This window comes from Micromonospora sp. NPDC047756 (assembly GCF_055587245.1).
Map to the genome: position 1 here is coordinate 230,687 of NZ_JBVJGQ010000007.1, position 204,960 is coordinate 435,646.

The 204,960-nt window shown below is 71.6% G+C and carries 192 protein-coding genes, 3 pseudogenes and 2 riboswitches (1 of these 197 running past the window's edge); of the genes and pseudogenes, 86 read left to right on the forward strand and 109 right to left on the reverse strand.

The features are described from left to right. A protein-coding gene (locus ACZ6NZ_RS24230; RefSeq protein ID WP_465860301.1) for a hypothetical protein crosses the window boundary here: on the forward strand, positions 1–474 show its 3' portion. Its footprint begins 291 nt before the window's first position; the window shows 474 of its 765 coding nt (coding positions 292–765); its start codon lies beyond the left edge, outside the window; the stop codon is at positions 472–474. Positions 475–719: 245 nt separating this feature from the next. Then, positions 720–1,184 carry a hypothetical protein gene (locus ACZ6NZ_RS24235; RefSeq protein ID WP_465860302.1) on the forward strand — a complete coding sequence of 155 codons (465 nt, stop codon included), beginning with the start codon at positions 720–722 and terminating at the stop codon, positions 1,182–1,184. 90 nt (positions 1,185–1,274) lie between these two features. On the opposite strand, the gene ACZ6NZ_RS24240 is transcribed toward ACZ6NZ_RS24235, so the two are convergent. The 3 genes and pseudogenes from ACZ6NZ_RS24240 to ACZ6NZ_RS24250 all read right to left on the reverse strand — a co-directional run. Continuing rightward, positions 1,275–1,799: a DUF6082 family protein gene (locus tag ACZ6NZ_RS24240; protein WP_465860303.1), complete on the reverse strand. Its 525-nt coding sequence runs from the start codon at positions 1,797–1,799 to the stop codon at positions 1,275–1,277. Positions 1,800–2,209: 410 nt separating this feature from the next. Then, positions 2,210–2,788 (reverse strand): HD domain-containing protein, encoded by a 579-nt coding sequence (locus ACZ6NZ_RS24245; protein WP_465860305.1) that lies wholly within the window; start codon positions 2,786–2,788, stop codon positions 2,210–2,212. Continuing rightward, a pseudogene (locus ACZ6NZ_RS24250) lies at positions 2,785–2,964 on the reverse strand (transcriptional regulator); the annotation flags it as partial. The gene ACZ6NZ_RS24245 and the pseudogene ACZ6NZ_RS24250, both read right to left, overlap by 4 nt. A 246-nt stretch (positions 2,965–3,210) precedes the next feature. Between ACZ6NZ_RS24250 and ACZ6NZ_RS24255 the strand changes: the two are divergent. The 3 genes from ACZ6NZ_RS24255 (at position 3,211) to ACZ6NZ_RS24265 (ending at position 5,323) form a co-directional block, all read left to right on the forward strand. Next, positions 3,211–4,422, forward strand: coding sequence for a helix-turn-helix domain-containing protein (locus ACZ6NZ_RS24255; protein ID WP_465860306.1), 1,212 nt, complete (start codon positions 3,211–3,213; stop codon positions 4,420–4,422). A 512-nt stretch (positions 4,423–4,934) separates the two neighbouring features. After that, complete coding sequence (locus ACZ6NZ_RS24260) at positions 4,935–5,153, forward strand: hypothetical protein (RefSeq protein WP_465860307.1); 219 nt, start codon at positions 4,935–4,937, stop codon at positions 5,151–5,153. Next, positions 5,150–5,323: a hypothetical protein gene (locus tag ACZ6NZ_RS24265; RefSeq protein ID WP_465860308.1), complete on the forward strand. Its 174-nt coding sequence runs from the start codon at positions 5,150–5,152 to the stop codon at positions 5,321–5,323. The genes ACZ6NZ_RS24260 and ACZ6NZ_RS24265 overlap by 4 nt, the downstream gene beginning before the upstream one ends. A 137-nt stretch (positions 5,324–5,460) precedes the next feature. On the opposite strand, the gene ACZ6NZ_RS24270 is transcribed toward ACZ6NZ_RS24265, so the two are convergent. Both ACZ6NZ_RS24270 and ACZ6NZ_RS24275 read right to left on the reverse strand, forming a co-directional pair. Further along, complete coding sequence (locus ACZ6NZ_RS24270) at positions 5,461–6,558, reverse strand: DUF1996 domain-containing protein (protein WP_465860309.1); 1,098 nt, start codon at positions 6,556–6,558, stop codon at positions 5,461–5,463. Positions 6,559–6,821: 263 nt separating this feature from the next. Further along, positions 6,822–7,343, reverse strand: a complete 522-nt coding sequence (locus tag ACZ6NZ_RS24275; RefSeq protein ID WP_465860310.1) for a hypothetical protein — start codon at positions 7,341–7,343, stop codon at positions 6,822–6,824. A gap of 194 nt (positions 7,344–7,537) precedes the next feature. On the opposite strand from ACZ6NZ_RS24275, the gene ACZ6NZ_RS24280 reads away from it, so the two are divergent. The 3 genes from ACZ6NZ_RS24280 to ACZ6NZ_RS24290 all read left to right on the forward strand — a co-directional run bounded on the left by ACZ6NZ_RS24280 (position 7,538) and on the right by ACZ6NZ_RS24290 (position 9,814). After that, positions 7,538–8,806: a L,D-transpeptidase gene (locus tag ACZ6NZ_RS24280; protein WP_465860311.1), complete on the forward strand. Its 1,269-nt coding sequence runs from the start codon at positions 7,538–7,540 to the stop codon at positions 8,804–8,806. A gap of 57 nt (positions 8,807–8,863) precedes the next feature. Then, the gene (locus ACZ6NZ_RS24285; RefSeq protein ID WP_465860312.1) at positions 8,864–9,319 is read left to right on the forward strand and encodes an Rv0361 family membrane protein; all 456 of its coding nucleotides are present in this window, start codon (positions 8,864–8,866) and stop codon (positions 9,317–9,319) included. A gap of 111 nt (positions 9,320–9,430) precedes the next feature. Continuing rightward, positions 9,431–9,814 carry a MerR family transcriptional regulator gene (locus ACZ6NZ_RS24290; RefSeq protein ID WP_465860494.1) on the forward strand — a complete coding sequence of 128 codons (384 nt, stop codon included), beginning with the start codon at positions 9,431–9,433 and terminating at the stop codon, positions 9,812–9,814. An 85-nt stretch (positions 9,815–9,899) separates the two neighbouring features. Here ACZ6NZ_RS24290 and ACZ6NZ_RS24295 read toward each other — a convergent pair whose 3' ends face one another. Beyond that, positions 9,900–11,009: an ROK family protein gene (locus ACZ6NZ_RS24295; protein WP_465860313.1), complete on the reverse strand. Its 1,110-nt coding sequence runs from the start codon at positions 11,007–11,009 to the stop codon at positions 9,900–9,902. Positions 11,010–11,050: 41 nt separating this feature from the next. On the opposite strand from ACZ6NZ_RS24295, the gene ACZ6NZ_RS24300 reads away from it, so the two are divergent. Next, a complete protein-coding gene (locus ACZ6NZ_RS24300) occupies positions 11,051–12,271 on the forward strand; it encodes an MFS transporter (protein ID WP_465860314.1) in 1,221 nt (406 codons plus the stop codon). 59 nt (positions 12,272–12,330) lie between these two features. On the opposite strand, the gene ACZ6NZ_RS24305 is transcribed toward ACZ6NZ_RS24300, so the two are convergent. Both ACZ6NZ_RS24305 and ACZ6NZ_RS24310 read right to left on the reverse strand, forming a co-directional pair. Beyond that, positions 12,331–13,659 (reverse strand): alpha/beta hydrolase, encoded by a 1,329-nt coding sequence (locus ACZ6NZ_RS24305; RefSeq protein ID WP_465860315.1) that lies wholly within the window; start codon positions 13,657–13,659, stop codon positions 12,331–12,333. Positions 13,660–13,745: 86 nt separating this feature from the next. Beyond that, entirely contained in the window at positions 13,746–15,122 is a 1,377-nt protein-coding gene (locus ACZ6NZ_RS24310; RefSeq protein ID WP_465860316.1) for a serine hydrolase domain-containing protein, read from the reverse strand. A 309-nt stretch (positions 15,123–15,431) separates the two neighbouring features. On the opposite strand from ACZ6NZ_RS24310, the gene ACZ6NZ_RS24315 reads away from it, so the two are divergent. Beyond that, the gene (locus ACZ6NZ_RS24315; RefSeq protein ID WP_465860317.1) at positions 15,432–16,736 is read left to right on the forward strand and encodes an FAD-dependent oxidoreductase; all 1,305 of its coding nucleotides are present in this window, start codon (positions 15,432–15,434) and stop codon (positions 16,734–16,736) included. A 44-nt stretch (positions 16,737–16,780) separates the two neighbouring features. Here the strand turns inward: ACZ6NZ_RS24315 and ACZ6NZ_RS24320 are convergent, their stop codons facing one another. The 6 genes from ACZ6NZ_RS24320 to ACZ6NZ_RS24345 all read right to left on the reverse strand — a co-directional run bounded on the left by ACZ6NZ_RS24320 (position 16,781) and on the right by ACZ6NZ_RS24345 (position 23,821). Next, positions 16,781–17,257 (reverse strand): heme-degrading domain-containing protein, encoded by a 477-nt coding sequence (locus ACZ6NZ_RS24320; protein ID WP_366609558.1) that lies wholly within the window; start codon positions 17,255–17,257, stop codon positions 16,781–16,783. A 44-nt stretch (positions 17,258–17,301) separates the two neighbouring features. Then, on the reverse strand, positions 17,302–18,762 hold the full coding sequence (locus tag ACZ6NZ_RS24325) for an SDR family NAD(P)-dependent oxidoreductase (RefSeq protein ID WP_465860319.1): 1,461 nt from the start codon (positions 18,760–18,762) through the stop codon (positions 17,302–17,304). Between the two features lie 175 nt (positions 18,763–18,937). Next, positions 18,938–19,843, reverse strand: a complete 906-nt coding sequence (locus tag ACZ6NZ_RS24330) for a siderophore-interacting protein (protein ID WP_465860320.1) — start codon at positions 19,841–19,843, stop codon at positions 18,938–18,940. A gap of 22 nt (positions 19,844–19,865) precedes the next feature. Further along, the gene (locus ACZ6NZ_RS24335; RefSeq protein WP_366609856.1) at positions 19,866–21,965 is read right to left on the reverse strand and encodes an iron ABC transporter permease; all 2,100 of its coding nucleotides are present in this window, start codon (positions 21,963–21,965) and stop codon (positions 19,866–19,868) included. 5 nt (positions 21,966–21,970) lie between these two features. Further along, on the reverse strand, positions 21,971–22,954 hold the full coding sequence (locus ACZ6NZ_RS24340) for an ABC transporter substrate-binding protein (protein WP_465860321.1): 984 nt from the start codon (positions 22,952–22,954) through the stop codon (positions 21,971–21,973). Between the two features lie 33 nt (positions 22,955–22,987). Continuing rightward, on the reverse strand, positions 22,988–23,821 hold the full coding sequence (locus ACZ6NZ_RS24345) for an ABC transporter ATP-binding protein (RefSeq protein WP_465860322.1): 834 nt from the start codon (positions 23,819–23,821) through the stop codon (positions 22,988–22,990). A gap of 112 nt (positions 23,822–23,933) precedes the next feature. On the opposite strand from ACZ6NZ_RS24345, the gene ACZ6NZ_RS24350 reads away from it, so the two are divergent. Beyond that, entirely contained in the window at positions 23,934–27,113 is a 3,180-nt protein-coding gene (locus ACZ6NZ_RS24350) for an AfsR/SARP family transcriptional regulator (protein WP_465860323.1), read from the forward strand. A gap of 37 nt (positions 27,114–27,150) precedes the next feature. On the opposite strand, the gene ACZ6NZ_RS24355 is transcribed toward ACZ6NZ_RS24350, so the two are convergent. The 3 genes from ACZ6NZ_RS24355 to ACZ6NZ_RS24365 form a co-directional block, all read right to left on the reverse strand. Next, entirely contained in the window at positions 27,151–27,951 is an 801-nt protein-coding gene (locus ACZ6NZ_RS24355; protein WP_465860324.1) for a trypsin-like peptidase domain-containing protein, read from the reverse strand. 515 nt (positions 27,952–28,466) lie between these two features. After that, positions 28,467–29,294, reverse strand: coding sequence for an ABC transporter permease (locus ACZ6NZ_RS24360; RefSeq protein ID WP_366609544.1), 828 nt, complete (start codon positions 29,292–29,294; stop codon positions 28,467–28,469). Continuing rightward, positions 29,291–30,271, reverse strand: coding sequence for an ATP-binding cassette domain-containing protein (locus ACZ6NZ_RS24365; protein ID WP_366609543.1), 981 nt, complete (start codon positions 30,269–30,271; stop codon positions 29,291–29,293). The genes ACZ6NZ_RS24360 and ACZ6NZ_RS24365 overlap by 4 nt, the downstream gene beginning before the upstream one ends. 298 nt (positions 30,272–30,569) lie before the next feature. Here ACZ6NZ_RS24365 and ACZ6NZ_RS24370 point away from each other — a divergent pair, with 298 nt between their 5' ends. After that, positions 30,570–31,511: a hypothetical protein gene (locus ACZ6NZ_RS24370; RefSeq protein ID WP_465860325.1), complete on the forward strand. Its 942-nt coding sequence runs from the start codon at positions 30,570–30,572 to the stop codon at positions 31,509–31,511. 86 nt (positions 31,512–31,597) lie between these two features. Here the strand turns inward: ACZ6NZ_RS24370 and ACZ6NZ_RS24375 are convergent, their stop codons facing one another. From ACZ6NZ_RS24375 to ACZ6NZ_RS24430, 12 genes are all read right to left on the reverse strand, one after another. Then, complete coding sequence (locus ACZ6NZ_RS24375; RefSeq protein ID WP_465860326.1) at positions 31,598–32,062, reverse strand: GNAT family N-acetyltransferase; 465 nt, start codon at positions 32,060–32,062, stop codon at positions 31,598–31,600. 424 nt (positions 32,063–32,486) lie between these two features. Further along, entirely contained in the window at positions 32,487–33,290 is an 804-nt protein-coding gene (locus tag ACZ6NZ_RS24380; protein WP_465860327.1) for a methyltransferase domain-containing protein, read from the reverse strand. A 50-nt stretch (positions 33,291–33,340) separates the two neighbouring features. After that, positions 33,341–34,111, reverse strand: a complete 771-nt coding sequence (locus ACZ6NZ_RS24385) for an ABC transporter ATP-binding protein (RefSeq protein WP_366609537.1) — start codon at positions 34,109–34,111, stop codon at positions 33,341–33,343. Further along, complete coding sequence (locus ACZ6NZ_RS24390) at positions 34,111–34,854, reverse strand: ABC transporter ATP-binding protein (protein WP_465860328.1); 744 nt, start codon at positions 34,852–34,854, stop codon at positions 34,111–34,113. The genes ACZ6NZ_RS24385 and ACZ6NZ_RS24390 overlap by 1 nt, the downstream gene beginning before the upstream one ends. After that, positions 34,851–35,870: a branched-chain amino acid ABC transporter permease gene (locus tag ACZ6NZ_RS24395; RefSeq protein ID WP_465860329.1), complete on the reverse strand. Its 1,020-nt coding sequence runs from the start codon at positions 35,868–35,870 to the stop codon at positions 34,851–34,853. The genes ACZ6NZ_RS24390 and ACZ6NZ_RS24395 overlap by 4 nt, the downstream gene beginning before the upstream one ends. Next, on the reverse strand, positions 35,867–36,763 hold the full coding sequence (locus tag ACZ6NZ_RS24400) for a branched-chain amino acid ABC transporter permease (RefSeq protein WP_465860330.1): 897 nt from the start codon (positions 36,761–36,763) through the stop codon (positions 35,867–35,869). Before ACZ6NZ_RS24400 ends, ACZ6NZ_RS24395 begins: the two co-directional genes overlap by 4 nt. Then, on the reverse strand, positions 36,760–37,953 hold the full coding sequence (locus ACZ6NZ_RS24405; RefSeq protein WP_465860331.1) for an ABC transporter substrate-binding protein: 1,194 nt from the start codon (positions 37,951–37,953) through the stop codon (positions 36,760–36,762). Before ACZ6NZ_RS24405 ends, ACZ6NZ_RS24400 begins: the two co-directional genes overlap by 4 nt. Before the next feature lie 52 nt (positions 37,954–38,005). Further along, entirely contained in the window at positions 38,006–38,410 is a 405-nt protein-coding gene (locus ACZ6NZ_RS24410; protein WP_030490280.1) for a roadblock/LC7 domain-containing protein, read from the reverse strand. Between the two features lie 16 nt (positions 38,411–38,426). Further along, positions 38,427–40,826, reverse strand: a complete 2,400-nt coding sequence (locus tag ACZ6NZ_RS24415; RefSeq protein WP_465860332.1) for a sensor histidine kinase — start codon at positions 40,824–40,826, stop codon at positions 38,427–38,429. Positions 40,827–41,078: 252 nt separating this feature from the next. Beyond that, a complete protein-coding gene (locus ACZ6NZ_RS24420) occupies positions 41,079–41,561 on the reverse strand; it encodes a helix-turn-helix transcriptional regulator (protein ID WP_465860333.1) in 483 nt (160 codons plus the stop codon). A gap of 263 nt (positions 41,562–41,824) precedes the next feature. Next, entirely contained in the window at positions 41,825–43,117 is a 1,293-nt protein-coding gene (locus ACZ6NZ_RS24425; protein WP_465860334.1) for a cytochrome P450, read from the reverse strand. A gap of 460 nt (positions 43,118–43,577) precedes the next feature. After that, positions 43,578–45,932 carry an AbfB domain-containing protein gene (locus ACZ6NZ_RS24430; protein ID WP_465860335.1) on the reverse strand — a complete coding sequence of 785 codons (2,355 nt, stop codon included), beginning with the start codon at positions 45,930–45,932 and terminating at the stop codon, positions 43,578–43,580. 255 nt (positions 45,933–46,187) lie between these two features. Between ACZ6NZ_RS24430 and ACZ6NZ_RS24435 the strand changes: the two genes are divergently transcribed. From ACZ6NZ_RS24435 to pdxY, 3 genes are all read left to right on the forward strand, one after another. Continuing rightward, positions 46,188–47,204 (forward strand): LacI family DNA-binding transcriptional regulator, encoded by a 1,017-nt coding sequence (locus ACZ6NZ_RS24435; RefSeq protein ID WP_465860337.1) that lies wholly within the window; start codon positions 46,188–46,190, stop codon positions 47,202–47,204. Between the two features lie 151 nt (positions 47,205–47,355). Beyond that, the gene (locus tag ACZ6NZ_RS24440; protein ID WP_465860338.1) at positions 47,356–48,150 is read left to right on the forward strand and encodes a S1 family peptidase; all 795 of its coding nucleotides are present in this window, start codon (positions 47,356–47,358) and stop codon (positions 48,148–48,150) included. 177 nt (positions 48,151–48,327) lie between these two features. Then, positions 48,328–49,179, forward strand: coding sequence for a pyridoxal kinase PdxY (gene pdxY, locus ACZ6NZ_RS24445; protein ID WP_465860339.1), 852 nt, complete (start codon positions 48,328–48,330; stop codon positions 49,177–49,179). Positions 49,180–49,263: 84 nt separating this feature from the next. Here pdxY and ACZ6NZ_RS24450 read toward each other — a convergent pair whose 3' ends face one another. From ACZ6NZ_RS24450 to ACZ6NZ_RS24480, 7 genes are all read right to left on the reverse strand, one after another. Beyond that, positions 49,264–49,596 carry a putative quinol monooxygenase gene (locus ACZ6NZ_RS24450; protein WP_366609521.1) on the reverse strand — a complete coding sequence of 111 codons (333 nt, stop codon included), beginning with the start codon at positions 49,594–49,596 and terminating at the stop codon, positions 49,264–49,266. A 9-nt stretch (positions 49,597–49,605) separates the two neighbouring features. Next, on the reverse strand, positions 49,606–52,851 hold the full coding sequence (locus tag ACZ6NZ_RS24455; RefSeq protein ID WP_465860341.1) for a helicase HerA domain-containing protein: 3,246 nt from the start codon (positions 52,849–52,851) through the stop codon (positions 49,606–49,608). After that, the gene (locus ACZ6NZ_RS24460) at positions 52,848–53,555 is read right to left on the reverse strand and encodes a hypothetical protein (protein WP_465860342.1); all 708 of its coding nucleotides are present in this window, start codon (positions 53,553–53,555) and stop codon (positions 52,848–52,850) included. Before ACZ6NZ_RS24460 ends, ACZ6NZ_RS24455 begins: the two co-directional genes overlap by 4 nt. Next, positions 53,552–54,655: an endonuclease domain-containing protein gene (locus ACZ6NZ_RS24465; RefSeq protein ID WP_465860343.1), complete on the reverse strand. Its 1,104-nt coding sequence runs from the start codon at positions 54,653–54,655 to the stop codon at positions 53,552–53,554. Before ACZ6NZ_RS24465 ends, ACZ6NZ_RS24460 begins: the two co-directional genes overlap by 4 nt. Before the next feature lie 67 nt (positions 54,656–54,722). Continuing rightward, the gene (locus tag ACZ6NZ_RS24470; RefSeq protein ID WP_465860345.1) at positions 54,723–56,141 is read right to left on the reverse strand and encodes a WGR domain-containing protein; all 1,419 of its coding nucleotides are present in this window, start codon (positions 56,139–56,141) and stop codon (positions 54,723–54,725) included. A 62-nt stretch (positions 56,142–56,203) separates the two neighbouring features. Next, positions 56,204–57,163 (reverse strand): acetamidase/formamidase family protein, encoded by a 960-nt coding sequence (locus tag ACZ6NZ_RS24475; RefSeq protein WP_465860347.1) that lies wholly within the window; start codon positions 57,161–57,163, stop codon positions 56,204–56,206. 96 nt (positions 57,164–57,259) lie between these two features. Beyond that, positions 57,260–58,291, reverse strand: coding sequence for a polysaccharide deacetylase family protein (locus ACZ6NZ_RS24480; RefSeq protein ID WP_465860348.1), 1,032 nt, complete (start codon positions 58,289–58,291; stop codon positions 57,260–57,262). A gap of 426 nt (positions 58,292–58,717) precedes the next feature. Between ACZ6NZ_RS24480 and ACZ6NZ_RS24485 the strand changes: the two genes are divergently transcribed. Both ACZ6NZ_RS24485 and ACZ6NZ_RS24490 read left to right on the forward strand, forming a co-directional pair. Beyond that, positions 58,718–59,797 carry a glycoside hydrolase family 19 protein gene (locus ACZ6NZ_RS24485; protein WP_366609510.1) on the forward strand — a complete coding sequence of 360 codons (1,080 nt, stop codon included), beginning with the start codon at positions 58,718–58,720 and terminating at the stop codon, positions 59,795–59,797. A 274-nt stretch (positions 59,798–60,071) separates the two neighbouring features. Further along, entirely contained in the window at positions 60,072–65,681 is a 5,610-nt protein-coding gene (locus ACZ6NZ_RS24490; RefSeq protein WP_465860349.1) for a GH92 family glycosyl hydrolase, read from the forward strand. 77 nt (positions 65,682–65,758) lie between these two features. On the opposite strand, the gene ACZ6NZ_RS24495 is transcribed toward ACZ6NZ_RS24490, so the two are convergent. After that, entirely contained in the window at positions 65,759–66,391 is a 633-nt protein-coding gene (locus tag ACZ6NZ_RS24495) for a TetR/AcrR family transcriptional regulator (protein WP_465860350.1), read from the reverse strand. A gap of 205 nt (positions 66,392–66,596) precedes the next feature. Here ACZ6NZ_RS24495 and ACZ6NZ_RS24500 point away from each other — a divergent pair, with 205 nt between their 5' ends. Next, positions 66,597–68,099: an MFS transporter gene (locus ACZ6NZ_RS24500; protein ID WP_366609506.1), complete on the forward strand. Its 1,503-nt coding sequence runs from the start codon at positions 66,597–66,599 to the stop codon at positions 68,097–68,099. A gap of 80 nt (positions 68,100–68,179) precedes the next feature. Here the strand turns inward: ACZ6NZ_RS24500 and ACZ6NZ_RS24505 are convergent, their stop codons facing one another. From ACZ6NZ_RS24505 to ACZ6NZ_RS24515, 3 genes are read right to left on the reverse strand one after another with little or no spacing between them, the layout of a single operon-like run. After that, complete coding sequence (locus ACZ6NZ_RS24505; protein WP_465860352.1) at positions 68,180–68,764, reverse strand: histidine phosphatase family protein; 585 nt, start codon at positions 68,762–68,764, stop codon at positions 68,180–68,182. After that, positions 68,761–69,534, reverse strand: coding sequence for a CbtA family protein (locus ACZ6NZ_RS24510; RefSeq protein ID WP_465860354.1), 774 nt, complete (start codon positions 69,532–69,534; stop codon positions 68,761–68,763). Before ACZ6NZ_RS24510 ends, ACZ6NZ_RS24505 begins: the two co-directional genes overlap by 4 nt. Continuing rightward, positions 69,525–69,728 carry a CbtB domain-containing protein gene (locus tag ACZ6NZ_RS24515; RefSeq protein ID WP_355010105.1) on the reverse strand — a complete coding sequence of 68 codons (204 nt, stop codon included), beginning with the start codon at positions 69,726–69,728 and terminating at the stop codon, positions 69,525–69,527. Before ACZ6NZ_RS24515 ends, ACZ6NZ_RS24510 begins: the two co-directional genes overlap by 10 nt. Positions 69,729–69,786: 58 nt before the next feature. Beyond that, positions 69,787–69,866: riboswitch (cobalamin riboswitch) on the reverse strand. Positions 69,867–70,181: 315 nt separating this feature from the next. Between ACZ6NZ_RS24515 and ACZ6NZ_RS24520 the strand changes: the two genes are divergently transcribed. The 5 genes from ACZ6NZ_RS24520 (at position 70,182) to ACZ6NZ_RS24540 (ending at position 75,318) form a co-directional block, all read left to right on the forward strand. Next, complete coding sequence (locus tag ACZ6NZ_RS24520; protein WP_465860355.1) at positions 70,182–71,060, forward strand: amidohydrolase family protein; 879 nt, start codon at positions 70,182–70,184, stop codon at positions 71,058–71,060. Positions 71,061–71,380: 320 nt separating this feature from the next. Continuing rightward, a complete protein-coding gene (locus ACZ6NZ_RS24525) occupies positions 71,381–72,388 on the forward strand; it encodes an ABC transporter permease (protein ID WP_091406814.1) in 1,008 nt (335 codons plus the stop codon). Positions 72,389–72,428: 40 nt separating this feature from the next. Further along, positions 72,429–73,484, forward strand: a complete 1,056-nt coding sequence (locus ACZ6NZ_RS24530) for an ABC transporter substrate-binding protein (protein ID WP_366609500.1) — start codon at positions 72,429–72,431, stop codon at positions 73,482–73,484. Next, entirely contained in the window at positions 73,484–74,302 is an 819-nt protein-coding gene (locus ACZ6NZ_RS24535) for an ATP-binding cassette domain-containing protein (protein WP_366609498.1), read from the forward strand. Before ACZ6NZ_RS24530 ends, ACZ6NZ_RS24535 begins: the two co-directional genes overlap by 1 nt. Beyond that, on the forward strand, positions 74,299–75,318 hold the full coding sequence (locus ACZ6NZ_RS24540; protein WP_465860356.1) for an aldo/keto reductase: 1,020 nt from the start codon (positions 74,299–74,301) through the stop codon (positions 75,316–75,318). Before ACZ6NZ_RS24535 ends, ACZ6NZ_RS24540 begins: the two co-directional genes overlap by 4 nt. A gap of 7 nt (positions 75,319–75,325) precedes the next feature. Here ACZ6NZ_RS24540 and ACZ6NZ_RS24545 read toward each other — a convergent pair whose 3' ends face one another. After that, complete coding sequence (locus tag ACZ6NZ_RS24545; RefSeq protein WP_366609495.1) at positions 75,326–76,048, reverse strand: FadR/GntR family transcriptional regulator; 723 nt, start codon at positions 76,046–76,048, stop codon at positions 75,326–75,328. A gap of 7 nt (positions 76,049–76,055) precedes the next feature. Next, positions 76,056–77,453 (reverse strand): enolase C-terminal domain-like protein, encoded by a 1,398-nt coding sequence (locus ACZ6NZ_RS24550; RefSeq protein WP_465860357.1) that lies wholly within the window; start codon positions 77,451–77,453, stop codon positions 76,056–76,058. Positions 77,454–77,885: 432 nt separating this feature from the next. Further along, positions 77,886–78,103, forward strand: a riboswitch (cobalamin riboswitch). 192 nt (positions 78,104–78,295) lie between these two features. On the opposite strand from ACZ6NZ_RS24550, the gene ACZ6NZ_RS24555 reads away from it, so the two are divergent. The 3 genes from ACZ6NZ_RS24555 to ACZ6NZ_RS24565 all read left to right on the forward strand — a co-directional run bounded on the left by ACZ6NZ_RS24555 (position 78,296) and on the right by ACZ6NZ_RS24565 (position 82,334). After that, the gene (locus ACZ6NZ_RS24555) at positions 78,296–80,638 is read left to right on the forward strand and encodes a ribonucleoside-diphosphate reductase subunit alpha (RefSeq protein ID WP_465860496.1); all 2,343 of its coding nucleotides are present in this window, start codon (positions 78,296–78,298) and stop codon (positions 80,636–80,638) included. A 56-nt stretch (positions 80,639–80,694) separates the two neighbouring features. Further along, a complete protein-coding gene (locus ACZ6NZ_RS24560; protein WP_366609851.1) occupies positions 80,695–81,690 on the forward strand; it encodes a ribonucleotide-diphosphate reductase subunit beta in 996 nt (331 codons plus the stop codon). A 146-nt stretch (positions 81,691–81,836) separates the two neighbouring features. Then, positions 81,837–82,334: a GNAT family N-acetyltransferase gene (locus tag ACZ6NZ_RS24565; protein ID WP_465860358.1), complete on the forward strand. Its 498-nt coding sequence runs from the start codon at positions 81,837–81,839 to the stop codon at positions 82,332–82,334. A 25-nt stretch (positions 82,335–82,359) separates the two neighbouring features. On the opposite strand, the gene ACZ6NZ_RS24570 is transcribed toward ACZ6NZ_RS24565, so the two are convergent. The 3 genes from ACZ6NZ_RS24570 to ACZ6NZ_RS24580 form a co-directional block, all read right to left on the reverse strand. Continuing rightward, entirely contained in the window at positions 82,360–82,713 is a 354-nt protein-coding gene (locus tag ACZ6NZ_RS24570; RefSeq protein WP_465860360.1) for a TraR/DksA family transcriptional regulator, read from the reverse strand. A gap of 140 nt (positions 82,714–82,853) precedes the next feature. Next, positions 82,854–83,801: an ion transporter gene (locus tag ACZ6NZ_RS24575; protein ID WP_465860361.1), complete on the reverse strand. Its 948-nt coding sequence runs from the start codon at positions 83,799–83,801 to the stop codon at positions 82,854–82,856. A gap of 96 nt (positions 83,802–83,897) precedes the next feature. Then, positions 83,898–84,062, reverse strand: a complete 165-nt coding sequence (locus ACZ6NZ_RS24580; RefSeq protein WP_465860362.1) for a hypothetical protein — start codon at positions 84,060–84,062, stop codon at positions 83,898–83,900. A gap of 88 nt (positions 84,063–84,150) precedes the next feature. On the opposite strand from ACZ6NZ_RS24580, the gene ACZ6NZ_RS24585 reads away from it, so the two are divergent. Continuing rightward, the gene (locus tag ACZ6NZ_RS24585) at positions 84,151–84,510 is read left to right on the forward strand and encodes a hypothetical protein (RefSeq protein WP_465860364.1); all 360 of its coding nucleotides are present in this window, start codon (positions 84,151–84,153) and stop codon (positions 84,508–84,510) included. A gap of 27 nt (positions 84,511–84,537) precedes the next feature. Here ACZ6NZ_RS24585 and ACZ6NZ_RS24590 read toward each other — a convergent pair whose 3' ends face one another. Together ACZ6NZ_RS24590 and ACZ6NZ_RS24595 are read right to left on the reverse strand one after the other, a co-directional pair. After that, positions 84,538–84,999 (reverse strand): GNAT family N-acetyltransferase, encoded by a 462-nt coding sequence (locus ACZ6NZ_RS24590; RefSeq protein WP_366609479.1) that lies wholly within the window; start codon positions 84,997–84,999, stop codon positions 84,538–84,540. Between the two features lie 151 nt (positions 85,000–85,150). Next, positions 85,151–86,008 carry an SDR family oxidoreductase gene (locus tag ACZ6NZ_RS24595; protein ID WP_465860366.1) on the reverse strand — a complete coding sequence of 286 codons (858 nt, stop codon included), beginning with the start codon at positions 86,006–86,008 and terminating at the stop codon, positions 85,151–85,153. A gap of 95 nt (positions 86,009–86,103) precedes the next feature. On the opposite strand from ACZ6NZ_RS24595, the gene ACZ6NZ_RS24600 reads away from it, so the two are divergent. Then, positions 86,104–86,499 (forward strand): winged helix-turn-helix transcriptional regulator, encoded by a 396-nt coding sequence (locus tag ACZ6NZ_RS24600; protein WP_366609850.1) that lies wholly within the window; start codon positions 86,104–86,106, stop codon positions 86,497–86,499. Here ACZ6NZ_RS24600 and ACZ6NZ_RS24605 read toward each other — a convergent pair. Beyond that, positions 86,496–87,440, reverse strand: coding sequence for a DMT family transporter (locus ACZ6NZ_RS24605; RefSeq protein WP_465860367.1), 945 nt, complete (start codon positions 87,438–87,440; stop codon positions 86,496–86,498). The genes ACZ6NZ_RS24600 and ACZ6NZ_RS24605 overlap by 4 nt on opposite strands. Here ACZ6NZ_RS24605 and ACZ6NZ_RS24610 point away from each other — a divergent pair. After that, positions 87,439–88,827: an aminotransferase-like domain-containing protein gene (locus tag ACZ6NZ_RS24610; protein WP_465860368.1), complete on the forward strand. Its 1,389-nt coding sequence runs from the start codon at positions 87,439–87,441 to the stop codon at positions 88,825–88,827. The two genes, ACZ6NZ_RS24605 and ACZ6NZ_RS24610, sit on opposite strands and share 2 nt — an antisense overlap. A 39-nt stretch (positions 88,828–88,866) precedes the next feature. On the opposite strand, the gene ACZ6NZ_RS24615 is transcribed toward ACZ6NZ_RS24610, so the two are convergent. After that, complete coding sequence (locus tag ACZ6NZ_RS24615) at positions 88,867–89,829, reverse strand: AraC family transcriptional regulator (RefSeq protein WP_465860369.1); 963 nt, start codon at positions 89,827–89,829, stop codon at positions 88,867–88,869. Between the two features lie 421 nt (positions 89,830–90,250). Here ACZ6NZ_RS24615 and ACZ6NZ_RS24620 point away from each other — a divergent pair, with 421 nt between their 5' ends. Together ACZ6NZ_RS24620 and ACZ6NZ_RS24625 are read left to right on the forward strand one after the other, a co-directional pair. Then, a complete protein-coding gene (locus tag ACZ6NZ_RS24620) occupies positions 90,251–90,913 on the forward strand; it encodes a hypothetical protein (protein ID WP_366609473.1) in 663 nt (220 codons plus the stop codon). A 233-nt stretch (positions 90,914–91,146) separates the two neighbouring features. Further along, positions 91,147–92,658: a CehA/McbA family metallohydrolase domain-containing protein gene (locus ACZ6NZ_RS24625; RefSeq protein ID WP_465860371.1), complete on the forward strand. Its 1,512-nt coding sequence runs from the start codon at positions 91,147–91,149 to the stop codon at positions 92,656–92,658. Between the two features lie 93 nt (positions 92,659–92,751). On the opposite strand, the gene ACZ6NZ_RS24630 is transcribed toward ACZ6NZ_RS24625, so the two are convergent. Next, on the reverse strand, positions 92,752–93,345 hold the full coding sequence (locus tag ACZ6NZ_RS24630; RefSeq protein WP_465860372.1) for a MarR family winged helix-turn-helix transcriptional regulator: 594 nt from the start codon (positions 93,343–93,345) through the stop codon (positions 92,752–92,754). 114 nt (positions 93,346–93,459) lie between these two features. Here ACZ6NZ_RS24630 and ACZ6NZ_RS24635 point away from each other — a divergent pair, with 114 nt between their 5' ends. From ACZ6NZ_RS24635 to ACZ6NZ_RS24645, 3 genes are all read left to right on the forward strand, one after another. Continuing rightward, on the forward strand, positions 93,460–95,031 hold the full coding sequence (locus tag ACZ6NZ_RS24635; protein WP_465860374.1) for an LLM class flavin-dependent oxidoreductase: 1,572 nt from the start codon (positions 93,460–93,462) through the stop codon (positions 95,029–95,031). A gap of 63 nt (positions 95,032–95,094) precedes the next feature. After that, complete coding sequence (locus tag ACZ6NZ_RS24640) at positions 95,095–95,691, forward strand: ArsR/SmtB family transcription factor (protein WP_366609467.1); 597 nt, start codon at positions 95,095–95,097, stop codon at positions 95,689–95,691. Further along, a complete protein-coding gene (locus ACZ6NZ_RS24645; RefSeq protein ID WP_465860375.1) occupies positions 95,688–96,968 on the forward strand; it encodes an MFS transporter in 1,281 nt (426 codons plus the stop codon). The genes ACZ6NZ_RS24640 and ACZ6NZ_RS24645 overlap by 4 nt, the downstream gene beginning before the upstream one ends. A 7-nt stretch (positions 96,969–96,975) precedes the next feature. On the opposite strand, the gene ACZ6NZ_RS24650 is transcribed toward ACZ6NZ_RS24645, so the two are convergent. From ACZ6NZ_RS24650 to ACZ6NZ_RS24660, 3 genes are all read right to left on the reverse strand, one after another. Next, entirely contained in the window at positions 96,976–97,671 is a 696-nt protein-coding gene (locus ACZ6NZ_RS24650) for an alpha/beta fold hydrolase (RefSeq protein ID WP_465860376.1), read from the reverse strand. A gap of 75 nt (positions 97,672–97,746) precedes the next feature. Further along, positions 97,747–98,073 (reverse strand): hypothetical protein, encoded by a 327-nt coding sequence (locus ACZ6NZ_RS24655; RefSeq protein ID WP_465860377.1) that lies wholly within the window; start codon positions 98,071–98,073, stop codon positions 97,747–97,749. A 236-nt stretch (positions 98,074–98,309) separates the two neighbouring features. Then, positions 98,310–98,732 (reverse strand): MmcQ/YjbR family DNA-binding protein, encoded by a 423-nt coding sequence (locus ACZ6NZ_RS24660; protein WP_465860379.1) that lies wholly within the window; start codon positions 98,730–98,732, stop codon positions 98,310–98,312. A 154-nt stretch (positions 98,733–98,886) separates the two neighbouring features. Here ACZ6NZ_RS24660 and ACZ6NZ_RS24665 point away from each other — a divergent pair, with 154 nt between their 5' ends. Then, a complete protein-coding gene (locus ACZ6NZ_RS24665; RefSeq protein ID WP_465860380.1) occupies positions 98,887–100,689 on the forward strand; it encodes an acyl-CoA dehydrogenase in 1,803 nt (600 codons plus the stop codon). 3 nt (positions 100,690–100,692) lie between these two features. Here ACZ6NZ_RS24665 and ACZ6NZ_RS24670 read toward each other — a convergent pair whose 3' ends face one another. Together ACZ6NZ_RS24670 and ACZ6NZ_RS24675 are read right to left on the reverse strand one after the other, a co-directional pair. Next, positions 100,693–100,869: a hypothetical protein gene (locus tag ACZ6NZ_RS24670; RefSeq protein ID WP_355010015.1), complete on the reverse strand. Its 177-nt coding sequence runs from the start codon at positions 100,867–100,869 to the stop codon at positions 100,693–100,695. A gap of 98 nt (positions 100,870–100,967) precedes the next feature. Then, entirely contained in the window at positions 100,968–101,687 is a 720-nt protein-coding gene (locus ACZ6NZ_RS24675) for a polyamine aminopropyltransferase (RefSeq protein WP_266302800.1), read from the reverse strand. 129 nt (positions 101,688–101,816) lie between these two features. Between ACZ6NZ_RS24675 and eccB the strand changes: the two genes are divergently transcribed. Next, positions 101,817–103,193 (forward strand): type VII secretion protein EccB, encoded by a 1,377-nt coding sequence (gene eccB / locus ACZ6NZ_RS24680; protein ID WP_465860381.1) that lies wholly within the window; start codon positions 101,817–101,819, stop codon positions 103,191–103,193. 90 nt (positions 103,194–103,283) lie between these two features. Here eccB and ACZ6NZ_RS24685 read toward each other — a convergent pair whose 3' ends face one another. Genes ACZ6NZ_RS24685 through ACZ6NZ_RS24700 form a run of 4 tightly spaced genes read right to left on the reverse strand, consistent with a single transcriptional unit; the run spans position 103,284 to position 107,157 of the window. Continuing rightward, positions 103,284–103,889 carry a class I SAM-dependent methyltransferase gene (locus tag ACZ6NZ_RS24685; protein ID WP_465860382.1) on the reverse strand — a complete coding sequence of 202 codons (606 nt, stop codon included), beginning with the start codon at positions 103,887–103,889 and terminating at the stop codon, positions 103,284–103,286. 54 nt (positions 103,890–103,943) lie between these two features. Further along, positions 103,944–104,810 carry a carbohydrate ABC transporter permease gene (locus ACZ6NZ_RS24690; protein ID WP_366609453.1) on the reverse strand — a complete coding sequence of 289 codons (867 nt, stop codon included), beginning with the start codon at positions 104,808–104,810 and terminating at the stop codon, positions 103,944–103,946. Then, positions 104,810–105,766, reverse strand: coding sequence for a carbohydrate ABC transporter permease (locus tag ACZ6NZ_RS24695; protein ID WP_425852633.1), 957 nt, complete (start codon positions 105,764–105,766; stop codon positions 104,810–104,812). Before ACZ6NZ_RS24695 ends, ACZ6NZ_RS24690 begins: the two co-directional genes overlap by 1 nt. Next, positions 105,763–107,157, reverse strand: a complete 1,395-nt coding sequence (locus tag ACZ6NZ_RS24700; protein ID WP_465860384.1) for an ABC transporter substrate-binding protein — start codon at positions 107,155–107,157, stop codon at positions 105,763–105,765. The genes ACZ6NZ_RS24695 and ACZ6NZ_RS24700 overlap by 4 nt, the downstream gene beginning before the upstream one ends. Before the next feature lie 115 nt (positions 107,158–107,272). Here ACZ6NZ_RS24700 and ACZ6NZ_RS24705 point away from each other — a divergent pair, with 115 nt between their 5' ends. The 6 genes from ACZ6NZ_RS24705 (at position 107,273) to ACZ6NZ_RS24730 (ending at position 114,620) form a co-directional block, all read left to right on the forward strand. Continuing rightward, complete coding sequence (locus ACZ6NZ_RS24705) at positions 107,273–108,313, forward strand: zinc-dependent alcohol dehydrogenase (protein WP_465860385.1); 1,041 nt, start codon at positions 107,273–107,275, stop codon at positions 108,311–108,313. After that, positions 108,310–109,131: a TIM barrel protein gene (locus tag ACZ6NZ_RS24710; RefSeq protein WP_465860387.1), complete on the forward strand. Its 822-nt coding sequence runs from the start codon at positions 108,310–108,312 to the stop codon at positions 109,129–109,131. Before ACZ6NZ_RS24705 ends, ACZ6NZ_RS24710 begins: the two co-directional genes overlap by 4 nt. A 116-nt stretch (positions 109,132–109,247) precedes the next feature. Further along, entirely contained in the window at positions 109,248–110,534 is a 1,287-nt protein-coding gene (locus ACZ6NZ_RS24715) for an MGH1-like glycoside hydrolase domain-containing protein (protein WP_465860497.1), read from the forward strand. 51 nt (positions 110,535–110,585) lie between these two features. Next, positions 110,586–110,984: an NUDIX hydrolase gene (locus ACZ6NZ_RS24720; RefSeq protein ID WP_465860388.1), complete on the forward strand. Its 399-nt coding sequence runs from the start codon at positions 110,586–110,588 to the stop codon at positions 110,982–110,984. Positions 110,985–111,024: 40 nt separating this feature from the next. Then, positions 111,025–111,540, forward strand: a complete 516-nt coding sequence (locus ACZ6NZ_RS24725) for a DUF2267 domain-containing protein (RefSeq protein ID WP_465860389.1) — start codon at positions 111,025–111,027, stop codon at positions 111,538–111,540. Between the two features lie 305 nt (positions 111,541–111,845). Next, the gene (locus tag ACZ6NZ_RS24730) at positions 111,846–114,620 is read left to right on the forward strand and encodes an ABC transporter permease (protein WP_465860390.1); all 2,775 of its coding nucleotides are present in this window, start codon (positions 111,846–111,848) and stop codon (positions 114,618–114,620) included. A 55-nt stretch (positions 114,621–114,675) separates the two neighbouring features. Here the strand turns inward: ACZ6NZ_RS24730 and ACZ6NZ_RS24735 are convergent, their stop codons facing one another. Both ACZ6NZ_RS24735 and ACZ6NZ_RS24740 read right to left on the reverse strand, forming a co-directional pair. Beyond that, positions 114,676–115,902: a hypothetical protein gene (locus ACZ6NZ_RS24735; RefSeq protein WP_465860391.1), complete on the reverse strand. Its 1,227-nt coding sequence runs from the start codon at positions 115,900–115,902 to the stop codon at positions 114,676–114,678. Between the two features lie 26 nt (positions 115,903–115,928). Next, positions 115,929–116,444, reverse strand: coding sequence for an NUDIX hydrolase (locus tag ACZ6NZ_RS24740; RefSeq protein WP_465860392.1), 516 nt, complete (start codon positions 116,442–116,444; stop codon positions 115,929–115,931). 50 nt (positions 116,445–116,494) lie between these two features. On the opposite strand from ACZ6NZ_RS24740, the gene ACZ6NZ_RS24745 reads away from it, so the two are divergent. Further along, the gene (locus ACZ6NZ_RS24745) at positions 116,495–116,986 is read left to right on the forward strand and encodes a type II toxin-antitoxin system PemK/MazF family toxin (protein WP_124778425.1); all 492 of its coding nucleotides are present in this window, start codon (positions 116,495–116,497) and stop codon (positions 116,984–116,986) included. 90 nt (positions 116,987–117,076) lie between these two features. On the opposite strand, the gene ACZ6NZ_RS24750 is transcribed toward ACZ6NZ_RS24745, so the two are convergent. Continuing rightward, positions 117,077–117,721 (reverse strand): flavodoxin family protein, encoded by a 645-nt coding sequence (locus tag ACZ6NZ_RS24750; RefSeq protein ID WP_465860393.1) that lies wholly within the window; start codon positions 117,719–117,721, stop codon positions 117,077–117,079. Between the two features lie 175 nt (positions 117,722–117,896). Here ACZ6NZ_RS24750 and ACZ6NZ_RS24755 point away from each other — a divergent pair, with 175 nt between their 5' ends. Together ACZ6NZ_RS24755 and rox are read left to right on the forward strand one after the other, a co-directional pair. Further along, a complete protein-coding gene (locus ACZ6NZ_RS24755; protein WP_465860395.1) occupies positions 117,897–118,889 on the forward strand; it encodes a phosphotransferase enzyme family protein in 993 nt (330 codons plus the stop codon). A gap of 164 nt (positions 118,890–119,053) precedes the next feature. Continuing rightward, positions 119,054–120,481 carry a rifampin monooxygenase gene (rox, locus tag ACZ6NZ_RS24760; protein WP_465860396.1) on the forward strand — a complete coding sequence of 476 codons (1,428 nt, stop codon included), beginning with the start codon at positions 119,054–119,056 and terminating at the stop codon, positions 120,479–120,481. A 4-nt stretch (positions 120,482–120,485) separates the two neighbouring features. Here the strand turns inward: rox and ACZ6NZ_RS24765 are convergent, their stop codons facing one another. After that, positions 120,486–121,136 carry a GGDEF domain-containing protein gene (locus ACZ6NZ_RS24765; RefSeq protein ID WP_366609438.1) on the reverse strand — a complete coding sequence of 217 codons (651 nt, stop codon included), beginning with the start codon at positions 121,134–121,136 and terminating at the stop codon, positions 120,486–120,488. A gap of 264 nt (positions 121,137–121,400) precedes the next feature. Between ACZ6NZ_RS24765 and ACZ6NZ_RS24770 the strand changes: the two genes are divergently transcribed. The 6 genes from ACZ6NZ_RS24770 (at position 121,401) to ACZ6NZ_RS24795 (ending at position 126,276) form a co-directional block, all read left to right on the forward strand. Continuing rightward, a complete protein-coding gene (locus tag ACZ6NZ_RS24770) occupies positions 121,401–121,640 on the forward strand; it encodes a DUF397 domain-containing protein (RefSeq protein ID WP_091406718.1) in 240 nt (79 codons plus the stop codon). Between the two features lie 144 nt (positions 121,641–121,784). Then, on the forward strand, positions 121,785–122,672 hold the full coding sequence (locus ACZ6NZ_RS24775) for a helix-turn-helix domain-containing protein (RefSeq protein ID WP_465860398.1): 888 nt from the start codon (positions 121,785–121,787) through the stop codon (positions 122,670–122,672). A gap of 123 nt (positions 122,673–122,795) precedes the next feature. After that, positions 122,796–123,839 (forward strand): LacI family DNA-binding transcriptional regulator, encoded by a 1,044-nt coding sequence (locus ACZ6NZ_RS24780; RefSeq protein WP_465860399.1) that lies wholly within the window; start codon positions 122,796–122,798, stop codon positions 123,837–123,839. A gap of 2 nt (positions 123,840–123,841) precedes the next feature. Beyond that, entirely contained in the window at positions 123,842–124,045 is a 204-nt protein-coding gene (locus ACZ6NZ_RS24785) for a hypothetical protein (RefSeq protein WP_366609433.1), read from the forward strand. Between the two features lie 98 nt (positions 124,046–124,143). Further along, entirely contained in the window at positions 124,144–125,601 is a 1,458-nt protein-coding gene (locus ACZ6NZ_RS24790) for a serine/threonine-protein kinase (protein WP_465860400.1), read from the forward strand. A 33-nt stretch (positions 125,602–125,634) separates the two neighbouring features. Then, positions 125,635–126,276: a histidine phosphatase family protein gene (locus ACZ6NZ_RS24795; RefSeq protein ID WP_465860401.1), complete on the forward strand. Its 642-nt coding sequence runs from the start codon at positions 125,635–125,637 to the stop codon at positions 126,274–126,276. A 42-nt stretch (positions 126,277–126,318) separates the two neighbouring features. Here ACZ6NZ_RS24795 and ACZ6NZ_RS24800 read toward each other — a convergent pair whose 3' ends face one another. Further along, positions 126,319–126,819: a DinB family protein gene (locus tag ACZ6NZ_RS24800; protein ID WP_465860402.1), complete on the reverse strand. Its 501-nt coding sequence runs from the start codon at positions 126,817–126,819 to the stop codon at positions 126,319–126,321. 133 nt (positions 126,820–126,952) lie between these two features. Beyond that, positions 126,953–127,735: a carbon-nitrogen hydrolase family protein gene (locus ACZ6NZ_RS24805; protein WP_465860403.1), complete on the reverse strand. Its 783-nt coding sequence runs from the start codon at positions 127,733–127,735 to the stop codon at positions 126,953–126,955. On the opposite strand from ACZ6NZ_RS24805, the gene ACZ6NZ_RS24810 reads away from it, so the two are divergent. From ACZ6NZ_RS24810 to ACZ6NZ_RS24830, 5 genes are all read left to right on the forward strand, one after another. Further along, positions 127,734–128,516 carry a DedA family protein gene (locus ACZ6NZ_RS24810; protein ID WP_465860405.1) on the forward strand — a complete coding sequence of 261 codons (783 nt, stop codon included), beginning with the start codon at positions 127,734–127,736 and terminating at the stop codon, positions 128,514–128,516. The genes ACZ6NZ_RS24805 and ACZ6NZ_RS24810 overlap by 2 nt on opposite strands. Positions 128,517–128,661: 145 nt before the next feature. Beyond that, entirely contained in the window at positions 128,662–129,840 is a 1,179-nt protein-coding gene (locus tag ACZ6NZ_RS24815; RefSeq protein WP_465860406.1) for a sensor histidine kinase, read from the forward strand. Further along, complete coding sequence (locus ACZ6NZ_RS24820; protein ID WP_465860407.1) at positions 129,831–130,475, forward strand: response regulator; 645 nt, start codon at positions 129,831–129,833, stop codon at positions 130,473–130,475. Before ACZ6NZ_RS24815 ends, ACZ6NZ_RS24820 begins: the two co-directional genes overlap by 10 nt. A 723-nt stretch (positions 130,476–131,198) precedes the next feature. Next, complete coding sequence (locus ACZ6NZ_RS24825; RefSeq protein ID WP_465860409.1) at positions 131,199–131,762, forward strand: hypothetical protein; 564 nt, start codon at positions 131,199–131,201, stop codon at positions 131,760–131,762. Positions 131,763–132,887: 1,125 nt separating this feature from the next. Beyond that, the gene (locus ACZ6NZ_RS24830) at positions 132,888–133,307 is read left to right on the forward strand and encodes a protein-tyrosine phosphatase family protein (protein WP_465860410.1); all 420 of its coding nucleotides are present in this window, start codon (positions 132,888–132,890) and stop codon (positions 133,305–133,307) included. Between the two features lie 491 nt (positions 133,308–133,798). Here the strand turns inward: ACZ6NZ_RS24830 and ACZ6NZ_RS24835 are convergent, their stop codons facing one another. Beyond that, a complete protein-coding gene (locus ACZ6NZ_RS24835; protein WP_465860411.1) occupies positions 133,799–136,093 on the reverse strand; it encodes an ATP-binding cassette domain-containing protein in 2,295 nt (764 codons plus the stop codon). Between the two features lie 166 nt (positions 136,094–136,259). On the opposite strand from ACZ6NZ_RS24835, the gene ACZ6NZ_RS24840 reads away from it, so the two are divergent. The 3 genes from ACZ6NZ_RS24840 to ACZ6NZ_RS24850 all read left to right on the forward strand — a co-directional run bounded on the left by ACZ6NZ_RS24840 (position 136,260) and on the right by ACZ6NZ_RS24850 (position 139,153). Beyond that, the gene (locus tag ACZ6NZ_RS24840) at positions 136,260–136,988 is read left to right on the forward strand and encodes a MerR family transcriptional regulator (RefSeq protein ID WP_465860413.1); all 729 of its coding nucleotides are present in this window, start codon (positions 136,260–136,262) and stop codon (positions 136,986–136,988) included. 46 nt (positions 136,989–137,034) lie between these two features. Continuing rightward, positions 137,035–138,243: a D-alanyl-D-alanine carboxypeptidase family protein gene (locus tag ACZ6NZ_RS24845; RefSeq protein ID WP_465860414.1), complete on the forward strand. Its 1,209-nt coding sequence runs from the start codon at positions 137,035–137,037 to the stop codon at positions 138,241–138,243. A 70-nt stretch (positions 138,244–138,313) separates the two neighbouring features. Next, positions 138,314–139,153 (forward strand): peptidylprolyl isomerase, encoded by an 840-nt coding sequence (locus tag ACZ6NZ_RS24850; protein ID WP_465860415.1) that lies wholly within the window; start codon positions 138,314–138,316, stop codon positions 139,151–139,153. Between the two features lie 179 nt (positions 139,154–139,332). Here ACZ6NZ_RS24850 and ACZ6NZ_RS24855 read toward each other — a convergent pair whose 3' ends face one another. Continuing rightward, positions 139,333–140,370, reverse strand: a complete 1,038-nt coding sequence (locus ACZ6NZ_RS24855) for a LacI family DNA-binding transcriptional regulator (RefSeq protein WP_366613073.1) — start codon at positions 140,368–140,370, stop codon at positions 139,333–139,335. A gap of 239 nt (positions 140,371–140,609) precedes the next feature. Between ACZ6NZ_RS24855 and ACZ6NZ_RS24860 the strand changes: the two genes are divergently transcribed. After that, positions 140,610–141,452, forward strand: a complete 843-nt coding sequence (locus tag ACZ6NZ_RS24860; protein WP_465860417.1) for a M15 family metallopeptidase — start codon at positions 140,610–140,612, stop codon at positions 141,450–141,452. A gap of 2 nt (positions 141,453–141,454) precedes the next feature. On the opposite strand, the gene ACZ6NZ_RS24865 is transcribed toward ACZ6NZ_RS24860, so the two are convergent. Beyond that, the gene (locus ACZ6NZ_RS24865; protein ID WP_465860418.1) at positions 141,455–142,642 is read right to left on the reverse strand and encodes a spore photoproduct lyase family protein; all 1,188 of its coding nucleotides are present in this window, start codon (positions 142,640–142,642) and stop codon (positions 141,455–141,457) included. A 157-nt stretch (positions 142,643–142,799) separates the two neighbouring features. Here ACZ6NZ_RS24865 and ACZ6NZ_RS24870 point away from each other — a divergent pair, with 157 nt between their 5' ends. Both ACZ6NZ_RS24870 and ACZ6NZ_RS24875 read left to right on the forward strand, forming a co-directional pair. Next, positions 142,800–144,107, forward strand: a complete 1,308-nt coding sequence (locus ACZ6NZ_RS24870; protein ID WP_465860419.1) for an RICIN domain-containing protein — start codon at positions 142,800–142,802, stop codon at positions 144,105–144,107. 20 nt (positions 144,108–144,127) lie between these two features. Next, positions 144,128–144,589 (forward strand): hypothetical protein, encoded by a 462-nt coding sequence (locus ACZ6NZ_RS24875; RefSeq protein WP_465860421.1) that lies wholly within the window; start codon positions 144,128–144,130, stop codon positions 144,587–144,589. Here the strand turns inward: ACZ6NZ_RS24875 and ACZ6NZ_RS24880 are convergent. Then, complete coding sequence (locus tag ACZ6NZ_RS24880; RefSeq protein WP_465860422.1) at positions 144,577–144,957, reverse strand: WCX domain-containing protein; 381 nt, start codon at positions 144,955–144,957, stop codon at positions 144,577–144,579. The two genes, ACZ6NZ_RS24875 and ACZ6NZ_RS24880, sit on opposite strands and share 13 nt — an antisense overlap. Beyond that, positions 144,872–145,171 carry a flavin reductase gene (locus ACZ6NZ_RS24885; protein WP_366613061.1) on the reverse strand — a complete coding sequence of 100 codons (300 nt, stop codon included), beginning with the start codon at positions 145,169–145,171 and terminating at the stop codon, positions 144,872–144,874. The genes ACZ6NZ_RS24880 and ACZ6NZ_RS24885 overlap by 86 nt, the downstream gene beginning before the upstream one ends. Before the next feature lie 234 nt (positions 145,172–145,405). Here ACZ6NZ_RS24885 and cutA point away from each other — a divergent pair, with 234 nt between their 5' ends. Further along, complete coding sequence (cutA, locus tag ACZ6NZ_RS24890) at positions 145,406–145,729, forward strand: divalent-cation tolerance protein CutA (RefSeq protein ID WP_465860423.1); 324 nt, start codon at positions 145,406–145,408, stop codon at positions 145,727–145,729. Here cutA and ACZ6NZ_RS24895 read toward each other — a convergent pair. Continuing rightward, complete coding sequence (locus tag ACZ6NZ_RS24895; protein ID WP_465860424.1) at positions 145,704–146,036, reverse strand: helix-turn-helix domain-containing protein; 333 nt, start codon at positions 146,034–146,036, stop codon at positions 145,704–145,706. The genes cutA and ACZ6NZ_RS24895 overlap by 26 nt on opposite strands. A 379-nt stretch (positions 146,037–146,415) precedes the next feature. On the opposite strand from ACZ6NZ_RS24895, the gene ACZ6NZ_RS24900 reads away from it, so the two are divergent. After that, entirely contained in the window at positions 146,416–146,541 is a 126-nt protein-coding gene (locus tag ACZ6NZ_RS24900) for a hypothetical protein (protein ID WP_465860426.1), read from the forward strand. A gap of 128 nt (positions 146,542–146,669) precedes the next feature. Then, positions 146,670–147,869 carry an RtcB family protein gene (locus ACZ6NZ_RS24905; RefSeq protein WP_465860427.1) on the forward strand — a complete coding sequence of 400 codons (1,200 nt, stop codon included), beginning with the start codon at positions 146,670–146,672 and terminating at the stop codon, positions 147,867–147,869. A gap of 42 nt (positions 147,870–147,911) precedes the next feature. On the opposite strand, the gene ACZ6NZ_RS24910 is transcribed toward ACZ6NZ_RS24905, so the two are convergent. From ACZ6NZ_RS24910 to ACZ6NZ_RS24945, 8 genes are all read right to left on the reverse strand, one after another. Next, entirely contained in the window at positions 147,912–148,703 is a 792-nt protein-coding gene (locus ACZ6NZ_RS24910; protein ID WP_465860429.1) for a maleylpyruvate isomerase family mycothiol-dependent enzyme, read from the reverse strand. A gap of 111 nt (positions 148,704–148,814) precedes the next feature. Beyond that, complete coding sequence (locus ACZ6NZ_RS24915) at positions 148,815–150,308, reverse strand: MFS transporter (protein WP_366613051.1); 1,494 nt, start codon at positions 150,306–150,308, stop codon at positions 148,815–148,817. A gap of 33 nt (positions 150,309–150,341) precedes the next feature. Continuing rightward, positions 150,342–150,971: a TetR/AcrR family transcriptional regulator gene (locus tag ACZ6NZ_RS24920; RefSeq protein ID WP_357204021.1), complete on the reverse strand. Its 630-nt coding sequence runs from the start codon at positions 150,969–150,971 to the stop codon at positions 150,342–150,344. A 149-nt stretch (positions 150,972–151,120) separates the two neighbouring features. Then, positions 151,121–152,467, reverse strand: coding sequence for a glycosyltransferase (locus ACZ6NZ_RS24925; protein ID WP_465860431.1), 1,347 nt, complete (start codon positions 152,465–152,467; stop codon positions 151,121–151,123). Then, complete coding sequence (locus ACZ6NZ_RS24930; RefSeq protein WP_366613047.1) at positions 152,464–152,646, reverse strand: hypothetical protein; 183 nt, start codon at positions 152,644–152,646, stop codon at positions 152,464–152,466. Before ACZ6NZ_RS24930 ends, ACZ6NZ_RS24925 begins: the two co-directional genes overlap by 4 nt. Positions 152,647–153,027: 381 nt before the next feature. Continuing rightward, complete coding sequence (locus tag ACZ6NZ_RS24935) at positions 153,028–153,927, reverse strand: Gmad2 immunoglobulin-like domain-containing protein (RefSeq protein ID WP_465860432.1); 900 nt, start codon at positions 153,925–153,927, stop codon at positions 153,028–153,030. Then, a complete protein-coding gene (locus ACZ6NZ_RS24940; RefSeq protein WP_465860434.1) occupies positions 153,924–155,408 on the reverse strand; it encodes a sensor histidine kinase in 1,485 nt (494 codons plus the stop codon). Before ACZ6NZ_RS24940 ends, ACZ6NZ_RS24935 begins: the two co-directional genes overlap by 4 nt. Further along, positions 155,405–156,085 (reverse strand): response regulator, encoded by a 681-nt coding sequence (locus tag ACZ6NZ_RS24945; RefSeq protein WP_465860435.1) that lies wholly within the window; start codon positions 156,083–156,085, stop codon positions 155,405–155,407. The genes ACZ6NZ_RS24940 and ACZ6NZ_RS24945 overlap by 4 nt, the downstream gene beginning before the upstream one ends. A gap of 147 nt (positions 156,086–156,232) precedes the next feature. Between ACZ6NZ_RS24945 and ACZ6NZ_RS24950 the strand changes: the two genes are divergently transcribed. From ACZ6NZ_RS24950 to ACZ6NZ_RS24965, 4 genes are all read left to right on the forward strand, one after another. After that, positions 156,233–156,565: an L-rhamnose mutarotase gene (locus tag ACZ6NZ_RS24950; protein ID WP_366613039.1), complete on the forward strand. Its 333-nt coding sequence runs from the start codon at positions 156,233–156,235 to the stop codon at positions 156,563–156,565. A 115-nt stretch (positions 156,566–156,680) separates the two neighbouring features. Beyond that, positions 156,681–156,833 (forward strand): DUF6596 domain-containing protein, encoded by a 153-nt coding sequence (locus ACZ6NZ_RS24955; protein ID WP_465860436.1) that lies wholly within the window; start codon positions 156,681–156,683, stop codon positions 156,831–156,833. A gap of 96 nt (positions 156,834–156,929) precedes the next feature. Further along, complete coding sequence (locus tag ACZ6NZ_RS24960; protein WP_465860438.1) at positions 156,930–157,268, forward strand: hypothetical protein; 339 nt, start codon at positions 156,930–156,932, stop codon at positions 157,266–157,268. Beyond that, the gene (locus ACZ6NZ_RS24965; protein WP_465860439.1) at positions 157,265–157,843 is read left to right on the forward strand and encodes a dihydrofolate reductase family protein; all 579 of its coding nucleotides are present in this window, start codon (positions 157,265–157,267) and stop codon (positions 157,841–157,843) included. Before ACZ6NZ_RS24960 ends, ACZ6NZ_RS24965 begins: the two co-directional genes overlap by 4 nt. A gap of 64 nt (positions 157,844–157,907) precedes the next feature. Here the strand turns inward: ACZ6NZ_RS24965 and ACZ6NZ_RS24970 are convergent, their stop codons facing one another. After that, complete coding sequence (locus tag ACZ6NZ_RS24970; protein WP_465860440.1) at positions 157,908–158,471, reverse strand: AMIN-like domain-containing (lipo)protein; 564 nt, start codon at positions 158,469–158,471, stop codon at positions 157,908–157,910. Between the two features lie 347 nt (positions 158,472–158,818). On the opposite strand from ACZ6NZ_RS24970, the gene ACZ6NZ_RS24975 reads away from it, so the two are divergent. Beyond that, positions 158,819–159,934, forward strand: a complete 1,116-nt coding sequence (locus ACZ6NZ_RS24975) for a snapalysin family zinc-dependent metalloprotease (protein WP_465860498.1) — start codon at positions 158,819–158,821, stop codon at positions 159,932–159,934. A 61-nt stretch (positions 159,935–159,995) separates the two neighbouring features. Here ACZ6NZ_RS24975 and ACZ6NZ_RS24980 read toward each other — a convergent pair whose 3' ends face one another. From ACZ6NZ_RS24980 to ACZ6NZ_RS24990, 3 genes are read right to left on the reverse strand one after another with little or no spacing between them, the layout of a single operon-like run. Then, a complete protein-coding gene (locus tag ACZ6NZ_RS24980; protein ID WP_465860441.1) occupies positions 159,996–160,622 on the reverse strand; it encodes a hypothetical protein in 627 nt (208 codons plus the stop codon). 23 nt (positions 160,623–160,645) lie between these two features. Continuing rightward, on the reverse strand, positions 160,646–161,050 hold the full coding sequence (locus ACZ6NZ_RS24985) for a YbaB/EbfC family nucleoid-associated protein (RefSeq protein WP_465860442.1): 405 nt from the start codon (positions 161,048–161,050) through the stop codon (positions 160,646–160,648). Positions 161,051–161,070: 20 nt separating this feature from the next. Then, positions 161,071–162,111, reverse strand: a complete 1,041-nt coding sequence (locus tag ACZ6NZ_RS24990) for a hypothetical protein (RefSeq protein WP_465860443.1) — start codon at positions 162,109–162,111, stop codon at positions 161,071–161,073. 167 nt (positions 162,112–162,278) lie between these two features. Here ACZ6NZ_RS24990 and ACZ6NZ_RS24995 point away from each other — a divergent pair, with 167 nt between their 5' ends. Continuing rightward, positions 162,279–162,926: a hypothetical protein gene (locus ACZ6NZ_RS24995; protein WP_465860445.1), complete on the forward strand. Its 648-nt coding sequence runs from the start codon at positions 162,279–162,281 to the stop codon at positions 162,924–162,926. A gap of 13 nt (positions 162,927–162,939) precedes the next feature. On the opposite strand, the gene ACZ6NZ_RS25000 is transcribed toward ACZ6NZ_RS24995, so the two are convergent. Next, complete coding sequence (locus ACZ6NZ_RS25000; protein WP_465860447.1) at positions 162,940–163,770, reverse strand: DUF3152 domain-containing protein; 831 nt, start codon at positions 163,768–163,770, stop codon at positions 162,940–162,942. Positions 163,771–163,908: 138 nt separating this feature from the next. On the opposite strand from ACZ6NZ_RS25000, the gene ACZ6NZ_RS25005 reads away from it, so the two are divergent. Continuing rightward, a complete protein-coding gene (locus ACZ6NZ_RS25005) occupies positions 163,909–164,409 on the forward strand; it encodes a SigE family RNA polymerase sigma factor (RefSeq protein WP_366613017.1) in 501 nt (166 codons plus the stop codon). Further along, positions 164,406–165,167: a hypothetical protein gene (locus tag ACZ6NZ_RS25010; RefSeq protein WP_465860448.1), complete on the forward strand. Its 762-nt coding sequence runs from the start codon at positions 164,406–164,408 to the stop codon at positions 165,165–165,167. Before ACZ6NZ_RS25005 ends, ACZ6NZ_RS25010 begins: the two co-directional genes overlap by 4 nt. Before the next feature lie 13 nt (positions 165,168–165,180). Here the strand turns inward: ACZ6NZ_RS25010 and ACZ6NZ_RS25015 are convergent, their stop codons facing one another. Beyond that, a complete protein-coding gene (locus tag ACZ6NZ_RS25015) occupies positions 165,181–167,955 on the reverse strand; it encodes an ATP-binding protein (RefSeq protein ID WP_465860450.1) in 2,775 nt (924 codons plus the stop codon). 203 nt (positions 167,956–168,158) lie between these two features. Between ACZ6NZ_RS25015 and ACZ6NZ_RS25020 the strand changes: the two genes are divergently transcribed. Continuing rightward, positions 168,159–169,610, forward strand: coding sequence for a M28 family peptidase (locus ACZ6NZ_RS25020; RefSeq protein ID WP_465860451.1), 1,452 nt, complete (start codon positions 168,159–168,161; stop codon positions 169,608–169,610). A gap of 60 nt (positions 169,611–169,670) precedes the next feature. Here the strand turns inward: ACZ6NZ_RS25020 and ACZ6NZ_RS25025 are convergent, their stop codons facing one another. Beyond that, complete coding sequence (locus ACZ6NZ_RS25025) at positions 169,671–170,369, reverse strand: SDR family oxidoreductase (protein WP_465860453.1); 699 nt, start codon at positions 170,367–170,369, stop codon at positions 169,671–169,673. A gap of 149 nt (positions 170,370–170,518) precedes the next feature. On the opposite strand from ACZ6NZ_RS25025, the gene htpG reads away from it, so the two are divergent. Then, positions 170,519–172,447 carry a molecular chaperone HtpG gene (gene htpG / locus ACZ6NZ_RS25030; RefSeq protein WP_465860454.1) on the forward strand — a complete coding sequence of 643 codons (1,929 nt, stop codon included), beginning with the start codon at positions 170,519–170,521 and terminating at the stop codon, positions 172,445–172,447. 158 nt (positions 172,448–172,605) lie between these two features. Here the strand turns inward: htpG and ACZ6NZ_RS25035 are convergent, their stop codons facing one another. The 3 genes from ACZ6NZ_RS25035 to ACZ6NZ_RS25045 form a co-directional block, all read right to left on the reverse strand. Next, positions 172,606–172,971 (reverse strand): hypothetical protein, encoded by a 366-nt coding sequence (locus ACZ6NZ_RS25035; RefSeq protein ID WP_465860455.1) that lies wholly within the window; start codon positions 172,969–172,971, stop codon positions 172,606–172,608. 120 nt (positions 172,972–173,091) lie between these two features. Further along, complete coding sequence (gene dinB / locus ACZ6NZ_RS25040) at positions 173,092–174,285, reverse strand: DNA polymerase IV (protein WP_465860457.1); 1,194 nt, start codon at positions 174,283–174,285, stop codon at positions 173,092–173,094. Positions 174,286–174,336: 51 nt separating this feature from the next. Beyond that, complete coding sequence (locus ACZ6NZ_RS25045; RefSeq protein WP_465860458.1) at positions 174,337–174,807, reverse strand: VOC family protein; 471 nt, start codon at positions 174,805–174,807, stop codon at positions 174,337–174,339. Positions 174,808–174,868: 61 nt separating this feature from the next. On the opposite strand from ACZ6NZ_RS25045, the gene ACZ6NZ_RS25050 reads away from it, so the two are divergent. After that, positions 174,869–175,858, forward strand: a complete 990-nt coding sequence (locus ACZ6NZ_RS25050; RefSeq protein ID WP_465860460.1) for a helix-turn-helix transcriptional regulator — start codon at positions 174,869–174,871, stop codon at positions 175,856–175,858. An 86-nt stretch (positions 175,859–175,944) separates the two neighbouring features. Here ACZ6NZ_RS25050 and ACZ6NZ_RS25055 read toward each other — a convergent pair. Next, positions 175,945–176,427: pseudogene (locus tag ACZ6NZ_RS25055) on the reverse strand (GNAT family N-acetyltransferase); the annotation flags it as partial. Beyond that, positions 176,331–176,855, reverse strand: coding sequence for a GNAT family N-acetyltransferase (locus tag ACZ6NZ_RS25060; protein WP_465860461.1), 525 nt, complete (start codon positions 176,853–176,855; stop codon positions 176,331–176,333). The gene ACZ6NZ_RS25060 and the pseudogene ACZ6NZ_RS25055, both read right to left, overlap by 97 nt. 161 nt (positions 176,856–177,016) lie before the next feature. On the opposite strand from ACZ6NZ_RS25060, the gene ACZ6NZ_RS25065 reads away from it, so the two are divergent. Continuing rightward, entirely contained in the window at positions 177,017–177,274 is a 258-nt protein-coding gene (locus ACZ6NZ_RS25065) for a hypothetical protein (protein ID WP_465860462.1), read from the forward strand. Between the two features lie 182 nt (positions 177,275–177,456). On the opposite strand, the gene ACZ6NZ_RS25070 is transcribed toward ACZ6NZ_RS25065, so the two are convergent. Then, entirely contained in the window at positions 177,457–179,031 is a 1,575-nt protein-coding gene (locus tag ACZ6NZ_RS25070) for an FMN-binding glutamate synthase family protein (RefSeq protein WP_465860464.1), read from the reverse strand. A gap of 88 nt (positions 179,032–179,119) precedes the next feature. Next, on the reverse strand, positions 179,120–180,250 hold the full coding sequence (locus ACZ6NZ_RS25075) for a peptidoglycan recognition protein family protein (protein ID WP_465860465.1): 1,131 nt from the start codon (positions 180,248–180,250) through the stop codon (positions 179,120–179,122). A 187-nt stretch (positions 180,251–180,437) separates the two neighbouring features. Here ACZ6NZ_RS25075 and ACZ6NZ_RS25080 point away from each other — a divergent pair, with 187 nt between their 5' ends. The 3 genes from ACZ6NZ_RS25080 (at position 180,438) to ACZ6NZ_RS25090 (ending at position 183,931) form a co-directional block, all read left to right on the forward strand. Then, complete coding sequence (locus ACZ6NZ_RS25080) at positions 180,438–180,908, forward strand: DIP1984 family protein (RefSeq protein WP_465860466.1); 471 nt, start codon at positions 180,438–180,440, stop codon at positions 180,906–180,908. A 353-nt stretch (positions 180,909–181,261) separates the two neighbouring features. Further along, positions 181,262–182,371: a mechanosensitive ion channel family protein gene (locus tag ACZ6NZ_RS25085; RefSeq protein WP_465860467.1), complete on the forward strand. Its 1,110-nt coding sequence runs from the start codon at positions 181,262–181,264 to the stop codon at positions 182,369–182,371. Between the two features lie 243 nt (positions 182,372–182,614). After that, a complete protein-coding gene (locus ACZ6NZ_RS25090) occupies positions 182,615–183,931 on the forward strand; it encodes an MFS transporter (RefSeq protein ID WP_465860468.1) in 1,317 nt (438 codons plus the stop codon). 45 nt (positions 183,932–183,976) lie between these two features. Here the strand turns inward: ACZ6NZ_RS25090 and ACZ6NZ_RS25095 are convergent, their stop codons facing one another. The 6 genes from ACZ6NZ_RS25095 to ACZ6NZ_RS25120 all read right to left on the reverse strand — a co-directional run bounded on the left by ACZ6NZ_RS25095 (position 183,977) and on the right by ACZ6NZ_RS25120 (position 188,089). Continuing rightward, complete coding sequence (locus ACZ6NZ_RS25095; protein WP_366610996.1) at positions 183,977–184,363, reverse strand: VOC family protein; 387 nt, start codon at positions 184,361–184,363, stop codon at positions 183,977–183,979. A 55-nt stretch (positions 184,364–184,418) separates the two neighbouring features. After that, complete coding sequence (locus ACZ6NZ_RS25100) at positions 184,419–184,835, reverse strand: YchJ family protein (protein ID WP_465860469.1); 417 nt, start codon at positions 184,833–184,835, stop codon at positions 184,419–184,421. A gap of 88 nt (positions 184,836–184,923) precedes the next feature. Then, the gene (locus ACZ6NZ_RS25105) at positions 184,924–185,691 is read right to left on the reverse strand and encodes an SGNH/GDSL hydrolase family protein (RefSeq protein ID WP_465860499.1); all 768 of its coding nucleotides are present in this window, start codon (positions 185,689–185,691) and stop codon (positions 184,924–184,926) included. An 84-nt stretch (positions 185,692–185,775) separates the two neighbouring features. Continuing rightward, positions 185,776–186,387 carry a class F sortase gene (locus ACZ6NZ_RS25110; RefSeq protein ID WP_465860470.1) on the reverse strand — a complete coding sequence of 204 codons (612 nt, stop codon included), beginning with the start codon at positions 186,385–186,387 and terminating at the stop codon, positions 185,776–185,778. Positions 186,388–186,473: 86 nt separating this feature from the next. After that, positions 186,474–186,959: a hypothetical protein gene (locus ACZ6NZ_RS25115; RefSeq protein ID WP_091406610.1), complete on the reverse strand. Its 486-nt coding sequence runs from the start codon at positions 186,957–186,959 to the stop codon at positions 186,474–186,476. A 302-nt stretch (positions 186,960–187,261) separates the two neighbouring features. Further along, the gene (locus ACZ6NZ_RS25120; protein ID WP_465860471.1) at positions 187,262–188,089 is read right to left on the reverse strand and encodes an ArsR/SmtB family transcription factor; all 828 of its coding nucleotides are present in this window, start codon (positions 188,087–188,089) and stop codon (positions 187,262–187,264) included. Between the two features lie 143 nt (positions 188,090–188,232). On the opposite strand from ACZ6NZ_RS25120, the gene ACZ6NZ_RS25125 reads away from it, so the two are divergent. The 3 genes from ACZ6NZ_RS25125 (at position 188,233) to rnhA (ending at position 191,321) form a co-directional block, all read left to right on the forward strand. After that, on the forward strand, positions 188,233–189,501 hold the full coding sequence (locus tag ACZ6NZ_RS25125) for an MFS transporter (protein WP_465860472.1): 1,269 nt from the start codon (positions 188,233–188,235) through the stop codon (positions 189,499–189,501). 55 nt (positions 189,502–189,556) lie between these two features. Then, positions 189,557–190,777: a lycopene cyclase family protein gene (locus tag ACZ6NZ_RS25130; protein WP_465860473.1), complete on the forward strand. Its 1,221-nt coding sequence runs from the start codon at positions 189,557–189,559 to the stop codon at positions 190,775–190,777. Positions 190,778–190,847: 70 nt separating this feature from the next. Then, a complete protein-coding gene (gene rnhA, locus ACZ6NZ_RS25135; protein WP_091406604.1) occupies positions 190,848–191,321 on the forward strand; it encodes a ribonuclease HI in 474 nt (157 codons plus the stop codon). Between the two features lie 7 nt (positions 191,322–191,328). Here rnhA and ACZ6NZ_RS25140 read toward each other — a convergent pair whose 3' ends face one another. The 3 genes from ACZ6NZ_RS25140 to ACZ6NZ_RS25150 form a co-directional block, all read right to left on the reverse strand. Then, on the reverse strand, positions 191,329–191,565 hold the full coding sequence (locus tag ACZ6NZ_RS25140; RefSeq protein WP_393245113.1) for a preprotein translocase YidC: 237 nt from the start codon (positions 191,563–191,565) through the stop codon (positions 191,329–191,331). A gap of 203 nt (positions 191,566–191,768) precedes the next feature. After that, positions 191,769–192,656, reverse strand: a complete 888-nt coding sequence (locus ACZ6NZ_RS25145) for a pentapeptide repeat-containing protein (protein WP_465860474.1) — start codon at positions 192,654–192,656, stop codon at positions 191,769–191,771. 73 nt (positions 192,657–192,729) lie between these two features. Then, the gene (locus ACZ6NZ_RS25150) at positions 192,730–193,857 is read right to left on the reverse strand and encodes a DUF5919 domain-containing protein (protein ID WP_366611009.1); all 1,128 of its coding nucleotides are present in this window, start codon (positions 193,855–193,857) and stop codon (positions 192,730–192,732) included. A 43-nt stretch (positions 193,858–193,900) separates the two neighbouring features. On the opposite strand from ACZ6NZ_RS25150, the gene ACZ6NZ_RS25155 reads away from it, so the two are divergent. Beyond that, positions 193,901–194,509, forward strand: a complete 609-nt coding sequence (locus tag ACZ6NZ_RS25155) for a hypothetical protein (protein WP_465860475.1) — start codon at positions 193,901–193,903, stop codon at positions 194,507–194,509. A 45-nt stretch (positions 194,510–194,554) separates the two neighbouring features. Next, the gene (locus ACZ6NZ_RS25160; RefSeq protein WP_366611013.1) at positions 194,555–195,157 is read left to right on the forward strand and encodes an MBL fold metallo-hydrolase; all 603 of its coding nucleotides are present in this window, start codon (positions 194,555–194,557) and stop codon (positions 195,155–195,157) included. On the opposite strand, the gene ACZ6NZ_RS25165 is transcribed toward ACZ6NZ_RS25160, so the two are convergent. After that, on the reverse strand, positions 195,130–195,870 hold the full coding sequence (locus tag ACZ6NZ_RS25165) for a B3/B4 domain-containing protein (protein WP_465860477.1): 741 nt from the start codon (positions 195,868–195,870) through the stop codon (positions 195,130–195,132). The genes ACZ6NZ_RS25160 and ACZ6NZ_RS25165 overlap by 28 nt on opposite strands. A 7-nt stretch (positions 195,871–195,877) precedes the next feature. Beyond that, positions 195,878–196,489, reverse strand: coding sequence for a LysE family translocator (locus ACZ6NZ_RS25170; protein ID WP_366611017.1), 612 nt, complete (start codon positions 196,487–196,489; stop codon positions 195,878–195,880). Positions 196,490–196,551: 62 nt separating this feature from the next. On the opposite strand from ACZ6NZ_RS25170, the gene pdxR reads away from it, so the two are divergent. Continuing rightward, a complete protein-coding gene (gene pdxR, locus ACZ6NZ_RS25175) occupies positions 196,552–198,024 on the forward strand; it encodes a MocR-like pyridoxine biosynthesis transcription factor PdxR (protein ID WP_465860479.1) in 1,473 nt (490 codons plus the stop codon). A 24-nt stretch (positions 198,025–198,048) separates the two neighbouring features. Here pdxR and ACZ6NZ_RS25180 read toward each other — a convergent pair whose 3' ends face one another. The 5 genes and pseudogenes from ACZ6NZ_RS25180 to ACZ6NZ_RS25200 all read right to left on the reverse strand — a co-directional run. Continuing rightward, the gene (locus tag ACZ6NZ_RS25180) at positions 198,049–199,470 is read right to left on the reverse strand and encodes a DUF6297 family protein (RefSeq protein WP_465860480.1); all 1,422 of its coding nucleotides are present in this window, start codon (positions 199,468–199,470) and stop codon (positions 198,049–198,051) included. After that, positions 199,467–200,084, reverse strand: coding sequence for an ABC transporter ATP-binding protein (locus tag ACZ6NZ_RS25185; protein ID WP_465860481.1), 618 nt, complete (start codon positions 200,082–200,084; stop codon positions 199,467–199,469). Before ACZ6NZ_RS25185 ends, ACZ6NZ_RS25180 begins: the two co-directional genes overlap by 4 nt. A gap of 46 nt (positions 200,085–200,130) precedes the next feature. Beyond that, a complete protein-coding gene (locus ACZ6NZ_RS25190) occupies positions 200,131–202,515 on the reverse strand; it encodes a hypothetical protein (RefSeq protein ID WP_465860483.1) in 2,385 nt (794 codons plus the stop codon). Beyond that, positions 202,512–204,278: an ABC transporter permease gene (locus ACZ6NZ_RS25195; RefSeq protein ID WP_465860485.1), complete on the reverse strand. Its 1,767-nt coding sequence runs from the start codon at positions 204,276–204,278 to the stop codon at positions 202,512–202,514. Before ACZ6NZ_RS25195 ends, ACZ6NZ_RS25190 begins: the two co-directional genes overlap by 4 nt. Further along, positions 204,275–204,960, reverse strand: a pseudogene (locus ACZ6NZ_RS25200) (hypothetical protein); the annotation flags it as partial. The pseudogene ACZ6NZ_RS25200 and the gene ACZ6NZ_RS25195, both read right to left, overlap by 4 nt.

Below are 204,960 nucleotides of genomic sequence, written 5' to 3' on the forward strand. Positions count from 1 at the left end.
GTACGGATCGTGGTCACGGTCGCTGAGGATTACGGGGCCACCTTCGGAGACCTGGGCAACTCCGCCGGCCAGGCCACGCGGTGCTACCGCTACCGGATCGAACTCCAGCGCCACACGCCGTACCAGGAAATGGACTGCCCTTCGGTGGCCACTCCGCCGGTGCCCAGCGCGGGGCCGATCCCGGCGCTGCCCCCGGACGCACGCGACCGGCTCGGTGTGGCGCTGCGCACCGCCACACCTGGCACCCTCGCTGGCGCGGTGCGGGCGGCGTTTCCCGCCAGACACATCACCGTCGACACGGCCACCCACAAGGGCGTACTCGTCGCCGCGGTGGGCGTGCCCGCCGAGCGGGAATGTCTCCTCCTGATCCGGACCCCCTCCGGAGCAGTCGAGTCACCCGGGTACGACCCCACCTGGCTGCAACCCGGCGAGACAGGGTGCAGGACCGGGCTGTACGTCTCGCCACCGCGGTAGAGGCCAGCCGCAGCCACGCTGGCCGAGGTGGTGTCGGGACGCTGTGGAGCTGAATCGTCTGCGACATCGCCTGGTGCCGGTCGCCCTGGCGGCCGCGGCCGTCGCCGGTGCCGCTGCCCGGTTCCTGCCGATCGGAGTGGCGCTGCTGCTGGCGGCCACCGCCGTGCTGCTCACCCTCGTCGGACAGCGGAACACGACGTCGCCCGCAGCGGGGACGCCCGCAGCACGGCCGCGGAGCACGTCTGATGACCACGATGGTCATCGCGATCATCGCCCTCGCCGCGATCAACATCAGCTTCAAAGCGGTCGAGCCGACGCTCCTGGGTGACCGCTTGTTTCCCGCCCCGGTCCAGACCGCCGTCGACGCCCTACCCGCCGCGCTGCTGGCCGGCCTTCTCACGATCGACCTGCTCGGAGTGCACTGGCGGGCCTTCGACTGGACGCTGCTGCCGGGGCTCGGCCTGGCGGTCGCGCTGCGCATCGCCGGCCGACCGCATCTGGTCTGCATCGTCGCGGCGGTCGCTGGCACCGCCGCCCTGCGCGTCATTGCAGACGAAGTCAATGTAGCCCGCGAGGTAGCCAGCCCGTCGCGTCGGCGGTTCGATCAGCTAGTTCAGGGGACGGCCGACGGTTGGGTGACTAACCGAGTGACGATCGTGACGGACGCCAGTGGACGAGCCTGCACGTCGGGGGAGCAAGGTAGCGGCTGAGGCACCGTCAGGTAGCAGGTGGCAGAGCCGTGTTGGTTGCCTGGGGTCAAGGAGTCGTCGGGCGTGGGAAGCGGAAGGATCTGCGCGGGGTTATCGACCCTCGCCGGGGTCACGACGAGCGTTGGTCGGTTCGTTATCGTCGCCCTCTCTATCAGCTCGGACTGCCTGTTCCGAAAGTGCGGTTTCATATGCGTCGTCTACTATTCGTGCAAACAAGCGCTCTCGGGATTGAAAGGAGGGCTCTAGGTACGCCTGTCGTGAGTTTTTCCAGAAGTCGCGGATTTTGCCGCTTTCAAACTTGCGCTTCATTTCCGATCGAAGCTCTGGCTCCGTGATGGTGCCAAGGTCGAAGGCTGTAAGTAGGTACGCGAATACCAGGTTCGTGTACGCGCGTAGGCGAGCCTCGGCCGCAGGGGTTTCTTCCCGATAACCCCACGCGGCCAAGAGTTCTGGGTCGTCGAGCGCCGGCTTAACAAGTTCAAGACGCATTGTGCGTGAGGCTTGCACCTGGCTAATTCGCGTTTGCTTTCGCTGTATCAGGAGAGAGAGAGCTACGCCAGCGAGCGCGATCATTGAGATCGCTGTGGAGCTGACGGCCGCGATGCGCTCAATCATGACGGCATGGTATGGCGCACACGCAACCGACACTCGACAGAGGCTGGGCTAGGGCCCAGCTCTTGCTGCGCGGGGGCAGGACCCGGCTATGAACGACGGCGGGCAGTCGACAGCAGCGTCGACAGCTACGGGGCGACGCATCGCCGGATGCGCAGAGTCGACGACAGATCATCCGCCGAGCTGGCAGACGGGCGGCAACCGATCGCATACGGCGCCCCAGAACTTACAAGCGAAGGGTCGGGAGTCGAGGGTGCCCCAAGATCATGCCGCTTCTAGGCCGTCAGAGGTGGACCAGGAGCAACGATCGTTGACCACCGGCCACCAATGAACGGGCAGCTCAGGCGGCATCCTTTCCATGTTGATCGACTATGCCGTCACCCTCGATCAATACAACGCCAAGTGTTGAACGCTTACTGCTGCGGCGGGGGTGTGAGCCAGGCGAGGGGTTTTCCGGTGAGGGCGGCGTCGGCGAGGCGGTGGGCGCTGGCGGTCTTCAGGGCGACTCGTGAGCTGTCGATCCAGCGCTGCACGTTGTCGATGCCCTGGTGGCGGTATTCGACGGCTTGGACGAGGCATTCCAGTTTGTCGGCGTCGCGGGCGACGACAGCTTCCAGTGTCTCGCCAGCTTCGTATTCGGCCACGGCGGCGGTGATGACGCCGGCGACGACCGGTGGGCAGGCGGCGACCTGGTCGGCGGTGACGGCGGTGTTGGGTACGGCGGTGAGATAGCGCTTGGCGATGTGTGGGATGTCGGTGATCCGGGTTTCCTGGGTGTCGTGCAGGGTGCAGAGCATCGACACTCGGGCTGGGTCGGCGCCCTCCATGGCGGCGAGCATCATTCCGATGAGCGCCGTTCGGAAGGAGTGCTCGGCGATGGATTCGGGGTGCTTGACGCCGGCGAACCACCAGCCGGTCCGGGCGGCGCGTTTGAGGACGCCGGCTTCGAAGATGAAGTTCATCGCTCCGGCGGCGTCGTGGTCGTCGGTCATCTGCCCGTCCCTGTGCCGGTGAGTCCGTCCGCCCGCAGGCGATAGACGATAGAGGTTAGTTCCTGCCGTGACTGCGCGGAGATCCGGTCGCTGTCCAGGAGCGGGACGCTGCGGTCGAGGAGCGCCCGAGTTGCGGCGAGGTTGTCGAGAGCGGGACCGCGTCGTGCGGCCAACAGAGTTCAGACGATGGAGCGTCAAGGAGTCACGAATTGACAGCTGCCGGAGTAACAGGGTGGCAATTCATACATGGACGCCGCAGCGCATGCCCGGAGGGGCTACACGCGAGGGGCCAGGGTCTTGATGTCGGCGTGGGAGGCGGTGCGCGGCGTGTGAGGGTTATGAGGCGGTGGGCAAGCCGGTAGCGTTGGGTGGCACGGCGGCCTGGGCGTCGACGGTACGTCCGCGCTATGAGGAGGTCCGGGATGGATTCCTTGCCGGAGTTGACTTTCGGGCAGCGGTTGAAGGTCTATCGGGAGCGGTCCGGGAAGACCCGTGCGGTGCTCGGGGGATTGGTCGGGCGCAGCGCCGAGTGGGTCAAGGCGGTGGAGACCGATCGCATCCTGCCGCCGCGCATTCACATGTTGGATCGCATCGCGCGTGCTCTCAAGGTCGAGGTGTCTGCCTTGGCCGGGGAGTTGAGCACGCGGTCTGCTGTGGTCAACGGACCGGAGCATCCGGCGCTCGCGTCAGTCCGGGACGCGGTGAACCGCTTCGCAATGTCCGACGAGGCATCCCCGGAGTCGTTGACGAGCCTGCGAGAGCGGCTCGCGATGGCGTGGCGAGCACGCCATCAGGCGTCGGATCACCGCACTGTGCTGGGCGGGTTGTTGCCGGGGCTGCTGCGCGACGCGCAGCGCGCCGCGTTGACGTACGAGGGTGCCGAGCGTCGGCGGGCTCAGGCCCTGTTGGCGGAGACGTTCGGGCTGACGCAGATGTTCCTTGCTTATCAGCCCGCTGCCGAGTTGTTGTGGCGGGTTGCGGACCGCGCGATGGTGGCGGCGCAGGAGTCCGGCGACCCGGAGGCGGTGGCGTGCGCGGGATGGTTCCTGTGTCAGGTGCATCGGGATGCCGGTGACTGGGATACCGCGATGGCGGTGACCCTGGACCTCCTGTCGGCGCTGGAGCCGCGAGCGGGCGATGGGAACACGAACCTGTTGGCGCTGTGGGGCGCATTGAACTTTGAGGCTGCCTACACCGCCGCCCGTGCTGGTGAGGAAGGCCGGGCCTGGCGGTACTGGGACCGCGCGGACCGGGTGGCGCAGCGTCTGCCGCAGGGTTTCTATCAGCCGCAGACATCGTTCTCGCAGGTCATCATGGGTGCCCACGCGGTGACCGTGGCGGTGGAGTTGCAGAAGTCCGGTGAGGCGGTGCGCCAGGCACGCCGTCATGATTCGGCGGCGATTCCGTCGAGGCCGCGCCGGGCACGTCATCTCATCGAGGTTGCGCGGGCGCACTACGGCAAGGACGACAAGGAAGCTGCCGTGTTGACCCTCCGGCAGGCGTACGAGTCGGCCCCGGAGACGATCCGCTTCAACGGGTACGCCCGGCACATCACCTTGGACCTGCTCGACGGCCCGCGTTCCACTCGTGACGACGCCCGTGACCTTGCGATCAAGGTCGGACTGCTCTCGTGATCCAGGGGTAGGAACCTTACCCATTCCGCTCCGCGACCCACCGTAGCTTCTTGCTCACGGGATGCGGTGGGCGGTGCGGGCATCGCCTGGCCGCCGTGTCCCTCTCAGCTTCGAGGGCAGGAAGCCGTCCTCGTGCTCGAACGAGGGAGGGGTCCGTGCGGCGCATCTCGTATGACGAATACCTTTCGGCCGCCGCACTGACTCTCGCCCGCAGGCATCGGCCGGTGTGGTCATGGCTGCTTTGGCGACGCGTCTGCCGCTGCGGAGCCGAGCTTCCCTGCCGTTCCCGGCACCGGATCCCAATCAGTCGTTGCCACTGGCCACAGAAAGGTGAGCGGTGAGCAACGGGCAGCGGAAGGCGATCATCGCGGTGCACATCCGAGGGCTGAAGGTGATGTGCGCCGGCTGCCGGGCGTGGTGTCGCGGCTTACGCCGTACCCATGCTGGCAGGTGGGCTTGGCGACCAATCGCCGGGCGCGGTCGATGACGGTGGCGCTGCTCGGAGGCCGCGCATGACGACGCACGGCCCGGTGTTGCCGATCTGGAGCTGCGGCGGCTGCGGCCTGCCCTGGCCCTGCCGCACGCGGCAGCGTGAGCTACGCGCCGAGTTCGATGACGCTCCGATCTCCCTGGCCCTCTACCTAGGTGCCCAGCTGGTGCGGGCGTCGGAGGACCTGACCTGGGTGCCGGCGGGGGCGCTGCACAGACGCTTTCTCGGCTGGCTTCGGTGAGCATCCTGCGGCGCGGCGACGAGAAGTTCCACTACAGCGACGGCTCGCACAAGTGGATCCCACCGGACCCTGACTACGACCAGGAGGTCTGGAACGAACAAGTTCGCCAACACAAGCAGGGCCACCTGAGAAACGTGCACCCGAAGGTGCGGCTCCAGCGCCTCGTCTGATGCCAGACCTCCGACCAGGCGAGGTCCCCGGTCTTCAATTCCGCCCGGTGGCTGAGCCGTCCATCGAAGACCTCGTTACGTCTCGATCTGAGCTGGCCCGCGACGATCCGTGGGCCAGCTCAGATCGACTGTCTGCTCTAGAAATTACCGGCCGAGTTGCACTTGACGCCCTGGTCGAGGCAGTTGCGCACCCGAGCGGCGAGCGCCTCGTCCTTCCACGCGTTGAAGAAGTCCGCGTGCATGGAGAACGACGTGCCGGACGCGAGGGTGATGCCGTCCGTGTTCGCGCTCAACGGGTACGAGATCACGAAGGACACCGACGGGACGGGCACCGGGTGGCTCTTCGGGCACGCCCCGGTGTGGTCCCCGTTGGCCATGTGCGCCTTGTGGTCGGGGCTGTCCAGGTGCTTGCCGTCCCAGCAGTCCGGGAAGGTGATCTGTCGGACGATGTTCGCGGTCTTGGCGCAGACCGGGAACGTCTTGTCGGCGCTGCGGCCGATCTCGCCGCCGATGCCGGCGCACCAGAAGTGGTTGCCCTGCTTGTCCGGGGTGTCGACCTGCTTCTTGGCGTCACCGGTGATCATTCGCAGGCCGAACGGGAAGGGCTGGGTCTTGCTCGGGTCCTTCAGCCGGGAACCGTAGTAGACGGTCACCTCCTTCGGGTCCACGACCTTGCCGTTCTGGTACATCGTCGGCACCCAGTAGGCGGACTGGTCGTCCGGCGAGTTGCAGGTGGTCGGCTTGGCCGCCCGCAGCGATTCGGCGGTCGAGTTGGCGTCGGTCGACTTGTTGCCCCAGAACGTGTGGTTGTGCGAGCCACCCACCAGCTTCGGCAGCACGATCGGATCGTCGCTGTTGTGGTGGCTGGTCGTACAGCCGACGTTGAATTCGGGCACCTTGACGGGGTTGCCGGTCACCGGCTTGGGCTTGCGCGCGAAGAACGCCTTCGTCGCGGCGGCCTGCGCGGCAGCGTCGATGGTGATCCAGCCACCGGACGCGGTGGGCGGGGCGGCGCTGGTCGCCGGCGTCGCGGGCTTGCCCGGCGCGGAGGGGGTGGCCGAGGTGCCCGGGGCGCTCGGCGTGGCCGACGGGTCGCCCGGGGCGGTGGCCGTCGGCGCGTCCGGGCCGGACGAGCCGATGCCGGTGTCGCTGGACGGGCCGGACGCGCCGGGCGTTCCCGGCGCCTCCTTGCATCCGCCGACCAGCGCCAGGCTCACCAGCAGCAGGCCGGTCACGGCACGACGGTGTCGAGGGGTGGAACGGAGATTTATCAACGGGGGCGCACCTTTCTTCCGAGAGGGAAGAATACGAGCGGCCCCCCCGCCCGCTTCCAGTCGGAACGATTAATTCTCCCTTAAATAGCGCTCAGCGATTGCCTGGTCATCGTTGTGGAGTCGCAGTGATGTCGGCTCGATCTCAATTCTCTGATTTCTCTTCAAAAACCGTAATCGGCGGCAGCGGTGGCACTCTGCTTTCTTGAGTGGTCGGCCGTGTCGGCTCAGCAGCGGTCGCGTGCCTTGCGCAGGAAGGTCTCCCGCGACACGACCTTCGAGTTGCGTCCGTTCGGCGCCAGCACCTGGTCCGGGCCGATCCGTGGCAGGTCCGCGAGGGTGAAGTCCACCGAGAGGGCCTCGCGGCGGCTTGATCCGTCGAGGGTGTAGGTGACCCCGGCCCGAAATTCGGTGAGCAGCTCGACGTCCACCTCGGTTCCAGGCCTGTCGACAGTGTCGGCGACCTCCCAGCCCTCCGGCGGCTGACCCAACAGCGCCACCTCCACGACCTCGCTTGCGGGCGGGCCGCCGATGCTCCACCTGATCAGGGTCCGTTTGCCCGGATCGTCCTGATGGTCGTTCTCGAACACGCGGATATCGGCGTCACGGTCGTCGCAGGTGACCAGTACGGCGCTCGGCCGGCCGTCCTGGGCAGCGAGAGCGACAATCGGCTCCTCCGCAGGCGAGCAGGCGGTCAGGATCAGGAGGGGGAGTGCCAGCAGAATCGATGAACGTCGTCTTCCGCGCATGGTGGCAGCATTCCACGGCGGCATCACGCTTCGATGCCCCGAGGATCACGGAAGGGGAGCGCAATCGAGGGGCCGGAGCGCGTGCCGTGCTGAACGTTCCCCCCTTCGTTGCGTGATTTCCGGAAACGGCGCGGGGTGCCGTCCGCGCGGAGAGAATTGCCGCCACGGAGCACACGGGAGCCGGGGGACGTTCGATGGGTTTACGAAGGCGGATGGCGCTCGTCGCGGTGGCCGTCGTGGCGACGCCGCTGGTCCTCGGTGGGTGCACCACCGAGCGGAAGGCCGCCGTACGTCCCGCCGAACAGGTGGTGCCCTCGCCCGAACTGACCGTCACACCCGCCGATCTCTCCCGCAACGTGCCGCTCAGCGCCGAGGTGGTCCCGCTCGTCTCGGGTGGAAAGATCACCGCCGTGCGCATCGTCGACGAGGCGGGCACGGCGGTGCGGGCGGAGCCACGCGAGGACGGCTCGGCCTGGGTGCCGAGCGCCCCGTTGCGCCCGCAGCACACGTACACCGCGTCGGTGACCGCCACCGGCGACTCCGGGCGGACCACCACCCGCACCACCAGCTTCACCACCGCGGCGTCGTCGACGAAGCCGCAGGTGAGCAGCACCCTGTACGTCGCCGACAAGCAGACGTACGGCACCGCGATGCCGGTGACCATCGGTTTCGATCCGCCCATCGCCAGGGCCGCCCGCGCCGCCGTGCAACGTCGGTTGTTCGTCACCACGAACCCGCCGCAGCCGGGGGCCTGGTCCTGGGTGGACGACGGCAGCCAGGTCTACCACCGGGCTCCCGACTTCTGGCGACCCGGCACGACCATCAGTGTCCGGGCGGGCCTGGCGGGCCTGCCGATCGGCAAGAGTCACGTCGGTGACGTCGACCGCACCGCGACGTTCCGGATCGGACGGCAGGTGTCGCTCGAAGTCGACAACGCCACCAAGCAGATGCGCGTGCTGCGGGACGGCAAGCTGATCCGCAGGATCCCGGTCAGTCTGGGCAAGCGCAGCACCCCCACGTCCAGCGGCAAGATGGTGATCATGGAGAAGCACCAGTACACCACGTTCGACACGCGCGGTGAGCCGAACGGCGGCTACGTGGTGAACGTCGAGGACGCGCAGCGGCTCACCTGGGGCGGCGAGTTCATCCACGGGGCACCGTGGTCGGTGTCGGATCAGGGACACCGCAACGTCTCGCACGGCTGCACGAACATCTCGCCGGCCAACGCCGATTGGCTGATGGGCGTCACCCGGGTCGGTGACCTGGTCACCTTCACCGGCACCGAGGTCCGGCTCCAGTCCGGCAACGGCTGGACGGCCTGGAACACCAGTTGGGGCCAGTTCATCAGGGGCAGCGCGCTGCCCGTACCCGCGGATCTGCGACCGGCCCCGGCGTCGGCGCCGCCTGCCCGTGCGGTCGCCGGTGGCGTGCCGACGCCGGGGCCGTCCGCCTCCGGGGGGTGAACCACCGGCCGCCCGGCGGGCTCTCGCCGCTGGCGCGGCAGCTCTACCCTCCGGGCCATGACGTACGAGCCGATAATGGTTCCCGGCCCGAGGCCCCCCAACCGGACGCTTCGTACGGTCCTGATCGTCGTCGGCGCCCTATTGGCGGTGTGCTGCGTCATCGGCACCTGCGTCGGCCTCTGGCTCTACCGCTCGGTCAAGGACACCGTCGAACCGGCCCGGGTGGCCGCGACGGCTTACCTCGACGACGTGCGGGCCGGCAACTACGCGGGCGCGTACGGGCGGCTGTGCGACCGGGTGCGCGACACCATGCCGCAGGAGGACTTCGTCCGGATCCAGAGCGCGCAGTTGAAGATCAGCAGTTACGAGATCACCGGTGTGAACGTCAGCAACCACAACGGGCGGGTCACCGGGACCGTCCAGGTCGAGACGGTCCAGGCGGCCACCGGCGCGAGGTTCACCCAGGGGGTGGCGCTGGTCAAGGAGAACGGCGACTGGCGCGTCTGCCAGTGAGACACCACACCGCCGCCGCGCGGAGGTCGGCGTGCGAGCTACGGTGGAACCTGACGTTCGCGTGAGGAAGAAGGCTGTGTGGCTGACGTCGCCGGCCTGGGGGAGGGGTCGATGCGGATCGGGGAACTCGCCACGAAGACCGGGGTGTCGGTACGAGCCCTGCGCTACTACGAGGAGCAGGGCCTCCTGTCTGCCGCACGGAGCAGCGGGGGCCAGCGCCACTACCTCGACGACGCGACCGACCGGGTGTATCTGATCCAGATGCTGTACGCCGCCGGCCTGTCCAGCCGAACCATCCTGGACCTGCTGCCCTGCGTCGACGCGAAGGTCAACACACCGCAGTCGCGTGCCCTGCTGCGCGCCGAACGCGACCGCATCGATCGGCAGATCACCCAGCTCCGGCAGGCCCGCAAGCGGCTCGACGAGGTCATCGCGCACAGCGAGAGCCCGGCCAGCGGGTGCACTCGAACGGGCGCCGAGACGGTGGTGGCGTAGCGACCTGGGCAGTCCCGATGGTCGGATCTGACGTCAGGGCGATCGGTGGCAGCGCGGCAGGGCGTCGCTCGGCGGGTCGAGCTGCTCAGCTGCCAGCGATCACGGAATGGCCCAGCTCCGGGATGCCGTAGTGCTGGTCGAGGACCTGCATGGCGGCGCCCGCGGCGATCACGTCCGCGCCGAGGCTGGACAGGGCCACCCTGGTGCGGAGCCAGTCCGCGCGCCGGGCGTCCGCCCCGACGGCCTCGGTGACCGCCGCGAGATAGGTCTGCGGATGCCGCAGGAGGTCCGCGCCGGCCAGCACCACGCGGGCGAGGTCGAGGGTCTGGAGCAGGTTGACGACGCCGACGGCCAGCACGCGGGCGGCGTGGGCGATGTCGCCGGCCTCGGCGGCGCGGTGGTGCACGATCTCCAGGCACCCGTGCCGGCCGCAGACGCAGCGGGGCCCGGTCAGGTCGACGACCGTGTGGCCGAACTCGCCCGCGTTGGTGTGTGCCCCCCGGTGGGCCGCGCCGCCCAGCCAGAAGCCGCCGCCGATACCCGACTCGACCATGATGAGGGCCGCGTCGCCGAACGTCGCGCCGTGCCGCCAGGCCTCCGCCGTGATCCCCGCGGTGACGTCCTTGTCCAGGTGGACGGGGAGACCGAGGTGTTTCTCGGCGATCTCGCGCAGCGGTACGTCGTGCCAGTGCCGTAGGCCGTGGGCGTCGCGGACCAGGCCGTTGGCGTGGTCGAGGGGGCCGATCATGCCGATCCCCAGCCCGGTGAGCCGACCCCGCAGGTCGCCGGTGCCGGCCATCATGTCGATGCCGGCGCTCAGAGCGTCGAGGAGTTGCTCCGGGGTGAAGTCGCGGGGCAGTGGGCTGACCGCCGAGTGGTGCACGGCACCGGTCAGGTCGACCAGGACGAGCCGCAGCGTGCGCCGGGCCACGTGGGCGCCGATCGCGTACCGGCTGTCCGGGACGAGTTCGTAGACGACAGCGGGTTTGCCGATGCCCGGACGCCGGACGCCGGCCGGGCGGATCAGGCCGTCGGCGGTCAGCCGGGCGATGACCTTGGAGACCGCCTGTGGTGTCAGGCCGGTGGCCTCGACCACCGTCGCGCGCTCGAACGTGCGAGCCGTGCGCCCCACCGCCATGACGAGAGCCTGGTTGTAGCCGCGGAGGAACGAGACGTCGGCAGTGACGCGAGTCATCTCACCACCCTATTACGCAACGCTGTTGCTAAATTTTTTCGGTGATCGAGTTGAGTAGAGGGCGACGGTTGGCGGCGCTGGCCGCTCTGGCACTGGGCGGCGTCGCGGTCGGCCTGACCGAGTTCGTGGCGATGGGGCTGCTGCCCGACATCGCCCGCGGTCTGCTTCCGCACGAGTACGCGCGCTCGTCGTCGGACGCCGTCGCTCGGGCGGGCTGGATGATCACCGCGTACGCGCTCGGTGTGGTCGTCGGCGCGCCGCTGATCGCCGCGTTGAGCGCCCGGCTGCCCCGCAAGAAGCTCGTCCTCGGACTGCTCGTGATGTTCGCCGTCGGCACTGTCGCGTCCGCGCTCGCCCCCACCTTCGACCTGGTGCTGGTGGCCCGCTTCGTGGCGGCGCTGCCGCACGGCGCGTACTTCGGTGCCGCCGGTCTGCTCGCGGCGACCCTGATGGGACCCGGTAACGAGGCCCGCGGTTTCGCCACAGTCCTCGGCGGTCTGACGGTGAGCAACCTGGTCGGCGTACCCCTCATCACGCGGCTCGGGCAGACGGTCGACTGGCGGGTCGCGTACCTGGTCATCGCCGGTTTCTTCGTGCTCACCCTGCTGGCGGTGCTGGCGGTGGTTCCCGAGGTCGCCGCGGCGGTCGACGGCTCGCCGGCCGCCGAGTTGCGGGCGCTGCGGACCTCGCAGGTCTGGCTGGTCGCCGCGACCGGCGCTGTCGGCTTCGCCGGCTTCTTCGCGGTGAACACCTACATCGCGCCGGTCACCACCGACGTCGCGGGTCTCTCCGCCGCGACTGTGCCGTGGACGTTGGTCGCGGTGGGTCTGGGGATGACCGTCGGCAACGCCCTGGGCGGATGGTTGGCGGACCGAGACCTTCAGCGCAGCATGGTCATCGGTTTCGTTGCGATGATCGTCAGCATCGCCGTGTTCAGCCTCGTGGCGTCGACGCGCGTCGGCCTGTTCGTGGGCGCGTTCCTGGTCGGTGCGACCAGCCTGTATCTCGGCCCGGTCCTGCAGGCGCTTCTGATCACCGTCGCCCCGGGAGCGCAACTGATGGGCGCGGCGGTCAACCAGTCGGCGATGAACATCGCGAACAGCCTGGGCGCCGCGCTGGGCAGCGTCGCCATCGCCGCCGGATTCGGCTACCTCGCGCCGGCCCGGGTGGGTGTCGTTCTGGCGGTCGTCGGGTTGATCCTGGGGCTGGTCGGCTTCGCTGTCGGGCGGCGAGCGCGCCAGCGGGTCCCGGTGACCGTCTGACATGTGCCGGTCCCGGCCACCGTCTCGACCTGAGGTGGCCGGGCCGCCCGCGAGGTGCGTCAGAAATCGTCCACGCTGACCGTCACCCGGTCGGTGCTCGATCGCCAGTTGGGCACGTTGATCACGTCGTGGCCGCCGCCGCGGTGGCCCACGGTGATGCGTACCAGGCCGAGGTGTGCCGGCGTCGCCGGGATGAAGACGTCCATGCCGGTGATGAAGGTCTGGCCGAAGAACTCCGGCAGCGGGGCCGTCAGGTCGGTGACGCCGTCGCTGCCGTCGTCGAAGGCGAAGATGCCGATCGTCCGCTTGGCGCGTGGTGTGTTCGCCGCGTTCAGCACGTCCCTGCCGTTGATCCAGAGGCGGTCGCCGGCGTCGCCCTGGTCGCCCCACCACTCCTTCTGCCGTTGGATCGTCAGCGCCGTGTGCCGGTCGCTGGTCTCGACCAGGCCGCTGAGGCCCTCTCCCGGCTCGCTGGTCGCCAGGCGCAGGAACGAGTCCGAGCGCAGGAACGGCTGGAAGTAGAAGTGATGCGTCGCGGCGCCCGCCCGCACGATGGCGAACTCGTACCGGGCCGTGGCGAGCACGGGGAGGGGGCCGAACGAGCCGTCGCCGCCGAGCGACAGCCGATGCGCGGGCCGGTGTGACAGTCGGCCGCCGGTCAGTGGGTTGACCGGGTAGACCTCGAGGGTCGCACCGGTGACACTGACGTTGCTCGGGAAGAGCACGGCGCGTCCGGAGACCCGGGCGGCGCCGAAGAGTTGCGGCACGATCCGTGTCGTGTGGGGCGCACGGCCCCGGAGGAAGCCGAAGATCTCGGTGAACGACTCCGCCGAGGACACGGTCTGGGTGTGTGACTGGTCCGGCAGGTGCACGTTGGTGGCGCCCACGACGGCGCGGGCCGGGTCACCCTCGCCCCAGATGGCGAGCGTGGAAACCCCACCCGGCGGGAAGGTCGCGGTGCGCCCGTCCAGGTTGACGTAGTGCGCGACCCGGACGGCACGCTCCGGCGAGCTGTTGAGATAGCCCTGCGAGACGAAGGTGCCCAGCGAGTGCGCGACGAGGTCGACCCGGTCCGCGCCGGTGGCCGCCAGTAGGCGGGAGATCCGTGCGTCGAGTCCCGCGTACACCTGGGGCAGGATCGTCGCGATGTTCGGGGAGTCGTACTCGTGGGCTTCGATGATGTCGATCGGGTACCCGTTGCTGGCCAGTCGTTTGGCCTGGGTCTCGAACTGCGCCGCCGATCCCGCGCTGCCGTGCACGAAGATCACTGGACGGTGTGCCGGTGTGGTGGCGGCTTCGGCGGCGGGTGGCACGGCGACGGCGGACAGGCTGGCCGCGAGGACGACCCCGGCCACCACGGAGAGCAGGCTCCGGCGAGATGTGTGCATCGATCCTCCACCAGGACGGACGAAGTATTTGCACTACTAGCGCAAGTATCGTGTCAGGGCGGGGCGCGATGGTCCACACCTTCCGGTCAGTTGACCTTCGTGGCGAGCAGGTCGCCGACAGCGGCACGGACCGGGTCGGGGTTCGACCAGCTCCAGTTGGGGTGCGCGCGGTTGGTGAGCAGCGCCAGGACGAGTTTGCGGTCGGGCGCGACCAGGAGCGAGGGGCCGGCGAATCCGGTGTGGCCGAAGGTCCGGGCCGAGGCGAGCTTGCCCATGAACCAGCTCTGGTTGAGCACGACGCCGAGGCCGTGCGCCGAGGTCCGGTTGGGGCGCTCGGGGTCGATGGCGGGTTTGCCGGCGTTGTGGTTGGTGAGCATCCGGCGCACCGTTGCCGCGGCGAGGATCCGCTTGCCCCGGTAGGCGCCCTCGTTGAGGAGCAACTGACCGATGGCCGCGAGATCGGCTACGGAGGCGAAGATGCCGGCGTGACCGGCGATGCCACCCAGGTGGTTGGCGACGTCGTCGTGGACGACGCCACGCAGCAGCCCCCGGGACGAACGGGCGTCGGTGGCGACCAGCCGGCTGGCCTTCGCGGCGGCCGACAGCCAGCTGTTCGGGTTGAAGCCGGTGTCGCGCAGACCGAGCGGGCCGGTCAGGTTGGTCTTGAGCGCCTGGTCGAGCCGCTGACCGGTGACCTTCTCGACGATCTTGCCGGCGACCATGACTCCGACGCTGGAATAGCGGAACGTCTTCCCCGGCACGGCGCCGGAGACCAGTGGAGTGCCGAGCACGGCGTTCCAGCGGGCCGCGTTGTCGGGCAGGCCGGTGACCGTGGCGCCGACGGGAAGGCCGCTGGTGTGGGTGAGCAGCATCTCGACGGTGATCTGCTCCTTGCCCGTGCCGGTGAAGGCGGGCAGGTAGTCACGCACCGCGGCGCCGAGGTCGACGCGACCCTTGTCGACCTGCTGCAACAGGAGGATGGCCGTATACACCTTGGTGACCGAGGCGAGGTCGAAGATGGAGTCTCGGCGCATGGCGACGCGCTGGTTCGCCGCCAGCAGCTTCGGGCCCGCCGAGTACCGCAGCGCCTCACCGACCGGGGTGTGCACAGTCACCTTCCCGCCCACCATCACGAGAGCGACAGCGCCGGGAAAACCCTTGTGTTGCACGGTCTGTGGGGTCGCGGGCAGGTGTCGCCGGAGCAGGGCGGTCACGTCCTGGGCGTAGGGGGCCTGACGTACCGGTGGGTTGCCGCCGACCGGTGCGTCCGGTGCCCTCAGTGGCGGTCCGGCGTCACCCGCCGAACCGAATCCGACCCGGCCGCCGGTGGCACCCTTTCCGGTCGCCGCGTCGCTGGGGCCGGCCGACCCGGTGTCGGGCGCACCGGTGGCACCGCAACCGGTCAGGGCGGAGGTCGCGGCGGCAAGGCCGGCCCCGAGCAGGGTGCGACGTGCGACGGACATGCCGGAGATCGTGACAGCCGGGCGGACGGCGCGCCACCTGACCCGTCCGAACGTCGGATCCATCCGACCCATCGGTCAACAGGTGGTCATCTGGCGGACACAGCCGGTTGCCTTTCAGGGGGTTGTGCGACGATCGGCGGGCAAAATGTCGAACGACCGTCCACCGGTCTGTCCGCGCGCGGTCGCTGGCAGTGACCGGGGAGGGCACACACCCCCGTTACCCCCTTGGAGAGCACGATGTCCCTCTCCCCGTCCCGGGTCTTCGCAGCACTGAATGCGGCGCGACCCCCTGACCAGCTGTCCCCCACGATGGGCACGGCCGTTGTGGTCGGCGGCAGTGTCGCCGGTCTACTGGCCGCCCGGGTGCTGTCCGACCACGCCGACACCGTCGTCATCATCGACCGGGACGACCCGCAGATGACCGGCGCGCGGCCCGGCGTACCCCAGGGAACGCAGCTGCACGCGCTGCTGCCCGGCGGCCTCTTCCAACTGGAGCGGCTGTTTCCCGGCTTCCGCGACGAGGCACTGGCGCGCGGAGCGGTCGAGGCGCCGCCCGCGGCCCGGCGCAACTACCTCGACGGGCGCCTGAAGGTCGTCGTCCCCGACGACGCCGACAGCCTGGCGGGAAGTCGACCGCTGCTGGAGGGCCTGATCCGCCAGCAGGTGCTCCGGCTACCCAACGTCAAGACGATCACCGCCCGCGCCACCGGTCTCGTGTTCGACGGCACCGTGGTCACCGGGGTCCGCTGCGACGTCGGTGGGGTGCCCGGTGTCGAACGCGCCGACCTCGTGGTGGACGCCATGGGGCGGTCGAGCCGACTCTCGGACTGGCTGGAGCAGGCCGACTGGGACCGGCCGGTCACCCGGCGGATGACAGTGCACCTCAACTACGCGACAGCCCTGTTCCGCCGCCCAGAGGTCACCCCGGCCGCGACGGTCGTCCTGGCTCTGAACACGCCGAAATCGGCGACGGACGTGGCCGGGGCCGCGTTCTTCGCCATCGAGGACGGTCGGTGGATGGCCATGATGGCCGGTTACGGCAACGACCGTCCGGGGCGTACCGCGGGCGACTTCGTCCGCCGCCTGCGCGAGCAGTTTCCACCGGAGTTCGGTGAGGTCGCCGACCAGGAGATGATCGGCGACGTCCAGACCTACCACCATGCCGACAGTCGACGACGGGACTTCCACGCGCTCAAGCGGTTCCCGGCCGGCCTGATCAGCGTCGGTGACGCCGTCGCGTCGTTCAACCCGGTGTACGGGCAGGGCATGACCGCGGCGGCCCTGCACGCGGCCTGCCTGTCGACGTACCTTCGCTCCGGTCCGGATCTGCGCGCGCCCGCGCGCCACTACCTCGCGCTGCAGAAGGTCGTGGTGGACGCCGCCTGGTCGCTCTCCACCTCGGCGGACCTGGCCTTGCCCCACGTCGACGGGCCCTACCCGCGCGGCTACCGGTTCTCCCGCTGGGCCAGCAGCCAGGTCATCGCCGCGACCGTCACGGACGTGGCGACCGCGCGGCGGTTCAACGACGTCGTCTCCCTGCGCGAACACCCGCACTCGCTGGCCCGCCCCGGCGTGCTCCTGGGCGCCCTACGGGCCAACCGACGCGCACGCTGAGCCTGTGACCCGGCGGCCTCGCCCACGAGGCCGCCGGGAACGCTCTAGCGGGGGAGCTTGCGCAGGATGTCGACCACGAAACGGTGGTCGTCCACCTGCGGCAGCCCGGAGACACCGACCCAGCCCACCACACCGGTGCCGCGCACGCGCAGCGGCACCGCGCCCCCGGCCGCCGCGTACCGCGAGGCCGGCAGGCCGAACCGCTCGGCCAGCGTCACCTGCTTGTCCTGGCACAGCCGGGCCATGTAGAGCGAGGAGTGCTCGAAGCGCATCACCACCCGCCCCTTGCGGCGCAGCCACGCGTCGTTGTCCGCCGTCGACCCCGGCAGGCCACAGTGGAACAGCTGCCGCCCGGCCCGCCACACGCCCACCGAGACCGGCAGCCGCTGCTCGGTCGCGGCGGCGACGGCGAGCATCCCCAGCTCGTACGCGTCGGTCTCGGACAGGCCCGCGAGCTCCAGCTCGTCCTCCTCGCGCAGCAGTTCGTCGAGCGTCGGCCACGATTCACGGTCAGCTGACATGTTCTTCTCCTTCTCGGTGCGGGCGATCATCCTCGTCGCGGCGATCACCAGGCGCAGGGCGCGTAGTCCTTCAGGAAGCAGCCGTACAGGTCCTCACCCTGCTCGCCGCGGACGATCGGGTCGTACACCCGGGCCGCGCCGTCGACCAGGTCCAGTGGGGCGTGGAAGCCCTCGTCGGCCAGCCGCATCTTCGTCGGATGGGGGCGTTCGTCGGTGATCCAGCCGGTGTCGACGCTGGTCATCAGGATGCCGTCGGTCAGCATCTCCTCGGCGCTGGTGCGGGTCAGCATGTTCAACGCCGCCTTGGCCATGTTGGTGTGCGGGTGCCCCGGCCCCTTGTAACCGCGGCCGAACTGACCCTCCATCGCCGACACGTTCACCACGTACTTGCGGCGGGCCGACGCGGCGGCCATCGCCGGGCGCAACCGGCTGACCAGCACGAACGGCGCGGTGACGTTGCACAGCTGCACTTCGAGCAGCTCGACCGGGTCCACCTCCTGGACCCGCTGCACCCAGCTGTTGACCGAGTCCAGGTCGGGCACGAGCCCGCCGGCGTCGATGGCGGTGGACGCCGCGATCCGTTCCGGCGAGGCCGAACCGCTGGTCAGCGCCAGCGCGGTGAGCGCGTGCGGGGTGAGCGCCGCCGACTGTGGGCCGGCGGTGAGGGTGCCCACCGGGCCGCCCTGCCCGTCCGGCTTGGCGAATGTGATCAGCTCCGGCAGCGGACCGTCCGGCAGGGCCGCGGCCTCGGCGGCGATGAGCTGCGCGTACGCCCCGGGGGACCGGCGGACGGTCTGCGCCGCGTTGTTGATCAGGATGTCGAGGGGACCCTGGCTGCTGACGTCGTCAGCGAGGGCGATCACCTGGGCGGGGTCACGCAGGTCGATCCCGACGATCCGCAGCCGGTGCAGCCAGTCGGCGCTGTCGGGCATCGCGGCGAAGCGGCGGACCGCGTCGTGCGGAAACCGGGTGGTCACCGTGGTGTGTGCGCCGTCGCGCAGCAGCCGCAGCGCGATGTACATGCCGATCTTGGCCCGGCCGCCGGTGAGGAGCGCGCGCCGGCCGGTCAGGTCGGTGCGGGCGTCGCGGCGCTCCCGGTTCAACGTGGCGCAGGACGGGCAGAGCTGGTGGTAGAAGGCGTCCACCTGACGGTAGCGCTGCTTGCAGACGTAGCAGCCGCGCGGATTGTGCAGGAAGCCCGCCGTCTCGCCCGCGACGGTGGACGCGAGCGGAATGCCCTGCGTCTCGTCGTCGATCCGCCCCGGAGCGCCGGTGGCGGTGGCCTCCGTCACGGCGCGGTCGGCGGCGAGGATGGCGTCTCGCCGTTCCTCCCGCCGCCGCTGCTTGATCACCTTGTAGAGCCGGGCGGTGGCCCGCTGCACCCGCACCACGTCGGGGTGGTCGGAGGGCAGCGCCTCCAATGCCTCGAAGACGCTGAGGCAGGCCTCCAGCCGGCTTCGGTCAATGCCCTCTTGACCGTTTTCGGTAATTTTGTCCACCGTCATGCGTCGTCGTCTCGTCCCGTATCCCGTGCCGGGTCGCCCCGGCTCGCCCCAAGTCCGACCCGAAACTGTACGCACCGCGCGGCCACCGACGCACCTCACGGCCTGCCCCGGCCCTCGGCCCGACCGTGCGGCTGCCCGGCCAGCGGCGTGGCTGCCGGGGCGGCGGCGTGGCTGATCAGGCGGGGTCGGCGTGCCCGAGACGCCAGTAACCCATGAAGGCCACCGCCCGCCGGTCCAGCCCTCGCTCGGAGACCAGGTGCCGCCGCAGGGTACGGATCACGCCGGCCTCCCCGGCCAACCACGCGTACAGGGGTGCCGCGGCCACCTCCTCGGGGACCTCCCACAGGATCTCGGTGTCCACGTCCAGGTCCGCGACGGGTTGCCCGGTCCCGGAGGGGCCTGGGAGCAGCAGTTCCTCCGCTGCGGCGGCGACCGCGGGCACCAGCCGGCTGCCGTGTGCGTCGAGGCCCCGAGGGAGCCAGCGGACCTCGATGCCCGGGGGTGTGACCAGCGGCAACACGTCGTCGGCGTCGGGCACCTCCAGCAGGACCGTGCCCCGGGTGTCGAGGGGGAGCCGCTCGCAGATGCCGGCGATCGCCGGCACGGCGGTCTCGTCACCGGCCAGCAGCAGGCAGCTCCCGGTCGACGGCCGGAACTCGATGCCGCCGTGGCTGCCGTCGTAGCCCGCGTCCGGACCGACGAGGGCGATCTCGTCGCCGACGCTCGCGCGCCGAGCCCAGCGCGTCGCCGGACCACCATCGCCGTGCAGCACCAGGTCGACGTCGACCTCGGCCAGGTGCGGGCGGACCGCCCGCACCGTGTAGGTGCGGATCGGGTTGCGCAGGTGCTCGGGCAGGGCCCGCCAGGCCGCGTACCAGTCCGCGCCACCGGTGAGGTTCACCCCGTGTTGACCGGGCACCGGCAGCACCAGCTTGATCCGCTGGTCGTACCCGTTGTCCGCGAAGCGGTCGAGGTCGACGCCGGTGAAGGTCACCCGGACGAAGGACGGGCTGAGCCGGCGTAGCGCCGCGACGGTGACGGTGAACACGCGCCAGGGGGCGATGGGCAGGGTCTCGGTCATGGTGTCTCTCTCGGCTCGGCAGCTAGCGGGGGTTGTTCGTCACGGCGCGCGAGCGCCACAGCAGCCAGACGAAGTACGGGGTGCCGATCATGGCGGTGACCAGACCGGCGGGGACCTGGGCCGGAGCGATGATCGTCCGGCCGAGGGTGTCGGCGATGCTGACCAGCGCCGCGCCGAGCAGGGCCGCCACCGGAAGCACCCGGGAGTGCCGCCCGCCCACCAGAGCCCGCGCGGCGTGCGGCGCGACCAGGCCGACGAAGCCGATGACCCCGACGGCCGAGACGGCGGTGGAGGTGAGCAGCGCCGCCGCGCCGAGCGCGATCAACCGGGTGCGTTCCAGACGGACGCCCAGCACCCGGGGGGTGTCGTCGTCCAACGCCATCAGGTCGAGCTCCCGGCGGGCGGCGACAACGGCCGGCGTGAGCACGAGCAGGGCGATGAGCACCGGCAGCACCTGGGTCGGCATCCGGCCGTAGGTGGAGCCGGAGAGCCAGGTCAACGCCTTCCCGGTGTTCCACGGGTCGAAGGCGACGACCAGGAAGGTGATCACTGCCATGCCGCCCTGCCAGGCACCGAAGCCGATCAGCACGAGTCGGTCGGAACTCAGCCCGCCGCGCCAGGCCAGGCCGTAGACCAGGGCGAACGCCGCCATCGCGCCGAGACCGGCGACGCCGGAGACCGCCCACACCCCGGCCAGCGGCACGAAGGTGAGCAGGGAGACCGCGCCGAGCCCGGCGCCGGCGGTGATGCCGAGGATGCCGGGTTCGGCCAGCGGGTTGCGGCAGACCGCCTGCACCGTGGTGCCGGCGACCGCGAGCGCCGCGCCGGCCAGGACCGCCGCGGCGACGCGCGGCCACCGCTGGTCCAGCACGAAGGTGTACGCGGGGCCGGTGCTGCCGTTGATCCAGTTGACGACATCCCCGAGCAGCACCCACGTGTCGCCGACGAGCATGCCGACCGTCACGGCGGCGATGGTCACGACGGCGGTGACCGCGACGACGCCGCGGTGGAAGGCGGCGGAGCGGACGGCCGCGTGCCCGCCGGGCGGGCGGCGGGTGGGGCCCGCGTCGCGGTGCCGGCGGGCCAGCCAGATGAGGATCGCCGCGCCGAGCAGGGTGGTGACCACGCCGGTGGGGATGTCGACGCCGGCCTGCCCGCCCATCACGGCCCGCAGCAGCACGTCGGAGCCGAGCACGATGATGACCCCGGCGATGCCGGACAACGGCAGCAGGACACGGTGCCGGTGCACCCCCGGCACCACCGGGGCGAGCAGCCGGACGATCACCGGTGCGCACAGGCCGACGAAGCCGACCGGGCCGGTGAGGGTGACCGCGGCGGCGGAGAGCAGCACGGCCAGCACCATGACGGTGAGTCGGGTACGCCGCACGTCGAGGCCGAGCACGGTGGCGGTGTCGTCGCCGAGGGCGAGGATGTCGAGGCGGTGCCCGAGCAGCACGAGCACGAGGGCCGCGCCGACGATCACCGGGGCAAGTTGGGTCAGCGCGGTCAGGTCGCTCTGCACCAGCGAGCCGTTGCCCCAGGCGAACAGACCGATGGTGGCCTGCTCGAAGAGGAGCAGCAGCAGGGTGGTCACCGACCCGAGCGCCAGCGCGGTCGCCGAGCCGGCGAGGATCAGCCGGGTGGTGCCGGCCTGCCCACCGGAGGACATCGCCATCACCAGGCCGGCCGCGGCCAGCCCGCCGCCGAAGGCGAGGCCGCCGGAGGGCAGCGCCGGCAACGAGACGCCGAACGCGGCGACGGCGACGATCGCCAGGTGGGCGCCCGCGTTCACCGCGAGGGTGTCGGGGGAGGCGAGCGGGTTGCGGGCGATCGACTGCAACGCCGCGCCGGCGAACCCGAGCGCCACGCCGATGGCCAGACCGGCGAGCAGCCGGGGCAGCCGGGACGCGATCAGGACCCGGGCCGCCTCGTCGTCGCCGCCGGTCGCCAGCCGCAGCAGGTCGAGGGCCCCGACGGTCGAGGTGCCCTGGGTGAGGTGCACCGCGCCGACCACGAGCAGCAGCAGGAGCGCCGCGACGAAGACCCCGGCGACGCGGGGTACGGCCCGGTGCCCGTCCGGAGCCGGCCGGGTGGCCGGCTCCGGACGTGGGGGTGCGTTCAGCACGCTCACACCGCGTACGTCTTGACGAGTTCGTCGATGTACTGCTTGCCGGAGAGCGGCCCGCCGAAGGTCCAGATGCCGTTGGGCATCTTGTGCAGGTTGCCCTTCTGCACGAAGGGCAGCGACTTCCAGATGGCGTTGCTGGCGAGCCCGTCGGCGAACACGTCGTCGCCGTCGGAGGCGTTGTAGAAGAGACGCATGTTCGGGTCCTTGAGCACGGTCATGCCCTCGACGTCGGTCTGGCCCAGGCCCCACACCTCATCGGTCTTGCCGGTCCAGGCGTTGGTGAGGCCGAGCTGGATGCCGATCTGGGAGACGAGCGCGCCCTTGCCGAACATCCGGATGCTGACGGTGCTGCCCTCCTTCCAGCCGTCGGCGATGGCGAACGGCTGGCCGGCGGCGCCCGCGTCGGCGATCTTCTTCTTGCCGTCGGCGATGGCCGTGTCGAAGTCGGCCAGCAGCTTCTCCGCCTGCGCGGTCCTGCCGACGGCCTTCGCGATCATGTTGAGGTCCGCGCGCATCCGGCCGAGGTTGTCGGTGGCGTCACTGGCCTTGGCGACCACGACGGGGACGAACTTCTCCAGCTGACTGACGATGGTGCCGCCCCGGTCGTCCTCCATCACGACGAGGTCGGGCTGGAGGGCGACGATCGAGTCGATGCTGGGCTCGCCGCGGGCGCCGACGTCCTTGACGCTCGGGTCGAGCTTCGCGGAGGTGACCCAGGTGCCGTAGCCCTTCGGGTCGGCCACACCGACCGGCATGACGCCCAGGCTGACCAGCATCTCGACCTCGCCCCACTCGAGCCCGACGACCTTGGTCGCCGGGGCCTTGAGGGTGATTTCCTTGCCGCGGCTGTCGGTGATGGTGACCGGCCCGCCGGAGGCCGAGGCGGAGGTTTCGGGAGTGGCGGTCTTCTCGGTGGTGCCGCAGGCGCCGAGTGTCAGGGCGGCCACGACGGCGACGAGGGCTGTGAAACGGGTACGGGTCATGACGGTCTTTCTCTGCTGGGGATGAAGGGTGTTTCAGACCAGAGCGCGGACCGCGTGTCGCCCGACGGGGCGGGTGGTGACCAGTCCGCTGATCGGATCGGTGGTCACCTCGATGCGGATTCCGTAGGTTTCGCTGAGGGCTTCCTCGGTGAACACGGTGGCCGGGGTGCCGGTGGCGCGGACCCGGCCCTGCTGCAACAGGACCACCTCGTCCGCCACGGCGGCGGCCTGGTTGAGGTCGTGCAGCACGACGCCGACGGCGACGCCGTGGTCGTCGGCGAGGTCACGGACCAGGTCGAGGATCTCCACCTGGTAGCGCAGGTCGAGGAACGTGGTGGGTTCGTCGAGGAGCAGCACCGGGGTGTTCTGGGCCAGGCAGGTGGCCAACCAGACCCGCTGCAACTCGCCGCCGGAGAGTTCGTCGACGGGACGGTCGGCCATCGTGGCGACGCCGGTGACGTCCATGGCGCGGGCGATGGCGGCGGGACCGTCCGGGTCCTCGGTGCGCCAGCGCCCCCGGTAGGGGTGCCGGCCGTAGCCGACGACGTCGTGGACGGTGACCCCGCTGGGCACCGGACGGCTCTGGGCGAGCAGGGTGACCCGCCGGGCGAACTCCCGGGACGGGAGGCTGGCGGCCGCGACGCCGTCGGTGAGGTGCACGATTCCGGCCTCGATCGGGTGCAGCCGGGCCAGGGCCCGTAGCAGTGTGGACTTCCCGCTGCCGTTGGGCCCCACCAGTGCGGTGACGGCACCCGCGCGGAGGCTGATCGCCGCACCGTGCACGACCGGCACACCGTGGTAGCCCAGACGGAGGTCGACGCCGGACAGGCTGCGCTCCCCGTTGACCGACGCCAACTCGTTCTGCATGAGGTTAGGCTAACCTAACCGGGTGACGGCCTGTCAAGCCGGTCGCGGCCGGTGACCTGCCGGACGGGCCGGTGCTCGTCGGCTCCGTGCACGCGTGGGGGATGCTGGGTCCGTGCACATCGCGACCCTCGGCCCACTCGCCGTCGACGGCAAGCCCGTTCGGGGTGAACGGCTCGCGGCGGTGCTCCGCGCGCTCGTGCAGGCGCGCGGGCGGGCGGTCTCGGTGGGTCTGCTCGTGGACGCCGTGTGGGACGGCGTCCCGCCCGACGACGCGACCGGCGCTGTCCAGGCGCTCGTGTCCCGCGTCCGTCGTCTCGGCCTGCCCGTGCTCGCGGTGCCGGGCGGATACCGGCTGCCCGCCGAGGAGATCACCGTCGACGCGGTCGAGGCGCGCGCGCTCGTCGATCGGGCCGGCACGGTGTTGCAGTGCGGTGACGTCGGTGCCGCCCGCGGCCTGGCCGATCAGGCGCGGGCCCTGTTCCCCGAGGTGCCCGAGTTGGTCAGCGCCGAGGACACCCGCCTGTTCGCGGAGGTCGCCGCACTGCGCGCGCAGGCGGCACTCGCCGGCGCCGGCCCGTTCGACGAGGCGGACCTCGGTCGACTCGCCGCGCGGACACCGCCGGACGAGCCGTCCGCCGCCCTGCTCGTCCGGGTGCTCGCCGCCCAGGGCCGGGAGGCGGAGGCGCTGGAGATGGTCGAGCAGCTGCGCGCCGACCTGGCCGACCGCTACGGCACCGACCCGTCACCCGTGATCACAAGCGTCCACCTGGCGTTGTTGCGCGGCGAACTCACCGCGCCACCCGTCGCGGCACCGCCTCGGCAACAGGCGCGGATCACGCTGCCCGCCGCGTGGCGCCGCCCCATGGCCGCCCTCGTCGGGCGGGAGCACGACGTCAAGACCGTCACCGACGCGCTCGCCCAGGCGCCGCTCGTGACGGTCGTGGCAACGGGCGGGGCGGGTAAGACGCGGCTCGCCGCCGAGGTGGCCAGGCGTACGGCGGCGGGTGGGCGGGCGGTCCGCGTGATCGAACTCGCCGGTCTGCGCTCGCCCGACGAGGTGCTGCCCACTGTGCTCGCCGCGTTCGGCGGTGCGGACACCACGGCGACCGGCGGCAACCTGGGTCTGGAGCGGCGGGTTCTCAGCCCCGAGGAGCGGCTGCGCGCCGTGGCCCCGGACCTCGACGGGCTGGTGGTGCTGGACAACTGCGAGCACGTGCTCGACGCGGTGGCCGTCGTCGTCGCGGACCTGGTCGCGGCGGCCTCGCCGGAGGTCGCGGTGCTCGCGACGAGCCGTGCGCCACTGGGCCTGGTCGGCGAGCTGGTGCACCGGCTGACCGCGTTGCCGGACGCCGACGCGCTCGCGCTGGTCGAGTCCCGGGCACGGGCCGGTGGCGCCGTACCGACGTGGGACACCGAGCGGGCGCTCGCCCTGTGCCACCGGCTCGACAACCTGCCGTTGGCCCTCGAACTGGCCGCCGCACGACTGCGACACATGCCGATCGACGACGTGCTCGCCGGGTTGACCGACCGGTTCGCGCTGCTCGACGACGCCCTGCGCGGCCTGCCCGAGCGGCACGCGAGCCTGTGGGCGCTCGTCGACTGGAGCAGGGAACTGCTCGCCGAGGACGACCGCGACCTGCTGCAACGGGTCGCGGTCATCCCCGCGCCCTTCACCGCTGACCTCGCCGCCGCCGTCGCACAGACCCCGGACGTCCGTCGCGGCCTGGCGACACTCGTCGAACAGTCCCTGTTGTCCCTGGTCGAGGGGGACGGCCCGCCGCGTTACCGCATGCTCGAAACGGTCCGTGAGTACGGCGAAGCCCGACTCGACGCGGCCGGTGCCCGACGGGCGGCCATGACCGGGATGGTCGCGTGGGCCCGCGAACGGGCGGTCGCGCTCGCCGGCCGATTCGTCGGCCCCGGCCAGGTCGAGGCGCTGCACCACTGCGCCGCCGAGCAGGACAACCTGCTCGCGGCCCTGCGTTGGGCGCACGCCGAGGACGACGAGCCGGCCACCGTCGACGTCGCGACGGCGCTGCTCCACCTCTGGACGGTGCGCGGCCTGCACCTGGAGGTCCTCGGGTGGGCGCGCGGGATGATGGGGGTCGACGACCCGGTCCGACGACGCCACTCGGCGATCCTGCACGGGCGTGGTGCCGGCCGACCGCTACCCGACGCCGACCGCCTCGCCTGGCTGTGCCTGCTGACCGGGGTGAACTCCGGCATCAGCGGTGAACTGCGGCTCGCGGTGCTCGCCCGGCGGGCACTGCGGACGCTCCTCGCCGAGCGCCCCGACGAGGTGTCGTCCCGGTTGACGATCCTCGCGTCCGCGCTGCCCCAGTTCGACACGTCCGACGCGGATCGCAGCGTGAAGGCGGCCGACGAGATGATCGCGCACCCCGACCCGTACGTGCAGGCACTCGGCTTGTTCGCCCGCGCCGCCGTCCGCGAGAACGGCGGCATGCCCGAGGCGTCGGTCGCCGATGCCGAGCAGGCATACCACCGCTTCGCGGTCGCCGGTGACCACTGGGGAATGGCGATGGCGGCGGGTGCCGTCGGGCAGTTCCTCAATCCCAGCGCCGACACCGGATCGGCCGAGTGGCTGGCGCGCAGCGTCCGCCACATGGAGATGATCGGTGCCACCCAGGACGCCCGGTCGATCCGGGTACGGCTGGACGTGCAGCTCGCCCTGAGCGGCGACGGCACGGCCGAACGACGACTGGTGGAGACGGCCGCCCCCGGCGACGGTGAGGCGGTGGACGCCGCGGTCGCCTGCCTCGGGCTGGCCCACCTGGCGTGGCAGCGTCAGCAGTACGACGAGGCCCGCGCGTGCGGTGCCCGGGTGACCCGGATCCTGCGCGGCTGGACGAGCCCGCAGCCACAGCCGCAGGCCATGCTGCGCGTCGCCGTGGCGGTCCTCGACCTGCGGGTGGCGCAGGCGCGGCCGGTGCCGGGGGACAACCCCGACGCGCACGCGGTCGCCCTGTTGACCCTCGCCCGGGGAGACGCACTCGCCTCGAAGGACCTGCCCATCATCGGCGCGTGGGCCCAGGGCGGCGCCGAGCTCGCGGCGTACCGCGGTGACGAGGCGACCGCGCGGGAACTGTTCACGCTCGCCACCCGGGTCGGCACCCACGTCGGAATGTTCTTCCCACCCGGGCGGGCCGAACGACTCGACGCCGCCCTCGCTGACGAGGAGCGGCGCGAGTCGTTGCTTGTCGCGTGGCGCGGCCGACCGGTCGCCGCCGCGGCCGCCCGGATCCGCGAGCTGATGAACGACCTGCTGGTCTAGAGCTCGGCGATGCCAGCCGGCACGTCCGAGACAGGCCTCAGAGGCGTTCGGCCATGACTGGCGTGAGGTTGACCGGAACCGCCGGGCCGCGGCGCTCGCTCACGACGAGAGGCTGGGCGGCTGAGGTCGAGGTCGTGGCGCTACTCGCGGCGAACACCGGCAGCCAGGCCCCGAACCGGGAGAGGACGTTCTCGATGGGGTTGAAACACATCCTGCCGTTCGTCGAGGCGACCACGATCCCGATCGCCATGACGCCGTTGGCGTCCTGCCGCCAGACCGGCCCACCGCTGTCACCACCAGCCGCCGGCACGGTGGAGCACAGGAGATAGTCGCGCATACCGTCGTCGTAGGTCAGCACCTGCCAGCTCGTCACGGTGCCTTCGGTCCACCCGGTGGTCCGCCCCATCTTGCCGATGACGAAGCCCTGGGAGAGAGCGCTGTTGCGGTAGTAGCCGGTCACCCGCCCGTTCCCTGGCGACCGGCCCGTCAGCGGGTCGACAACGATCTGCTGGGCGTCGTTGCCCGAGTCGAGCTGGACCAACGCTCCGTCGAAACTGTTGTCGCCCCAGTAGTCGCCGACGTTGTCGTTCCTGATCGCGTATCCGAAGCGCGCGTCGGTGCCGTAGACGATGCGTTGCGCCGCCGGCGGTAGACCGGCGATGCCGAAACAGTGCCCAGCGGTGGCGATGAACATGCCGGACGTGCCCCGAACGGCGTAACCGCCGGTGCAGTAGTCATTGAGGTTGTTCTTCTTCCCGAGGAACATCGGGTGTCCCGGCTTGAACATGTACCCGGCCGCGACCGCCGGTGCCGCCGTCGAGGCCAGGAGCAGTGCCATGACCGTAATAGACGAGGCGATGAGTCGACGTAACACGTAGTCCTCCAGAGGCTGAGACGAAGGGGTGACCGATGTCGGGTCGGGGACGACGTCGCTGCCGGCCCACAGCAGGTGGAGGTCCGGGCTGCCGCCGAACAGAGCGGCGCGGGGTTCGCCGCCCGGCGTTCGAGCCGTCCGGACGGACCCGTGCGCTTCGACGGACGGCAGCTCTTCCCGCTGACAACCTGGCAGTCGAGGATGCACGCGCTGCGTGGGCCGGCGGAGGTGTCACGGACCAGGTGCGCGATCCGCGCGGCCAACTGGTCGCTGCGGCGACGCCCGCGCCAGCGGTGAGCAGGCGGCGACGTGCCACTGTCGGTCGGCGGTGATTCCGCGGCGGGTGGTCCTCGACCGACCGCACCCGTAACTCCGCCATGGTGGGGAAATCATGTCGCACATAGCGACGTCGGTCAATGGATGTGGACCGGCATTCGGCCACGGCGCCGGCCCCACCGGGTGCCGACGCCGTGACCAGGTCAGATCTTCTTACGGTACGCCCGCAGCGCCAGCGGCATGAACACCGCGACGAAGCCGGCGCACCAGGCGAGCGTCCACCACACGTGGTTGCCCAGTGGGGCGCCGAGGAACAGACCGCGTACCGACGCCACCAGGTGAGTCATCGGGTTGACGTCCACGAACGTCTGCATCCAGCCCGGCAGGGTGTCCGCGCCGACGAACACGTTGGACGCGAAGCTCAGCGGCATGATCAACGCGAACATCACACCCTGCACGGCACCCGCGGTCCGCACCTTCATCGATACCAGCACCGGCAGCCAGCTCAGGCAGAGCGCGAACAGCACCGCGAGCAGACACCCGGCGATGGCCCGGAACAGGTCGGTCTCGATCCGGAAACCCATCACGTAGCCGATCGCGAGGGTCGACACGGTGACGATCACGTACCGGACGACATCGCCGAGGACCGCGCCGACCAGTGGGGCGGAACGGGGGATCGGCAACGACCGGAACCGGTCGAAAATGCCCTTGGCGATGTCGGTGTTGAGGTTGACACCGATCGCGATGGCGCCGGTCGCGATCGTCTGCGCCAGGATGCCGGGCAGCAGGAACTGCAGGTAGTCGTGGGTCGAGCCGGCGACCGCCCCGCCGAAGACGTACACGAAGATGATGAGGAACAGCACCGGTTGCAGGGTGACGTCGATGAGCGCCTCGGGCGTCCGCCAGGTCTTGATGAGGCTGCGTTTGGCGAGTGCCAACGAGTGCCGGACCAGTCGGAACGGTCGCGGGTTGGCGGTGATCGTCGACAGCGCCCGGTTCCGGGTGGATGGTGCGTCGGTCAGAGTGCTCATGCCGCGACCTCCGTGGGGCGGGTGGTGTCGTCTTCCGATGCCGTACGTCCGGTGAGGGTGAAGAACACCTCGTCGAGGCTCGGCAGGTGCAGGGAGAGTTCGGTGACCGCGATCCCGGCCGTGGCGAAGCGCGCGACGCTCTCGGTCAGGGCCGTGTCGTCGGTGACCGGCACCGCGAGGACCCCCTTGCGGATCTCGTCGGCCTGCGCGCCGGAGCCGACCTGGGTCAGGATCTCCGCGGTACGCGGCAGGTGCGCCGGGTCGGACGGCCGGACCTCCAGGGTCTGCCCACCGACCACCCGCTTGAGCCCGTCGGGAGTGTCGTGTGCGATCACCCGACCGTGGTCGATCACCGTGATCGCGTCGGCGAGCGCGTCGGCCTCCTCCAGATACTGCGTGGTCAGCAGCACCGTCGAGCCGTTGTTGACCAGCGTTCGGACCACGTCCCACATGTCCTCGCGCTTGGCCGGGTCGAGCCCGGTCGTCGGCTCGTCGAGGAAGATCACGTCAGGCGAGCCGACGAGGCTGGCGGCCAGGTCGAGCCGTCGCCGCATGCCGCCGGAGTAGGTCTTGGCCTGACGGTTCGCGGCATCGGTCAGGTCGAACCAGTCGAGCAGCTCGGCGGCCCGCCGACGGGCACCGCCGCGCCCCAGGTCCAGCAGGGTGCCGAACAACTCCAGGTTCTGCCGACCGGTCAGGTCCTCGTCGACCGAGGCGTACTGGCCGGTCAGTCCGATGCTCTGCCGAACGCGTTCGGCGTCCCGTACCACGTCGAAACCACCGATCCGGGCGGTTCCGCCGTCCGGGGTCAGCAGGGTGGAGAGGATGCGAACGGCGGTGGTCTTACCGGCGCCGTTGGGGCCGAGCACCCCGAGCACCGTCCCCCGGGACACGGCGAGGTCCACGCCCTGCAGCGCCCTCGTCTTCCCGAACGTCTTCACGAGACCCTCGGCCTCGATCACCAGGTCACTTGTCATACGTACAGCATGCGCGGGCCCGCTGACACCGCCCCGACACGCCACCGACATCGGCTGACACGGGCTGACACCGCAGTCGTCGAGGCAAAGGGCGACCAGGGTGTGCACGCCCACACCGACGGCCTGCCCCACGATATGCTGGCCACGGCAGAGCGCCTGCCAGCGCCCGATGTGGTGGCCCACGCCCGACCACATGCCCGGGGCCAAGAGTCTCCGACTCCGCGCCGATGTGTCGACTCTCGGCGTGCCGGTCACGTCGCCCGTTCGGTGAAGTGCGTGGGGCTGCACCGGAGGCGTCATGTCTGATCCCACCCCCCGACGGACCCCGGCCCCCGGACGCGCCCGCAAACGCGCCATCCGGGAGCACGCGGCGCGGGCTGGCGTTGCCTACTCGGAGGCGGCCCGGCAACTCGAGTCGGTCGGCCTTCGGCCCGGCGAAACCCTTTCCAGGTACGGGCGGACGATCTATCCGATCGGGTTCGACCCGCATCGTCAGCTGCTCGTCGAATACCGTGAACGGCGGTCGTTCGAGGAACGGGTGACGGACACCAGACGGGCCGCGGCCCTTCCTCATGGCCGGGCGCAGCACCTCGTCGAGCGGTTCCCGCCCAGCCGTGGGCGTACCGGCAGCGGGGTCGGCTCGCTCTATCACGGCGAGGGCCGCGCGGAACTGCTCGCGATGCTGTTCATCGTCATCGTGGCCGAGTCGCCGGGGTTGCTGCCGGAAGTGGGCGACCTCGCCTGGATCGCGGAACTCGGCGAGGACACCGCACTCGACACGGCCTGCGCAGACGTCGACCGAGAGGCCCGCCGCCTGCTCGACCAGGAGCCACTGGCCCTCTGGTCGCGCATCCAGAAGGCGCTGACCGTGGCCGGACGCAGCCCGGACGGGCAGGTCCGCCAGGAGGCGATCCGGCAGACAGCGCTGTTGGGCACGATGATGACCCCGCGACTGGGATACGCGGGCGAGCCGTACGTTGCGGGGTTGCCCGTCGTCGGGGCCCGGCAGATCCTCGACGCGTTGCTGATCGTCGCCGACGACGGGCACGCGCCGGGCACCCGGGTACGCCTGCTCACGCCGCCGCACGACGGGCGGTCCGCCACCATCATCGGTGCCCGCTGGGGTGCGTCCGGTCCACCGGTGGATTATCTCGTGTGGCTCGACGGGGCGACGGCGTCGCTGTCGGCCCGCCCCGACGACCTGATCGTTCTGGCCAATCAGGAGACCATCCCGCGGTGAGCAGGGGCGGTTGCCCCCAATCGGCCCTCCCGGGCTCGGTCGGATCCTCCTGAGCAGCTTCGTTGTCTGGACCACCGTCGTGTGGATCAGGCGACGGTCAGGCGGAACACCTGCCGCGAACCGCCCTCCGGACCGGGATCGACGGCCTCGGCCGCGGTGAAGCCGAGGCGCTCGTAGAAGGCGCGCGCGCCGCTGACGCCAGCGCCAGGGTGATCGGCGCCGAAGGTGACCACGTCGACGGAGCCTGGGCCCGGCCCGAACCTGCGCGCAGCCGCCGTCATCAGTGCACGACCGACGCCCTTTCCGCGCGCCTGCTCAGCAACGACAAGCCAGTGGACGTGGTGGGTCGGAGCTTTCGCCGTGAACAACAACCCACCCAGGAGATCGGATCCGGAGGAGACAGCAACGAGCGCTGTGGACCGACGAATGTGCCGGCGCACCGCGTCATGAAAGCCGCGATCCTCAACCATGGGGCCGAACCAACACTCGACCTGGGCCGCAAGGCGGAGGAAGCCGTCGAAGTCCCGCTCCTCGGCAAGCCTGACGAACACCCAACCAGTCTGACACCCCCCACACCGTGGTCGATCATGGAGTTGTGGTGGGCAACAAAAGCCCTGAACAGCAGCAATCCAGGCACCACAACTCCATGATCCACGAGGCCGACCGTGACCGGGCCCCGCGATCTTGCACTTTCTGTTGTGGCATAAGGGTCATTCCGCACCTATCGACAGCCGAAACTGCAAGATCGACGGGCGTGGGCGTGGGCGTGGGCGCGGCAGGGGCAGGGCTGGGGCGTGGGGCGTGGGCTCGCGAGGGTGTGGGGTGTGGGAGTGGGGTGGCCGGGCTCCCTTGTGGGGGAGCCCGGCCGGTGCGGCCGGCGCCGTCGTAGCGCTGTCCGGAGCGAAGCGGGGGGAGGTGCTGCGCGCGGGAGAGGTACGGCTGGCGTGACCGCGCTCCGCGCGGTGGTCCGCCTGCTCAGCTCGGCAGGCGACCCCGCGTGGAGACGAAGTGGTACGACATGACGGCGAACCCGGGGTCACGGAGCAGCCGTCGGAAGGCGTTCAGTTGCTGGGACGACACCCCGGCAGCCAGCAGATCCGGTTCCAACTGGCGGGAGTTGGTCTCGTAGAGCGACGTTCCGGTCGACCCGCCGGCCCAGCTCTGCGAGTGGGTGATGGTGTCCAGGTCGGTCAGACCGGCGAGGGCCATCTCGGTGTGCACGTCCTGCGCCCATCCCAGGTCGGCGCCGTGGTCTTCCAGGACACCCATCATGGCATCCATGACCTGCGCGAAGAGCTTCGCGGCGTCGTCGCTGGGCGCGGTCAGCACCCGCTGCGGCGCGGTGCAGTCGAACTCCTCGACCACCAGCCACCCGCCGGGCTTCAGCGCACCGGTGAGGGTGCGTAGGACCCGTCGTCGATCGGGAAGGTGCAGCAGCACCAGCCGGGCGTGGATCAGGTCGAACGCGTCCCCGGGCGGGGGTTCGGTGCGCACGTCGTGCTGGCGTACGTGCAGGTTGCCCTCGGCCACCAGGTGTGTGGGGTCGATATCGGTGGCCAGCACGTGCCCGTCGTCGCCGACCGCGCGGGCCATCCGCCGGGCCATCGAGCCGCCGCCGGCCCCGACCTCCCAGCAGGTCGCGCCGGGCTCCAGCACCGGGCGGGCCAGCCGACGTGTCGTGATCGGATCCAGGAAGGACTCCAGCGCGTGCATCTGGGGAACGGCGTCCGGCGCGCCGTTGTCGAAGGTGTACGTGTCATTGCTGGCAACGGTTGTCATCGGTGTCTACCTCTCCGTGCAGGGTCGGGTGACTCGAGAAGGTCGGGTGACTACGGGGTGTCGGCCCAGAGCCGAGGGGTTGCTCTGTTGGCCGGGCGCGGCGCGACGGCGGCGACGCTCACCATCGCCGCCAGCGGGGCCGGATCGCGGCGGGCCTCCGCGGTCGGCCGGTCGTAGACCACCCGGCCGTACTCCAGCACCGCCACCCGGTCCGCGAGCTCGATGGCGTGCTGGAGTTGCTGTTCCACGAGCAGCACTGTCAGGCCGTCCGCGGCGAGACCGTTGACGAGTTCGCGGACCCGCGCCGCCAGATCGGGCGAGAGCCCCTCACATGGTTCGTCGAGCAGCAGCACCCGGGGTTGTCCGAGCAGCGCACGGGCTATCGCCAGCATCTGCTGCTCGCCTCCGGAGAGTTCGCAGCCCCGGTGGCGCAGCCGCGCCGCCAGCCTCGGCAGCAACTCCAGGGTGCGGGCGACCGTCCAGCCTTCGCCGCCGGAGGTGGGGGCCCGCCACGGCGCGGCCGCCAGGTGCAGGTGCTCGGCCACCGTCAACCGGGAGAAGACCCGTCGGCCCTGCGGGACGAGGCCGACGCCGGACTGGGCGATACGATGCGGTTGTCGGCCGGCGACGTGCACACCGCCGATCTCGATGCGACCGCTGGACGCCCGCACCAGCCCCGCGATGGTGTGCACGAGCGTGCTCTTGCCCGCCCCGTTGCGGCCCACCACGGCCTGGATGCTGCCCGGTCGTACCCGCAGGCTGACCTCGTGCAGGACGATTCCGCCGCCGTAGCCGGCGCAGAGACGATCCACAGTGAGCATCAGGCCACCCCGTCGGCGTAGGCCTGCCGCACCAGCGGCGAGGTACGGATCTCGTCCGGTGTGCCGGCGGCCAACGTCCGACCGTCGCGCAACACCGTTACCGCGTCGGACAGGGCGTACACCAGGTCCAGTCGGTGTTCGACCAGCAACACGGCGACCGCCCTGGGCAGTGCCTGGAGCACCTCGACCAGCCGACCGACCTCGACGGCGGACAGCCCGGCCGCCGGTTCGTCGAGGAGCAGCAGGCGGGGGCGACCGGCCATGGCCATCGCGATCTCCAACTGGCGTCGTTGCCCGTGTGCGAGGTGTCCGGCGGGCACCGCCGCGACGGCATTGAGCCCCATCTGGTCCAGCAGCGGGCCGGCCAGGCGCTGTGCCGCGCGTCGGCGCCCACCCGGCCACCACCGGCCGTCGGGAATGGCCCGTGGCAGCGCGGCCACCACGACGTTCTCCGTCGCGGTGAGCGTCGGGAAGACCGCGGGTCGTTGGTGGATGCGGTTGATGCCCCGTCGGGCCCGGGCCGCCGGGCCGAGTCGACCGACGTCCCGTCCGTTGAACCGCACCGTGCCGCGGTGCGGCCGGATGGACCCGCCGAGGACGTTGAGCAGGGTCGTCTTGCCGGCCCCGTTCGGGCCGATCAGGGCGTGCCGCTGGCCGTCGTGGATGCACAGGTCCACGCCGTCGAGTGCGGCCAGCGAGCCGTACCGCACGCTGATCTTCTCGGCTTCCAACAGGCCGGTCATCGGCGCAGCTCCGCGACGTCGGCCTGGTCACGGGCGGCTGGCCGGTCCGGCTGTGACGTCGCGGCCCCCGGCGGGCGCAGCCGACCCCGGGCCCGGTTGACGCCGCTGGGCAGCAGGTAGACCGTCGCCACGAACAGCGCGCCCAGCACCAGTGGCGCGTGGCCGGGCAGCACCCCGAACAGCCAGTCCCGCACGGCGATGACCAACGCCGCACCCACCAGGGCGCCACCCACCGAGGCGGTGCCACCGATGACGACACCGAGCAGCAGCAGCGCGGAGGTGTCGAAGCCGAAGTCGGCGGGGGAGATGTACTGCTGGGCGACGACCAGGAGCGAGCCGGCGGCTCCGGCGATCGCCCCGGCGGCGATGTGCGCGCCGGACAGGTGCCACGCCACCCGGTGACCGCTGGCCCGCAACCGCGTCTCATCGTCGCGGCCGGCCCGCAGCACCAACCCGGCCCGCGTGCGCAGCAGCACCAGCACCGCGCCGATCAGCGTGGCCACGACGACCAGGGCGTACAGGTAACGGGCCTGGTCGTTGGCGAGGGCCGGGAGCCCCCAGAACGGGCGGACCGCGGGAATGCCGGCCAGCCCGTCCGTGCCGCCGGTGACCGACCGCCACCGGCCCAGGACGATGACGACGAGTTCACCGACGGCCAGGGTGATCATCAAAACGATCACCCCTCGGGCGTGCACGACGAGCGGCACGGTCAGCGCGGCCAGCAGCGCCCCGGCGGCCGCCGCGACGACGAGCTGCACGACGCCGACGTCGGAGACTCGGCTGCCGACCACGGCGCAGGCGTAGGCGCCGGCCGCGTACGGTGCGGTCTGGCCGAGGGTGGGCATGCCGGCGACGCCGGTGAGCAGGGCCACGCTCACCCCGACCAGGGCCAGCGCCAGCGTCCGGGCGAGGATCGCCGTGGTGTAGTCGTCGACCACCCAGGGCGCCACGACCAGGCCGACCAGGACGAGCGCGGCGACGCCGCCACGGACTCGCCGGATCACCTCATCCCTCATGCCGCCCTCCACCTGCCGGCCAGGCCACGCGCCCGCACGGCCAGCACCGCCGCCATGGCGGCGAACAGCAGAAACGGTGCGGCGGACGGCAGCAGCGCCACTCCCAACGTCTGGATCTCGCCGACCGCGAGCGCGGCCAGCAGGGTGCCCGCCATCGACCCGAGACCGCCGAGGACGACCACCACCAGGGAGAGCAGCAGCACCGTGTCGGCGGTGCCGGTGCCGGGGCCGATGATGGGCGCGCCCAGGACTCCGGCCGCGCCGGCCAGCGCGCCGGCGGCGGCGAGGACACCGGCCCGGATCCGGGCCGGACTCACGCCCAGGCAGGCGACCATCTCCGGGTCGTCGACCGCCGCCCGGACCAGCATCCCGGCCCTGGTGCGTCGCACCACCAGGTAGAGGGCGGCGGCGAGCACCGCCGCGACGACGATGAAGACCAGCCGGTACGCGGCGTAGCGGTGACCGGCGACCATCACCGACCCCTCCAGGGCTGCGGGCACCTGGACCTGCGGGTTGTCGGGTCCGAAGCCGGCGACGAGCAGGCTGCCGCCGGCCAACGCCACCCCGAACGTCAGCAGCGCCTGACTCAGATGGTTGCCGGTGGCGACCGGTGTGAGCAGGCCGGCCAGGAGCACCCCCGTCGCGGCGGCGGCCAGCACACCGACCGTCAGCGCCAACGCGAGGCTCACCCAGCCGCCGTCGAGCAGCGCCGCCGCGGTGTACCCGCCGATCGCGTAGAGCAGGCCGTGCGCCAGGTTGAGGATGTTGGCGACGCCGAAACAGAAGACCAGGCCCGACGCGGCGACGAACACGAGCAGCCCGTAGGCGACTCCGTCCAGTGCCGGGATCAGGTACGGGTCGATCCGGTTCGTGCCGGCCGCCACCACTATCACCGGCCGACGGTCGCGAGGTCACCCACGACGGTGTTGGACAGCGCCCGGCCGTCCTGGCGGACCTGCCGCAGGTACCACTTCTGCACCGGGGAGTGCGTGGTGGTGGAGAACTGCCAGGTGCCGCGCGGGCTGGCGATCTGGCCGAGTTGACCGATGGCCGTGTTGATGGCCTCGGGGGTCGGGTCGTTCCCGGCCGCGCCGATCGCCCGGTCGAGCACCGCCGCCGCGTCGTACGAGGCCAGCGCGTAGGTCGTCGGCGAACCGTCGTGCTTCGCCTTCCACGCGGCCACGAAGGCGCGGTTCTCGGCATTGTCGAGGTCGGGCGAGTAGTTGAGCACCGAGTAGATGTCCCGGGCGGCCTCGCCCTGCGCGTTGAGCACGCCGCCCTCGGTGAGGAACCCGGCCGCGTACAACGGGATGTCCTTGATCTCGGACTGCGCGTACTGCTTGACGAAGTCGACCGCGGCGCTGCCGGCGTAGAAGGTGTAGACGGCCGCCGCGCCGGAGGCCTTGATGCGGGCGAAGTACGGCAGGAAGTTGGTGGTGGCCGGGAACGGCGTGAAGGTCGTCTTGCCGTCGGCGTTAGCGAGCTTCCCGCCGATCTTGCCGAACGCGTCGGTGAAGCCGCGCAGCTCGTCCCAACCGCCCTGGTAGTCCGGGCCGATCGCGTACACGGAGCCCTTCACGTTGTCGCGGACGTGCTGGGCGATCGCCGCCCCGGGCTCGTCGGAGAGGTACGAGGTGTGCCAGACCCGGGAAACGTCCTTGAGCTCCGGCCGGCCGTTGGAGCCGACCAGGGGCACCTTCGTCTCGTTGAGCAGCGGGGTGACGCCGGCGACCGAGCCGCCACCGACGATGCCGGTGAGCGCGGACACCCGGTCCTGCTTGAGCAGCTTGGTCGCCGCCGGGACAGCGGTCTGCGCGCCGTTGCCCTCGTCGGCGACGACGAGGTCGACCTGCCGGCCGCCCAACTTGCCGTCGTGGGTGTCCAGGTAGAGCTGGAAGCCGTCGCGGATCTCCGTGCCAACAGCCTGGTACGTCCCGGACAGCGACGCGAGCAGACCGATCTTTATCGAGCCGCCGGCGCTGGTGCCCGGAGCGTCGTCGCCGCAGGCGGTGCTGGTGGTCAGCGCGGCGGCGAGCAGCGCGGCGGTGAGGGCACGGCTGCGCCAAGGCGTGGTGAGAGGCATGTCTAACTCCAGAGGAAGGGGAAGGGGTCTCCGGCGTGGGGGCGCCGGGTGGTCAGCGGCTGCGGGCGAGCGCCGCCCGGGCAGCGGGGGTCAGCGCGTCCCCGATGCGGTTGGCCAGCTCGGTCATCTCGTAGGAGACCTTGCCGACGTCACACTCGGGCGCGGCGAGCACCAGCAGCGAGGCGCCGTCGTTGAAGGCCATGGAGAACATGAACCCGCCCTCGAGCTGGGTGACGTTCGAGATCACCGCGCCGGCGTCGAAGAAGGCCGCCGCCCCCCGCAGCAGGCTGACCAGCCCGCTGCCCGTGGCGGCCAACTGGTCGGCCCGGTCCGGTGGCAGGTCTCGGGTGGCGGCCACCATCAGGCCGTCGCTGGAAATGGCGATCGCGTGGCTGACCTCGGTCGCGCGCGCCGCGAAATTGTCCAGCAGCCAGCCGAGATCCTGTTGGTCGGTCACGTGCTCTCCTGTCGCGTCATTTGTTACCGAGGTTGATCGGGGTGCGCCGTCGGTTGGCCACGCCCCGCGCGTACGCGGCCATCGCCGTGGCCACCTGCGCCGGGTCGCGGTACTCCGACCGTTGCTGCTGCTGGGGCACTGTCACACCGCCGGGCACGAGGTGCCGTTGCGGCTGGCGTTTGGGCAGGCCGGAGTTGGTGGTCGTGGCCACCTCGGGGGTGTGCGCCTGGGCGGCGGTACGCCAGGCGTCGTCGGCGGGGCTGGACCACTGCTGGCCGTTCTGGCCGTTGTGGCCGTCGACGACATCGTTCTGGAACCAGTGGTTGACCTGTTGGAAGATGAGCAGCTCCTCGGTGGGCGCGTCACCCCGGTCCGGCGGTGGGGGAGCTGGTCGGAAGACCGGCGCGGCCGGCAGGGTTCGTTCGGTCGGCGGGCGTCCGGCGGTGGGCTCGGGGCGCGGCTGGTAGGGCGGCGGCGGGCTGGGCGTGCGAGCTGCCCGCCGCGACAGCCGGCCGGGGGCGAGCAGGTACTCCTCCGGTGGCAGCGACCGGATGATCGCCGCGGGCAGTGTCGCCTCGGCGAGGATGCCGCGTCGGGGGCCGCGTCGCAGTTGGACGGTGATGCCCAGCCGCGCCGCGAGCTGGCCCACGACGACCAGCCCCATCGCCCGTACGGCGGCCACGTCGATGGCCGGAGGGTGCGCCAGCAGCTCGTTGAGTTGCTGCATCCGCTGCGTGGACAGCCCCACGCCCTCGTCGCTGATCTGGACGATGACGCGGTCTCCCAGGCTTCGGCCGCTCACCCAGGTCTCGCTGCCCGGCGGCGAGTACGTCGTGGCGTTGTCCATGAGTTCGGCCAGCAGGTGCACGACCTCGTCGACGGTCTTGGCGGCCACCGCGACGTCCCCGTCGATCATGCCGAGTCGGACCCGTGCGTAGTGCTCGATCTGGGACAGCGCGGCCTGGAGCACCTGTTGCAGCGGAACGTCGCGCTGGCGTACGCGCCCCACGCCGACCCCGCCGAGCACCAGCAGGCTGGCGTTGATCCGGCCCATCCGGGTCGCCAGGTTGTCCAGTGTGTAGAGCTGGTCGAGCCGGTCGGGGTCGGTTTCGTCCCGCTCGACCAGGTCGACCTGGGCCAGGACCGCGTCGACGAGTCGCTGTTCGCGGCGGCTCAGGTGGATGAAGATGTCGGCGGTGTTGGCGCGCATGACGGCCTGTTCGGCGGCTGTCCGCACGGCGGCCTGGTGCACGGCGCTGAACGCCTGCCCCAGTTCGCCGATCTCGTCGTCGCTGGACGGTTCGAGGGCGGCACTGGACTGCTGGTGGGCCAGCTTGTGTGGGTCGACGGCGGCGCTGCCGGGCTGTTGGAGCTGGGCCACCACGGCGGGGAGTTGTTCGAAGGCAACGGCGTTGGCCGCGTCCCGCAGCCGGCGCAGCCGTCGGGTGATCTGCCGTGCGACGGCCCAGGTCACCAACGCGGTGAGGATCAGGGCCAGGAGGACGCTGGCCGCCTCGGCCACGGCGCGGCGGCGCTGGTCGGCGTGCGCGGCCCGGACGTCGTCGCGGACCGCGTCGTCGACCCGGGCGCGCAGGTCGGCCAGCCGGGCGGCGCGCGTCTGGGTGGTGGACACCCAGTCGTCGGTCTCCAGTTTCAGTCGCGACCCCGGCTGGGCCCGGGCGACCTCGTCCTGCATCCGTTGCAGGGCCAGCGCCTCCTTGCCGGTGCCGGCCTGCTCCCACCAGACGCTCCAGTCGGGCGGGGCCAGGGCCAGGAACGACAGGCTCGACTCGGTGTAGCTGGTGCGGGCGGCGGTGATGTCCTGTTGCATGGCCGGGGTCAGGTCGCCGCCCGCGACGGCGCGCAGCACGGCCACCTGTTGCTGACCGATGGCCTCGGCCGTCTTCGACAGCGCCGCCGAGGCCCGGATCCCGTCGGCGAGTGGGGCGTCCACCACGCCGTGTGAGACGTTCTCCCGGAAGGTGATGAGGTCGGCGATCGCGATGCGGTAGCTGAAGGTCATCGCCGACACCGACGCGTGCGTGGCGGTGCGCACCTGGGTGCGCAGCGGGGCGAGGCCGTTCAGGGCGTCGTCGATGCGCCGCAGGAGAGTCGAGCTGGTGCCGTTGTCGGTGGTCAGTCGGTCACGCTGCTCGCGGTAGCGGGCGACGGCGTCATCGGTGGCGGCCAGCTCCACGCCGAAGGCGTCCTGCTGCTCGGGCTGGGCGTAGGTGAGCAGGTCGGCGGCGGCGATGCGTTCGCGTTGCAGGCGGTAGGCCAGGTTGCCGGCCTCGGCACCGACCTGGGTCAGGATCTGCAGGTCGCTGGCGCGGGCCGTCTGGCGTGCGCTCTCGGTCAGTGCGAGACCGGCGAAGCCGATCACGGCGACGAGCGGGGCCGCGACGATGAGCCGCATCCGGCCGGCTATCTTCCAACCGCGTCGGCGGGTCGGGTAGGGTCTGGCCGCGTGGGACCGGGTGCTCGACGCCAAGATTGACTCCCACGACTCGTCGATGACGGTCTATCCGCACGTTGCCGAATGCAAGTCCCATTCGGCCGGAAGCCGCGCTCATAGGCCAGACCTGGCCGTGGTACAAACTGCCCGTACCAGTATCTGTACCCAACGTCAGCGGCCGGTGACGCCGCGGCGTCGGGCCGGGTCGTCGGGTCAGCCCTGGTTGTCGAGGGGTTCGGCCGACGGGTGCCGCCGCTCCGGTTCATCCGGTTCGGGTTGACCGTTGAGCACCTGGCCGATCAGCTCACGCAGCTCGTCGATCGCGTCCACCACGGCGCCCGGGTCGCGCGCGTCACGCCGGCCGCGCTGACGCGGCACCTGCCGATCCAGTCGGGCTGGCTCCGGCGCGCGGGGGCCTCGGCGACCGTCGGCCGCCAACTGCTCGGCCGCGACCTGCGGCCACAGCGCGGCCAGGCGGCCACCGGTGCCGAGCACATCGTCGCAGCGCAGTGCGAACTCGTGACTGCCGAACCGGCGACCTGACTCGACCGCCGCGACCGTCTCCCGGCTGAACCGCACCAGGTCCGCCAGGGCTCGTTGGGTCAGACCCCGTTGGACGCGGCAGTCGCGCAACTCCCGTCGGAACCGGTGACTGGCCGCAGAGTGAGCCGAGCTCGACGGGGACGTGTGCTCCATGCGCTCACCTTCGTGGAACGGACATTCAGCGGCGGACGCCAGATCGAGATTGGCCGATGAGCCGAACATTCACAGAGGGCAATTCTTAACCCAGGAAGCGATGGGTGTGAAGACGTTCACCGGCATGGATCGTCGGGGAAAGTGGAAAAGGTTCTCGCCGGACCCGGTGCCGGCGCTCGGGCGCGCTGGGTGGAACGGGTCGACGCCGGCCCACCCCACCCTCGATCCGTCCGCAGGTCAGCACCGTTGGGGCCAGTGCGCGCTCAGGCCGCGCGCACTTCGGCCGTCGCGGCGTTCCGTGACGCCGGCACGTCGGTGGCCGCCGGGACGTCGATTATCGCGAGCAGCGTGCGGTGCGCGCGAAACGCGACATTGGGTTTGTACGACCGATGTTGCTCCGGTGACAACCTCAGCTCGGGAATGGATTCGGCGAGCCGACTGAGGGCGATTCCGGCTTCAAGTCGCGCCAGTCCCGCGCCGATGCAGAAATGTGGACCGTGGCCGAACGACAGGTGATTGCCCACATCGGTCCGGTGTGGGTCGAACCGGTCCGGGTCATGGAACGCCGCCGCGTCCCGGTTCGCCGCGCCGATCAACAGCAGGCAACGCGCCCCGGCGGGGATCGTCACCGCCCCCACCGTGACATCGCGGGTGGTCACCCGCAGCCAGCCGTCGATGGCGGGCGCGAAGCGGAGCGTCTCGTCCACGAAGGCGGGGACGAGACCCGGGTCCGCGGTGATCGCCGCCCAGCGCTGGGGAGCGGACAGGGCCTGGTCGAGCGCGTGCGCGAGCAACCCGGCGGTGGTCTCGTGGCCGGCGACCAGGAGGTTGAAGGCAAGGCTCGCGACCTCGGGCACCGTCAGCACGCTGTCGTCGTCGTCCCGGTAGTCCAGGGCGCGGCTGATGAAGTCCTCGCCCCGGTGTCCACTGTCCACCCGCTGGCGGACCAGGTCCTCGCAGTAGTGCCAGAACTCGAGCAGGCCCTGGGCCAGGCGTACCTGCTCGGCCGGGTCCGGCTGCCCCCAGATGAGGGCTATCTGCCCGTCCGCCCAACTCCGGATCCGCCCGATGTCGGCGTCGGGCACCCCGAGGATGTCCAGGACCACCAGCAGGGGAAGCTCGGTCGCGAACTCGGCGATCAGGTCGACCTGGTCGCCCTGGCGGGCGGCGAGACGGGACACCAGCTGGTCGACCCGGCGTCGGATGATGGCGCCGTACTCTGCCTCGACCCGCTCGGCGGTGTTCGCGAAGGTCGCGCGTAGGGCCCGCCGGGTGCGCGGGTGCGCTGGTGGGTCCGCCGCGGCCGTCGTGGGTGGCGCGTCGATCTGCATGATGACGTTCAGCGCCGATGCAGACACCTCGTAGACCGGGGCGAGGGTGTGGGCGTTGGCGAAAGTCGTGGCGTCGGCGAGGGCCCGGCGGACGTCCGCGTGCCGGCTGATCAGCCACAGGCCCAGATCCTCGGCGTAGTGCACTCCGTCGGGATCGTCGAGAATGCGCCGCCACGTGCTGGCCGGATCGGCGAGATAGACCCCGGTAAACGGATTCAACCGCATGGAAAGCCTCCTGGTACACGCGGCGCGAAACCGGCAGCGCGCCCATTGGCGATCCACTTCAGCCTGGCCGATAATGGTGTGCATCTGCCTCTGGCTCTTTACGGTGCGCTGGTCGGACGTGCAAGTCAAGATTGGTTATCGTCTATTTATTGAGCGACATAATTGCGTGTTGCAACAGCGGAGTGAACCTGGCCGGATGCAAGTTGCGGCTCGGGCCTTGCCCTGAGGTCGACCCGGCCGGGCGGTGCAATCAACTCGCCGATTTCGCTCATGACCGGGGCAACGACCCCCGGGACGACGAGTGACGCCGGGACGGGTCACCGCCCGCTGCCGAAGACCCCGGCGCTGACCACATCGGCCGGCGGAGCCGGCCGCGCGACACCGCCCACGCCTGGCGGGGGTTCCGGTCCACGCCGGAACCCCCGCGTTTCTCTGTGACGGCCTGGTCAGCGGCGAGCGGTCAGGGTGCCCACGGGGCGGCGATGTCCCACGTGCTGTCGGCGGTCCACGACGTCGGGGTGTTGTACGCGTCGCCGCCGGCGCCGTTGCTCAGCCAGACCTCCGCGTTGTAGTGCCGCAGGTACCTACCTCGGAAGTTGTACGACTCCAGGGACACGCCGGTGCCGGTCAGCCCGGTGCGGGCGCACCAGGTGGCGTCGGCGCGCAGCAGCGCGGAGCCGTCGTCGGGCGAGTTGCGGACCCGGGAGTTCTGGTGGCGCAGGTACTGCCCGGGAAAGTTGACCGACTCGAACGAGAAGCAACCGGTACCGGCCAGACCGGGCCTGATGGTGTACGTGGCGTCGGCCTTGAGCAGGCCGGAGCTCGCGGCGTCGACCACCTCCGTGTAGGCCAGGCTGTCCTGGTGACGCAGGTAGCGGTTGGTGAATCCCGGCGTGGTCACCCGCACCGACCGGCGGGTGTTGACCGGCAGGGCGACGGGTGCCGAACTGCCGATGGTCTTCGAGGCGTTGATCAGGGCGGTGTTGGCGGCGCGTACCCGCGCCTGATCCATTTTGATCACCTGGCGGTCGTAGGTGAGGAACCCGTTCAGCTCACCCTCCAGGTCGGTGATCTCGGTGTAGATCGAGGCGCTGAGCCCCTTGCCGAGCATCAGGTTCTGGGTGCCCTGCACCAGCCCCACGTACCGGTCGGTGAGGGCGGTCGAACTGGACTGCCACTCGTAGGCGAAGAAGCTGCCGTTCGGGCTGTACTCGTGGCCCGGCGTGTGCAGGCCGAGGCCGCCGAACTCGCCGAGCACCGCGATCCGGCTGCTCGACGGTACCGGGGAGTCCGGGCCGAGGTAGATGTGCCAGTCGTCGATGTCGCCGTTGCCTGGGTTGCCGAGCGACTGGCAGCAGTTGTGGCCGCTGTGCGGGTTGACCAGACGGGTCGGGTCCTGGTTCTTGATGTTCTGCGCGACCCGCCGGGTGTCGGCGAGGGACCGCTCACCCCAGCCCTCGTTGTAGGGCGTGTACGCGATCACGGCGGGTGAGCTGCGGTGCTCGTCGACGATCTCGCGTGCCTCGGCCTCGAACTGTGCCTGCTGGGCGTCGGTGGGGTCGACGTTCTGCGCGGTCAGCGACGGGATGTCCTGCCAGACCAGCAGGCCGAGCCGGTCGGCGTGGTAGAACCAGCGCTGCGGCTCGACCTTGATGTGCTTGCGCACCATGTTGAAGCCCAGGTCCTTGTGCTTCTGCAGGTCGAAGGCGAGGGCGGCGTCGGTCGGCGCGGTGTAGAGCCCGTCCGGCCAGTAGCCCTGGTCGAGGGTGCCGACCTGGAACACGAACTGGCCGTTGAGCTTGGGGCGCAGCACCCCGTTGACCAGGCCGGTGGTGATCTCCCGCATCCCGAAGTAGTGGGTCGTCCGGTCCACTGTGGCCCCGGCGGCGTTGCGCAGCGTCACCCGGAGGTTGTAGAGGAACGGGTCGTCGGGTGACCAGCGGCGGGCGTTGGGCACCGGCACGCTGAAGTCGGTGAAGCCGCCGGTGGCCGAGCCCACCACCGTGGTGCCGTTCAGCGCCTCGGCGAGCACGCTGTGGCCGCTCACGTCGCCCCGGGTGAAGACCCGCACCCGCAGGGTGTTGTTGCCCAGGTTGGGGTAGACGTCCACGCTGCTGATCGAGGCGGTGGGCACCGGCTCCAACCACACCGTCTGCCAGATGCCGGAGCTGGGGGTGTAGAAGATCCCGCTGGGTGTCTTGGTCTGCTTGCCGATGGCGGGCAGGCTGCCGTTCTGCCGGGTGTCGGTGGGGTCCCAGACCTTGACGACGATCTCGTTCGTCCCGGCGGTGAGCTGGGGCGTCACGTCGAAGGTGAAGGCGTCGTAGCCGCCGGTGTGCGCGCCGACGCGGACACCGTTGACCCAGACGGTGCTCTGCCAGTCGACGGCGCCGAAGTGCAGCAGGGTGCGTCGACCCGACCAGTTCGCCGGGATGGTGACGGTGCGTCGGTAGAACAGGTAGTTGCGGTTGTCGTTGGCGGCCCGCTGGATGCCGGACAGCGCGCTCTCCACCGGGAACGGCACGTTGACCCGCTCGGGCAGGTTGGTGCCGAACTGCGGCGCGTCGTCGGTCGTCGACTGGCGTAGCTGCCACTCGCCGTTGAGGTTGAGCCAGTCCGGCCGCGTCATCTGGGGTCGCGGGTACTCGGGCAGTGGGGTGCCGGTCAGGGCCTGACTGGTCCAGGGGGTGGTCAGTGGTGGCGTCTTGGCCGGTGCGGCGTACGCCGACGAGGTGGGCGCGGTGAGGACGCCGGCGATCAGGGTGAGGATGAGCAGCAGTGGCAGGGCGGGGCGGATGGGGACGTGACGTGTCATGCCGTCTCCGGGGGGCGAGTCGCCGCGGGCGGTGCAGCCAGGCCCGAAGCGCGTGGGTGGTGGGCGTCGGGTGGTCATTGACGGGGGACGGGCGTCAGCGACGGATGCCGGTGTGATCTCCGCGCGCCAAAGGCGACGGAAATATTGACATCCATCATCACCTGTATAACGTTATAGAGCCGCGTCGACCCTCCCGTCAATGCTTGTTCATCACTGTCCGGTCGGCCCGGCCGTCGAATTCGCGAAAGGTTGGGGATGGGCGTCAACCTGAAGGACATCGCCCAGCGCGCCGGCGTCTCGCTGGCCACGGTCTCCAACGTGGTGAACGGGTACCGGCCGGTGGGGGAGCGGACCCGACAACGGGTGCAGCAGGCGATCGACGAACTCGGCTACAGCCCGAACCTCGGTGCCCGGCATCTCCGTCGGGGCCGAACCGGCCTGATCGCCCTCGCTGTCCCGGAACTGACCAACCCGTACTTCGCCGAACTCGCCGAGGTCGCCATCGCCGAGGCCGCCGTGCTCGGCTACACGCTCGTCATGGAGAACACCGCGGCGGACCGGGGAGCGGAGCTGGCGCTCCTCGACGGCTCACGGCAGCGCATCATCGACGGCCTGATCCTCAGTCCGGTGCGCATCGGCCGGGAGGAGGTGCTGGCCCGGACGGTCGGCAACCCACTCGTGCTGATCGGCGAGGGCGTCTACGACGTGCCACACGACCACATCGCCATCGACAACGTCGCCGCCAGCCACGCGGCGATCCGGCACCTCGTGGCGATCGGCCGCCGCCGGATCGCGTTCATCGGGGCCACCCCGGGAGGTGACCGGCAGTCGGCCCACCTGCGGGTCCGGGGTTACCGGGAGGCCCTGGCGGCCGCCGGCCTGCCGTACCGACAACGGCTGGTGGCCCGCACCGAGGCGTTCGGTCGCCTCGACGGCATGCGCGCCATGCGTGACCTGCTCACTCTCGGCGACCCGCCGGACGCGGTGTTCGGTTACAACGACCTGGTCGCCATCGGCGCGTTGCGGGCGCTGGCCGAGGCCGGTCACCGGGTGCCCGAGGACGTCGCGGTGGTCGGAATCGACGACATCGAGGAGGGACGGTTCACTGCCCCGACCCTCACCACGATCGCCCCCGACAAGAGGGAGATCGGCCGTCTCGCGGTGCGCCGCCTCGTCGCCCGCATCGAGGGCGCGCAGGTCGCGGGGCCGCTGACCGTGCAGACACCGTTCCGGCTTCTCCGCCGGGAGAGCACCGGCACGCCGGACGTCTGACCGCCGGTGGCCCGCACGCCGTGCGAGATCCATACCGCCGGTGGTACGACCCAGAGAGGATGACCCGCTAGATCCATAAACCTCAATATGATGACCGCTATCTCGACTGCGGTGCGCTCACGAGGCGTGCCATCCTGATGCGGAGGAATGCATGGTTCGCTGGCGTACCCTCACTGGCCTGCTGGCCACCGCGTTGGCCGCGGTGACCGCGGCCAGCCTCACCCTCACCGCGCCGGCCGCCGCGGCCGACAGCCCCATGACGCCGAACGTCGTCGGTGGCACCCGCGCCGCTCAGGGCGAGTTCCCGTTCATGGTCCGTCTCTCGATGGGCTGCGGCGGGGCGCTCTACAGCCCCCGGTTGGTGCTCACCGCGGCGCACTGCGTGGGCGCGACCGGCACCAACACCAGCATCACCGCGACGCTCGGGGCGGTAGACCTCCAGTCGTCCAGCCGGATCACCGTCCGGTCCAACTACGTCTACCGGGCCCCCGGCTACAACGGCGCCGGCCGCGACTGGGCGCTGATCCGGCTGGCCAGCCCCGTCACCGGACTGAGCACGCTGCCGATCGCCAGCACCACCGCGTACGACAGCGGCACCTTCACCGTCGCCGGCTGGGGCGCCGCGCGCGAGGGCGGTGGCCAGCAGCGCTACCTGCTCAAGGCGACGGTGCCGTTCGTCAGCGACTCCACCTGCAACGCCAACTACGGCGGCGATCTCATCCCCGCCCAGGAGATCTGCGCCGGCTATGCCAGCGGCGGAACGGACACCTGCCAGGGCGACTCGGGCGGCCCGATGTTCCGCCGCGACGCCTCCAACGCCTGGATCCAGGTCGGCATCGTCAGCTGGGGCAACGGCTGCGCCCGGCCCAACTACCCGGGTGTCTACACCCAGGTGAGCTACTTCGCCTCGTCCATCGCCTCGGCCGCGGCGAGCCTCGGCGGCTGACCGTACGACGGGACGGCCGCCCAGCGCGGCGGCCGCCCCGCCACCGCTCGGGCGGCCCGGACGGCACGGTCCGGGTCGCCCGTTCGTGGCGTCCCGACGCGCGGGGGGCGAGTGGGCCACCCGACAGAAACGGCGGGCCGTCGGTGCGCCTCCGGTCGCAGCGGCGATGATGGGCCGGTGAAGATCCTGTCCATCCAGTCGTCGGTCGCCTACGGTCACGTCGGCAACTCGGCGGCGGCCTTTCCGCTGCAACGCCTCGGGCACGAGGTCTGGCCGGTCCTGACCGTGCACTTCTCCAACCACACCGGCTACGGCGCGTGGCGGGGCCCACTGCTCCCGGCGGCGGACGTGGCCGAGGTGATCGCGGGCATCGAGGACCGCGGGGTCCTCGGCAGCGCCGACGCGGTGCTCTCCGGCTACCAGGGCGACCCGGCCGTGGGCGCGGTGATCCTCGACGCGGTGGCGACGGTGAAGGCGACCAACCCGGCCGCGGTGTACTGCTGCGACCCGGTGATGGGCGACGCCGGCCGCGGCATGTTCGTCCGGCCGGGAATTCCGGAGTACCTACGGGACACCGTCGTGCCCCGTGCGGACATCATCACGCCGAACCACTTCGAGCTGGACTTCCTCGCCGGTCGCACCACGAACTCGCTCGCCGAGGTGCTGGACGCGGTCGACGTGGTGCGGGCGACCGGGCCACGGCACGTCCTGGTCACCAGCGTGCTCCACGGGGACCTGCCCCCGGACTCGCTGGAGGTGGTGGCGGTCTCCGACGAGGGGGCCTGGGCGGTGACCACGCCGCTGCTGCCGATCAACCCCAACGGTGGCGGCGACGTCACCGCGGCGCTGTACCTCGCCCACCTGTGGACGACCGGCTCACCCGCGACCGCGCTGGAACGCACCATCGCCTCCGTCTACGCCGTCCTCGAGGCCACTCTCGCGGCGGGCACCCGGGAGATCCAGCTGATCGCGGCGCAGGACGTGATCGCCGACCCGCCGGCCCGGTTCACCGCCCGCCGGCTGCGCTGACGGCGGATCCCGGACCGGCTGCGCTGACGGCCGGTCCCGGACCGGCTGCGTCGCCGACAGTCGCGGGCCGCTGAGCGGTGGCGGTCAGCGACCCTCGGGAACGGCCATCTCGCCGAGCAGCGACCAGTCCTCCTGCGGCACCGAGGCGTTCACGATCCGCGGGGTCTCGGCCAGGTACGGCGGCAGGGTCTCCTGGGCCGTGCGGAAATGCGCCGACTGCACGTGAGCCCCGCCGGCCTGGTCGTCGCGGAACGCCTCGACCAGCACGTACTCGGTGGGATCGTCGACGCTGCGGGACCAGTCGAACCACAGGCAGCCCGGCTCCGACCGGGTCGCCTCGGTGAACTCGGCGGCGATCTGCGGCCACCGGTCGGCGTGCTCGGCCAGGACCCGGAACTTCGCGGTAATGAAGATCATGGCCCCAGGCTACCCAGCCGGGCGGGCCCGGGCGACGACCTCCTCGGGTGTCAACGGCGCCTTCGGGTGGTGCGTCAGGCACAGCGGGGTACGGACCTTCACGAACGAGAACCCCTCCCCGGCGGCATAGAACTCGCCACTGTTGAGCAGGCCGATGTCCGGCAGCCGCCCGCCCTTGGCCTCGGCGAGCTGGCGGGCCGCGTCGATCTGCGCCGGCGCGTTGAGCAGCCCGAAGAACTGCGTCGTCGCGTTGCCGGAGATCTGGTTGTGCAGACCCTTGGGCGCCTGGGTGGCGAAGACCAGCCCGAGCCCGTACTTGCGGGCCTGCGAGGCCAGCGCGATCGAACTGGCGGTGCAGGCGGTGGTGCCGGTCGAGGGCGCGAGCGTCTGTGCCTCGTCCATCACGAACAGCCCGCCCAGCGGCCGGTCACCGGCGGGGTGCCGCTTGATCCACGCGAAGAGCGCCATCTGCAACTGGTTGACGAAGCTCTGTCGCTCCTGGTCGGAGGTGAGGCCGACGAAGCTGATCACCGAAACCCGGGCCCGTCGCCCCGCCGACGGCGTCAGCAGCAGCCCCGGGTCGGCCGGCGCGCCGACCCCGCCGAAGAGCGGATCGGTGACCATCGCCGCCTTGAGCGCCTCAGCCAACTCCTCGGCGAGCTTCCCGGCGCGGGCCAGCCGACTGACCCCCTCGGGCAGATCGGTGAGGAACTCGGTGAAGCCGGGCAGGCCGACCATCCCGCTGCGCGCGTACGCCTGGAGGGCCTCGGTGAGGACGGCCTTGCCCTGCTGGGCGAGCCGGCCGGAGCGGTCCACGCCCGCCCGCGGCGCGAGCGCCTCCACGGCCGAGCGCACGGCCTGGTCGAACTCGTCGGGCCAGTCCCGCAGGGAGGTGAAGTCGGGCAGCGGCTGGAAGCTCAGCGGCCGACCGGCGGTGACCCGGGGCGTCCACACCACCACCTCGGTGTGTGCGAGGTAGTCGGCGGCGCGTTCGGCGTCGCCGGGGCCCCAGCCGCCCGGCGGGTCGGGCCACGGGTCGCCGAGCCGGGCCAGGTCGTTGTTGGGGTCGAGCACGATCGCGGAGACCCCCTCGCGGGCGCACTCCTCGACCAGCCGGCGGATCAGCACGGTCTTGCCCGAGCCGGACCCGGCGAACACGACGGCGTGGCGACGCAGCGACTCCAGGTCCACCGTGAAGGGATGGGCGCCGTCGACGGTCCGCCCCAGCCCGACCGCGCGAGCGCCCTCGCCGTCGACGGGGTCGGCCTGGTCAGCGGGGACGGGCAGCCCGACCGCCGCACCGGACACATCGGCGGGAGCGTCGGCTTCCGACACCTGCGACGGGTCGGCTTCGGGGCCACCGGACGGTGGCTCGTCGTCGGGCGTCGGCGGCTGGGCACCGCCGCGCGTCCCGTCGGGCCCGGGCAGGACCGCGCGGAACAGGTCGGTGCCGCTGGCCGGACGGCGGGCCAGCAGCCACTCCTGCAGGGCCGCGGACGGTTCGCCCGCCATCACCCGCAGCGCCGCGAAGACCCGCAGGTCCGCCTCCGACACGGCACACCGCAGGCCGCCGGCCGCGTCGAAGCCGGTCAACACCTCCGTCGTACGCTTCCCGGTCGGCCACGGACCGTTGCGCAGCAGGATCAGCCGCCGTTGTGGCAGGTCCCGGTCCAACCCGGCCAGGGTGCAGGCGGCCTTGACCCGGGCGGTGACGGCGATGGCATTGGGGTGAGCGATGGCCCGGAAGCACCAGTGCGCCTCGTTCTCGGTGGCCTCGTCGAGCACCTCGATGAGCCGCCCGTGCAGCGCGGGCTTACGGCCGGGCGGCGGATCGTACTTGTAGGTGGCGCCGGTCGGCGCCTGCTCGGCGATCCAGGCGGCGAGGCCGGCCGCGAGCAGCGGCGGCATGTGCTCGTCCTCGCCCGTCGGGTCCACCGCGGCCGACACGTCCGCGGCCTCGACCAGTTCGGCGAACCGTGCGTCCAACTCGTGCAGGCGGCGCTCGTCCGTCGTCGGATCGGTGGAGACGCCACGGACGGCGCTGACGGTCGGCGTCGAGTCGACACCGTCGATGAGCCGATCCAGCTCGATCACGTCGTCGCGATCACGGCACCAGGCGATGTGGCGGTCCACCCGGCGGAGCAGGGCGCGTGGCGTCAGGGTGGGCGCGTCGGCGAAGGCGGCGGGGGCGATCGGCCAGGTGGGGTGCGGTGGCCCGAAGTACATGCCCGCGTAGGCGGCGGCGAGGCGCTTCGCCACGATGGCCTGCCCGATCTCCGGAGTGGGAATCCGGTCCGGCAGGGTCGCCGTACGGAAGCGGTCAGCGACCGGGGTGGGCGCGGCGCGGGTCATCAGCACCCAGGTGTCCGGCAGGCACGAGACGACGACCAGCGTGCGGCGGGTGATGTCGCGGAGCTTGAGCAAGCCGTCGGCGATCGGGCCGAGCATCCTGGCCTGGCCGTCCTCCAGACCCTGATGCTGGTTGAGCAGTGAGGTGCTGGTCTGGGCGAACAGCGTGTCGAGCTGGTCCACGGCGATGACCGTGGGGTCCAGGGTCAGGGCCATCAGCCGGGAGATGTCCTGTACGACCTGCTGGGGGGTGCGGATCGCGGCGCTCAACCCCCACGCCGCCCGTGCGGCCGGGTCACCCGGTTCGGAGATCAGGTGGGCGTAGCCGACGTCCTGGGCCTCGAAGTCGATGGCGCCGTGCAGGACGAGCGCCCGAGCGGTGTCCTGGGCGTCCCGCCCGACCTCCCGATCACGCTCGCGCAGCGCCCAGATGAAGGTGTCGAGCTGCGCACGGGTCACCGGTCGGGTGCCGGCGACCGCGTCGCGTACCTCCACCGGTAGGCCGAGCTGGGGGGTGAGTCGACGCAGGAAGGTCTTCAACTGGGTGCCCCAGCCGACGTGGGGGCGGCCCATCCCCTCCACCATGGCCAGGGCCACGCTCTCCCAGAACGTCTTGCCACTGACCATGTCGACCAGGAAGAAGTAGCCGCCGTCGCCCTGGATCCGTTCGCGGACCGCCCCGAGCAGGTGCGTCTTGCCGGCACCCGCGCGGCCCTGCATGGCCACGCCGAGCGGCATGCTCGTGTCGTCGGTGCGGGCCCGCGCCACCCCGCGCAGGATCTCCGCGGCCACCTTCTCGTGCAGCTCCGGCACGTTGTGTGGGCTGGGTCGCCAGACGTCGTCCGGGGTGACCGCCGGGTTGAGACTGACCGCGTCCAGCGCGACCCGCTGGTCCTCCGAGATCATGCCGGGCCGATCGCCAGGGCGTGGTTGTCCTCGTTCCCGATGCGCACGGCCGCAGCCCGGTCCCGTGCGGTCAGTGACTTGGTGTTCGCCACCGGGATGATGCGGACGTCATCCTGGCCGACCATCGCCCGCAACGCCGCGTCGAGGGCGGCCCGGTCGGTGTCGGCGAGTCGGTCACGGACGTCGGCGAGGCCGACCCACGCGCCCGGAGCGGTGGCCAGATCCCGGTACGCCGAGCGGACCAGCGCCTCCACCTCCGCCGGTGCCGCCGGTGCGGCCTTCGCCGCTGTCACAGTGGGGGCCGGTGCTTCGGGTCGTGGCTCGCTGGGGGCGGCCGTCGCCCCGGTCTGCTTGAAGAAGTCCCCGTGGCTGACCCGGAGCCGGTCCAGCGAACGGTGCAGGTTGGACAGAACGACGAAGAGGGAACGGGTCGTCGAGCCACCCGCCTTCGGCGGCGGGGCGGTGTGCAGCTGACGTGCCACCCGCCAGCCCTGCTCGGTCAGCTCGTGGGCGAACGGCCGGTGGGTCCGATCGGTGTCGACCAGGCCCAGGTCGACGAGCTTCGCGTTGTCCTTGCCGGTCAGTGTGAAACCGGCCAGCTCTTTCAGCTCGACGTTGGTGAGTCGGCGTGCCTCGACCATCAGCACCACGAGGGCGTTGATCTGGTTCGGCGTCAGGTGCGGGACGTCCGCCGGGCTCGTCATGATGTCTCATCTCCGTGGGGGTGCGTGCCGCCCGCGCGTCGCCGGGCCAGCAGCCGACGGATCCCGTCGACCACCGCCGGCGCGTCGGTGAGCACCTGCTCGTTGGTGAAGCGGAGCACGTCCAGCCCGAGGAGTTGCAGCTGCACGTCTCTCCGCCGGTCGTTGGCGAAAGCGATTCGCCCACGATGCTCCGGGCCGTCCACCTCGACCGCAAGACCCTCCGTGGGCCAAAACAGATCCAGTCGGTACGCCGTGGCCAGGACGTGCCACTCGTAGGTCTGGTTCCACCGCCGGCCCCGCGCCCAGTCGTGCGGCGCGAGCGCGCGTTCCAACGCCTGTTCGGCGGGGCTGTCACCGCGAGGTACGCCGGCGATCGGTGGCCAGGCCAGCACCGCCGAGTCCGGCTCGGCGGCGGTGACCGGGAAAAGTTCGGTAGCGCCGGTCAGACCGGTGAACCGTGCCGGCACCGGCATCGGCACCGCGCGCACCCGGTCGGCGTGACGCAACGGCCCGCCGGCCAACCACACGGTGAAGCCACCGTGGCGCACGAACCACTCGGCAGCGGCCACCAGCGTCCGCTCGGCGTCGGCGTCCAGGTCCGGCAGGGCCACGACCAGCACGCAGCTCTCCCGGTCGTACGCGCCGGAGATCACCCGGGCGAGCCCGGCCGCGCGTACCCCCGGGGCGAAGCGGGACCGGCACGCGGGGTGGCGCGGGCCGCGCAGCCCTCGCTCGGCGAGGTCGGCCAGGAACGGGCCGAAGTGCCGGGAGTGGGCGGCGGTACGGGCCGCGAGTGCCCGCACCGCCGCCACCCCGAGCGTGCCCCCACTGTCGAGATGGTCGGCCCCCGTCAGCCAGCGGGGGAACATCGCGAGGGCGACGGTGTCCAGTTGGTCGAGCAAAGTGTCCACGAGGTCACCGAGAGGACCCGTCACCGTGGGCCGGTAGTGCACGATCGCGGGGGCTGCCGGGGGCAACGGGTCGAGCGCCACCCGCAGCAGTTCCGGGTCGATGCCCGGCAGGTGACTGACTCGCCCCGTCGGCGGGGCAGCCCACCAGGCCGCGTTGGCGTCGCCGTCGGCCCGGACGGGGTGTGCCATGGCGGCACCCTACGACAGCGACGGGCGCGGCCGGGGACCCTCGGTGGCGAGGCGGTGCCCCCGCCGCTCAGCGCAGCCGGCGGATGTCGCCGTAGGCGCGGTAGTAACCACCGCGGCTGGACTCGCGCACCTCGGTCACCAGGTAGCGGGCACCCGGCTCGCGAATGCCCTTGGGGAACTGCACGGACCAGTCCCGCCGGTAGCCGTCGGAGAGCACCTGGACCCGCAGCCGCCCCCGATCGTCACGGCACTGCACGACAACGCCCGCGCCCGAGTCGCTGGTCACCTCGACGATCGTCGGTTGCGCCGGCTGGGGCGCCTGGCGGGGTGCCTTGATGTCGCGTACCTCGGGCACGTTTCCGGCCTGCGCCGCGCGGATCGCCGGCTCGCTGGCGTCGATGCAGGCCAGATGGCCGCCGGTGGTGACGACGTAGAGCCGGTCGTCGTGGTACTGCATCGAGTACGCCGAGCCGCAGCCGGTGCCGAGCTTCCACAGCCGGGTGCCCGCCGCGTCGAAGCAGTAGATCGAGGACTGGCTGTCACCGGCGAAGACGTACTCCCCGCCCTCGGCGGTGGCGCAGGAGAAGACCGGGGCGTCGCAGCGGTAGGTGCGTTCGAGCCGCCCCGACTTGGACAGCCGCACCACCTCGCGGGTGCCCGTCCCGGCGAACACACTGCCGTGCTCCTGCCAGCCGAAGAGCACCGAACCGGTGCTGGTGTGCCACAGTTCGCTGCCGGTACGCCACTCGTAGCCGGTCACGCCCTGCGAGTGGCCGTGGTAGATGGCGTCGTCGTCGCACCGCACCATCCAGGCCGAACGGCCGCGACCGGGGCGACGCCACAGGAACTCGTCCTCGTGGTCCACGGCGGTGATCCCGCCGTCGGCGTCGGAGACGCCGAGCACGCCGTCGTGGATGTCCAACCAGTAGATGTCGATCTCCGGAGCGATCGCGTACGCCACGCGGGGCACCTTGCCGGACAGGTCGTAGACGTTGCCGTCGTCGCAGCCGGCGTAGATCCAGGCGTCGTCGGCGACGATGCACTTGACCCCGTCGGGAAGGCGGACCTGGCTGCGCACCTGGGCGTTGTGGTCGAGCGTGGTGATGACGCCGTGCTCGTTGCCGACCATGCAGTGCCGCCCGTCGACGAAGATGCCGAAGGCGGGGGCGCCGGAGTCGTAGCGCCAGAGCACCGGGGCGGTGTGGGCGGTGGAGCGGGTGCTGACGATCTGCCGCCGCGACACCGTGCGCTTCTGCCGGACACCGGGGACCGCCGGCGCGTAGCCCTTGCGGACCTTCTCTCCGATCTTCTTCGCCGCGGCGGCCCGGGCCCGGGCATTGTCCGGATAGGCACTCGCCTTGACCTGCCCCTGGTCGCCGATCCGGCCGTAGCGCACCGTCAGCGTGGCGTTGTCGACGATGACCTCGTAGAACTTGTGCGCACCGTCCACTTCGGACAGTTCGAGGTAGGTCGTCTCCTGGGACATGGGGGGCCTCCGAGGGTCAGCGAGCGGCGCGATCCGGCCGGCGCGGCGACAGTGACCTCACGTTAACGGCGACCCCCGACAGAACCGGCGTCCGGCCAGCGCAGCGCGTCGTCGCGGAGCACCGCGTGCGCGCCGACGCTCTGGTTGACGATCTGCGTCACCCGCACGTCGACCGCGATGCTGGCCAGCGCCACCGCGTCCGGGCGGCTGAGGCCGTGCAGTCGCTGCATCAGGGTCAGCATCGAGTCCAGGGCGGTGAACGTGGCGTCGTCGAGGGTGGCGCCGACGCCCATGGTCAGCCACGCGTCGGGGGTACGGGCCACCGGTCCGGTGACCGGAAAGTCGTCGCGTACGTCGAGGGTCAGCGTCACCTCGTCCATCGGACACTCGATCGCGGTGCCGCCGACCTCGCCGTCACCCTGTGCGGCGTGTCCGTCCCCGACGGAGAAGAGCGCGTCGTCCACCGGGATCGGCAGCAGGAGGGTGCTGCCGGCGGTGAGGTCCCGGCAGTCCAGATTGCCGCCCCACGGGCGCGGTGGGGTCGTCGAGTGCGGCCCCGGCTCCGCGGGCGGCATGCCGAGCACTCCCATGAAGGGTCGCAGCGCAACCGTGTGTCCGTGCTGGTTGCGGCCGGTCATCGTGGCCGGGTCCAGCGTCCAGGCGTGCACCACCTGGTGATCCTGCACGCCGTAGTGCTTGTTGAACTCGCTCGGCCAGCCGCCGGCCACCGTGGTTCCCCAGCGGCCCGGGACGACCGCGTCGATGCGTACCACGAGGGTCTGACCAGCGCGCGCACCGCGGACCGCGACCGGACCGATCAGCGCGTGTCCGTCATCGGGGCGGTGCTGCGGCACCCGGGGCCGGTCCCGGTTCGCCCCGCCGGGGTACGGGCCGGCGGACCACCAGCAGTCCAGGGTGCGACAGGTGACGGTGTCGCCGGGGTCGATGGTGAGCACGGGCGGAAGATCGGGGGAGAAGTGGCCGTGCAGGCTGTCCTTCCCCGGAGTGAGGATGTGTCGCATCAGTGCAGGCTAGTGGCAGTTGGTCCGCGTGCCGGATCGCCAGGTGCGCGGTGGGTGCCGGGCGCACCCACCGCGCACGACTCAACCTGGGCGATGTCAACCCGAGGTGCAGGAGCGGATCTGTGGGCGGGCGCTGCTGTTGCCGTTGGTCATCGTGGTGAAGCCGAAGGTGTTGCCGCTGCCGTTGGACCGCATGGTCATGACTGTCCCGCTGCTGTCCCAGGTGGCGGTGCCGTTCCAGACGGTGGAGACCCGCTGCGGCGAGGTGAGGGCCACGACCACGGTCCACGTGGTGGCGCCGCTGACCGTCACCGACGTGTTGTACCTGTCGCCCCAGACGTTGGGGGTGGTGGCGGTCGCGGTGCAGGTGCCGCCGGAGGGCGGCGGGGTGGTCGGCGGCGGGGTGGTCGGCGGGGTCGTGCCGTCGGGCGCGACCGCGCGGCCGGTGGACGGCGAGATCATGCCGGGGCACAGGTTGCGGCTGGTCAGGTTGGCCATGATCTGGGGGATGGCGTCGCGGGTGTTCTGGATCCCGTCGTGCATCAGGATGACCTGACCGGCCTGGAGTCGGCTCGCGTTGGACACGATCTGGCTGACGCTGGCGCCGTTCCAGTCCTGCGAGTCCACGTCCCAGAGGATCTGGCGCATGCCCAGCGACGACGCCACCGACTGCAGGGTGGAGTTGGTCTCGCCGTACGGGGGCCGGAACAGCACCGGCCGGCTGCCGGTCGCCGACTGGATCGCCGAGCTGGTCTGGGACAGGTCCGACTGCATCTGGGACTGGCTCATCGAGGTCATGTGGGCGTGGTTCCAGCTGTGGTTGGCGACCCACATGCCGGCGGCCACCTGTGCCTGTGCGGCCGACCTGTTGTTCTGGACGTTCTGCCCCACGTTGAACATCGTGGCCCGTACGCCGTTGTTGCGCAGCACGGTGAGCAGCGCGTTGGTGCTGCCGGTCGGGCCGTCGTCGAAGGTGAGGCCGACGTAGCCGTTGCAGGTGGCGGCGCTCGACGGGGTCGAGGTGGCGGCGAGGACGACGCCGCACATGGCGACCGCGGTGGCGAGGACGGCGAGCGCCGCGCGCAACCGCCTCGACCACAGGGCCGTGCGGGGGAGGAGTCGGCTCATCTGGTGCCCCTTCTCGCAGACCCGGACGGCGGACGGCGCAGTCCGGACAGGTGTGGTGGTGGGTGGATCGCGGCCTGCTGTCGCATCGACCTCAGTGGATCGGAGTATTACAGCGAGAATTCGAACACGTCAACAACTTCCGGAATCACTCCGGAACAGCGCAGGGCGGCTTGTGGGGCGGGCGCATGCCGTGGCCAGTTGGGACGTCGTTCAGGTCGATCTGCCGCCGAGTCCATCGACGCCGATCGCAGCGCGGGAGAGCAGCATGATCCGGAAATTCATCGGAAGTATCGGCCGCGTGCCACGGCGTTGTGGTCGGCTGAGGGGGCCAATTAGTAAAGATTGTGAACAGAAGATGTTACAGTCACTCGTGTCGATATCCGGCTCGGATTTCGGCCCCTGGAGCCCCGAGAAGGGAGCAACCACATGACAAGACTCCGCGCGCTGGTCGCGCTGGCGGCGCTGATCGTCGCCGGCGGACTGGTCGCGATCATCCCGGCCACCGCCGCGTCGGCGGCGGCCTGCTCAGCGTCGTGGCAGGCCTCGGCCGTCTACTGGGGAGACGCCCAGGTCTCCCACAACGGCCGCAACTACCGGGCGAAGTGGTGGACCCAGAACGAGGCCCCGCCGGGCACGACCGGCGTCTGGGAGGACCTCGGCGCGTGCGGAGGCGGCACCACGCCGCCCACCGGGGGGACCTGCGCCTACCCGAACTGGGCCGCCGGAACGTGGTACGCCACCGGGGCGATCGTGCGGTACACCAACGGCCTCTACTACATCGCCGAGCACGACAATCCCGGGTACGACCCCGTTGTCAGCACCTGGTACTGGGAGCCGTACACCTGTGGTGGTCAACCACCGACCACCCCGCCGCCCACCAACCCGGGGGGCTTCGTGGTCACCGAGGCCCAGTTCAACCAGATGTTCCCGGGTCGCAACTCCTTCTACACCTACTCCGGTCTCGTCGCCGCGCTCAGCGCCTACCCGGCGTTCGCGAAGAGCGGCAGTGCCACCGTCCAGCGGCAGGAGGCGGCCGCCTTCCTGGCGAACGTCTACCACGAGACCGGCGGGCTCGTGCACATCGTCGAGCAGAACACCGCCAACTACCCGCACTACTGCGACCCCGGCCAGCCCTACGGGTGTCCCGCCGGGCAGGCCGCCTACTACGGGCGGGGGCCGATCCAGCTCAGTTGGAACTTCAACTACAACGCCGCGGGCAACGCGCTCAACCTGCCACTGCTGACCAACCCGTGGCTGGTGCAGACCGACGCCGCGGTGGCCTGGAAGACCGGTATCTGGTACTGGATGACCCAGAACGGGCCGGGCACCATGACCGCCCACAATGCGATGGTCAACGGCGCCGGGTTCGGTCAGACCATCCGCAGCATCAACGGCTCGATCGAGTGCAACGGCGGAAACCCCGCCCAGGTGCAGAGCCGCGTCACCCGATACCAGCAGTTCGTCGGCATCCTCGGCGTGTCCGCCGGAGCCAACCTCTACTGCTGATCCGTGCCCGGGCCTCGACGTACGTCATCCGGCGGCGTCGAGGCCCGGTACGTCGGCGGCCGGGCCCCCAGTGCGGGCGGTCGCGGTTTCCGCGCGGCCGACCCGTTGACACGGCCGTGCTGCGCCCGGAACTATCAGCGGCAGTCCACAGCCCGGCTCCCGTTGCTCACGCACTCTCATGACAACGATGTCAGGGCTCGGCCCACCACCCGCTCCACACTGCCCAGACGTTCGACGTACTCGACCCGGTTCGAGTCGAAAGGCTCCGTCCCTCATGTCGCACACCCCCCTTGCGCGTCCACTCTCGCGCCGCCTGATCGCGGCGACGACAACCGCCCTGCTACCGCTGGGCCTGCTCGTCGCCGCGCCCCTGGCGAACGCCGCCCCCGCCACCCCCGGCACCTTCACCTCATCCTTCGAGGCCGCCGACCCGCAGCCCGCCACCAGCACCGTCGAGATCGGCCCGAACGGAAAGCCCGTCCAGGCCAACCTCAGCGGCAAGGTCGCCACCCTCCCCGGCAGCCTGCTCGCCCAGGTCAGCGCCGTGACCGCGAGCGACGAGAACACGCCGCGCGAGGTCGCCGCGAACCTCGCCGACGACGACCCGTCGACCAAGTGGCTCGTGTTCGCGTCCACCGGCTGGGTGACCTACCAGCTCGCCAAGCCGGCGACAGTGCGGCGTTACTCGCTGACCACTGCCAACGACGCGCCGACCCGCGACCCGAAGGACTTCGTCGTCCAGGGGTCGAACGACGGCACCACCTGGACCGACCTGGACAAGCGCGCCGGCGAGAAGTTCAGCGGACGTTTCGCCACCAACACGTACAGCTTCACCAACCCGAACACCTACGGCTTCTACCGGCTCAACGTCACCGCGAACTCCGGTGACTCGCTCGTGCAGCTCGCCGACTGGAACATCAGCGACGGCTCCGACGTCCGCCCGCCGGCCACCCCGATGGTCAGCGAGGCGACCGCCGGCCCGAACGGCGGCTACACCACGAAGCCGGACGTCGGGTTCACCGGACTGGCCGCGCTGCGCTATTCCGGCGGCGCCGAGGGCAACGGCCGGTCGTACGCGACCAACAAGCTCTTCGACGTCAGCATCCCGGTCGGGCCGAAGACCCGCCTGTCGTACAAGATCTTCCCCGAGTTCACCGGCGGGGACGGCCGGTACCCGTCCACCTACACCGCCGTCGACCTGCGCTTCACCGACGGCAGCTACCTGAGTGGCCGCTCGGCCGCCGACCAACACGGCTACCCGCTCACCGGCGCCGGTCAGGGCGCCTCGAAGGTGCTCTTCGCCGACCAGTGGAACGTGGTGCAGGCCGACCTGGGCACCGTCGCGCGCGGCAAGACGATCGACCGCATCCTGCTCGCGTACGACAACCCGCAGGCCACCGGGGAGACCCGGTTCCAGGGTTGGCTCGACGACATCGAGCTGACGGCCGCGCCGGCGTCGATCGACGGCTCGACGCTCACCAACTACGTCGACACCCGGCGGGGCACCAACTCGACGGGCGGCTTCTCGCGCGGCAACAACCTGCCGATCACCGCCGTACCGAACGGGTTCAACTTCTTCACCCCGGTGACCGACGCGACCTCCGACTCCTGGGAGTACGAGTACCACCGGAAGAACAACGAGGCCAACCTGCCCATGCTCCAGGGCCTCGCGATCTCCCACGAGCCCAGCCCCTGGATGGGTGACCGCAACCAGATGTCGGTCATGCCGGTCGTCGGTGGCGGGTCGCTCACCGGTCAGCCGGCAGGTCGTGCGCTCGCCTTCACCCACGACGACGAGACGGCACAGCCGGACCTCTACCGGGTCACGCTCCAGAACGGCCTGATCGCGGAGATGTCGCCCACCGACCACGCGGGGATCATGCGGTTCACCTTCCCCACCGGGCAGCCGACCGGAAGCCTCGTCTTCCACAACGGCACGTTCACCATCGGCACGGACGGCACGTTCACCGGTTGGGTCGAGAACGGCAGCGGCCTGTCGGCCGGTCGGAGCCGGATGTTCGTCTCCGGCACCTTCGACCGGGCGCCGACGGCGTCCGCCGCGACCTCGGCCACCTTCGACATCGCCGGATCGAGGGAGGTGACGATGCGCCTCGCCACGTCGTTCCTCTCCGTCGACCAGGCCCGCCGCAACCTCGACCTTGAGGTCACCGGCAAGAGCTTCGACCAGATCCACGCCGCCGCGACGGCCGCCTGGAAGGACCGGCTCGGCCGGGTCGAGGTGCGGGGCGCCACCGAGGCGCAACTGGTCACCATGTACTCGAACCTGTACCGGCTGAACCTCTACCCGAACTCGCAGTCGGAGAACACCGGCACCGCCGCCGCGCCGCGCTGGCAGTACGCGAGCCCGGTCTCGGCGCCGACCGGCGCGTCGACCCCCACCCGGACCGGCGCGAAGATCGTCGACGGGCAGATCTACGTCAACAACGGCTTCTGGGACACCTACCGCACCGTGTGGCCCGCCTACGCGCTGCTGTACCCGGACGTCGCCGCGAAGATCTCCGACGGGTTCGTCCAGCACTACCGTGACGGCGGCTGGATCGCCCGCTGGTCGTCCCCCGGCTACGCCGACCTGATGACCGGCACCAGCGCGAACGTGGCACTGGCCCAGGCGTACCTCACCGGGGTCAAGCTGCCCGACCCGCTCGCCGCGTACGACGCGGCCGTCAAGGACGCGACCGTCGCGTCCGGGCGCAGCGCGGTCGGGCGCAAGGGCATCGAGAGCTCCCTGTTCCTCGGCTACACGCCGACGTCCACCGGGGAGTCGGTGTCCTGGGCGCTGGAGGGCTACATCAACGACTTCGGCATCGGCACCATGGGCGCGGCGCTGGCCAAGGACCCGGCCACGCCGAAGTCGGAGCGTGCCCGGCTCACCGAGGAGTCGCGCTACTTCCTGGAGCGGGCCCGCAACTACGTCCACCTCTTCGACCCGAAGACGAAGCTCTTCCAGGGCCGCGACGCCGCCGGCAACTTCCTCGCCGGTGACCCGCTGGACTGGGGTGGCGTCTACACCGAGACCAACGGGTGGAACTTCGCGTTCACCGCCCAGCAGGACGGCCAGGGCCTGATCAACCTGTACGGCGGGCAGAAGGCGCTGCGGGACAAGCTCGACGCGTTCTTCACGACTCCGGAGAACGCCGACCGTCCCGGTGGGTACGGCGGCGTCATCCACGAGATGCTCGAAGCGCGCGCGGTACGGATGGGTCAGCTCGGCATGAGCAACCAGCCGTCGCACCACATCCCGTACATGTACAACGTGGCGGGCGCGCCCGCCAGGACCCAGGAGACGGTGCGGGAGATCCTGCGGCGACTCTACGTCGGCAGTGAGATCGGCCAGGGCTACCTGGGCGACGAGGACAACGGCGAGATGTCGTCGTGGTACATCCTCAGCTCGCTGGGCATCTACCCGTTGCAGGCCGGGTCGTCCGAGTGGGCGATCGGCTCGCCGCAGTTCACCAGGATGACCGTGCGCCGCAGCAGCGGCGACATCGTCGTCAACGCGCCGAACAACAGCGCGGCGAACATCTACGTGCAGGGCGTGTCGGTCAACGGCAAGAAGCAGCGCGGCCTGTCCCTGGACGTCGCGACGCTCGCCAAGGGCGGCACCATCGACTTCCAGATGGGATCCAAGCCGTCGTCGTGGGGCACTGGCAAGAACGACGCCCCGCCGTCGCTCACCAAGGGTGACGAGGCGCCGAAGCCGTTGCAGGACGTCACCGGCCCCGGTCTCGGCACCGCGACCGCGACCGGCGGTCAGGACGCGTCGAAGCTGTTCGACGACTCGTCGACCACGCAGCTGACCTTCGCCTCGGCGACCCCGCAGATCACCTGGGCCTTCCGTGGTGGCAAGCAGAAGCCGAAGTACTACACGGTCACGTCCGGGGCCGCTGCCGGCGATCCGGCGGACTGGCGTCTGCAGGGCTCCAACGACGGCCTCACCTGGACCACCGTGGACTCCCGCAGCGGTCAGGTGTTCCCGTGGCGTAACCAGACCCGCCCGTACTCGATCGACAAGCCCGGACGGTTCGCGCAGTTCCGCCTCGCCGTCGCGAAGACCGTCGGCGCCGCGCAGACCACCCTCGCCGAGGTTGAGCTGCTGGCCGGGGGAGACCTCGACCTCGGGGGCGGTGACATCACCGTCACCGCGGCGGACGGCGTGCACGCGAGCACCGGCGCACCCGTCTCGGTGCCGCTGGCCACCGTCACCGGCGGCGACGCCGGCGGCTACCGGGCCACCATCGACTGGGGCGACGGCACGCCGGCCACCGAGGGCACCGTGACGTTGAGCTCGCGGGCCGTCTACCGCATCGGTGGGTCGCACACCTACACCACGCCCGGCTACCACCAGGCGACCGTCACGGTGACCGACGGCGAGACCCAGAGCGCCACGACGGTCGGCGTCGAGGTGGCGTACGCCCCGGCCTCCGGTCTCACCGCCGCCTTCGACAGCGTCTGCGTCGGCGACGAAGGGGCCCTGGCCGCGGACTGTGACGCCAAGTCCTGGGCGTACTCCCGGGCCGCCCTGGCGGCCGGTGGTGCCAGCCAGGGCCAGGCCCAGCAGGTGCCCGGAACGGCGCTGCGGTTCACCCTGCCGGTGATCCCGGCCGGGCAGCCGGACAACGCCACCGGCAACGGGGCGACGGTCGTCCTCGACCTTCCGCACGACGCGACGAGCATCTCCTTCATCGGTGCCGGAACGCAGGGCAACCAGAGCACCACCGGCACGGCGACGTTCAGCGACGGCAGCACGGCCAGCATCCCGATCCAGTTGAGTGACTGGACGCTGGGCGGCAACGCCAACGGCACCCCGTCCTACGGCAACATCGTCGTCACCCGGACGGCGTACCGGTTGCAGGGCACGAGCCGCGACGCCGCCCAGCCGTTCCTCTTCGCCACCGCGCCGTACCAGATCCCGGCGGGCAAGACGCTGGTGTCGGTGACCCTGCCGACGCAGACCGGTGACCCTCGCTCGGCGGGTCGGATCCACGTGTTCGCCGTGGCCAACGACGGCACGCCCGCCCCGGCGCTGACGACCGCCGCCCCGAAGAGCCAGACGGCCACCGCCGGCCAGGCCCTCGCGGCGAACCTCGGTGCGGTGGCCGGCGGCGTTCCCGGTACGACGGGCTACCGTGCCCGCGTCCAGTGGGGTGACGGCACGGTTCCGGACGACGTGACGATCGGCGCGTCGGGTGCGATGAGCGGCCAGCACACCTACGCACGGGAGGGCACCTACACGGTGCGCGTCACCGCGTGGGACACGGTGTCGAGCAGCACCGAATCCTTCACCGTGACCGTGGCTCGGAGCGGATCGCAGCCGGCGATCGCGCTGTCCTCGTCCGGCGCCGTCACCACCGGCGGCGCGATCACCGTCACCGGCAGCGGTTTCGCCGCCGGCGAGCAGGTGACCGTCAACGTCGGGACCGACCCGGCCCGTACCGTGAAGGTCGCGGCCTCCGCGACGGGAACGGTCCGCGTTTCGGTGCCGACCGCCGGTGACGCGCAACCCGGTCGGTACGCCGTGACCGCGACGGGCGCGTCCTCGCGTACGCCGGCCACGGCCACCGTCCAGGTCACCGGGGAGCCGCAGGCGCGGACCTACCAGCCCCGGGTGTCGCTGTTGACCACCTCGGGTCCGCGCGGCACGTCGATCATGGTCGACGGTTCCGGGTTCGCGCCGAACGAGGTGGTCACGATCGCCTTCGGGACGGGACTGGCGGTCAGCACCGTGCGCGCGAACGGTGACGGCGTCATCTCCGGCGCGACGGTCAGCGTTTCTGGCCCGGCGAAGGCGGGCGCGACCAGCGTCACGCTGAACGGCGCCACGTCGGGCACCACGGTGTCCCGACCGTTCACCGTCACCGGCTAGCACCGAGGCGGGGACAACGCAGTGTGGGGCGGGCCGTGGTGACGGCCCGCCCCACGCGCTACCGCAGTGACCAGCGCTCAGTGCGGTGGCAGCAGCGCGTCGACCAGGTCGCGCAGCGGCCCGACCAGGTCATGCTCGGTGGCTGAACTCAGCGGTTCCAGCCGGATCGACGACCGCAGCACCGCGACTCCGATGCCGGCGGCGAGGGCCATCTGGGCGCGCAGCAGGAGCTGGTGGCTGTCCGGTTCGCCAGGACGCCACCCGCGAGCCGCTGCGAGTTGTTCGCTGGAGCGGACCAGCACACCACGCCGGATCTCGTCGGCCCGCGCGTCCCCGGAGGACCGCAACAGCAGTGCGAGCTGGCTCGACAGGCCCGCCGCGCCGAGCCCGGCGATGTGCCGGGCGATGGCCTCGGGCACCCGGTCGGCGGGCGTCTGACCGGTGGTTCGACCCAGTTCGTCGCCTGCGGCGCGCAGGCACGCCTCGAACAGGCCCTCCTTGGACGTGAAGTAGCGGCTGATGAGCGCCACGTTGACGCCCGCGTCGTCGGCGATGTCCCGGACGGTGGTGGCCGCGTAGCCGTCCCGGGCGAAGCGTTGGCGGGCGGCGTCGAGCAGCAACTGCCGGGTCTCGGCCGCGTCCCGACGGCGACGCTGGGCCGGTTCGTCGGCGGTGTCGCCGGTCGCGGGGACGGGCGGTTCTGCTGTCACGACGCGTCCTTCCTGTCGTTCGGGCGCGGGTGGGTTGCCGGCCACCCGGCCGCTCGGTCGAACCCAGCAAGTAAACATATGTTGACTTTGCGTGGACCGCAAGGTCCGCTACGGGTTCAGAGTGACGTAAACGACTGTTGACATGAGTGCCGAGCAGCGCATACTGGCTAAGTCAGCAGACGTTTACATCTAGTTCGAGGATCTCATGACCCACACCATCGAGGAGTCGACGGACCTCGACTTCGCGTCCGGCGCCGCCCCGCGCGCCAACAGCGGTCTCCTGGTGCTGTACCTGTCGCTGGGCGGCCTGGCGTTCGCGGTGCTCCAGTCGCTGGTGGCGCCCGCGCTGTCGACCATCGGAAGGGAACTGGGCGTCTCGACCGGAGACATCAGTTGGGTGCTCACGGCGTACCTGTTGGCCGCCTCGGTGTTGACGCCCATTCTCGGACGTCTCGGTGACATGATCGGCAAGCGCCGGGTCCTCATCGGCGTCCTCGCCGCCCTCGCCGCGGGCACCCTGCTCGCCGCCCTGGCCCCCAACCTGACCGTGCTGATCGTCGCGCGGGCGCTCCAGGGAGCCGCCGGAGCGATCCTGCCGCTGTCGATCGGCATCGTCCGCGACCAACTGCCCCGGGAGAAGGTCGGCGTCACCGTCGGCCTGCTGTCGGCGATCTTCGGGGTCGGCGCCGGTGTCGGCATCGTGGCCGCGGGCCCGATCGTGGAGCACCTGTCCTGGCACTGGCTGTTCTGGCTGCCACTGGTCCTCGTCGTCGTCGCGCTGCTCGGAACCATCTTCGGGATGCCCGAGTCTCGGGTCCGCACGCCCGGACGGCTCGACATGCTCGGCGCGGCCATCCTGTCGGTGTCGCTGGTCTCGCTGCTGCTGGCCGTGAGCAAGGGACAGGGCTGGGGCTGGACCGAGCCGAAGACCATCGGCCTTTTCCTGCTCGGCGTGGTCGCGATGGTGGTGTTCGTCCGTGTCGAGCTACGGGTACGCGAGCCGCTCATCGACATGCGCCTGATGCGGATCCGCGGCGTCTGGGCCACCGACCTCGTCGCCCTGATCCTCGGCTTCGCGATGTTCGGAACGTTCGTGCTGGTGCCGACCCTGCTGCAACTCCCCGCAGCCACCGGGTACGGGTTCGGCAAGACGGTGTCCCAGGCGGGCCTGTTCCTGCTGCCAACCGTCCTGATGATGGTGGTCTTCGGTCCCCTCGCGGGTCTGCTGGACCGACGCTTCGGCCCCAAGGTGCCGATGTTCCTCGGCACGGTCGCGGTCGTCGTCGCGTTCGTGCTGCCGGCGCTCGCGCACGGCGCGACCTGGCAGGTGCTGCTCTCCGGGGTGCTCACCGGCGCCGGCATCGGCCTGGCGTTCGCGGCGATGTCCAACGCCATCATCGAGAGCGTCCCGGCCGGGCAGACCGGCGAGGCGAGCGGCGTCAACACCATCGCCCGCACCATCGGCAGCAGCATCGGCGCGGCGGTCGTGGCAGCCGTCATCACCTCGAACAGCACTCCCCAGGGGCTACCCACCGACACGGCGTTCACCGCCGGCTTCTGGGTGTGCGCTGGCGTGGCGGTCCTGGCCGTCTTCGCGGCACTCGCCCTGCCCTCGGCGCGCCGCCGCCACGAACAGGCCGTCGCCGCCGGTGTCGACGACCTCCCGCCCGAGCCGGTGGAGCTGCGCCTGCCCACCCGGCAGCACTGAGCAGGCGGCTGACACCCGCAGGCCGTGCCCACGATGAGTGGGCACGGCCGGTGCCGTTCGGTGTGACCTCGACCTGCTTCTCACCCGCCCAGTCGAAGGTGCCAGCGCGCACCCTGGCTGGTGAGCCGGACGACAGCCAACGGCTCCACGTCCACCTGCCGGTACGTCCCCACCGGAAGGCCGAGGGCGTGCACCACCGCGACCCGGATCACCAGCGGGTGGGTGACCGCGACGACTCGACCACCGGCCCGGTGCCGCGCGTCCAGCCAGCCGCCGACCCGATCCCGCACGTCCACGACGGACTCGCCACCGTGCGGCGCGCGATCCGGGGCGGACAACCAGTCGTGCAGCGCCTGCGGCTGCGATTCAGCGACCTCCTCGAGCGACCGCCCGGACCAGCCCCCGTAGTCACAGTCGGCCAACGCCGTCTCGACCGTCGGCAGCAGGCCGAAGGCGTCGGCCGTCTGTCGGGCGGCCACCGCCGGGCTGGACAGGCAGGCGTCGTACGCCCCGAGGTGCCAAGGCCGGTCCACACCCGCGCCAGCCTGGGCGAGGGCAGCACGCCGGCCACCCTCGTCCAGGCCGTCGTCGGCACCACCGAAGCGGGCCCGGCGCAGCGCGGCGGTGTGACCGTGGGCGACCAGCCGAAGGCTGGTGCCCCTCACGTGCTCGGTAGCGCGGTGCCGGCCCGGCGACGCCGCTCGTGGTGCATCAGGGCCGCGAACAGCAGGCCGATGCCGGTCCAGAGCACGACCTGGGTGCCCAGCGAGGCCAGCCGGAACTCCCACAGCAGGGCTGCGGGGAAGTCCGCCGGAACCTCCTGGAAGGACGGCATCACCACGTACGACACTGCCGTGACCAGGAGGAACCCGCCCACGGCCGCGGCCGCGCGCAGCCACGTCGGCGCGTGGGCACCGACCGACCGGTAGCCCAGCGAGCCGGCCCACACCGCCACCAGCCCGAGCACCACCATCAACAGGTAGGTGACGGTCCGTTGGTTGATGGTGGCCGGGTCGCCGACCGCCGGTGGGTTCGCCGGGTACTTGAGGAACGGCACGATCACCGCGCCGAGCAGCGCCGCGCCGGCCAGCAGCAGACCCCACCGCCCGTCGTCGTCGCCGCGCCGCCGCCGGGACAGCAGGACGTACGCCGTGGCCAGCAGGCCACCCATCGCGGCCCCGAACAGGGCGGTGGCCAGGAACAGGCCGCCACGCTGACCCGTCCGGCTGACCAGGGCGTCCTCGTGATCGTGCGCACCAGCGGCGGGCTCCGCGTGGGTCGCCGCCTCCTCGATGGCGATGGCCGCCTCGACGTGCGGTTCGCCGGCGACGTACGCGAACGCCCCGGCCAGCAGGCCGGCGATCAGGCCGGCCAGCAGGCCGCGGACGAGGACGGCGAGGAACGGGGGAGTGCGGGTGGTAGTGGTCAGTGGCACGGGACGCCCAGCAGGTGCCGGCCGTCGTGCATCAGCTCGTGCAGGTACATCCCACTGCGCGACACCGCGCCCTGGTCGAACGCGACGAGATACGTCAGCAGGGCGAGCGCGGCAACGGTCGCCAGGGCAGTCCACAGAAGACGGGCGCTGCCGGCGGGGTGCACCACCGGCTGGCTGGTAGCGGAGCTAGACATGAATACACGAACCTCCCCAGGGATGACGCGTCCCCATCGCAAGGCTGCGGACGACCGAGCGTCCTGGCTCGCGGACCCCGGTTGTGCTTGGGGAACCGCTCACAGTGGCGCGACCGCGCCGGATTCACACCGGCTTCCCTCGCGTCGCCGCAGATAGTGCGTCGACGGTATCGGTGCCGCCTCGGGCGGTCAACCCGGACCCGTGCCCCGGACCCGTCCACCCACCGGGACGCCGACTCGGCCGACCAGCCGCGGGTACCGGCGGATTCGTCAGACCAAAAGGCGACACTGTCGCAAGCCGGTGGTGGCGCGCGTTCGGGACTCGGCAACACGCTGTTACCGCTAACATGGTCAATCTGCCAGATCGGCTCCGTGGCTCCGGGTCGACCCGGAGGGTTCGATCAGCGGCTGGGCGGGGTGTGCGGTGGGCGAGAACGCGCTGGGGCGGGTCCGGTGACGACCGGCGAGGTCGCGCGGCGATCGGGCATCGTCGACGCGCACCACCACCTCTGGGTCCGGACGCGGCACCCACAGTCCTGGATCGATCCGCACACCATGGCCGCGATCGACGACGACTTCACGCCGGTCGAGCTCGCCCCGGCGACCCGGGCCGCCGGGGTCACCCAGACCGTGGTCGTCCAGTCCGTCGCCGTTCGGTCCGAGACGCCTGAGCTGCTCGGCATCGCGGCCGACGACCCGCTCGTCGCCGGGGTCGTCGGCTGGGTCGACCTCACCGCGGCCGATGTCGACCGTCGCCTCGCCCGACTACGCGCGGCGCGCGGCGGCGAACGGCTGGTCGGGATCCGGCACCTGGTCCAGTCCGAACCCGACCCGACCTATCTCGACCGCCCCGAGGTGCGGCACGGCATCGCCGCGGTCGGTGCCGCCGGTCTCGCCTTCGACCTCCTGGTGCGCCACCACCAGCTGCCGGCGGCCGTCCGGCTCGTCCGCGACCTGCCCCAGGTGCGCTTCGTCCTGAACCACCTCGGCAAGCCTCCGCTGGGGCGCGCCGGTCTCGCTGACTGGCAGCGCGACCTGCGGGCGTTCGCGGCTGAGGCCAACACCACGGCGAAGCTCTCCGGCCTGGTGACCGAGGTGGACCGTGCGTCCTGGACCGCGGCGGACCTGCGGCCCGCCGTCGAGCACGCCCTTGACGTGTTCGGGCCGGATCGGCTGATGTTCGGCTCGGACTGGCCGGTGTGCCTGCTGGCCACCTCGTACACCCGCTGGGTCACCGTCCTCGGTGACCTGCTGGACCCGCTGTCCGAGGACGAGCGGGCCGCGATCTGGCGCCGGACCGCCGGCCGTGTCTACCGGCTGGCTCCGTCCTGAGACGGCAGCGCCTTTCGACCTCGGGACATAGCATGTTATCGATAACATGCTGGCGGTGGCAGTCGATGTCGATTTGGTCAGACCTATGGCTTCGGCGGCACAGGTAACGATGGCAAAACATGCCCGCAAGACCTTGGCAACATACGTGAATGCGTGGCAAGGTAACGCCTGATCGCGGGAAACATCCGACCTATCTCCAAGGGTTGTGCGGGCACCTCGCCGCACCGCCGGCCGAGCGGGTCGGTCGCTCACAGACGTTCGGCTCGTCGGCGGGTCCCCGTCGGACGCCGGCGCCACGCTTGGGGAGGTCAGGTCCGACGATGAGTAGCGCCGAGGCAACCGCCGGCACGCAGCGCGGCGAACTCAGCGACTGGTTCCGGGAACGGATCTCCCACGCCGTCTCCGAATTCACCGCCGCGACCGCGTTGGTCGTCCTGTTCATCGCCCTGACCTTCGCGAGTCCCTACTTCCTGACCGCGGACAACCTCTTCAACATCGGGGCCCAGACGGCGGTGATCGCCATCATCGCCACCGCCCAGACGATGGTCATCATCACGAAGGGCATCGACCTGTCCGTGGGGTCGGTCGCCGCTCTCGCCGGCGTGTTGGGCGCGATGGTCGTGCGCGACCTCGGCTTCTCGCTCTGGGCGGCGACGGCGGTCGCGATCGGCGTCGGCGCCCTGGCCGGGCTGTTGAACGGACTGCTGGTGACCGTGGCCCGGATTCCGCCGTTCATCGCGACGCTGGGGACGATGTCCGTGGGCCGCGGGCTGGTCTTCATCATCACCGGCGCGGTCGGCGTCTACGGCCTGCCCCGGTCCTTCCAACTGCTCGGCAACGGGCAGATCCTCGGCATTCCGTTCGCCGTGGTGATCACCGTCCTGGTCGCCGTCGGGGTCGCCTTCCTGCTCTCCCAGACCCGCTTCGGTCAGTACACCTACGCCATGGGCTCCAACCTGGAGGCGGCCCGCCGCTCCGGCATCCGGGTCGGGCGGCACCTGACCGGGGTGTACGTGCTGGCCGGCGTGCTGGTCGGGCTGGGCGGCATGATCGCCGCGTCCCGGGTCAACTCCGGCCAGCCCAACTACGGGATCTCACTGGAACTCGACGTCATCGCCGCCGCCGTCATCGGCGGAGCCAGCCTGTTCGGCGGGCAGGGCCGGATCGTCGGGACCATCATCGGCGCGTTCCTCATCGCCCTGGTCCGCAACGGCGCCGTCCTGCTCGACATCAGCATCCACTACCAGCAGGTGATCGTCGGCGTGATCATCTGGGCCGCCGTCTACTTCGACCAGTACCGCCGCCGGCGGCTGGAATCACGGGGTTGACATGCCATTCCGAGAGTCCGAACGAGGAAGGACACACACCATGGCACACACCACCACCAGCCGGCGGACGCGAGGACGACTCCTGCGCGCGCAGGCGATCCTGGCCGCGGCCGCGGCGACCGCCCTGCTCAGCGCCTGCGGCGGGGTCGAGGTCCGTGACGGCGGCGGCGACGGCGCGGCCAAGGACGCGAGCGGCCCGTTGAAGCTCGCCGTCGTCCCCAAGGCGGTCGGCGCCGACTACTGGAACACCGTCAAGGCGGGCGCCGAGTGCGCCGCTCAGCGCGCGGGGGACGTCACCGTCCAGTGGGACGGCGTGACCGCCGAGACCGACGTCGAGGGCCAGGTCAACCTGATCCAGAACTTCGTGACCAAGAAGGTCGACGGCATCGTCTACGCGGCGACCGACTCCAGCGCGCTCGCGCCGGCGACCGACAAGGCGCTCAGCGCCAACATCCCGGTCGCCATGATCGACTCCGGCACCAGCCCGCAGCCGTCGAACGTGCCCCTCTTCGCCACCGACAACCGTGCGTCGGCGACCGAGGCGGCGAAGCTGCTGGCCACCGAACTCGGCCCCGGCAACCACGAGGTGGCGCTGGTCGAGTTCCAGCCCGGTTCGCAGACCAACACCGAGCGGGTCGACGGCTTCAAGGCCGGCCTCGCCCAGTACCCGAACCTGAAGCTGGTCGGCCAGCAGCCGAGCAAGAGCGACGTCAACGAGGCCCGACGGGTCACCGAGAACATCCTCACCGCCAACCCCAACCTGAAGGGTGTCTTCGCGGCCAACGAGCCGAGCGTGCTCGGTGCCGCGCAGGCCATCCAGGCCGCCGGCAAGTCCGGCAAGGTGGTCATCATCGGGTGGGACGCCGCCCCCGACGAGATCGCCGGCGTACGCAGCGGCCAGATCTCGGCGCTGGTCGTGCAGAACCCGTTCAAGATGGGCTACTTCGGCGTCGACAAGATGGTCAAGCACCTGCGGGACAAGGCGCCGCTCGCGTCGGCCGACACCGGCGTCACGTTCGTCACCAAGGAGAACATCGACTCGGCGGAGATCAAGGCGGTGCTCGAGCCCAGCTGCGCCAACCCGCCGGTGCAGTGATGGGCGCGATTCCCACGGCCACCGCGGACAGCGACCAGCAGCCCACCGACGCGGAGCCGCCGGTCCTCGAAGCCCGCGGCATCGTCAAGCGGTTCGGGCACGTCGAGGCGTTGCGCGGCGCCGACTTCACGGTCCGCCGGGGCGAGGTCGTCGCGCTGATCGGCGACAACGGCGCCGGCAAGAGCACTCTGATCAAGACCCTGTCCGGTGTGCACCCGCCGGACGAGGGCGAGATCCGCGTCGGCGGCCGTCCGGTCCAGTTCAACACCCCGGTCGACGCCCGACGGGCCGGAGTGGAGACCGTCTACCAGGACCTCGCCGTCGCCGACGACCTCAGCGTCGCCGCCAACCTGTATCTCGGCCGGGAGATCCTGCGCTCCGGACCACTCGGCCGGCTCGGGCTGCTGGACAAGCGCGCCATGCGCCACGGCGCCGCCGCCGCCCTGGACGAACTGGGCGTACGGATCCCCCGGGTCACCACCCCCATCGCGATGCTGTCCGGTGGGCAGCGGCAGTGTGTGGCGGTGGCCCGGGCCATCATCTGGGCGACCAACGTGGTCATCCTCGACGAGCCCACCGCGGCCCTGGGGGTGGTCCAGACCGGGCGGGTGCTCGACGTCGTCCGGCGGGCCCGCGACGCCGGCATGTCGGTGGTGCTGGTGAGCCACAACATGCCGCAGGTCCTCGAGATCGCCGACCGGGTCGAGGTGCTGCGCCTCGGCCGGCGCGCGGCCCAACTCCGCGCCGACGAGGCCACCACCGACGATCTGGTCGCCGCGATGACCGGCAGCACCAGCGTGGGTCGGGACGAGCGGTGACGGCGGCCGTCCAGGGAGGTGCCCGGGGTCCCGCGGGTCCGCCGAGCCGCGGCGGCGCTGCACCGCCGCCGCGGCTGAGCCCACTGGGCTTCGGCGCCTCCCAGGGCGGCAATCTCTACCGGGCGACGTCCGACGAGCAGTTCGCCGCCGCCGTGGACACCGCGTGGGCAGGCGGCATCCGATACTTCGACACCGCACCGCACTACGGGCTGGGCCTGTCCGAACGACGGCTGGGCGCGGCCCTGCGCTCCCGCCCCCGCGGCGAGTACGTGGTGTCGACGAAGGTCGGCCGACTGCTCGTGCCGTCACCGGAGACGGCGCACCAGCGGGATCCGGAGGGGTTCGACGTTCCCGCCGACCACCGCCGGGTCTGGGACTTCAGCCGCGATGGCGTCCGCCGTTCGCTCGAGGCGAGCCTTCGGCGCACCGGCCTGGACCGGATCGACGTGGTGTATCTGCATGACCCGGACGAGCACTGGCAACGGGCGGCGAACGAGGCGATCCCGGCCCTGGTGGAGCTGCGGGAGCAGGGCGTGATCGGCGCCGTCGGTGCGGGAATGAACCAGTCGGCGATGCTGGCCCGCTTCGTGGCGGAGACCGACGTGGACATGGTGATGTGCGCCGGCCGGTACACCCTCCTGGAGCAGGGCGCGCTGACCGACCTGCTACCCGCCGCGCAGGCCCGCCACGTCGGCGTGGTGGTCGCCGGTGTCTACAACTCGGGGCTGCTGGCCCGGGACATGCCGTCGACCGACGCCGTCTACGACTACCGGCAGGCGCAGGCAGAGGTGATCGACCACGCCCGCCGGATAGCGCGGGTCTGTCAGACGTACGGCGTCACGCTGCCCCAGGCGGCGTTGGCGTTCGTCCGTCGTCACCCGGCCGTGGTCTCGACCGTTGTCGGCATGCGCGACGACGCCCAGGTGACCGAGACCCTGCGTCGGTCCGGTGTCGACGTCCCGGATCAACTCTGGACGGCGCTGTACGACGAGGGGCTGCTCGACGTCCAGCCGTGAGGGTCGGTCACGACCGGGCCGTCTCGATGCTGGCGTCAGCGTCGTCGGGTAACCCCTGCAACGACTCCTCCACACCGATCAGGTGGTTGGCCATCCGGGTGCGCGCCCGCTCCGGGTCCCGTGCCACGAGGGCCTTCAGAATCGCCACGTGCTCGTCATGGGTGCGCAGGTCCGCGCCCTCCTCGTGCAGACTCCGCCAGAGCCGGCCACGGAGGGTGCGCCCGGCGAAGGCTTCGATCAGACCGACGAGCACCGGATTCTCGGCGTGCACCGCGATGATCCGGTGGAAGGCGATGTCGATCTCCATGATCCGCTCGTGGTCCGGCGGCGACTGGCCGACCAACCGGGCCGCCTCGTCGAGCAGGTCACCCGCCTGGGCCAGGGCCTCGTCGGTGATCCTGGTCGCGGCCAGGCAGGCGGCCTCGCACTCCAGCAGCCGGCGGACGGTGTGGATGTGCCGGGGGTCGCCCTGGCCCTGGAAGTCCACCACGAAATTCATCGGGGCCAGCAGTTGCGGCGCGTCGAGGTTGGTGACGTAGGTGCCGTCGCCCTGCCGGATGTTGACGATCCCCAGGATCGACAGGGCCGACATCCCCTCGCGCAGGGAGCCCCGCGAGACACCGAGCTGCTCGGCGAGGTCCTTCTCGATGGGCAGCCGGTCTCCGGGCCGGAACTGCCCTTCGAGGATCATCCGCTTGATGCCGTTGACCACTTCGTCGGTGCGTGACATGTCCCCCCTAACGGCCGGCGGGGGTGGCCTTCCCACCCGCGATCACGTACGCCGCCTCCGGAGATGACACGGTAGTCGGGTCTGTCGCCGCCCAGTAGTGGCCGTCGGGGAAACGGTAGAGCGCCACCGACTCCGGACGCATCCGGGTGGAGTAGCCGGGCTGGCTGGGCAGGACGTATCCGCTGCCGGAACCGGTGTCGCGGATGATGCAGGGATCGGTGAAGTGCTCGTGCAGGTGGTCGACGAACTCGGTGACCCGGTTGGTGAGGTCCCCCGAGATCGCGACGTAGTCGAGCACCGACACGTGTTGGACCATCTCGCACAGCCCGACACCGCCGGCGTGCGGGCACACCGGGACGTCGAACTTCGCGGCCAGCAGCAGCACGGCGACGATCTCGTTGATGCTGGCCAACCGGCCGGTGTCGAGCTGGCAGAAGTCGATGGCCTCGGCCTGGAAGAGCTGCTTGAACATCACCCGGTTGTGGCAGTGCTCGCCGGTGGCGACGCCGATCGGAGCGACGGCGCGTCGGACGGCAGCGTGGCCCAGGATGTCGTCGGGGCTGGTCGGCTCCTCGATCCACAGTGGCGTGAACCGGGCGAGGGCGGTGACCCAGTCGATGGCCTGACCGACGTCCCACACCTGGTTGGCGTCGATCATGAGGTTGCGATCCGGCCCGAGGATCTCCCGCGCGATGGCGCATCGGCGGATGTCGTCCTCGAGGTTGGCGCCCACCTTGAGCTTGACGTAGCCGTAGCCGGAGTCGACCGCCTCCTGGCACAGTCGGCGCAGCTTGTCGTCGCCGTAGCCGAGCCAGCCCGCCGAGGTGGTGTAGGCGGGGTAGCCGGTCCGGTCGAGCTCGGCGAGGCGGGCGGCCTTCGTGCTCTCCTTGGCCCGCAGGATGGCCAGTGCCTCGTCGCGGGTCAGCGCGTCGGAGAGGTAGCGCAGGTCCGCGATGTCGACGAGTTGCTCGGGGGTCATGTCGACGAGCAGCCGCCACAGCGGTTTGTCGGCGACCCGGGCGACCAGGTCCCATGACGCGTTCAGCACGGCGGCGAGGGACAGGTGGACGACGCCCTTCTCGGGGCCGAGCCACCGCAGTTGCGAGTCGGAGGTGAGCAGGCGGTAGACCGCGCCCATGTCCGCCGCCATCGTTGCCACGTCCTGGCCGACGAGGAGCTGTGCCTGGTGGACTGCCGCCGCCGCGACGATGTCGTTGCCTCGGCCGATGGTGAAGGTCAGGCCGTGTCCCGCGAGTGGCGCGCCCACGCCGTCGACGCCGTCGGTGTGCAGGACGACGTAGGCCGCCGAGTAGTCGCCGTCCTTGTTCATGGCGTCTGACCCGTCAGCGGTCAGGGAGGTGGGGAAGCGGACGTCTTCGACGGTGACGGCAGTGATCTGCGGCATGCGCTCCTCGCCCAGCTAGGCTAAAGATCAGATGATCACTGGGAGTATACGGAGGGCTGCTCCAGCGCGTCAACGTTGTCGATCACCTCTGGCGTGCAGACATATGATGTTTTCCCGCTCCCGCCGATCCGCCTTGACGCCGATCATGCCGGTTGGCAGGCCAACTCGACGCGCGCGGCGGACCCCGGAGATTGGATGTTCCACCTCGCCGCAACGTATCGACGGCGACGTATAGGCGTGGCCTCCAGTGCCACGGCCCCGATACGTCACATCTTTGTCGAATGTCGACACCCGTGCGCGGAGCCCCGTCTCCGGTGCCCGGCGTCGGTCGGCTGCTGCGTGCTCCCGGGGGTTGGTGACGGTGGTCACCGCATCGCCGTCGACACGCCCGAGACCGACATGTGGGGTGTGACAACGGCTGCGTCCCTATATATGGTGTCGAGCGCAGCTGGTTCGGCCGCTCATCCAGTGCGGTCGAGGCAACAGGGAACCCGGTGGAAATCCGGGACTGTCCCGCAGCGGTGAGTGGGAACGACAGCCGTCATGAGCACTGGGCCACCAATTCGGCCTGGGAAGCGACGGCCAGTAGGAGACCGGCGAGCCCGGTCGTGCCCGCGAGTCCGAAGACCTGCCAGCGCGCCGCGTACCCGCACCCGGGTGGGCGGCGGTCCGAGGCCGCGTGGGACGGCTGACGCCACCTGACCCACGCCGCTGCCGGCGTGCGTCCGTCGGTGTCTGTCTCCTCGCGTCCGGGCCACCAGGTCTCGAACTCCGAGGAGCGAGTGGTGACAGTCACCGAGGTAGTCCCGGCCAGCGGCGACGCGACAGTGCGGCGGACGCCGATGCAGGTCCGCAAGCGCGACGGCGGCACCGAACCCGTGGACGTGAACAGAATCGTCCGGGCGGTCGAGCGGTGGGCCGACGACCTGACCGACGTCGACCCGTTGCGGGTGGCTACCCGCACCATCAGCGGCCTCTACGACGGCGCGACCACTGCCGAACTCGACCGGCTGTCCATCCAGACCGCCGCCGAGATGATCGGTGAGGAGCCGCAGTACTCGCGTCTGGCCGCGCGGCTGCTGGCCGGCTACGTCGACAAGGAGGTGCGTCGACAGGGCATCACCTCGTTCAGCGCGGCGATCCGGGTCGGCCACGCCGAGGGCCTGATCGGTGACGACACCGCCGTCTTCGTCGCCGCACACGCCGCGACGCTCGATGACGCCATCGACCCGGACGGCGACCGCCGGTTCGAGTACTTCGGCCTGCGCACGGTGTACGACCGCTATCTGTTGCGCCACCCCACCAGCAGACTGGTGCTGGAAACCCCGCAGTACTGGCTGCTGCGGGTGGCCTGCGGCCTGTCCCGGACGGCGGGCGAGGCGGTCGACTTCTACCGGCTGATGTCCAGCCTGGCCTACCTGCCCAGCTCACCGACCTTGTTCAACTCCGGCACCCGGCACACCCAGATGTCCTCCTGCTACCTGGTCGACTCCCCGCTCGACGAGCTGGACTCGATCTACGCCCGGTACGCCCAGGTCGCCAACCTGTCCAAGTTCGCCGGGGGCATCGGCATCGCGTACTCCCGGGTCCGCTCCCGGGGCGCGCTGATCCGGGGCACGAACGGGCAGTCCAACGGGATCGTGCCGTGGCTGCGCACGCTGGACGCGAGCGTCGCCGCGGTCAACCAGGGTGGCCGACGCAAGGGCGCTGCCTGCGTCTACCTGGAGCCGTGGCACCCGGACATCGAGGAGTTCCTGCAACTGCGGGACAACACCGGCGAGGACGCCCGCCGCACCCACAACCTGAACCTGGCCAACTGGGTGCCGGACGAGTTCATGCGTCGGGTCGAGGCCGACGAGCCGTGGTCGCTGTTCGACCCGCACGAGGTGCCCGAGCTGCCCGACCTGTGGGGGGAGCGGTTCGACGCCGCGTACCGGCAGGCCGAGGCGCAGGGCCGCTACGTGCGGCAGGTCCCGGCGCGGGAGCTGTACGGGAAGATGATGCGGACCCTCGCCCAGACCGGCAACGGGTGGATGACCTTCAAGGACGCGTCGAACCGGCTCTGCAACCAGACCGCCGAGCCGGGCAACGTCGTGCACCTGTCGAATCTCTGCACCGAGATCGTCGAGGTGTCCAGTGACGCCGAGACCGCCGTGTGCAACCTCGGCTCGGTGAACCTCGCCGCCCACCTCAGCGCCGACGGCATCGACTGGGAGCGGCTGCGCGCGACGGTGCGGACCGCGGTGACCTTCCTCGACCGGGTCATCGACATCAACTACTACCCGACCGCGCAGGCGGCGGCGAGCAACCCCCGCTGGCGGCCCGTCGGGCTCGGGCTGATGGGCCTGCAGGACGCCTTCTTCGCGTTGCGGCTGCCGTTCGACTCGCCGGCCGCCCGCGAGCTGTCCACCCGGATCAGCGAGGAGCTGTACCTGACCGCGCTGGAGACCTCCGCCGACCTGGCGCGCGAGTTCGGCGCGCACCCGGCGTACCCGCAGACCCGGGCCGCGCGGGGCCAGCTCCAGCCCGACCTGTGGGGTGTCGAGGGTACGCAGACGGCACGTTGGGCGGCCCTGCGGGAAGAGGTCGCGGCGCACGGGCTGCGCAACTCGCTGCTGGTGGCGGTCGCGCCGACGGCGACCATCGCCTCGATCGCCGGGTGCTACGAGTGCATCGAGCCGCAGGTGTCCAACCTGTTCAAGCGCGAGACCCTGTCGGGGGAGTTCCTCCAGGTCAACACCGCTCTGGTACGCGAGCTGAAGGCCCGCGGTCTGTGGACCGAACGGATCCGTTCGGCCATCAAGCGGGCGGAGGGGTCGGTGCAGGACATCGCCGAGCTGCCGGTCGGCGTACGGGAGCTGTTCCGCACCGCGTGGGAGCTGCCGCAGCGGGCGCTGATCGACCTGGCCGCCGCCCGTGCTCCGTTCATCGACCAGTCCCAGTCGCTGAACCTGTTCCTGGCCGCGCCGACCATCGGCAAGCTCTCCTCGATGTACCTCTATGCCTGGAAGGCCGGGCTGAAGACCACCTACTACCTGCGCTCGCGTCCCGCGACGCGGATCCAGCAGGCCACCGTCAGCGCCGTCGCACCCGTCGCACCCGTCGCTCTCGCGTCCGTGGCCCTCGACGCGGAGGCGCTCGCCTGCTCGCTGGAGAACCCCGAGTCGTGCGAGGCATGCCAGTGACCGTTCCCGAAGCCGCCACCACCGACGCCAGCACCACCGACACGAGGACCACGCACATGCTGCTCGACCCCGGGATGGACCTCACTCTGCGCCCGATGCGCTACCCGCACTTCTTCGACCGGTTCCGCGACGCGATCCGCAACACCTGGACTGTCGAGGAGGTCGACCTGCACGCCGACCTCGCCGACCTGGACAGGTTGTCGCCAGCCGAACGGCACCTGGTCAGCCGCCTGGTGGCGTTCTTCGCCACCGGCGACACGATCGTCGCCAACAACCTGGTGCTCAACCTCTATCAGCACGTCAACAGCCCGGAGGGTCGCCTCTACCTGTCCCGCCAGCTGTTCGAGGAGGCCGTGCACGTCCAGTTCTACCTCAACCTGCTCGACACCTACGTCCCCGACGAGACGGAGCGCTTCGAGGCTTTCGCGGCCATCGAGAACATCCCCTCGATTCGTCGCAAGGCGGAGTTCTGCTTCCGGTGGATCGACTCGCTCAACGACCTGCGGGAGCTGCGGTCCCGCGAGGACCGGCGCACGTTCCTGCTCAACCTCATCTGCTTCGCCGCCTGCATCGAGGGGTTGTTCTTCTACGGCGCGTTCGCCTACGTCTACTTCCTGCGCTCCCGTGGCCTGCTGCACGGTCTCGCCTCGGGCACCAACTGGGTGTTCCGCGACGAGTCCATGCACATGGCGTTCGCGTTCGACGTCGTCGACACCGTCCGCGCCGAGGAGCCGGACCTGTTCGACGACGACCTCGCCGACCAGGTTCGCCGGATGCTCACCGAGGCGGTCGAGTGTGAGGTGCAGTTCGCCGAGGACCTGGTGGGTCAGGGGGTGCCCGGTCTGACCCTGGCCGACATGCGGGAGTACCTCCAGCACGTCGCCGACCGTCGCCTCGCCCAGCTCGGCATCGCGCCGCACTACGGGTCGAGCAACCCGTTCGGCTTCATGGAGTTGCAGGACGTGCAGGAGCTGTCCAACTTCTTCGAGCGGCGGGTGTCGGCGTACCAGGTCGGGGTGACCGGCACCGTCGCCTTCGACGACGACTTCTAGCGACCTCGGTCCATCCGCTTCCCTTGATCAGGTGATGAAAAGTAGCTTGGAGACGACCTCATTAGCTATTTCTCATCACCTGATCAAGGAACGTCAGGCCAGCGAGCCGAGACGGGGTGGTCGCCCGCCCGGAAAGGAACGTGCTGATGGTCGACATCACCGTGCGGCCCATGACCGACGCCGACGCCGACCGGGTCCTGACGATCTATCAGGCCGGCCTGGACACCGGTGACGCCAGCTTCGAGGTCACCGCGCCCGGCTGGGCGGCGTTCAGTGCCGCTCGACTGGGCGGGCACCGGTTCGTGGCCGTCGACCCGGGTGGAACGGTGCTCGGCTGGGTCGCCGTCTCGCCGACCTCGACCCGCGCGGTGTACGCCGGTGTGGTGGAGCACTCCGTGTACGTCGACCCGGCCGCCCAGGGCCGTGGCATCGCGCGACTGCTGCTGGACGCGTTGATCACCTCCACCGAGGCCGACGGTGTCTGGACGATCCAGTCTGGAGTCTTCCCGGAGAACGCCGCCAGCCTGGCGCTGCACCAGCGGGCCGGATTCCGGGTCATCGGCGTCCGTGAGCGGGTCGGCCGCCACCACGGACGCTGGCGCGACGTCATTCTGTTGGAACGGCGCAGCCCCGCCATCGACTGAGACGCCCGCCGGTCGACGGTGGCCGTCACCGTCGGCTGGCGCAGGTCACGCAGGTGCGCGCCGACGGGCGGGCGGCGAGGCGCTCGGCGGGGATCGGGCTGCCACAGCCTTCGCACAGGCCGTAGCTGCCGTCGTCGACCCGTCCCAGCGCGACGTCCAGCTCGGCCAGGCGTCGGCGGGTCGCGTCCAGGACGGCCGTGAGCTGCGCGCGCTCGAAGGCGATCGTGCTGCCCTCGGGGTCGTGCTCGTCATCGGCGTTGGACGAGCGGGACGCCTCGAAGAGGCTCCGGAGGTCGCCGTCAAGGGCGGTGGCCTGAGCCTCGGCCTGTTCGCGCAGCCGTAGCAACTCCTCGCGGACCGCGCTGGAATCCCTCGTCATGGCACTCCACGGTACCTGGGGGATGACAGCGGTCACCCCACTGGCATTCCGAGACGCACCGCCCGGCGGGCGCGGGGATCGGCTACATGAAGGTGCGGGTGTGCGGGCATCGAACGCGGGAACGCGGTGCGAGCGTCGGATCACCGTTTGGCGCGGGCGTTGTCCCGGTGGGATCGACCGTGCCCGTCGTCCCGGTCGATGCGTAGCTCGCGCTCCAACTCGGTGATGACCGCCCGCAGATCGTCCAGTCGTTGGGTGAGCGCGATCCGGTCAACCTCGTCCGGTACGCCGTCGCCGTCCTCGTCGTAGCCGGGGGCCAGTCGCTCGGTCATCTCCAGTCGGCGGGCCTCCTCCATGGAGTTGACGATGACCGCGATGAGGATGTTGAGCAGCAGGTTGACGGTGATGACCACGTAGCTGACGTAGTAGAGCAGCGTCCACGGTGAGATCTCCATGCCCTGCTCGATGAGGTCCGGCAGCGTCTCCAGAGACAACAGCACGAACAACGTCAACAGTGACCGGCCGATGTCGCCGTACTCCTGCGGGTATCTGTCGCCGAAGATGAGCCAGCCGGCCATCCCGTAGACGTAGAGCGTCACCACGGCCAGGGCGAGGAACCCGGTGACGCCCGGCAGGCTGCGCCAGAGTGCGGAGACGATGGTCCGCAGACCTGGCGAGAACCGCACCAGGCGGACCATGCGGGCGACGCGCACGACCCGCAGCAACGCCGAGTCACCGTGCAGTCCGGGTACGAAGATCGCCGCGATCACCACGAAGTCGAAGACGTTCCAGCCGTGCCGGAAGAAGTCCTGCGGACGCCGCCCGTACGCGGCCAACCGGATGGCGATCTCGACGACGAAGACGGCCCGGAAGAACAGCTCCAGCCCGTGCAGCGCGCTGTCGGCGGGGCTCAGGTCGTCGTACGTCTCCAGGCCGAGGACGATGCCGTTGGCGAGGATGACCACGACGATGGCGACCTCGAAGGGACGGGACCGGGCGAGGTGGGCGCACTGGTTGGCCCAACCCGACCGGTGCCGCGACGGCGGTTCCGGCCCACCTCGCTGGGTGGGCGCGGGGGCGTCACTCACCAGTCGACCGGCTCGATCGTGCGGCGGTGCGGATGGTGTGTGGGCATGCCCACCAGCCTAGCCAAGATCCACGACGGTGGGCGATCGTGTGACCCCTCAGGAGTGAGCCGCCCGGTGCGGCGGCACCGGCGCCGCAAAGAACTCGGCGAGGGGCTCGACGATCCTGCGGTGGGCCCGGTTGATGGCGTCGTGGCCGCTGCGGGGGATGGTCAGCGTCCGAGCCCGGGACAGCGCGCGGGTAAACGCGGCGTTCTGCTCCACGTAGTACCGCGGGCGACGCCCGCTGGTCTAGGTTCTCGATGGTGAGCGGGACCGGCCCCGGCCTGCGCCAGCTGCGAAGAGGTGCGCGATGTCCGACCCTGATCCTGCCGACCTGCGTCGACGGGCCACTGACGGTGACCGGGACGCGGTCGACCAGCTCGTCGAGCTCGCGGGGGAACGGGGTGACCTCACCGAACTGCGTCAGCTGGCTGAGGACGGCAACGCCGACGCGGCGGCCCAGCTCGTCGAACTCGCCACCGAACTCGGCGACATGGGCGAGTTGCGGCGTCTCGCCGACCGGGGCGACAAGGATGCCGCTGACCAACTCGTCGAGTTGGCCGCGGAGCGGGCCGACGTCGGTGAGCTTCGCCGACTCGCCGACGGCGGGAACCGGGACGCCGCCGACGTCCTGGTCGAGCTCACCGAGGAGCAGGACGAGGCGGAGTAGTCGGGCGGGGCGGGGTAGCCCTCGGCGTCACGTCGTGGTGGTGAGGTACCGGCGGTAGCCGAGGGCGGACTGCGCGAACCCGAGGGACGCGTAGAACCGGTGCGCGTCGGTGCGGGTGGCGTTCGATACCAGTTGGACCTTGTAGCAGCCGGCCGCCGTCGCCTCGTCGAGCGCCGCCAGCATCAGGGCCCGGGCGACTCCACGACGACGCCAGCCGGACGTGACCACCACGTTCTCCACCACCATGTACGGTCGCGCCCCGTGGGTGAGGTTGGGGACGACGACGGTGTCCAGGGTGCCCACGAAGGTGTCCCCGGCGACGGCCAGCAGGAGGCGGCGGCCGGCCTGGGCGTGCAGGTCACGCCAGGCGGTGGCGAGCCGGTCGGCGTGCGGCCGTACGTCGTCCGGAGCGAGCTGCCACAGCACGTCGAAGACCAGCTCGGGGTCGTCCTGCGCCACGGCGGCGCGGATGACCACGTCGCCGCTCACCGGGCTGACGCCTGACTGCCCGGATCGGACAGTGTGGAACGCCCCGCGTGCCGGGTGAGCCGGTCGTCGATGTGCCGCACCATGGCGCCGAGGATAGGGGTGACGGGCGACGGCGTCGTGCCACCGCCGCCCGCATCGGCGATGACCCCGGTCAGGCCCGCGCCGCCCGGACGGCGTCGCGCAACGGAGTGCTCGGCCGACCGATCAATCGGCTCAGGTCGTCGCTGTCGGTCGCCAGCTCGCCGTCGGCGATGGACTGGTCGAGCGCGGCGACGAAACCGGCGGTGCCCGCGTCCAGGCCGACGTTCTCCAGGGCCGAGGCCAGCTCGGCGGCGGACATGTCCTGGTGAACGACAGTGGTACCGGTCACCTCGGTGACGGCTTCGGCCAGCTCGTCGAAGGTGAACGCCGTACCGCCCAGTTCGTAGACGGCGTTGCCGTCCTCCTCCCGGGTCAGCGCGGCAACGGCCGCCCCCGCGTAGTCGGCCCGGGTCGCCGCGGAGATCTTGCTGCCGCCGGTGGCGCCGAGGATCGTGCCGGACCCCAGGTACTGCGGTAGCTGGTCGGTGTAGTTCTCGGTGTACCAGCCGTTGCGCAGCACGGTGTAGGCCAGACCGGACGCGGCGAGCACCTCCTCGGTGGCCTTGTGCTCAGGGGCGAGCGGGTTCGCGGTGGTGTCGGCCTTCAGGATGCTCGTGTAGACGAGACGCTCGACGCCCGCGAGCTTGGCGGCGTCGATGACCGCGGTGTGCTGCGCGACGCGCTGACCGGGGGTGTCGCCGGAGATGAGCAGCAGGCGGCGTACGCCGGCCACGGCTCCGGGCAGCGTCGACGGGTCGTCGTAGTCGGCCTTGCGGATCTCGACGCCGCGCCTGGCGAGGTCGGCGGCCTTCTCCGGGCTGCGGACGATGGCGGCGATGTCGGTGGCGGGCACCCCGTTGTCGAGCAGGTGCCCGATCACCAGGCGGCCCAGTCGGCCGGTGGCGCCGGTGACGGCATAGGTGGGCATGGGAACCTCCGGAGGTAGTATCAGATCAGCAGGCACTTACGAATCTACAGTACTAATCGAAGGGCAGCGTGGGTTAGGCTGGTGAGGTGAGCGACATGCCGGCCCAGGACCCGGCGGGGCCTACCCAGGAATTCGTCAGCGATGTCTTCGCCCGGGGTTGCACCTCCCGCGCGGCCTTCGAGGACGTCACCTCGAAATGGGCCTCGCTGGCCCTGTTGGCGCTCGGAGAGGGCCGCTACCGCTTCAACGCGCTGCGTCGGCGCATCGACGGGGTCAGCGAGCGGATGCTCTCCCAGACCCTGCAGACCCTCGAACGCGACGGGATGCTCACCCGCGAGGTGCTCACCGCGATCCCACCGCGCGTCGAATACTCGCTGACCCCCCTCGGCGCCCGGGTCGCGGAGCAACTGCGCGGCCTCGCCGATCTGCTGGAGGCATCGGTGCCCGAGGTGCAGACCGCCCGCGACAGCCGCGAGCGCGACCGGGGCTAGCCGGCCTCGCGTCGCGCCGCGACCATCCGTGGGCTCTGTCGTATGCGCTGGGTCGCCACGACGCATCCCAGCACCGCCAGCGCCGCCGCGATCGAGGCGGGGGAGACCACCTCGCCGAGCAGCAGCGCCGACCATCCCAGGGTCAGCACCGGCTGGGCGAGTTGGACCTGGCCCACCTGCGCCACACCGCCCCGGGCCAGGCCCGCGTACCAGGCGAAGAAGCCCAGGAACATCGAGACTCCGGTGAGATAGCCGAACGCCGACCAGCCGAGAGCGTCGGCCCGTGGCGGACTGACGGCGGCGGCGACGGCCGTGACCGCAACGGTGATGGGCAGCGAGAGCAGCAACGCCCAACAGATCGTCCGGGCGCCGCCCAGCTCGCGGGCGAGCGCGCCGCCCTCGGCGTAGCCGAGGCCGCAGAGCACGACCGCCGCGAGCAGGAACAGGTCGGGCAGGGTGAGGGCGCCGCGTACCGCGCCACTGACGCCGAGGAAGGCGAGAACCGCCAGCAGCCCGCCGGCGCTCACGATCCAGAACAGCGGCGGTGGGCGTTCGCCGGCCCGCAGTACCGCGAACACGGCCGTCATCGCGGGCAGCGCGGCGATGACGACCGCGCTGTGCGCGGAGGTCTGGGTGAGAAGCGCCAACGAGGTGAACAGGGGAAAGCCGACGACGACTCCGAGGGCGACGATCGGCAGCCGTCGCCACTGACCGCGGGTGGGCCGCGGTGCGCCGGTGAGGCGCAGGTACGCCCAGGCCAGCAGCCCCGCGCCGACAGCCCGGCCGAAGGCGACGAACCACGGGTCGAGTTGCTGCACCGCCATGCGGGTGACCGGAAGCGACAGGCTGAAGCCGAGCACGCCCAGGGCGCCGAGGCCGAGCCCGGAGATCCGGTCCGCTGTTACCGTGTTTCCCGCAGTAGCGCTACTCTTGTCCGTCATGGAGAACGGTAACGCAGCCCAACGCGTTATCCAAGATCTGCGGACCCTCGCGGCCGTCGCCGGCCCCGGCGCCCGGCTGCCCTCGGTACGAGAGTTGACCGCCCGACACCAGGCCTCGCCGGTCACCGTCGCCGAGGCCATCCGACAGTTGGCGGCCGAGGGGCTGATCGAGGCGCGACCCGGCCGAGGCACCTTTGTGGCCACCGCGCCGGACGAGCCGGGCGTACCCGACCTGTCCTGGCAGACCGTCGCGCTCGGGCCCCGCCGGTTCGGTCAGGATGAGATGCAGGCCCTGTTGGCGCTGACGCCCGCCGGGACGATCCCGCTGTCCGGTGGCTACCTCGACGCGGACCTGCAGCCCGCCGCTGCGCTCGGCGCCGCCCTCACCCGAGCCGCCCGCCAGCCGGCGAGCTGGCAGCGGGGGCCGGTCGAGGGCCGCGCCGACCTGCGCGCCTGGTTCGCCCGCGAGGTCGGGGCGGGGCTGCACGCCGAGGACATGGTGATCTGCCCCGGCGGGCAGGCCGCCCTGTCGTCCGCGATGCGGGCTCTCACCGCGCCCGGCGACGCCCTGCTGGTCGAGTCGCCGACCTACCTGGGCGCGTTGGCCGCCGCCCGCGCGGCCGGGCTGCGGGTGGTGCCCGTGCCGGCTGATGCCGACGGGGTACGGCCCGACCAACTCGCCGCCGCGTTCGCCCGCACCGACGCTCGGCTCTTCTACTGCCAGCCCCTGTACGCCAACCCGCACGGCGCGACGCTGGCGGAGCACCGCCGGGCGCAGGTCGCCGAGGTCGTACGCGACGCCGGGGCGTTCCTGATCGAGGACGACTACGCCCGTGACCTCACCATCGACGAACCGGCACCGCCGCCGCTGGCCAGGGATGATCCCGACGGTCACGTCATCTACCTTCGTTCGCTGACCAAGTCGACCGCCCCCGGGCTGCGCGTGGCCGCCATCGGAGCCCGTGGCCCGGCCGGAGCGCGACTGCGCGCCGCCCGGCTGCTCGACGACTTCTTCGTCGCCGGACCACTGCAACAGGCGGCGATCGACTTCCTCACCTCTCCGTCGTGGTTGCGGCATCGCCGGGCACTGCGCACTGCCCTCCGGATACGCCGTGACGCGTTGCTGACCGCGCTGCGCCGGCATCTGCCAGGCATTGCCCCCCAAGCGATCCCACGTGGCGGTATGCACCTCTGGGTGCGCCTCGCCGCCGGCACCGACGAGGCGGCAGTGGCCGCCGCCGCGGCGGCCGAGGGCGTCGCCGTCTTCCCGGGCCGACCCTGGTACGCGGCCGACCCCCCGGCCCCGCACCTACGCCTCACCTACGCGGCAGCGGCACCCGACCTCATGGACGAGGCCGTTCGACGCCTCGCCCGCGTTCTCGGTTGACCGCCGGTCGCCCGGCTGGCGGCGTCCGGTGCGGGGGTCTCAGGCATTCAGCGTCTCGCGCGGCGGCACGCCGAAGCTGGCGTGGTATCGCGCGGTGAACCTGCTGTGGCTGGCGAATCCCCACCGACTGGCGATCGCCGAGACGGTCTCCTGGCGCGGGTCGGCGCGGACCAGGTCGTGGTGCGCCCGGACGAGCCGGACTCGACGCAGGTAGGCCATCGGGGTGGTGCCGAGGTGGCGGCGGAAGGCGAGTTGAACCGCCCGGAGGGAGACGCCGGCGGCGCTGGCGATGTCGGCCGCGCTGATGTTCCGCTCGGCGTGCTCCTCCAGAAACGTGGTCGCCCGTCGCAGCGTGGCGGTGGTGGCGTCGTTCCGGTCCGCGGCGGTCGGTTCGGTGAACGCGGTGTTGGGAAAGACCGCGAGCGCCGCCGCGGCCAGCATCCGGGCGGCGTTGCCGATCACCAGCGGCTGTGCCCCGGCGGCCGGGCTGTTCAACACGACGTCGCGGACGAAGCTGGTGGTGTTGCGCCACTGCCGGGCGAGATCCGTGCTGGCGGCGCTGAGTTCGGTGAACTCGATCCGACCCGGCCGGCGGGCGGGCGCGGTGGTGGCCACCTGCGCCAGCACCGACAGGTCCAGTACGCAGAGCTCCACCTCACCGGGGTGCCAGTGCACGCTGCACGGCTCCTGCGGCCTGGTGACGAGGAAGACGTCGCCGGGGCCGAACCGGTGGGCCGAGCCGGCGCAGGAGCGGTCGACGCGTGCGGTGCGGGTGCGACCGATGACCAGCCCGCCGAGGGTGCTGGCATCGATCTCGAGGTGTCCGGTCTGGCGGGTGGTCGCGATGGCGAAGGGACCGGTGTCGACGCGGTGGTGGGTGAGCCGGTATCCGTTCCTGCTGTGAATGCGCAGTTTCGGGTCGTACGTGTCGGACAGGAATTCCTGGATCGCCGTTGGGTCACGGCTGTCGAACTGGTGGGTCTGCACTGGCGATGACGTCATCCGCTGTCTCCGTCCGGTGGAGGTGCCGCCGGGTGCTGGAACGGGTGCCGGCGGCAGGTTCGGGACGTGCCGGGGTGCTCGGCGGTGACCCGGCACATCGTCGGCCGGCGGTGCGGTGGAACGTCGCGAGCGGGACGGCAGCGACCGGTTGAGCGTGTCGGATCTGGTCGGACCATTCACCGATGGTGAGACGCAATATCCGTAGATGGGAATTTCACCATACGGCAATCACCGACGTGCCGTCCTACGCATCACTGCGATGTGTCAGCAGCTCGACTTCGTTTTCCGGCTAGCGCGCCACACGGTTCTGCGCCTGCTGTCCTAGCCACCCGCGTGGCCGACAGCGAAATCTTGTTCATGATTCGTCGGAGGATGACCAACCGGCTCACCGCCGGGAGGCCGACGCACGGAGGGGGAAGCGTTGGACGGTACCGATCCTGACCGCGTCGTTCGGCTGGCCGTCGCCGAGGCGCTGGCCCGGGTGGCGGACGAGGACAGCCTGGGTCTGGGCGAGGGGGACGCGCTGGAGATGCTCGGTCGTGGGCTCCGGGAGGTGCTGCGCCGCGCACTCGACGACCGGGTGCCGCTGACCACGCCGGGGTTCGTCGACCTCTGCCGCGACCTGGGTCTGCACCGTGACGCCTTCGACCTGCTGGGGCACTACCTGATGACCGCGTTGCTGACCCAGCACGTCGGGCCCGACGCCCTGATCCGCGTCGGCGTGCTCTTCGGCACCGTCGGGCGTTACCTGCCCGGCGCCCGTCCGGTGGTCCATCGCAACGAAGGTCCCGCGACCCGGCGACGCGATGTGCGCTCGGACAACAGCGTCGTCGGTCGCTACCGGCGGGCCAAGCTGCCGGAGCACCTCCCCAACCCGCCGAGCTGGACCTGCACCGGATGCGGCCGTGAGTGGCCCTGCGCCACCAAGCAGAGCCAACTGCTCGCCGAGTTCGGTGGAGCGCGCGCCTCCCTCGCGGTCTATCTCGGCTCCTGCCTCGTCGCCGCCGCTCAGGATCTGCCCACGATGCCGTTGCCCCGGGTCCGGCTCCGCTTCCTGGGCTGGCTGCCGCGCGCCCGGATCTGACCGGGCCGTCGGAGGGGGACCGTCGACCAACGCCCTGGCCCGCCCCCGCCGGGGCGGGCCGGAGTGGACGCCGCGCGATCACGGGGTGACCCGCTGCTGTCCGGCCCGACGCTTCGACCAGGTCGGGGCAGGGTGTTCATTGCGCGCACCCGCTGCGTACGGCGGCTGTTCACCGCCTTCTCCGAGGCTCCTTGATCGAAAGAGCATTCACTTGATCGAGGAGAGGCTCTCAGGTGAGAGACAAGCATCCCGAAGAGACCGAGCACGCGCAGCTGTCCCGGCGCAAGCTGGTCAAGTACGCGGGCGTCGGCGCGACGCTGGCCGCGGCCAGCCCACTGGTCGGTGCCGGCGCGGCCTGGGCCGACGAGGACCGCCGGCCGGGTGACGACGACAAGACCGACCGGGGTGATTCCAAGAACCGGGTGTGGCGTGCGGGGGACCACCACATCCACTCCGAGTACAGCGGTGAGTTCGACACCACGAAGTCCCCGATCGTCTTCCACAAGGGCGCGGACGCGGTCTACCCGATCGTCACCAATGCCATCATGGCGAAGAACTTCGGCCTGACCTGGGCGATGTGCACCGACCACGGTGGACCCACGCACTCGAAGGTGAACATCGAGCAGGCGTACCCCGACCTGCTGCGGTCCCGCAAGCTGGTCCCCGAGGTGCTCCAGTTCTGGGGCATGGAGTTCGACGCGCCCTCGCTGGACCACCACACGCTGATGATCCCGCGCCACGAGGACGAGGCGAAGCAGCTCTTCGAGCTGGAGAGCCGGTTCGCCAAGTACGACGCGTTCCCCACCGACCCGGCCCGCGACACCGAGGCCAAGATGGTGGAGTTCCTCAAGGTGGCCCGGGGCATGCCGCACAAGCCGCTGGTGATCGCCCACCACGCGTCCCGCTCGGCCCCCGGTCTCGGCGTCTACGGTCAGGACACCCCGCGCGAGTTCCGCAACGGCAACAACGCCGCGCCGGACGTCTACATCGGCTTCGAGGGCGCGCCCGGTCACCAGGCCGGCCCGCTCAACGGCGGTAAGCGGGGCGGGTACGGCAACCACCCCACCTACGGCGGCTTCGACCAGATGACCGCCCGGGTCGGCGGTCTGTGGGACTCACTGCTCGGCGAGGGCCGGCGCTGGTGGATCACCGCGACCTCGGACTCGCACGTGCACTGGACCCGGGGCGGCTCCGACTTCTGGCCGGGCGAGTACAGCAAGACGTACGTGCACGCCCGCCAGGACTACGGCGACATCATGGACGGCCTGCGCAACGGTCGGATCTGGGTCACCACCGGCGACCTGATCCGCAGCCTCGACGTCACCGCCACGTCCCAGGGCAGGACCGCCGAGGTCGGCGAGACGATCACGGTGAGCCGTCGTAGCCGTACCGATGTCGAGATCGAGATCACCTTCCGCCCGCTGGGTGGGGTGAACGCGAACGGCGATCGGCCCGAGGTCCGCCGGGTCGACCTGATCGTCGGCCAGATCACCGGCCCGAGCGCCAGCCTGGACGCCGACACCAACCCGACCACCACTGTGGCGGCCCGGTTCGGCCCGCGGGACTGGCGTCGGCGGGGCGACAGCTACGTCATCCGGCACACCCTGCGCAATGTCGAGGCGGACACCTACGCGCGGGTGCGCGGCACCAGCACCGACGAGGCCGAGCCGCTCGCTGACGGGCTGGAGAGCCCGTGGGACGACCTCTGGTTCTACTCGAACCCGGTCTTCGTGCACGTGCGCTGACCGGTGCGGTAGCGACATCGCGGGCCTGTCCGGCACCGCTCGACCGACGACGTCGGGTGGTGCGGGGCGGGCCCGTCCCGTCGCGGTCGCAGGTCAGTCGGGTCTGGTGCGGCGGCCCCGGGGAGTGGCGGTTCGTCCGCCCCGCGCCGGGGCAGCACCGCTGCGACGCGCGGCGGGCTCCGGGTCGGCCTGCACCTGGGTCACCACCTCGCAGAGGTCACGCAGCGGGTCCGCCGCCTGGGCCGAGCAGGCGACCTTCTGCAGCAGTGACCGCAGCGTCGCCGACTCGGCCGGGGTGAGCGCCCCCAGCAGATGCGACTCGACCTGCCGCAGTGCGACCCGCTGCTTCTCCCAGGCGGCGCGGCCGGCGTCGGTGACCTCGATGAGCCGGTTACGCCGGTCGGCCGGGTCCGCGCGCCGGGCGACGAACCCGGGCCGCTCCAGGTCGTCGATCAGGTACGTGAGGACGGTCCGGTCGATGCCGATCTCCTCGGCGATCGCGCCCTGGTTTCGGGCCGGCCCGTTGCTGGCCGCGGTGAGGAGTTGGTAGCCGCGCGGGCCACCGGGAAAGTCGGTGAGCGCGTGCTCGGCCGCTCGGACGTAGCGGCGGAAGACGATGCCGAGCATCCAACCCAGGTCGTCGTCGAGCGGATCGGGCCGGTCCGGCCGGCGAGAGGCACCCGTCATTCCCCGACAATACCGCAGCGAGGCAGACCTTGTTGGCAAGAGATGTTCTGCATGGCATAAGGTTGCGCTAACGGCGCATCGCCCGAGGCGTCGGGGAAATCGGGAGGCTCGCAGATGAGCGACTACGGCCACGACCTGGTCTTCGGCTCCTTCGTCACGCCCAGCGCTGACAATCCGGACCGCACGGTCGGTGTCGCCGTCCTGGCCGAGCAGGTCGGGTTGGACCTGGTCACCTTCCAGGATCACCCGTACCAGCCGACGTTCCTCGACACCTGGACGCTGCTGAGCTTCGTGGCGGCCCGCACCAGCCGGGTGCACCTGGCGGCGAACGTGACGAACCTCCCGCTGCGCCCGCCAGCGGTGCTCGCCCGCAGCGTCGCCAGCCTGGATCTGCTCAGCGGCGGCCGGGTCGGCCTCGGCCTCGGGGCAGGGGCGTTCTGGGATGCCATCGAGGCGATGGGCGGCCGGCGGCTCACCCCCGGCCAGGGCGTACGGGCGCTGGAGGAGGCCATCGAGGTCGTCCGTCAGCTCTGGGACGTCGAGGCGCGTGGCGGAGTGCGCGTCGACGGCGAGTTCTACCGGGTGGTGGGTGCCAAGCGCGGTCCGGCTCCGGCCCACCCGGTGCCGATCTGGCTGGGCGCGTACAAGCCCCGGATGTTGCAGCTCACCGGTCGTCGGGCCGACGGTTGGCTGCCCTCGCTGGGCTACCTCCAGCCCGGTGACCTGGCCAGGGGCAACGCGATCATCGACGACGCCGCGCAGCAGGCCGGGCGGTCCCCGCGGGACGTGCGTCGGCTGCTCAACATCTCCGGGGAGTTCTCGGCCATCGGGCGTGGCCCGCTGAACGGGCCCGCCGAGCAGTGGGCCGAGGAGTTGGCGGGGCTGGCGCTGGAGGAGGGCGTCGGCACCTTCATCCTGGGCAGCGACGACCCCGACGACCTGCGCCGCTTCGCCGGCGAGGTGGTCCCCGCCGTCCGCGAGCTGGTCGCCGCCGAACGCGACCGGGACGCCGCTCCGGCACGTACCCCGGAGCCGGAGCCGGTCGCTGCGCCGCCGGCCCGGGCGAGCCGCGCCACCGTGGCCGGTGGGGCGTTCGCCGTGGTGCCGACCCCGGACGACGGTGTACGGCGAAGCGAGCGGCAGGTGTGGGACGAGGCGGCCCGGCCGACCGGGCCCGCGCCCGACCCGGGGCGTACCTACACTCCGCAGGAGCAGGCCACCGGCGCGCACCTCGTGCAGGTCCACGACGGGCTGCGCGGCGAGCTGGCGCAGATTCACGACCTCATCGAGCAGGTGGCGGCCGGCGAGATCGACGCCGGTGCGGCCCGGTCCCACATCAACACGATGACCATGCGGCAGAACCGGTGGACCCTCGGGGTCTACTGCGAGTCGTACTGCCGCATCGTCACCACCCACCACACGATCGAGGACCAGTCGCTCTTTCCCCGGTTGCGGGCCCGTGACCCGCGACTCGCCCCGGTGGTCGACCGGTTGGAGCAGGAGCATCACGTCATCCACGACGTGCTGGAGGGTGTCGACCGGGCGCTGGTCGCGTACGTCGGCTCTCCGGACGGGCTCGCCGAGTTGCGGGCCGCCGTGGACCTGCTGACCGACGCTCTCCTGTCGCACCTCAGCTACGAGGAGCGGGAACTGGTCGAGCCGTTGGCGCGTCTGGGCATTGCCTGATCAACGCGCCGGTACGGCGGCTCGGGGTTGCCCCGATCTAATCTGAGAGACTACTCTCGAAACATGTCTCTCAAGAATCCGTACGGGGATTTCGAGATCACCGAGCCGCAGGCGCTACGGGCACTGGCCCACCCGGTGCGGCTGGCCATCCTCGAACACCTCCAGCGGCACGGCCCAGCCACCGCGACCGGGCTCTCGCCGCACGTCGGCGCCACACCGTCGGTGGTCAGCTGGCACCTGCGGCACCTGGCGACCTTCGGTCTGGTCAGCGACTGGGACGGTGCCACCAGCAAGCGGGAACGCTGGTGGCAGGCCGTCGCCCGGGGCTTCCGCTTCACCGCGCCCGACAGCGCCGAAGGGCAGTCCGCCAGCCAGCAGTTGCGGGGCGAGATGTTCGCCCGCAACGCCGACGCGCCCCAGCAGTGGCTGCTGCGCGAGGAGCCCCGGCTGGAGCCCGAGTGGCGCGCGCTGGCCGGCATGGCCGACACCCGCTTCGTGGCCACCGCCGACGAGCTCCGCCAACTGGAGGAGTCGATCGAAGAGCTGATCGCTCCGTACGTGCGGCGCAAGGAGGAGTCGGCCCCGGACGGCGCGCGTATCGTCCGGATGCTGCGCTACCTCCTGCCCGAGCCCGGCGACGACGACGCGGCCACGTCATGACCGCCACCGACACCGGCTCCCCGCGCGCCACCGACGTCCTGCCCCCGCCGGCCCTGCGCCGCGACCGCCGGTTCCGCACCTTCTGGATCAGCGAGACGACCTCCCAGTTCGGTGACCGGATCAGCGAACTGGCTCTGCCGCTGATCGCCGTCACCCTGCTCACCGCGACACCCGTCCAGGTGAGCGTCCTCACCGCGCTGATCTGGCTGCCCAACCTCCTGGGCCTCTTCCTCGGTGCGTGGGTCGACCAGCGCACCCACAAGCGGCGACTCCTGATCATCGCGGATCTGGTCCGCGCCGCGGTGCTGCTCAGCCTGCCGGTGGCCTACCTGTTCGACGCGATCACCCTCACCCAGCTCTACCTGGTGGCACTGCTCACCGGCCTCGGGGCGGTCCTGTTCGCCATGGCGCGCCAGGCGTTCTTCGTCGCGCTGGTGCCGCGATCGGCGTACGTGGACGCGAACAGCAAGCTGAGCATGAGCCGGTCGCTGTCGTTCATCGCCGGTCCGGCCGTCGGCGGCGGGCTCGTCCAGGCCCTCAGCGCGCCGGTCGCGATCCTCGTCGACGCGGTGTCGTTCCTCGGCTCCGCGCTGCTGCTCCGCCGCATCCCGGTGACCGAGACGCCGCCACCGCCGCGTCGAACGTCCACGCTGGGCCTGGTCCGCGAAGGGCTCACGCTGGTGCTGCGGCACCCGGTGCTGCGGGCCGCCCTCGGCTGCACCAGCACCGTCAACTTCTTCACCTTCATCGCCGGCGCGCTGTTGGTGCTCTACGCCAGCCGCGAACTCGACCTGTCGGCCGGAGCGATCGGCATCGCCCTCGGGTTCGGCGCGCTCGGCGGCTTCGCGGGAGCGGCGCTCGCACCGCGCGTCTCCCGTGCCATCGGCCTGGGCCGTACCGCCATGATCGGTGCGGTGCTCTTCCCCGCGCCGCTGGCGCTGACCGCGCTGGTCTCCGGACCGACCTGGACGAAGGTGGCCATGCTGGCGGCCATCGAGCTGGTCTCCAGCATCGGGGTGATGCTCATGGACGTGAACCTCAACGCCCTGCTCACCGCCGTGACACCCGACGACGCGCGGGGACGCCGGGCCGGTGCCTACAGCGCCGTCAACTACGGCATCCGACCACTCGGCGCGCTGGTCGGCGGCACCTTGGGCACCACGATCGGGCTGCGGCCCACCCTGGCCATCGCCGGCCTCGGCGGCGTGCTCGCCGTGCTGTGGTTGCTCGCGTCACCGGTGCGCCACATCCACACCCTCGACGAACCGGCGACCTGACGACTCGTCAGGCGGCCTGCGCCAGCAGGATCCGGGCCAGCTCGGTGGGCTGGGAGAACATCGGCCAGTGGCCGGTGTCCATGGTGACCAGCCGCCACCGGTCACTGGTCAGAAGCCCGGCCACCGTGTCGTTGGGCTCGGGCCCGTCGAGCAGGCACTTGACGTACGTCGCCGGCAGCTCACCCAGCGGCCTGCCCACCACGGCCGGCTCGGTCAGCGTCGCGCCCGGATGCGGCGTGGACCCCTCGACCAGCCGCGCGACCTGCTCGTCGGTGAGACCCTGACCATCGAAGTCGGCCGCGCCGAGCGGCGCCCAGTCGCCGTCATTGTCGGCGAGCTGCGCCTCGAACGCCGCCTGGCCCTGCCACCAGCCGGAGGCGAACGACCCACCGTCGACCGGCACCTCGGAGTCCACGAAGACCACCCGGCTCAACCGCTCGCCGATCCGCTCGGCCGCCTGACCCACCGGAATGCCCGAGTAGCTGTGCCCGACCAGCACCACATCGCGCAGGTCGCCGCGCTCGATCTCGTCGACGATGTCCTGCACATGGGTCTGCTGCCCGGCCGGCACACCCCGCTTGTCAGCGAGGCCGGAAAGGGTCAGCGGGTGGGTGCCGTGCCCGGCCGCCCGCAATGGCGACACCACCTCGTCCCACGCCCAGGACCCCAGCCACGCCCCCGCCACCAACACGAAATCAGCCATGGCCCGGGACCCTAGCGGCACCCTCCGACATCCCCGACACGTCAGCCCAGGCGCATGCCGTGGCCCGATCAGCGCTCAGGCGTGGTCCCGAGCGGGCGGCCCGGTCTCGACGGGCATCCGGTAGACCTGGGCCGGGTAGCCGACGGCCGAGACCCCGCCGTTGAGCCCGGCGGTCAGGTGCAGCTGGGCCGCCGGCATCCAGAGCCGGGCATCGGCGTCGAGCCACATGGCGTCCACCCAGGACAGACGGGGATCGGCGACGAGCGTTCGTACGCTGCGGTCGGGCGCGAGGACGAGGACGCGCCGCCGTTCCAGGTCGCTGAGGTAGATGGTGCCGGCGGCGTCGATTGACGTGCACGAACGCCCCGTCCGGCGGCTGGTCGGCACGGTTCCAGGCGACATCGGGGTACGGGACACGACGGCCGTCCGGCAGCGCCTCCATCACCTGCACGCCGGGCCGATCCGCCGACGGGTAGCTCAGGAACATCCGCTCCCGCACCGTGGTCACGCCCGTGCACACCCGGTCCTCCTGGAACACCGGCGTCAATCGGTGATCCTCCTCGGTGGGCAGCGACACCATCCCGCGGTGTCCCCGGAGCGTGCCGGCCGAAACCCGCCGGTTGACGGCGCCGCCCTGCTCAGCGCGCCTGCGGTGCCGGGGGCCCGACCCGGGCGGCGAGCCGCTTCGGGGCCATGACGCAGTAGCTCTCGGTGAGCAACTCACCCACCTCCGCCCAGTCGGTGTCGTCGTCGAGGATCATGCCCATCACGGTCGGGCTCCAGTCCGGTTTGTAGAAGGGGTGCCCGGTGGCGAGGAGCCCGGCGATCTCGTCGAGTGGCGACCGGAAGGTCAGCAGGCAGGCGGGCTGGTCGAGTGCGGCGGCCCGTGCGTGCACCGGCTGGCGATCGGGGTCGACGGTGAGCACGTGGGCGATGGTCCGCTGGCGAATCCGCCAGCGGGTGCCCACCCAGGCCGGCTCCTCGTAGGTCTCCGGCAGGTCGCAACAGATCGACCGCAGCCGGGCGAGGACCTCGGGCGGGACGTCTCCGGGTGCGGTCACGGGCAACGACACTAGCCGTGCGGTGTGACAAGTTCCGCTCGTCGAACCCCACCCCGCCCGGTGGTGCGCGCCCTGCCGATCGACCAGGATGGGCCGGGGCGACCGTGGGCCGTCGCCTCGGCTCGACCAGCCCCCGTGCCCGCTGAGGAGTGCTGTGCCATCCACCCTGCTCTCCCGCCGTGACCTCGACTTCCTGCTGCACGAGTGGCTGCGGGTGTCCGAGCTCGTCGAGCGCCCCCGCTACGCCGAGCACTCCCGGGAGACCTTCGACGACGCTCTGGACCTCGCCGAGCGGGTGGCAACCGAGCAGTTCGCCCCGCACAACCGTGCCGCCGACCTGGCCGAGCCCACCTTCGACGGGCAGCGGGTGCGGCTGATCCCGCAGATCCGTGCCGCGTTGGACAGCTTCGCCGAGACGGGCCTGCTCACCGCCGGGCTGGACGCCACCGTCGGTGGCCTGCAACTGCCGCACGCCGTCGCCGCGGCGTGCTTCACCTGGTTCCAGGCGGCGAACGTGGCCACCTCGGCGTACCCGTTCCTCACCCTGGGCAACGCCAACCTGCTGCTGGCCCACGGCAGCCCGGAGCAGGTGGACACCTACGTCCGGCCGATGCTCGACGGCCGGTTCTTCGGCACCATGTGCCTGTCCGAGCCGCACGCCGGCAGCTCGCTGGCCGACATCACCACCCGCGCCGAGCCGCAGGCGGACGGCACGTACCGGCTGTTCGGCACCAAGATGTGGATCTCCGGTGGTGACCACGAGCTGGCCGAGAACATCGTCCACCTGGTGCTGGCGCGCATCCCGGGCGCACCGCCCGGGGTCAAGGGCATCTCGCTGTTCATCGTGCCGAAGGTGCTGGTGGGCCCGGACGGGACGCTCGGTGAGCGCAACGACGTGGCGCTGGCCGGGCTCAACCACAAGATGGGGTTCCGGGGCACCACCAACACCCTGCTCAGCTTCGGCGACGGCGCGCACGCCCCGGCCGGCCGCGCCGGAGCGGTGGGTCACCTGGTCGGCGCGCCGCACCAGGGTCTGGCGCAGATGTTCCACATGATGAACGAGGCCCGGATCGGGGTCGGGGCGGGTGCCACCGCGCTGGGTTACACCGGCTATCTCAAGAGCCTGGCGTACGCGAAGGAGAGGCCGCAGGGCCGGCCGGTCGGCGCGAAGGACCCGGCCGCCGGGCAGGTGCCGATCATCGACCACCCTGACGTACGACGGATGCTGCTGGCCCAGAAGAGCTACGTGGAGGGGGCGCTGGCGCTGGTGCTCTACTGCGCCCGGTTGCTCGACGAGCAGCGGACCGCTCCGGCCGAGGTCGACCGCGAGCGCGCGCACCTGCTGCTGGACGTGCTCACCCCGATCACCAAGAGTTGGCCGTCGCAGTGGTGCCTGGCGGCCAACGACCTGGCGATCCAGGTGCTCGGGGGTGCCGGCTACACCCGCGACCACGACGTGGAGCAGCACTACCGGGACAACCGGCTCAACCCGATCCACGAGGGCACCCACGGCATCCAGGCGTTGGATCTGCTGGGGCGCAAGGTGACCATGCAGGGCGGCGCTGGTCTCGCCCTGCTGACCACGACGATCGGGGACACGGTCGAGCGGGCCCGCAAGGTCGGGGGAGAGGCGTCCGACCTGGCCGACCGGCTGGCTGCCGCGGTGGACCGGGTCACCGCTGTCACCCGTCGAGTGTGGGCTGACGGTGACCCGGTGCTCGCGCTGGCCAACGCCAGCGCCTACCTGGAGGCCGTCGGGCATGTGGTGATCGCGTGGATGTGGCTGGAGCAGGTGCTGGCGCTGCCGCCGGAAGGTGCCGGCGACGCGTTCCACGCCGGCAAGCGCCAGGCCGCCCGCTACTTCTTCACCGTCGAGCTGCCCCGGACCGGCCCGCAGTTCGACCTGCTGGACAGCCGGGACCGGACCACGCTCGACATGCGCCCGGACTGGTTCTGACCCTCAGCGTCGTCGGCCCTGGTGCTGCACCGCCTGCCGCCCCTTGACGACGCCCCAGACGATCACGATCACCAGCGCGATCAGACCGATGATGATCAGCCAACGGACCGCCTCGAGGATCAGGCCGAGCAGGATCAGTACGCCGGCGACCACGCCGACGACCCAGAGCAGTGCACGCATGTCGACCTCCAGTGACCGGCCGTGCCTGGTGCGGCCGGCCCCGGTTTCTCATTCCCCGTCCGGTCGACACCATGCGCGGGTGGCACACCCGAAGTCGATCAGGGGCCGGTACGCGCCACGTAGACGGTGTTCGCCGACTCCCCGCCGGTCAGCGGGTTGGCGAACGGCACGACATGCGCGCGTACGCTCGCGAACACCTCGGTGAGCGCGGCGGTGAACTCGGCGTCCGGCGGGTCGTCCGACCAGAGCGCGAAGACTCCCTCGGGGCGGAGCAGAGCGGCCAGGCGACGCAGCCCGGCCGGCGGGTAGAACGCCGCGTGGCTCGGGTGCAGAACGTTGCGGGGGGAGTGGTCGACGTCGAGCAGGACCGCGTCGAACCGCCGGCCGGGCACCTCGGCGTCGAAGCCGGTGTCACCGGCCACCGCCGCGAAGAAATCGGCCTGCACGAAACGGGTCCGGGGGTCCTCGGCGAGCCCCGCCGCGAACGGCAGCAGCCCCCGTTGGTGCCAGTCGATCACGTCCTCGATCGCCTCCACCACGAACAGTGAGCGCACCCGCGGATCGCCCAGCGCCGCGCAGGCGGTGTAACCCAGCCCGAGGCCGCCCACCACCACGTCGAGCGAATCACCGGCCACCTCGGCGAGACCGAGCCGGGCCAGCTCGATCTCCGCGACCGGGAAGAGGCTGGACATCAGGTACTCGTCGTCGAGCTTGACCTCGTACACCTCGACCTGGAGTGCCGGGTCCCGGCGTCGGCGCAGGCTGATCGCGCCGATCGGCGTCTCCCGCCAGGCCAGCTCTTCGAAACGCGCGCCCACGGGTGCCCTCTCGCCGCCGGATTCGTCCACGGATGGTACCGGTTGCCCCGCGACGGGCGGCCACGCAGGGTCCACAGGACATCGACGCAGCGCATATCCTGTGCCCGGCCGATCCACCGGAGGAGACTCATGCCGTCGCGGCAGGACCAGCTGCACTCCTACCAGTTCAGCGTCCAGCGGGCGGTCGCCGCCCTGGTCATGCGGGAGACCGATCCCGCGCAGTCGCCGTTTCGGCGGCTGGCTGGCGCGGGCCTGGCCAGCGTCCTGGTAGCGGCGATCGGGCTCGGTGGCTTCGCTCTCTACGGCCTGTTCGCCGGCGGCGGCAAGGGCTGGCGCGACCCGGGCGCGGTGATCGTGGAGAAGGAGTCCGGCGCCCGGTTCGTCTACCGCGAGCAGAAGCTGCACCCGGTGCTCAACTACGCCTCGGCGCTGCTCATCGTCGGTGCGGACCGCTCGAAGACCGTCCTGGTGTCCCGACGCACGATCGACGGAGTGCCGCGTGGGCTGCCGCTGGGCATCGCCGACGCCCCCGACTCACTGCCCGCCCCCGGGCGGCTGTCCACCACAGCGTGGACGGTCTGCTCGACGGTCCCGGCCGCCGAGGCGCCCCGCTCCGCGCTGCTGATCGGCACCGAGCCCGACGGCGGCCGACCGCTCGGCGACGAGGCGCTGCTGCTGCGCCACCCCGACGGCGGGCTGCACCTCGTCTGGCACCAGCGGCGCTACCTCGTCCGTGATCCGAGCCGGGTGCTGGCGGCGCTCGCCACCACCCGGGCCCAGGCGGTTCCGGTGGCGCCGGCCCTGCTCAACTCGCTGCCCGCCGGCACCGACCTCGCTCCGCTCGATCTGCCCGCGCTCGGTCGGCCCGCCACCCGGGTGCCGGGTGCCGCGGTCGGCACTGTCTACCTGGTGAGCAACTCCGGCGGTGGTCGGCAGTACGCGGTGGCGCTCGACGCCGGCCTGGCCGGCATCACCGAGTTGCAGGCGGGGCTGTTGCTGGCCCGCACCGGGCAGGTCGAGCCGGTGCCGATGACGTTGGGTCGGTTCGCCGCGCTGCCCACGGTGGCCGACCTCGCCCCGAGCGGCCCGACCGCCCCGCCACCGATCCCGCCCCGGCTCGTGGCGGGCGACGGCGGGGCGCTCTGCACGCGCATCGGTGACGACGGCGGGGTGGGTGAGGTGCGGTGGGGCGTACCGCTGCGGGATCTGACGGCTTCTCCACGGACCGCGCGGACCGGCGGCGCGGTGCTGGCCGACCACGTGGTGGTGGAGCCCGGCCGCGGCGCGGTGGTCGAGGCGGCCGCCGCCCCCGGCGCGACCGGCGGCGCGGTCTCCGTGGTCACCGACCTGGGCCGCCGGTACGTGGTGGCCGACCGGGAGGTACTGCCGATGCTCGGCTACGGCGGTGTCCGTCCGCTGCGGTTGCCGGCCGGTCTGGTCAGCCTGGTACCCGCCGGCGCCACCCTCGACCCGACCGCCGCCCGCGCCGTCGCAGCCCCAACCTGACCGCGGTGATCAAGAGGTTTGCGTCAGAGTCGTGCCAGATTCTGACGCAACCTCTTGATCACCGGGAAGTAGACGTGCGGCGGGCGGTGGTTAGTCGGCGGGGCGGCGCAGGATGGTGACCGCGAACGGGGCGTCGTCGCGCCACGGGCGCAGGTCCCAGGTGGCGAAGCGCTGCTCCACCCGCAGCCCGGCGGCCACCGCGTCGGCGTCGAACGCGGTCAGTGGGTAGCCGCGCTCGGTGCCGAAGCCGACCGTCAGCACACCGTCGGGTCGCAGGTGGCCGGCCACCCGGCGCAGCACCTCCGGTTCGGTGCCGACGGCGACGAAGGCGAGCACGTTGCCGGCCAGCACCGCCGCGTCGAACGGCTCCGCCTCACCCAGCGCCGGCAGATCCAGTTCGGCGAGGTCGGCGACGAGCCACGTCGGGCCGGGATAGTCGGCGCGGGCGGCGTCCACCAGCGCGGGGTCGGCGTCCACCCCGACCACCGTGTGGCCCCGCTCGGCCAGTGCGGCACCGACGCGGCCGGTGCCGCTGCCGGCGTCGAGAATGCGGGAGCCGGGAGCGACCAGGGCGTCCACCAGTCGGGCCTCGCCGGCCAGGTCCGCGCCCTCGGCCGCCAGCTTGCGGAACCGGTCGATGTACCACTGTGAGTGCTCGGGGCCGGTGTCGGTCGCCCAGCGGGTCGGGTTGGCCATGAGGCCACCGTATCCGGGCCGGTGGGGGCCGGGCGGGTGACCCGGATGAGACCGTCATCCCTTCTCCGCGCCGCTGGTCAGCCCCTCGGTGAGCAGCCGTTCGCTGGCGAAGAAGAGGATCACGATGGGCAGGGTGAGCACGACCGACCCGGCCATCAGCACCGTCTTGGGCACCTCCACCCCGTCGGCGAGCAGGGACAACCCCAGTGACACCGTCCACCTGTCGGGTTTGTCGACCAGGAACAGCAGGGCGAAGAGGAACTCGTTCCAGGCGATCATGAAGTCGTAGAGCGCGACCGCCATGATCGACGGCATCGCCAGGGGCAGGCTGACACGGCGGATGATGCCGAGCCGACCGGCGCCGTCGATGGCGGCGGACTCCTCCAGGCTGACCGGGATGGTCTCGAAGTAGTTCTTCAGCATGTAGACCGACACCGGCAACGTCTGCGAGATGTAGACCAGCACCAGACCGAACAGCGAGCCGCGCAGCCCGGCCCGGGTGAAGACCACGAACAACGGGATCGCGATGACGATCGACGGAAACAGGTAGACCGCCAGGAACAGGAAGTCCACCTGTCGCCGGCCGAAGAACCGCAGCCGGGCCACCGCGTACGCGCCGGGGATCGCTACCAGGAGGGTGAGCACGGTCGCCGCGACGGCGACCAGACCGCTGTTGCGGATGAAGGTGAGGAAACCCTGGCCGCCGTCGTCGGTGGCCTTCAGGACCTCGGCGTACGTGGCCACGGTCAGCTCACCGAGGCCGACCACCAGCGCCCCGGGGTCGAGCAGCAGCCGCTCGATGGGGCGCACCGAGAGCACCAGCATGTAGTAGAAGGGGAAGGCCGTGATCACCAGGAACACGGCTATCACCAGGCGGCGCAGCCAACGCAGGCTCACCGTCTCGACCACGTCCCGGTCCATCAGCCCACCCTCCGTCCGAAGAAGCGCAGATAGATCAGCACGAACACGATGAGCACAACGGCCAGCACGACCGCCTGCGCGGCCGCGGCTCCGATGTCGGTACGGGCGGTGAGGAACTCGTACACCCGGACGCTGACCACCTCGGTGCCGGCCGCACCGCCGGTGAGCAGGTAGACGTCGTCGAACTTGTTGAACGTCATGATGAAGCGCAGCACCCCCAGCAGGGCGATCACCGGCAGCAGTTGGGGGAGCAGGATGTGCCGGAACCGCTGGGTGGGGGTGGCTCCGTCGACCCGGGCGGCCTCCTCCAACTCGCCGGGCACCGCCTGGAGCCGGGCCAGCAGGAACAGGAACGCGAACGGGAAGTACCGCCACGCCTCGAAGACGATCACGGTGGCCAGCGCGGTCGACTCCTGGGTGAGGAACGGCACCGGGGCGTCCCAGCCGAGCAGGCGTTGACCCCAGGCGTTGACGATGCCGAGCTGCGGGTCGAGCATCACCTGCCAGACGAACGTGACGGCGACCACCGGTGCCACGTACGGCAGCAGCATGGACGCCCGGACCAGGGTGCGGCCCCGGAACGGCCGCCGGACGACCAGCGCGGCCACCAGGCCGAGCAGGATCGACCCGACGGTGCCGCCGATGCTGTAGATCAAGGTGACCCACAGCGTCTCGGCGAAGCCGGGGGTGTGCAGCACCCGGTCGATGTTGTCCATGGTGAACTCGCCGAACAGGCCGGTCTTGCGCAGCGTGGCCAGCCGGACCCGCTGAAAGGCGAGCACCACTGTCCACACGATCGGAATGCCGATGACCGCGATGGTGACGAGCAGGGTCGGTGCGACCAGCGCGAGCCCGGCCCGGGATTCACGGCGGCGCAGGGTCAGCGGTCGGCGCCCGGGTGACGCCGGCTGCTCCCTGGTGGGGGAGCGGCCGGGGCCGGGCGCGGTGGTGGTCAATTGACGCCCGCCTTGATGGCGTCCACGTCCTTCGTGGCGCGCTCGGCGGTGCCCGCCGCGTCGGACTTGCCGGAGACGAGGTCGCCCAGCACCTTGGGCACCGGCAGCTCGCCGAGCATGGCGCCGACGAGTTTGCCCTGCCCCTGGCTGAGGCCCCAACGCCCGAAGGTGTCCGGGCTGCGGCGCAGCGTGGCCAGCACCTCGTCGCCGTACACGTCGCTGAGGGGCTTCTTCGCGTCCACGCCCGCCTGGCTGGTGTTCCAGGCGGTCAGGTACGCCTCCGGCTCGGCGGGGGTGCCCTTGCGCACCGGGAAGCGGCCCTCCGGCGACATTCCGAACCAGCGCGGGTAGCCGTCACCGAGCATGTACTCCACGAAGGACTTCGCCGGCTCGGTCACCGCGCCGTCGAGGACGGCCCACGAGCTGATCTCGCCGTACTGGGCCGGTTCGGTGCCGTTCGGGCCCTTGATCGCGGTGACGAACCCGCTGTTCTTCGCGAGGAACGCCGGGTCCGCCTGGCACTGCGGGCAGGTCGGCTTGGCGTCGTTGCGCAGCCCGGCCAGCTCGTCGAGGATGAACGGTGACCAGATCACCATGGCCGCCTTGCCCGCGAAGTAGGTGGCCCGGGTGGTGTCGACGTCCTGCGCGCCCTTCACCGAGCTGGTGCGGATCAGGTCACCGTAGAAGCGGAACGCCTCGACGCACTGGGGCGAATCCAGTCTCACCTTTCCCGAGTCGTCGGTGAGCTGGCAGCCGTTGGCCAACGCCAGGTGCTCGAAGGTCTGTTGCGTGAACACGTCGCTGGGGGCGGTCGCCGCGGTGATGCCGGCGACGCCGCCGGTGTTCAGTCGCGCCGCGGCGGTGGTGATCCGTTCGTACGTGTCGGGGGCGGGCAGGCCGGCCGCGGCGAACAGGTCCTTGCGGTAGACGAGCAGCTGCCCCCACCCGTCACTGGGCACGGAGAGCTGTGTGCCGTCGTCGGAGGTGAGCTCCAGCGCTCGGGGGGAGAACGTCTGCCTGCCCAGCTTGTCGACGACCTCCGCGTTCGCCGAGGCGTGCAGCAGCTCGTTGCCGGCGAGCGTGCGGATACCGGCGAGGGAGACCGACCCGACCACGTCGGGCAGGTCGCCGGCGGCGGCGTTTGCGGCGATCAAGGAGGGGAACTGGTCCTCGTTGACGGTCACGAGATCGACCTGGATCCCGGTCTTGGCGGTGAAGTCGGCGATGATCGCCTTGGTGGCGGTGACCCGGTCGGCCACGTCCTCCAGGCTCCAGACGGTGATCTTCTTGCTGTTGCTGTCGGATGCGTCGTCGCCGCAGGCCAGCAGGGTCGACGTGGTCAGTGCCAGGATCAGGGTGGTGGCGAGTATCCGCCTCGGAGGTGCTGACATCGGTGGCACTCCTCTCGAAGGGTACATGAAGGATCCAACACCTTCGATTGATCAATAGCAAGACATATCGCGATTTTTTGCTATCCTGGAGCCCAGTGCTACCGGGATGTGACACATGGGCAACTGGGTGGTCTCTCTCGCCGGGCCTCGACGCATCAGCCTCGAGCCCTGCCCGCCGGATCCGCTCGGCCCCGGCCAGGTCCGAGTCCGCACCTGCTACTCGGGCATCTCCGCCGGCACCGAGCTGACCCTCTACCGGGGCAGCAATCCCCGGCTCCGCAAGGACTGGGACGATGCCGCCCGCATGTTCGTCCCCCGACAGGCCCCGGTGCCCTACCCGCTGATCGGCTTCGGCTACGAAGAGGTCGGCGAGGTCGTCGAGGTCGCGCCGGACGTCACCGAGCGACACCCGGGGCAGCTCGTCTGGGGCATCTGGGGGCACCGGGCCGAAGCCGTGCTCGCCGCCGACTCGGTCCGCGCGCTCCCCGCCGGGCTGGATCCGCTGGCCGCGGTCTTCGCCCGCCCCGGCGCCATCGCGCTGACCGCTGTGCTCGCCGGTGACCTGCACCTCGGCGACTGGGTGGGCGTCTTCGGCCAGGGCGTCATCGGGCTGCTCGCCACCCGGCTCGCCGTGCTCTCCGGAGCCCGGGTGGTGGCCGTCGACCCGGTACCCGACCGGCTGGAGCACGCCGCCCGGTACGGCGCACACTCGACTGTGGACGCCGGTGTCACCTCCGCCGCCGCCGCACTGCGCCAGGCCACCGACGGCCGGGGGGCCGACGTCTGCCTGGAGTTGTCCGGCGCGTACCCGGCGCTGCACGAGGCCATCCGCTCCACCACCCACGCCGGCCGGGTCGTGGCCGCCGGCTTCTACCAGGGCCAGGCCGACGCGCTCGGCCTCGGCGAGGAGTTCCACCACAACCGCATCCAGTTGGTGGCCGCCCAGGTCTCCGGGCCCACCCCCGCGCCGAGCATGGCCGGCCGGTGGACCGGAGACCGGGTCGCGCAGACCTTCATGGACCTGGTGGCCGACCGCAGCGTCGACCCGCTGCCACTGGTCAGCCACATCGTCGACGCCAGCGCGGTCGCCGACGCCCTCGCGCTGCTCGACCGCGGCGCCGGTGACGTCCTCCAAGTCGTGCTGAGGTTCTCATGACCACCATCGCGCTGGCCTGTCAGGAACAACTCCTGCCGGGCACCAACCTGATCCAGAAGTACGCCCTCGCGGCCGCCCTCGGCTACCAGGGCATCGAGCTACGCGGCCGCGGCGACCTGGCGTTCGCCCGCCGGTTGCCCGAGCTGCGCCGGGCCCGCGCCGCCGGGGTGGTGATGCCCACCGTCTGCGTCGAGATGGACCACTTCATCGGCGACTTCGACCCCGCCCGGTCCGCCGATGCCGTCCGCAACCTGCGCTCCCAACTCACGGTGATCGCCGAGCTGGGCGGCGTCGGGGTGATGACCCCGGCCGCCTGGGGGATGTTCTCCCGACGACTGCCGCCGTTCGATCCGCCCCGCCGGCCGGACGGCGACCGGCAGGTGCTCCTCGACGCCCTCGGCGAGCTGGGCGAACACGCCTGGGCCGAGGGGGTCACCCTTTTCCTGGAACCCCTCAACCGGTACGAGGACCACATGGTCAACCGTCTCGACGAGGCGGTGGCGCTCTGCGCCGCGCTCGGGTTGCCGTCGGTCCGGGTGGTCGCCGACACCTTCCACATGAACATCGAGGAGGACGACGTGCACCGCGCGCTGCGCGCCGCCGCGCCGTACCTCGGGCACGTCCAGGTCAGCGACTCCAACCGGTACCAACCCGGCGCCGGGCACCTGGACTGGCCGGCGCTGGTGCGCACCCTGCTGGAGCTGGACTACCGGGGCTGGCTGGCGCTGGAGTGCCGGCTCCGCGGCGACCCGGTCCGGGCCCTGCAACAGGCGGCCACGGTGCTGCGACACGCGCTGCCCCGGCGGGCCGCCGCGTGAGCGCCGACGCCGGGCCGACAAGCGTCGACGCGACCACCGGTGTCGGCCCGCCCGCCGACGCCGGGGCGACGCGCGCCGACGCCCCCGGCACGGGTGGCCCGGCCGACGCGGCCGGGTTGCGTCGGCTGGCGATCGACACCCTCGACGCCAACTGGGAGCACGACCACACGGTGCCCTCACGCACGCTCTACCCGCACCAGTGGAGCTGGGACTCCGCGTTCATCGCGATCGGGTTGGCCCAGGTCCGTCCCGACCGCGCCTGGCGGGAGCTGGCCAGCCTGTTCGGGGCGCAGTGGGCCGACGGACGGGTGCCGCACATCGTGTTCAACCCGGCGCTGCGGGTCGGCGCGTACTTCCCGGGGCCGGAGATGTGGCGTTCGGCCGACGTGCCGGAAGCACCGACGGTGGCCACCTCCGGCCTGGTCCAGCCGCCGGTGCACGCGCTCGCCGCGTTGCTGGCGTACCGGCGGACGCCCCACCCGAGGGCCCTGGCCGCGCTGCGCGGGCTCTACCCCGCGCTGGTCGCCCAACAGCGCTACCTGGCCGACCGGCGGGACGTGGCCGGTGACGGACTGGTCTGCATCGTGCACCCGTGGGAGTCCGGGCTGGACAACAGCCCGGCGTGGGACGAGCCGATGGCCGCGGTGCCGGCCGAGGCCGCAGTCATGCGGGCGTACCGTCGGCACGACACCACGCACGCCGACGCCGCGCACCGCCCCACCGACCTCGACTACGCGCGCTACCTCGCGATCGTCGCCGCCTACCGTGACCACTGCTACTCCGACCGGGACCTGGCCGGCGGTCACCCGTTCCTGGTGGAGTGCCCGCTGTTCAACGCGGCGTTCGGGGCCGCCGAACACGCCCTCGCCGAGATCGCCGCGCTCGTCGGCGGCGATCCCGGGCCGCACCGGGCCCGCGCGGCCCACATCACCGAAGCATTGGTACGCCGGCTGTACGACCCGGACACCGGCACGTTCCAGCCCTGTGACCTGCGCACCAACCGCCTGCTGAGCGCCCGTACCGTGCTCGGGCTGACCCCGCTGATCCTGCCCGACCTGCCGACCCGGCAGGCCGACGCGCTGGTCGTCGAGGCCCGGTCGGCGCGCTTCGGGGTGGCCGGTCGGATGGACCGGCCGCTGCCCACCCACGACCGCACCGCACCCGACTTCGAGCCGCTTCGGTACTGGCGTGGGCCGAGCTGGCTCAACATCGGGTGGCTGATCCGGCGCGGGCTGCTCGGTCACGGGCACCCGGAGTTGGCCGCCGGGCTGCGCCGGTCGATGATCGGTCTGGTCGCCGGGGCCGGCTGCCACGAGTACTTCCACCCGGACACCGGTGCCGGGCTGGGCTCACCGGCGTTCAGCTGGAGCGCCGCGCTGCTGCTCGACCTGCTCGCCGACTGAGCGCGATGCCGGGTGGTAGCGTCCCCGATCCCGGCGGCGGCAAGGAGCATCGTGCGCGAGATCGACAAGGTGGCCTGGATCCTCGTCGAGGACGGTCGGGTGCTGAGCACCCGGTCGGTGGGCAAGGACGTCTGGTACCTGCCGGGCGGAAAGCGCGAGCCGGGCGAAACGGACCTGGAGACCCTGCGTCGGGAGATCGACGAGGAGTTGAGCGTCGAAGTCGACGTGTCGGACGCCGTGTGCCTGGGCGCCTTCACCGCTCAGGCGCACGGCAACGCGGCCGGCATCACAGTGCGGATGACCTGCTATCGGGCGGGCTACCGAGGCCAGCTGCGGCCGGCCAGCGAGATCGCCGAGATGGCCTGGCTCGGGTACGCGGACCGACACCGCACCTCACCGGTCGACCAGATCATCTTCGACCACCTGCTGGCCGAGGGCTTGCTGGCCTGAGGCCTGTTTGTCGCGGCCGGGCAGGGGTAACCGGCCGAGCGTGACCGACGGCGACGGGTTCCCGTACTTCATCGACGCGGTGTCCCAACGGTCCGGGCTGCCCGCCGAGGAGGCCGCCGTGCTCGCCCGCGCCGTGCTCCAGACGTTGGCCGAGCGGGTGACCGGCGACGCGCCCGGTGACCTCGTCGGGCACCTTCCGAACGAGGTCGACGGCTACCTGACCGGCCCGGCCCCGGCTGCGGCCGGGCCCTCCGGTCCTGCCTCGGATGCGGCCGGGACGGTCCTTCCGGCCCCGGATCCGGCCGGGACCCTCGGCCCGGATGCCGGGGCCGATGGGTTGACCAGCGGGGTGGGCCTGGAGGTCGGCGGTGCCGGCGCGACCCCGATGGAGGCCGGCCCGACGGAGTTCCTTCGTCGGGTGGAACAGCGTGCCGGGGTGGACCCGGCCACCGCCCGGGCCGGGACCGGCGCCGTCTTCGCCACGTTGCGAACGGCGATGACGGTGCGGGAGTTCCGGGAGATGGTGGCGCGACTGCCGCGCGACGGTGGGTTCTGACCCGAAATCGTGTCGGGACTGTCGGTACTGGCCGGGACCCGGCGCTGGCGGCCGACAGAGCGGGTTGAGGAATTGACGCTCTGTCAGGTACTTTCGCCTCCTCATGCGAGCAATACGGGGCTGGGCGATGAAGGATCCACTCTCGGATTTTCGGCTCCTGCGAAGTTCGGCACTGGTGGATTCCGCCGAACGCGATCCTTTACGCGGCGGCCGGTCCATCCGACTCCACGACGGACGGATCGTCTAGCGCCATGTTGCGGATGGTCCGATCGCAGTTGCGGAACACACCAGGCCGGAGCCTCGCGGTGTTCTCCGCTGTACTGGTCGCGACCACCGGGTTCACAGTGCTCACGGGTGCCGCGAGCACCTCCCGGCTGATCGCGAGCGGTTCCGTCGACGGGCAGTTCCGTCCGTCGTACGACATCCTGGTCCACCCCGCGGCACCGGCCACCGGTCTGCTCCACCAAGACCAACCCACTGCGGTCTACGGCGGCATCGGGCTGGACCAGTGGCGGCTGATCGAACGGATCTCCGGCGTCGAGGTGGCCGCCCCACTGGCGGTCCTCGGCATCGCCGATGTCCGAGTCGAGCCGCGGGTTGACCTGACCGACCAGGTCGACAGGTCGGCTGAGCGGCAGGTCATCGAGGTCGCTCCCCGGATCAGCGGAGAGCGCGGGCTGAGCACGTTGACGGCGGCGCCAACCTACGTCTATGTGTCGCGACGGCCGCTGGTGCCGCTGGCGGACATCAGCGACCAACGGTTCGTATACGCCGATGGCACCAGGGTCCGCCAGGCCACGTCCGCCGCCGAGTGCCCCGGCACCGGTGGCGGCGGCACGTTGGAGGTGCAGCCCGACGGCCAGCGTCGTCAGGTGTGCGACATTGCCGCCGGCAGCTTCGATCCCGACGTCCGGCGGACCCAGGTCAGTGACATCGAGACGTACCAGTTGCTCTCGGACGGCACCTTCCGGCGGGCCTCCGTCTTCACGTCCGGCCGTCCGGCATCCGTGGTGCCCGCCACCGCCCGGCTGGAACTCCGGCTGCCAAAGGTGGTGCCGATGCTCGTCGCCGCGATTGATCCGGCGGCTGAGGCGCGCCTGGTCGGCCTGGACCGGGCGGTACGCCAGGGCCGCTACCTGACCGGCGCCGATGCCGTCGCTTCAGCGGCCCAGGATGCCCAGTCCTCCGCCCTGCCCACGAGCAGCCCGGCCGGCCGGACGTTGCCGGTGCTCGCCGCCGAGGACATCGCCATCGACGAGCGGGTGGACATTGCCGTGTCCCGGCTGACCGGCCGGGCGGCCGATCGGGTGCCCGGCACCGCGACTCAGGCGCTCTGGCCGCTGCTGCGCAACTCGGCGACCGGCCCGCCGCAGGCTCTCCAGCATGACCTGGCGCAGATCTACCGCGACCGGCTCGACTCCGCACTGTCCGAGCAGGTCCCACTGACCGGCATCATGGCCCTGCTCCGGCCCGGGCCGCCGGCCTCCTCGCCGCAACCCGGCGGGGGCGATCGGATGCTGCCCCGACCCGACGGAGTCGAATCGACCGACCCCACCATCGACGACGTGTGGCGAGACTCGTGGTTCAGCACGGGTGATGTCGGGACGGCGGATCCGGTGAGTCTGCTCGGGCAGTCGTCGTGGTCGGTCACCGCGGTGGGCAGCTTCGCAGCGGAGGCGCTCGAATCCACCGCAGGCGCCGCGCAACAGGCCCTCGACCTCTACCGGCGGACCCCGCCGGTGGGCGCCGACGCGCGCTCCCGGGGTCTGCTCGGCGACCGCCCACTGCTTCCCGGAGACGACCCGCTCAGTTACCCGCGTCGCGCGCCGAGTCTGGTGACCAACCTGACCGTGGCAGGTGAGCTGTACGCCAGCGTCGCGCCCGCGTTCGCGGCCACCCCGCTGAGTTCGGTGCGAGTCCGGGTCGCCGGGATCGACCGGTTCGACGAGGTAACCCGGGAGCGGGTCCGGATGGTGGCTGACGAGATTGTCCGACAGACCGGCCTGACCGTCGAGATCGTGCTGGGCGGCTCGACGGTACGTAGCCCGGTGCTGCTGCCTGCCGGCGAGTTCGGCCGGCCTGAGCTGGGCCTCTTGGAGGCACGTACCCGCAAGGGCGTCGCGACCGAAATCGTCACCGCCGTGGATCGCAAGAACATCATGTTGCTCGGGCTGCTGCTGGTGGTCTGCGCTCTGCTGGTCGGCAACGCGGTGTCCACGGCGGTCCGGGTTCGTCGACGTGAACTCGCCGTACTGGCCTGCATTGGCTGGCCCGGCTGGCGGCTGAGCCTGCTGATCCTTGCCGAGACCACAGCACTCGGGCTGACCGCGGGGCTGCTCGGCGCGGGGCTGTCGGTGCCGCTCGGTCGGCTGGCCGGCGTGCAGATCTCCGGCACGGTGACAGTGCTGTGCGTGCCGATCGCGGTGCTGCTGACGGCACTGGCCAGCGCCCTTCCCGCAATGCGGGCCGCCCGTACCCGATCGGCGGAGGCGTTGCAGGCGACCGCGGCACCGGCCCGGCGAGCCACGGCGCAGAGCATTGCCGGGCTTGCGGTGGCCAATCTCGTACGAACACCCGCGCGTACCCTCGCCGGCGCGACGAGCCTGGCGGCCGGCGTCGGTGCGCTGACACTGATCGCCGCCGCGCTCTGGGCGTTCGAGGACGGCATGGTCGGCTCGCTGCTCGGCGAGGCGGTCTCCGTGCAGGTGCGCGGGGTAGACCTGGTCGCCGTCGGGGGAGTGCTGCTGTTCGGGGTGCTCGGCGTGGCCGACGTGCTGTACCTCAACGTGCGGGAGCGAGCGCCCGAGTTCGCCACGCTGAGGGCCGTCGGCTGGCCTGATTCCGCGCTCAACCGGCTCCTGATCTACGAGGCGCTCGGCGTCGGAGTGCTCGGCTGCGTCCTCGGGGTCGCCGCCGGTCTCGGCTCCGTCGCCCTGCTGGTCGGCAGGGTGGACGGCCGGCTGGCGATGCTGGCGCTGGCCGTGACCGGGACGGCGCTGCTGCTCACCGTGCTCGCCGCGTTGGTCCCGGCGATCCTGATCCGGCGATTGCCGACCGCCGCTCTGCTCGCCGACCAATGAGACCGCAGGGCTGATCGGGCTACGACTCCTCGGCCTGGGTCCTCCGCGAGGTGACTCATGCCTCGGGCACGTCCTCGGGCTCGGCGACCCAGGCGGAGAAGACCGGCACCCCGTGCCACGGGCCGGTGACGCCGTCGGCCCGGGTGTCGGTGGCGACGGCCACCACCGCGTACGGGTGGCCGAAGCGCAGCTCGGCGGTGCGGGCCACACCCTCCGGCGGCAGGCTGGTCCGCCCGAACATGCCGGTCACGGCCGCCGCCTCGAAGCCGTACCTGTCGAACCGGGCCACCGCCGTCTGCCGTGCGTCGAAGTCGGTCATCCGTAGCGCCAGCGCCGTCGCGAGCGTGGTCGCCGCGGCGGGGAAGCCGAGCGCCGAGGCGGTCAGGTCATGGTCGTTCCGCGCGGACCAGCAGGGGAGGACCGCTTGGTGTCGCTCCTCGCGGCCGGCGCGGGCGTGGGTGCGCACCCGCTCCTCGGTCACCGTCCACAGCGGCGTCCCACCGAGCGGCAGGTCGAACAGCGAACGGCTGCCCTCCGGTGGCACGCCGTCGGCCGCGCCGGCGCTGAGGTCGTACGCGACGGCCAGCACCTCGGCCGGTGGCACCTGCGGTGCGGCGGCCACCGAGAGGACGACCAGCCCCGCGCCGTCGGCCGTCTGGGCGGGTGCGGCGTGCACGATCACGTCACCGGCCCGGGCGGTGGAGACGATGTGGCACCGGTGGCCGTGGCTCGGGCTGCGCAGGGCCCGCCGCAGGTGGCCGGCCCACGGGCTGCCGGCGCCGAGAGCGCGCGCGTCGGTGACGTCGAACGGGGTCGCCCAGGACACCCGGGTGGCCAACGCGCTGGCCAGGATGAACACCGTGTTCGCCTCGACCTGCAGGGGAAACGTCTCGATCAGGCCGAGGGTGTGCTCGCGCGCCCAGGTGTCCAACCCGGCCTGATCGGGCAGTGCGCCGACGTCGGTCGTGCGGGGCAGCGCGGCCCGCCACGCCGCCGCCCCACCGTCGCCCTGCCCCGCTCGGTGCCAGAGCGCGGTGGCGGCACCGATCAGCGGGTGCGGAATCTCCAGCAGCGCTCGGGCGGCATCGGCCGCGCTCGACAGGTCGGTGCCCAGGGCGTGCGCCAGCTCGTCGACGGGTCCCTCCCCGTCGGTCGCCGTGGTGGCACAGACCGCGAGCAGCAGCCAGGCGCCGAGCGGGGAGGCGACGTGGTGCCCGTCGCCGACCGTCGCGTGCAGTCGCGCCGCGTACGCGGACAACGGGCCGTGCAGATCACTGCTCATGCCCACACTTTGCCTGCCAACCCGGCTCACGACCACAGTTCGAACGGCTCGTCGATCTCCATGCCGGCGAGAAAGGGGGTGATCAGCCGAGGGATCTGCCCGGGGTAGAAACGGTCCCGACTGGCCACCACCTCCGGCAACGGCCACCAGCGGAAGCCGAAGTAGTCCTCCCGCTCGTAGTCGAGCCGGTGCGCCTCGTCCACGTCCGGGCCAGGGCCGGTCAGCCGTACGGCGACGACGACCTCGTCCTGGACGTGGCGCACCTGGCGGTGCAGGAAGCTGGCCCGCCGCCGCCAGTTCGGCGTACCGACCTGGTCGGCGGTGATCACGATGCCGGTCTCTTCCCGCAGCTCCCGTACCGCGGTGTCGCGATACGTCTCGCCGGGGTCCATGCCACCGCCGGGCAGTTCCCACCAGGTGCCCAGCCGGGGGTGGTCCGGGTCCTGGGTGTGGAACAGCAGCACCCGGTCGGTGCCGTCGACGACCACGACCCGCACCGCGCGTCGCTTGAGGATCGGCAGGTCACGAGGTAGCTCGTCCATCGGGCCAGTCTGTCGTAGCATCCCCCACGGCTGCGGGTAGGCTGCCCGCCGTGGCTGGTCTGTTGAGGAATGTCGCGGCGCGTATCTCCCGGGTCGGTGCGGTGATCCCGTCGCCCCGGCGTACCGGGCCGGCGCCCGCGCAGGTCGCCCGCCGCCGCCAGGTGAGCGCCTTGCAGCGTCGGGAGTTGACCTACGCTCCGGAGCGGGACGGTCAGGCCGACCCGGGCGAGATCGTCTGGACGTGGGTGCCGTACGAGGACGACCCCCGTCAGGGCAAGGATCGGCCGGTGCTGGTGGTCGGGCGGCACAGCCGGACCCTGTTCGGGCTGATGCTGTCCAGCCAGAGCGACCGGGACGGGCAGCGGCACTGGTTCGCGCTCGGGCCGGGTGAGTGGGACCGCGACAACCGGCCGAGCTGGGTCCGGCTGGACCGGGTGCTCACCATGCGCGAGGACAGCATCCGCCGCGAGGGCGCCGTGTTGGACCGGCCCCGCTTCGACCGGGTCGGGCAGGCGTTGCGCGCCGGCTACGGCTGGCGCTGACCGCGCCGGGCGCGGATCGGCGGCGAGCCGCGCCCGGAGCCGCGCCGGCGGTAGGGCGGCCCGGGGCGGTGACGCCCTCGGCGGTGAGGTCTATTCGCTGCTCGGGCCGACCGCCGCGCCCTTCGCCTCCGGCGGCGGGTACGGCTGGTCGGCGAGGAGCCGGGCCAGGTGTGCGCTGTTGAGCGCCAGTGCCTTCGTGGTACGACCGGTGGTGTCGGGCTTGGGCCCGGCGTCACGGTAGTCCACCGTGTGCAGCGCCTCACCGACCCAGTAGGTCGCGCCGGCGGCGGCGACAGTGAAGCCCACCTCGTTGAGCGCTCCCTGCACTTCGGCGATGCTGTGGTGCGCGCCGTCCTCGTTGCCGACGACCGCGACACCGGCCACCTTGCCGTAGGTGAGCAGCCGTCCCTCGTCGTCGGTCTCGGACAGCTCGGCGTCGAGGCGTTCGAGGACCATCTTGGTGACGCTCGCGGGCTGGCCGAGCCAGATCGGGGTGGCGATGATGAGGATCTGGGCGGCGAGCAGTTTGGCGCGGATGGCGGGCCAACCGTCGCCGTGGCCCTCGTCGGTCGACACCCCGAAGCGCACGTCGTGGTCGACCACCCGGACGATCTCGCCGTCCACGCCCTGACGGGCCAGTTCGGCCAACACCTCCCGGCCCAGTTGCTCGGAGCTGGAGGGGGCAGGCGAGGGCTTGAGGGTGCAGTTGAGTACGAGGGCACGGATGCTCGGCACGAGGGGTTCCTCTCGTCGATCGGCGGGGCCGTCCCTACGCGTACCCGAATCATCTCCGCCCAAGCCCTCCACCGGGCACACGTGATCAAGGGGTTTGCGTCAGAATCCGGGCCGACGGTGACGCGAACCTCTTGATCACCGCCAGCAGGGGGATGGGGGTGGGAGATGGGGGTGGGTGGTGGACGTGGTGGGGTGGGTCCGGGAGGAGTTTGGGCTTCGGTTGTCCACGGTGGACGAGATTTCGCACGGGGCTGATCTGCGGGCCCGGCTCTGGCGGGGTGAGACGGGCGACGGCGCGCGGTATGCCGTCAAGGTCAGCGGTGGCGGTACGCCGGCCGGCCTGATCGTGGCCGCGCACCTGGCCGAGCAGGGCGTGCCAGGTGTCGCTGCGCAGGTCCGCACCGGCGACGGACGCCCGTACGCCGAGCGTGACGGGCACCGCCTGTCCGTGGTCCCGTGGGTGTCCGACCTGCGAGCGCTGGACGGCCCGATGAGCGAGGCGCACTGGCGTGCCTACGGCGAACTGCTGGCCGCCGTGCACGCGGCGCCGGTGACCGACGAGTTGGAACGGCTGCTGCCCGGCGGCGGTGACGCGTACCCCTCGATCGTGGCCGCGACCCGGGACGTGGCCGGACGGCTCCGCGACCAGGCCGACCCCGCTGATCCGCTGGTCGCCGAACTGGCCGCCGTCTGGGCGGCGAACGCCGACCGGGTGTCCACGCTGCTCCGTGGGGTCGAGCGACTCGCCGTCGACCGGTCGGGGCCGGCGGTGCTCTGCCACGGCGACCCGCACCTGGGCAATCTCCTGCTCGGCGCGGACGGGCAGGTGTGGCTGATCGACTGGGACGACGCCGTGCTCGCCCCACCCGAGTGCGACCTCATGTTCGTCCTCGGCGGGGTGCTCGCCTTCGCGCCGATCACTGCCGAGCAGCAGCAGGCGGTGCTCGCCGGCTACGGCCGGACCGACGTCGACCCGCTGCGCCTGGCCTGGTTTCTCGCGGTCCGGGCGCTCGACGACCTCAGCGACTGGACCCGCCAGGCGTTGGACCTCGACGTCGAGCCGGCCGACCGGGACCGGGCCGCGCGGATCGTGCGGGGGCTGGTGTCACCGGTGGGTCTGGTCACCCTCGCCGAAGCGGCAGTGCGCGACCTCGACCGAAAGCCCTGAGCGGCGACGACGCCGCCAGCTACGCCGGACAAAAAGTAAGGCAAAGAGCGGACGCGCTCTCTGCCACCTCCAACATATATCGCACCGGGGGCCTTGCGGCAAGACCCGGGTGGTGCCGCAGAATCTCCAGCCGACGCCCAAATCTGGGAAAATCGGGGGATTACATGATCGATGTCATCATTGCTGGCGGCGGGCCGACCGGCCTGATGGTGGCCGCCGAGTTGCGGCTGCACGGACTGCACGCGCTCGTGCTCGAAAAGGAGACCGAGCCGACCAGCTACGTCCGCGCGCTCGGCCTGCACGCGCGAAGCATCGAGGTGCTGGACCAGCGAGGTCTGCTGGAGCGTTTCCTCGCGCTCGGAACGCAGTTCCCGGTCGGGGGCTTCTTCGCCGCGATCCCCAAGCCGTCGCCGGGCGGGCTGGACACCGCACACGCGTACGTCCTCGGTATTCCGCAGACCATCACCGACCGTCTCCTGGGTGAGCACGCCAGCGAGGTCGGCGTCGAGATCCGGCGCGGCAGCGAACTCGTCGGGCTCAGCCAGGACGACGACGGGGTGACCGTCCGGCTGGCCGACGGCACGCAACTGCGTTCGCGCTACCTCGTCGGCTGCGACGGCGGCCGCAGCACCGTACGCGGGCTGCTTGGTGTCGGCTTTCCCGGCGAGCCCAGCAGCGTCGAGACCTTGCTGGGTGAGATGGAGGTGGGTGTGCCGCCGGAGAAGGTGGCCGAGGTGGTGGCCGAGGTCCGCAGGACCCATCTCCGATTCGGGCTCGGGCCCCTCGGAGACGGGGTCTACCGTGTCGTCGTCCCGGCCGAGGGGGTGGTGGAGGACCGCACTGTCCCACCGACCATCGAGGACTTCAAACACCAACTGCGGGTGTACGCGGGCACCGACTTCGGTGTCCACTCACCGCGCTGGCTCTCCCGCTTCGGGGATGCCACCCGGCTGGCCGAGCGCTATCGGGTCGGCCGGGTGCTGTTGGCCGGCGACGCGGCGCACATCCACCCGCCGACCGGTGGGCAGGGGCTCAACCTCGGCATCCAGGACGCGTTCAACCTCGGCTGGAAACTGGCCGCCGAAGTCAACGGATGGGCGCCGGAAGGGCTGCTGGACAGCTACCACAGTGAGCGGCATCCGGTGGCCGCGGACGTGCTGACCAACACCCGGGCGCAGATGGTGCTGCTCGCACCCGAGCCGGGGCCGCGGTCGGTGCGCCAACTGTTGTCGGAGCTGTTGGATTTCGAGGACGTCAACCGGTACCTGATCGAGAAGATCACCGCGATCGGGGTCCGCTACGACCTGGGCGCGGGGCACGAACTGCTCGGGCGTCACATGCGTGACGTTCGGCTGCGGCGGGGGCGTCTCTACGAGCTGATGCGCGGCGGCCGGGGCCTGCTGCTCGACCAGACCGGCCAGCTCTCGGTCGCCGGCTGGGCGGAGCGGGTCGACCATGTCGTCGACGTCAGCGACGAGGTGGAGGTGCCCGCCGTGCTGTTGCGGCCCGACGGTCACGTGGCGTGGGCGGGCGACGATCAGACCGACCTGCTCCGCCATCTGCCCAGGTGGTTCGGCGCGCCTGTCAGCTGAACGGTCAGCGCTCGCCGAGGAACGCGCTGTCGACCAGCTGGCGGGGCGATCGGGCGCCACCGAGGCTCTTCGCCTGGTACATGGCCGCATCGGCGCGGCTGAGCGCGTCGGTGAGCTGGGCCGGGCCGGTCACCGGGGCGAGGCCGACGGACGCGGTGACCCGGACGCTGCACCCGCTCAGCCGGATCGGCGCGGCGACGGTCTCGCTGAGCCGGCGGGTCGAGTGCTCGATCCAGCGCCGGTCGACGGTGGGGCTGGACAGCAGGCCGGCGAACTCGTCGCCGCCGAGGCGCGCCACGAGATTGTCCCCGGCGAAACCGGCGAGCCGTTCGGCGACGCTGATCAGCACCTGGTCGCCGGCGGCGTGCCCGTACCGGTCGTTGATCTGCTTGAAGTCGTCCAGGTCGAGCACCACGGCGATCAGCGGCTGGCCGGCGGCGTCGGTGAGCAGTGCGGCCGCCAGGCGGTAGAAGGCGCGGCGATTGGGCAACCCGGTCAGCGGGTCGTGACTGGCGGCGTGCCGTTCGGCTGCCAGTTCTGCCTGGAGGTGACTGATCTCGGCCTCGGCGCGCACCGCCCGCCGGCGTAGTTGCCAGGAGGAGAGCAGCGCGCCCGCCGCGCAGACGCCGGAGGCGACACTCATCGGATCCGGCACGAACCCTCCCATCGCCGCGACCGCCTCCAGTCCTCGGTTGACGCGGTACGCCGCGTCGGGCCCAGTTTTGCCTGATCGTTGCCCGTGTGGGGGTAACACAAAGTGAACGGATGGGCACCGATCATGTGCGTTATCATGCTCGCCGTCGGATGCAGATGCAATAGCAGATGCACGTGCAGAACCGTCCAATGTCGATACCGCACCCCCTCGCCGTCACCGCTCCTCCCACGGCCACCGGCGGGCTCGTAACAGAAAGACGCCCCCATGCAGCAGCCACCCAATGGCGTACCGATCCACCAGTTGCCTCCGCTGAGCTGGCAGAAGAGTCGCCGCAGCAACCCCAGCGGCAACTGCGTCGAACTGGCCGAACTGCCCGAGGGAGCGGGCATCGCGGTCCGCAACTCACGACACCCGGAAGGACCGGCGCTGATCTACACGGTCGATGAGATCGCCGCCTTCGTTCTCGGTGCGCGGGACGGAGACTTCGACCATCTGATCAACTGACCGTCCGGGCCGGTGGATCGTCCCGGTGACGAGACTGATTCACCGGCGCGGAGGAGTTCACCTCACTGTCGGTCCATGGCATGCTTACACGTCGGCCGGGCCGGGGCGTCCGGCCGTCGTGGGTCGGTGTCCGGAGGTCCGCACGTGACGATGGTTCCCGCCGAGGGTGGCCCGACAACCGGGCCGACCGTGCTGCGTATGCTGCTCGGCGCCCAACTGCGCCGCCTCCGGGAGTCCAGCGGGGTGACCCGGGAGGGTGCCGGCTGGGAGATCCGCTCCTCCGAATCCAAGATCAGTCGAATGGAGCTCGGCCGGGTCGGCTTCAAGGAGCGCGACGTCGCCGACCTGTTGACCCTCTACGGCGTCACCGAGGACCACGAGCGTGACGCGCTGCTCAAGCTCGCTCGGGACGCGAACAGCCCCGGCTGGTGGCACCGCTACGGCGACGTGTTGCCGTCCTGGTTCCAGTCGTACCTGGGCCTGGAGGCCGCCGCCGCCCTGATCCGCAGCTACGAGGTGCAGTTCGTGCCCGGCCTCCTGCAGACCCGGGAGTACGCCCGGGCGGTCGTGCTGCTCGGGCACGGCACTGCCGGTCCGGGCGAGATCGACAGGCGTGTCGCGCTGCGGATGCAGCGTCAGCAGTTGCTCCAGCGGCAGAACCCGCCGCAGCTCTGGGCCGTGGTGGACGAGGCGGCCCTGCGCCGGCCCATCGGCGGCGCGGAGGTCATGCGTGGCCAGCTCACCGCGCTCATCGAGGCGACCAAGTTGCCTCACATCCGGCTGCAGGTCATCCCGTTCGCGGCCGGTGGCCATGCCGCCGCCGGGGGCGCCTTCACCATCCTGCGCTTCGGCGACCAGGAGCTTCCGGACATCGTCTACATCGAACAGCTCACCAGCGCCATCTACCTGGACAAGCGCGACGATCTGGATTATTACGCGGTCGCCATGGAGCGGCTCTGCGTCGAGGCGGAGCCGCCCGAGCGTACGGCGGAGATCCTCGGCGGCCTGCTGGACGACCTGTACTCGGCCTGACTCCCGACCGCGCTCCCACTCTCCGTTCACGTATTGACCGACGCCGACCGGTCGGGCTAGTCTCTGTATCGATACAGACTGAATCGATACAGAGAGGTGCCGGTGAAGCCAACACTGCAAGCCGTGGCCGACGCGGTCGGCGTCTCACGCAGCACCGTGTCCAATGCCTACAGCCGCCCCGACCAGCTCTCTGCCGCCCTGCGTGAGCGGATCCTGGACGCCGCCCGGCAACTCGGGTACCCCGGTCCCAACCCCACCGCGCGCTCCCTGCGCCGAGGTTTCGTCGGGTCGATCGGGGTGCTGTTCACCTCGCAACTGTCGTACGCCTTCACCGACCCGTTCGCGGTCCGCTTCCTCGCCGGTGTCGGTGCGGCGGCGGAGCGGCACGGCACCAGCATGCTGCTGGTGCCACTGCCGCCGGCGGTGACCGACGCCCGGCAGGCGGTGGAGAACGCCGCCGTCGACGGGTTCTGCGTCTACTGCGTCGCCGACGAAGAGTGGGCCCTGGACGTGATCCGCCAACGCGGGCTGCCGTTCGTCAGCACCGCCGCCCGCGACGACGCCGGCCCCGACGAACGATTCGTCGGCATCGACGAGCGGGCCGCCGCACGCAGCGCCGCCGCGCACGTCGCAGGGCTCGGGCACCGTCGGGTGGCGCTGCTGGCCGACTCCGTGCGGCCCGACGCGCCGGCCGGCCCGCTCACCCTGACCGGGGTCGACCAGGTTCCGCACCCGACCACCCGGGGCCGGCTCAGCGGGTTCGCCGACGCCTTCGCCGAGGTCGGCGTCGGCTGGGCCGAGCTGACACTGGTCAACGTCCCCGGCAACAGCCGCCCGGCGGCAGCCGCAGCCATCGCCGGGCTGTTCGACCAACCCGCACCGCCGACCGCCGTGCTGGCCGGCTCCGACGTCCTCGCGCTCGGAGTGCTGGACGCCCTGGCCGCACGGCCGGCCCATGATCGCCCCTCTGTCTCGGTGACCGGCTTCGACGACGTCCCCGAGGCCGCCGCTGCCGGCCTCACCACCGTCCGGCAACCGGCCGAGGAGAAGGGCCGGATCGCCGCCGAACTGCTGCTCGACCCGCCCGCGGACGCCGCCGCCGGGCACGTGCTGCTGCCCACCGCACTCGTCGTCCGGGAATCCACCGGACCGGTCCCCAGGAGTTGACCATGGAACTTCCCACCGGATACATCACCGCGCTCGACGCCATGAACCGGCACGTCAACTCGGCTCGACCGGACGCGCCGGTCCAGGTCGAACACCCCCGCCGGCCCCTGCTCGCCCCGACCCGGCAGGCCACCGCCCTCGCCCTGCGCCGGCTCGCCGACCGCATCCAACCGCGACCGCTGCCCGGCACCCCGCGCTGCTCCTGACCCGCACCAATCCCATTCCGGTACGCACGGGACGAACAGTGTGGGTCCGGGCACGCAGAGTGGTCGTCTGCGGTGTTGCCAGGCAGACTGGTGAAGCCATGTCGCCGCTCACGCCCACTCTCCGCCTCCACGACCGCTACGTACTGCACGAGCGGATCGGTCTCGGTGGCATGTCCGAGGTGTGGCGAGGCGACGACGAGGTGCTCGGCCGGCCGGTGGCGATCAAGGTGCTCGCCGGGCAGTTCGCCACCGACCCGCAACTGCGGGCCACCATCCAACGCGAGGCCCGCGCGGCCGCCCGGCTGACCCACCCACACGTGACCCAGGTGTACGACTACGCCGAGGCGACCCTGGCCGGCGGCGTCGTGGTCCCGTACCTGGTGATGGAGCTCGTCGACGGTCACAACCTGGCCGACCGGCTGCGGAGCGGGCCGCTGCCCTGGCCGGAGGCGGTCCGGGTGGCCGGGCAGATCGCCGCCGCGCTGGCCGCCGCGCACCGCATCGGCGTCGTGCACCGCGACGTCAAGCCCGGAAACGTCATGCTCACCGACACCGGCGCCAAGGTGCTCGACTTCGGCATCGCCGCGCTCGGCGGCCTCGACAGCCAGTCCGGCGAACCGCTGATGGGCACCCCCGCCTACTTCGCCCCGGAACGGCTGACCGCCGGCCCGCCCGACCCAGCCAGCGACGTGTACGCCCTCGGCGCGCTGCTCTACCGCACTCTCACCGGGCGGGCGCCGCTGCCCGTGCAGAGCTGGGAGGACGCGCTGGAGGTGCACCGGCGCGGCACCCCCGTGCCGCCGCTGCGAGTGCCCGGCCTTCCCGCCGACATCGCCGAGCTGACCGTCGCCTGCCTGGCCGCCAACCCGGCCGACCGGCCGAGCGCCGCGCATCTGGCCCGCCGCTTCGGCGCCGGTCAACCGGTCGAGCCGCCCACCGAGCTGCTGCGCATCCGACCGGCCGCCCACCCGCCCACCCTGATCGACAGATCGGTGCTGGCCCGCCCCGGCCCGGCCACCGCCGCACCGACCCGACGCCGGTCGCGTCGGCCTCTCGGCGTGCTCGTCGCGGCCGTGCTCGCCGTGCTGGTCGGCGTCGGTGCCCTGATCGCGCAGAATCCGCTCGGCAACCCGGGCACACCCGACCCGACCGAGATCGCCGCCGCACCGTCGACCTCCGCCCCGGCCCCCGCGCCCACGACACACTCGCCGACGCCGGCCGCACCGTCCTCGCCACCCCCCGCCGCCAGCACCGCGCCCGCAACCGTCGGGCAGCAGCTACCGGTCAGCTTCCGCCAGGTGAGCAGCGAGTTCGCCGCCGTCCTCGCCACCGCGGTCGCCCGCGGCGACATCGACCCGAAGACCGCCGAAGACCTGCGTGACGACCTGGCCGACCTCAACCGCCGCACCAGGGACCGCGCCGAGCGCGTCGCCGACCTACGGGACCACATCGCCGAGCTGGTGCGGCGGAACCGCCTACCAGCGCAGACGGGCGCGAAACTGGACGCTCTGCTCGCCCGGACCGGCACCTTCTCCACCAGCCGTACGGACGACTGATACCCCCGTCGATACCGCTGGCATGATGTCCCGATGCGGACACGTCTGATCTTCGTGCGACACGGTGAGTCGGTCCACCAGCTCGAAGGAATCATCGGTGGGCCACGAGGCTGTCGGGGCCTCACCGCCCTCGGCCACGAGCAGGCACACGACCTGGCCAACCGGCTCACCGGCGACATCGCCGCCGACGGGCCGGTGGCGGTCTACTCATCCGTGCTGCGCAGGGCCGTCGAGACTGCCCAACCGATCGGTGCGGCGTTCGGCGTCCGGCCCGTGGCCGACTGTGGTCTCTGCACCTGGCACACACCCCCGTACGCCGACGGCCTGCCGACCGCCCTCTTCCGCACCGACCACGCGATAGCCGGTGGCGGCGTGTTCCGACCGTTCGAGGAGGGCAACGAGAGCTGGGCCGAACTGGTGGTCCGCGTCAGCCGCGCGATCATGGAGATCGCCCACCGGCACCGGGGCTCCACAGTGGTCCTGGTCGGCCACAGCGAGACCGTCGAGGGCGCCTTCCACGCGCTCGGCGCGCAGCCGGTCTTCCGGGCGTTCGACCTGGACGTGCCACCGGCCTCGATCACCGAATGGACCACCGACCACGATCCGGGCGGTTGGCCGCCGGCCCGCTGGACGCTACGCCGCTTCGCCGACACCGGCGGGTGGGCCCGAGGGTGATCCCGACTCTGCCGCCTCCGGCCCGAGCAGGCGGAGGTGCCGCTAGTCGGCGGCCAGGATCTGCTCGCGCAGGATCTCCGCGTGCCCGCAGTGCTGTGCCATCTCGCGCAGCACATGCAGGTAGACCCAGCGCAGCGGCAGCGGGCCGCGCCGGTTGCCCCGAAGCAGGTCGTCGAGGCCCAGGCTGGACGTGGCGCGGCGGGAGGCTTCGCAGGCTTCCCGGTGCACGCGCTGGACGACGGCGATCGTGTCGCCGTCGTCGAGGATGAACGATTCGTCCGGCGTGGCCGGAATGCCGATCTCGGCGCGGGGCCGGCAGGTGACGGCCTCGTCGAACCAGACCTTCTCCACGAAGGCTGCGTGCTTCACCAGACCCAGCAGCGTCGTCCGGGACGGCACCAACGACCGCCGCGCCTGCTCCTCGGTCAGCCCGTCCAGGTAGCCGTTGAGCGCTCTGCGGTGCTCGTCGATGAACGCCTCGAACTGCGTCTGGGCTGACTGGCCGACGACATCATCGGCGAAGGTCGGAGGAAAGGAGGTCATGCCCGAAGCATTCCAAGGTCGTCGCCGCCGCGCAAACAGCCCAATCAGCCGAAGGAGAGCAGAACGCCAGCCGTCGTCACTGGCAGCCAACTCGGGCCACGCTGGGGGGACGGGTCCCGACTTCGCTCCCCAGTCAGCCGAGGCTGACAGTGAGCGACTCGCCGGGGTCGGTGCCCGCCCGGGCGTACACCTCGCCCGTTGGCGTCCAGACGCCCGAGAGCCCTGCCGCCTCGGTGAAGCCACCGCCGGTCGACCCGGCGAAGCTCGCCACCGCCACCCAGACCCGGTGCGCGGTGGCGATCCGGTGCGCCCGCTGGCCTGTCACTGCGGCGTCGCGGGCCGACTCCAGGACGCCCGCCGCGTACACGTCGATCCCGAGCGCGGCCGTCCGCGCCGCGTGCGCGGCCACGCCGGTGTCCTTGCAGATCCCCAGCCCCACCCGCCAACCGTCGACATCGAGCACGACCGGGCTGTCGCCGGGCCGGAATCGACGGGCCTCCGCGTCCCCCAGCCACATCTTCCGGTACGCCACCGTCGCACCGCCACCGGTCACCGCCAGCATCGCGATGTGGTCGCCGGCGACCGGCGCACCGACCAGGGCCAGCGCACCCGCCTCGGCGCACGCCTCGACCAGCGGCGACAACCGCGGGTCGTCGACCGCCACGACCGGCGCGTCCAACTCGTACCCGGTCAGCGACAGCTCCGGAAAGACCACCAGCCGGGCGCACGCCGCGCGGACCACGGCGGCGTGCGCGCGTGCGTTCGCCGCGACATCCAGGGGTACGCACGGTGGCTGCGCCACCGCGAGCCGCAGCGGGATGCGGCTTTCCGCACCCCCACCGGTGTGGTCGACCCGCGCGGCCGGGCGGTCGGCCCCATGGTCGGCTCTCAGGATGACTTCGTAACGTGGGCGCATGATTCGAACGTCCCACGCCGTGTTCGCCACCGGAACCCCCGCCGCCGCAGCGGAGCCACCACAGGACGGGATCGTCGGCTACGTCACTGACCTGGTGGAACGACTCGGCGGGCCGGGCGCCGGCCTGGCAGTGGCGTTGGAGAACCTCTTCCCGCCGATTCCGAGCGAGGTGATCCTGCCGCTGGCCGGGTTCGTCGCCGCGCAGGGACGGATGAGTCTGATCGGTGCGATTTTTTGGACCACGCTGGGTTCGGTGCTGGGCGCGCTCGCGCTCTACCTGATCGGCGCGGCCCTGGGACGCGACCGGATGCGCGCCATCGTTTCCCGGCTGCCACTGGTCAAGCTCAGCGACGTGGACCGGACCGAGGCGTGGTTCCTACGCCACGGTGTGAAGGCCGTTTTCTTCGGCCGGATGATCCCGATCTTCCGAAGCCTGATCTCCATCCCGGCCGGCGTGGAGCGGATGCCGGTGGGCACGTTTCTGCTCTACACCACGCTGGGCAGCCTGATCTGGAACACCACGTTCGTACTCGCCGGCTACCTGCTGGGTGACAACTGGCATCTCGTCGAGGGCTACGCCGGCATGCTCCAGAAGGTGGTGATCGTCGTCTGCGCGGCGGCGGCCGTCTGGTTCGTCGGGTCCCGCGTGCTGAAGGCCCGCCGCGCTGCCCGCAACCCCGAGCCGACCGAACCCGAGCAGGGCGTACTCAACGCGGTGCCCGACCCGGGCGGTCGCGGCACCCTCTACCGGAGCGGATCGTGGGCGTCGGACGAGCGCTGACCAACCCCTCTGGTTTTCTTGTTCCTTTGCTCTGCACCCCGGACTGCACCGGGGTCGCGTGCGGACGGGTCACGTGACGGTCCCGCATCGCGCCGACGTCTCCTGCCGGCGCATCACGTGAAGCGCAGCAAGGGGAGCAAGCTCGGTGCGGAAGGCGGGTGAGGTGGTGGGGGAGCGGCAGACCGGCAGGTGGTGGCTTCGGCTCCGGCTGCCGCTCGGTGTCGCCGTCGGAATCGCGACGGCCGCCGTCGAGTTCGCCTTCCTCGCCGTCGCGGTCGCGGCCCGCAGTGTGTTCGTGCTCGCTCCTGCGGCGAGCCGTCGGGTCACCGGCCTGACCAGCACGTACGGCGGGCGGCTGGTGCGGATGGAACACCGCCGCCTCACCGGGTTGCTCGCCGCCGAGAATCTGCCCGCGCCGAACACGGTGGCGACCCGGAGGCAGCTCGGCTACCTGGCCACCCGACTGTTACCCGGCGGGCTCGGCCTGCTGGCGTACGCCGTGCTCGGCGTCGGTGTGGTGCTGGCCGCGATCGTGCTGCGCGCGGCCGGGCGCGGAGAGCTGACCCTTGTCGACGTCCTGTCCCAGATCGCCGTCGGGGCGGTGCTGTTACTGCTCAACGTTCAGGCCGTCGTCAGCATCGCCGCGCTGGACATCCGGCTGGCGCGACGACTGCTCGGCGCGGGAAGCCGGGCGGAGCTGGCCCGCCGGGTCGATGAGCTGACCACCAGTCGGGCCGGGGTCATCGCCGCTGTCGACGCCGAACGGCAGCGCATCGAACGCGACCTGCACGACGGCCTCCAACAGCGGTTGGTCGCCCTCGGCATGCTGCTCGGCCGGGCCCGTCGCGCCCGCGACGCCGACCGCACACACGCACTGCTCAGTCAGGCACACGAGGACGTGCAGCGGGCCATCGAGGAGCTGCGCGAGGTGGCGTGGCGGGTCTACCCGTCAGCGCTGGACGACAGCGATCTGGGTGAGGTCCTGACCATCGTCGCCCGGGGATCCGAGGTGCCGGTGCGAGTCCGCTGCGAGCTGCCGGTCCGCCCCGAGCGGCAGGTCGAGACGGTGCTGTACTTCGTGGCCTGCGAGGCGCTCACCAACGCCGCGAAGCACGCCGCCGCTACCCTGGTCACGGTCGACATCGGAGTACGGGATGGGTGGATCCGGATGCGCGTACACGACGACGGCGTCGGCGGGGCGGAACCGACCGGACGCGGGTTGTCCGGGCTGGCGCGACGGGTCGCCGCGCTGGACGGTCGGCTTCTGGTGACCAGCCCGGCCGGCGGTCCGACGACCGTGCTGGCGCAGCTGCCGTGCGGCTAGTCCTCGCCGAAGACTCGACGCTGCTGCGGGAGGGCCTGACGCGGCTGCTGGCCGACGAGGAGCACGAGGTGCTCGCGGCGGTCGGGAGCGCCGACCAGCTTGTCGAGGCCGTCGGACGATCCCGTCCCGACGTGGTCGTCACCGACGTCCGGATGCCACCCAACCACGCCGATGACGGGCTGCGGGCCGCCCTGGAGATCCGTCGTCGGTGGCCCGACACCGGCGTGCTCGTGCTCTCCCAGTACGTGGAGCGGCGTTACGCCGGGAGACTGCTCGCGGACCGTCCCGAGGGGGTCGGCTACCTGCTCAAGGACCGGGTCGCCCAGGTGGACGACTTTCTCGACGCCCTCGACCGGGTGGCGGCCGGCGGCACTGCCCTCGACCCGGAGGTGGTCCGTCAGGTGGTGGCCGGCTCGGACCGTCCCGACCCGTTCGGTCGGCTGACGCCACGAGAACGGGACGTGTTGCACGAGATGGCCCAGGGACACACGAATCTCGCCATCGCCCAGCGGCTGCACGTCTCGCAGAGCGCTGTCGAGAAGCATGTCAACGCCATCTTCGACAAACTCGACCTCGCACACACAACGGGTTACAGCCGACGAATCCTCGCAATCCTGCGCTACCTGGGCTCCTGAACCGCCCAGGCTCCTGAACCGCCCAGGCTCCTGAACCGCCCAGGCTCTGGGCCGGGCATGGCGGTCGGCCGCGCATGATCAACTCGGGTTTCCTGATGTCGGGGCGTCCGGGCGTCCGGGATGCCCCGACATCCGGGAACGCCTGTGGATCACCGCATGTGAGGGGGCGATTTTCGACGCAGAGCCGCTCGGCATGGGCGGTTTGTCGGGTGAGGGGCGGTTGTGGGGTGTGGTCGGGTGCACCCGTGGGCTGGAATCATGGCCGGGCTGGGCTCGTTACACACTCTGACGATCGCAGTACCACCGACCGCGGGCCGGCCTTTGAGGGCGGGTCGCGCAGGTGGGAATGGCAGCCTTGACCTGGTCGTTGCAGTCCCCACGACCGCAGGCACCGCCTCGACGAGGGTGCCCGATGGGTCCGAACCCGGAATGACCCCGGCCCGCCGGTCGTTACAACCCCCACTGACTGCAGGCACCGCCGCGATGAGGGTGCCCGATGGGTGGGCCAACCCGGAATGACTCCCGGCCCCCCGGTCGTTACACAGGGTCCCGGCGCCACGAGCCCCCGCTCGCCAGGTCGCCGACTCCGACGCCCCGGCAGGGCGTCACCCCTCAGACTTTTCCCTTGTTAGTGCAGCGCCGGACGAGGTGCTCACACCCCCACCACCGTTTTCCCCCCTTGTTGGTGGTGTGGGTGTTCCTACCCCCGAAGGAGCTACCCCCATGAACACGATCATGCGTAAGAGCGTTCTGTCCGTTGCGGGTCTCGCGTTCACCGGTGGTGTGTTCGCCGGTCCGATCGCCGCCCACGCCGCCACCCCGGTTGATGCCAAGCCCGTCGCCGTGGCGGTGCAGTCGGCCGCGCCGAAGCCGCAGGGCGACCAGTCCCACATCAGCCTCAACGACGAGCAGACCGCCAACGTCAAGGCGATCATCGCCGCGACGAAGAAGGCCGGCCTGCCCGAGCGGGCCGCGGTCATCTCGATCGCGACGAGCCTGCAGGAGTCCAAGCTGGAAAACCTGGGCCACCTGGGTGATAGGAACGACCACGACTCGCTGGGCCTGTTCCAGCAACGCCCGAGTTCGGGTTGGGGTACGCCGGAGCAGATCACTAACCCCGAGTACTCCACCACCGCCTTCTTGAAGGGTCTGAAGCAGGTCGACGGGTGGCAGGACATGCCGCTGACCGACGCCGCGCAGACGGTGCAGGTGTCGGCCTACCCGGACGCCTACGCCCAGTGGGAACAGCAGGCCACCGACCTCGTCGCCCAGCACTGGAACAGCTGACCCGCACCACCGCACGACAAGCACCCGACACCACCGCACAGCACTACCGCACGACCACAGCACCACCGCACGGCACCACAGCACCGCACCACAGCACCACCGCACAGCACCACAGCACCACCGCACGGCACCACAGCACAGCGCCACACCGAACCGCTGGCCGGCACCCGCAACCCGAGGTGCCGGCCAGCGGCGCTTCCGTTTCCGGGTGGCAGGCACATGTCGTTGGTCGCTGGTCGTGAGTGCCAGCGGCGCTTCCGTCTCCAGTGGCAGGCATATGTCATTGGTCATGGGTGCCGCGACGCCGGGCGAGCCCGAAGGCGGATGCGCGACGGCGCAGCGGATGGTGCCGGTAGCTTTTCGGCAGATCTTGGACAGTTTCCGTCAAGCGAGAGCGAGAGCGGAAAGTGTCCAAGATCTCGTTGATTGTGGGCCGCAGGCGCGGCGCGAGAGCGGGTCTCGCGGCCGTGAGGCGACCGGCGTGCAGCGATGAAACCCCCGGCGGCCGAACGGTCCGGCAGAGCGGCCGGGCGTTGAGACCGACCGCCATACCACCGGTGATGCAGCGGGCGTTAAGGCGCTCCATTCGTGCGCCCCGTTTGTGCGCGCCGTTTGTGCGCTGCGTCTTTGCGCCCGTCTGTGCGCCCCGCCCGGCCGAGCTGGTCAACGCCGGCAGGCGGTACGGCCGGAGTGGGCGGCCGCGGCCATCGTTGCGGCACCACGGCACCACGGCACCACGGCACCACGGCACCACGGCACCACGGCACCACGGCACCACGGCACCTGGGCGGGGCGGGCGGGCGACACCAGCGCTACGGGGTGGCACCAGCGCGGGGCGGCGCGAAACGGCGGGTGGTGTGATCGCAAGGCGGCAACCGGAGGGGTGGGCAGGCCGAGGTGCGGGAACAACAGCGCCGGCGGGCTGGTTGTGGAGGGTGTCGGTGTGACTCAGTGTCCCCGGGCCTCACCTAATATCGCCCTCGCGGAATACCGTTCGGCTGGAGCCGCGTCGTGCCACTCGCCGAGAGGCGACCTGCACACCGACACCAGCGCCGCCCCCGGCCCTTCAGCCGGGGGCGGCGCTGTCTGTAGTCACCTGTCGGAGCGTCGCGGCACAATGTCGGGGTGACTGACGCACAGTCGTGGTCCGAGCAGCCGGGCGTACTCGTACTCCCCAGTGGGGCGACGGTGCGCGGTCGCCGCGTCGCTGCCGCGACCTCGCCCGCCGACTTCGCCGTGCTGCTGGCGCCTGGCCCGGAACCCGCCTGGGCGTACCGGCGGATCCGTTGGCCCGACTTCTGGGTGCCGCTCGACCGCGCCGAAGCCCTCGACGTTCTGCGGGAGGCGCTGCGACGGGCCCACAACGGTGAACGTGTCGAGGTGGCCTGTCGGGGTGGGCTGGGCCGCACCGGAACGGCCTTGGCCGCCCTGGCGATCCTCGACGGTCTGCCGGTCGAGCGGGCGGTGCCGTGGGTGCGGGCCGGTTACCACCCGAAGGCGGTCGAAACCCCCTGGCAGCGGCGCTGGCTGCGCCGCGTCGCCTGAGGCCGCCCGCTAGACCGCCGCCCGCTAGACCGCCGCCCGCTAGACCGCAGCCGGTCGGAGCGCCGCCGTACCCGCCACCGTGACGCCGGGCCAGCCGACCGCGTCCACTGGCACCGCCGCACCGCCGCACCGCCGCACCGCCGCACCGCCGCACCGCCGCACCCGGCGGACCGCCGCAGCAGCGGACCGCAAGCACCGCCGCAGCAGCGGACCGCAAGCACCGCCGCAGCGGCGGACCGCAAGCACCGCCCCGCCGCCGGACCGCAAGCACCGCCGCAGCGGCGGACCGCAAGCACCGCCCCGCCGCCGGACCGCAAGCACCGCCGCAGCGGCGGACCGCAAGCACCGCCGTAATGGCGCTACTGGCACCGCCTTACAGCAGCCGCCCGTGCCGGCACCCGTCGCCGCAGCGCGTCGGCTGGCCGCAGCGCGCCGACTGGTCGTAGCGCGCCGGCCGGCGGCAGCGCGTCGGCTGGTGGCGGGTACCGGTGTCAGCCCTGGCCGATCACCGCCGGGTCGTTGACGTACTCGCGGAGGTGCTTGGCGGTCAGGGTGTCGCCGGTGGCGACCAGTTCGGCCGGTGTGCCGGTGAAGACGATGCGGCCACCGTCGTGGCCGGCGCCGGGGCCGAGGTCGATGAGCCAGTCGGCGTGAGCCATGACAGCTTGGTGGTGCTCGATGACGATCACCGTGTTTCCGGCGTCGACCATCCGGTCGAGTAGGGCCAGCAGTTGGTCCACGTCGGCCAGGTGCAGGCCCGTGGTCGGCTCGTCGAGGACGTACGTGGTGGTCTTCTCGGCCAGGTGGATGGCGAGCTTGAGTCGTTGCCGCTCGCCGCCGGACAGGGTGGTCAGCGGCTGGCCCAGGCTGAGGTAGCCCAGCCCGACGTCGACCAACCGGCCGAGGATGAGGTGGGCCGCCCCGCTGGGGAAGAACGCGTACGCCTCGGTGACGGACATGGTCAGCACCTCGTGGATGTTCTTGCCACGCAGCGTGTACGTGAGCACCGTGTCGGTGAAGCGCCGCCCCTCGCACCGTTCGCAGACGCTCGCGACGCCGGCCATCATCGCCAGGTCGGTGTAGATGAGGCCGATTCCCTTGCAGGTTGGGCAGGCGCCCTCGGAGTTGGCGCTGAACAGCGCGGCCTTGACCCCGTTGGCCTTGGCGAAGGCGGTGCGGATCGGGTCGAGCAGCCCGGTGTAGGTGGCCGGGTTGCTGCGTCGTGAGCCGCGGATCGGGGACTGGTCGACGATGACGACCCCGGCCCGGCCGCGCAGCGAGCCGTGGATCAGTGAGCTCTTGCCGGAGCCGGCCACGCCGGTGACCACGGTGAGGACCCCGAGCGGGATGTCCACGTCCACGTCGTGCAGGTTGTGCAGGTCGGCCTGGCGGATGGCGAGTTGCCCGGTGGGTTGACGTACCGCCGCGCGCACCCTCACCCGGTGGTCCAGGTGCCGCCCGGTGAGGGTGCCGGAGCGGCGCAGGCCGGGGATGTCGCCGGTGAAGCAGATCCGACCACCGTCGGTGCCGGCGCCCGGTCCGAGGTCGACCACGTGGTCGGCGATGGCGATGGTTTCCGGTTTGTGTTCCACCACCAGCACGGTGTTGCCCTTGTCGCGCAGCCGCAGCAGCAGGTCGTTCATCCGGGCGATGTCGTGGGGGTGCAGGCCGACGGTGGGTTCGTCGAAGACGTAGGTGACGTCGGAGAGGCTGGAGCCGAGGTGGCGGACCATTTTCACCCGTTGCGCCTCGCCGCCGGAGAGGGTCGCCGACTCGCGGTCCAGGCTGAGGTAGCCCAGACCGATCTCGACCAGGGAGTCCAGCAGGTCGCGTAGGTTGGCGACGAGTGGCGCGGCTCCCGGGTCGTCGACGGTGCGGACGAACGCGGCCAGGTCGCTGATCTGCATGGCCGAGCAGTCGGCGATGGTGAGCCCGGCGATCCGGGACGACAGGGCCGCCGCGTTGAGTCGGGTGCCGCCGCAGTCGCCGCAGCTGGTGAAGGTGACCGCCCGGTCGACGAAGGCGCGGATGTGCGGTTGCATCGACTCGCGGTCCTTGGTCAGGAGGAGCCGCTTGACCTTGACCGCCAGCCCTTCGTACGTCCAGTTGTTGCTGCCTACCTTGATCTTGGTGGCCGGCTTGTGCAGGAAGTCCTCCCACTGTTGCGGGGTGAAGTCCTGGAGTTTGACGTCCGGGTCGAACAGGCCGGAGCCGACGATGGTCTGCCAGTACCAGGAGTCGACAGCGAAGTTCGGCACCGTGATCGCGCCGTCGTTGAGGGAGCGCTCGACGTCGACCAGCTCGTTGACGTCGAGGTCGGAGACCCGGCCCAGCCCCTCGCAGGTGGGGCACATGCCTTCGGGCAGGTTGAAGCTGAACGCCCCTGCGCCGCCGATGGTCGGGTGGCCGAGCCGGCTGAAGAGGATCCGCAGCATCGCGTACGCGTCGGTGGCGGTGCCGACGGTGGAGCGGGAGTTGCTCCCCATCCGCTCCTGGTCGACGACGATGGCGGCGCTGAGGTTGCGCAGCGAGTCGACGTCCGGCCGGTTGAGGTTCGGCATGAACGACTGGAGGAACGCGCTGTAGGTCTCGTTGATCATCCGCTGGGACTCGGCGGCGATGGTGCCGAAGACCAGCGACGACTTGCCCGACCCGGAGACACCGGTGAAGACGGTCAGCCGGCGTTTGGGGATGTCGACCGAGACGTCGGCGAGGTTGTTCTCCCGCGCTCCGCGTACCTCGATCATGTCGTGGCTGTCGGCGGCGGACCATGCTGGCTGCGACATGCGAACCCTTCACGGAGTCGTGGCGGGACTTTGCCCCGCCGGGCACTGGCGGGTTCCATTGTCTCATTCATCCCCATGTAGATAGTTCTGGTGAGAGCTGAGCAGAGGCTGCGGAGCTACGTCCAGGAAAGTCTCAAATCACGTCGTAAGCGGTACGGTGGCTCGCGTGGACGTCGCCTCGAAGGATCGGCTGCGCGCCGTGGACCTGGCCGCCACCGTCGGGATCTCGGTGCAGCAGGTGCGCAACTACGTCGAGTTGGGGGTGTTGCCGCCGGTGCGCCGCACCGCCAGCGGCTACCGGATCTTCACCACCGAGCACGCCCGGGCGCTGACCGTGGCGCGGCGGTTGGCCGAGGGGCACGGTTGGAGCCGTACCCGGGAGATCATGGCGGCGGTGCACGCGGGTGACCTGCCGGCGGCCCTGGCGGCGCTCGACGGCGGCCACGCCGAGCTGGACCGGGAACGCGCCGAGATTCGCCGGGTGCTCGGCGCCTTCGAGACCGTGCTGGCCAGCCCACCGGCGACCCGACCCGCACCACGCCACGGCGCCCGCATCGGCGAGGTCGCCGCCCTGGTCGGGGTCCGGACCTCGCAGCTGCGGCTGTGGGAGGAGCGCGAGCTGCTGCGGCCGGGGCGCACCCCGGGGACCAACTACCGGGTGTACGACGAGGCGGAGCTACGCGCGGCGCAGGTCATCGCGTTGCTGCGCCGCGGCGCGTACCCGTTCGAGATCATCGCCGCGGTGCTGGGCGAGCTGCGCACCACCGGCAGCGCCCAGCGGGTCCGCGCCGAGCTGGCCCGCCGCGAGCAGGAGCTGCACACCCGCAGCCTGCGCCGACTGCGGGGCAGCGCCGCCCTGCACGACTACCTGCGCGCTCGCGGCGACGCGAGTTGATCGGCATCCGTCCCGCCGGTCGATCCTTCTGACTAGGGTCGGGCACATGAGAGCTGCGCTGCTGGCGGCCACGACGTCCGCCGTCCTGCTCGCTCCCGTGCCGGTCGGTGCGACGGGAGCGTCCGCCGCGCCGACGGTGCGCTGCCCCCGGGTTCCGGTGCCGGCGGCGTCCCGCCCACCCCGGCCGTCGCCCCCGCCCGCCGTCGGAGAGCAACGGGCGATCGGCGGCGCGGCGCTGGACACCGCCGGCCTGGTCGTGCCGGCCGGCGTCCCCGCGCCGCCGAAGGTCACCGCCACGTCGTGGCTGGTCGCCGACCTGGACAGCGGCCAGGTGCTCGGCGGCTGCGGCCCCCACGAGTACGGCACACCGGCGAGCGTGCAGAAGCTCCTGCTGGCGGCCACCATGCTGCCCAGGCTCGACCCGAAGCAGGTCGTCACCGTCACCGACGCGGACATGAACATCGAACCCGGCTCCTCGGCCGTGGGCCTCGTCGCGGGCGGCCGGTACACCATCGAGACCATCTGGCTCGGGTTGCTGCTCAACTCCGGCAACGAGGCCGCCAACGCCCTCGCGCGACTCGGCAGCGGAACGGACAGCGCCGCCGGCGTCCGCGCCATGAACGAGCAGGCCCACCACCTCGGCGCGCTCCAGACGCACGCGGTCACCCCGTCCGGTCTGGACGGCAGGGGGCAGTTCACCAGCGCGTACGACCTGGCGCTGATCGCCCGTGTCTGCTTCGCCGAAGCGAACTTCCGTCGGTACGCGCTGACCGAGCAGGCGTCGATTCCGGTCCAGCCGGCGCAACGCACCAAGGGCTTCGAGATTCAGAACGAGAACCAGCTCATCTACCGGTACCCGGGGGCGCTCGGCGGCAAGACCGGCTTCACCGACCTGGCCCGGCACACCTACGTGGGGGCGGCGGAACGGGGCGGGCGGCGGCTGGTGGTGACCCTGCTGGGCGCCGAATCGGCACCCGTACGCGGCTGGGAGCAGGGCGCGGCCCTCCTGGACTGGGGTTTCACGCTGCCGCGCGACGCCGCCGTGGGTCGACTGGTCGAGCCCGGCGAGCTGACCGCCACCCCGTCCGCGGCGCCGTCCGCGCTGGCGGCACCCGGCGCGCCCCGACCGGCGGCGGCCAGCGGGCCCGCGCCCAGCGGCTCGGGGTGGCTCTGGTCGGTGATCGCGGTGAGCGGCGCGACGGTGGTGGCGTTGATGGGCGGCGTGCTGTGGCGGCGTCGCCGCCGGATGCCCTGACGGATCGACATCGGGCGCTGCCCTCCATAGACTCCGGTCTTTCTGGCCCCACCAGTCCAGGAGGATCCCTGTGTCGAGTGAACTCGAACCGCGCCCGGCAGTGGCGGCACCCCGCCGACCGGTGCGCGCCCTGACCCGCCTCGCGGGGGTGACGGTGTTAGCCGGGGCGCTGCTCGTCGGCGCGTCCGCGAGCGCGGTCGCCGCGCCGGCCGGCGCCGACGGTGCTTCCGCCGCGCCGTCCGTGGTCTCGGACGCCGCCGACCGGCCACCGCGCACCACCCACGGCCCGTGCGCGTACACCGAGACCCCGGACGAACCCGCGGCCCGGCCGGTGCCGCTGCCGCCCGACCCGCGACGCACCCCGGCCCGGGGCAGTGTCCGGGTGACCCTGGCGACCAACCACGGGCCCATCGGGTTGACACTGGACCGGGCCGCGGCGCCGTGCACGGTGCAGAGCTTCCTGCACCTGGTGAGCAAGCGGTTCTACGACCGCACCCCGTGCCACCGGCTCACCGCGTACCCCACGCTGAGCGTGCTGCAGTGCGGTGACCCGTCCGGCACCGGTGAGGGCGGCCCGGGCTACCGGTACCGCGACGAGTTGCCCACCGACCTACCGCCCGCGCCCACCGACCCGACCGGCGAGCGCCGGGTGTACGCCCGTGGCGTGCTGGCCATGGCCAACGCCGGGCCGGACACCAACGGCAGCCAGTTCTTCCTGGTCTACGCCAACTCCGCCCTGCGCCCCAACTACACGATCTTCGGCGAGGTCGACGGGGCGGGCCTGGCCACGCTGGACCGGATCGCCGCCGGGGGAGTGGCACCGACCGCCGAGGACCCGGCACCGGTCGACGGCGCGCCCGCCCTGCCGGTGACCATCCGCAAGGCCGTCCGCTGGCACCACCACCACTGAGGGTGCGGCGCGGTGGGTGACCGTCGGTCGCTCACCGCGCCGGGTGGTCGAGGTGGGCTACGACGCCATGGAGGGCGAACGGTTCCGCCGTGGGCGGCTCCCGGTTGTGGGCGGCTCCGCCGGAATTTTCGGGAACGGACCGGAACCGGTCCAACCGGTTTCCGGCGCAGGCCAGGCCGTCACGCCGAGGCGGGCGACCCGGTCAGCGGGGCGGCGGTGCTGTCCCGCACGACCAACTCGGTGGCGAGTTCCACCCGGGGCGAGTCGATGCCCTCGCCCTGGGCCAGGCGCAGCACGGTCCGGGCCGCCAACCGTCCCATCTCGACCAACGGTTGGCGCACGGTGGTCAGCGGCGGTGAGGCCCAGCGGGCTTCCGGCAGGTCGTCGAACCCCACCACGCTCACGTCGTCCGGCACGCGCAGCCCGCGACGCCGGATGGCCTCGTAGACGCCGAAGGCCATCTGGTCGCTGGAGGCGAAGATGCCGGTCGGCGGGTCGGCGAGGTCGAGCAGCGCGGTCCCGCCGGCGAAACCGGAAGCGTGGTAAAAGTCGCCCGGGTAGATCAGCGCGTCGTCCACCGGCACCCCGGCGGCCTCCAATCCGGCCCGGTACCCGTCGAGCCGGGCCCGGCTGCACAGCAGGTGCGTCGGCCCGGCCACGAAACCGATGCGCCGGTGCCCGATCGCGAGGAGATGTTCTGTCGCGGCGAGCCCGCCGGCCCAGTTGGTGGCGCCGATCGTGGGCACCTCCATGGCCGGCACGCCGGCCGGGTCCACGACCACCACCGGCACGTTGAGGCGACGCAGTTGCGCGTGCAGCGGCGGGCTCAGGTGCGAGGTCACGAAGATGACACCGTCGGTGGCCCGGGTGCGCAGGTTCTGCAACCACTGCCGGGCCGCGGTCGGCTGCCGGTGGATAGCGGAGACCACGGTGCCGACGCCCGCGCCGTGCCCGACGTCCTCCACGCCACGGATGATCTCCACGGCCCAGGGGCTGTCCAGGTCGTTGAAGACCAGGTCGACGAGGCCGGCACGGCGAACGCTGCGGCTGGTGCGACGCCGGTAGCCGTGGTGGCGCAACAACTCCTCGACCCGTTCCCGGGTGTCCGGGGCCACATCGGAGCGTCCGTTGAGCACGCGTGACACGGTCGGCACCGACACTCCGGCCTCCCGTGCGATCGCGGTGATGGTCACCCTGCGTCCGTCGTCCGCGCCCACCCGCGTCTCCTTCACCGAGCCGGAGGAACGACCACCAGGCGTCGCCCACCGTGTGTCCCGAAACGGCGTGCCCGTTCCACGCGTCATCTTGCCTCACCGATGGGGGTTGACGACACGCCAGACCGACCGAAGCTTTGCTTGAGTTGCGGAAAAGTTCCGGAGATCTTCCGGTTACTTTCGGTCAGCCGGCCGGATGGATCCGGGGATGGCGGCCCTGGTCGGGCTGATAGACAGAACTCGTGCGCTACCGCCTGGCCGTCGTGCTCGCGCTCGCCGCGTCGCTGGTCGGCTGCTCGCGGCCGGAGCCCCGCCCCGCGCCGGCCGGGCCGCAGCCGACGTCGGCGAGCCCCACACCCACGCCGACTCCGTCCACCTCCGTGCCGGCCCCGCTACCCGGGTTCGTGGTGCTGACCGACCTCGACCCGCGCATCCACGCCGACGTCCGGTACGCCACACCGCACAACTTCGTCGGCCGACCGATCGCCGGCTACCGCGAGCCGCTGTGCCTGCTCACCCGGCAGGCGGCCGAGGCGTTGCGCCGCGTAGAGGACGCCGCGCTGACCGGTGGGCACAGCCTCAAGGTGTACGACTGCTACCGCCCGCAACCGGCGGTGGACGACTTCGTCGCCTGGTCGAAGCGCCCCGACGAGCAACAGACCAAGGCCGAGTTCTACCCGGACCTGGCCAAGAACCGGCTCTTCGCCGACGGTTACATCGGCGCGCCCACCGCCCACAGCCGCGGCAGCACCCTGGACCTCACCCTCGTCGACGAGCCCGCCGCCAGCCAACCTCCGTACCGGGTCGGGCAACCGCTGGTCGCCTGCACCGCGCCGCGCGGGCAGCGCTTCGGGGACAACAGCATCGACATGGGTACGGGCTTCGACTGCTTCGACTCGCGGGCGCACACGGCCGACCCCCGCATCAGCGGAACGGCGCGGGACAACCGTCGCCTGTTGCGGCGGCTGATGACCGACGCCGGGTTCGTCAACTACGACCGTGAGTGGTGGCACTACAGCCTGCGCGACGAGCCGTACCCGGACACGTTCTTCGCCGCACCGGTCGCCCGCTCCTCGGTCGGCTGACCTCAGGTCCAGTAGAGGATCCGGCAGGCCGGCACGCGGGCGGTGAGTTCGGCGGTGAACCACTCGCGCAGCTCGGTCATCTGCTCACGCGGGTAGACGTACTTCACCGCACCGAACTTGCCGTGCTTGCGGGTGCGGGACTCCTCGTCCATCTCCAGCCGGGTGCCCGGGTACCAGCCGAGCAGCACCTCCTTGCTGCCCGGCGTGAACCGGTGGGTGATCAGCTCGGCGGTCAGGTCCAGGTCGGGCACCCCGTCGACCGCCGCGCGGACCTGGTCGAGCAGTTCGCCGTAGTGCTCCCGCCACTGCGGCAGCGCGATGATCGGCGCGATGGTCAGCCCGACCGGGTAGCCGTCCAGGGCGAGCCGGCGCAGCGCGGCCAACCGGTCCGGCACCCGGGCGGTGCCGCCCTCGAACCGACCGCTCACCGGGGCGCAGTTGACGCTGAAGCGGACCCGGGTCCGGCCGGCGTGCGGCAGCCCGACGAAGGTGTCCACATCGGCGTACTTGGTGGTCCAGCGCAGTTGCACGGGAGCGTCCCAGTCGGCGAAGTGCTGCACCGCGCGGCGCCAACTGCCGGTCAGGTGCTCCAGGGCGAGCGGGTCGGTGTAGCAGGACGCCTCGAAGGTGGTGCCCTCGTCGGCGCGCCGCGCGTTGCGGCTGGTCACCGTGCCGCGCCCGGCGTACGCGGCCAGCCCGGTGAGGATGTCGTCGAGGTCCGCGTACACCCGGGTCACCGGCGGGCCGGACAGGGATCCGGCGAGGTAGCAGTACTGGCAGTGCGCCGGGCAGCCCTCGGCCAGGTCGACCCGCCAGTCGGCGCTGGGCGCGATGGGTTGCAGTACGCGCCGCGAGGGTGGGCTGACCACTATCGCCATCGTCGACTTGGCCCGGGCGTAGGTCTCCCGATCGGTCTGCCCGCGTACCCCGGTGAGCCGGTTGGCGCGCAGGTGTTCCACCTCGATCCCGAGTGCCCGCACCCGGTCGACGATCCGTTGGCCGTGCGGGTGGTCGAGCGCGGCGGGGGTGGCGACCACGCGGCTCGGGGTCCAGCGGCGCGCCGAGCGGGTCGGCGGCGCGAGGCCGGCTAGGTCGCGGGTCGGCACGTGTTCGCCGCTGGCGTCGTGCGGCGCGGCGGGCACGTCCACGGCGAGCGGCTGGTCGACGTCGACGCCGTCCGGGCTGGTCACCGGGCCGGGTTACCCGCTGGCGCAGGAATCCCACCCGTTCGGGCGATCGGCGATTGACGCGATCAGGTCAGAGGAATAACCTTTCGTCTATCTGTAAACCTTGTGAACAGATGTACCTCGACGCGGCGGCGCGCGTCCCCACCGAAGGGACGATCAGGTGATCGCAGAACTCTCCTCCCGTACCAGACGAATCCTGTCATTGTTCGTCGCCCTGGTCGTCGCGCTGACCGCCGGTGTCGCGGTCAGCGCCTCGCGAAGCGCGCAGGCCGCGCCGACGTTCAAGGTCCTGGCCTTCTACAACGGCACCTGGGACGCCGCGCACATCGACTTCGTCAAGGACGCCCGGGCCTGGTTTCCGCAGGCCGCCGCCCAGCACGGATTCTCCTGGGAGGCCACCAACAACTGGAGCCTGCTGAACACCTCCAACCTGGCCCAGTACAAGGTCGTCATGTTCCTCGACGACGCGCCGCCCGCCGCACAACGCGCCGCCTTCCAGCAGTACGTGCAGAACGGCGGGGGGTGGTTGGGCTTCCACGTCAGCGCGTTCACCACCAACCCGTCGAGCTGGAGCTGGTACTACAACACCTTCCTCGGCACCGGCTCGTTCCAGACGAACACCTGGGGACCCACCCGGGTCACGATGCGCGCCGACAACCGCACCCACGCCGCCACCCGCAACCTCCCGGCGACGTTCTCGTCGTCGATCAGCGAGTGGTACTCCTGGAGCAACGACCTGCGGCAGAACCCCAACATCGACATCCTCGCCTCGGTCGACCCGTCCAGCTTCCCGGTCGGCACCGACCCCAACCAGTCCTGGTACGGCGGCTACTACCCGCTGGTCTGGAGCAACCGGCAGTACAAGATGCTCTACGCCAACTTCGGCCACAACGCGATGAACTACAACACCAACACCGGGCTCTCATCCACCTTCGACAGCCCGCAGCAGAACCAGTTGCTGATCGACGGACTGCACTGGCTGGCCGGTGTCGGTGCCGTCCCGCCGACCACGCCCCCGCCGTCGGACGGCATCTCGCCGACCGCCTGGCACACGGTCGTCAACCGGGGCAACGGCAAGTGCGTGGACGCGCGGGCCGCGGCCAGCGCGAACGGCACAGCCATCCAGCAGTACGCGTGCAACAGCAGCACCGCGCAGCAGTACCAGTTCGTGCCGACCAGCGGCGGATACCTGCGGGTCAACAACCGCAACAACAGCGCTCAGGTGCTCGACGTGACCGACCGGTCGACAGCCGACTCGGCACCCATCCAGCTCTGGTCCTACAGCGGCGGCAACAACCAGCAGTGGCGGGCCGAGCCCGAGGGCGGCGGCTACTACCGCCTGGTCAACCGCTCCAGCGGCAAGTGTCTCGACGTGCCGGGCGCGTCCACGGCGGACAGCGTCCAGCTCATCCAGTACGCCTGCAACGGCACCGCCGCGCAGTCCTTCCGCCTGGTGCCCATGTCGTAGGTCGCCGATAGCCTCGCGGCATGGCGATTCCCGACCGCGTGCCGATCGCGTACGAGCCCGACTATCACACCCGCCACATCGGCCGGTACGACAAGGGCCAGTTCTTCGGCTCCGTCACCGCCACACTGGAGGACGGTGCCGGAGCCGAAGACAACTGGTATCGCCACAAGCGCTGGTACGCGGTGCTGCACCGGTTCGACGCCGACGGCGTGCACACCGACTCGGACATCTGGTTCGCCGGCACCAGCGAAGACGAGGAAGCCTCGATCGATCGGGCCGAGGCTCGCCTCGCCGAGGGGCTCGACGCGTTGCCCGAACGGGTCTTCGACGACATCTCGATCGGGCTGTTCCAGGTCACCGTCGACGGGCACGTCTTCGGGCTGATCGACGGCTCGGCGGACTACGACGGCGAGGACCACGCCGAGTTCGTCCCGGACGAGCTGGGTTTCGATCCACCCTGGGACGGCCTCTACGACACCTGAGCGGCGCGCGTGAACCGGGCGGCGACGTCCCGGACGACGGCGCGCAGCTCCGGTGGGTCGAGCACGTCGAAGTCGACAGCCAGGGTGCCGAGGAAGGCGGCGAGGTTTCCCAGCGACTCGCCGCCGGTGTGCAGCAGGCAGGTCCGCTCGTCGATCGCCTCCAACAGACCCGCAGCGGTGGGGATCCGTTGCGCCATGGTCTCGGCCGACGCGTGCAGGCGTACCCGGGCGGCGTGTGGAGGGCCCCGCCCTTCAGCCGAAGGTGGCGCCACTTCGTTGCGGTCATCGGGTCCACGACACGAACCTCTCGTAGAGGTCAGCCGTGGCGACGGTCGGCAACTCTGCCAGAGCCACGTCGAGCAACCCACCGACGTACATCGCGAGGCTCACCCGGCTGGCTCCGAACTCCTCGGCCAACCGCATACGCGCCGGGTCGCACGGCCAGTCTTGCTCGCACGCCTGGCAGTCCCACTGCGGACGGCGAGGCATGTGCTCGCCGCCCAACCGGGTGTCCAGCGCCGCCACCGAGCGTTCCGCGTGAAGGGCGTTGGCCGCCCGGATGGTCGTCGGTACCTCGGACATCATCGGTGCCCCTCCGTCAGTGGTTGATAGGTCGTCCGGTCATCTCCGGCACGGATGCCCTCGCCCTTCCGCGGAATGGCGGTAGTGGTCGCACGCATCGCGTCAGGTTCGGATGTTCACCACCGCCGTGCCGTGATCGCGACGCTACGTGGGATCAGTGGCAGTCGAACGGATGCGGTTGTCCGCCGACTGTCCGCACCTGTCCGCGGACACCCTCCCCGCTAGCCTGTGCGGGTGAGCGACTACGTGCAGGTGTCAACGGCCACGCCGACCCGTGATGCGGCGATGACGCTGGCCGGAGGGGCGACAGCGGCACGCCTGGCGGCGGGCGCGCAGGTGGTCGGGCCTGTGGCGTCCGTGTTCTGGCACCTCGGCGAGCAGGGCACGAGCGAAGAGTGGCAGGTGCTGCTGTACACCACGACCAACAGGTACCCGCAATTGGAGGCGTACCTGATCGACGCTCACCCGTGGGACAACCCGCAGGTCACCGCCGTGCCGATCGCTCACGGCTCGGCTGCCTACCTGGCCTGGGTCAGACAGACCGTCGAGGACGAGTAGACATCTCGGCGGCCAAGGCCCGAAGCTCAGCAACGCACTGCATCCCGGTGTGCGGCTCCACCCGGTTGAGGAACGAATTCAGGCGTTGCGCTGGCCGCACCGAGCCCACTCCACCTGCGAGTCGGACTGCGGCAGCCGCGGTGGCGTCGATGCGTTGCGCGACGTGGATGGTGGGCGTTTTCATGCCGGTCTCCAACTCGTGCAGGTACGACTTGCCGTGGTAGGTGATCTTGGCGAGATTGCGCAGGGAGACGTGCTGCGCGTCGCGAAGTTGTCGCATCCGCTCGGCGAACGACGGGTCGGTCACGGCGTGCCTGCCTTCGGGGTAGAGGACCCGAATGGCGGTGTCGCGGGTCTCTACTCCGACGGCCGCCACCTGGCACGCTACTCGCGGTAAGCGGAACCGTCACTTGCCGCGCGGGGTTTGCCGCACGAGCTTCGACCGGTCGAACGATGTTGGAGTCCGCAGGGAGGTACTCCCGCCGCTGTGGGTCGAGCAGCCACGTCGGCTCCGCAGCCGCCTGGCATGCGGTGACCGCCTCAGCGATCCCTGTGGGCGGCGGCCAAGCCTTACTGTGCGCTCTGCCCGCTGGCGGTGGTCGAAATGCATATCCATTGCGGACGGTCCGCAGCCCTCCTACTGTCGTCGGTGCACCGTCAACCGAACAACCCGGAGGGAGTACGCCATGTCGCGACGCGTCCGCACCGACGCCCGCTGGTGCCTGCTCCTTGCCGGCACCCCTTTGCAGATCACCGCCGATGCCCGTGCCTACCGCCCAGCGCGGCGCACCGAGCCGGGGTGGCGCGACTGACGCCGACGCTGACGCGTCCGTCGGCCGCCCATCCCACCGGGATCGGGCGGCCGTTTCGTATCCGCGCACCGCCGCTGGCCGCCAAATATGATCACTAACGGTCACCGCACGACAGAAGGAAGACCACGATGGGATTCACCCCCCTCGCCGGTACCCGGGCACCGGTCCGGGTCTGGACCGACCCGTACGCCATCGAGCCGCAGGCCGCCAAGCAACTGCGTAACATCGGCGCGTTGCCCTGGGTGCAGGGTGTCGCCGTCATGCCCGACGTGCACTTCGGCAAGGGCGCCACGGTCGGCTCGGTGATCGCGATGCGGCAGGCCGTCTCGCCGGCCGCGGTCGGCGTCGACATCGGCTGCGGGATGTCGGCGGTGCGTACCTCGCTGACCGCCGCCGACCTGCCGGACGACCTGGCCGGGCTGCGCTCCGCGATCGAGGCCACCATCCCGGTCGGCTTCGCCCAGCGCACCGACTCGGTCGACACCCGTCGGATCCGGGGCCTGGAGCAGGCCGGCTGGGACGACTTCTGGGGTCGGTTCGCCGGCCTGGACCGGCGGGTGGCGCAGCTGGAGACGCGGGCGCAGCGGCAGATCGGCACCCTCGGCGGGGGCAACCACTTCATCGAGGTCTGCCTGGAGCAGGGCGGCGCCGACGAGGGGCGGGTCTGGCTGATGCTGCACTCCGGGTCCCGCAACATCGGCAAGGAGCTGGCCGAGCGGCACATCGGGGTGGCCCGGAGGCTGCCGCACAACGCCGACCTTCCCGACCGGGACCTGGCCGTGTTCCTCGCCGGGACGCCCGAGATGGACGCGTACCGGCGGGACCTGTGGTGGGCGCAGGAGTACGCGCGGCGCAACCGGGCGGTCATGCTGGCCCTGCTCTGCGGCGTGGTGCGTGAGCACTTCCCGCAGGTCGGCTACGACGAGTCCATAAGCTGCCACCACAACTACGTCTCGGAGGAGAGCTACGACGGGGTGGACGTGCTGGTGACCCGCAAGGGCGCCATCCGGGCCGGCCGGGGTGACCTGGGCATCATCCCCGGGTCGATGGGCACCGGGTCGTACATCGTGCGGGGGCGGGGAAACCCGGACGCGTACTGCTCGGCGTCGCACGGGGCGGGACGTCGGATGTCGCGGGCGCAGGCCAAGCGGACCTTCAGCACCGACGACCTGGCCGCGCAGACCGCCGGGGTGGAGTGCCGCAAGGACGCCGGGGTGGTCGACGAGATCCCCGGCGCGTACAAGGACATCACCGAGGTGATGGCTCAGCAGGAGGACCTGGTCGAGGTGGTCGCGCACCTCAAGCAGGTGATCTGCGTGAAGGGCTGACGTGCCGTGCGGGCCGGGGAGACCGGCCCGCACGGCCGCTGGTCAGAAGCCGACGAAGACGCGGCGCAGGTCGTCGAGGGTCACCGGGCCGCTCACCTGCACCCCGCCGGGGGTGTGCTGGGAGCCCAGCCGTCCGGTGGCCAGCCGCAGCCACGCCTCGGCCGGGGCCACCAGCTCCCCGTCGGGGCGCTCCGGCGCGTCGACGATCTCGACCTTCTCGCCCAACCGCAGCCCGAACGTCCGCTCGGGCGCGTGCAGCCGGACCAGCACCGTGGCCTCCCGGCCGGCCAGCTCCTGGGGCCGGCTGGTCCAGGCCAGCATGCCGCCGATCTGGTCGAGCAACAGCGCCACCGCCCCCGGCGTCACCGCCGCGAACGGGTTGAACGCCACCTCGGCGTCCCACTGGTGCAGGGCGAACTCGCTGAGCCGGAAGCGGGCCGCCGTGGCCACGTCGACCGGCTCCGGCAGGAAGCCGAGGTCGATCCGCATCGAGGCCCGGGTCTCGGCGTCCAGCGCCTCGTACGCCTCGACCAGTCGTTCGTTGGTGGCGAGGAACCCGGCGGCGTGCTCGGCCGGGGACATCGCGTCCCAGCGCGCCCAGACGCCACGGTTGAAGTCCCCGTCCGGGCCGGGTGCGCCGGAACGGGCGGCGTCCAGCGTCGCCAGGTTGATCTCGGCGCCGCTGCCCAGGTGGCTCAGCACCTGGGAGACCTGCCACTCGCTGGCCCCCGACGGCCGCAGCAGGTCGTCCTCCTTGAGGTCGCGTACGAGCGCGGCGAGCTCCTCGTGGCCCGCGCGCAGAGCGGTGATGATCTGGTCAGCAGGGGTCGACATGGATCTCCTCAAACGGATTTTCGACGATGGTCCGGACGCTACCGGACGTGGCCGCCGGCCGGCCCGCCCCGGTGTCGGGCGCGTTCCGGCCGGCGGCCGCGTCGGTCAGGCTCAACCCATGTGCACGGTGTTGCCGGTCGGGATGTCCTCCTTGCGGACCTTCACCAGGACCAGCGTGGCCAGCCCGGCGAGCACGATCAGCGCCGCGCCCCAGGCGAAGGCCACCCGGTAGCCGTGCACCAGCGCCTCGACCTGGTTGACCGGGTTCGGCGCCCGGCCGACCAGATAGGCGGCGACCGCGCTGGTGTAGAAGGTGTTCAGCAGGGCGGTGCCGAGCGAGCCACCGATCTGCTGGGTGGCGTTGAGCGTCGCGCTGGCCGCGCCGGCGTCGTGCTCCGGCACCCCGACCAGGGCGAGGCTGGACAGCGGGACGAAGGTGAAGCCCAGCCCCAGGCCCAGGACGACCTGCGCGGGCAGCAGGTGGGTGAGGAACGAGGTGTCCACGTCGATCTGGGTCAGCACCAGCATGCCCAGGGCGGCGAGCACCGAACCGGCGACCATCAGCGGCTTGGCACCCAACCGGGGCATCAGCTGACTGGCGCCACCCGCGGCGATCAGCACACCGGCGGTGACCGGCAGAGATGCCAGACCGGCTTCGAGGGGCTTGTACTGCAACACCACCTGGAAGTAGAAGGTCAGGAAGAGGAACGCCCCGAACAGGCCGGCGCCGATCAGCGTGGAGGTGAGGAACGCCCCACCCCGGTTGCGGTCCAGCAGGATCCGCAGGGGCAGCAGTGGGTGGCTGGAGCGCAGCTCGATCACCACGAAGGCGGCGAGCAGCACCACGCCCGCGGCGATGAAGGCGAGCGTCGCGGTGGCGTCCCAGCCGTCCTCGGCCGCCTTGGTGAAGCCGTAGACCAGGGAGACCAGGCCGGCGGTCACCACGATCGCACCGGGTACGTCGTAGCGGGTGTTGCCGTGGGCCCGGCTCTCCGGCACCAGTGGCAGCGCGAACGCGATGGCGATGGCGGCGACCGGGATGTTGACCAGCAGGCACCAGCGCCAGTCGGCGTACTCGGTGAGCACACCGCCGAGGAGCAGGCCGACCGCCGACCCGCCGCCGGCGATCGCGCCGTACACCGCGAAGGCCTTGGCCCGCTCGGTGGCCTCGGTGAACAGGACGGTGAGCAGCGCCAGTGCGGCCGGGGCGAGCAGCGCGCCGAAGGCGCCCTGCAACGCGCGGGCCGCGAAGAGCATCTCACCGGTGGTGGCCAGTCCGCCCAGGGCGGAGGCGAGCGCGAAACCGGTCATGCCGACGATGAAGGTGCGCTTGCGCCCCCAGTAGTCCGCGATGCGACCGCCGAGCAGCAGCAGACCACCGAAGGCCAGCGTGTAGGCGGTGATCACCCACTGCCGGTTCGCGTCGGTGATCCCCAGGTCGGCCTGGGCCTGCGGCAGCGCGATGTTCACGATCGTGGCGTCCAGGACGACCATCAGCTGTGAGACCGCGATGACCGCCAGCGCGATCCAGCGCCGCGGGTGCGGTGCGCCTGTCGACGGCCCGGCGTTGGGCGCGCCGGGCGCGGTCGAGGTGGTTCCGGGCATGGTGAAGCCTTCCGTGTTGCGAATATCGGTGAATCAGGCCGGCGACGGACGGTCGTGCTGATAGCGGAGCACCGGGATCAGCACCTGGTCGACGACCTGGGTGAGGAACGCGTCATCGGCGGGTAGGCCGTGCGCGACGATGCGGGACATGGTGAGCGCGGGCGCAAGATCGTGGAACAGCTCCCGCTCGCCGGCCTCCGGCGGGATCTCCCCGCGCGACGCGGCCCGGACCAGGATGGCGGTGGTCGCCACCCGCCCGGCCGGCAGCACCTGGTGACGCACCAGGCGTTCCAGCTCCGGGTTGGTCCGCATGGCGAAGGTCAACGCCTGCATGAGGTCGCAGTCGGCCGTGCAGATCGCGGCCGTGGCCCGCAGCAACTCGATCAGGTCGCCGCGAAGGGAACCGGTGTCGGGCGGGTTGTGCACACCCACCTGCCGGTCGCGCAGGGCGGCGACGACCAGCTCGGCCTTGCCGTCCCAGCGTCGGTAGATGGTGGCCTTGCTGACGTGGGCGCGGGCGGCGACGGCGTCGATGGTCATCCGGTCGAAGCCGACCTCGCGCAGGGTGTCGATGACGACGGTGAACAGGTCGCTGTCGGTGCAGCGCGGAGCCCGGGCTGCCGGCACCCCGGCCCCCGCGCCCACCTGCTGACCACCCAGCATCCCAACCCCCCGCGAAACGATGTCGTACTGACCATAGTTCGCGGTTGGCTGGTCGTGCAGGTTTTCGTGACTTGCCTCGCAGTGGGCCGACGAAACGGTGACGTTTCACCTGGAGTTCACCCGGGTGTCAGGATCGGCCCGGGGCGTGGTCAGGAACCCAGCGCCACTTCCACCTTCTTGCGGGTGCCCCAGCCGGTGCGCCAGCAGGTGGCGACGCCGTACCAGCGGATCGCCCTCAACACGACCAGGGCGAACACCACGGCGACGGGCGTGAGGAGCCAGGTGCCCCACTGGTAGGCCGTCGACTGGTCCGACCGCCGTACCGTCATGTAGCGGAGCGCCTGCCCGTACCCCACGATCAACGGCACGGCCACCAGCCACGGAATCGCGCGCGGGTTGGGGTCGATGATCGGCGACAGGACCGCCACCGCCACGAACAGCACCGTCGCGACCACCGTGGCCGCCCAGCGCAGCAGGTGCAGCCACCACGCGATCGACCGCAACGACAGGTACCGGACGCGCCACCAGGTCCTGATGAAGCTGCCGCGCATCCAGCGCAGGAACATCCGGCAGAAGTGCCCGGCGTTCTCCGGCATGAGGGAGAACGCGAACGCGGACGGTTGCTGCACGGTGCGCCCCCGGACCATCGCGAAGAGGGTGAGCAGGGAGTCGTCGGAGAAGGGCACCCGCTGGCCGAAGAACGTCTCGGTCAGATACGCCCCGAGGTTGTCGCGAACCACCTCCGCGCGGTAGGCGGCGATCGGACCCGAGTTCACCCACACACACCCGAACACCGACAGCGACGACCGGTCGGTGAGCTGCCCGGTCACCAGCCACAGGTCGGTGAACCGGGTGAGGAAGCTGCTGCGCACGTTCGCGGCCATCACCACCCCCGCGACGGACTGCACCGCCGGGTCGGCGAAGGGCTTCAGCAACTCCCCGAGGGCGTTCGGGTCCGAGATGGTGTCCGAGTCCACCGTCCAGTAGACGTCGGCTGCCGGAGTCGAGCGCACCGCGGCGGCCTGGGCGTGCCGCTTCCCGGCATTGGGTTGGATGTGCCAGGCGGCGATGATCCCGTGGACGGGGGCGACGTCGAGAAACCACCGCTTGATCGGCTGGTAGCCCTCGGTCAGCTTCGACCCGTCGTCCACCACGTAGATGGTGTTCGGTTTGCGCGTCTGGAAGATCATGGATTCGAGGCAGGCCCGCAGCGCGCCCGGATCCTCGTTGTACGCCGGCACGACAGCCACCACGTGCAGAGCGTCGAGCTGCCCCTGCATCCGGTCGGTGACCACGGCGGGTTTCTCCAGATAGGAGGTGCCGAGCTGCCAGATCAGCAGCAGGAACATGGCGGCGTACGCGAAGGTGAAGCGGTGACCGCCTCCGTCGATGGCGCCGACAACGGCGAGGACGTGATGGGCGGTCCACGCCGCCGCGGCGGCCAGGACGACCGCCGCGGCGAACAGGACACGACCCCTGGTGACGCTCGCGGTCACTGCCCGACCGACTGCTGACGACGGAACGTCATTCGGATCATGATGAAGCCGACGAGGACGGCGGCCGCTCCGGTGAGGGCGATCGTCAGCGGCAGGGGGAGTGCGTAGCTGCCGATACCGGCCGCGCCGCCGATCGTGACAACGCCCATACCGGTACGGGGAAGGCTGCCACCGGACATGATGTATCTCCGCTCTGTGGGGGATGGTGGGGGCTGTCGCGGCGACCGATGCGACTCCGATGTGGCCCGGCCGCCGCAGCGCTGAACAGCGAATATGACTCTGCGCAATGACGCGCTCACGTTGGCAAACATGTCGGTGCAGGTCAATCTCGAAGTTCACGGGGTCCGTCGGCCGGTGCCGCCCGACGAACCGTCCCACTGCCGGCGTGTCGGCGACGTTCTCGCCGGCTCCACCGCGTGTGACCTGCTATTTCACCGGGTGACCGCGCCGAGTCGAAAAAATGCCGACGAGGCACCGCTCTGTCGGGTAGACGTCAGGCCCGCACGTCGCCGTCGACAAATGGATGACGCACCGGGTTAACACCCTCTCGGGCAGGGCGGTCAGTCGCGGGGTGCCAGGACCACCGGCACAGCCGTCGTGTGGACCCGCTCGCCGTTCTCGGCCGACACCTCGTACACCTCGACGGTGCCCTTCTGCTCGCGGACCGTGCGCCAGCCGACCACGACGCGGTAACCGCCCCGGCAGCCGCTGCCGCAACTGGCGGTGCCGAAACCGGTGGCCACCTCCCGCCCGGCGGCGTCCAGCACCCGGACGCTCACCGTCGCCTCGAAAACGGTGGCGGTACCCGTCACGACGAGCGGTGCGGAGACACGTTCGCCGGGGATCGGGCCGGTGACCACGATCGGTGGCAGCAGGTCGGCGTAGTCCGCCCGGTCGACCGGGGCCGCGCCGCCGAGGCGGACCTGCCGCACGCTGGGGAACTGGGTGAGCGTCCACACCACCTGCGCCTCGCGCAGCCGCCGGGTGGCCGGGTCGCCGACGGACGGCACCCGCAACGTCGCCACGCCGTCGGCGATGCGGGTGACCTCGACCCCGGCCGGAAGCAGGGTGACCATCCCGGTGGCGGCCTCGGCCGGGCTCGGCCCGGCGGCCAGTTCCGTCAGCGCCAGCCGGGACGTCGCGACGGTGGCCGGCCGGGTGCGCCGGGTCGGCACCAGCAGCCCGGCGCGGAGGTACCACAGTTCCACGGTCACCTGGTCCGGCCGGCGCGTGCCGGTGGACGCCGGCGTCGACGGACCAGGTGGCCGGCTCGTGGCCAATGGTGTCGGTGCTGTGGCCCGGGTCGGCGTGGGTTCCGGTCGGTGGGTTGGTGCGACGCTCGGCGGCGGCGCGGTTGGCGCGAGCCCGAGGTCACCGGAGCGGGGGGTGCCGCAGCCGCCGAGCAGGAGCGCCGCGACCAGCGCCGATGCGCCCAGCCCGACCGCGCCGCGCCCGGTCACCCCACACCGCCCGGCCTGCCGGTGGTACCCCCGACCGGACCCGGGTGGGCGTCATCGTCCCGGCCCGGCAGCTCGCCGTGCGGGCCGGCGGGCCCGGCGACGGACAGTTCCAGCCGGAACCGGGTGCCCTCGCCCGGTTCGCTGCGCACGCTCAGCGCGCCGCCGAGCACCTCGCTGTGCTCCCGGGCGATGGCCAGCCCGAGCCCGCTGCCCGGCACGGATCGGGACGAATCGACCTGATGGAACCGGTCGAACACCCGGGGCAGGTGCTCGGCCGGGATGCCCGGCCCCTCGTCGGTCACCTCGAAGACGACCAGCGGCCCGGCGTCCACCACACTGGCCGTGATCTCGCCACCGCCGTGCTCGACCGCGTTGGCGACAAGGTTGGCCAGCACCCGCTCCAGCCGACGCCGGTCGGTGCGCGCCGCGACCGGAACACCGGTGACCCGCACCCGGGACGACCAGCCGCGCGCCGCCACGATGTCGTGCAGCAGCGCCAACGCGTCGACCGGCCCGACGGCCAGCTGCTCCCGCCCGGCGTCCAGCCGGGAGATCTCCATCAGATCCTCGATCAGGCGGCGCAGCCGGACCACGTCGCCGACCAGCAACCGGGCCGCCGGCCGGGCGTCGTCGGGCAGCTGGTCGAGGTGCTCGCGCAGCAGCGACGCCGCGGCCACCAACGCCGTCACCGGGGTACGCAGCTCGTGCGCGACGTCGGCGGTGAACCGCCGCTCGCGGGCCTGCGCGGCCGACAGCGCCGCGATCTTCGACTCCAGTGCCTCGGCCATCTCGTTGAAGGTCGCGGCCCAGACGCTGAACTCGTCGCGCCCGCGTACCGGCAGGCGGGTGGCGAGCAGCCCTTCGGTGAGTGCTCGAGCGGCCCGACTGGCCCGGCCCACCGGCTCCAACGTCCGGCGGGCCAACGCGTGACCCACGGCGGCGGCCAGCAACACCACCAGCACCCAGCCGGAAACCAGGGCGGTGCGTAGCTGTCCCAGGTCGCTGGCGACGTCGTCCTCCACGGTCAGGACGTACAGCTCGGCGGTCGAGCCGGGGATGCGTCCACCGATCACCAGCAGCCGGGGACGCTCTGCCGGCGCGGAGCGCTGATAGCCGAGCCGCCCGTCCGCGACGACGGCCCGCAACCTGGTGCCCAGCACCGGGGCGTACGCGGGGTGCGAGGCGCGGGTCGGACCGTCGACGAGCAGCACGTGTCGGCTGCTGGCCTCGAAGCTGGTGAGCAGTTCGGTGCTGCGCTGCTCGGTCAGCGGCAGGAACTGCCCAGCGAGAATGAGCTGGTAGCGGGCGTCGGCGGCGGCCTCGTGCAGCGACGCGTCCAACCAGGACTGCCGCAGCAGCAGCCCGGTCCCGCCGGCGAGCAGACCGGCCGAGACGCCGGCGACCAGGACGAACGCGATCGTCAGCCGGCGCCTCAGGCGTCCGGGCAACACCGCGTGTCCGGCCATCGCCGCCCCCGTCACGCCGTCGACAGTTTGTAGCCGGCGCCGCGTACCGTCCGGATCAGCAGTGGCTGCGCCGGGTCGTCCTCGACCTTCGCGCGTAGCCGCTGCACCGCCACGTCGACCAGTCGGGAGTCGCCGAGGAAGTCGTGGTTCCAGACCAGGTCCAGCAGCAGCTCCCGGGTGAAGACCTGACCGGGCCGGCGGGCCAACTCCAGGAGGAGGCGGAACTCGGTGGCGGTGAGCGGCACCTCACGGCCGTGCCGGCGGACCACGAAGCCGCCCGGGTCGATCTCCAGGCCGCCGACCTCGATGACGGTCGACGGGGCGGGCAGGCTGACCCTGCGTAGCACCGAGCGAACCCGGGCTACCAGCTCGGGCAGGTCGAAGGGCTTGCGCAGATAGTCGTCCGCGCCGCACTCCAGCCCGACCACCACGTCGATGGTGTCGGTGCGCGCGGTCAGCATCAGGATCGGCACCTGGCTGGTCCGCCGGATCTCCCGGCAAACCTCCAGACCGTCGAGGCCCGGCAGCATGATGTCGAGCACGATGAGGTCGACCGGGTGGGCGCGGAACGCGGCCAGAGCCTGCCGTCCGTCCACAGCGGTGTCGACCCGGAAACCGGCGCGGCGCAGACCGAGGGCGGTGACCTCCCGGATCGAGAAGTCGTCCTCGACCACCAACACGCGGCCCTCCATCACCCGAGGGTAGACCCGGCGCCACAGTGCGTAGTCCTGGCGGAACGGCCGACATCGGCGGCCGGCTGGCCCCCTCCGCGTGCCGTCGAACCGCTACGGTCAGGTGCCTTCGGCACCCCTGGATCAGCTCACACGAAAGGGCACGACGTGAAACGTCATGGCTGCGTGATCCGACTCCGCCCCGAGCAGCGGGAGACCTACCTGAGGTTGCACGCCGCCGTCTGGCCGAGCGTGGAGAAGACGCTGCGCGAGGCGAACTTCCGCAACTACACCATCTTCCTGCACGACGATCTGCTCTTCGGCTACTACGAGTACGTGGGCGAGGACTACGAGGCCGACCTGCGGCTGATCGAGGCGGACCCGCAGACGCAGGAGTGGTGGAAGCTGACCGACCCGTGTCAGGAGTCGATCGCCGAGCCCGGCTCGGGGGACTGGTGGGCCCCGATGCGCGAGGTCTGGCACCTGGCCGACGAGGCATAGGTCGACGGCGTCGATCATGGAGTTGTGGTGCCCGTTTCGAGGTCTTGCGGTCGCTTTGTCACCCACCACAACTCCATGATCGGCGGGGCGGCGAGGTCGCCGACAAGAATTCTGGGTGCTGGCCCGTGAACTCGCCGCGTTGATGCCCGACGAGCCCGAGGTCCTGGGCCTTCTCGCCCTGCTGCTGCTGACCGAGGCGCGCCGCCCGGCCCGGCTCGGCCCGACCGGCGACCTGGTGCTACTGGCCGACCAGGACCGGTCACTGTAGGACCGGTCGCTCATCACCGAGGGCCATGACCTGGTCCGCCGATGTCTGCGCCGCAACCGGCCCGGCCCGTACCAGATCCAGGCCGCGATCAGCGCCGTGCACACCGACGGCGCCGCCACCGACTGGCCGCAGGTTCTGGCACTGTACGACCAACTCCTCGCGCTCGCGCCAAACCCTGTCGTGGCGCTCAACCGTGCGGTCGCCGTCGCCGAGGTGCACGGGCCGGCGGTGGCCCTCGCCGCGCTGGAGGACATCGACCTGCCGGGCTACCACCGGCTGCCCGCCACCCGAGCCGAACTGCTCGCCCGGCTCGGACATGACGAAGAGGCCCGAGTCGCCTACGACCAGGCCGCGGCTCTGGCCACCAACGCGACCGAGCGGGCCTACCTGGAGACCCGTCGCAACGACCTCACCACTGAACGGAGAGCAGGATGACGGCCACCTACACCGTCGATGTCTTTTCCAGCCTCGACGGCTTCGGCACCACCAGTGGGAACTGGGGCGGCTACTGGGGAAAGCAGGGCCCTGAACTGCTCGCGCACCGCCTGTCCGTCTACAGCGTGGATCAGCGCATGGTCTTCGGGGCCAACACGTACCGGGTGTTCGCGCAGATGCTGGCCGCGAGCACCGAGGAGTCCGAGGTCCGCGACGCCTGGGTGACCCGGATGAGGAACCTCCCGGCGACAGTGGTGTCGAACTCGCTGGAGGGCCCCCTCGACTGGCCGGACGGGGTCATCGTGCGCGGTGACGCGGTCGACGTCGTCGCCCGGCTCAAGGAGGAGTCCGCCGTACCCCTGCGATCGCACGGCAGCCTGTCGGTGAACCGGGCGCTGATGGCCGCCGGACTGGTCGATCTCGTCCAGGTGACGCTCTTCCCGGTGATCACCGGGAAGACCGGTACCGAGCCGATCTTCCAGGGAGCGGCCGACTTCGACCTGGAGTTGATCGAGAGCCGGACCCTCGACGGTCGCACCCAGGAACTCGTCTACCGGCCCACCCCGCACGTGTGAGTCGAGGCGTCGCCTGGCCATCCGCCGCGGCTGGCGAATGGCCAGGCGAGCCGACCGACTCCGATCACCACTGGTGGGCGACGTCGAGCACCACCCGGCTGTGGGAGCCGGGACCGGCGAGCACGAGCACCCGGAACGGCAACCGCGCCCGTACGCCGACGGCGAAGGTGCTGTAGCCCTCGAAGCTGCCGCCGAAGACCACGTCGCGCAGCGTCTGGTAGCGCAGCGGATTCGCCACGTGCTCGCCGACCGCGTAGGGCACGGTGCCCAGGTGGTCGTCGTCGTACGCCGGGGCCCGCAGCGAGACCCGCAGCAGCGCCCCACCGGCGGTGTACGGCGACAGTGCCAGCCCTTCGCCCTCGGTCCACGTCTCGCCGTAGCCGATCGCGTAGCCGTCGACCGGGCCGTCGAATTCGAAGACGACCCGGTCGTAGCAGTCGTGCCGGCCGGTGCGCACATCGATCAGCGGGGCGTCGCTCAGCGCGCCGGCCGCCTTCTCCGCGCTGCCCCAGGTGATCCCGCAGTACGCCGCTGTGGTCGTGGTGCCCTCGGCGGCGCTGCTGCCCGCGCTGGCGAGCAGACCGGCGAGGACGACCGTCAACGCGGTCAGTGTGCTCCTGATCCTCATTGTGGTTTCTCCGTTCGCTACCGGGGTCACGTCGCGGCGGCGCTGCCGGTGACCCTCTGCCACCACCGTCGTCCTGCCCCGGCACCGGAGCTTCGCTGTGCGGTAACCGCCGAGTAACAGCAGGTGGCCCGAACCGGGCGGGTGCGGCTGGCACACATCACCGTCGACGTCGCCGGTATGACGCTTCCGCTATGCCGAACATCGACCGCCGTCACACTAATATCGGCGTACATCGATGACCGGCGGCCGATGGGCGCCGGACGACCGCAGGGGAGTACCCGATGTTCCGAGGACAACTGAGACGCGCGGCGATGGCCATGCTGGTGGCGATCCTGGCGGCGGCCGGGATGCAGCTCGCCACCGGCACGCCGGCCGCCGCCGTGCGGACCGTCTACTACGACGCGAGCCGGACCGGCGAGTTCCGCACCAACTTCGACCAGGCGGCGCAGATCTGGAACAGCCGGGTCAGCAACGTCCGACTCCTCGCCGGCACCCCGGCCAGCATCACCATCTACGTCGACGACGGTTGGCCCCGCGCGCAGCCGACCGGCCTCGGCTCGGGCCGGATCTGGATGGGCCGCACGGCCGTCAACCAGGGCTACGACCGCACCCGCATCGCCACCCACGAGGTCGGCCACATCCTGGGCCTGCCGGACCGGCGCACCGGCCTCTGCTCCGACCTCATGTCCGGCAGCAGCGCACCGGTCTCCTGCCGCAACGCGAACCCCAGCGCCGCCGAGGCGAGCCGGGTGAACTCACTGTTCGCCGGCGCCCTGGCCGCACCGGCCAGCACGACGTACACCTGGAACGACGCCTCGGACATCACCCCACTGGTGGTCGGCGGCCGGCCGGCCACGGAGAGCTACCCCTTCATGGTGTACGTCTCCGGCTGCACCGGGACGCTGATCAAGGGCAACTGGGCGGTCACCGCCAAGCACTGTTCGACGCCGTCCTCGGTGCGGGTGGGCAGCGTCAACCGCTCCAGCGGCGGGACCGTGGTGCGGGTGACCCGGGCGGTCAACCACCCGAGCGTCGACGTCAAGCTTCTGCAACTGGCCAGCTCGGTCACGTACGCGCCGGCCCCGATCCCGAGCACCTCCGGCGCGGTCGGCACCGCCACCCGGATCATCGGCTGGGGTCAGACCTGCGCCCCGCGCGGCTGCGGTTCGGCCCCGACCGTGGCCAACGAGCTCGACACGTCCATCGTGGCCGACAGCCGGTGCTCTGGCATCAACGGCCCGTACGAGATCTGCACCAACAACACCAACGGCAACTCCGGCGCCTGCTACGGCGACTCCGGTGGCCCGCAGGTGCGCCGGGTCAACGGAGTGTGGAACCTGATCGGCGCCACGAGCCGGGCCGGCAACAACAACTCCACCTGCGCCACCGGCCCGTCCATCTACGTCGACCTGCCGTCCATCCGGTCCTGGATCAACACCCAGGTCGGCGGTCTACCCGTCTGACCATCTCGGACGCTGCGGGCGGAGGACGCGCGACAAGCGACCTCCGCCCTCGGCGCGTGCTCTAGGGGACCGGGCCACCCGCGGCGGCGAGTGCCTTCAGGAATTCCCGGAGGCGGCGCGCGCGGCGAAACCGCCCCTCGAAGAGACCGATCTGCCACGCGGCGGGGCTGTCGACGCTGCTGCGCCAGTGCTCGGCGAGCTTCTGCGTGTCAGCGTTCGCTGTCAGCGCCTCCGCTACCGCGGGTGGCAGGTCGAGGACGAGGAGCGGGCCTCCGGGGCTGTCGTGCTCCACGCGAACGCCGCTGAGCGCACGGGCCGGCAGTCGCAGGTCCCACCAGGCCGGGTCATCCGGGTCGGCGTCGGCCAGCTCATCGGCCCACACGCCGCGCAGTCGGCCGCGGACCTCCCCGTCGGCGACCGACAGCATCGGGAGCCCGGCGCCGCCGCCATACCAGGTGACGGCGCCGACGTTCGCCATCAGCAACAGCAGGGGGGCGGCCACCACCACTGCCGGTGCGGCGACGAACGGCAGCCACGGCACCTGAGGGGCCAGCGGCGCGGTAACAAAGGGAGCCAGGAGCGCGGCGACGGCCACACCGAAGACCCCGCCGACGGTCACCGGGCGCATCTGATAGCCGGCCTTGATCGGTCGCAGCGTGCCGAGCACCCGCAGCAGGCGTCGACGCATGCGCAGCTCTGGCGCCCCGGCGCTCATGGCTGGCCGAGACCGGCGCGCAGCTGCTCGAGTTTGTCCCGCTGCGCGTCGACGAGCCGCTGATACTGGGCGACCTGTTCCTGAGCCTGGCGAACTGCGTCGGCGCCGTACATGTCGGTGCTCTGAGTGACCTGCGAGACCGCGTCCGCCAGGCTGGCGCTGGCCGCTTCGGCGGCCCGGCCAGCGGCGGCAAGAATCGCCTCTCGCAGCTCGTAGGTCTGCATCCGTCGGGTGCCCGCCGCCAGGTCGATGTCGACGAGGCGACCACTCGCGTCGCACGTCGCGCGCACCAGCTCCGCGTCGTCGGTGCCCTCGCCGGTGAGATTCTGCATGGCGGCGGCGAACCGGGTCGCCTGCTCGGCCATGCCCTCGATGCGGCGTTGCACGTCTGGGTCGATCACGAAGACTCCTTGTGGCGGGGTCAGGCGAAGTTCTCGCCGACGCGGAACTCGGTCAGGTCCGGTGTGCCCGCCGCACCGTCGTCCGGCAGCGCCATCAGCTTCAGGAAATCCTTGGCAAGCCCGTTGATGAGTGCCAGGACCAGGCTGCCCAGCGCAGTGGCGCCGGCGATCATGGTGGTGATGGAGCCGGCCATAGCGGCGCCGGCCACCTGGATGATCGGCTCCAGCGCGGGGGCGGCAAAAGGCGCGAGTTGGGCGGTGCGCATGGCGATCAGCCAGACCAGGAACGGCCCCGCCATCGCGCCCAGGGCGAGCCAGAGACCGGTGAGAGCGATGTCCAGGGAGTGCAGGGTCTCCCCGAGGGTGCGGATGTATGCGCCAAGCTCGTCGAGATGGGCCTTGAGCTTGGTCGACATGATGACGAAGCTGTCCTTGCCCTGGCCCTTCCAGGTCGCGGTCGCCGCCGAGCAGATCTTGTCGAAGTTCGTGTTGAGCGCCTTCTGCAGATTGTCGCCGTGACGAATCAGATCGGCACCGGCCTGGGCGATACCGATGGGGTTGGCCACGAACAGGGCCGCTCCGGCCACACCGACGATGAACGTCGGGCACAGCGCGGCGCAGGCCGACAGGCCGCCCATGATCGCGCCGATCTCCGCCAGCGTGATCGAGGCGCCAGCGGCGACGACCAGCGGAACCGGGGCGAGATCGGCGGTACCGGTCTTACCGTAGGCATCGCCGAAGCTGCTCACCGGCACCGGCGTGCCACCGAACCCGCCCACGTGCAGGTTCTCCGCGCGCTCGTACTGATCCGCGACGACACCGAGTTTCTCGCCGATCTGTCGGCACACGTCCGCGGCACCCCGCACGTCCTTCACGAGGAAGTCGACGCGCTGGATGTAGAGCGCCTCCACCGGCGACAGGGCGAGCCCGAAGCCGGGCGCATCGATGGCGGAGTTGCGGGCGAACTCGTCCGCCTCGTTCGCGTAGTCGTCCGCGATCGTGGTGCCAAGGGTTCGCGCACGTTCGCGAACGTCAACCGGGTCCACCGCGAAATCGACCATGCCGCCCCCTCGCCGCCCGCCGCGTTCCTGGCATCGTAGGCGAGGAGGGGCGCAGCCGGCTGTCCCTGGACGTGACACGGCGTTCGTCGCCCCGGTGCGCGGTGTCACCCACGTGATCCCACCATGCGGTACGGTGCGTGGCATATCGGCACATCGGAGGTGGCGTCATGCCTACCGTGGTCGTCCTCGCGCTGACCCTCGCCCTCGCGCCCGCGCCGTCCCCGTCGACCACCTCGAACCCGCTCGGTGACATCGTCGGCGGCGTCGGCCAGATCGTCGACGACCTGCTCGGCGGTGACACACCGAGTGCCGCTCCGACGCCGAGCGCCACCCCCACCGGGGCGGCCACACCGAGCCGGTCACCGGTCACCGCTCGGCCCAGCCCGGTGGATTCCATCGTGATCCCCGGGTCAGCCGGGTCGGCGAGCGGCGTCCCCGCACCCGCCGCCCCGGGTCGCCCCGCCGAAGGCGAGGGCACCGGCTCCCGCGAGGCGACCGTGCCCTGGCGCGACGGCGACACCCTCGCACCGACCCCGCCGCCGGCCCTGGCCAGCCCGACCCGGAATGCCTGGCCACCCGTGCCGTACCTGCTGGTGGTGGCGGTCCTCGTGGTGCTGGCACTGCTGCTCCTGCGCCGCCGGGCACCGGCCCCCGTCGCCGCGCCCGACCCCGGGCCGGTACCGAACTCCGGGCCGGCACCGGACCTCGACCCGGTGCCGGACAACGTCAGTCGACTGCCGACCAGCCTCAACGCCATCTACGAGATGGGTCGGCAGGACGAACGACTCGAGCAGGAGCGCCGCCGCCCTACCTGAGCGCACGCCGTCCTCATGATGCCGAGTAGGCGTCCTCACGCCGGGGGATCGCGTCGTCGTACGCCCCGACCGGCCCGCGGTAGCGGGCCTTGCCCTTCGGGTACGGCCACGCGTTCGCGGTGCAGCCGTGCAGGCCCAGCGTCTGTTGCTGCATCACCGGCGCCGGCCGGCCCCGCCCGGGACACCGTTCGTGGCCGTGCCCGAGTTTGTGCCCCACCTCGTGGTTGACCATGTACTGCCGGTAGGTCTCCAGCGTCGCGCCGTAACCCGGCACCCCCTTGACCCAGCGCGCCACGTTGAGCACCACCCGGCCACCGTTGCGGCAGGAGGTGTAGGCGTCCGGCACGTCCTGGCACAGGGTGTCGCGGGTGCCGGGGGTCGCCAGGTAGATGGTGAAGTCGGTCGGTTCGCCGGCACCGACCCGGCGCAACCGCCACGCCCCACCCGCCGTCCACCCGCGTGGGTCGTTCAACGTGGCGGTGATCGCCGTGGCGACGTCCTTGGCCGGCAGGCCCCGGATGTCGCGTTCCACGGCGACCCGGTAGCGCAGCAACTGGCCCGCCGTCGCGCGTCCGGGGGTCGTCTCGCCGGGCGCGACCGACCAGCGGTTACCGCCGGTGGCGGGGTAGCTGACTCCGATGACGGGCGCGGAACTGGGTCGGACCTCGGCGGCCCCGGTCGCCCGGCCGGTAGGCGTCGCCGGTCCACCGGGCAGCGGCGCGGCGGTGACCGGGTCGGTGACGGGTTGCCCGGCGGCGGGCAGGCCGCACCCGGTGAGCAGCGCCACCAGCAGCAGTGACGCCATCGGGGCGGGGCCCCAGCGGCGGGTAACCTTCGTCGACATGTCTCTCCCCTCGCGCGTCGCTCGGCGGCGGCGCGGAGGAGAAGACGGGTGAGGGTGGCGAAAAGTTGATGTGACCCAGGGCTCAACCTTTTGCCGACCTCGCCCGTCTCTAGCTCTGTGGCACGGGGAGGGTTCGCGGTGGCGCGGGGTGACGCCGATTTCGTCGAGTTCGCGCGGGCGGCGTCCGCGCGACTGGTGCACGCCGCGTTCCTGATGACCGGTGACCACCACCAGGCCGAGGACGCCGCGCAGACCGCGTTGGTGCGCACGTACGCGTCGTGGTCGCGCATCCACGACGACGACGCCTACGGGTACGCCCGCCGCACGCTGGTCAACCATCTGGTCGACGGGTGGCGACGGCCGATGCGGGAGTACCCCACCGACGAGGTGCCGGAGCAACGCAGTGGTGACGTGGCCGACGACGTGGCCACCCGACGCTGGTTGATCACCATCCTCGGCGCGCTCAGCCCCCGGGAGCGGGCCATCGTCGTCCTGCGCTACTACTTCGACCTGCCCGAGGCGCAGGTGGCCCGGGAACTCTCCGTTTCCGTCGGCACGGTCAAGAGCACCAGCTCGCGGGCCTTGGAGAAGTTGCGCGCCGCCGAGCCTCGCACGGCCGACGAGAGGGCGCGTCGATGAGCGAGTTGGAACGTCTCCGCGACGCCATGCGGGTGACCGAGCGCCCGGACGCCGTGCTCGATCTGGTCACCGTGATGCGCGAGGGACGTCGGCTGCGTACCCGTCGACGCGTTGCCGGAGCCGGGGCGGCGACGCTCGCGACCGGCTTCGCCGCCATGGTCGTCGTCGTGGCTGCCGGCGCGTCCGGGCCGGGTGATCCGGCGCCGACCGAGCGCCCGCAGCCGGTCGCCGTCGCTCCACCGTCGGTCGGTGTTTCGCCGTGGGCGGAGAAGTCGCCGCCGGGTTCGACGCCACCGCCGACGATGGGCCACGACGTACCGCAGCCGAAGCCGATGGGCCAGATCGTGGACACCAAGGTGCGGCACGGCCAGGACCGGCGGGTCTACTACTTCGTGGCGGTGTCCGTGCCCGGCGAACCCAAGGTGTCCATCGGTCTGGCCGCCGGTCGCCAGGCTCCGGACGGCTCACTGACCACGGACATCCTGGTCAACGACGTGTACGGCAGCGACCGCAGCGCCGGGTTCCACCAGATCGGCTACGACGACGGCGCTGCCGCGCCGGTGCCCACCTTCGGCTACTTCGTCGGCCCCGCCAAGCGGATCATCGGTACGGTCGACGATCGGCAGGTCGACGCCCGGGTAGCGCCGTGGAGTGCCGACAAGCAGGTGCTGATCTTCTGGTTCGACCCGGCGCAGCTCAGCCCGGGGGAGCGGCTGGACGGCATCGTCGCCCACGACGCCAACGGCCGCCGACTCTGACGGGCTGCGCCGCTCAGGCCAGCCGGCGCTCGATGGTCACCGTCGTCCCCTCGGCCGTGGAGACCAGCCGCACGTCGCCGTAGGCGTTCATCAGCAGCGCGCCGCGTCCCCGGTCCATCGCCGGCCGGCGGTCCCGCCAGGTTCCGAAGTCCCGAACCGAGATCCGGATCAGGCCGCCACCCACCTGGACGCCCACCCGTACCTCGGGACGGCTGGGCCGCTGTGCGTGCTCGACGGCGTTGTTCATGGCCTCGGAGGCGGCGAGCAGAAGATCTTCCAATACGTCCGGGTCGACGTCCAGGTCGACCAGCGCGCCCCGGACGTCCCGACGCATCGCGGCGGCCGAGGTCGGCGCGGACGGGTACGTCCACCCGACGTTCCGGAGGTCGCCCAGCCCGTCCGGCTCGGTCGGCGTCGGCATGAGCACGGCCGCGTCGCGGACGGGGTCGACCGCCGGGCTCGGCGTGCCGGGACCGACCGGGGCGGTTCGTGCCGGGGGAGCTGCGCCAGCGACCATCGGGTCACCGGCGGCGGGCACGGCAGGAGTGCGGTCGCGGGCGCGGCGGATGCCGGCCCGGATCCGGGCGATCAACTCGGCTGCGGCGAAGGGTTTGACCAGGTAGTCGTCGGCACCCAGGCTCAGGCCCTCCACGCTGGCCTCCTCACCCGCGCGGGCGGAGAGCACCAGCACCGGCAACGTCCGGGTCGTCGGGTCGGCGCGTAGCCGGCGCACCAGGTCGAAGCCGTCCAGCACCGGCATCATCACGTCGGTCAGGACCAGGTCGGGGGGATCACTCTGGATCTCGTCGAGGGCCTGCCGGCCGTCGGTGACGGCCCGCACCCGCCAGCCCTGCCCGGTGAGCAGCCGGGTGAGGTACGCCCGCATGTCGGCGTTGTCGTCGGCGAGCAGGATCCGGGCCCCGGCCAGCTCGTCGGTGGCCGCCCCGGACGTGGGATCGGGCTCGGTCGGCGCGTCGTCCGGTTCGGTGAGCCAGCCCATCGCTTCCTGGACTGCGGCGCGGGCCGCGTCACCCCGCCCGTCCACCGCCGGCCCGGTGACCGCGGTGCGGCGCGCCGCCGACCAGGGCAGCGTCACGGTGAACCTGCTGCCGACGCCCACCTGGCTGGTCACGCGCACGTCGCCGCCCTCCAGCCGGGCCAACTCATGTACCAGGGCCAGGCCGATGCCGGTGCCCTCGTGACTGCGCGAGCGCGCGCCCCGCACCCGGTGGAAGCGTTCGAAGAGTTTCGGCAGGTCCCGTTCCGCGATGCCGATGCCGGTGTCCGCGACGGTGAGGCGTACCTCTTCGTCGTCGGCGTCCAGGGTGACCCGGACACGGCCGATGAACGTGTACTTCAGCGCGTTCGAGAGCAGGTTCGTGACGATGCGTTCCCAGTTGACCGGGTCGACCGCGACCGGCCGGGGCAGCGGTGGGCAGCTCACCTCGAGGGTCAGCCCGGCCCGCTCGACGGCGGCCCGGAACACCCCGGCGAGTTCGGCGGTCAGCGCGGCCAGATCCACCATCCGGGCGTCGCTGCGCGCCCGCCCGGCCTCCAGGCTGGAGAAGGTGAGCAGGCTGTTGACCAGCGTCAACAACCGGGTGGCGTTGCGCCAGCCGGTCTCCACCCGCTCCCGCTGCGCCGCCGTCAACGGCGCGGTGGCGTCGGTGAGGGCGTCGGTCAGCGGGCCGAGGATCAGGGTCAACGGGGTACGGAACTCGTGGCTGACGTTCGCGAAGAAGTCGGTCTTGACCCGGTCCAGTTCCGCCATCGCCTCGAGCCGGCGGCGCTCCTCCTCGTACTCGCGGGCGTTTCGCAACGCCACGGAGATCTGCTGGGCGAGCAGTTGGTGGAAGGAGTGGTACGCCTCGTCGAGCCCTCGGCTGGGGCTGACCCCGGCGAGCAGGACGCCGAGCGGCTGATCCTCGTCGGCCGAGGGCAGCGGCAGCGCCAGCGCGGTGCGGACCGGGTCGTTCCACGGGCCGGCGGGCAGCGGCAGCCGGTCGGCGACGTCGTTCACCGGGGTCGCCCGACCCTCGGCGGCGTCCGCCAGCCCCCAGGCGTACGCGGTCGGGCCCGGGTCGGTCAGCTCGACGGCGTCCGGCAGGGCCCGAGCGTGCCGGTGATCGCCGCCGGTGCAGGCGACCTGGCGCAGTGCCGTGCCGTCGCGCAGGTAGATGGCGGCGAACGGCACGTCCAGGGGGTGTCCGTCGATCACGTCGATCAGCCGGGCGGCGGTGGCGTCCACGTCGACGGTGCGCCCGTCGCCGAGCACCGACAGGTCGCGCAGGAGACGGAGCCGACGTTCGCCGACCACCTGCTGGGTGACCTCGCTGCACACGGTCAGGACGCCGACGGTGCGGCCGTCGTCGTCGCGGGCCGGGGCGTGCGAGACGCTGAAGTACGCCTCCTCGCGGTAGCCGGCCCGCTCCAGCAGCAGTTGCAGCGCGGGGACCCAACTGGCCACCCCGGTCGCCATGGCCTGCTCGATCAGCGGGGCGAGCACGGGCCAGCCCTCGGCCAGCGTCACCCGTACGTCGTCGCCGAGCGCGGCGGGGTGCTTGTCGCCGATCAGCGCCGAGTACGCGTCGTTGTAGAGCTGGGAGTAGCTCTCACCCCAGAGCAGCAGCATGGGGTACCGGGAGGAGAGCACCATCCGGACGGCGGCGCGCAGGCTCTGCGGCCAGCCGTCGACCGGGCCCAGCGGCGTGTCGGCCCAGTCCAGTCGGGCCATCAACCGCCCGGTGTCGCCGCCGCCGAGGAACAGGTCAGTGCTGGGTCGCGTCACGCTCGATCCGACCCCATCGCAAGCCCCCGTTCCGGGCCCGACGACCCCTGCCGCGTTACCTACCCATCCTGACACCTCTACTCACCTGTGCCGACGCCGGTACCCACCGTCGAACCGTCGGCGGTTCGGAACGAACGACTGATGCTCAAGAAATAGAGATCTGTCATTGTCTCGGATATCTCTCCAACCCCCGAGGAGCCCCCATGAGAGGCAGAACGCTGAGCGCGGGAATCGCGCTCGCCGTGTTCGCCGGGATGACGGTGCCGCTGGCCGCCCACACGGCGACCGCGTCACCTCCGACCGCCACGACGGTGACCCGGCCGATCGCCGCGTCCGCCGCCGCGTTGGCCGCGCCGGACATCTCCGTCAGCAACGTCCAGGCGCACCTGACCCAGTTCAACGCCATCGCCACCAGCAACGGTGGCAACCGACGGGCCGGCTCGGCCGGCTACACCGCCTCGCTCACCTACGTCAAGACCAGGCTCCAGTCGGCCGGCTACACCGTCAGCGAGCAGTACTGCTCCAGCTGCCGGTACCCCTCGAACAACCTCATCGCCGAGTGGCCCGGCGGCCCGGCCGACCAGGTGGTTATGTTCGGCGCGCACCTGGACGGCGTAGCGGCCGGTCCGGGCATCAACGACAACGCCACCGGCTCGTCGACCCTGCTGGAGAACGCGCTGGTCCTGGCCGCGCAGAACCCGACGATGACCAAACGGGTGCGGTTCGCCTGGTGGACCGACGAGGAGCAGGGGCTCAACGGCTCCCGGTTCTACGTCAACTCGCTCAGCGCCACCCAGCGCGGCTACATCAAGGGTTACTACAACTTCGACATGGTCGGCTCGACGAACGGCGGCTACTTCATCAACCGGGTCACCTCGACCACGGCTGCGCCGCTGAAGGCGTACTGGGACTCGTTGGGCCTGCAACCGGAGGAGAACGTCGAGGGCCAGGGCCGCTCCGACGACTACTACTTCCAGCAGGCCGGTATCCCCACCTCGGGCTACGCCGCCGGCGCCAGCGCGCGCAAGACCAGCGCCCAGGCGGCCAAGTGGGGCGGTACCGCCAACTCCGCGTACGACCCCTGCTACCACCGGTCCTGCGACACCACCGCCAACGTCAGCGCCACCGTGCTGAACCGGGCGGCCGACGGTGTCGCGTACGCGCTGTGGCAGCTCGCCGTGAACGGCGGCACCCCGGCCTGCACCGGCGGCCAGGTGGTCGGAAACGGTGGTTTCGAGAGCGGCAGCACGCCGTGGACCGCGTCCTCCGGCGTGATCACCAACGCCAGCGCCCAGCCGGCCCGGACCGGGTCGTACAAGGCGTGGCTCAACGGCAACGGCAGCAGCGGCACCGAGAGTCTGACGCAGTCGGTGACCCTGCCGGCCGGCTGCGCCAGCTACACGCTCTCGTTCTGGCTGCACATCGACACGGCCGAGACCACCAGTTCCACGGTGTACGACCGGCTCACCGTTCAGCTGGGGTCGAGCACGCTGGCGACGTACTCGAATCTGAACAGGGCGTCCGGTTACGTCCAGCGCAGCTTCTCGGTGGCCGGGTCCGCCGGGCAGACGGTGACGCTGCGCTTCACCGGCACCGAGGACTCGTCGTTGCAGACCAGCTTCGTGATCGACGACGTGGCGCTGGTGGCGAGCTGACCGCGTACCCCGGAAAGGGCCGCCGCCGGCAGTGTCCGGCGGCGGCCCGTCGCGTCGTGGTCAGGAAAGCTGTGGGTAGAGCGCGGCGACGCCGCCGGGGAACCCGGCCTGCACCCGCCGGCTGACGTCGTCGGCCACGATCTCGTAGGCGTCGGCCTCGATGCCGTCGACCGCGAGCCGGGCGATCGAGGCCGGATCGGACTTCGGGCCGGTGATGGTCGCGGCCATGTCGGTGTCCAGGTAGCCGACGTGCAGGCCCGCGACGCGGACGTTCCGCTCGGCGAGCTGGAGGCGCAGCGCGTTCGTCATCGCCCACTCGGCGGACTTGGCGGCACCGTACGACCCGTGCAGGGGGAAGTTCACCCAGGACAGGACGGAGAGCACGTTGAGGATGGTTCCGCCGCCGTTGCCGGCGATGACCGGCGCGAACGCCCGGATCGTCGACAGGGTGCCGATGTAGTGGGTCTCCAGCTCCAGCCGGACGAGGTCCAGGTCGCCGTCGAGCAGGTCGGTCCGGGTGTCGATACCCGCGTTGTTGATCAGCAGGTTCACCCCGCCGGCCAGCTCGGCGGCGGCGGCCACCGAGGCGGGGTCGGTGATGTCGAGGCGGACCGGCGTCACGCCGGGCAGGTCCACGCTGTCGGGGTTGCGGGCGCCGGCGTAGACGGTGGCGCCCCGGGCGAGGAGGTCGGCGGCCAGGTGTCGGCCGAGGCCACGGTTGGCGCCGGTGACGAGGGCGGTGCTTCCAGCGATCTTCATGGCGATCACGCTACCCGACCTGACTTCTGTGAAGCAAAGTCAGCTATGTCACGGCGGCGGTCGACGGGATCGGGAATACGACCCGGACGCGCCCACACCCCGACCGGTGACGACTCGTATCCTTTCCGCGAACCTCCGTACGAGCCGAGATGGGAGACGGTGTGAGCAACCAGGCCGAAACGTTGGAGTTCCAGGCCGAGGCGCGTCAGCTCCTCCAGTTGGTGGTCCACTCGATCTATTCGAACAAGGACGTCTTCCTGCGGGAACTCATCTCGAACGCGTCCGACGCCCTGGACAAGCTCCGGCTGGCCACCCTCGTCGACAAGGACCTCGTCGCCGACACCGACGACCTGCACGTCGCCCTGGAGATCGACCGCGACGCCCGCACCCTCACCGTGCGCGACAACGGCATCGGAATGACCCGCGACGAGGTCGTCACGCTGATCGGCACGATCGCCAAGTCCGGCACCGCCGAGCTGCTGCGCCAACTGCGCGAGTCCGCCGACGCCCACGCCAAGCAGGACCTCATCGGGCAGTTCGGCGTCGGTTTCTACGCCGCGTTCATGGTCGCCGACCGGGTCACCCTGCTGACCCGCAGGGCCGGCGAGACCGGCGGCACCCGCTGGGAGTCCACCGGCGAGGGCACCTACTCGATCGAGGCCGTCGACGAGGCGCCGCAGGGCACCACCGTGACGCTGCACCTCAAGCCGGCCGACACCGAGGACAACCTGCACGACTACACCACCGAGTGGACCGTCCGCGAGATCGTCAAGCGCTACTCCGACTTCATCGCCTGGCCGATCCGGATGACCGTCGAGCGCCCCGGCGCCGAGGGTGAGTCCGCCACCAGCGAGGTGCAGACCCTCAACTCGATGAAGGCCCTCTGGGCGCGGCCCCGCGACGAGGTCGACGCCGCCGAGTACAACGAGTTCTACAAGCACGTCAGCCACGACTGGGCCGACCCGCTCGAGGTCGTGCACATGAAGGGCGAGGGCACCTTCGAGTACGAGGCGCTGCTCTTCCTGCCCAGCCACGCCCCACTGGACCTGTTCTCCCCACAGGGTCGCCGGGGTGTCCAGCTCTACGTCAAGCGCGTCTTCATCATGGACGACTGCGAGGCGCTGGTCCCGACCTACCTGCGCTTCGTCAAGGGCGTGGTCGACGCGCACGACCTGTCGCTGAACATCTCCCGGGAGATCCTCCAGCAGGACCGGCAGATCCAGATCGTCCGCCGCCGGCTGGTCAAGAAGGTCCTCGCCACGGTCAAGGACCTCAAGGCCAACCACGCCGAGCGCTACCGCACCTTCTGGACCGAGTTCGGCGCCGTGGTCAAGGAAGGGCTGATCGACGACACCGACAACCGCGACACCCTGCTGGACATCCTGTCGGTGGCCTCGACGAACGACCCGGACGAGCCCACCGACCTGGCCGGCTACGTGTCACGGATGAAGGACGGCCAGAGCGACATCTGGTACGCCACCGGCGAGTCCCGGGCCGCCATCGAGAACTCCCCGCACCTGGAGGCGTTCCGGGCCAAGGGGCACGAGGTGCTGCTCCTCACCGACCAGGTCGACGAGGTGTGGGTCGAGCGGGTCGGCACGTACGACGGTCGGCCGCTGCGCTCGATCGCCAAGGGCGAGATCGACCTGGACACCGACGAGGAGAAGCAGCAGGCCGAGGCCGAGCGTGAGCAGCAGCGGCAGGAGTTCGCCGGGCTGCTCGACTGGCTGGGGACCACCCTCACCGACAGCGTCCGGGAGGTCCGCCTGTCGTCGCGGCTGACCACCTCACCGGCCTGCGTCGTCGGCGACGCCCACGACCTCACCCCGACCCTGGAGAAGATGTACCGGGCGATGGGGCACGAGATCCCCACCACCAAGCGCATCCTGGAGATCAACCCCGGTCACCCGCTGGTATCCGGGCTGCGCAAGGCCCACGAGCAGGGCACTGACCCCACCGCTCTGACCGAGACCGCCGAGCTGCTCTACGGCCTGGCGGTGCTCGCCGAGGGCGGTGAGTTGACCGACCCGGCCCGCTTCACCCGGACGCTCGCCGACCGGCTGGCGCGCACCCTGTAACTGGAGTACCGCCGGCCGGCAGCCCGCCCCAACCACGGGCTCGCCGGCCGGGCTGCCGTGCCGCATCGCGGCCCTACCGAGCCGCGACAGCCGAACGCTCGGCCGGACAACCGGCCGAGCGTTCGCCTACGCGGCGCGGACCAGTTGTGGGTGGCCCGTCAGGCTGCGGAGGCGGCCTTCGGCCCTCGCTGCGACGCCACCGGGCCGGCGTTCCAGCCCCAGCGGGGGGCCGGTACCGCCGCCTCGCGACGCCCAGCCGGGTCGACGTCGTCGCTGTCGGTTCCGTCGATGGTCCCCTCGACCGAGGCGGAGGCGCCCCGCGCCAGCCGCAGCGAGTGCTCCGCCCCGGTACGGGCCGCGCACGGCCAGGACTGCCCGGCGCACTGGAGGTTGCGGCACTGGCCCTCGTCGTCCGGCTCGTGTGCGCTCAACACATCGATCGCCAACTGCCACAGCAGCGGGTCGGTCACGTCGTGCGGGCGCTCGGCGGTGCGACTCGGTCGGTTGCTGGTGTCGTCGGACATGTGGCCCCCCTCGTCAGGCTGTACCCCACAAGGGTCACCCGTCAGCCGCCGGCTAAACCGCCGACCTGCTGTGATGTGTCTCTGATCGCAGCTCCGCCGCGGACGCCGCACGCTTATCGGTCAGTCCGGCAGAAGCGGCATCTCCACGCCCGGCTCCCGACCGAGCAGCACCGCCCGCGTGAGCGCCGCTGATCCGAACCGGTCGCGGACCGCGTCGACCGCAACGTCCAGGTCGGACCCGGGGTCCGGCTGGAACGGCAGCTCGGGCTGGACCGGGTTGTCGTCGAGGTTGCCCACGGAGACACCGATCAACGTGATTCCACGGCGATCGATCTCGGGCAGGGCCGCGCGCAGTAGCGCCCGCGCAGCGGCGAGTAGCGGCGCCGTGTCCGCCGTCGCCTTACGCACCGTGTGCGAGCGGGTCGCCCGGGTGTAGTCGCCGAAGCGCAGCCGCAACACCACGGTGCGGCCGGACCGCCCGGCCGCCCGCATCCGCCGGCTGACCCGGTCGACCAGGCCGGCGAGGATGGCGTCCAGCTCCGTAAAGGTGTGCGGGGCACGACTGAGCGCGTGCTGCGCGCCCATCGAACCGCGCCGCCGCCCCACCTGCACCGCCCTGGGGTCGCGATTGTGCGCCAACGCGTGCAGGTGCCGCCCGGCGCCCGCACCGAGCAGCGACACCAGCGCCGCCTCACCGAGACGGGCCACCTCCCCGACGGTACGGATCCGGCGTTCGCGCAGCTTGGCCGCCGTGACCGGGCCGACGCCCCAGAGCCGTTCCACCGGCAGCGGGTGCAGGAACGCCACCTCGGCGTCCGGGGCGACCACCAGCAGACCGTCCGGCTTCGCCACGCCGCTGGCCACTTTGGCCAGGAACTTCGTGCGGGCCACCCCCACCGTGATCGGCAGGTGGACCCGGTCGCGGACCTCCCGGCGGAGTCGTTCGGCGATTTCGGCCGGTGGCCCCACCAGCCGCCGCAGACCCCCCACGTCGAGGAACGCCTCGTCGATGGAGAGCCCTTCCACCAGCGGTGTGGTCTGCCGGAAGATCTCGAAGACGGCGCGGCTCGCCGCCGTGTATGCCGACATCCGCGGCGGCACGACGATCGCGTCCGGACAGAGCCGACGCGCCTGCTGGCCGCCCATCGCGCTGCGGACGCCCCGCGCCTTCGCCTCGTAGCTGGCCGCGAGCACCACGCCGCCACCGACGATCACCGGCCGCCCGCGCAGGCGCGGGTCGTCGCGCTGCTCGACCGACGCGTAGAACGCGTCCAGGTCGGCGTGCAGGATGCTGGCACCGGGCAACACGTACACATGTTCGCATGACGCCGGCCCGGTGTGGCAGTGAGCTGGGCTGACGCCCCGTCAGTCGAGGCAGAATTCGTTGCCTTCCGGGTCGGCCATTATGAGATGACCGGCGGCCAACGGGGGAGCGGGCTCGTGCCGACCGAGTCGCCTGGCGCCACGCGAGACGAGCCGTTCGGCCTCGGCCTCCAGGGCCGCCATCCGTTCGTCACCCTCCAACCCGGGGGCCGCGCGGACGTCGAGGTGGACGCGGTTCTTCACCTGCTTGTGCTCCGGCACCCGCTGAAAGAACAGCCGCGGTCGCGAGCCCTCGGGGTCGACCACCGCCGACGCGTCGTTGCGGTTCTCCGGCGGCACGCCCATCGCCTCCAGCGCCTGGTCCCAGGACTCGAAGTCTCCGGGTGGGGCCTGCACCTGGTAGCCGAGCGTCTCGGCCCAGAAGGTGGCCAACCTCGCCGGGTCGGCGCAGTCGAACGTGATCTGGACGTCGCGGATCACGGCGGATCCCTGCTTCCTGTTCTGGTCGGTCATGATCCCAGCCTCTCGCTGATAGCGGACAGAGTCGTTCCGCTATCCGTGCAACGATCGAGGCGTGACCGTCGAGGCGACGACCGAACGGGTGCTGCGCCTGCTGGCGCTGCTGCAACGACGACTGTCCTGCACGGCTGCCGAACTCGCCGCGGAGTTGGGGGTCACCGGTCGTTGCGTACGCCGCGACGTGCAGCGTCTGCGGGCGCTCGGCTACCCGGTGCACGCGGTGTCGGGCGTCGGCGGCGGCTACCGACTCGGCGCCGGCACCCGGCTGCCGCCGCTGCTCCTCGACGACGAGGAGGCGATCGCCACGGCGGTGTCCCTGCGGCTCGCCGCCGGGGGCACTGTCGCCGGGGCGGGCGAGGCCGCGCTGCGGGCACTCGCGAAGCTCGATCAGGTGATGCCGTCGCGGCTTCGCGCCGAGGTGCGGGCGGTGCACGGCGCCACCGACACCCTCATCGGCCCGGTCGCCGAGATCGACGCGGAGCTGCTGGTGACACTCGCCCGCGCCTGCCGCGACGGGGTACGCGTCCGATTCTCCTATCCCGGCCGGGGCGCTGCCGAGCAGGAACGGACGGTCGAGCCGATCCGGATGGTCACCACCGGCCGCCGCTGGTACCTGATGGCCTGGGACGTCGACCGCGCCGACTGGCGGACGTTCCGGCTGGATCGGGTCCGGGCTGCGGTCGCGACGACCTGGCGTTTTCCGGCACGCGTACACCCGGATCCGGTTGCCTTCGTGCAGCGGGCCGTGACCGGCGCGCCGTACCGCTACCTCGCCCGGGTGCGGGTGCGCGCCCGACCGGAGCGGTTGCGGGAGGTGGTCCCACCGCAGGTGGGACGGGTCGAGGATGATAGCGATGGATGGTCCGTGCTGGTCGTCGGCGGCGACAGCCTGGACTGGCTCGCCGCGCACCTCGCCCGTCTGGATCACGACATGGAGGTGCTGGAGCCTCCCGAGCTGCGCGAGGCCGCCGGCCGACTCGCCCGTCGCCTCGCGGTGCTGGCCGGTGCGACGTCGGAGCCCGGCGAGCGGTGCCGCAGCGTGTAGTGGCGCAGTGACACCGGGCTGCCGTCGGGAGCGGTCCATGGTGCCGTGCTGGTGCCTTCACACCGCCATTCCGCGCGGTCGTACAGAGCGGCGGCCGCAGCGCCGTCGGCGGCCAACTCCAGCACCAGGTCCGCTGCGCGTTTGTCGGCCCACTGGCGGGTCCGCTCCAGCAGCGCGCCGCCCAGCGCCAACCCGCGGGCTCTCGGCACCACGAAGAGACGAGCCACCTCGGCCGTCGTCCGGCCGGGCGGCCCCTCCAGCGGATCGGGGATCCGATGCACCGCGATGTGTCCGACAACGGCCGCGTCGGCGTCGACGGCGACCCAGGCCCGCGCCGGGTGCGGCTCGCGCAGCCAGCGGTGTGGGTCGGCAGGCCAGTTCAGCGGGTACCCGTCCAACCGGTGGACCTCGGCGAGCGCCGTGACGCAGCCGTCCAGGTCGGTGGCGCGCCGCCGACGGATGGCGGGCCGGTTCACAGCTCGTCGAACGGACCGGCGTAGCGGAACTCGCCCCGGATCGACTCGCGCCACGCGTGCATCGGCCGAGCCATGAAGTACTGCGGCCCCCACGGCTGGGGCGGGGTGACGCCCAGATCGACGGCCGGCCGGAACCCGAAGCGCGGGTAGTAGTCGGGGTGCCCGAGCAGGACCACCAGCGGTTCGTCCCGCGCGTCCGCCGCGCCAAGGACCGCGTGCATCAACGCGCTGCCCACACCTCGGCGCTGCCAGTCCGGCAACACGCCCAGCGGCCCCAGGCCCAACGCCACCGGCGCGCCGCCCACCCGACCGCGGGTGGCCACCACGTGCCCGACCACCAGGCCGTCCGGGTCGGTCGCCACCAGGGAGTACGCGGGCAGCCAGCCCGCGTCGGCGCGCAACGCGTCGACGAGGGTCGCCTCGACCGGTACGCCGTCACCGCCATCGGCCTTGGCGAAGGCCGCAGAGTGCACCGCGCGAATCGCGTCGACGTCGGCGGGTGTCTCGCGTCTGATCAGCACCGCGCCACCATAGACGCGGTGAGTCGCCGGCTCCACGCGTTTTATCGCCAGCACCGATCCGCCGGCGGTGGTCGTGCCTGGCGGTCGTGGCCGCCGGTGCTGGCCGTGGCTGGCGCTGGCGGGTGGCTGGCGGTGGCCGGTGGTGGCGGTGGTAGCTGACGGTGGTGGTGGCTGGCGGTGGCGGTGGCGGGTGGTGGCTCGCGGTGGCGCTGGCGGTGGCGCTGGCGGTGGTGGTGACTGGCGGTGGTGGCTGGCGCTGGCGTGGCGTGGCGTGGCCGTGCTGGCTGGCGGTGGCGGTGGCCGGTGGCCGGTGGTGGCAATGGTGGTCGGCGGTGGCGGTCGTGGTGGCGGTGGTTGGTGGTTGGTGGTTGCCGACAGGTCGCGGGGCTGGCTGGCGGCACCTCGCTGGACATGGCTGAGAACGCTTGATGTCTGTGAGTCATCACGATGACTCACAGACATCAAGCGATCCGCGATCCGCGATCCGCGATCCGCGATCCGCGATCCGCGATCCGCGATCCGCGATCCGCGATCCGCGATCCCGGGCCTGGTACTTCTCAGGTCCGCGCGTGCGGCCCTCGCCGACGGGTCGGGTGTGATCTCAGCCGACGGCAGTGGCGGAGGGCGGGGCGCTGCCGCCCTGGGGTGCCTCCGGAACCATCAGCCGGATGATCTCCGCCTGGTCGGCGGGCGAGGGCAGTCCCCATTCCGGTCGGTAGCCGTACACCTGGTGCAGTGGGGTTGAGCCGGTGCGGCCGTCCAGGATCTCCACGGCGTCGGTGCCGATCAGGCCGGGGTGTTCGACGCCGCAGGCCTCGGCGACCTTGGTCAGGTCCCGGCGTAGCGTCCGCAGGTAGTTGGCGGCCCGGACCGACTTCAACGCCGGGTCCAGCCCACGGGCGAGCCACGCGTTCTGGGTGGCGACGCCGGTGGGGCAGGTGTCGGTGTGGCATTTCTGCGCCTGGATGCAGCCGACCGCCAGCATCGCCTCCCTGCCGACGTTGACCATGTCGCAGCCGAGCGCGAACGCCACGATGGCGTTGTCCGGCAGGCCGAGCTTGCCGCCGCCGACGAAGACCACCTGCTCGTGCAGACCGTGCTCGGCGAAGATCTTGTAGACCCGGGAGAAGCCCTGCTGGAACGGGAGCGACACCGAGTCGGTGAAGATCAGCGGTGCGGCACCGGTGCCTCCCTCGCCGCCGTCGATGGTCACGAAGTCCACACCCCGGCCGGTGTCCCGCATGAGGGTGGCCAGTTCCTCCCAGAAGCTCAGGTCACCGACCGCCGACTTGATGCCGACCGGCAGGCCCGTCTCGGCGGCCAGCAGCTCCACCCAGTCGAGCAGGCTGTCGCAGTCGGAGAACTCGGCGTGCCGGGACGGGCTGACGCAGTCCTGACCGGCCGGGATGCCCCGGGTGGCGGCGATCTCGGCGGACACCTTCGCCCCGGGGAGCAGCCCACCGAGGCTCGGCTTGGCACCCTGGCTCAGCTTGATCTCCAGCGCCCGGACCGGTGCGCCGGCAATCAGGTCCTTCAACCGGTCGAGGCTGAACCGGCCGTGCTCGTCCCGACAGCCGAAATACGCGGTGCCGAGTTGGAAGACCAGCTCACCGCCGTTGCGGTGGTACGGCGACAGGCCGCCCTCGCCGGTGTTCTGGAGGCAGCCGGCGAGGGCCGCTCCCTTGTTGAGCGCGGTGATGGCATTGCCGGAGAGCGAGCCGAAGCTCATCCCGGAGATGTTGACGACCGACTCCGGTCGGAACGCGCGGGCCCGTCCCCGTGCCGCGCCGAGCACCTTCGCGCAGGGCACCCGCACGTCGTGCCCGGCGGTCGGTGACGACGGCGGCACGGCCCGACCGAACGTGCGGTGCTTGATGATCGGGTACCCGGGGGTGTACTCGATGTCGTTGTCGGTGCCGAAACCGAAGTAGTTGTTCTCCTGCTTCGCCGACGCGTACACCCAGCGGCGCTGGTCGCGGGTGAAGGGCCGCTCCTCGTTGTTGCCGGCCACGATGTACTGCCGAAGCTCCGGCCCGATCGTCTCCAACAGGTAGCGGGCGCGGCCGAGGACCGGGAAGTTGCGCAGCAGCGCGTGGTCGCGCTGGATCAGATCCCGCGCGGCGAGTGCCGCGACGGCGGCGGCGACGGCGGGTACGGCTCGACGGGCCCAGGTCATGCCGCAACTCTTTCCGCCGGGGCGGCGGATCAAACCGGTGAGCGGGCTGGTGGCGGTGCGGGTGCGACCCCGCACCGCCACCACCGGCTCAGCGGTGCCGGAACGACTCGCGGACCGACCCGCCGACGACGGTGCACCACGTGCTCGTACTGAGCTTGCCGTTGCGGGGCAGCCCGTGCAGCGCCTGCAGGTCCTGCACCGCCCTGCGGGTGGCGTGGTCGTACGCCCCGGTGACGGTGACCGCGTACCCCTTGGTGGCGAGGATTTCCTGCACGGCGGTGACCGGCGCTCCGACGGCGTGCTGGTCCAACTCCGGCGCGAGCGTCTCCCAGGTCGGCGTGGTGAGGGTGGCGTCCACGTCGACAGCGATGCCGTTGCGGGCCTGCCAGTCCTGCACCGCCGCCACGGTCGCGGCGTCGAACGTGCCGCTGACCGTCACCGGGTAGCCCCGGTAGGCGAGCAGGTGCTGCACCACCCGGACCGAGGGGGAGTTGACGAACCGCCACAGGTCCGGCCAGCGGCGCGCCGGCACGTCACCGAGCGTGGTGCCCAGCGCGGCGTGCACCCGCCGCCGCAGCTCGGGGAACTGTCGATAGAAGGCGGCGCCCGGGCACTCGGTGGTGCGGAAGTCCCAGTGGCCGAAGATGTCGTACGCGTGCAGCCCGTACTGCCGGCAGATCGCGACGCAGAGCTTGACCAGCGAGTCGGTCAGCGCCTCCGGTGGCGTCTCGGTGACGTAGGTGCCCTCGTTCTCGATGCCGATGGCCCGGCCGTTCTCACCCGGACAGTGCGCCGAGATCATCTGCCGGTCGCCGGCTTCGAGGCGCTCCAGGCTGCCCCGGCGGCCCTCCAGCACGTACCCGCCGCGGCTCACGGTGAAGTGCTGGCCGGTGTCCGACCAGCCGTTGCCGTCCATGTGCAGGTCCTGGCAGTCGTGGGCCAGCTTGACCGCCTGCTCGCGGGAGTAGTCGGTGACGTTCGGGAACGCCATGTGGTGCACGATGATCTTGTTGGTGGCGGTGGCGCTCACCGACAGCGGGTCCTTCGGCGGGCGGGCGGCCCACTCGTCACAGCTGATGATCCAGTCCAGGTCGGTGCCCGGCGCGGCCTGCGCCGCGCCAGGGAAGGCGAGTTCGCTCCCGACGACGGCGACCGTGGCGGCGCCGAGACCGGCCCGCAGCAGCGTCCGGCGATCCACTTCGGAATGGTCGACGTGCATGGCATCTCCTCCTGCGGCCGACGGCGGGGGGGATGAAAAGTAGCTCCAGTGGCCGCACGTACTCCGGAGAATATTGCCAAGACTCGTCCGCGCGCTAGAGGTCGGCCACGCCCAATGGGCAGCCGGAAAACCGGTCGGCCAAAAGATCAACGTTCGGCTAACCTGGCCGCTGAAGCGGGGGTGGAAGATGAAACTTGGCGAGGCGCTGACCGAACGCGCTGAAGCGGCACGACGGGTCGAGCAACTGCGGACCCGGATCAACGGCAGCGCCCGCTACCAGGAGGGTGAGCTGCCTCCGGAGGACGCTGCGGTGCTCCTGACCGAGCTGGACCAGGTCCTCGACAACCTGGAGTCACTGATCCGGCGCATCAACCGGACCAACGCCGCGGTGCCGGTCGACGACCTCGGCACGCTCACCGACGCGTTGGCCCGGCGGGACGTCCTTCGACTGCGGCACGCCGCCGTCACGGCGGCCGCCGACGCCGCCGCCGGCAGCGGGCGCGGTCACGCCGCCCGGCAGCTCCGCTCCGAGCTGAAGATGCTCGCGGCGTTGCCGGTCGCCGAGCTTCGAGGGCGCGCCGACGGGCTCGCCGGGCAGCTCCGCGAGCTCGAGGTACGGATCCAGCGCACCAACTGGGAGGCTGACCTGCTGGACTGACCGACTCCAGCAGCGATGTGGAGCAGGTAGCCGTCGTGGGGGCGTGTACACACAGGGTCGGGCTGTAACCCCGGCACCCTTCCTGGCGCGCGGTGGGCAGCGCGGGGTTCAACTCCCCACGTACGACGCAGCCCAGCACCGAGGACAGGTAACACCGCAACACGTACACCACATCACCACGTACAGATCCTCGACGGCGAGGGCGGGTTCGGGGCACTCCACATCCGCGGCGCGTGCTGTTCGCTCACCGGCACCCGGTCGTGCAAGCGGCCCTGCCTGGCCGGCGTTTCCGCGAGTCGGGTCGGGGGTAGGTCGGGGCGGACCCCTCCGGCTGCCCACATAAGGATGACCAGATGAGTGACAACGTCAGCGACGCGGTGGGCGACGCCCTCCGCTCGGTGATGCTCTTCCTGCCCAAGGCCGTCGCCTTCCTGGCGATCCTGGTGGCCGGATGGCTGATCGCCAAGGCCGCACTGAAGATCGTGGAAAAGGTCCTCGAACGGGTGGGCTTCGACCGCGCCGTCGAACGCGGCGGCATCCGCCGAGCGTTGAGCCGCTCCCGGTACGACGCCAGTGACATCGTCGCGAAGCTCGTCTACTACGCGCTGTTGCTGTTCACCCTTCAGCTCGCCTTCGGCATCTGGGGCCCGAACCCGATCTCCGACCTTCTCGGCGCGGTGATCGCCTGGCTGCCCCGCGCCTTCGTCGCGATCGTCATCGTCGTGGTCGCCGCCGCCATCGCCAACGCGGTCAAGGACATCATCAGCGGCGCGCTCGGCGGCCTGTCGTACGGCCGGGCGCTGGCCACCATCGCCTCGGTGTTCATCCTCGGCCTCGGCGTCATCGCGGCGCTCAACCAGATCGGCGTGGCCACCGCGGTCACCACTCCCGTGCTGATCGCCGTGCTGGCCACGATCGGCGGCATCCTCGTCGTCGGTGTCGGTGGTGGTCTGATCCGTCCGATGCAGAGTCGTTGGGAGTCGTGGCTGACCCGCGCCGAGCAGGAGTCGCGGCTGATCGCCGAGCACACCCAGGCGTACCGGGCCGGTCGGCGCGACGCCGAGGCCGAGCTGGCCCGCCGGTCGGCCGCCACCGGCGGCGCGGAGGCCACCCAGGTGGTGAACCGGCCCGCCGAGGCCGACGCCACCCAGGTGGTGACCCGGCCCACCGACCCGGAGGCCACCCAGGTCGTCCACTTCCCGGTCAGCTCCGACGCCACCCCGGTGGCTCACCGCAGCGCCGCCGTCGAAGACCCGACGCCGGCCCGGCCCTCGGCGACCGACGACACGACCCAGGTGGTCAGCGGCTCGACCGATTCGGACGTCACGCAGGTGGTGAGCACCGGCGTCGACCCCGACACCACCCAGGTGGTCTCGGGCGGCACCGATCGCGCGGTGCCGGGGCAGCGCACCAGCGACGACGGCGAGACCACCACCGTCATTCCGCCGGTCGACCGGCGCTGACACCAGCGGTACGGCGGCGGGGCGGGACCGATGCGGTCCCGCCCCGCCTCTCGTTGTCAGCCCAGCCCAGCCCAGCCCGGTTGGCGCTGCTCGGCGCGCCGAAACCGCTGGCCGAGGCCGCGCCGGTTGTCTAGCATCGCGGGCATGACCTGGCGACATTGATCCAGCAGCGTCAACCGATCTCGTGGGCCGCCACGGGCACCGCACGTCCGGTGTCCGTCTCCACTCCCACGGGAAGGCCCCATGACCCTCATCGCCTCGCGCGTGCCCGAGCCGGCGGTCCGTCGACTGACGGCGACCCTCTACGGGTACGCGTTCCTCAGTGACCTGGTCCTGCTCTACCCCCTGTACGTGGTGTTCTTCGCCGACACCGGGCTGTCGGTGGGGCAGATCGCGTCGCTCTTCGTCATCTGGTCCGCCGCCGGAATCCTGTTCGAGGTGCCCTCCGGCGCCTGGGCGGACGTGCTGTCCCGCCGACTGCTGCTGTGCCTCGCCCCGCTGGTGGCCGCCGCCGGTTTCGCGCTCTGGGTGCTGCTGCCGTCGTACCCGGCCTTCGCTGTCGGCTTCCTGCTCTGGGGCGCTGGTGGCGCACTGGTCTCCGGTGCGCTGGAGGCGTTGGTCTGGACCGAGTTGGACCGGTTCGGCGCTGTCGACCGGTACGCCCGGGTGCTCGGGCGGGCGCGGACGGCCGGTGTGCTGGGGGTGGTCGTCTCCGGAGTGCTCGCCGGCCCGGTGCTCGCCGTCGGCGGTTACCCGGTGGTCGGCGCGGCCAGCGTGCTCGCCTGCCTGCTCGCCACGATCGTCGCCACCCGCTTCCCGGAACACCGCCCGCCCGCCGCCGTCGGCGTTCCGGTCGCCGAGCCGACGACGGCCACCCGCCCGGTGGATGCCGCGTTAACCCCGCAGCACGAGCCCACAAGCCCGGACGACGAGGGCGACCTCGGGTGGTGGGACACGCTGCGGGCCGGAGTGTCGCAGGTCCGCACCCGTCCGCCGGTACGGTCCGCCGTGCTGCTGGTGGCCGTGGTCGCCGCCGACTGGGGTGCCCTGGACGAGTACACCCCGCTGCTCGCCCTGGACACCGGCGTCGGCCCGCAGGCCGTACCCCTGCTGCTCCTGCTGCTGTGGGCCGGAGTGACAGTCGGCGGGTTGCTCACCCCGGCGGGGGAGCGGCTGGGCGGCCGAGGGTACGCCGCGCTGCTGGGGCTGGTCGGCGTCGCGCTGGCCGCAGGCGCCATGGTGCGGCACCCGGCGGGGTTCGTGCTGCTCGCGGTGGCCTTCGGCGCCGCTCAGTTGGCCACCGTGCTGGCCGACGCGCGGCTCCAGGCCCGGATCACCGGCAGCAGCCGCGCCACCGTCACCTCCCTGGCCGGGATGGCCACAGATGTGCTGATCATCGTGACGTACGCCGCTTACGGCCTGCTCGCCTCGGCGGCCGGCAACGCGGTGGCGTTCGCGCTGACCGCCGGGGCGTACCTCGTGGTGGCGCTGGTGCTGCTGGCCCGCCGCCGGCACCGGTCGACAGTGCCCACCGTCGTGGCCGCGGCTGTGCCGGACTGACCGGGCCCGGCGGCGGCCTCCGCGGGCCGCCGCCGGGCCGCACGGTCAACCGGCCATGTGCAGGAACGACCACTGGTGGCCGTCGAGGTCCCGGAAGCCACGCATGTACATCGGCCCGTTGGCCATCCCCGGCCCGAGCGACTCCCCGCCGGCGACGGCCGCCCGGTCGACCAGCTCGTCGACCTGCCCCCGGCTCGCCGCCGACAGCCCGACGATGACCTCCCGGCTGGTCTCCGTGTCCGTCGTCGCGACCCCGGTGTACGCCTCGAAGCCCGAGCGGAGGTGCAGCACCAGCCGGGTGGTGTCGGAGATGGTGAGCACGGTGCTGTCGCCGTCCGGCTCGGCCTGGTCGCTGGTGAAGCCGATCGCCCGGTAGAACTCGGTCGCGGTCGTCAGGTCGCGCACCGGCAGGTTGATGAATGTCATGGTCATCGGTGGTCTCCTCCGTCTCGAGCAACGGGGCGGTGGCGGTCCGGACGCGCACCCGTCAGGGTTGGTCACCGTCAAGGTAGACCCACCGGCCGTCCTCACGGACGAACCGGCTGTGTTCGGTCAACGTGCCGGGCCGGCCACCGTCCCGGTAGTGGGCGTGGAAGGTCACCGTGCCGGCGGTGTCGAGCAGTCCGCCCCGCTCGGTCTGCACGATCTCCAGTCGGGTCCACCGCTGCCCCGGGTCGAGCTCCAGGGAGGCGGGCCGGGTCGAGGAGTGCCAGCTGCGCAGCAGGTAACCCGAGTCCCCGAGGGCGAAGGCGCTGAACCGGGAGCGCATCAACGCCTCGGCCGTCGCCGGGGCGTCGCCACCGTGCGCCGGCGCGCAGCAGTCCTGGTACGCCCGGCCGGAACCGCACGGGCACACCCGTCCCGTTGTCGCGTTCGCCCGCCGACGTCCTGCACCCTTACCCACGTGGCCATCCTGCCGCACCCGCTCCCGGGCCTGCGTCAGAGCCCTGGCCAACCGCCGTCCGGCTCGACCGACGACTGTTTGGCAGGGCCTAGTCCAGCGGCACCGGCAGCGGCACCGGCCGCTTGGCCACCCGGTCGTCGCCCGACGAGCGGCCCCGCAGGTGCCGGGCCAGCCAGGGCAGCAGGTGCCGGCGGGTCCAGGCCAGCTCGGCGCCGAACACCTCGCCCCGTTGCCGCCGAGGCGCCGGCGGCAACGGCAGCGTCCAGGAGTCGTCGAACCCGGGCAGACCCGCCGTGTACGCCAGTGCGGTGGCGATGCGCTCGTGCCCGGCGCTGTTGGCGTGCAGCCGGTCGTCGCTCCACAGCCGGGGATCGGAGGAGACCGGGTGGGCCCCCAGATCGAGGAGGGTGGCGCCGGTCCGTGCGGTGGCTGCCCGCAGTGCCTCGTTGAGCGCCAGCATGCGACCACGCAGCGGCCGGGCCAACGGCATCACGGGCGCCGGATCCGGCATCGTGAAGGTCAGCACTGTGGCCCCCTGGTCGACCAGTGCCTGCTGCATCGCCGCGACATCCCCGGCGACCTGGTCCGCGTCGAAGGAGGGGCGCAGCACGTCGTTCATGCCGGCGACCACGGTGGCCAGGTCGGGGGCCAGGTCGAGGGCGGGCTGGAGCTGCTCGGCGCGGATCAGCGCGGTGGTCCGGCCTCGGATGGCCAGGTTCGCGTATTCCAGACCGCCCTGGGCGCGGGCCACCGCCAGGGCGAACCGGTCGGCCCAGCCCCGGTAGCCGCCGACGCCGTCCGGGTCGTCGAGCCCTTCGGTGGTGCTGTCGCCGATCGCCACGTACCGCTGCCACATCACCCGCGCGAGGTTAGCCCTCGGTCAGCTCGGGCGGACCACCGACCTCACAGCCAGCCGGAGCGGCGGAGCGGGTGGCCTGGCTCAGGCGGTGCGGGTGGCGAAGACGACGACGTTGTCGACGTAGTTGCCGGTCGCCGCGTCGAACCGGCCGCCGCAGGTGATCAGGCGCAGCCCGGCGGCGTCCGCCGGGCCGTAGACCAGGGCGGTGGGGAAGTGCTCCTTCGGGTACGCCCGCACGTCGTCCACCGTGAACGTGGCGACCCGTGCGTCGGCGCGGGTGACCTGCACCTGCTGCCCGGCGCGGAGCCGACCGAGGTCGAAGAAGACCGCCGGGCCGGACGGCGCGTCGACGTGTCCGACCAGGACGGCGTTGCCGGTCTCGCCGGGGGTGACCCCGTGCCGGTACCAGCCGGCGAGGGTGGGTCGGTCCAGCGGCGGCACCTCCAGCACACCGGTGGCGTCGGCGCCGACGGGGACGATGTCGGCGCGTACGTCGATGGCGGGGATCTGCACCCGGACCGGCGCGGCGGGTGGGAGCGGAGCCAGATCCGGCGCGGGGTTGGTGCGGGTCGGCGCGTCGGCGGACGGTCGTGGTGGCCGTGCCGGGTCGGCGGTGAGGCCGACGGTGATCAGCCCGAGCCCGGTCACGCCGAGCAGGGCCACCACTGCCGGTAGGGTCCGCCGCCACCGCACGTGTGCACCTCCGTACCGGATCGTCGGGGTGCCCGCGCCGGTGTCACCGGCGCGGGCACCCGTCTCAGGGATGGAACGGCCGCCGATCAGGCGACAGTGGACACCGGACGACGCCGGCGGATCAGGATCACCGCGCCGGCGAGGGCGGTGCCGAGCAGCGTGCCGCCGGCGGCGAGAGCGCCGGTGTCACGGTTGTCGCCGCCGGAGCCGGCCGGCGCGCCACCGATCGGGGTGACGGCGAAGGTGGCGGTGCCGGCCGAGCTGCCGTCGCCGCAGGTCGCCGCCACCGTGTACGTGCCCAGGGTGAATCCGGCGGTGAAGAGTTCGGCGCTCAGCCCGCCGCCGGCGGCGGCCGTGGTGGATCGGACGTTCTGGTCGCGGTTGGGGCCGGTGACCCGGAAGAGGGCGTCACCCGACTTCGGGTTGCAGGTCGTCGCGGTGAGCACGACGGTCCCACCGACCGGGGTGGTGGCCGGTGACACCGTGGTGTCGGCCAGTGCGGCGCCTGGCAGCAGGAGCGTGCCGAGGCCCACGCCGAGCGCCGCCGAGCAGAGTGCTGTTGAGACCTTCATACGCGTCTTCCCTCACTTTTCGTCCGCTGACTGCGTGGGACGTCGTTCGGGTGGCCAACTCCGTGACTAGCACCGGTGTGCCCAACACTAGGTGGGTTGGGTCCTCGATCAGGTGAAAATGAGAAATCCTCGTTGCCGTCACGTGTCCACCCGAAGGCGGGGAGAGCTGCCGAAAGGCCCGGACGGCCCGACCGGCACCGGTGCTCCGATCGATGCCATCCGGTCGGGCTGTCGTCGCTGGGCCGATGGCGAGGTATTGCCACAGACGGCGGAAATGCACCGCCTGACCGTGCGCCCTCGGGTCAGCCGGCCGGGCTCGGGTCGGGCATCGGCTCGCCGGTCTCCAGCAGGGTCTTGAGGCTGGCCAGCAGCTCCGGCCAGCCCCCGCTGCCGTCGAGTTGGCCGCTGATCGCCCGGTGCATCTCGCTGTCGGGGGAGAAGTCGTCGTGGATGACGGTCAGCCGGACGGTCGACCCGCTGTGCGGCTCGATCTCGAAGGTCACCTTCGAGCGGCGCTCACCGAGTCGCGCGGCCAACTCGTCGTCGGACCAGCCGAAGTGCTCGGCGTGCTCGGGTTGGAAGCCGTGCCAGCCGTAGGAGAGGCGACGGTACGGCTCGGCGACGAGCACCCGCTGGCCGAGGTCACGCGGCTCGACGTCCGGCGCGTCCTGCCACAGCACGGGTGACCCGACCTGCCAGTCCGAGACCAGCGCGACTCCACCCCAGTAGCGACGGGTGAACGCCGGTTCGGTGAGCGCGGACCACAGTCGCCGCGCGGTGGTGGTCACATAGGTGGTGTAGACGAAGGTCGGGCTCTCCATGGCTTGTCGCTCCAATGCGGTGGTCAGGTCGGCCAGCGTGGCGGCGCGCTCGCGGTCGTAACGGCTCAGCCACCGGTCGGCGATGGCGTTGATCGGGGCGGCGTTGAGGTAGTGCAACTTCTCCCGGCCGCGCCGCACGGTCGTGACGAGATCGGCCGCCTCCAGCACCGACAGGTGCTTGCTGACGGCCTGCCGGGAGCCGGCCAGCCCGTCGCACAGCTCCCGCAGGGTCTGGCCGTTGCGCTCGTTGAGCCGGTCCAGCAGTCGACGCCTGCTGGGGTCGGCCAGCGCCCGGAACGCGTCGTCCATCGACCCTCCCCTTCACAGGCAACCACTCGGTTGCCTGTCAAGTTAGGCAACCGACGGGTTGCCTGTCAACCTGGCCGCGGGCGGGCTTCTGCCGGCGGGAAAATCCCGTGCCGCCCGGGGAGACGCTGGTAGGTTCGCTCGCCGTGACACGGAACGTGGGAGCTGGCCTGGGACCGGTGTTCGCCAAACTCTGGGCGGCGAGCACCCTCTCGGCCCTGGGCAGCGGCCTGGCCACCGTCGCCGCGCCGCTCTTCGTCGCCTCCCGGACCGATGACCCGCTCGTGGTCGCCGGAGCGTCCGCCGTGGCGTGGCTGCCGTGGCTGCTCTTCGCCCTGCCCGGCGGGGTGCTGGTGGACCGGATGGACCGCCGCCGCCTGATGATCGTCATCGACCTGGTCCGGGTGGTCGCGCTCGGCGTCCTGGCCACGGCCATCCTCAGCGGCCGGGGCGGCGTGGCGCTGCTGTTCGCGGTGCTGTTCCTGGTCAACACCGGTGAGATCGTGTTTCGCGCGGCGAGCCAGGCCATGGTTCCGGTCGTGGTGCCGCGGCACCGCCTGGAGCGCGCCAACGGATGGCTCAGCGGCGGTGCCACTCTCATGCACAGCATGCTCGCCGGCCCGCTCGGCGGCTTCCTGTTCGCGCTCTCGGCGGGTAGCCCGTTCCTGGTCAACGCCGTCACGTACGCCCTCAGCGCCGTACTGGTGGCGCTGATCGGCGGGGACTTCCGGGCCGCCGTCGCCGGCACGCACGCACGCCGTACCCGCTCGATGGGCGGCGAGATCGTCGAAGGCCTGCGCTGGCTGGCCAACCAGCGGCTGCTGCGCACGATGGCCCTGCTGATCGGTCTGCTCAACGTGACCCTCACCGCCGCGCTCGCGGTGCTGGTGCTGCTCGCCGGCGAGCGGCTGGGTCTCGGATCCGTCGGCTACGGACTGCTCTTCACCTGCATGGCCACCGGTGGGGTGCTCGGCGCGCTCCTCGGCGACCGGATCATCGCCCGGATCAGCGCCACCTGGACGATCCGGATCGGCCTGCTCGTCGAGGCGGGGCTGCACCTGGCGTTGGCCGCGTCCCGCAACACCATCGTGGTCGGGTTCGCGCTGTTCGCTTTCGGCGTGCACGGCGGGCTGTGGAACATCGTGTCGAACTCACTGCGCCAACGCCTCACCCCGGCGAACCTGCAGGGCCGGGTGGCCAGCACGAACCTCTTCGTGGCGGCGGGCGGCAACTGCGTGGGCGCGCTGCTGGGTGGGCTGCTGGCCGCCCGATTCGGCATCACCGCGCCGTACTGGGTCGGGTTGGTGGTGGCGATCGGCGTCTCCGTCGCCACCTGGCGGGTCTTCAACCGCGCCGCGGTCGCGCGTGCCTATGCCGACCCGCCCCCGGTCGAGTCGCCCGCGCCGGTGGGCTGAGCGCCGTGTCGGCCCATCGGGTGGTGGCGCGCGTCGGTGTGGCAGCGTGGTGCGGGTGACCGACTCCGCGCCGCTCGACGTCGACCTCGCGCTGCTCGGTGGCGGCGGGGCCGCGTCGTTGCTGCTCGCCGCACTGGACCGCCACGGCGTTCGGGACCTGCGGGTCGCCATCGTCGACCCGGTGCGCCGACGCGGTCAGGACCGCACCTGGGCGTTCTGGGGTCACCCCGACAGCGACCTGGACCCGCTGCTCAGCGCGAGCTGGTCGCAGGTCGAGGTGGCGACGGCGGCGCGACGCCGCGTCCTGGACCTCACCCCGCTGCGGTACGCCATGCTCCGCTCCGGCCCGGTCTACGACCGGGCTGCCGATGCCGAGCGTCGCCTCGACGCCATCCGGATCGTCGCGCCCGCCGAGACGGTGCGTGACGACGGCGACCGGGTGCTGGTGGGCACCGGTGACGGGCGCTGCGTCCGGGCCGGCTGGGTGCTCGACTCGCGCCCCCGCCCGCCGGCGCGAGCGGGGCGGACCACCTGGTTGCAGCACTTCCGGGGGTGGTGGCTGGAGGCTGACCGGCCGGTGTTCGATCCGACCCGTGCGGTGCTGATGGACTTCCGTACCCCGCAGCCGCCCCGGGGCGTCTCCTTCGGGTACGTGCTGCCGGTGAGCGACCGCTACGCCCTGGTCGAGTACACCGAGTTCTCCCCGGACCTGCTCACCGACGCCGGGTACGACGCGGCGCTGGCCGGCTACCGGGATCTGCTCGGACTGGACCCGACCGGGCTGCGGGTTCGCGAGGTGGAGAACGGGGTGATCCCGATGACCGACGCGCCGTTCCCGGCCCGGCCCACCCCCCGCGTGGTCCGGCTCGGCACGGCCGGTGGCGCGACCCGTCCCTCCACCGGCTTCACCTTCTCCGCCATGTACCGCCAGGCCGACCAGGTGGCCCGCGCCCTCGCGGCGGGCCGCGCGCCGGTGCCCGCGCCGGCGTACCCGCGCCGGCACCGCTGGATGGACGCGGTGGCGCTGCGCGCGCTGGACCGGGGCGGGGTGGGCGGTCCTGAGTTCTTCGATCGGCTCTTCGACCGCAACCCGGCCGAGCGGGTGCTGCGCTTCCTCGACGGCGGCACGACCCCGGCCGAGGAGGTCGCGATCATGAATTCGACCCGGCTGTTGCCGATGATCGCCGCGACCGCCGGCGACGCCGCGGAACGCGTCCGCGACCGGCTGCGCCCCACCCGGCCGGCGCCGGCCATCCCACCCGCGGTGGTGGGTTAGACGCCGACGGCTCGGCGCGCCGGCCCCCCGAGCGGGGAGGACGACGTCCGCTCCCGGTAGGTTGCCGGGCATGGTGGACGCGGCGGCCGGCAGGGGCGTGCAGATCTGGACCGACGGGGCGTGCAGTGGCAACCCCGGTCCGGGTGGTTGGGGTGCCCTGCTGCGCTACGGCGATCACGAGCGGGAGCTGTGTGGCGGTGAGGCCACGCCCACCACCAACAACCGGATGGAGCTGATGGCGGCCATTCAGGCGTTGGAGAGCCTGAACCGGCCGGTCACCGTGGAGCTGCACACCGACAGCACGTACGTGCGCAACGGCATCACCAGTTGGCTGGCGTCGTGGAAGCGCAACGGTTGGCGGACCGCCGCGAAGCAGCCGGTGAAGAACGCCGACCTGTGGCAGCGGCTGGAGGCGGCCTGCGAACGGCACGAGGTCACCTGGCTGTGGGTCAAGGGGCACAACGGCCACCCGGAGAACGAGCGGGCCGACGGGCTGGCCAACAAGGGCATGACCGAGGCCCGAGGCGCGCTGACCAGCCGCTGATCCCGGGTCAGCGAGTCGCGTCGGGGTGCCCCGGCATGCTGGAACCGCCGCCGCTGCTGCCGGATGAACCACCGGCGACGCCCGAGTTGTCGGGCTCGGTCACGATGTCCGGCCGGACGTCGGTGTCCGCCGGTGCGGGGATCTCGGTGTCCGCCTCGACCTGTACCAGTGGCACCTGGCCGGCTTCGTCCTCACTGTGCTGCGGGTCGCCCGGCAGCTCACCGTCGCGCTTTCGGTAGCCCACGCCGTGCCCCCCGTCGATGCCGGTTCGCGTCGGCGCTGGCTACCCGGCGTCGTCCCGGCCGAAACCTCGCGGTCCGCCGCGCCGGCCCCGGCCGAAACCTCGCGCTCGACGACGCCGGCTCCGGCCGAACCTAGCGCTCGACGACGCCGGCTCCTGCCGAAACCTCGCGCTCGACGACGCCGGCTCCTGCCGAAACTTCGCGTTCAGCGACGACGGCGCCGGCGGGCGGGTGCGGGGGACCGGGCGGGCTGACGGACCGGGGTGAGCGGCAGGGCCGTCCAGTGCGCCGGCCGGGTGAGCGTCGGCGGCAGCCCCGTGTGGGTGTCGCCCCGGGCGGCGTCCAGTTGGCTCTGGTGCAGGAAGAGCGTGCGCCGCAGGTCCGCGCCCCGCAGGTCGGCGCCGCGCAGGTCCGCGCCGGTGACGTCGGCCAGGCTGAGGTCCACTCCGCGCAGGTCGGCGCCGATGAGCAGCGCCCCGCGCAGGTTGGCCCGGCGCAGGTCGACGCGGCGCAGGTCCACCCCGAGCAGGTGCGCCCCCCGCCGGTCGGCGCCGCCGGGGGCGCGGGCCACGTCGCCGGCCCGGGACAGCAGCGGGTTGACCCGCGTCCGGTGGCCGGTGACGTCCACCGCGCGAAGCTGCGCCGGGTCACCCTCGGTGAGCGTCAGCGTCTCGGCGCGGGCGCGCTCCAGTTCGGCGCGCAGGTCGGCCGGCGGGCGCAGCGCCACCGCCTCGGTGAGGTACCAGAGCAGTTCGTGCAGCGGACGCAGCACCGCGAACGCCTCCGCCATGGCCGGCAACGTCTCTGGCGCGTCCCGCCAGTCCCGTCCGGAGAAGGTCACCTGGGCGACCTGCTGCCCGGCGCCGAAGCAGTCGAACACCGTGCAGCCGGGAAAGCCACGCTGCCGCAGCTCGGTGTGGATGCCGCAGCGGTGGTCGGGGCGCAGGTTGGGGCAGGGTGAGCCGGCCGGCTTGTCGATGGCGAAGTCCGCCGACGCGGCGAAGGCGGGCACCACGCAGCACAGCCCGAAGCAGCGTCCGCAGTCGGCGCGCAGCTGCGCCGCCCCGGACGGCGGTGCGGTGCGATGCGACACGCCGACGGTCCTCCTGACGATCAGGGGTGGAACACCATTGTTTCCGGTGCCGAACCCACGGGTCGGTCGGGGGTCACCGTGCGTGCGTGTCACCGGCCGTCGCGGGACGGGGCGCCGGGGTACGGGCGTCGCCCGGCGGTGGCACCAACCGGCGGATGTCCCGCTCGCCGTCGTCGTGCCCGTACTTCTGGTCGAAGTGCCGTTTCACGGCGGCGATCGGGGTGCGGTCCCCGTCGGCGGGCTCGGCCAGGGCGAACACGCCGGGTGCCGCCCCGGGCGCTCGGGGCGGCAGCACGGCTCGCACCGTCAGCGGCCCGGTCACCCGGAACCCCCGGCAGTCGACGTAGTGCTGGCCGTCCACCGTCACGAACGGCACGCGTACCTCGACCACGTCCGACTCGTCGTGGCGCAGCGTGACCGTGACCGACCAGTACCGCTCCAGGTCGAGGGTGGCCTGCTCGTGCTCCCACAGCTCCTCGAACCGGGCGTGCACGAACCCGCCCCACGGGCTGTCCATGTCCACCTCGAGCTGCGGCACGTTGAACGACAACTTGCCGATCGGAAAGAACGAGATCAGCGCCCGCCCGTCCCACTGGTAGAGCTGGATCGACGGGGACGCGTCGTAGAGCCGGACCTGAAGGCGGTGGCGTAGCCGCGAGTCGAGCGCGTCGGCGAACGCGGCCAGGTGGCGCAGGTTGGTGCGGATCTGCCGGGGCACGTCCACCCGTTGCCGTTCCAACTCCTCGGAGCGTTGCTGGGCTGCGGTGCAGTCGGGGTCGAGCAGGAGCAACTGCACCTGGGCGCCGTTGGCGAGCGCCGCTCGCACCGCGCTCAGCGTGTCCTCCCGGTGCCGTTGCTCCAGCAGGATCGTCCAGGTGTCGAGGATGCGCACCCGACGCCCGCAGCGGTGCAGCCGGGTCACGAACGCCTGCTGGTCGAAGCTGAGGTGCTCCTGCACCCGCGCCCTGCGGGCCTCCTCGAACAACGGGTCGAAGATGACGTACGAGATGGCCGCGAGGACCACGCTGGCGCCGAGGTTGAGCAGCAGGTCGCTGAGGAAGCCGGTGCTGCGCCAGGCGGCCAGCAGCATGACGACGGCGATCGCGAAGAGTGCCCCACCGACGACGAAGGCGCGTCGTTGCCGCCCGCCCCGACCAGCCCACCCGAGCATTTCGCCGCTCGGCCCCGATCCACCGCTCATAGGGTGACGGTAACGGAGTCGTGCGACAACGGAGGGTGGCGGGATGGACGAGAGTGAACGCGAGCAGGCGCTTCTCACCGTCCTGACCACCGAGCACTACGCGTTGCAGACGTCCCGCGCGGGCACCATCGCCGAGGCCACCGGTCGCGCCACCATCTTCCTGTCCGTCCTGTCGGCGGCGCTGATCGGTCTCGGCTTCGTCGCCAGCAACGACAGGCTGGTCCGGCCGTACCTGGCCGCGGTGCTGCCGACCCTGGTCATCATCGGGGTGCTGACGTTCCTGCGCCTGGTGGAGACCACCGTGGAGAACTCGTTGGACCTGCTGAGGATCCAGCGCATCCGGGCCTACTACCACCATCAGCTCGCGGGCGAGCACGCCTTCTTCGCCGACGCGGTGGGGGCCGACGATGCCATGAGCACGGCCTGGAACCTGGTCGGCACGCGTCCCGGGCGGTGGGAGTTCCTGCTGACCACGGCCGCGCTCGTGGGAGCGGTCAACGCCGTGCTGAGCGGGCTCGGCATCGCACTGGTGACGACTACCGTCGGTGCCGGGGGCGTCTGGACGGTCCTGGTCGGGGTGCTGGTCGCGGTGGTGGCGTTCGGTGTGCAGTTCGCGTACATCGTCCGGGTGTCGGCCGCACGGATGCGTTGACGGCCCGCCGGTGCCACTCAGCCCGACGCGTCGTACGGTCGGCTGGTGCGGATCACCCGGTTCACCCACTCGTGCGTACGCGTCGAGCACGACGGCGGGGTGCTTGTCGTCGACCCGGGGACGTGGAGTGAGCCGCACGCTCTGGTCGGCGCGGACGCGGTGCTGGTCACCCACGAACACACCGACCACGTGGACGTGGCGCGCCTGGCCCTCCGGGGCGTCCCCGTGTACGCCCCGGAGGGTGCTCAGCTGCCGGACGTCGCGCCGCTACCGGTGACCCGGGTCCGTGCCGGGCAACGCTTCACCGCGGCCGGCATCGAGGTCAGCGCCCACGGTGGCCGGCACGCCGCCATCTACGGGGGGCAGCCGGACTGCCCCAACCTCGGGTACCTGATCGGCGACGGGCTCTACCACCCCGGCGACGCGCTGCACGTGCCGGACGAGCCGGTGCGCACCCTGCTCGTCCCGGCCCAGGGGTCCTGGCTGCGCCTCGACGAGGCGATCCGCTTCGCCGCGGCCGTGGGCGCGGCGGCGGCGTACCCGATCCACGACGCGCAGCTCAACGACCGCGGTCTGGCCAGTGTGGCGGGTTGGTTCGCCGAGACGATCCCCGGCTACCGTCACCTGCTGCCGGGCGACACCGCCTGACCCCGGTCGTCATCCGCCGCCGCGGTGCGGAAACGCGGCGCGGCGGCGGTGAGCACCGCAGCGGTCGTCGGGGCGGACCACACCTCGGTCAGCTCTGTGACGAGGTCGGCGACCAGCCGGGTCACGGCCGGCTCGCCACCCGGGTGCAGCGCCTCGGCGACGATCAGCACCGACGAGGTGCCCGCCCGCACGGCCGACCAGCCGCTCTGCCGGTTCGTCCACCGTCGGGCGTGGGCCCGCCCGGCGGAGTCGACGAAGGTCACCTCGCCCGGCTCGGGATGCTCGGTGTCGCCCGCGAAACTCAGGTACGCCTCGTTCCCGTGCGCCGGCCGGACCACCAGGTCGCCGTCGACCCGTTCCAGGTCGAGCGCCGCGACCGGGATGGCGTACGCGGCCGAGACGGCGTTGCAGAGGTCGACGAGCGGGTGCACCCGGGGCAGTTCGCCGTCGAGGCGCAGCCGACGCAGCAGCGCCTCGGAGGCGCACCGGTACTGGGTGGGCCGCAACCCCATCGCCGCGTACGCCCGCCGCCACGCCTGGATTTCCGGGAACCCGCTCTCGGCCCCATCGGCCAACCGCCGCCGCGCCTCGGCGAGATGAGTGGCCGCGCGTGCCGTCACGTCAGCGGTGGCGGTGATCCCGGCGACCTGCATCACACCGGCGACCAGGTCGGGGTACGCGTCGCGAAGCCGAGGAGAATGTTCGAACTGCACTGTGCTCCTAACGTTCGGAGAGGGCGAGGGTCACGCCGAGCGCGACGAAGGTGCCGGCGGCGGACCGGCGCAGCCAGTCGGTGACCCGGGGGCGGGTCAGCACCCGGTCGCGTACCCGGGCCGCGAAGACGCCGTAGCCGCTGAACACCACCATGGTGAGCAGCATGAACACCGCGCCGCAGCCGAGCATCGCCCGGGTCGAGCCGGGTGCCGTGGTGTCCACGAACTGCGGCAGGAACGCGACGAAGAACATCGTCGGCTTCGGGTTGAGCAGGTTGACCAGCACCCCGGAGACGATCACCCGGATCGCCGAGCGGGGTGGGGCGTCGGTGGTCACCGCGAAGGCGTCGCGGTCGCGCGCCATGGACCAGGCCAGGTAGAGCAGGTAGCCGACGCCGAGGTAGCGGACGGTCTCGAACGCCACGGCGCTGGTCTGCATCAGCGCGGCCAGCCCGGTCATCGCGGCCAGCAGATGCGGCAACGTTCCCAGCGTGCAGGCGAACGCGGCCAGCACCCCGGCCCGCGCACCCCGCGACAGGCCGGCGGAGAGCGTGAAGATCACCCCGGTGCCGGGGGTGACCACCACGATCAGCGTGGTGATCAGGAACGGGATCGTCACGGTCGTCCTCCGGCGGAGTCGGCAGGTCTGGCTCCTCCCCACTCTGCTGCCACAATGGTCCGGTGGGCAGAGCCAAAGCGAGTGCGTTCGAGAGGTCCATATCGGCCGGTTCCGACTTCCTGCACCTGACCATCACCGATGCGACGCCGGGCGGGCGCGCCGACTGGCTGACCGACCGGCTGCGGCAGGCCATCGCCGAGGGGCGGGTGCCGGTCGGTGACCGGCTGCCTCCGACCCGGGTGCTCGCCGCCGACCTCGGTGTCTCCCGGGGCGTGGTCACCGAGGCGTACCAGCGCCTGACCGAGGAGGGGCACATCGCCGGCCGGGGCCGGGCCGGCACGGTCGTCGTCGCCGCGCCGGTCGCGCCCACACCCGCGGCGGCCGCCGTGCCGGCACCGGTCACGACCTTTCCGCCGGCACCGGGCGCCGACATCTTCGAGGCGTTACGCGCGGCGCACGCGACCATCGACCTGACGCCCGGCGTACCCGATCTGGCCGCCTTTCCCCGCGCGGACTGGCTGCGTGCCGAACGGAGCGTGCTGCGCCGCCTCGCCGCGGCCGACCTCGGCTACGGAGACCCCTGTGGAACGCCCGTGCTGCGACAGGCCGTCGCCGCCTGGCTGGCCCGCAACCGCGGCATCAGCGTCGACCCCGCCGAGGTGATCATCGTGGCCGGCGTCTCCCAGGCGCTCGGACTGCTCGCCCAGGCACTCCCCACCGCCGGCGTCGCCAGGATCGCCGTCGAGGACCCGGGTTCGCTCGGGGTGCGCCAGCACCTGAACAACTGGCGGATGGACACCCCGCCGATCAGCGTCGACGACGCCGGGCTGCGGGTCGACGAGTTGACCGCCAGCGGCGTACCCGCGGTGATGCTCACCCCCGCGCACCAGTTCCCGACCGGCGTGGTGCTCGACGGTGACCGCCGCCGCCACCTCGTCGCCTGGGCGCGGGCCGGCGGAATGATCATCGAGGACGACTACGACGCCGAGCACCGCTACGACCGTCCTCCGGTGCCGGCGCTGCGGGGCCTGCTGCCCGAGCAGGTCTGCTACGCCGGCAGCGTGTCCAAACTGCTCGCCCCCGCCCTGCGGGTCGGCTGGCTGCTCGTACCGGCGCGGCTGCGCGACGCCGTGGTGGCCGCCAAGCGCAACGCCGACCTCGGCAACGCCGTGCTACCGCAACTGGTGCTGGCCGAGTTGATGACCTCCGGTGCCTTCGAGCGGCACCTGCGGCTGCTGCGCCGGCGACACATCCGCCGGCGGGACGCCATGATCGCCGCGCTGGCCCGCGCGCTGCCGTCGGCGACCGTGCACGGCGCCGCCGCCGGGCTGCACCTGATGATCACGCTGGACGACAGCGTCGTCGACACCGAGTTGGCGGCGGCGACGCTGGCCCGCGGGGTGAAGGTGCAACCGCTTTCCTGGCACTGCCAGCGGCCGTACCGGCCCGGCCTCGTGCTCGGCTACGCGGCCCGTACGCCCACCGAGATCGAGGACGGCGTCGCCGCCGTCGCCGCCGCCCTCGGGCAGTGCTGACCCACCGTCGGCGGGGCGCTCGGATCAGCCCAGGAACAGTTGGACGAGGACGAGCACGGCGAGCAGCGCCAGCCCCCGAGACCCCTGCCGAATCAGGTCGACCGGGACCATCCCGAACGGCGTGTTGACCGTCGCGCCGCCGTAGGTGATCGGCGGGCGGGTGCCGGCCCGGAACGCGGCGGCCACCACCCCCAGCGCCAGCGTCGGCGCCAGCCAGGCCGGCCCCGGCTCGACGGTCGGCAGGGTCGACAACCACCACACGCCCGCGCCGACGGCCGGCACCACCACGTGGATCCCGCGCAGCAGGTTGTCGCTGCCACCGAGCGCCCGGCGTAGACCGGGGGAGCGGCTGACCGAGCGCAGACCGCCGGTCAGCCGGTTCGCGGCGAGGTAGGCGAACACCACCTGCGCGGCCCCGGCCAACCCGGGCAGGGCGAGGGCGGCAGCGTACTGCACCCCGATCAGCGCCGCCCAGACCAGCACCGCGCTCGGGTGTCGGCCCAACCGCCGCACGTCGGCCTGGAGTAGCGCCCACCAGCCGGGGCCGGACCGGAACCGGCGGCTGCGCACCTTGCCGACCCGACGCCAGCGGCGGCTCTCCACCAGGCCGGCGAGCAGGCTCGGGTCCAGCAGGATGGTGGCCGTGGCGGCGGCGTTGGCGAACTGCGCGCCGGTGGTCAGGGTGGCCCGGTCGATGAGGGGCAGCGCGCGTACCGCGAGGACGGTGCCCAGGCCGGTGAGCGGCACGGCGAGGGCGAACAACGCGATGGTCGGCGTCGCCGCCGGCCGGGGCAGCCCGTCGCCGAGGTTGCTGACGAGCACCACCAGGGCGGTGACCACAGCTGCCCCCACCATCGGCGCCGCCCCGACCACCGTCGGCCAGCGCCGCCCCGACCGACGGCCCTGGGCGACGACACTGAGCGCCAGCGCGGCCGCGCCCCACCCCGCGCCGGCCGCCGCCGCCCAGCCCAGGGCGGACGGTTCGCTGACCCCACCGAGCGCCGCCACTGCCACTGCGAGCGCGGCGGTGCCGACCGCCGAGCCCAGCAGCAACAGGACGAAACGCGGCGCCAACCAGGCCCGCCGGTCGATCGGCGCGCTGGTCGCCCAGCTCTGCGTCGCCGGGGTCACCAGCAGCGGGCCGAGTGCGCGCAGACCACGCCAGGCCAGCCCCGCGCCCGCCAGCAGCGCGGCGACCGCCAGCCACCACCGCACGCCCGGCTCGGCCTGACCCACCGTGGGGGAGTCCAGCAGGTCGCGGCTGGCGCTGATCGCGAACCAGCCGTACATGCCGGTGAACAGCACGATGACGTACGCGTCGCCGAGCACGTCGCTGAGCGAGTGGTCGTGGTGCCGGCTGCGGGCCTTGCGCAGGTGCGCCCGCACCTGGCGGGCGGTCGGCACCCCGGTCGGCGTCTCGGCGATCGTGGCCGGCGCGGCGGTCACTTGCCGATCTCGATGCGCTCGTCGACCACCGCGTCGATCAGCTCCGGGTCGTGCGAGGCCAACAGCACGGCAGTGCCGGCCGCCCGTTCCCGCAGGAGTCGGTCGGCGAGCCACTGCCGCCCGCGGACATCCAGCCGCTGCTCGGGCTCGTCCAGGATCAGCACCCGGCGGGGCCGGACGAAACAGGACGCCAGCGCCAAACGGCGGCGTTGTCCGCTGGACAGCGTCACCGGCAGCTGGTCGCGGGCCGCCTCCAGACCCAGCTCGGCGAGGACCTCCTCGACCGGCTCGGCGTCACCCCCGTGGGCGTACGCGACCAGCTCCAGGTGCTCGACCACCGACAGGTCGGGGAAGAAGTCGATGTCGTCCAGGGCGGCGGCCACCAGCGCTCGCACCTGAGGATCGGTCTCGTCGGCCCGGCGGCCCTGCACCAGCACCTCACCCGCGTCCGGCCGGTCGGCGCCGACGACACACCGCAGCAGAGTCGTCTTGCCGCTGCCGTTCGGGCCCAGCACCACCGCGATCCGGCCCGCCGGGAGCGTGAAGCTCACCTCGTCGAGCACGACCAGCTTGCCGAAGGTGCGACTGAGTCCCCGTACCGTGAGCGCGTCCACGATCACAGAGTCTCGCAGAGCCACGCCACCGACCAACCCGAGCGACCTACGTCACTCGGGTGTCGGCATCGTTGTCCAGTCGGGCGTCGGCGGCGGCCAGCCCCGGGGCGTCGGCGACCTCCTCCGCCACGGCCGCCGCGTCCGCCCAGTGCCGCCGCGCGTCGGCCTGGTCGCCCAGCGCCGAGCAGGCGTCACCCAGGTAGAGCAGGGTCCGCGCCAGCCCGGCCGTCGGCCGGGTCTCCTCGCGCAGCCGGCGGCTCTCGGCCAGCAGCTCGTACGCCGTACGCGCCTGCCCCGGGGTGCTGCTCAGCAGCGTCGCCCCGGCGTTGAGCAGCGCCGTCGCCCGGCTGGTCGGGTCGTTGACCGATTCGTACTCGCGCAGCGCGGCCCGCCACGCCTGGGCGGCGTCCAGGTGTTCGCCGAGCGCCGCGTGCACCAGCACCAGGTTCGTCAGTGCCGCCGCGTACCCGCGCGCGTCACCCACCGACCGGAACGTGTTGGCCGCCCGCACCAGGTGGTGGTGCGCGGTGTCCGGTTCGCCCCGGGCGAGTTGGGCCGCGCCCAGGCCCAGCTCGGTGAGGGCGTGCCCGGCCCGGTCGGCGCCGGAGCGGTGTCGGCGCGACATCTCCAGGTGCTCCACCGCGTCGTCGAGCTGCCCCAGGTCGAGCAGGGCCAGCCCGAGGTTCATCCGCGCCTGGGCGTTGCCCCGCCGCCCCCGCTCGTTGACGGCGAGGGTGAGCGCCGCCGCCGCCCCCTGCGGGTCGTGCCGACGTCGACGCAGCACCCCCAACTCGTTGTGCGCCCACCCGGCGATCTCCGGACGGTCGTCCGCGGTCGGGGTGGCCAGCACGGTGCGGCAGACCTGCTCCCACTCGTCGAGCCGCTCGGCGTACGCCAGCCACCCGCACAGCGCCACTGCCAACCGGAACCACCACCGGCGCACCCGCCGGGGCAGGGTCTCCTTCGCGCCGGCCGGCACCCGCACCACCGCCAGCAGCAGCTCCTGGTGCAGGTCGAACCAGCCGTACGGGTCGTCGTCCAGTGGCAGCGACCACTCCCGGTCGGGTGGCGAGCCGAGCACCGCGAGGTTGGCCGCGTGCCGTTCGGCCCGCCGGGCCAGGTGCCGGGTCAGCCGGGCCTGCGCGGCGACCCGGGCCCGGACCGGATCCGCGTCGCGCAGGTGCAGTCGGGCGCTGCCGGCCAACAGGGGGCGGATCTCGTACCGGTCGCCGGGCGCGCCTGCCACGAATGCCGCCGCGGCCAGGCGGTCGAGCAGCGCGGTCACCAGCTCGGGGTGCCGTCCGGCCAGCGCGGCGATGGTGGGCCGGTCCACCGGGGCGGGGACCAGCGACATCAGCCGGTACAACCGCCGGGCCTGGCGGGGCAACACCCGGTAGGCGACGTCCCGTTCGGTGACCAGGCGGGCCGCCGGTGAGACGGCGAGCCGCTGGTGCGGTGGCGTCTGCACCGCGCGGCGCAGCGCGTCCAGCACGTCGGAGTGCCGCCAGCCGTGCTGAGCGGTGCGGTAACCGAGCGCCCGGACGGTACGCGGTTGCCGCCCGCACAGGTCGACGATCTCGCGTACCGCCGGATCGGTGCGCGGGTCGGCGCGACGGACCCGGGCGGCGGGCGCGGCACCGCCCGCCGTCGCGAACAGCTCCACCGCCTCGGACGTGCCCGGTTCGGCGATCCAGTGCGCGACCACCCCCTCCAGACCGACCAGCGCCGGACCACCGGCGAGCAGCAGGCGGCAGGTGCGCGCGGTGGGCGGCAACAGGGGCCGCACCTGGTCGGGGCGGTCGACGTTGTCCAGCACCAGCACGATCTTGCGGCCGTCGAGCTGACCGCGCAGCGCGTCGGCGGCGGCGGCGAGCGCGTCCGGCCGGCCGGAGGTCGGCGGGACGGTGCCCAGGATCCGGGCCAGCGCGGTGAGCACCTGCCGGGCCGAGCGGGGTCGGCCGCGCCGCCGCAGGTCCAGGTAGTACTGACCGTCGGGGAAATCCTCCCGGCACTCGTTCGCGGCCTGCACCGCGCACGCGGAGGTGCCCACCGCACGCCGCCCCAGAACCGCCACCGCGTGCTCCCGGGTGAGCAGACCGACCAGGGCGTCGACGTGCTCCTCACGACCGGTGAACTCGGCCGTGTAGGGCAGGTTGAAAGCCCCGGCGGCCGGGGTGGTGAGCACCTCCGTCGGCTCGGGGTCGACCTCCCGGCCGGTCCGGCGGCGGCGCACCTCGTACGCCACGTAACCGACGACGCCGCCGGAGGCCAGGACGATGGTCACCGGCCCGAGCACGTTGGCCGCCAGCTCGGAGAGGACGTTGCCGGCCAGGTTGCTGGCCACATTGGCGAGGACGCTGCCGACCACGCCGCCGATCGCGATCAGCGCCGGCCAGCGTGAGCCACCGCGCGGACCACCCGGCCGGGTCACCGGACGCCCCCGGAGACGAGCCCGGCGACCAGGTGCCGCCGGGAGAGGACCACCAGCACCACCGGCAGCACCGAGGCGAGCACCGAGCTGGCGGCCAGCGCGCCACTGTTGCTCACGAAACTGCGGGTCTGCTCGGCCAGGAACGGCCCGAGCGGCGAGGACCCCGACGCGCTGAACAGCCGTCCCACCACCAGGTCGTTCCAGACCTGGACGAACTCCAGCACGGACACCGCCACCACCGCCGACAGGTTGTGCCGGGCCAACCGGCGCAGGGTGTGCCACCACCGACGCCCGCCCAACCGGGCGTCGCGGACCTGCTCCACCGGCAGGTCCGCGAACGCGTTGCGCAGCACCAGCACCGCGAACGGCACACCCAGCGCGATGTGCACCAGGGCCAGGCCCTGGGCCGTGCCGGAGGAGAGCACCAGGCCCAGCACCTCGTTGACCGGCCCGGCGATGACCTGGATCGGCACCACGCTCGCCGCCAGCAGCAGCAGCCCGGTCGCCTGCGCGGCCGGCCCGGTCAACCAGGCCAACGGGTACGCCGCCAGCAGCGCCACCACCAGCACCGTGGCGGTCACCGCGGTGGCCAGCAGCAGGGTGAAGCCCAGCGTGCGCCACAGCTCGGTGCCGGTGACCAAGTCGCGGTAGGACTCGCCATTCGGCGGCGCCGACCACCAACCGCGCGCGGCGGCGTCCACCTGGCCGTGGGCCGACGTGGCGACCAGCACCACCAGCGGCACCAGCCAGGCGATCGCGGCACCCGCCGCGAGCAGCCGGAACACCCGTCGGGGCGGGGCGACCGGGGCGGGTTCCGGTGCCGCCTCGACGCGCGGCGGGGGCCAGGCCTGCCGGACGAAGAGCGCGGCCACCATGATCCCGCCGATCACCGCCAGCAGCCACACCACGCCGAGCGCGGCGCCGTCGCCGGTGGTGGTGCCCCCGGACGTCTGCCAGATCCGTAGCGCCAGCACCGAGGCCTCGTCGCGGACCGAACCGGGGGTCATCACGAGGATGAGGTCGAACGTGCGGCTGGTGCCCACCGCCACCAACGCGAAGACCACAGCCGTCGTCCGCAGCAGCAGTGGCCGCCACTGCGCGTCCCACAGCACGTGACGACGCGTACCGCCGTAGGCGCGGACCGCGTCGGCGAGGCTCGGCGGCACCGCGTCGAGTGCGGAGCGGAAGACCAGCACCGCCAACCCGACCCAGGCCCAGACGAACGCCGACATCAACGCGACGGTGACCATCCCCGGCCCGAGCAACTGTGGGGCATCCTCGACCGAGCGGCCGGCCAGTCGGGTCGCGACCAGGGTGGCCAGCCCTCGGCTCGGGTCCGGGTCGTACATCAGCCGGAAGGTGACCCCGGTGACGACGAACGGCAACGCCACCGGCACCAGGAGGATCAACCGGACCAGGCCGCCCTCCTGGGAGCGGCGGGACGCGGCGGCCAGCAGATAGCCCAGTGCCGTCACCACCGCCGGCACCAGCAGCGCCCACAGGACCGTCCGACCGACCACCGCGCCGGTGCCCGGCGCGGCGAGCGCGGTCCGGAAGTGTGCCGCGCCGACCCAGCGACCGTCGGTGGTGACGCTGGCGTGCATGGTCCGCAGCACCGGCCACAGCACCAGCCCGCCGAGCAGCACCGCGGCCGGCAGCAGCAGGGCCGACGTGGCCCCCGCCGCCGGATAGGCCCGACCGCGCCGGGCCGGACCGACGTCGTCGAGGACCGCCAGCTCGCCGAGGACCCGCACCTGGCTCATCGGCCGCCCCCCGCGCTGCGGGCCGCGGCGGCGAGCAGGCCGGTGGTTCGGCGGATCGCCTCGCCGGCGCGGACCCCGTCGGTGACGTCGGCGAAGAAGCCCTGCATGATCCGCCAGATGCCGACCCCGTCCGAGCCGGTGAACGCCCCGCGCAGTTGGTCGGAGAGGTCGAAACGCAGGGTGCCCGGGGCCCGCATCTCCGTGGCGAGTTGCCTGCCGACGCCGTCGCTGTAGCTGGTGATCGAGACGTTGGTGTTGGGCGACAGGTAACCGCCTTCGCGGAGCCACGGCTGGAACGAGTCGGCCCTGGCCAACCATTCGACCAACGCGACTCCGGCCTCGGCGCCGGCGAACGCCACGGCCGCGTCCCCACCGACGATCAGAGGACCCCCGCCCGGCTGGGCGCCCGGGAACCGGAACGTGACAGGCGCCTCCGGGCCGCGTCGGAACGGACGAACGACATCGGCGGTGAAGTCGGCTCCGAGGAGCATCACCGCCCGCTTCGTGTGCACCACCTGGATCACCGACTCCTCGTACTGGGTGAGCAGGGCACGCCGGCCGCCGCCGACGAACGCGCCGCTGATGCGCCACAGCCCGGCGAGGCGGTCCAGGGCGTCGCGTACCGGCTTGTCCTGCCAGTCGGCGCCCTGTTGGGCGAGGGCGTAGTAGCTCCCGGGTGCCA

Excerpts from the sequence above, each read along its gene's own strand:
- ACZ6NZ_RS24235 (WP_465860302.1), top strand. The coding sequence starts at position 720 with ATGACCACGATGGTCATCGCGATCATCGCCCTCGCCGCGATCAACATC.
- ACZ6NZ_RS24240 (WP_465860303.1), bottom strand. The coding sequence starts at position 1,799 with ATGATTGAGCGCATCGCGGCCGTCAGCTCCACAGCGATCTCAATGATC.
- ACZ6NZ_RS24245 (WP_465860305.1), bottom strand. The coding sequence starts at position 2,788 with ATGACCGACGACCACGACGCCGCCGGAGCGATGAACTTCATCTTCGAA.
- ACZ6NZ_RS24255 (WP_465860306.1), top strand. The coding sequence starts at position 3,211 with ATGGATTCCTTGCCGGAGTTGACTTTCGGGCAGCGGTTGAAGGTCTAT.
- ACZ6NZ_RS24260 (WP_465860307.1), top strand. The coding sequence starts at position 4,935 with ATGACGACGCACGGCCCGGTGTTGCCGATCTGGAGCTGCGGCGGCTGC.
- ACZ6NZ_RS24275 (WP_465860310.1), bottom strand. The coding sequence starts at position 7,343 with ATGCGCGGAAGACGACGTTCATCGATTCTGCTGGCACTCCCCCTCCTG.
- ACZ6NZ_RS24280 (WP_465860311.1), top strand. The coding sequence starts at position 7,538 with ATGGGTTTACGAAGGCGGATGGCGCTCGTCGCGGTGGCCGTCGTGGCG.
- ACZ6NZ_RS24285 (WP_465860312.1), top strand. The coding sequence starts at position 8,864 with ATGACGTACGAGCCGATAATGGTTCCCGGCCCGAGGCCCCCCAACCGG.
- ACZ6NZ_RS24290 (WP_465860494.1), top strand. The coding sequence starts at position 9,431 with ATGCGGATCGGGGAACTCGCCACGAAGACCGGGGTGTCGGTACGAGCC.
- ACZ6NZ_RS24295 (WP_465860313.1), bottom strand. The coding sequence starts at position 11,009 with ATGACTCGCGTCACTGCCGACGTCTCGTTCCTCCGCGGCTACAACCAG.
- ACZ6NZ_RS24305 (WP_465860315.1), bottom strand. The coding sequence starts at position 13,659 with ATGCACACATCTCGCCGGAGCCTGCTCTCCGTGGTGGCCGGGGTCGTC.
- ACZ6NZ_RS24310 (WP_465860316.1), bottom strand. The coding sequence starts at position 15,122 with ATGTCCGTCGCACGTCGCACCCTGCTCGGGGCCGGCCTTGCCGCCGCG.
- ACZ6NZ_RS24315 (WP_465860317.1), top strand. The coding sequence starts at position 15,432 with ATGGGCACGGCCGTTGTGGTCGGCGGCAGTGTCGCCGGTCTACTGGCC.
- ACZ6NZ_RS24320 (WP_366609558.1), bottom strand. The coding sequence starts at position 17,257 with ATGTCAGCTGACCGTGAATCGTGGCCGACGCTCGACGAACTGCTGCGC.
- ACZ6NZ_RS24325 (WP_465860319.1), bottom strand. The coding sequence starts at position 18,762 with ATGACGGTGGACAAAATTACCGAAAACGGTCAAGAGGGCATTGACCGA.
- ACZ6NZ_RS24330 (WP_465860320.1), bottom strand. The coding sequence starts at position 19,843 with ATGACCGAGACCCTGCCCATCGCCCCCTGGCGCGTGTTCACCGTCACC.
- ACZ6NZ_RS24340 (WP_465860321.1), bottom strand. The coding sequence starts at position 22,954 with ATGACCCGTACCCGTTTCACAGCCCTCGTCGCCGTCGTGGCCGCCCTG.
- ACZ6NZ_RS24345 (WP_465860322.1), bottom strand. The coding sequence starts at position 23,821 with ATGCAGAACGAGTTGGCGTCGGTCAACGGGGAGCGCAGCCTGTCCGGC.
- ACZ6NZ_RS24355 (WP_465860324.1), bottom strand. The coding sequence starts at position 27,951 with ATGGCACTGCTCCTGGCCTCGACGGCGGCACCGGCGGTCGCGGCCGGG.
- ACZ6NZ_RS24360 (WP_366609544.1), bottom strand. The coding sequence starts at position 29,294 with ATGAGCACTCTGACCGACGCACCATCCACCCGGAACCGGGCGCTGTCG.
- ACZ6NZ_RS24365 (WP_366609543.1), bottom strand. The coding sequence starts at position 30,271 with ATGACAAGTGACCTGGTGATCGAGGCCGAGGGTCTCGTGAAGACGTTC.
- ACZ6NZ_RS24370 (WP_465860325.1), top strand. The coding sequence starts at position 30,570 with ATGTCTGATCCCACCCCCCGACGGACCCCGGCCCCCGGACGCGCCCGC.
- ACZ6NZ_RS24380 (WP_465860327.1), bottom strand. The coding sequence starts at position 33,290 with ATGACAACCGTTGCCAGCAATGACACGTACACCTTCGACAACGGCGCG.
- ACZ6NZ_RS24385 (WP_366609537.1), bottom strand. The coding sequence starts at position 34,111 with ATGCTCACTGTGGATCGTCTCTGCGCCGGCTACGGCGGCGGAATCGTC.
- ACZ6NZ_RS24390 (WP_465860328.1), bottom strand. The coding sequence starts at position 34,854 with ATGACCGGCCTGTTGGAAGCCGAGAAGATCAGCGTGCGGTACGGCTCG.
- ACZ6NZ_RS24395 (WP_465860329.1), bottom strand. The coding sequence starts at position 35,870 with ATGAGGGATGAGGTGATCCGGCGAGTCCGTGGCGGCGTCGCCGCGCTC.
- ACZ6NZ_RS24405 (WP_465860331.1), bottom strand. The coding sequence starts at position 37,953 with ATGCCTCTCACCACGCCTTGGCGCAGCCGTGCCCTCACCGCCGCGCTG.
- ACZ6NZ_RS24415 (WP_465860332.1), bottom strand. The coding sequence starts at position 40,826 with ATGCGGCTCATCGTCGCGGCCCCGCTCGTCGCCGTGATCGGCTTCGCC.
- ACZ6NZ_RS24420 (WP_465860333.1), bottom strand. The coding sequence starts at position 41,561 with ATGGAGCACACGTCCCCGTCGAGCTCGGCTCACTCTGCGGCCAGTCAC.
- ACZ6NZ_RS24425 (WP_465860334.1), bottom strand. The coding sequence starts at position 43,117 with ATGCGGTTGAATCCGTTTACCGGGGTCTATCTCGCCGATCCGGCCAGC.
- ACZ6NZ_RS24430 (WP_465860335.1), bottom strand. The coding sequence starts at position 45,932 with ATGACACGTCACGTCCCCATCCGCCCCGCCCTGCCACTGCTGCTCATC.
- ACZ6NZ_RS24435 (WP_465860337.1), top strand. The coding sequence starts at position 46,188 with ATGGGCGTCAACCTGAAGGACATCGCCCAGCGCGCCGGCGTCTCGCTG.
- ACZ6NZ_RS24440 (WP_465860338.1), top strand. The coding sequence starts at position 47,356 with ATGGTTCGCTGGCGTACCCTCACTGGCCTGCTGGCCACCGCGTTGGCC.
- ACZ6NZ_RS24450 (WP_366609521.1), bottom strand. The coding sequence starts at position 49,596 with ATGATCTTCATTACCGCGAAGTTCCGGGTCCTGGCCGAGCACGCCGAC.
- ACZ6NZ_RS24455 (WP_465860341.1), bottom strand. The coding sequence starts at position 52,851 with ATGATCTCGGAGGACCAGCGGGTCGCGCTGGACGCGGTCAGTCTCAAC.
- ACZ6NZ_RS24460 (WP_465860342.1), bottom strand. The coding sequence starts at position 53,555 with ATGACGAGCCCGGCGGACGTCCCGCACCTGACGCCGAACCAGATCAAC.
- ACZ6NZ_RS24465 (WP_465860343.1), bottom strand. The coding sequence starts at position 54,655 with ATGGCACACCCCGTCCGGGCCGACGGCGACGCCAACGCGGCCTGGTGG.
- ACZ6NZ_RS24470 (WP_465860345.1), bottom strand. The coding sequence starts at position 56,141 with ATGTCCCAGGAGACGACCTACCTCGAACTGTCCGAAGTGGACGGTGCG.
- ACZ6NZ_RS24475 (WP_465860347.1), bottom strand. The coding sequence starts at position 57,163 with ATGCGACACATCCTCACTCCGGGGAAGGACAGCCTGCACGGCCACTTC.
- ACZ6NZ_RS24480 (WP_465860348.1), bottom strand. The coding sequence starts at position 58,291 with ATGAGCCGACTCCTCCCCCGCACGGCCCTGTGGTCGAGGCGGTTGCGC.
- ACZ6NZ_RS24485 (WP_366609510.1), top strand. The coding sequence starts at position 58,718 with ATGACAAGACTCCGCGCGCTGGTCGCGCTGGCGGCGCTGATCGTCGCC.
- ACZ6NZ_RS24490 (WP_465860349.1), top strand. The coding sequence starts at position 60,072 with ATGTCGCACACCCCCCTTGCGCGTCCACTCTCGCGCCGCCTGATCGCG.
- ACZ6NZ_RS24500 (WP_366609506.1), top strand. The coding sequence starts at position 66,597 with ATGACCCACACCATCGAGGAGTCGACGGACCTCGACTTCGCGTCCGGC.
- ACZ6NZ_RS24515 (WP_355010105.1), bottom strand. The coding sequence starts at position 69,728 with ATGTCTAGCTCCGCTACCAGCCAGCCGGTGGTGCACCCCGCCGGCAGC.
- ACZ6NZ_RS24525 (WP_091406814.1), top strand. The coding sequence starts at position 71,381 with ATGAGTAGCGCCGAGGCAACCGCCGGCACGCAGCGCGGCGAACTCAGC.
- ACZ6NZ_RS24530 (WP_366609500.1), top strand. The coding sequence starts at position 72,429 with ATGGCACACACCACCACCAGCCGGCGGACGCGAGGACGACTCCTGCGC.
- ACZ6NZ_RS24535 (WP_366609498.1), top strand. The coding sequence starts at position 73,484 with ATGGGCGCGATTCCCACGGCCACCGCGGACAGCGACCAGCAGCCCACC.
- ACZ6NZ_RS24545 (WP_366609495.1), bottom strand. The coding sequence starts at position 76,048 with ATGTCACGCACCGACGAAGTGGTCAACGGCATCAAGCGGATGATCCTC.
- ACZ6NZ_RS24550 (WP_465860357.1), bottom strand. The coding sequence starts at position 77,453 with ATGCCGCAGATCACTGCCGTCACCGTCGAAGACGTCCGCTTCCCCACC.
- ACZ6NZ_RS24555 (WP_465860496.1), top strand. The coding sequence starts at position 78,296 with ATGCAGGTCCGCAAGCGCGACGGCGGCACCGAACCCGTGGACGTGAAC.
- ACZ6NZ_RS24560 (WP_366609851.1), top strand. The coding sequence starts at position 80,695 with ATGCTGCTCGACCCCGGGATGGACCTCACTCTGCGCCCGATGCGCTAC.
- ACZ6NZ_RS24565 (WP_465860358.1), top strand. The coding sequence starts at position 81,837 with ATGGTCGACATCACCGTGCGGCCCATGACCGACGCCGACGCCGACCGG.
- ACZ6NZ_RS24570 (WP_465860360.1), bottom strand. The coding sequence starts at position 82,713 with ATGACGAGGGATTCCAGCGCGGTCCGCGAGGAGTTGCTACGGCTGCGC.
- ACZ6NZ_RS24585 (WP_465860364.1), top strand. The coding sequence starts at position 84,151 with ATGTCCGACCCTGATCCTGCCGACCTGCGTCGACGGGCCACTGACGGT.
- ACZ6NZ_RS24595 (WP_465860366.1), bottom strand. The coding sequence starts at position 86,008 with ATGCCCACCTATGCCGTCACCGGCGCCACCGGCCGACTGGGCCGCCTG.
- ACZ6NZ_RS24600 (WP_366609850.1), top strand. The coding sequence starts at position 86,104 with ATGCCGGCCCAGGACCCGGCGGGGCCTACCCAGGAATTCGTCAGCGAT.
- ACZ6NZ_RS24610 (WP_465860368.1), top strand. The coding sequence starts at position 87,439 with ATGGAGAACGGTAACGCAGCCCAACGCGTTATCCAAGATCTGCGGACC.
- ACZ6NZ_RS24605 (WP_465860367.1), bottom strand. The coding sequence starts at position 87,440 with ATGACGGACAAGAGTAGCGCTACTGCGGGAAACACGGTAACAGCGGAC.
- ACZ6NZ_RS24615 (WP_465860369.1), bottom strand. The coding sequence starts at position 89,829 with ATGACGTCATCGCCAGTGCAGACCCACCAGTTCGACAGCCGTGACCCA.
- ACZ6NZ_RS24630 (WP_465860372.1), bottom strand. The coding sequence starts at position 93,345 with ATGACGGGTGCCTCTCGCCGGCCGGACCGGCCCGATCCGCTCGACGAC.
- ACZ6NZ_RS24635 (WP_465860374.1), top strand. The coding sequence starts at position 93,460 with ATGAGCGACTACGGCCACGACCTGGTCTTCGGCTCCTTCGTCACGCCC.
- ACZ6NZ_RS24640 (WP_366609467.1), top strand. The coding sequence starts at position 95,095 with ATGTCTCTCAAGAATCCGTACGGGGATTTCGAGATCACCGAGCCGCAG.
- ACZ6NZ_RS24645 (WP_465860375.1), top strand. The coding sequence starts at position 95,688 with ATGACCGCCACCGACACCGGCTCCCCGCGCGCCACCGACGTCCTGCCC.
- ACZ6NZ_RS24650 (WP_465860376.1), bottom strand. The coding sequence starts at position 97,671 with ATGGCTGATTTCGTGTTGGTGGCGGGGGCGTGGCTGGGGTCCTGGGCG.
- ACZ6NZ_RS24655 (WP_465860377.1), bottom strand. The coding sequence starts at position 98,073 with ATGTCGCCTGGAACCGTGCCGACCAGCCGCCGGACGGGGCGTTCGTGC.
- ACZ6NZ_RS24670 (WP_355010015.1), bottom strand. The coding sequence starts at position 100,869 with ATGCGTGCACTGCTCTGGGTCGTCGGCGTGGTCGCCGGCGTACTGATC.
- eccB (WP_465860381.1), top strand. The coding sequence starts at position 101,817 with ATGCCGTCGCGGCAGGACCAGCTGCACTCCTACCAGTTCAGCGTCCAG.
- ACZ6NZ_RS24685 (WP_465860382.1), bottom strand. The coding sequence starts at position 103,889 with ATGGCCAACCCGACCCGCTGGGCGACCGACACCGGCCCCGAGCACTCA.
- ACZ6NZ_RS24690 (WP_366609453.1), bottom strand. The coding sequence starts at position 104,810 with ATGGACCGGGACGTGGTCGAGACGGTGAGCCTGCGTTGGCTGCGCCGC.
- ACZ6NZ_RS24700 (WP_465860384.1), bottom strand. The coding sequence starts at position 107,157 with ATGTCAGCACCTCCGAGGCGGATACTCGCCACCACCCTGATCCTGGCA.
- ACZ6NZ_RS24705 (WP_465860385.1), top strand. The coding sequence starts at position 107,273 with ATGGGCAACTGGGTGGTCTCTCTCGCCGGGCCTCGACGCATCAGCCTC.
- ACZ6NZ_RS24710 (WP_465860387.1), top strand. The coding sequence starts at position 108,310 with ATGACCACCATCGCGCTGGCCTGTCAGGAACAACTCCTGCCGGGCACC.
- ACZ6NZ_RS24735 (WP_465860391.1), bottom strand. The coding sequence starts at position 115,902 with ATGAGCAGTGATCTGCACGGCCCGTTGTCCGCGTACGCGGCGCGACTG.
- ACZ6NZ_RS24740 (WP_465860392.1), bottom strand. The coding sequence starts at position 116,444 with ATGGACGAGCTACCTCGTGACCTGCCGATCCTCAAGCGACGCGCGGTG.
- rox (WP_465860396.1), top strand. The coding sequence starts at position 119,054 with ATGATCGATGTCATCATTGCTGGCGGCGGGCCGACCGGCCTGATGGTG.
- ACZ6NZ_RS24770 (WP_091406718.1), top strand. The coding sequence starts at position 121,401 with ATGCAGCAGCCACCCAATGGCGTACCGATCCACCAGTTGCCTCCGCTG.
- ACZ6NZ_RS24785 (WP_366609433.1), top strand. The coding sequence starts at position 123,842 with ATGGAACTTCCCACCGGATACATCACCGCGCTCGACGCCATGAACCGG.
- ACZ6NZ_RS24790 (WP_465860400.1), top strand. The coding sequence starts at position 124,144 with ATGTCGCCGCTCACGCCCACTCTCCGCCTCCACGACCGCTACGTACTG.
- ACZ6NZ_RS24795 (WP_465860401.1), top strand. The coding sequence starts at position 125,635 with ATGCGGACACGTCTGATCTTCGTGCGACACGGTGAGTCGGTCCACCAG.
- ACZ6NZ_RS24800 (WP_465860402.1), bottom strand. The coding sequence starts at position 126,819 with ATGACCTCCTTTCCTCCGACCTTCGCCGATGATGTCGTCGGCCAGTCA.
- ACZ6NZ_RS24810 (WP_465860405.1), top strand. The coding sequence starts at position 127,734 with ATGATTCGAACGTCCCACGCCGTGTTCGCCACCGGAACCCCCGCCGCC.
- ACZ6NZ_RS24805 (WP_465860403.1), bottom strand. The coding sequence starts at position 127,735 with ATGCGCCCACGTTACGAAGTCATCCTGAGAGCCGACCATGGGGCCGAC.
- ACZ6NZ_RS24825 (WP_465860409.1), top strand. The coding sequence starts at position 131,199 with ATGAACACGATCATGCGTAAGAGCGTTCTGTCCGTTGCGGGTCTCGCG.
- ACZ6NZ_RS24835 (WP_465860411.1), bottom strand. The coding sequence starts at position 136,093 with ATGTCGCAGCCAGCATGGTCCGCCGCCGACAGCCACGACATGATCGAG.
- ACZ6NZ_RS24845 (WP_465860414.1), top strand. The coding sequence starts at position 137,035 with ATGAGAGCTGCGCTGCTGGCGGCCACGACGTCCGCCGTCCTGCTCGCT.
- ACZ6NZ_RS24875 (WP_465860421.1), top strand. The coding sequence starts at position 144,128 with ATGGCGATTCCCGACCGCGTGCCGATCGCGTACGAGCCCGACTATCAC.
- ACZ6NZ_RS24885 (WP_366613061.1), bottom strand. The coding sequence starts at position 145,171 with ATGTCCGAGGTACCGACGACCATCCGGGCGGCCAACGCCCTTCACGCG.
- ACZ6NZ_RS24900 (WP_465860426.1), top strand. The coding sequence starts at position 146,416 with ATGTCGCGACGCGTCCGCACCGACGCCCGCTGGTGCCTGCTCCTTGCC.
- ACZ6NZ_RS24905 (WP_465860427.1), top strand. The coding sequence starts at position 146,670 with ATGGGATTCACCCCCCTCGCCGGTACCCGGGCACCGGTCCGGGTCTGG.
- ACZ6NZ_RS24910 (WP_465860429.1), bottom strand. The coding sequence starts at position 148,703 with ATGTCGACCCCTGCTGACCAGATCATCACCGCTCTGCGCGCGGGCCAC.
- ACZ6NZ_RS24915 (WP_366613051.1), bottom strand. The coding sequence starts at position 150,308 with ATGCCCGGAACCACCTCGACCGCGCCCGGCGCGCCCAACGCCGGGCCG.
- ACZ6NZ_RS24920 (WP_357204021.1), bottom strand. The coding sequence starts at position 150,971 with ATGCTGGGTGGTCAGCAGGTGGGCGCGGGGGCCGGGGTGCCGGCAGCC.
- ACZ6NZ_RS24930 (WP_366613047.1), bottom strand. The coding sequence starts at position 152,646 with ATGTCCGGTGGCAGCCTTCCCCGTACCGGTATGGGCGTTGTCACGATC.
- ACZ6NZ_RS24945 (WP_465860435.1), bottom strand. The coding sequence starts at position 156,085 with ATGGAGGGCCGCGTGTTGGTGGTCGAGGACGACTTCTCGATCCGGGAG.
- ACZ6NZ_RS24965 (WP_465860439.1), top strand. The coding sequence starts at position 157,265 with ATGACGGCCACCTACACCGTCGATGTCTTTTCCAGCCTCGACGGCTTC.
- ACZ6NZ_RS24970 (WP_465860440.1), bottom strand. The coding sequence starts at position 158,471 with ATGAGGATCAGGAGCACACTGACCGCGTTGACGGTCGTCCTCGCCGGT.
- ACZ6NZ_RS24975 (WP_465860498.1), top strand. The coding sequence starts at position 158,819 with ATGCAGCTCGCCACCGGCACGCCGGCCGCCGCCGTGCGGACCGTCTAC.
- ACZ6NZ_RS24980 (WP_465860441.1), bottom strand. The coding sequence starts at position 160,622 with ATGCGTCGACGCCTGCTGCGGGTGCTCGGCACGCTGCGACCGATCAAG.
- ACZ6NZ_RS24990 (WP_465860443.1), bottom strand. The coding sequence starts at position 162,111 with ATGGTCGATTTCGCGGTGGACCCGGTTGACGTTCGCGAACGTGCGCGA.
- ACZ6NZ_RS24995 (WP_465860445.1), top strand. The coding sequence starts at position 162,279 with ATGCCTACCGTGGTCGTCCTCGCGCTGACCCTCGCCCTCGCGCCCGCG.
- ACZ6NZ_RS25000 (WP_465860447.1), bottom strand. The coding sequence starts at position 163,770 with ATGTCGACGAAGGTTACCCGCCGCTGGGGCCCCGCCCCGATGGCGTCA.
- ACZ6NZ_RS25010 (WP_465860448.1), top strand. The coding sequence starts at position 164,406 with ATGAGCGAGTTGGAACGTCTCCGCGACGCCATGCGGGTGACCGAGCGC.
- ACZ6NZ_RS25020 (WP_465860451.1), top strand. The coding sequence starts at position 168,159 with ATGAGAGGCAGAACGCTGAGCGCGGGAATCGCGCTCGCCGTGTTCGCC.
- ACZ6NZ_RS25025 (WP_465860453.1), bottom strand. The coding sequence starts at position 170,369 with ATGAAGATCGCTGGAAGCACCGCCCTCGTCACCGGCGCCAACCGTGGC.
- htpG (WP_465860454.1), top strand. The coding sequence starts at position 170,519 with ATGGGAGACGGTGTGAGCAACCAGGCCGAAACGTTGGAGTTCCAGGCC.
- ACZ6NZ_RS25035 (WP_465860455.1), bottom strand. The coding sequence starts at position 172,971 with ATGTCCGACGACACCAGCAACCGACCGAGTCGCACCGCCGAGCGCCCG.
- ACZ6NZ_RS25045 (WP_465860458.1), bottom strand. The coding sequence starts at position 174,807 with ATGACCGACCAGAACAGGAAGCAGGGATCCGCCGTGATCCGCGACGTC.
- ACZ6NZ_RS25070 (WP_465860464.1), bottom strand. The coding sequence starts at position 179,031 with ATGACCTGGGCCCGTCGAGCCGTACCCGCCGTCGCCGCCGCCGTCGCG.
- ACZ6NZ_RS25075 (WP_465860465.1), bottom strand. The coding sequence starts at position 180,250 with ATGCACGTCGACCATTCCGAAGTGGATCGCCGGACGCTGCTGCGGGCC.
- ACZ6NZ_RS25080 (WP_465860466.1), top strand. The coding sequence starts at position 180,438 with ATGAAACTTGGCGAGGCGCTGACCGAACGCGCTGAAGCGGCACGACGG.
- ACZ6NZ_RS25085 (WP_465860467.1), top strand. The coding sequence starts at position 181,262 with ATGAGTGACAACGTCAGCGACGCGGTGGGCGACGCCCTCCGCTCGGTG.
- ACZ6NZ_RS25090 (WP_465860468.1), top strand. The coding sequence starts at position 182,615 with ATGACCCTCATCGCCTCGCGCGTGCCCGAGCCGGCGGTCCGTCGACTG.
- ACZ6NZ_RS25095 (WP_366610996.1), bottom strand. The coding sequence starts at position 184,363 with ATGACCATGACATTCATCAACCTGCCGGTGCGCGACCTGACGACCGCG.
- ACZ6NZ_RS25105 (WP_465860499.1), bottom strand. The coding sequence starts at position 185,691 with ATGTGGCAGCGGTACGTGGCGATCGGCGACAGCACCACCGAAGGGCTC.
- ACZ6NZ_RS25115 (WP_091406610.1), bottom strand. The coding sequence starts at position 186,959 with ATGAAGGTCTCAACAGCACTCTGCTCGGCGGCGCTCGGCGTGGGCCTC.
- ACZ6NZ_RS25120 (WP_465860471.1), bottom strand. The coding sequence starts at position 188,089 with ATGGACGACGCGTTCCGGGCGCTGGCCGACCCCAGCAGGCGTCGACTG.
- rnhA (WP_091406604.1), top strand. The coding sequence starts at position 190,848 with ATGGTGGACGCGGCGGCCGGCAGGGGCGTGCAGATCTGGACCGACGGG.
- ACZ6NZ_RS25150 (WP_366611009.1), bottom strand. The coding sequence starts at position 193,857 with ATGAGCGGTGGATCGGGGCCGAGCGGCGAAATGCTCGGGTGGGCTGGT.
- ACZ6NZ_RS25155 (WP_465860475.1), top strand. The coding sequence starts at position 193,901 with ATGGACGAGAGTGAACGCGAGCAGGCGCTTCTCACCGTCCTGACCACC.
- ACZ6NZ_RS25195 (WP_465860485.1), bottom strand. The coding sequence starts at position 204,278 with ATGAGCCAGGTGCGGGTCCTCGGCGAGCTGGCGGTCCTCGACGACGTC.